Genomic DNA, 224,720 nt, shown 5'->3' on the forward strand with positions numbered 1-224,720 from the left:
CTGATCCCCAAGCCGTTCGATCCGCGCCTCATCGTGCGCATCGCGCCGGCGGTGGCCAAGGCCGCGATGGAAGGCGGCGTGGCCACGCGCCCGCTGGCCGATCTGGAAGCCTACGAGGAACAGCTGCAGCAGTTCGTGTACCACTCGGGCGCGTTCATGAAGCCGTTGTTCTCGGCCGCCAAGCGCATCGTCCGTTCGGGCGGTAAGGCGCGCATCGTCTTCACCGAAGGCGAAGACGAACGCGTGCTGCGCGCGGTGCAGGTCATCGTCGACGAAGGCCTGGCGCGTCCCATCCTGGTGGGCCGTCCCGCCGTGCTGCTCTCGCGCATCGAAAAATTCGGCCTGCGCCTGCGTTTGGGCGAGGACGTCGAAGTCACCAACCCCGAATACGACGAGCGCTTCCATCAGTACTGGACGACGTATTGGGAACTGATGAGCCGCCGCGGCATTACCAAGGAAATGGCACGCGTGGAAATGCGCCGCCGCCTGACGCTGATCGGCGCGATGATGGTGCACCTGGGCGATGCCGACGGCATGGTTTGCGGCACGGTGGGCGCGTACCACGACCACCTGCGTTTCGTGGACGAAGTGATCGGCCGCAGCCCCGGCCACAACGTGTATGCCGCCATGAACATCCTGCTGCTCGACGAGCGCACGGTGGTGCTGGTGGACACGCACGTGAACGACGATCCCACGGCCGAGCAGATCGCCGAATTCACCATCATGGCCGCCCAGGAAATGGCGCGCATGAACCTGGCGCCAAAGGTCGCGCTGCTGTCGCGTTCGAACTTCGGCTCGGGCAGCTCGGCCTCCGGCGAAAAGATGCGCCGCGCGCTGGAACTGGTCCGCGAATCCGCGCCCGAACTGGAAATCGACGGTGAAATGCACGGCGACTGCGCGCTGGACGAGGCGCTGCGCATGCGCATCCTGCCGTCCTCCACGCTGAAGGGCGAAGCCAACCTGCTGGTGTGCCCGAACGTCGACTCGGGCAACATCGCCTACAACCTGCTCAAGACCGCCGCGGGCGGCAATGTGGCGGTGGGTCCGTTCCTGCTGGGCGCCAATGCCCCCGTGCACATCCTGACCAACAGCTCCACCGTGCGCCGCATCATCAACATGACGGCCATGACCGTGCTGGACGCCAACCGCGTCGAAGGCGCCTGATCGGCCTTCACCGGCCCGCGCGTCTTGCGCGGGCATGACAATGCGCGCCACCCCTTACGGGGCTGGCGCGCATTTTTCTTCGGGGGGCGCCGGACGGCCTAGTTGGCGCTGGCCTTCCAGGTGCCGTCGGGCTGTTTGCAGAACCAGAACTGCCACGTTTCCGTGGTGCTGGTCCGCGCAAAGTTGCCCACCAGGAAGCGGCAAACCCGGTCGTTGCCGGCGCGGGTGGTCTGCTTGGGAGTCAGCTGCACCGTGATCGGCGCCGCACGCTTGGGCTGGTGCGCGCTTTTCCATTCAGTGCTCTGGCCGTCGGCCGAGCTGTTCAGCGCTTGCGCCACGGCTTCGTGGAACGAGGCGCGGTCGGCCTTGGATATCTGGGTGATGAGGGCGTCGTTGAGCATGACGGGCGGGGCGGCAACCGCCACCGACGCCATGCCGCCGGACAGCAGCAACGCGGCAAGAACGCGGGGGTATATCAAGATGGGCTCCCTGATGTGAACAGCCGGTTTGGCGGTAAGCGAGTCTGCATCATGAATCTGAGCCGATAGTACGCCAAAAAAAGGCCGCCCAACCGGGCGGCCAACATACAACAAGGGGAGGGTAAATCTGCGCCGCTTCAGTTGCCGCGATACACGCCCGCGAACGGCATGTCATTCGGTTCCACGTTGGACACCTGGCCCGCGGCCTTCGCGGCGGCCAGTTCGGCCTGGACCTCGGCGCGGGTCTTGCCCGTGTACGGCGTGCCGTAGACACCCTGGAAGGGCGTGTTGTTCGGTTCGGCGTTGGTGTTGATCCCGGCGGCCTTGGCGGCGGCCTTCGCGGCGGCCAGTTCGGCCTGCACCTGGGCACGGGTCGGACCTTCGTAGGGGGTGCCATAGACACCCTGGAAGGGCACGTTGTTGGGTTCGATGTTGGGCGAGGCGTAGGCGCCGGCGCTCAGTGCAGCCAGCGAAAACATCACAGCGGTTGCAAGGGTCTTCATGGTAAACCTCCGATTTCTAGAGCCTGGGAGCGAATCCGGCGGCCTTTCCGTCGTGGTTCGTTGCTGTTTCCCGATGGCTGAATCTTGCGCCGATCTAGAATGCGGATAAACCCGGATATCCGTAAAAGATAATTCCATCAATGGAAAATTCTTGCCGTATTTCAGGCTTTGATGCCGCTGATGGAACGTTTGGTCGTGAGATAGTCTTGGGGTCGCCGGCGCGCCCCGGCAGCTTCGACGAGCCGCGGCCACGAACTCGATGGACCCGCGCAGCGGGCACGATATTCGCTGCGGGCGCGGGCGCCCCTATGGCGGATGCGCCAGCCAGGACCCTTGGGTAGGATGACCAGGCTGCAGCGCCTTCAGGCTTCGCAATCAGTAGTGCGGCGGCAGTTCGTCGCGCAGGCTGCGAAAAGGAGCTGCGCCCTCGGGCGCCTGCTGGCGCAGGTCGGCGACCTCGCGCATGAGCCGGTCGATCTGCTGTTGCTGGCGGACGATGATCTGGTTCAACTGCTCCAGAAGATCATCCGAGAAGCTGGCCTTGACCTCCAGGTCCAACAGCCGGCGTTCGATGTCTTGCGTATTTTCCATGGCGGGTATTAGAACCCATTCCCGCCCAGGCACAGGAGAGAAGTTTGGTACAGCGGCAATGGCGGGACAGCGGGACCTGGCGGTGGACGGCGGGCACAATACTGGCGCTTGCGCCGGCTGCCACCGCGCTGGCGCAGGCCGACACGCTGGCCCCCGTGGTGGTGACCGGCACACGGCTGGGCACCGAGGTGCTGGAGACGCCGGCTTCGGTCGACGTCGTCCAAGGCAGCGCCATGCGCTGGCAGCAGCCGGGCATCAACCTGTCTGAAGGGCTGGCAAGCGTGCCGGGCCTGCAGATTCAGAACCGCCAGAACTATGCGCAAGACCTGCAGATATCCAGCCGCGGCTTTGGCGCGCGCTCCACGTTTGGCGTGCGGGGCGTGCGCCTCTACGTGGACGGCATTCCCGCAACGATGCCGGATGGCCAGGGGCAGACCTCCAATATCGACATCGGCTCCATCGACCGCGTCGAGGTGCTGCGCGGCCCGTTCTCGGCGCTGTATGGCAACTCATCCGGCGGTGTCATCCAGGTCTTCACGCAGGACGGCGCCGACCCGCCCGAGATCACCGCCAGCGGATGGGGCGGCAGCTATGGCACATGGCGCTATGGCGCGATGGCAAGCGGGGTGTCGGGCACGGGTGCCGGTCAACTGGACTATGTGCTGGACCTGTCGCGCTTCACCACCGACGGCTATCGCGACCACAGCGCCGCCCGCAAGAATCTGGGCAATGCAAAGCTCGGCCTGCAACTGAATGACGACAGCCGCCTGACGCTGGTCGTCAACAGCGTCGACCTGAAGGCGCAGGATCCGCTGGGCCTGACCTACCAGCAGTTCCAGGACGACCCGCGCAGCGCGCCACTTGCCGAGCAATACAACACGCGCAAAACGGTAAAGCAGACGCAGGGCGGGCTGGTCTTCGACCACCAGGTCGACGGCCGCAACGCGCTGCGCGTGATGGTCTACTACGGCCAGCGCGACACGACGCAGTACCAGTCGATTCCTCCCGCGGTGCAAATCCCACCCACGCAAGCCGGCGGCGTCATCGACCTCAAACGCGAATATGGCGGCGCCGACGTGCGCTGGACGTCCGAGCTTGCCCTGGGCGGCCGGGCGCTGACCCTGATCGGCGGCTTTGCCTACGACGCCATGCAGGAAGACCGCAAGGGCTACCAGAACTTCACTGGCGCGGGCTCCAGCCGGCAACTCGGCGTGCAGGGCGCCCTGCGGCGCGACGAGACCAACCGCGTCTACAACGCCGACCCCTATGTCCAGGCGTCCTGGAACTTCGCGGACCGCTGGACGCTGGACGCCGGCCTGCGATACAGCACGGTCCGCTTCGATTCCGACGACCACTACATCACCCCCGGCAACGCCGACGACAGCGGCAGCGCGCGCTACCGCAAGGCCTTGCCCGTCGCCGCGCTGCGCTACGCCGTCAATGACGACGTCAGCGTCTACACCTCATATGGGCGCGGTTTCGAGACGCCGACGCTGAACGAAATCTCGTACCGGCCCGACGGCGACCCGGGCCTGAACTTCGGCTTGATGCCGTCGGTCAGCACCAACCTTGAAGCCGGCATCAAGGCGCGCATGGCAGGCGGCCTGCTGACGGCTGCAGTCTTTCATACCCGCACCGACGACGAGATCGTCTCCGCCGGCAGTTCAGGCGGCCGCACCAGTTACCAGAACGCCGGCCGCACACGCCGCGATGGGCTGGAAATGAGCTGGTCCGGAGAATTCGCGCAGCACTGGCGCACGCAAGTGGCCTACACGCTGCTCAACGCCCGCTACGCCGACGACGGTTCGGGCAACATCCGCGCCGGCAACAAGATCCCGGGCATCGCACGCCAGGCGGCCTTCGCGTCCCTGGCCTGGGCGCCGCCCGAAGGCTGGCAAGCAGGCGTGGAAGGCCGCTACCTGTCCAAGATCTACGTCAACGACGCCAACAACGCGGACGCACCCGCCTACTTCGTGGCCGCTGCCAGCGTCGGCTACGTGAAGCAGGTGGGCCAATGGAAACTGAACGCCTACGCCCGCGTCGACAACCTGTTCGATCGCGACTACGCGGGATCGGTGATCGTCAACGAAGCGAACGGACGCTACTACGAACCGGCGCCCGGCCGGAATGCGGGAGTTGGGGTGGGGGCGACTTATCGGTTTTGATGCCCCCAGTCCACCAGCCACGCCGATTCTCCCTCGACCAATACATCCCCATGGCTCGTGGTGTCGCCCAGCCGGGCGATGGCCCGTCCCTCCAGCGTGGCAGTGGACGACCCTGTCACGATCACTGCCCCACAGCTGATCTTGTCCCCAACCCGCGCGATGGGCCGGCCGTTGACGTGGGCTTGCTCGGCGCCGGTAATGACGGTGCCGCTGCCATGAGTGGGGCAGGCGTGGCGATGGCCGACTAGGACGATGGGTTGCATGGGAGCTCCTTCCATGGGGTGTTCAATACCAGGCAAAAATCCGTGATGTGGATGCAAGACATTCCGTCCTCAACCGATCACTTCACCTTGCAAATTGACCAAGTCGAAGCCTCGGCCGTTGAATAACCGTTCGTCCGAGATGTCGTCGCAGAAGCTGACCTGCTGCGGCCACATGGCAATCCGTATGTCCGGAAGCGCCTGCCAATCCGGACGCGCCTTCAGGTTGGCCAGCATTTGTTGAAACGTGAGTAGGGGTTTTGGGTGCGGCATCAGTCTTTGCCCTCCAGTACGGCTAGCTTCCTGCGCTCACGCCGCGCTGAGACGCAACTAGTATGGCGCCACACGAAGTGCTGTCACCCTCGCGGGCAGGGGTCTTGCCGTTACTTTGGAAGCCGGCGCAACTAGCAATGATTGAAGTGGCACCGTGGAGGGGGCAATGAACGGCATCTCCATACCCTGCCACGGGTGAGCCTCCTGCGGTAAAGCCGGTCGTCGCTGAGACCACCTTCCCGGCGTGTGTGGTGGAATCGCTCAACACAACAAATGGTTTGTTCATAGACGCCCCGTATGGGCATGAGGAGCGCTCGTCGGTGGGGGAACAGGTGGCCAGTCGGCTGCCACCGACAGGGGGGGGCACGGTTTTCCAGGAAGTCCCGCTTGGCGAATGATCTTGGGCCAGCGCGGCTCCCAACACAGAAGCAGCGAAATCCAATGCCCTGCTGTATGAATCAACATGACGGGAGATAGCAACACCGACAGCCAAACGACTAGCCGCCGCTGGCCAGCTCGCCAGAGCGGCTTAAGGAAGCTCCAGGGGGCCGCGAGCGACAGCCAAGGCCAAGGCAGCTTGGTCAGCAGTCTGCGGGGGCGCGGTACGGAATCGGGGCCTTCTTCCATGTATCGCCGAATGAACTCCCAGAGATTGACCAAGTCACTGGTCCCATCGGCCGTCTTGCCCACAAACATGAGGTGACTGTGAGGCAGTCCCGTCATGTCCTGCGTCCAGGCCAGCAAAAGCTGAGTGCCCGTGCCGGCAACCTCAGGCTTGCCCACCCCAGCTTCCGCCGAGACCTGTTCCCATGCGAGGACCGCAATTCCACCGGCGTATCGAGGGCGGTGCAGATACACCTGGCGAGTAATGCGATTGAAGCGGATCAGCAGACGGCGTTGAACAAAGTTCTCGAGGCGTAGCCAGCGCCATGCAAATCGGCGAAGCACGAGAATCAGCACCAGCGTTATCAGGGGCAACGCAAGAGCGGCAATGTAGTCGCCCGCATCTGCCGGCCTGCTCGACCATGGATAGACGTGAGTCCACCATACTGTGCTGAAAATGCTACTCATCTCCAGCAGCGTCAACACTAGATAGAGCGCCGGCAAAGTGAATAGCGTAAGGAAACCACGCTTATCTTGAAGTGCGCCAGCTCGAAGCTCGATATAGATATCGTTAAACGCGTAGATAGACCCTGCAGCACTGGGATGCTCGCTGACTTTCTCATCAATGCCGATCTCCCGTACAAATTCTTTCCCGATATTGGCCTTAAGCTCCTTTTCATCCGCTGTAGCTACCTTAATGCCATCCTCATACTCCCCGCGTAATGTTGCCGTTGTCTGCATTGCCCAGGCCTGCGCTTCGATAAAATACATTCAGTTCACCGTCCTCAAAGCTTCATACAATTTTCGTAGTTCGGTCGCCTCGTCTACGAATGGCTTGGCAAAACTATCCTGCGAGCGCGAGCCGAAGCAGCAGTGGGCGCACCACGTTGGCGAACGAGAACGGGCAGGGCGGCTCGAAGTAGTTGCCGCTCCGTGTTCAGAAGGATCCAACGGAGCAGCGCGCAGGAGGTCGATAGCGATAGCGATATGGACGCGGAGATTCCGGTGTGATTGCGCGTCAGAGTGCGCAGCCTGAATTCTGGGAGCCCAATTTCGGTATCGGTCCACCAGCCATCCAGACCGATTCCGGGGCGACCGCGAGCATCGGCTACATCAACCGCCGCGGCGCCCGGAAACTGAACGCCTACGCCCCCGTCGACAACCTGGTCGATCGCGACTACGCGGGTACGGTGATCGTCAACGAAGCGAACGGACGCTACTACGAACCGGCGCCCGGCCGGAATGCCGGCGTTGGGGTGGGGGCGACTTATTGGTTTTGATGCCCTCAGTCCACCAGCCACGCCGATTCTCCCTCGACCAATACTCCACCATGGCTCGTGGTGTCGCCCAGCCGGGCGATGGCCCGTCCCTCCAGCGTGGCAGTGGACGACCCGGTCACGATCACTGCCCCACAGCTGATCTTGTCCCCGACCCGCGCGATGGGGCGGCCGTTGACGTGGGCTTGCGCGGCGCCGGTAATGACAGTGCCGCGGCCGTGAGTGGGGCAGGCGTGGCGATGGCCGACTAAGACGATGGGCTGCATGCGAGCTCCTTTCATGGGGTGTTCAATACCAGGCAAAAATCCGTGATGTGGATGCAAGACATTCCGTCTTCAACCGATCACTTCACCTTGCAAATTGACCAAGTCGAATCCTCGGCCGTTGAATCGGTGATACACGTGTTCATGGGCCTGCACGGGAGCCGTGTCGTAGCCGCTCAGATCGGCTTCTGTGGCACACAGGCGTTCAACCTCGGCTGGCCACTGAGCGTCGGCAGCGCGCCGCAGTAGATAACGATCGATCAGCGGGCCGCCCGCCAATAAGTACGCCGGCAGCACTACAAATTTTGCGATGAGGAAGTCGATCAAACCGTCGTCTTTCAGCATGACGGGCGGTGTGAACCCGCTTGGCTGGGCGGAAACGCAATGCGGATCGGGCTGAATGGATGCAAGGCCCCCGGCCATGTAGCGACGAAGAAACTCGAGGCGGGTCAGGTTCGAGACGAGCGCTGACTCATCAGCCACATCGAAAGCGCCGGAGGTCATGGCGAGGCCGGAGGGCTCCGTCTTGAACACGAGTCGAAGGGTGAACTTACCGTCCGCGGACGCGCTGAATTCGGTAAACGCGTGGACATCTCGCCACAAAACCGTAGTTGCCTTGTTCTTTCCGTTGTAGATGTGAACGGCCTGAGCTTGGCGATTGAACCGGACGCAAGCAGGTGTAATTCTGCTTAGCGCATATCCTAAAACGAGGCTGAACAGTCCAAAGGCGCCCATGTCCCAGTGCAGCACCAGCCCCTCTGCCACAGACCCGCCGCCTGATATCCAGTCGAACATGAGCCACACGAACGCGCTCGTCGTGAAGATGAATGCGCCGGATACGAGATAGAGAACAAAAGCCAGCTTTCCGACGAAGATCCGGCTCTCTATGTATCGCTCGTTAAACAGACTCCGATCTGAGAGATCGTCGGAAAAGCTCACCTGGCCAGGCCACATTGCGATACGGATATCAGGTAGCGATTGCCAGTCTGATCGTGCCCGCAGGTTGGACAGCATTTCTTTAAAAGTGAGCAGAGCATTTTGGTTGGACATGAGCTAGTTCGCGTCGAAGTGGCGAATGGGTGCGCGTTCTTGGAACCGGACGCCCGCTGCGCAGACGCGGTGTCTGCGCTGCCGACATGAAGCAGAAAGGAAGAGTTGCATGAGTCCTTCCGGGATAGTTCCGATGCTGTTAGGTAATGCCGGAGACATGGCGGAGGGAATCTCTGTATGTCGTTCAGCCGAGCACGGTTCCATTGATGTCGACCAGGTCGAAGCCTTGACCGTTGAATCGGTGGAATATGCTTTTGTTTGCTTGCACGGGCGTCGTGTCATAACCGCTCAGGTCGGCGCCTTGGGCGCAAAGCTGTTCGACTTCGGCAGGCCACTGCAGATTCGAGGCACGGCGCAAAAGATATCGATCTATGAGCGGGCCGCCGGCCAGGTAGTAGCCGGGAAGGGCCACGAGTTTTGCAAACAGAAACGTGATCAGATGGTCATCTTTAAGCGAGACGGCTTTTGAGAACCCGCTGGGTTTGTACGCGCTGCGCGCCGGATCTGGCTGTATGGAACCTAAGCCCTCGGCCATGTATCGGCGCAGAAATTCCAGGCGAAGGAGGTTGTCTGATAAGGACGAGTCGTCACCAAAATCGAATGCGCCTGGAGCTACCACCCAATTTGCGGTGCCGATGCGAAAGACGAGTTTGAGCGAAAACGAACCTTCGCCGGGTGGCCTGAACTTGGTAAAAGGATGAACCTCGCGCCATGCGGCAGTGATCGCCTTTCCAGGGCTCTGATATATGTGGACCAACTGGGCTTGCCGATTGAACCGAACACAAGCCGGCTCGGATCTGCCGAAAAAGTATGCCAATGCGACCATCAGGACAGCGAAGACAACCATTATCCCGTACTGGAAAGCGATGTCGCCCAAACTTTTTTTCGCAAGGACATCATGCGTAATGGCAATAGCCAGGACCGTTGATGTAGCGACGAACGCGCCGCACGTCCCGTATAGCGCAAATGCCATTTTCCCAACGAAGACGTGACTCTCCATGTAACGCTCGTTAAACATCGTCTTGTCAGACAAATCGTCTACGAACGTGACGTGCTGCGGCGACATTGCAAGGCGGATATCGGGAAGTTTTTGCCAGTCTGGTGCGGCTTTCAAATTGGCCAGCATCTCATCGAAGTTGTGGCTCGGCTGCAATTCGGTCATCAGTGGGTCATCTCCAATACCAGGTCTGGTTGTGTAAAGCCGTTCGGCCAATAGCGCACGACGGTGTTGCCCGCAAGGTTGTGCGCTTTCATCTGCAGGTACCCATTTCCATTCCTTTGCTCCACGTTTGTCGGATCATTGGAAACGGATTCCGTCATGACGCCGAAGAGCACGTGCTGGGTGACGGTGTAGGAGCTGATCTGCGGCTGCCAGCCGGGCAGGAGAATGGCGATATTTCGCTGGGCCCGTGGTAAGCCAAATCGAGGCGTTATGTGCTCAAGCACGATATTTCTGAATTGGTAACTGGAGTCGACCTTCGGCGTCATAAAGAGCTCGTAGTACGCCTTCTGTTCGTTCGGTCCCGTGAACGTAGGGCTGAGTCCAAGGCATCCTTGGCTGATCCAATCAGCCACTTTTGCCTTGTCGAGACGAGTCTGGTTCCAGGCGTAAGACAGTTGCAACGCGGAGATGATCAGGCCCACGGGGGCAGCGGCAAACCATAGGGCTACTCGGCCCATGACGCCAGCAATTGCCCTTCTTCCTGCCAATTGGGCAGCGGCGCTCGCGCCATGAGTTGCCAGCGCCTCCGTCCAAACCTTTGCTAGAAGGTGAGCAAAGCCGATTGCCGCTGAAGCTCCCTGAACTGCAATTCCCGCTACGGTTACCTTTCCTTCGGCCTGACCCTGCCGACCAACTGCAAGTAGGTCCTTCAAGGCAAAGACTGTTGCAGAGGCCGCTGCCAATGCGAGGGCCCATCGATCGGCCCGGTGGGCCAGTCTATTGAATGCTTCTGCGTTCGCTGCATTTCCGCTTAATGCCAAGATGTCCCGTTGTCGAAGTAGTACAGCCGCAGTTAATCCCTTTGTTGCCCAGCCGATGCCGAGCAGGTTTCCCGTGACATTCAAGCTGTTCACCAACGCGGATTGATCGGCTGCCGAGAGTTGATTCAACGCAGTGGCTGTGTTGGTGACCGAGGTAAGAGCGTTTAATCCGCCCAGGCTCACTTTCGTCCCATGCCATAACGACAGCCTGGATGACAGCTTTGGGGCGAGCTCTCGAATCGCGGAGATATCAGCGATCTCAATCGCAGAGGTAAGGCGGACGATAGTTACATAATCCTTGGCTCCCTGAGCGAGCGGGCTGATGCGGAATTTGACCGGGCCCGTTAAATTGGCCTCGCGCCGCAGCAGTTCCGGGATGTCGCGCGTGGCGATTTGTTGGGGGATTGCCAGCCGGCCCTCGGCGACCTCGAAAAGGGCGGCGTATCGACTGCTCCAAATGGCACTTCCCGTCATCGACGATTTTCCGTTCGTCAACGCCAGCATGGCCAGGGCAGTGAGTTGCCTGGATGCTGGGTCGGGCATCACTTCCTTGACGAGGACGCCCAGGTCATTCAGCGCCTGGGTGGCAAGGTGATCCGACGTGGCTTCAAATACCCGACGCGTCGCCGCCCACGCGCTAATTTTTGGATAGCCTGTCAAGGCATACGCCAGCAGCGTGCCTTCTCGCGGTCCGTCGGGTGTCAATTGCTGCGTGAGCGCCTGCGTGCCTGGCGTGCAGCAGATCAGGCCGAATAACGTGCGAACCACGGCTGCGCGGCCCGCTGCGAAGTTGGTGGGATCCGTCCAGTCGTAAAGATTCGCCACCGTCGCCGACAGTGCGCCTGGTCCGTTATACGTTGTTCCCCACGGAACCAGATCCGCCGCCGCGGCATTCAGCCACTCCTGATAACGACCCACCGTGGGCGCATCGTTCTTCAGAAACTCTGCCCTGGCTTTCTCGTCCACGGACTCCATGAACAGCTTGCGCTTGGCGGCGAGGCCCTTTTCGTACGCACGCGCTCGCGCCGCGTTGGCTGCGCCTCCGGTCACGCCTGGCGGTAGCGCGCTGCCGACCGCGTCGTTCGAGAGCGTCTGGAGCTCTGCCTCGCGGGCCACGTTGTTGCCAAGCGCTTCGATCGCGTCACTGACCCAGCGCAGGCGAGCGGCATGCTCGTTGTATGTGCTCCATTGCTGCAGCACGCCGTCGATGCGGTGATTCAGTTCGCTGGCCATGCCGACGGGGTCGTGCAGCACCACTGCCAATCTTGCACTGCCCGGGCCTTGCGCCATGCGCATTGCTGCCACTGAGGGCGCAAGCACGCCGTCGGCATATTCGGACCAGGAGACGGTTGCGCCGTCCAATCCGATGGGCTTTTGATCCGCAATGTCTTCCAGGCGCAGGGTGTGGGGAACCTCAGGCGCTTGCTCCGGATTGAGGTCTTGGGCGAATGCGGTGAGCCAGGGCGTCAAATCGACCGACGATCCGAATGTACCGAGCGCGGCGGTAGAGCCGTCATGGATCGCGGTGAGCTTGCGGGCGCTCAAGAGCGTGTCGGCGAACCAGATCGTGACAATCTTCGGCTCATGGTGATAAGCGGGAATATAGGGAAACGGCAGTAGCTCGCCCACCAGCCCCGTCGCGCGAAACGCCTCGTCGAGCTGAAGCCGCTGAAAGCTGGCGGGTCTGCGCTTGCCGCCATTTGTCTCGCCATCCGGGCTGCGATAGACGAAGCACAGGATCTGCTCGCGATTGTCCGGATCGAGGATGTAGAGAAAGCCGTCGTCGTCGCGCAAGCTGCGCAGCACGTATTGGCTGCTGGCAAGGACAGGAAATCCGCGTTCCAGATTTTTGTGGGTATAGGCGTAACCGGCCTTTTCCGCCGGGGCAAGGGCATATCTGAGCGGGTAGAAGGGAATGACCTTATTGCACTGACGAGACGACTCAGCGGAATCGCTGGCCGTGCAGTTGCTCAGTTCTCTCGCGGTTTTGGAGATGACGATCATCAGCCCGCACCCTTCATGAAGGCATGAGCGTTTCGCACACGGCGCCAGGCGGGCACATCCGGTTGGCTCATGATGCGGGCCAGCGGGCTTTGCTCCGCGAACAGTTGATCGTGATAGCCGAAGTACACATAGAGATAACCGTACAGGTCTTCATCGTTTTCAAATCCGCGCGACGCGGCGACAGCGGTGTGCTGTCGCACATAGGTAAGCATGGTGAGTTCGTCAACGCACTCGAGGGCGGGGATATTGGCTGCCAGCAGGCGGCGCGAAAACTGGGTGTCGCGATATTCGATCTGGTGCGCACGCAATGCGTGAAGTTGGGTGGTCGTCAGCAACAGGGAGGCGTCTGCAGTCTGTCCGTTTCCGGGATTACCGTGTTCGAGTCGATACCACTCGCCCTTTCCCTCGTTCCATTCGCACCAGTGCCAGCTATTCACGGGGCCGAGAAGGCTGTCCGTGGCTTGGTGGTCCATGCCTTGAATCAGTCCGCGCAATGTTCGTGGCTCGTGCAGACGCAGCAATGTCTGTGTGCCATCTGGCAGACTCGCGTGCCGCAAGCAGCGAAGGTGATTCAGGACGACTTCGAAGGGATGGCGTGATAGCAGCAGCCCGCCCAGGTGTCTGGGCGGCCAGTCTGTCGTGAACGACTGCAGCAAGGGCGTATCGGAATGCGCACGCACGAGCAGAGGTCCATCACGACACTGCGCGTCATACTCGGTCTCGCTGTAGACCCACGCATGCCAGATGCGGTGATCGAGCGCGGAGACCTCGGCTTCCAGGCCGGTTGCGAGTCCGCCGTCCAGGAGCAGGTAATAGTGAGGCTCTTGTTCAGCGATCGCGGCGAGCGCGTCGGGTGTCGTGCGAGACAGAGTCATTGGCCCGCCCCTGCCCGGCCGCAGGGGCAGTGTTCGAGCGGGCACGTCCCGTCTGCCCGCATGGCGCACAACGAATTGAGGGCGCGGCCTTGTTCGGCAATGCCTTTGATGCTTAATTGGTTGCCCGAGCCGCCCAATTGGCTGATGGGACCCTTCAGCTTGATGGCAATACCTTGCAGCGTGATGCCGCTGTCGTCGATCGTGATTGCGCCGCCCGGTCCTCGCAGCACGGCCTTTTCGCTGCTTTGCAGCTCATAGAGCACTGTTCTTCTTTCAATGCGCTTCCCGGCATTGAGCTGATGGTGCCCTTGGACGGTGACCTCGGCGTTTCCGCCGATATCAATCGAATGATTGGCCGCGGTCTTGTCGATCCGATGGTTGCCGACATCTTCGATCCGATCCTTGGCTGTCCGGATGATATGGTTGCGTCCGAGATCAAGGAAGTCGTCACGTCCGACGGTGTGACGCCGGTCCTGCCCGATGGTGACGTGTTCATCGTTGCCAACCGTTTCCTTGCGGTCGTGTCCGACAGCAATGGTTTCATCGTGTTGAACCCGTTCGCTGCGGTCATTTCCCACAAACGTCGTCTCGTCGTTATTGACGTGAATGTTCTGGTCCTTCTGCGCATGAACGTAGATCTCTTCTTGATCCAGTTCATCCTCGAAACGCAGCTCGTTGTACCCGTCGCCTTTGTGCGATTTGCTCTTGATCGTCATCCGCGTCTTGTGCTGCGGTAATTCGTAGGGGGGCAGGTGGGTCGCGCGATACGTGCGTCCGATGATGATGGGCTGATCGCAATCTCCATCCAGGAAGTCCACGATCACTTCCTGTCCAATGCGCGGAATCGCCATGTGGCCCCACGCGGCGCCTGCCCAGTTTTGCGAGACGCGGATCCAGCAGGAGCTGTGTTCGTCGTGCCTGCCCAGGCGGTCCCACGGGAACTGGACCTTCACGCGGCCGTAGTCGTCGCAGTAGATTTCTTCGTTGGCGGGACCCACCACCGACGCGATTTGCGGGCCGTCGATGCGCGGTTTGCGAGCGGGTTCCGGCTTCCAGTCCACGCGGTCCGGGATGATGTCGGCGGTGTAGCGGTACTGGGTTCCTTGCAGGGCTTCTGCGGCTTCTTCCTGCTGGCTCGTGTGCTGCACGCCGTGATGGCGCATGCGCACCGGCCGCCAGCCGTGGTTCCAGTCCTCTCGCGGATGGCCGGTCAGGTCGAACGCGACTCCGGGCACGAGCCGCGCGTCGTCGCCCTCGACCGTGGCCATGCGCGCATCGCGGCGCAGGCCCAGCAGGCGGCTTTGGGTGAAGGGCTTGCCGGCTTCGTCGCGCTTGTAGCGGCCGGGATAGTCGTAGCGTTCGTAGCGGGTGGAGTGATGGGGCATGTCGCGCGTGACCGAAGAATGTTCCTGGTCGTACTGCGGATGCGTGTAGGTGTAGTCGCGGTGCGTCTGGCGCGCGGTGCGCACGTGCTCGGCGTAGGTGAAGCGGTGCAGTGCGGGTTCCGGCTGGTCGCCTCCGGGCGTCGGGTTGTAAGCCACGGGACCGCCGTCGATCGTCCCATGCACGTAGATGCGGTCGCCGTGGATCAGGCGGTGGCCGTGGTCCGAATGGACAAACCGGTAGAACAAGCCTTCTTCAGCGGCGAGTCGATCGAGAAACTGCAGGTCGGTGTCGCCCGCCTGCACGCAGTACTCGCGCGCCAGGTGCTCGTTGGTAGCGACCTGTTCGTAGTCGGTGATGCCATGGGATTTGAGGATCTGCTCGAGGATCTCGGGCACGGATTGCTGCTGGAAAATGCGCCAGTCAGAGCAGAGCGCCGTGCGCGCCAAGGCTGGTTCGACGACCGCGCGGTAGCGTGTTCTTCGGAAACCGGTATCGCCTTGCTCGAAACCGGTGACGACGCCGTGCACGTGCCGCACGGGCGTGTCGCCGCGCCAGATCGTGAATAGCGCAGGCTGGTCCAGCAGCGCGCCAAAGTCCACCGCGGGGTCAAAGCTGGACAGCTCCACGCGCAGTTGGTAGGTCGAGGAGAGCGCTTCGTCGAGCGTGAATTCGATCACTTCGAAGTTGGCGCTGGCAGCGATGGGGGCGAACGTGAACCGCATGTCGGATAAACGGGGCATCTCGGTATCCTGTGCGGCCATGACGATTGGGGCAATCGTTATGGCCGCAGATGGTCAAGAAGAGGACTGAGTTACCGGTGTGGGCAACTCCGGCGCCTGTGAGGCGCGATGAGCGCGAAGGCGCCGGGCCGTGCGGCGATTGGCGCGGCCCGGCGCGCCCGGCTTAGCTTTCCAGCGGCTTGCGCCAGTCGTCCGAAGCTTCCGTGCCGGCGATCGCATGCGTCCAGGTGATCTTGCGATACGCCATGGCCACCTTGATGAGCTGGGTGTAGTCCGCCTTGCTGGGGTCCTGCGCATGCGGCAGGACGCTGGTGATGTCCACGATCGTGGCGTCTTCCAGTTCGGTGGTGAAGAAGTGCTCCTGCTTGCCGTCAATGGAAGTGCGGTACCACTTCACTTCAACCTTGGGCAGCATTTCGCCGGCGGCCAGGGCCTGGTACAGCAGCGGCGTCGCCTTGTTCAGCGCGCTGGTGAACGTAAAGGGTTTGTGCACGCGCTGGCCGGAGGGTTGGCCGCTTTGCGGGTCGGTCGGGGTGTTGACGCGGTGCTCGATCTCTTGCACCAGGATCTGGTCTTCGTGGCCTTCCACGTAGACGTTGCCGACCGAGTCGGCGGTGAAGGCGCCCTGGGTGATGTTGCCTTGGGTCTTGCCGGTGATGCTGATATAGGCGGGAGTAGGCATGACGGATTCCTGTGTCGTCGTTGGGCCCGGTGGGGCCAGAAGCATCCCGAAGGTGGGATGCAACGACATATGCGAAATCCGTGCCAGGTTTGGCGAAGCGAAAAATACTGCAGTGAAATCAACGCTCTACGAACAAAAAGCGCCGAATGCGCTGCACGCGGCCGCCGTCTTTGTCCGGCCACGCGCGTGTTTGCGCGATGAGCCGGGCCAGTTTTGACCCGGCTCATCGTAAGCCGTTGATTCATAAGATAAGAGACCGGGCCATATTTGGCCCGGGCGGGTCAAATATGGCCCGCCCCGCTGCTTATGCCGCGGCCCGATAGCAGAACTCGCTGTCCTCGCAGTCGCCGCATCCGGGCGCGGCTGCGCCGGGCAGGCCGGCGTGTTCGCAGGCGGAGTAGGCCAGGAATTTCTTCCAGCGCATGTTGTCGACGTTGCGGCTTACCAGTCCGGGGTAGTGGCGCGCGAGCAGCACGGTGACGTCTTCGCGTCCGGACAGGCCCAGGTCGCGCCACAGGTGATCGGGCCGCAGGCAGGCGTGCGCGAGGATGCTGCTGACCCATTGGGTCGTCTCGGGGCCGGGCGCGCGGTAGGCGTCCAGCAGCACGCGCATCAGTAGCGTGAACCCGGGTTGCGGATCGCTGGCGCCCTTGCCCACATAGGCGGCGAACTGTTCGCGCAGCGCGGACAGGGAGGTGTCGAATCCGGTCAGGGCGCCGGGGAACAGATAGTCCAGAAGGTCCTTCAGTTCGGCGGGCGACAAGCCGCTACGGGCAAGGTCCTCGTGCGCGATGCTGGTACCCAGGACCGCGGCAAAAAAGCCGGCATCGGGATGGACGGGAGGCGCGTGACGCAACAAGGCGTCGGCAAACCGTTGGGCCCGATCGGCGATGCGGGGGTCGGGAGTAAAGGTCGGCACGGGCTCGGCGTCCATGATGATCTGCTGCGGAATCGGTTTGCTAAGGTGTTAACTAAACAATGTAGGGGCGACTATATAACGAATAATCGGCGGGTTTGTGCCATCTACGGGTCAATCCCCGTTGGGACATACCCGAGGGTGTGCAGTGGGGACGGGTATCATCGGCATCCCTTTCATTGCCGACGTCTCCTGTACATGCCGCGCCCGTTCCGCCCCGTTGTCACCCGTCTGTTTGGCGCCGTCGCGCTGACGCTGGCCGGCATGGCGGCAGCGCCGCCACCGGCCCTGGCATCCGACATCGGCGCGGTCATCGAATCGATCCGCCTGTCGCGCTATCCGCTGCGCGAACCCGAGCGCCGGGTTTGGGGTACCGAGAACGTCAAGGACGTGGTGCTGGTCGGGCAGATGGAGAACCGCCTGTACCTGTACCGCTATGTGCGCGAGGGAGGCAAGGACTTCCGGCTGGATTTCCGGTCGCAGCCGCTGGTGATCGACCCCGAAGGCTGGACGGCCTCGCGAGAGGAGAATGTGGCGGTCAGGTCGCCGCGCGCAGGCGAAGCCTTTTATTGGGTCGGCCTGGCCGATCACCGCACCCCGGCCAGCAAGGCCACAGGGTTTCTGGTGGACGGCAAGGGCGAGGCTGCATCCGTGAATGCGGACGTGCAGCTTGCCGTGGTCACGAGCGGCCGGCCGTGGGATGAGGCGCGCCGGGCGCAGGCCATGACGACGCTGCAGGCGGTCCTGCGCGAGTATCCCTCGCGGCTGGACGCGTTTCCCGCGCAGGTGCGCTTCGAGCACCAGACGGCGCCGGATGTGACGGCCACGTTCCGAACCCTGCATCAGGTGGCGCGCGCCATTCCGCGTGCCAAGACGGCCGAGTTCCAGCGGGCGCTGGCCGATCTGCGCCGTTTTGTGATGGCGCAGGATTATCGCGAGATCGATCCGGCTGGCAAGGACGCCGAGATGACGACCGCCTTGAACGACTACGGCTTCTGGCTGGCCGAGTCGGGCGACACGGCGCAGGCGGACCGAATCCTGACCGACGTGCTGCGGCGCGATCCGTCGCGCACCGCCGCCTACCTGAACCGCGCCGACGCCCGCTGGAAGCAGCGCGAGACGTCGCGCGAGGAACGCGCCTACTACGAGGCGCTGGCGCGCGAGGACTACCGGCTGTATTGCACGCGGCGCCTTGCGGCCAAGGAAGCCATTCCCGGCAATGTTGCCGCCCGCATCGGCGCCGCGCTGGAAACCCCGGCGCTTGATGCGTCGGCCTGCCGTCCGCGCCTGGCGATCTTTCAGGCGATCCAGGCCGGTGATGTGAACGCGGTGCGCGCCGAGCTTGCCGGCGGTCAGGATCCGAATGGCGTGAACGAACACGGCAGGTCCGCGCTGGCCGTGGCCGTGTCGCGCAAACAGCTCGAGATGGTGCGCGCGCTGCTGGATGCGGGCGCGAAGGCGGATGGCCCTGACAACGGGTTCTCGCTGGTGGCCAGCGCATTGCCCGACGCCAAGGACACCCGCCCGGCCGCAGAGCGCTACGCGCTGGCCGACATGCTGATTGCCGCGGGCGCGCCGGTGGATGCATTGGACTCCAACGGCACGCCGCTGCTGATGCGCCGCATCTCTTACTACAGCGACAGCAAGGACAACCTGGTCTACCTGCTGGAAAAGGGCGCCAATCCGAACGCGCGCGAAAAGAATGGGCGCTCGCTGCTGCACGCGGCGCTGCAAACCCCGAAGAACTTCTGGTTCGCCGAAAAGCTGCTCGCGCGCGGCGCGGACATCAATGCCGCCTATATCCGCATGTATTACGGAAACAGCCCCATGTGGGAAACGCCGCTGCTTTCGGCGTTGCGCGAATTTCCGGGCGGCGACCTGACGCCGGCCGCGACCTTTCCCGTCCCCGAGCGCGTGACGTTTGCGCTGGCGCACGGGGCCGATCCCGCGGTGGGCGGCTACGGCGCGACGAAAGAGAAGCCGGACCGCAATGGACTGGACGAGGGCCTGTCGCTGGCGGCCCGCTATCTTCAGCCGGGTCTGATCGATCAATTGGTGCAGGCCGCGCGCCCGCCTCAGGCGCCGCTGTCCACGGAGCCGCTGTCCAGCCTGCTGTCGGTGTGGAACCGCGCGGAGCAACGCGCGGCGGCTGACGGCAACAGCGCGGCATGGGACGGTCAGCGCGCGCGGCTGCGCGCCACCGCCGACCGCCTGGTGGCGGCGGGCGTGCCGCTTGCGGCCGCCGCGGACGCGGCGGTGCCGCTGCGCAACCGGATCGCGCCGCTCGGCCTGCCGTGGCTGCCCGACGATCTATATGAGTCCTGGTTGAAGGCGGGGGCGGACCCCACGGACCGGAGCGATCCGGACCTGCGGCTGGAAGGCGTTGCCGCGCCGGACGCGCTGCCGCTCGTGACCATGCTGAGCCTGGGCAAGGACAACAAGGTGCGCTTGTTGCTGGAATACGGCGGCAGGCCCCGGACGCCGGCGCGTTGCGGCATGGCCGTGGCGGATGTGCTGGCCTGGCAGTTGGGCAATAGCGGTCCGGTGAGCCCGATGGGCGGACGCGCGGTCAAGCAGGTGCTCGATGCGGCCGCAGGCCCGGCGGGGTGCGACCTGAACCAGACCGCGCGCGTGCAGCCCTTCGTTGGCGTGACGGCCGCGGAACTGGCGCGTCGCGCCGACGTGACCCTTACGGCTGCCGGCCCGGCGCGCTGACCCACGCGGGCGCGCCGGCAGCGCAGCCCGCTGCCGCCGTGTTGCCCACCACGCGCGGTCGCGGCTTTCATTTGAGCGCAGAAAAAAAAACAGGCGCCCGAGGGCGCCTGTTCCGCTTGCCTGACGGCAGGCCGTCTTACATGGCGTGGCCCATGTTGACGTTCATGTTGTACAGCACCCAGGCCGAACCACCGACGATGATGAAGATGATCATCACGGTGAAGACAAACGTGGCCAGGTTGTCGCGGGACGACTTCGATGCGCCCATGTGCAGGAAGTACACCAGCTGGACCAGCAGCTGGAGTATGCACAGCGCCACCACGCCAATGATGGTGGCGGTGTGGGACAGCGCGCCGTGCATCACCAGGCCGAACGAGCCGAAGGTGAGCAGCAGCGAGAGCACGAAACCGATGATGTAGGACTTCAGGCTGCCGTGATCGGCGGCGTGATCGTCGTGGCCGTGTGCGGCCGCAGCGGAGTGCGACATCAGAGGGCTCCCAGGAGGTAGACAAAGGTGAAGACGCAGATCCAGACGATGTCCAGGAAGTGCCAGAACAGGCTCAGGCACGCCAGACGACGCTTGTTGATCGAGTCCAGGCCATGGCGGCGGATCATGTCGAGCATGACGATGATCCAGATCAGGCCAAAGGTCACGTGCAGGCCGTGCGTACCGATCAGCGTGAAGAACGCGGACAGGTAGGCGCTGCGGCCCGGACCGGCGCCGATGCTGATCAGGTGATGGAATTCATAGATTTCCATCGCGATGAAGCCCGCGCCGAACAGGAACGTGACCATCAACCAGCCCATGGCACGGCTCTTGTTGTTGGCGTGCACGTTCAGGTTGGCCATGCCGAAGGTGAAGCTGGACACCAGCAGCAACAGCGTTTCGACCAGGACGAAGTTCAGGTCGAACAGTTCCTTGCCGGACGGTCCGCCCGCGGTGGCGTTGGACAACACCGCGAACGTGGCGAACAGCACCGAAAAGATCAGCAAGTCGCTCATCAGATAGACCCAGAAACCGAAAACGGTCTTGGATCCATCGTCGTGATGCGCGTGATCGTCGTGACCCGCGTGGGGGTGAGTGGCTACGGCTTGAATCATGGCTCAGGCGGCCTTCTGCATTTTGTCAAAGTGAGCGTTTTCGATGCGTTCGACTTCCGCGGCCGGGACCCAGTAGTCGACGTCGCGGTCATAGGCGCGAACGATGAACGAACCGATCATGCCCACGAGGCCGGCGATCGACAGCCACCAGATGTGCCAGATCAGCGCAAAGCACATGACCAGGCCAAAGGCGCCAATCCAGACACCAGCGGCGGTGTTCTTCGGCATGTGGATGTCTTCGTACTTGGCCGGGCGCTTGTAGGCCTTGCCGCTTTGCTTGTCTTCCCAGAACTGGTCCAGTTCATCGACGTGAGGAACGTGGGCGAAGTTGTAGAAAGGCGCGGGCGACGAGATCGACCATTCCAGGGTGCGGCCATCCCAGGGATCGCCGGTGACGTCCTGGTTCTGCTTGCGCTGACGCACGGAGACGAACACTTGCTGCAGCAGGAAGAAGATGCCCAGCATGATCAGCGCGGCGCCAGCCAGCGCGACCAGCAGGTACGGCTGCCATTCGGGGTTGTCGTAGTGGTTCAGGCGGCGCGTCATGCCCTTGAAGCCCAGGATGTACAGGGGCATGAAGGCCAGGAAGAAACCGACGAACCAGCAGTAGAACGAGTAGCGGCCCAGACGTTCGTTCAGCGTGAAGCCGAACGCCTTCGGGAACCAGTAGATCATGCCGGCGATGCAGCCGAACACCACGCCACCGATGATGGTGTTGTGGAAGTGCGCGATCAGGAACAGGCTGTTGTGCAGCACGAACGACACGCCGGGGATGGCCAGCATCACGCCGGTCATGCCGCCGATGACGAAGACGATCATGAAGCCCAGCGTCCACAGCACCGGCGTCGTGATGCGCAGGCGGCCGCGGTAGATGGTGAACAGCCAGTTGAAGATCTTCGCCCCGGTCGGGATCGAGATGATCATTGTCGCTATGCCGAAGAAGGCATTGACGTTGGCGCCCGCACCCATGGTGAAGAAGTGGTGCAGCCAGACCAGGAACGACAGCACGCCGATGGCGGCCGTGGCGTAGACCATGGACTTGTAGCCGAACAGCGTCTTGCGGGCGAACGTGGCAACGATTTCCGAATACACGCCGAAAGCCGGGAGCACCAGGATGTAGACCTCGGGGTGGCCCCAGATCCAGATCAGGTTCACGTACATCATGACGTTGCCGCCACCGTCGTTCGTGAAGAAGTGCGTGCCCAGGTAGCGGTCCATCGTCAGCAGCGCCAGGGTCGCGGCCAGCACGGGGAAGGCGGCGACGATCAGGACGTTGGTGACCAGCGAGGTCCACGTGAAGATCGGCATCTTCATCAGGGTCATGCCAGGCGCGCGCATGCGCAGGATGGTGACGATGAAGTTGATGCCGCTAAGCGTTGTTCCCAGACCGGAGATCTGCAGCGCCCAGAGGTAGTAATCCACCCCCACGCTTGGACTGTAGTCCAGCCCGGACAGCGGCGGATACGCGAGCCAGCCGGTCGCGGCGAATTCGCCCACGAACAGCGAGATCATCATCAGCGCGACGCCGGCGCCGAACAGCCAGAAGCTCAGCGAGTTCAGGAACGGGTACGCCACGTCGCGGGCGCCGATCTGCAGCGGCACGACGATGTTCATCAGCCCGGTGATGAAGGGCATCGCCATGAAGAAAATCATGATGACGCCGTGGGCGGTGAAGATCTGGTCGTAGTGGTGCGGGGGCAGGAAGCCGGCCGAGTCTGCTGACGCGACGGCAAGCTGCGTGCGCATCATGATGGCGTCGGCAAAGCCGCGCAGCAGCATGATGAGCGCAACGATGATGTACATCACACCGATGCGCTTGTGGTCGACGGTGGTGAGCCACTCCGTCCAGAGATACTTCCACTTCTTGAAGTAGGTGATGGCGCCGAAGACCGCTAGGCCTCCCAGGCACACGGCGGCCAGCGTAACCATGACGATAGGTTCATGGTACGGAATGGCCTCGAGGGTGAGTTTCCCGAGCATTGTTAGTTGATTCCTGCGATCAGATTATTCGACGTGGAGGTGCACGTGGCGGAGTCCACGCCGGCCATCTTGCTCATCGTGCTGCCCAGAATGAAATCAAACATGGCGGGCGGCGCCGACGAGTACTTCACGACCGGATTGCGCTCGCTGCGCTTGGTCAGTTCCGCGTAGACCTCGGGGGTCAGGGCGGTGGGAGAAGCCTTGGCTTCCTTGATCCAGTTGTCGAATCCTTCCTGCGACATGGCGTGGGCCTTGAAGCGCATGCCCGAGAAACCGCCGCCGCTGTAGTTGGCCGAAATGCCGGCGTAGGTGCCGATTTCGCGCGCATTCAGGTGCAACTTGGTTTCCATGCCGGCCATCGAATAGATCTGGCTGCCGAGCTGGGGGATGAAGAAGGAATTCATCACCGATGCCGACGTGATCCGGAAGTTGACCGGAACGTCCACGGGGAACGCGATCTCGTTGACCGTGGCGATGTCGTACTCGGGGTAGATGAAGAGCCACTTCCAATCCAGGGAGACCACCTCAATGGTCACCGGCTTGTGTTCGGACACGAGCGGCTTGTAGGGATCCAGCGCGTGCGTGGAGCGCCAGGTGATCACGGCCAGGATCGCCACGATGATGCAAGGGACGGTCCAGACGACGGCTTCGATTGCCGTGGAGTGAGCCCACTTGGGCTGGTAGTCGGCTTTGGTGTTGGAAGCGCGGTACTTCCACGCAAAAGCCACGATCATGATGAGGACGGGAATGACAACGATGAGCATGAGCCCGGTCGCCGTCAGCAGCAACGTCTTTTCCTGGATGCCGATATCTCCCTTGGGGGAGAGGATTTCCATGTTGCAGCCGCCAAGCAGCATGACCGCGCCGACGCCAAATATGCGCGTAAGGGTCGCAAGGAGGGGGTGTTTCACGTACAGCCTTGGATGGAAAGGTGGGAAATGCTGCAAAGCAGCAGACTGGAATGCTGCTAGGCAGCAACCTCCATCCTATCGGTTTGATTTTGGTCAAGCGTGCGACGAATGGTCGCATTGCCTGGGAGGAATCCGGCCCAAGGGCGTCGGATTCAGGGTTTTCCTAGGGGAGCAGACGCCCCGAGGGGAGGGGGTGGGGTGCGACGATATGTCGCACCTGCACACGGGGGTGTTGTAAAGATGTGTCGCCCCGCAGCATTCAATCCGCGACGACCTCCCGTTCCGGCCCCGGTTTTTTTGCCAGCTTGCGCTGGAGCGAGCGCCGGTGCATGCCCAGGAGGCGCGCCGCGGCGGAAACGTTGCCGCCGGTCTCGTGCAGGGCCTGATGAATGTGCTCCCATTCTAGGCGGTGCAATGGGGTCATGGTCGTTTCGATCGTAACTGTTTCTGGCTTCACCAGACCCAGCGTGCGCAGGATCATGGGCGCCGTGGCCGGCTTGGGCAGGTAGTCGTCGGCGCCGCGCTTGATGGCTTCCACGGCGGTGGCCACGCTGGCGTAGCCCGTGACCAGCAGGATGCGCATGTCCTCGCGCAGTGCGCGAAGCGGCCGGATGAGGGTCAGGCCGGAGTCTTCGCCCAGGCGCAGGTCGACCAGGGCAAAGGCCGGACGGATTTCTTCGGCCACGCGCAGCGCCTCGGCGATGCCGGTGGCGGTGCGGGTTTCCAGACCGCGGCGCGACAGGCTGCGTTGCAGGGTGCGCACGTAGAGTTCGTCGTCGTCGATCAGCAGGCCAAGATCGTTTGCATTCATCACATTCAGGTCCCGGGGTTGCCGAGAGGTAAATAAAAGCGGATGCGGGTGCCGCCGCCTTCGGCCGCGGTCATGGTCATTTCGCCGCCCAACTGCTCCACCGTGGCATGCGAGAGGGCCAGACCCACGCCCAGTCCTCCCGGCTTGCCGCTGTTGAACAGGCTGGTCGCCGGCAGCATGGCATGGTCGGGGTCGAAACCCCGTCCGTAATCGCGGACTTCGCCTCGCAGGGCGCCGTAGCCGTATTCCAGGTGCAGGTCCACGCGGGGCGCGTCGGCGGCCTCGCCCGCGTCGGCGGCGTTGTTCAGCAGCGCCTGCAAGAGGTGGGCGATGGCCGGATCGACGCGCAGGCTGGTGGGCAACGTGCCCGAGCGCTGCAGGTCGATGGTCGGGCGGATCAGGCGCCATTGCCCCACCACACGAACCAGATCCACGGCGGTTGGGACCGCCAGATTGCGGATCCGTTCCCGGCACAGGGCCAGAAGCTGGCTCAGGGTGGTGACATCGGCCCGCAGGTCTTCGTCGTCCTGGACTTCGGCGGCAATCTCGTCGGTCAGCAGCGTCATGGTGGCGAGCGGCGTGTTCAGCTCGTGCGCCATGGCGGCCGCGTGCGTGGCCAGGGCGACGATGCCCTCGTTGCGGGTGAAGCGTTCGCGCAGGCGGGCAAGCTCGCGCTCACGGGCGCGCATGTCGGCGGCCAGCCGGGTCGAAAACACCAGCACCACCACCACGGAAATCAGGAAATTGGCGCCCAGGCCCCACAGCAGCAGGCTATGGGGATCGACGTCGCCGCGCAGGGGCTGCCCGAAGATCGCGGCGGCGCCATAGCCCAGCACGCCGGCCAGCGCGGCCGCAAGCGCCCAGTTGCGCGGCAGCGCCAGCGCCGCCAGGGCGGTCAGGATCAGGAACATCGTTCCGAACGGGTTGCTGATGCCGCCGCTCCAGCCCACCATCCAGGCGAGCACCGCCATGTCGACGAACAGATGGCCGAAGGCGGTGGCGTGGGAGAGGTCGCGCGGGTGGCGCAGGCGCAGGCTGGCGTAGACGTTGAAACCGATCAACAGGCCCACGCCCAGCCACAATGGTTCGAGCGGCAGATCCAGGCGCAGCAGGCTGCTGGCCAGCAGGATGGTGGCGGCCTGGCCCGCGATGGCGAGCCAGCGCAGGCTGCAGAGGGTACGCAGGAATGAAAAGGCGGAACTACCGGGCATATCCAGATACAGAGGCGCCGGCCAGCCTGCCGACAGTTACGGGCGCCCGGCTGCGCGGAACGCTGGCATCCTGAGCGCGGCGGCGGTGGCCGGCTGCCGCCTGGCCGGGTGGGCGCGGGCGGCGGATGTGCAGGCATTGTATGGCGAATCGGAGCCAGCCGCCGGGCCATGTCCGGCGTTATGCGTCCCTGATATCACCGGTCTGACTGAATGGCGCAGGTGCCGCGATGCGGTACGGGCCACTATATAGAGTTCAGTGGCCGTGGCCGGCCGCCGGCGCGGCGGTGGCGTTCAGCGGCCGCGCCACGGCGTCCACGGGGATGCGCCGCTGCTGCCTGGCGGCGTCTTCAACGATCAGCGTCAGCGCGACGTGGTCGCCGGCCGCGATGGGCTTGGCCAGGTCGATCAGCATCACGTGGTAGCCGCCTGGTTTCAGTTCCACCGCCTTGCCGGCCGGCAGGTCGATGCCCGCCACCTGGCGCATCTTCATGACGTTGTCCTGCATGGCCATTTCGTGCACTTCGACGTGCTTGGCGGCCTGGGACTCCACGCCGACCAGCCGGCCGGATTCGGCGGCGGTCAGGCGCATGAACGCGCCGGTCGCGTGCTGGTTGGGCACCGTGGCGCGCACCCATGCGTCCTCCACGGTCAGTCCGGCGTTCTGGGCCAGCGCCATCGGGCCAAAGCCGGCCAGCGCCAATGCGAGCGCGGCGGCCACGGGTTTGATCGAAATCTTCTTCATGAGCGTTTCCTTGGGTATCGGGTCAGAGGACGGTGCGCAGATCCTGCGCGCTGTCCTGGGCACTTTGTTCGTGGCGCAGCGCGATGCGCGGCTTGCCCTGGGCATCGATGACGTAAGTCAGCGCGGTGTGGTCCATGGTGTAGGAGGAACCGGTGGGCACCTTCTGGAAGAACACCTTGAACGACTGGGCGGCGGCGCGGGTCTGTTCGGCCGTGCCGCGCAGGCCGATGAAGCCGGGATCGAAGGCCTGGGTGTACGCGCGCAGGATCTCGGGCGTGTCGCGCTCGGGGTCCACGGTGATGAACAGCACGCGCAGCTTGTCCGCGTCCGCGCCCAGCAGGGACTTGATCTCGACGGCGCGGGTCAGCGCGGTCGGGCAGACGTCCGGGCATTGCGTGAAGCCGAAGAACAGCATGATGGGGTGGCCCTGGTAATCGGCCAGCCGCCGCGTCTGGCCGTCGGTGTCCTGTAGCTGGAAGTCGCCGGTGGGCATGCCGGACAGATCCATGCCGTGCAGGGGCGGGGTGTCCTTGCCGCAGCCGGCCAGGGGCAGCAGGGCCAGGGTGGAAAGCAGCAGACGGCGCCGCGGATCGGGCGCGACGCCGCGCGGCGCGCCAGCGGACGCGCGGGTAAACAGCGAATTCATGGGTACCTCTGGATTGACGAGTCGGCCGCGCAGCCGGGGCGCGCGGCGGGGCAGTCCGTGCCCGTTGCGGATGCGCAAGGGGCACGGAAGATCCGGGACGGGGTCAGGCCAGCGGGGGTGGGGCGCGCGATCCGAGGGGTGGACCGTGGGCGGGCTGCGCGGGCAGCGCGCGAAGGGCGGAGAAGGGCGGGGCGTGCCCGGCTGCCGTCAGCAGCAGCGGCACCATGGGCGGCGCGGTGGCGGGCGTGACGTGGGCGAGCAGTCCGAAGGGACATTGGGCGCCGGTATTGGCGGTGTCGTGCCCGGCCTTGCCGCCGTCGGCGGGGAGCGCCAGGCTGATCGCCGACAGGTTGCCCGCCGCCGAACAGAAGGTGACTTCCAGGCGGCCGTCATGCAGGGCGCGGGTGTCCGGCATATAACCGGCCGGCACCAGCGCGCGTAGCGCCAGGGCCAGCAGCGCCAGCCACAGCACGCCGTCGGCGCGCAGAGCGCGCAGCGTGCAAAGGAGGCGGGTCGGGTAAGACCGGGTCGCGTAAGACATGAGAGGCATTCTATGCCAAGCGGTCCCGATTTCTTGGTACCCTTGAACGCACTTCTTTCCGACACGCGACCCCGTGCCCCAGGTTTCAGAGCTTTCCTTGTCCGTTTCGAGCGTGTCCGTTCCGACCTTGTCCGTTTCGACCGTGTCCGCTTCGACCTTGCCCATTTCCAATTTGTCCAGCAGCGCACCGCCCGCCGGACGGGGCCGTGCCGGGCCCTATACGCGCTTATGGTTGGGCGCGTTGATGGCGGCATTACTTGTGCTGCTGACCGCGTGCGGCACGACCAAGGTCCAGCCTGGGTATTACCGGGTCCAGTCGGGCGACACCCTCTATCAGATTGCGCGCAAGGAAGGCACCACGGTCAGTAATCTGGTCCGGTGGAACAATCTGTCGAACTCCAATACGATCGAAGTCGGCCAGCTGCTGCGGGTCGAGCCGCCCGCCGGGCAGGCGCGCTCCTCGCCGCCCAGCAAGGCCAGCACCAAACCCAAACCCGCGCCGCGCGCCACCACCTCGTCCGGCAAGCGGCGCACGGCGCCGCCCGGCGCGATTTCGCTGGTCTGGCCCGCACAGGGCAAGGTCACGCGCGGCTACGACGGTTCCGGCTCGAACGGCATCGTCATCAGCAACGCCGCCGGCACGCCGGTTGTCTCGGCGGCCCCGGGCACCGTGGCTTATTCGGGCAGCGGCCTGCGCGGTTACGGGCATCTGGTGATCGTCAAGCACAACGCCAACTTCCTCAGCATCTACGCGCACAACAGCAAGCTGCTGGTCAAGGAAGGCCAGCGCGTGACGCAAGGACAGAAGATCGCCGAGATGGGCAACAGCGACAGCAAGCAGGTCGGGCTGTACTTCGAACTGCGTTACGACGGCCAGGCGGTCGACCCGGCGGGCTCGCTGCCGCCGAAGTAGCCGGCCATCTTCGCGTTGCGGCAGGTGTCTGACACCCGGGAGCTCGCGGTGGCGTGTCGGCTTGCGGCAGGTGTCTGACACCCTGGGGGAGTTGACCGTCGACTCGCGGCAGCCTCGCAGAGGGTGTCAGACACCGAGATAGGGAGACACCGGGATCTACGCGACCCACATACCTACGGCGCTTCCTGCGTCAGCGTCGAGATGAACGTGGCCGTGCGCGGATCCTGCGGTCGCGAGAACACCGTGCGGGAATCGCCGGCTTCGACCACCACGCCATCCAGCAGAAACACCACTTCCCGCGACACGCTGGCCGCCAGCCGCAAATCATGCGTGGCCATCAGCATCGTCATGCCTTCCGCGGCCAGCTGGCGCAGGACGTCCACGACTTCCGCCGCCAAACCCGGGTCCAGCGCCGACGTCGGCTCGTCGCACAGCAGAACACGCGGCGCGGGCGCAAGCGCGCGGGCGATCGCCACGCGTTGTTGCTGGCCGCCGGACAGGTTTGCGGGCCACGCATCGGCCTTTTCCAGCATTCCCACCTTGCGCAGCAATTCCTCCGCCCGCGCGCGCGCACGATCGGCAGGCCATTTCTGCACCGTCACCAACCCTTCCATCACATTGCCGATCACGGTCTGATGCGGAAAGAGCTGGAAGTTCTGGAACACCATGCCGGTTTGCATGCGCACGGCCTGGACCTGTTCGCGCGTCAGCTTGCGGCCGGGTTCAAAGTCGACCGTTTCGGGTCCGATCTCCAGCCGCCCGCGATCCGGCACTTCCAGCAGGTTCACGCAGCGCAGCAGGGTGCTCTTGCCGCTGCCGGAAGGGCCGATCAGGGCGGTGACGCTGCCTTCGTCGATCTGCACATCCACCTGCTTGAGCACGGGATTACCGCCGAAGGACTTTTCGATTTTTTCAAGCCGGATCATCGGGTCTTCTCGCTAAACATCGCGTGCTGGCCGAAGCGCCGCTCCAGCCGCACCTGCGCCGCCGACAGGACGGAACTGAAGGCCAGATAGATCAGCGCGGCCTCGGTGTACAGGATCAGCGGCTCGTACGTGACCGCGGCGATGCGCTGGGCGGCCTGGAAAATCTCGGGCACCGTCAGCACGGCGGCGAGCGAGGTGTCCTTGACGAGCGCAATGAAGGAATTGGACAGCGGCGGCACGGCCACGCGGGCCGCCTGCGGCAGGATCGTGCGGCGCAGGGCCTGGCCGCGCGTCATGCTGAGCGAATAGGCCGCTTCCCATTGGCCCTTGGTGATCGATTCGATCGCGCCGCGGATCACCTCGGAGTTGTAGGCGCCGACGTTCAGCGTGAAGCCGATGAGCGCGGCGGGCAGCGGGTCCAGCACGATGCCCACGCTGGGCAGGCCATAGAAGATCACGAACAGCTGCACCAGCAGCGGCGTGCCGCGGATCAGCCAGACGTAAAAGCGCACCACGGCCACCAGCGGCGCGGGGCCGAACAGGCGGATGAGCGCCACCACGAACGCCAGCGCCAGGCCCAGCGCAAAGGACATCAGCGTGAGCGGCACCGTGAACACCAGCCCCGCGTGCAGCAGCGGCCAGAACGAATCCGCCATCAGCTGCACCCAGGCCGGCACCGACCATTCGCCTATTTTTGCCAGCAGCCAGTCCGGCAGGAAGGCGTGAAGCCAAGGGGGCAGCGTCATGGGCGCTCCAGAGGTTTACTGCGCGGACAGATCCGTGCCGAAGTATTTGACCGAGATGGTCTTGTACGTGCCGTCCGCCTTGATGTCGGCCAGCGCCTTGTTGATGGCGGCCTGCAGTTCAGGATTGTTCTTGCGGATCAGGACGCCCGAATTGCTGAACTCCGCCGTCTTGTCCGTGGCTGCGATCTTCACGCGGGCATTGGGCTTTTGCTTCTTGAAGTCCAGGAACGACAGGTTGTCGTTGACGGTGGCCTCGACGCGGCCGGAGGTCAGGAGATCGATGGCTTCGTTAAAGCCCTGCACGGCGACCACCTCCGCGCCGTGGCTCTGCGCCAGCTTGCCGAAATTGCTGGTCAGCGTGTTGGCGGACTTCTTGCCCTTCAGGTCCGCGAAGGACTTGATGCTGGTGTTGTCGTCGCGCACGATCAGCACGGCGGCCGACGAGATGTACGGATCGGAGAAGTCGTACTTCGCGCGGCGCGCATCGGTGATGCCCACCTGGTTGATGACGGCGTCATAGCGCTTGGCATCCAGGCCGGCGATCAGGCCGTCCCACTTGCCTTCGATGAATTGCGCCTTCACGCCCAGGCGCTCGGCGATGGCACGGCCGATGTCCACGTCAAAGCCGGTAAGCTTGCCGGATGCATCGTGGAAGGTGAACGGCGCGTAGGTGCCTTCGGTGCCAATCTTGAAGACGCCCGCGGATTTGATCTGGTCCAGTTCCGACTGGGCATGGGCGGCGGACAGGGCGGCGGCCTGGACGAGGCCGGCGATGAAAAGCGTACGAAAGAGTTTCATGGCAATGCTCCACGGATGATCACTGTGGAGAGCATGTGGGCCTGCAATGCCCTCCGGCGTAGCGGCACTCTAACAACCGGCCTATTTTTCCACAAAGCATAAGGAATAGTAAAAATATAGCCACAGGTCATATAGCGTTACCAGACGCCCGGCGCAGTCGGCCCGGGATCCTTCAGGCATTACCTTGATGGAGACGGATGTGCAACAGCAATGGAACAGGCGCGCGTTCATGATGGCGGCCGCGGGCGCGGCGGCGGCGGGATCGATGCCCGCGCAAGGCGCCGGCGGCGCGGCGGCGCTGCCAGGCGGCGGCAGCCTCACCGACGTGGCGGGGTTGCGGGTCGGGCATTACACGGAAACGCGTCGCCCTACCGGGTGCACGGTCATCATTGCCGACGCGGGCGCGACGGGCGGCGTGGACGTGCGCGGCGCGGCGCCGGGCACGCGCGAGACCGACCTGCTCAATCCGATCAACATGGTCGACAAGGTGCACGCGATCGTGCTGACGGGCGGCAGCGCGTTCGGGCTGGACGCGGCCTCGGGCGTGATGCGGTATCTGGAAGAAAAGAAGATCGGCTTTGATGTGGGCGTGGCCTTCGTGCCCATCGTGCCGAGCGCGGTGCTGTTCGACCTGGGCGTGGGCAATGCGTCGGTGCGGCCCGATGCCGCCGCGGGTTATCAGGCCTGCCGGGCCGCCACCGCCGACGCGCCACAGGAAGGCAACGTGGGCGCGGGGGCGGGGGCGACCGTAGGCAAGCTATATGGTCCCCAGCGCGCCATGAAGGGCGGCATCGGCAGCGCGTCGCTGACCGTGGCGGGCGTGACGGTGGGGGCGATTGTCGCGGTCAACGCGGTGGGCGACGTGCTGGACCCGGCCACCGGGCGCATCCTGGCCGGCGCGCGCACGGCGGACGGCAGGACGCTGCACGACACCCGCGCGGCCATCCTGGCGGGCGATCTGCCCAAGTCCATGCGCGCGGGCGCGGCCACCACCATCGGCGCGGTGGCCACCGACGCGCGGCTCACCAAGGCCGAAGCCCAGAAGATCGCCGGCATGGCGCATGACGGCCTGGCTCGCACGATCAACCCCATCCACACCATGCTCGACGGCGACACGATCTTTGCGCTGGGCACGGGCGCGTCGGGCAAGACGGCCAACGTGATGCTGCTGGGCGTCATGGCGGCCGAAGCGATGGCGATCGCGGTGCAGCGCGCAGTCCTGGCCGCGCGCGCCATCGAAGGCTATCCGGCCGCGGTGGATTTCGTGGGGTGATGCCGCTGTCCCGCCGCTGTCATATAAGCGCGCCATGATGACAGGCGCCGGCATGCCGCCGGCGCGGGGGCGCACATGCAGGAAGGCGAACGACTCAATGGCGTGACGCATCTGGCCGGGCTGGCGCTGGCGGTGCTGGCATCCGGCGCACTGATCACGCGCGCGGCCGAGCTGCGGGTGGACACGCGCCAGATCATCAGCTGCGCGGTGTTCGCGGCGTCGATGATCGCGGTGTATGCGTCGTCTTCGCTGTTTCATTGCTCGCGAGGGCGCCGCAAGGAAATGTGGGCAAAGGCGGACCACTGCGCCATCTACCTGCTGATCGCGGGCACGTACACGCCGCTGGCGTTTGGCCCCGTGGACCATCGTTGGGGCGCCGCGATGGGCGTGGCGATCTGGCTGCTGGCCTTCGTGGGCATCAGCCGCGAACTCTGGTGGGCGCGCAACGCGCCGCCCGCCTTGCCGCTGTACCTGGCGATGGGCTGGCTGGGCGTGGCCTTCGCCGCGCCAATCGCGGGGGCGCTGTCGACGGCGGGGCTGACGTGGCTGCTGGCGGGCGCCGCCATCTATACCTGCGGCACGCTGTTCTACGCCAACGACCAGCGCTGGCGGCATGCGCACGGCATCTGGCACCTCTTCGTCATGGCTGGCACGGCCTGCCACTTCGTGACGGTGTTCGGGTTTCTGGAGCACGCGCCGGTATAGCGCGTTCCGGTTGCGGACGCCGGAAGGAAACCGCTATCGCCAAGCCGCCAGCGGCAGCATGCCTTCGCGGTTCTTCACCTTGCGCATGACGATGTGCGAGCACAGATCGCGCATGCCCGGGATCTTGCTGAGCTTGTCTTCGACAAAATTCGAAAACGCAGCCAGGTTGCGCGTGCGCACGGTCAGGATGTAGTTGGACGCGCCCGTGACGATGCAGGCTTCGGTGATCTCGTCGTGCAGCGCGATGCCCGCCATGAATTCCTCGTGCCAGCCGGCGCGCGACTGGTCCAGCGACACATGGACGATGGCCTCCAGCTCGAAGCCCAGTTTTTCGGCGTCCAGCACCGCGCGGTAGCAGCGGATGAGGCCGGCTTCTTCAAGCGCGCGCACGCGCCGCAGACAGGCGGACGGCGACAGCGCCACCTGTTCGGCCAGGTCCTGATTGCTGAGGTGTCCGTCCTCCTGCAGGCGGGCAAGTATGCGCTGGTCTATGGCGTCGATCTGCATGGCGCAATCCAGTTCGAAAAAATGATGGTGAATGCAATTTAATGCGGAAAACTCGGGTAAGTCACGACCGATTTTGCAATTTTTCGGACCGAGTGCGCTGATAGCATGTATCCCGAATCCAGTTGGAAGGAACGGAACATGAACACTCGTGAAGCCTGCGTCAACGCCGATCGCCAGGACCCCCTGGCTGGCGTGAAAGAACAATTCGATCTGCCGCCCGGCGTGCTCTACATGGACGGCAATTCCCTGGGCGTCCTGCCCAAGACCGCCGCCGCCCGCGCCGCGCAGGTCATCGCGGACGAATGGGGCAACGGCCTCATCCGCAGCTGGAACACGGCGGGGTGGTTCGACCTGCCGGCGCGCCTGGGCGACAAGCTGGGCCGCCTGCTGGGCGCGCGCGAGGGCGAACTGGTCGTCACCGACACCACGTCGCTCAACATCTTCAAGGCGCTGGCCGCCGCGCTGCGCATCCAGCAGCACAAACAACCCGCGCGCCGCGTCATCCTGTCCGAGCGCGACAACTTCCCCACCGACCTCTACATGATCCAGGGCATGATCGACCTGCTGCAGCAGGGCTACGAAATGCGCCTGATCGACGACGACCTGCCGCTGGACAAGGCGCTGGACGATTCCGTCGCCGTCATGCTGCTGTCCCACGTCAATTACCGCAGCGGCCAGATGCACGACATGGCCGCCGTGACGGCGAAGGCGCACGAGCGTGGCGCGCTGGCCATCTGGGACCTGGCGCATGCGGCCGGCGCGGTGCCCGTCGACCTGAATGGCGCCAACGCCGACTTCGCCGTGGGCTGCACGTACAAGTACCTGAACGGCGGCCCGGGTTCACCGGCCTTCATCTGGGTCGCGCCGCGCCATACCAAGGATTTCTGGCAGCCGCTGTCCGGCTGGTGGGGACACAGCCGCCCCTTCGACATGGCCGTGGCCTATGAGCCCGCGGGCGGCATCCGCCGCTACCTGTGCGGCACGCAGCCGATCGTGTCGCTGTCGCTGGTCGAGTGCGGCCTGGACGTGGCGCACGCCGCCGGCATGGACGAAGTCCGCAAGAAGTCGCTGGCGCTGGGCGACCTTTTCATCGACCTCGTTGAATCGCGTTGCGCCGGCCACCCGCTGACGCTGGTGACGCCGCGCACGCATGCCGATCGCGGCAGCCACGTGAGCTTTCGCCATCCCAACGGCTTTGAAGTCATGCAGGCATTGATCGCGCGCGGCGTGATCGGCGATTACCGCGAGCCCGAGGTCCTGCGTTTTGGCCTGACGCCGCTGTATTTCGGCTATGCCGATGTGTGGGACGCGGTCGACATCCTGAAGGACGTGCTGGACAACCGGGAATGGGACAAGCCCGAGTTCAAACAGCGGTCCGCCGTGACCTGATCGCCGGAAATCAGGCCTCATCGCGCCGGCCCCGGAGGCCGTACATCCAACAAGAATGCGCAGTACAGGAGGAGACAATGCAACAACAGAAGGGGTTCGGCCAGATCGCCGAACGCGAACAGGGACTCAAGCGCCGGCTGACGTCCGGCCAGATGAGCATGATCGCCATCGGCGGGGCCATCGGAACAGGGCTATTCCTGGGCAGCAAATTCGCCATCGGCTTTGCCGGTCCTAGCGTGCTCATCAGCTATGCCATCGGCGGCGTCATCACGCTGCTGCTCATGGCCTGCCTGGCGGAAATGACGGTCGCGCATTCCACGTCCGGCTCGTTCGGCGCCTACGCCGAGCACTACATCGGCCCGCTTGCGGGCTTTTTGGTGCGTTATGCGTACTGGTCATGTGTGGTGCTGGCGGTGGGCACCGAGGTCACGGCGGTGGCCAAGTACATGGCCTTCTGGTTTCCCAGTGTGCCGGGATGGCAGTGGGTCTGCGTGTTTTCGGCGGCGCTCATCCTCATCAATGCCCTGAGCGTCAAGGCATTCGGCACGATCGAATACTGGTTCTCGACCATCAAGATCAGCGCCATCGTCGGCTTCATCATCCTGGGCGCCTATGTGGTCTGGGGCGATCCGCAGTACGGCACTGCGAACTACACCGCGCATGGCGGGTTTTTTCCGAACGGCGTGTGGGGCATGTGGATCGCGGTCGTGATCTCGATCTTCAGCTATCTGAGCGTCGAGATGATCGCCGTGGCGGCCGGCGAAGCCGAAGACCCGGAACGTGCGGTCAAGCAGGCGTTTCGCGCCACCATCGTCCGGCTGGTCGTGTTCTATCTGCTGACGCTGGCGCTGATTCTGGCCATCGTGCCCTGGAATGAAGCCGGCAAGGACGGCAGCCCCTTCGTGAAGGTGATGCAGGTGCTGGATATTCCGGGGGCGGCGGGCGTCATCAATTTCATCGTGCTGGTGGCTGCGCTGTCGGCCATGAACAGCCAGCTCTACATCACCACGCGCATGATGTTCAGCCTGTCGCGGGCGGGTCACGCGCCATCGGCGATGGGCCGGCTGTCCCGCAACGGCACGCCGCTGAACGCGCTGCTGCTGTCCACCAGCGGCATCGCCATCGCCACGGTGCTGAACGTGCTGTATCCGGAAACGGCCTTCACGCTGATGATGGCGATCTCGATGTTCGGTGCGCTCTTTACCTGGATGATGATCTTCGTGACGCATTACTTCTTTCGCCGCCGCTGGGTGCGTGAGGGCGGCGCGAAGCTGTCATTCCGCATGCCGGGATTTCCGGTGCTGACGCTGCTGGGCGCGGGGGCGATGCTGGCGATTCTGGTGACCACGTACTTCACCAGTGTCTTCAAGCTGACGCTGGTGTTTGGCGTGCCGTTCCTTGTGCTGCTGGCCGCGGCGTATTACCTGCTGTTCAAGAAGCGCGGCGAAGCGGTGGCCATAAGCGCGCGCCGGCAGCGTGCGTGATGCATTATCGGCGGCCGCGCTCAAAGGCGCGGCCGTTTGCCGTCAAGCGGCCGTTTGCGGCCAATACGGCCGCCGAAATGCCTTCAAACGGCGGCGACCGCGCGCTCTGTCCGGACGGCAGCCGGTTCCGGCGCGGGGGCGAATACCCGCAGGCGGTGGCCGTCGGGATCCAGCGCCACAAAGGTGCGGCCAAAGTCCATGTCGGTAGGCGCCTGCAGGATGGGCAGGCCGCGCAGGCTCCAGTCCACATGACGCTGGTTGACCGCGTCGGCATCCGCCACGGTGAATGCCAGTTCGGACGCGCCGCCGCGTCCGGCCGCGGGGGGCGCCACGGTGTAGCGCGACCACAATCCCAGCATTAGTCCGGAGTCGAGCGCAAACAGCGCGAACGTGGGCGAGGACTCGACGGGCGGGCGCTGCAGCAGCGCGCTGTAGAAGGCGGCGCTGGCCTGCGGTTTTTCCACATACAGAATGACGAAATTGGTGTCTGACATGATGCGCTCCAGGGGGGTGATGCGCTCATGATAGGCAGGCGTACTGTCAGATTTTGGCAGTAGTCGATATCAATTCTTGCGGGCCTCGTGATCGAGCGCGCGCCACTCCTTGAGCAGGATGTGGCGGCGCCTGGGATATCGGCCCGCAACCGTCAGCGTCGCGATGCGGTCGGTGCGGAAATGCCGGAAGTCGCCGCGCAATTCGCACCAGGCCATCACCAGCCGCACGCTGTCGAAAAAGCCCAGGGCGAACGGCCAGATGATGCGGTTGGAATCCGCTCCCTTGTCATCGCGGTACGTGATTTCCAGCTTCTGTTCGCCGCGGATCGCCTGGCGGATCAGCGATACGTCCACGCGATCCGTGACGGCCACGGCGCTGGGCGCGACCAGCAGCGGGATGGCGTCGAGCTCGTCGCGCAATTCCTGCGGCAGCACCGCGCCGATCTTGGCCAGCGCATTGCTGGCGGCCAGCCCCAGGCGTTCGTCCGAGCGGCGCGCCACCCAGCGCGTGCCCAGCACCAGCGCCTCGATCTCTTCGGTGCTGAACATCAACGGCGGCAGCATGAAGCCGGGCCGCAGCACGTAGCCCACGCCGGGTTCTCCCTCGATCTCGGCGCCCTGGCATTGCAGGGTGGCGATGTCGCGATACAGCGTGCGCAGGCTGACGCCCATTTCGGCCGCAAGCCGATGGCCGCTGACGGGCAGGCGGTGGCGGCGCAGGGTCTGGAGCAGGTCCAGGAGGCGTTCAGTGCGGGACATGGGGCGGGCGCGGGGCGGACGGCGCAATACTGCCACGAAATGGCAGCAGGCGGGAACAGTTTGCCGCGGATCGTCCCCGACCTTCAACGCCGTTTTCCAGCCCTACCTGCCCGGCCTTAGTTGCGGACCGGCTTGCCCGACGCGACGTCCAGCACCGACCCGTCCTCCAGGCTGATGCGGTAGATCTCGCGCACGACGTTGCCGGCAAAGCCGATCTCCACGATCGAGACGTCCTTGAACGTGGTCTGGATGCCGTCGGGCAGCACGGCGTTGAACTTGTCCGATTCAGCCTTCATGGCTTCCTGCATGCGCGCGTCGTAGGGCGTCATGCTGTAGACCAGCGTGGTGTGCGGGTTGTGCGCGCGCACTTCCTTGCCGTCCTGCACGGTGTTCACGCCGCTTACGCCCAGCGTCTTGACCAGCTCCTTGCCGGCGTCGCTCATCTTGGCGTAGACCGGGCCCGTCACGCGCGGCAGCGGGCCGTCGCGCAGCGGGGCAAGGGCGGCGGTGGCCACGGTGTTGTAGCGCATCATGTCCTCGAAGCCCTGGCCGCTCTTGACCACGCCCAGGTCGAGCCACCACGGATGGCCCGCGCCCTTGGCGGCCTCGGTGGGATAGAAGGTCTTCAGGGTCACGGGCAGCGGTCCGGGCGGCTTGGGCAGCGCCTTGAGCATGCGCGCGGGCGTCTGCGGATCGGCGTTATGGATGTGGACCACGGTCACGTGCGGCAGGTTGGGCGTGTCGGCCTCGGTTTTCAGGCCGAGCGCGATGAGGTCCTGCTTGAGGGTGCCGTTGACCTTGGCGTCCAGGATGGCGTTGACCTCGGCCGGCAGGCGGTAAACCACGCCGTAGGTGGCCTGGTGCGCGCGGAACCCGGGTTGGGCGAGGGCGCTGTTGTCGATGGGCTCGGCGTGGACGGCGCCGGTGGTGGCGAGAAGGCCGATGGCGGCCAGATGCAATGCACGTTTGATCATGGGTGTTCCCTGTTTTTGTGGACGTGACCCGCGAGAGTCATCCGCAGTGTGGCCAACGGGGATGTACGGCGTATTGCACCAAGGCCAAGATTTCCGATGGCAACCGGCAATTGTCCGATCGGTCCGGGGGGCGGCACGCCCCTTCGCTAGCCCAGGAACATGACGCCCACGATGGCGATGCCCAGCAGCAGGTTCACGCCGACCCAGCGCCGGATGCCGGCCATCGCGCGGCCGCCCGCCGGCCAGTCGGACGCCGCCACGGCTGCGGCCAGCCGCTTGTACAGCGCGAAGCGGATGTGGCCGAAGATCGCGATCATCACGATGCCGCCGCTGGCCATCAGCGTCCAGTTCCGGGGCATGAAGAACGCGCCGCCGGTCTGGGCGGCCTGGCTGGCCGACGCGCCGATCATCCAGGCGCCCGTCACCAGAATCAGGACGATGGCCCCCAGCACGGCGTTCAGAAACGGCCCCAGCACCGACGCCATGAGCGGCAACCGCACGGGAGGCTCCAGCTTGGCGGCCGCCGGCCGCAGAAAACAGTGGGCAAAGAGCATGCCGCCCACCCAAAGGATCACGGCCATGACGTGGACGAATTGCAGGACGGCGTAGAGCATGGGGATCAGCCTGTAGAAAGCGGCGCCACGGAAGGCGGCGCGTGTGGTTGGGATGATATATGGCGCGAAGCCGGCGCGCGGACTTGACCTGGATCATGGTTTTGCATTTAGAATGAGATTGATTTCTATTTGTAGTTGTGATTTTTGCAGTTGTGAGTCAGGGAGCCATCCGTGCCGAATTCCGTGCTCGCCTCGGGCGACGCCGTCAACCTGCTGTACCGCGCCCATCACGGATGGCTGCATGGCTGGCTGCGCGCCAAACTGGGCAACAGCTTCGATGCCGCCGATCTTGCGCAGGACACGTTCGTGCGTGTGTTGCGCCACCGGCACGAACTGAATGCGCTGCGTGAACCCCGCGCCTACCTGACCACCATTGCCAAGCGCCTGCTGCTGAACCACCATCGCCGCCGCTCGGTCGAGCAGGCGTACATGGAGGCGCTGGCGCTGATGCCCGAGGCGCTGGCGCCGTCCGCGGAGCAGCGTCTCATCATCCTGGAAACGCTGCAGGAGATCGAAGAAATGCTGGCCGGCCTGTCGCTGCCCGCCCGCCAGGCGTTCCTGATGGCGCAGCTGGAGGGGCTGAGCCACGCCGAGATCGCCAGCCGGCTCGATGTGTCGCTGCGCACGGTGCACCGCTACATCACCAAGGGACTCGAGCAATGCATCATGGCGGTGATGTGAGCGCGCAGGCCGATCCGGCGGGCGAGCTGCCTGCCGTCGAACGCAATGTCGCGCGCGAGGCCGCGCGCTGGCTGCTGCGCCTGAGCTCGGAACGCGCCACCGACGCCGACGTCCATGCCTGCGCCCAATGGCGCGCCAGCAAGGCCGAGCACGAACATGCCTGGCAGCGGGCGCAACGCGTGAATGCGCGCTTCGGGCTGATTCCGTCGGCGCTGGGCATGGCGGCGCTGAATCGCCCGGATCTGAAGTCCCGCCGCGCCGCCGTCAAGACGCTGATCGCCCTGATCGTGGCGGGGCCGGCAGGCTGGGCCGCATGGCGGGCCGATCCCCTGGACTGGCGCGCGGACTACCGCAGCGCCGCGGGCGAGCGGCGGGACGTGGTGCTGGCCGACGGGTCGACGCTGCATCTGAACACCTCCAGCGCCGTCGACGTGCTGTTTGACGACGCGACGCGGCTGTTGCGCTTGCGCGGCGGCGAGATCGCCGTGCACGCGGTGGCCGATCCCGCCAGCCATCCGCGCCCGTTCATCGTGCGCACGCGGCTGGGCGATATCGAAGCCCAGGCCTCGCGCTTCTGCGTGCGCCAGGAGGGTGGACGCTGCCGGCTCAGCGTGCAGGAAGGGCGCGTGCGCGTCGCCAGCAGCGGGCAGCCAGGGCATTACGTCGACGTGTCTGCCGGCGAGCAGAGCCAGCTGTCGCCCGGGTCCGTGGCCGTGGCCACGCCCGCGGACCCGCACGCCAGCGACTGGCTGCGCGGCGTGCTGTACGCCAACGCGTTGCGGCTGGATGCCTTCGCGGCCGAACTGGGCCGCTACCGCCAGGGCATCGTGCGCTGCGATCCCGACATCGCGCACCTGCGCATTTCTGGCGCCTTCCAGTTGCACGACACCGATGCGGTGCTCGCCGCGCTGCCCGCGACCTTGCCCGTGCAGGTGCGTTACCGCACGCCGTATTGGGTGACGATCCTGCCGCGCGACGCCGCGGCATGAGGCCGGGCGAAGACATGACAGGCCGCTCGCGGGTCGTGTTGGCGGGCGCGATTTTCCGCGCACCGAAATTTTTTCGCACATTGTTGTCCGGTTTTGAATTCACGAGGGTCATGGTCTGTATGGGCACACAGATGCCGATACCTGTTGGATCGAAAGGACGACCATGGCTTACTACCCCGCCGGCCGCGCAAGCGGCTCCCGATCAGCCCGAGGCGCGCAATGCCGGCTGACCCGTCTGACCGCCGCCGTGCACGCGGCGCTGGCCTTGTGCGCGGCATCCGCCGCGATGCTGCCGATGTCCGCCGCGCAGGCGCAGGGCGCCGCGGCGGCGCAGGCCGGCATGCGCGGCTACAGCATCCCGGCCGGGGCGCTGGCGGATGCGTTGCCGCGCTTTGCGGACAGCGCCGGCGTGACCGTGCTGTTCGATGCGGCGCTGGTGGGTCAGCGGCGCACTGCGGGATTGCAGGGGGCCTATTCCGTGCATGAGGGGTTCTCGCGTCTGCTGGCCGGCAGCGGACTGGGCGTGCAGGAACGCAGCGCGGGCGTCTTCGTGTTGCAAGCGCTGCCGCAGGGCGGCGTGACGCAGCTTGCGCCGGTGCGGATCGACGGCGAAGCCGCCGTCGTCACGCCGGCCTGGGACACCAGCACCGACCGTCGTCGCCTGGACGATCTGCAGATCCGGAACTGGACCGACCTGGGCCGGCGCGCCGAACCGGGCGTGAACTTCAATCGCACGACCAACAGCATCAACATCCGCGGCCTGGACCAGGACCGCGTGCTGACCCGCGTGGACGGCATCCGCCTGCCGTGGCTGGACGACGGCGCGCGCGGCGTGAAGGGCGGCCTGGAGGCCGTGGACTTCAACAGCCTGTCGCGCCTGGATATCGTGCGCGGCGCGGACGCGACCGGCGGCGGCTCCGGCGCCATCTCGGGCATCGCTGACCTGCACACGCTGAACCCCGCGGACTTGCTGAGCGGCGGCAAGACCTTCGGCGCGCTGGCCAAGACCGACTTCGACTCCGCGGACAACAGCTGGGGCGCCAACGCCGCGCTGGCCCGGCAGATCCACAGCAACACGTTCTGGCTGGTGCAGGCGGGTGTGCGCAACGGTCACGAGCTGGACAACCGGGGCGACGTCGGCGGCTACGGCGCCAAGCGCAGCGAGCCCAGCCCCGAAGATTACGACCAGCGCAGCTTCCTGATGAAGCTGCAGCAACGGGTGGACGGCGCGCATCTGTTCGGCCTGACGGGCGAATACTTCAAGCGCAATGCCGACATCGACAACATGTGGGAGCAAGGCCCCGGCACCAGCTACCTCATCGGCGAAAACAGCACGCGCAAGGAAACCGAGCGCGAGCGGGTGTCGTTCGACTACACGTACACGGCGCCGGACTCGGGCGGCCTCATCGACACGGCCCACGCCGTCGTGTACTGGCAGCGCGTGCGCCTGGACAACTCGCTCACCGGCATCCGCGGCGTCGACGCGCGTGCTCGCATTATTCCGGGCGATCCGTTCCGCTACGGCTTTCCCAACGGGCCGTATGGCCGCAGCAACTCGATCCAGCAGACGCTCTTTGGCGCCAGCACGGAATTGACCAAGCGCATCGCGGGCGCGTCGGTGTCGCAACTGTGGTCTTTCGGCGGCGAGTGGTACGGCAACAAGACCGAGCAGAACTCCAGCGGCTATGACAATTGCCCGGTGATCCGTCCGGGCACACCCGCGCCGTTCGGTCCGCGTGCGTGCGACATGCTGCACACCAACCAGGCCGACGTGCCGCAGTCCAAGGGCGACCAGTGGGCGCTGTGGGTGCAGGACGAGATCAGCTTTGCCGACGGGCGCTACACGCTGGCCCCCGCCTTGCGCTACGACCACTACGAGCAACGGCCGCAATCCACGGCCGGCTACGAAAGCAATCCCAACGCGGGCGCGCTGCCGCCCAGCAACAGCGGCAGCCGCTTCTCGCCCAAGCTGCTGGCCACATGGCGGGCGGCCGAGCAGCTCAGCCTCTATGCGCAGTACGCCTACGGCTTCAAGGCGCCCAGCGCCACGCAGCTCTACACCAACTATGGCGGCCCGGGCACGTATCTGCGCGTGGGCAATCCGTACCTGAAACCGGAGACCAGCAAGGGCTGGGAGTTGGGCGCCAAGATGGGGTCCGACGACCTGGGCGGTGCAGTATCGTTCTTTGATAATCGCTATCAGAACTTCATCGATGGCGATGTGCCGCTCAACGCCAGTTCGCCGCAGTGGCAGGCGGGCTGGGCAGGGCAGTATCCGTTGGGGGTGACGGGCAACGTCAACCGCGCCAAGGTCCGCATCTACGGCGCAGAGGCAAGCGCGCACTGGAAGTTCGCGCCGGGCTGGCGCACGTGGGGTTCGCTGGCGTGGGCAGTGGGCAAGGACGAGGGCACGGGGCAGTACCTGAATTCCGTGGCGCCGCTGAAGGCGGTGCTGGGTTTGGGGTATGGCCGCGACGTGTGGGGCGTGGACGCCATGCTGACCACGGCGATGCAGCGCAACAAGGTCGAGTACCCCGAGGCGTCGGCCGACGCGCCCAACCCCGACTTCAAGGCGCCGGGCTACGGCGTGGTCGATCTGATGGGCTACTGGCGTCCGGCCGCGGTGAAGGGCTTGCAGGTGCAGGCGGGCGTTTTCAACCTGTTCGACAAGAAGTACTGGGAGGCCATCAACGTGCCGACCGCTGGCGCCACCGCGATTCCGCGCCCGGTGGACTGGTACACGGAACCGGGACGCAGCGTGCGCGTCTCGCTGACGTATCAATATTGAGTTCGGTCCGCCGCCATTCGGCGCTGACCGGACCCGGCGGCGGTTTTCAGCAATGTGTTTTGCACTGGCCGGAGGGCCTACGATGACGACTACCGATTTCACCACCCGCGCGCAAGCACTGCGCGCTCGCAACGAGGCGCTGGCCGCCTCGCAACCCGGGCTGCGCGCCCGCAATCTGGCGCAAGCCCTTGGCGTGTCCGAGGCCGAATGGGTGGCCGCGGGCTGTGGCGGCGTGCAGGCGACGGCGCTCATTGGCACGCCGCAGGAGATCTTCCGCGAGCTGGGCACGCTGGGCGAAGTCATGGCGCTGACGCGCAACGACTGGTGTGTGCACGAGCGCCACGGCCGGTATGAGGACATCCAGGCCGACGGTCCGGTAGGCCTGGTGCTGGGGCTGGACATCGACCTGCGCGTTTTCTTTACCGCCTGGAAGTCGGCCTGGTCGGTCGAGCAGGACGGCCGCCGCAGCCTGCAATTCTTCGACGGCGCGGGCGTGGCGGTGCACAAGGTCTACCGCACCGACGGCACGGATGCCGCCGCATGGGACGCGCTGGTTGCGCGATTTGCGGGCCAGGCGCAGTGGCCCGTCACGCAAGCCTACGCGCCGCCGTCGGACGCCGCGCAGGTCGAGGACGCGCAAGCGTGGCGCGAGGCCTGGCTGGCCATGAAGGACACGCACGAGTTCTTCCCGCTCCTGCGCAAGTTCAAGGTGTCGCGCCTGGCGGCGCTGTCGGCTGCGGGCGAAGACCTGGCGCAGCCGGTGCCGGCCGACGCCGTCGAGCGCATGCTGCAGGCCGCCTCGGAATCGGGCCTGCGCATCATGTGCTTCGTGGGCAACCGAGGCATGATCCAGATCCATTCTGGACCGGTGCAGTCGCTGCGCCGCACTGGGCCGTGGTTCAACGTGCTGGATCCCAAGTTCAACCTGCACCTGGACACCACCGCGATCGCCTCGGCGTGGGTGGTCAACAAGCCCACGACGGACGGTTGGGTCACCTCGCTGGAGGTGTATGCCAGCACGGGCGACCTGATCGTGCAGTTCTTTGGCGAACGCAAGCCCGGCCAGCCGGAAATCCCGCAATGGCGCGAACTGATGGTCGGCCTGTGCAGCGCGCCGCTGGCCGCTTGAGCCCCGAGCGCATAAGGAAACGAAAGCGATGAAGAAATGGTTGGCAGTGGCGGCCTGGTTACTGGCGGCGGGCGCGCACGCGGCGCCGCCCGAACGGGTGGCGACGCGGGTGGTGACGCTGGGCGGCAGCGTGACCGAGATCGTGTATCAGCTCGGGCAGGGCGGCAAGCTGGTGGGGGACGATCTGTCCAGCCTGTACCCCGAGGCTGCGACCAAGCTGCCGCGCGTCGGCTATTACCGCGCGGTGCCGGTGGAAGGCGTGCTGGCGCTCAAGCCGGATCTGGTCCTGGCGTCCGAGCAGGCCGGCCCGCCCGATGCGCTCAAGCGTCTGGGCGACGTCGGCGTGCGCATCGTCACGGTGCCGGACGCGCCGTCTGTGGACTCGCTGAAGGCCCGCATCCGCAACATCGCGGAGGCGCTGGACGTGGCCCCGGCCGGCGACGCGCTGGTGACCGAGATCACGCGCGACCTGAAGGCGGTTGAGGCGATTCCGGCCACCGGCGCCCGCGCGATCCTGGTCATCAACCGCACGGGCACGCTGCAAGGCGCCGGGGGCGGCACGGCGGCCAACGAGGTCATGACGATGGCGGGCCTGGCCAATGTGCTCAAGGACCAGCACGGCTACAAGCCGCTCTCGGCCGAGGCCGTCAGCGCGCTGGCGCCGGAGATCATCGTGGTGACGCGGACGTCGCTGGAAGCGTCCGGCGGTGTGGATAAGCTGCTGGCGCTGCCCGGCCTGGCCTCCACGCCCGCCGCGGCGCGCAAGCGCGTCATTGTCATGGACGACCTGCTCCTCTTGGGCATGGGCCCGCGCCTGCCGCTGGCGCTGACCGAACTCAAGCGGGAGGCGGCCAGTGTCATGGGGCGCTAGCGCAAGGCGCGTCTCGGCACTGATGGCGCTGGCTGTGCTGGGCGCCGTGCTGGTGGGGGTGGCACTGGCCGCCAGCGCAAGCGGCGCAGTGCAGATTCCGCTGCGCGACATGCCGGCGCTGCTGTTTGGCAATCCCGCGCCGGACGATGCGCTATGGCGCAATGTCCTGATCGACATCCGGCTGCCGCGGGTGCTGTTTGCCATGGTGGCGGGCGCGGCGCTGGCCATATCGGGCGCGGCGATGCAGGCGCTTTTTCGCAATCCGCTGGCCGAGCCCGGCCTCATCGGCATTTCGGCGGGCGGATCGCTGGGCGCGGTGGCCGCCATCGTGCTGACCGCGGGCGGCTTCTGGGTGTTGGCGCCGGCGGCCTTTGCGGGCAGTCTGCTCGCCACCTTCTGCGCGTACACGCTGGGCCGGCGCGTGCCCGGCATGGCGGGACTGCTGCTGGCGGGCATCGCCATCAACGCGGTGGCGGGCGCGATGATTGGCCTGTTCACGTTCGTGGCCAACGATGCGCAACTGCGCGACCTCACGTTCTGGACCATGGGCAGCCTGGCCGGCGCCAACTGGACGCTGCTGGCTTTTCTTGGGCCGTGGGTGCTGGCGATGTCCTGGTGGCTGATGCGCCAGTGGCGGGTGATGAACGCGTTGCTGCTGGGCGAGCGTGAAGCGCAGCATCTGGGTTATGCGCTCAAGCGGGTCAGGGCACAACTGGTGCTGGCCTGCGCGCTGATCGTGGGCCCGCTGGTCGCCGCCACCGGCGGCATCGGCTTCGTGGGCCTGGTCGTGCCGCATCTGGTGCGCATGACCTTGGGCGCCAACCACCGCTGGCTGCTGCCCGCGTGCGTGCTGGGCGGCGCGCTGGCGCTGACGCTGGCTGATTGGCTGGCGCGCGTGGCCGTCGTGCCGGCCGAACTGCCGATCGGGCTGGTGACTAGCCTGGTGGGCGGCCCCTTTTTCTTGTGGCTGCTGGCGCGCGGCCGGAGGCATGGATGATGCTCGCGGCCGATGAGTTGGTGTTGACGCGCGGGGGCAGCCGCATCCTGGACAAGGTGTCGCTGGCGGTGCGGCCGGGCGAAGTGGTGGGCCTGCTGGGCGCCAACGGCGCGGGCAAGTCGACGCTGCTGGGGGCAATGTCGTCCGAACTGGCGCCCGATTCGGGCAGGGTCCGGCTGGGCGATGCCGACGTGCGGCGGCTGGCGCACCGCCAGCAGGCCCGCTTGCGCGCGGTGCTGCCGCAAAAACCAGGGCTCAGTTTCGATCTGGCCGTGCGCGAGGTGGTGGGGATGGGCGCCTATCCGTTTCCGGAGCTATCGCCCGCCCAGGTGGACGCGCTGGTGGAGCAGGCGCTGGGCTGGGCCGACGTGGCGCATCTGCGCGCGCGCCGTTACCCCGAGCTGTCTGGCGGCGAGCAGCAGCGCGTGCAATTCGCCCGGGTGCTGGTGCAGTGCAAGGCGGCGCGCGGGCAGGGCGAACCGCGCTATCTGCTGCTGGACGAACCCACCGCCAGCCTGGACCCCAAGCACCAGGGGGATCTCCTGCGCGTGGCGGCAGGCCTGGCCCACGCCGGCGATACAGGGGTACTGGTGATCCTGCACGACATGAATCTGGCGGCGCGCTGGTGCGACCGCCTGTTGCTGCTGTGCGGCGGCCGCGCCATTGCGGCGGGCACGCCGGCGCAGGTGCTGACCCCGCGGAACCTGTTCCTGGCCTACGGCATCGACGCCCACGTCATGCCGCATCCCTTGCAACCCGAGCGCCTGCTGGTGGTGATGGCATGACGGCGTGACGCCGCGCGCGAGGCCGGTAAAATGGCGGGCATTGCATTTTTCCGCCAATTTTCACAGGATCCCGTGTCATGCCTACTTTTGACGTCGTCTCCGAAGTCGACAAACACGAACTGGCCAACGCCGTCGACCAGGCCAACCGCGAACTGGCCACGCGCTTCGATTTCAAGGGCACGGACGCCAAGTTCGAACTCGAAGGCTTCGTCGTGACCCAGGTCGCGTCCAGCGCGTTCCAGCTCAAGCAGATGCTGGACATCCTGCGCGGCCGCCTGTCTGCCCGCGGCATCGACGTGCGCTGCCTGGATGTGGCCGACCCGCTCGAAAACCTGGGCGGCGCCCGCCAGAAGGTCACGATCAAGCAGGGCATCGAGCAGCCCGTGGCCAAGAAGCTCATCGCTGCCATCAAGAACGCCAAGCTCAAGGTCGAATCGCAGATCAACGGCGACAAGCTGCGCATCTCCGGCAAGAAGCGCGATGACCTGCAGACCGCCATCGCGCTGCTGAAAAAGACCGACGTCGACCTGCCGCTGCAGTTCGAGAACTTCCGCGACTGAGCGGCCGGTCCACGCCGATGGGCCATTCCGGCGAGCTGCTTCTTGTCGTGGAACTTGCGCGCGCGGGCGGCATGTCGGCCGCGGCGCGCGAGCTTGACGTCACGCCCGCCGCGGTCAGCAAGCGCCTCGCGCAGATCGAGGCGCGGCTGGGCGTGCGGCTGTTCAACCGCAGCACGCGGCGCCTGAGCCTTACCGCCGAGGGCGAGGTTTACCTGGAAAATGCCCGCCGCATCCTGGGTGAAATCGACGATCTGGATGCGCTCATCGCCAGCCGGCAGGCCGCGCCGCGCGGGCTGCTCAAGGTCAATGCGCCGCTCGGTTTCGGGCGCAGTTACATCGCGCCCGCCATCGCGGAATTCGCGCAGAAATACCCCGAGGTCTCGCTGCAATTGCAGCTGACCGACCGGCCCGCCGACTTCGTGCGCGAGGCCTTCGACGTCGCCGTGCGCTTCGGCGATCTACCCGACACCAGCCTGATCGCGCGCAAGATAGCGCCCAATCGGCGCCTGGTCTGCGCGTCGCCCGGCTATCTGAAAAAACACGGCACGCCGGCCACGCCGCACGACCTGGCGCGGCATCAATGCATCGTGCTGCGCCAGAACGAGGCGGCCTATGGCCTGTGGCGGTTCACCCGCGGCCGGCGCAGCGAAACCGTGAAGGTGCGCGGCAATCTCAGCAGCAACGACGGCGAGGTCACGCTGACCTGGGGGCTGGCGGGCCTGGGTATCCTGCAACGCGCCGAATGGGATCTGGCCCGCTACCTGCGCAGCGGCCGGCTGGTGCAGGTGCTGGAAGACTATGCGCTGCCGCAGGCGGACATCTACGCGGTGTTCCCCGAACGGCATCACCTGTCCGCCAAGGTGCGCGTGTTTGTGGACTTTCTGGTGGCGTATTTTGGCGAAGGCTCGGAGGGGCGTTGGTGAAGACCGGCCGCCCGTGCCGGGGTCAGGCCGTCCAAAGGTGCTGCGCCGCATAGGCGCGCCACGGCCGCCAGGCCTCGGACCGCGCCAGCAGCTGTGCGGGGGTGTAGGGCCGGGATTCCAGCTTTTCCAGTGCGCGGATCAGGCCGATGTCCGCATGCGGAAACGCATCCGGTTCGCGCAGTTGCCGGAGCGCGATGTACTGCGCCGTCCATTCCCCCACGCCGCGTATCGTGCGCAGCCGCCGCACCGCGTCTTCCAGATCGACGGCGGCGTCAAAGAGATGCGGATCCGCGACGGCGGCTGCGGCCACCGCCGACAACGTCGCCGCGCGGCTGCGCGGCATGCCCAGCGATGCCAGCTCGGCAGCGGCCACTGTTGCGGGCTCGGGGAACACATGGGTCAGCGCACCGTCCGGTTGCGTCAGCGGCGCGCCGTGCGCCGCCACCAGCTTGCCGGCCAGCCGGATGGCCGCGGCCACCGTGATCTGTTGGCCCAGCACCGCTCGCATGGCGAGTTCAAACCCGTCCCACGCGCCCGGCACGCGCAAACCCGGCCGCGCCTGCATCAGCCCCGTCATGACCGGATCGGCGGCAAACTGCGCGGCAATGGCCGTGGGGTCGCTGGCCAGATCAAAGACGCGGCGCAGGCGCGCAATGATCGCGGGCAGCGATTGCAGGCGGGGAAAGCGCACCGTCACGTGCAGCGCGTCGCCGGCGCCCGGCCGGACCGTGACCGTGCCCTGCGCGCCGTCCAGATTAATGGTGCGCGCATAGGTGTCGCCGGTCACGGATTCCACCCCCGGGATGGCGCGCAGCCGCAGGAAGGCCAGCATGGCTTCCCAGTCGTAGGGCGGGCGATAACGCAGCAACAGCTTGATTTCTCCGTCCCGTCCCGCGGGCACTTCCGGCTTGCCTGAACGCCGCAATTCGCCGGGCGCGCGGCCGAACAGGTCCAGGAACACCTCGTTGAAGCGGCGGATGCTGCCGAAGCCGGCGGCGAACGCGATCTCAGCCATGGGAAGCTGCGTTTCGTGGATGAGCTGCTTGGCCAGCAGCACGCGGCGCGTCTGTGCGAACGCGACGGGCGAGGCCCCCAGATGCTGGCGGAATTGGCGGCGCAACTGCCGTTCGCCGATGCCCAGGCGCTGCGCCAGCACATCGACGCCGGCCTCGTCCAGCGCGCCCAGTTCGATGCGCTGCAGCGCGCGCGTCACGCTGGCCGGCAGTTCGTGGCCAGGGCCCAGTTCGGGCGCCGTTTCGGGACGGCAGCGCAGGCACGGGTGGAAACCCGCCTCTTGCGCGGCCGCGGCGGTCGAGAAGAACGTGACGTTCTTGGACAGGGGCGTGCGCGCCGGACAGACCGGCCGGCAGTAGATGCGCGTGGTTTTCACGGCCGTGAAGAAGCGGCCGTCGTAGCGGGCGTCGCGCACCTGGATGGCGCTGTAGCAGGCATCGTGGTTCAGGTTCATGAGGCGATGCTAACGCCGCCGGGCGGACAAGATCTAGCGGATTTCGGACGGGGATGTGAATGTCACACAGCTGTCCGAAAATCGCCAGCGCAGGGTTTGGCGGCAGGTCTATATTGGCGGCTTGCACACCTTTGCGGAGCGGCATCATGCCGGTACACACCTTTCTGCTCGAACGCGTGTCCACGCCCATCGGCCGGATGCTCGTGCTGACGGATGCGCAGGACCACCTGCGCGCCGTGGACTGGGAGGACTACGAATCCCGCATGCATCTGCTGTTGCAGCGCCAGTATGGCCGGGACGCGGTGCAACTGCAGAGCGCCGCGCAGCCCTCGCAGGCTAGCCGCGCGCTGCAAGCGTATTTCGACGGCGATGTGGACGCCATCTCGGATCTTCCGGTCGCCTTTGGCGGCACGCCGTTTCAGCAGCAGGTCTGGCGCGCGCTGCGCGGCATCGACGGCGGCTGCACCATCAGCTACGGCACGCTTGCGGCGCGGATCGCGCGGCCCACGGCGGTGCGCGCGGTCGGGCTGGCCAATGGCGCCAATCCGGTGGGCATCGTGATTCCATGCCACCGCGTGATCGGCGCCAACGCCGCGCTGACCGGGTACGGCGGCGGCCTGGCCCGCAAGCGCTGGCTGCTGGCGCACGAGGCGGGCTGGCGCAGCGCGCAGCCGTCGGCCGCGGCCGTGCGGGCACTTTCAACTTCAGGTTGAAAATGTTGTGAATCTGGGCGCGTGCGCCACGCGCCGCGCTCGGTAAAGTGCCAGCAGCATTCACCCCGCACGGAGCGCTGGCACCATGAAGACCTATCGCATTGCAACCATCCCCGGCGACGGCATCGGCAAGGAAGTGATTCCCGCCGGGCAGCGCGTCATGCAGGAACTGGCGGCCCAGGGCGGGCTGCGTTTCGAGTTCCAGGATTTCGACTGGGGCGGGGACTATTACCGCAAGCATGGCGTCATGATGCCGGCCGACGGGCTGGACGCGCTGCGCGACAAGGACGCGATCCTGTTCGGTTCGGCGGGCGACCCCGACATCGCCGATCACATCACGCTGTGGGGCCTGCGCCTGAAGATCTGCCAGGGCTTTGATCAGTACGCGAACGTGCGTCCCACGCGCATCCTGCCGGGCATCGACGCGCCGCTCAAGCGCTGCACGCCTGAACAGCTGAACTGGGTGATCGTGCGCGAGAACTCTGAAGGCGAATACTCCGGCGTGGGCGGCCGCGTGCATCAGGGCCATCCCATCGAGGCCGCGACCGACGTATCGATCATGACGCGCGCTGGCGTCGAGCGCATCCTGCGCTTTGCGTTCAAGCTGGCGCAGTCGCGGCCGCGCAAGCTGTTGACCGTCGTCACCAAGTCCAACGCGCAGCGCCATGCCATGGTGATGTGGGACGAGATCGCCGTGCAGGTCAGCCGCGAGTTTCCGGACGTGACATGGGACAAGGAACTGGTCGATGCCGCCACCGCGCGCATGGTCAACCGCCCCGCGTCGCTGGACACCATCGTTGCCACCAACCTGCACGCCGACATCCTGAGCGACCTGGCGGCGGCGCTGGCCGGCAGCCTGGGCATCGCGCCCACCGGCAACATCGATCCCGAACGCCGCTATCCGTCGATGTTCGAACCCATCCACGGCTCGGCCTTCGACATCATGGGCAAGGGCCTGGCCAATCCGGTCGGAACATTCTGGTCGGTGGTGATGCTGCTGGAGCACCTGGGCGAAACCGAAGCGGCTGCACGGCTGATGCAGGCCATTGAAAGCGTCACCGCCGATCCCGCGCTGCACACCGGCGACCTGGGCGGCCGCGCGACGACCGAGCAGGTGACCAACGCAGTATGCAAAAAGCTGTCCGAATCGGCGCAGGCCAAGGCGGCGTAGCGGGATTCCGGGTGCAGGTACGAGGACATCAGATCCGACGCCTGCGGCGGCCAACACAACAACAAGCGAAGCTCATTCGTAGTCAGGAGACAAATCATGCAAAAGAAAGCGATGACGGCGCGCGCCTTGGCGTTCGCCTGCCTGATCGGCGTTTCATTCGCGGGCGGCGCGCAGGCGCAGTCCTATCCGACGCGCCCGGTGAACCTCGTCGTGCCGTTTCCGGCCGGCGGCACGACGGATGTGCTGGCGCGCGCGCTGGGGCAGGAGCTGGCCAAAAGCCTGGGTCAGCCGGTGGTGGTGGAGAACAAGCCGGGGGCGGGGTCGACGCTGGGCGCCGACTACGTGGCCAAGGCCGCGCCGGACGGCTACACGCTGCTGATGGGCGCGGTGCATCACACCATCGCCACCAGCGTGTACAAGAACCTGAACTACGACTTCCAGAAGGACTTCGCGCCGGTCACCACCGTGGCGCTCGTGCCGAATGTGCTGGTCGTCAATCCCAAACTGCCGGCCAAGGACGTGGCTTCGTTGCTGAAGCTGGCGCAGGCCTCGCCCGGCAAGCTGACCTACGGGTCCAACGGCATGGGCACGGGCCAGCACCTGATCGGCGCGCAATTCGAGCGCGCGGGCAACGTGCAGCTGTTGCATGTGCCATACAAGGGCAGCGGGCCGCTGACGACCGACCTGCTGGGCGGCCAGATCGACATGTCGTTCGACACCATCACCCCGGTGCTTGCGCACATCCAGAGCGGCAAGCTGCGCGCGCTGGCCGTGACCACCAACCAGCGTTCGGCCGCGCTGCCGGACGTGCCGACAATGGAAGAGGCGGGCCTGAAGCCGTTCAACATGGGCACGTGGTTCGGCGTGCTGGCGCCCGCGGCGGCGCCCAAGGACGTGGTGGACCGGCTCAATGCCGAGATGGTGAAGATCATCCATTCGCCGGACTTCACGCGGCGCATGGCCGAGATCGGCGCGGTGCCGATCGGCGACACGCCCGCCGAGATGAAGGCGCGCATCGGCGCCGACACCACCAATTACGCGAAGCTGGTCAAGGAAGCCAAGGTCGCGATCAATTGAGCGGCAGGGTGGCCGCGACGGCTGTCGCGGCCCCCGTTACGCCCGGATCCATCCGCGCGCAATCGGCAGGGCCAGCACCTTGCGGTACACCGCCTGCGCCACGCCCGTCAGCGGTTCGCCCGCGCGTTGCCACACCGGCACCGTGATGGCCGCCGCCAAGGGCGCCAGCAGCAATCCGCCCACGATATCCAGCGGGAAATGCACGCCCAGATACACGCGCGACGTCCCCACCAGCAAGGCGCCCGCCAACGCCAGCCAGCCCCATCCCGCCCAGCGCCTGTCCAGGATCAGCGCGAAGGCAAAGGCGGCGATGATGATCGTGTGATTGCTGGGGAACGACGAGGTGGGCTTGTGCGCGAAAAAGACGTGGCCCAGGCCGATCACGAAGGGACGCGGGTGCGGCCATAGCGCGCCGCACAGGTAGCTGAGTCCCAGGGCTACGGCGACGCTGGCCAGCGCCTTGAGCATCAGGCTGCGCTGGGCTTGTCTGCCCCACAGCCACACGGCGGCCATGACGCCCGGCACCAGCAGAATGAGCTGGTTTGCCACCAGCATGGCGGCGTGGATCCGCCACGCGGGCGTGGCGGGATCGGCATTGATCAAAAGAAAAAGGGACTGGTTGAAGCTTTCCAGGAAATCCATGACACGTCATCGCGGCGTAATAATTCGGTTGCCGCGATGGTAATGACCGTACCCGTCAGTTCCCTTGCAAAGCGCTTCGATGCGGCCGTTTTTACTTCTGGATGCGATTGCCTTGCGCGTCGATGACGGGCTCGCCGCTTTCCTTGGCAAACGCGCCTTGCTGCGGGGACGGAAGAATGTCCAGCACCCCTTCGCAAGGCCGGCAGAGCTTCGCGCCCAGCGGCGTCGACACAAACGGACGGTTCAAAAGAATGGGATGCTGTTCGATCGCATCGAGCAGCGCGTCATCCGACAGCGACGTGTCGTCCAGACCCAGTTCCGCATACGGCGTGCCCTTTTCGCGCAGGGCATCGCGCACGCCGATGCCAGCCTGCTTGAACAGCGCCTTGAGCGTGTCGCGGGAAGGCGGCGTTTCCAGGTACAGCACGACCTGCGGCTCGATGCCTGCGTTGCGGATCAGGCCCAGCGTGTTGCGCGAGGTGCCGCACTTGGGGTTGTGGTAGATGGTGACGTCGGACATGAGAGCTCCTGTTCGGGTGTTGCGTAATGCCAATGCGCGATGCCAATGCGTGATGCCAATGCGCGCCAGCAGACCCGGAGCATAGTCCATCCGCGGCGCCCAACGATTAGCGCCGCGGCGCCCCTCAAACCGACAGATGCCGCCGCACGTCCTCGCCGTCGATCGCATCGCGCCCGCCGCGGGCCACCACCTCGCCGCGCGACAGCACCACGAACTGATCGGCCAATTCGCGCGCGAAGTCGAAATACTGCTCGCACAGCAGGATCGCGATGTCGCCGCGCTGGCGCAGCATGTGGATAACGCGCGCGATGTCCTTGATGATGGATGGCTGGATGCCTTCCGTGGGCTCGTCCAGGATGATGAGCTTGGGCTCGGCCACCAGCGCCCGCGCGATGGCCAGCTGCTGCTGTTGTCCGCCCGACAGGTCGCCGCCGCGCCGCGACAGCATGCTTTTCAAGACGGGAAACAGCTCGAAGACTTCTTCCTTGATGCGGCGGGCCCGGGCCGCGGGCTTGGTCGCCATGCCCATCAGGATGTTCTCTTCCACCGTCAGCCGCGCAAAGATGTCGCGGCCCTGCGGCACATACGCCATGCCGCGCGCGGCGCGCTGGTGCGGCGCCAGGCGGGTGATGTCGGCGCCGTCGAACGCGATGCCGCCGCGCGCCACGGGCAGCACGCCCATCACGCACTTGAGCAGTGTCGTCTTGCCCACGCCATTGCGGCCCAGCAGTGCCAGGCATTCGCCTTGGCGCACCGACAGCGACACGCCGCGCAGGGTGTGGCTGCCGCCGTAGTATTGGTCGATCGTGCTTACGTCCAGCATGTTCAGCGCCCCAGATAGACTTCGATCACGCGCGGGTCAGCCTGCACGCGGCTCATCGGCCCCTCTGCCAGCACGGACCCTTCGTGCAGCACGGTGACCTTGCCGTCGCCGGCGATCTGGTTGACGAAGTCCATGTCGTGTTCCACCACCATCAGGGAATGGCGGCCCCGCAGTTCGTTCAAGAGTTCGCCGGTGCGTTCGGTTTCGGCGTCGGTCATGCCCGCCACGGGCTCGTCCAGCAGCAACAGCTGCGGTTCCTGCATCAGCAGCATGCCGATCTCCAGCCACTGTTTCTGCCCGTGCGACAGCAGGCCCGCGGGGCGCCAGACCTCCGGCCGCAGCCGGATCAGGTCCAGTGTCTCGCCGATCCGGTCGGCTTGTTCGCTGGTCAGCCGCGAGAACAGGGTGGGGCGCACGCGCTTGTCCGTCTTCATGGCCAGCTCCAGGTTCTCGAAGACGGTGTGCTGCTCGAACACCGTGGGGCGCTGGAACTTGCGGCCGATGCCGGCGTGCGCGATCTGCGCCTCGCTCAGCGTCGTCAGGTCGATGCTCTGGCCAAAGTAGGCCGTGCCCGCCGTCGGCCGCGTCTTGCCGGTGATCACGTCCATCATCGTGGTCTTGCCCGCGCCGTTGGGGCCGATGATGCAGCGCAGTTCGCCCACGCCGATATCCAGCGTCAGGTCGTTCAGCGCCTTGAAGCCATCGAAGCTGACGGTGATGCCTTCCAGGTACAGGATCGCGCCGTGGCTGGTGTCCAGGCCCTTGGGGCTGACGCGGCCGTAGCCGGCGTCACCGCTGGGGCCGCCGTCCAGCATGGCCGATTCGGTGTGCGTGGTGGTCATGCCTTCTTCTCCTGGATGCGGGCCGCGATGCGGCGGGCAAGACCGACGATGCCGGTGGGCAGGAACAGGGTCACCATCACGAAGATGAGGCCCAGCGCGTACAGCCAGTATTCCGGCAGCACGCTGGTGAACCAGGTCTTCAGTCCGTTGACGGCGCCCGCGCCGATGATGGGACCGATCAGCGTGCCGCGCCCGCCCGTGGCCACCCAGATCACCATTTCAATGGAGTTCTCGGTGGACATTTCGCCCGGGTTGATGATGCCCACCTGCGGCACGTACAGCGCGCCCGCGATGCCGCACAGCACGGCCGACAGCGTCCACACGAACAGCTTGAAGCCCAGCGGGTCGTAGCCGATGAACCGCACGCGGCTCTCGGCGTCGCGCACGGCGGTCAGCACACGCCCCAGCTTGCTTTGCGTGACTGCGCGCGCCAGGATCAGCGCGCCGGCCAGCGCGGCAAGCGTCACCCAGTAAAGCGTGGCGCGCGTGCCCGGTGCGGTGATGTCAAAGCCCAGGATGCGCTTGAAGTCGGTAAAGCCGTTGTTGCCGCCAAAGCCCGTGTCGTTGCGGAAGAACAGCAGCATCGCGGCAAAGGTCAGCGCCTGCGTGATGATCGAGAAGTACACGCCCTTGATGCGCGAACGGAACGCAAAGTAGCCGAACACGAACGCCAGCACGCCGGGCACCAGCACCACCAGCAGCATCGCGTACCAGAAGTGCTCGGTGAAGGACCAATACCAGGGGTAGGTCTTCCAGTCCAGGAACACCATGAAGTCGGGCAGGTCGCTCTGGTAGACGCCGTCGCGGCCGATGGCGCGCATCAGGTACATGCCGTGCGCATAGCCGCCCAGCGCAAAGAAGAGACCATGGCCCAGCGACAGGATGCCCGCATAGCCCCACACCAGGTCCAGCGCCAGCGCCGCCATGGCGTAGCACATGAACTTGCCGAGCAAAGCCACGGCATAGGCGGACACGTGCAGCGTATGGCCCGGCGGAAACCACAGATTCATCAGCGGAAGGAGGGCCAGCAGGACAACACCCGCAGCCAGCGCGGCCCACACCCGGCCCGAGAAGAGCGGGCGGCGCGCAAGCAGGTTCAGGTCGGTCAGCGCGGTCTGTTTCATTCGACGCTCCGGCCCTTGGGGGCGAACAGGCCTTGCGGCCGCTTTTGGACGAACAGCACGATGAGCACCAGGATGGTGATCTTGGCCATGACAGCTCCCGCGTAAGGCTCCAGGAATTTATTCACGCCGCCCAGGCCCAGCGCGGCGATGACCGTGCCGGCCAGCTGGCCCACGCCGCCCAGCACCACCACCATGAACGAGTCCACGATGTAGCCGCGGCCCAGGTCGGGCCCGACGTTGCCAAGCTGCGAGAGCGCCACGCCCGCCAGCCCGGCGATGCCCGAGCCCAGGCCGAAGGCCAGCATGTCGATGCGGCCGGTCGGCACGCCCACGCAGTCGGCCATCCGCCGGTTCTGCGTGATGGCGCGCACAAAGAGGCCCAGCCGCGTGTGGTTCAAGAGCGCCCACACCAGAAAGACCACAAAGAATGCGAAGCCGATGATGACGATCCGGTTGTACGTCAGCACCAGCCCGCCCAGCACGGTCACGCCGCCCGACATCCAGCTGGGATTGCCGACCTCGACGTTCTGCGCGCCGAAGAGCGACCGCACGCCCTGCATCAGCATCAGACTGATGCCCCAGGTGGCCAGCAGCGTCTCCAGCGGGCGGCCATACAGCCAGCGGATCACGGTGCGCTCCAGCGCCATGCCGACCAGCGCCGTCACGACGAACGCGAGCGGCAGGGCGGCCACCACATACCAGTCCAGCCAGCCCGGCAGCCATGCGCGAAACAGCGTCTGCACTACATACGTCACGTAGGCGCCGATCATCAGCAGCTCGCCGTGCGCCATGTTGATGACGCCCATCAGGCCGAAGGTGATGGCAAGACCCAGCGCCGCCAGCAGCAGCACGCTGCCCAGGCTGACGCCGTAAAACAGATTGCCCGCCCATTCGATCGTGGCCAGGTGCCGGTCGATCTGCTTGACCGCGTTGGCCGCCGCCTCGCGCACGCCGGCGTCGGGTTCCGCGTACGTGCCGTCGCGCTCCTGCGTCAGGGCGGCCAGCGTGGGCCGGAACGCGGCGTTCTGGGTGTCGCCCAGCACTTGCACGGCGTGGCGGCGCTTTGCGGGGTCTTCGCTTTTCAATTCCAGATTGGCCTGCGCGATCAGCAGCGCATCGCGCACGGCCTCGTTCTTTTCCGCCGCCAGCGCCTTTTCCAGCATGGGCAGGCGCGCGGGGTCGCCCGTCTGCTGCAGCCGCCGGGCCGCGGCGAGCCGTTCGTTGGCGTCGTCGGAGAACAGACGCGATCCCGCCAGCGCGGCCTCGATGGCGCGGCGCAGACGGTTGTTGATGGAAATCGTGCCCGCATCCGCAGGCAGGTCCACGGCCGCGCCCGTGGACGGGTCGGTGGCGCGCGTGCCGCTCGTGCCGATCAGCACGCGGCCGTCGGCGGTGGCGTAGAGCTGGTCGCTACCCAGCGCCTGCAGCACCGCCGCGGCGCCCGGATCGGGCAGTTGGCCCAGCGCGGCAATCGCTTGCAGCCTGGCGTCGGTGTCGTCGCCGGCCAGCGGCGCAAGCAGGGTCTGGTCCACGCCGGCGGCGGCCGCGGGTGCGGCCAGCGCCGGCACGGCGATCAGCCATGCCAGGAGGAAACGACGCAAGAAGTGTGCGATTGCCGCGATGCGCATGGCTGCCTTTTCCTTGATGTTGAGACTACAGGCCTTGCTTGCCTTCGTTGCCCGGGATGTACGGGCTCCACGGCTGGGCACGGATCGGGCCCTTGCTCTTCCAGACCACGCTGAACTGGCCGTCCGCCTTGATCTCACCGATGTAGACGGGCTTGTGCAGGTGGTGGTTGGTCTTGTCCATCTCGATGGTGTAGCCGTCGGGCGCGTTGAACTTCTGGCCGCCCATCGCCGCGATCACCTTGTCGACGTCGGTCGTCCTGGCCTGTTCGACGGCCTGCTTCCACATGTGGATGCCGATGTACGTGGCTTCCATCGGATCGTTCGTCACGACCGTGTTGGCGTTGGGCAGGTTCTTGGCCTTGGCGTACGCCTTCCACTTGGCAATGAACGCGTCGTTGACGGGGTTCTTGACGGACTGGAAGTAGTTCCAGGCGGCCAGGTGGCCGACCAGCGGCTTGGTGTCCACGCCGCGCAGTTCCTCTTCGCCCACCGAGAACGCGACGACCGGCACGTCGGTGGCCTTCAATCCCGCATTGCCCAGTTCCTTGTAGAAGGGCACGTTCGAGTCGCCGTTGATCGTGGAAATGACCGCGGTCTTGCCGCCCGTGGCGAACTTCTTGATGTTGGCGACGATGGTCTGGTAGTCGGAATGGCCGAACGGGGTGTAGACCTCGTCGATGTCGCTGTCCTTCACACCCTTGGAATGCAGGAAGGCGCGCAGGATCTTGTTGGTGGTGCGGGGGTAGACGTAGTCGGTGCCCAGCAGCACGAAGCGCTTGGCGCCGCCGCCGTCTTCGCTCATCAGGTATTCGACGGCGGGAATCGCTTGCTGGTTGGGCGCGGCGCCCGTGTAGAACACGTTCTTTTCCAGCTCTTCGCCTTCGTATTGCACGGGGTAGAACAGCAGGCCGTTCAGTTCCTTGAACACCGGCAGCACCGACTTGCGCGATACCGAGGTCCAGCAGCCGAAGACCACGGCCACCTTGTCCTGCGATAGGAGCTGGCGCGACTTCTCGGCGAACAGCGGCCAGTTCGACGCGGGGTCGACGACCACGGCTTCGAGCTTCTTGCCCATCACGCCGCCGTTGGCGTTGATCTCGTCGATGGTCATCAGGGCCACGTCCTTGAGCGACGTTTCCGAGATGGCCATGGTGCCCGAGAGCGAATGCAGGATGCCGACCTTGATGGTGTCCTCGGCGGCGTGAACCTGCGGCATCCATCCGGTCATGGCCAACAGGCTCACGGCGGTCAGTTGCTTAAGGGCTAGTCTGCGTTTCATGGTGACTCCTGGATGGAATAGGCCGGCCGGGCCGGCGAGAACGTTCGGAAAAAGCAGTCGCACAGGAGTCAAAAGCAAAACGTGTGCCAAGTGCTGGCAACGCTGCACGCTGCTGTATGAAGGGGGTGGGTTTACGCGAAGACGCGTGGCGGCCGGGGCGTGGCGCGCGTGCGATCAGAACGGTGCCGTCCGCACAACATCGGTGCGCGTTGCGCCCGATTCCGGTGCGGCGCACGGGCCGATGCGGGGACCGGCGCCGGCGGCTTGCGTGCGGTCCGGCCGCGCGTCAGAGGGAAAGCGCCGCGCGCCGCCAACATGGCACGCAGATTGCTTGGGAATCCGTACTTGTATACAAGAAAGGATTCCAGCATGAATGCCGCAGCAACGCAGAAGCAACCCGCAGGTTGGACCATCGCGCAATGGCAGGCCGCCTATCGCGGCGGGGCGCAGCCCGAGGCGCTGTTGGCCAGCTACGCCGCCGAGCCCGGCGATAACGCAGACAAGGACAACGCCTGGATCCGGCGCGTGGACCGCGTCCAGCTCGATGAACAGCTCGACGGCCTGCGTCTCTTGCTGGCCGCGGCGGGCGGCGACATCTCGCGCCTGCCGCTGTATGGCGTGCCCTTTGCCATCAAGGACAACATCGATGCGGCGGGCTGGCCCACCACCGCGGCGTGTCCCGCGTTCGCTTACACGCCGCAGGAAGACGCGACCGTCGTGCGCCGTCTGCGCGCAGCCGGCGCCATCCTTATCGGCAAGACCAATCTGGACCAGTTTGCGACCGGCCTGGTGGGCACGCGCTCGCCGCACGGCGCCGTGGCCAACACGTTCAATCCCGATTACGTAAGCGGCGGCTCCAGTTCGGGCTCAGCGTCAGTGGTTGCGCGCGGCATCGCGGCGTTCTCGCTGGGCACCGATACCGCGGGCTCCGGTCGCGTGCCGGCGGGCTTCAACAATATCGTCGGGCTCAAGCCCACCAAGGGCTGGCTCAGCACCGCGGGCGTGGTGCCGGCATGCCGCACGCTGGACTGCGTGTCGATCTTCGCACTGACCGTGGACGACGCCGACAAGGTCGCGCAGGTGGCGGGCGGGTATGACGACGCCGATCCTTATTCGCGCAGCGTGCCGGCGGGCGCGGCGCGCCCGTGGCCCAAGGCGCCGCGGCTGGCCGTGCCGGCGTCGCTGGAATTCTTTGGCGACACCGAAGCCGCCGCCGTGTTCGACGACGCCGTGCGCGCGCTGCGCGCCGATGGCGCCCAGGTCGAAGCCATCGACTTCGCGCCGTTCAGCGAACTGGCGGCATTGCTGTACCAGGGACCGTGGGTGGCCGAGCGCTTTGCCGCGGTCCAGGCGTTGTGGAACGAGAACCCCGACGCCATCAATCCGGTCGTGCGCGGCATCGTCGAGCAGGCCGCGAACTACAGCGCGCTGGACGCGTTCAAGGCCGAGTACCGCCGCGCCGAGCTGACCCGCCAGATTCACCGCGCGCTCGAAGGCTTTGACGCGCTGGTCGTACCGACCTCGCCGTCCATCTACACGATCGCCCAGCTGGAAGCGGACCCCGTCACGCTCAATTCCCGCCTGGGCGTTTACACCAACTTCGCCAACCTGGCCGACCTGTCCGCGCTGGCCGTGCCCGCCGGCATGCGCGCCGATGGCCTGCCCTCGGGCATCACGCTGATCGGCCTGGCGTGGCAGGACCGCGCGCTGGCGCAGTTCGGCAGGCAATGGCAGGCGCGCCGCGGATTGCCGCTGGGCGCGACGGGCGCACCGCTGCCCGCGCTGGCGGCCGATGGCGCGCCGTCCGCGGACACCGTGCGCGTCGCGGTGGTGGGCGCCCACCTGACCGGCATGCCGCTGAATCATCAGCTCACCTCGCGCCACGCGGTGTTCGTGGAGAAGACCGCGACAGCCGGCGACTACCGGCTCTTCGCGCTGGCCAACACCACGCCGCCCAAGCCGGGCCTGGTGAAGATGGACAGCGGCGCCGCCATCGAAGTCGAGCTGTGGGACGTGCCCGTGACGGCCTTTGGCGCGTTCGTGGCCGAGATTCCCGCGCCGCTGGGCATCGGCACGCTTGAGCTGGCCGACGGACGCCTGGTCAAGGGCTTCATCTGCGAACCGCGCGGCCTGGACGGCGCGCGGGACATCACCGAATTCGGCGGCTGGCGCGCTTACCTGGCCAGCCTGAACGCCGCCACCCGATAACCCCGCCTCACCCCAGGGAGTCGCATCGTGTTCGATACCGTTCTGATTGCAAACCGCGGCGAGATCGCCGTCCGCGCCATCCGCACCCTCAAGCGGCTGGGCATCCGCAGCGTGGCCGTCTATTCCGATCCGGACCGCAATGCCGCGCATGTGCGCGAGGCCGACGTGGCCGTGGCGCTCGGCGGCGAGAAGGCCGCCGACAGCTACCTGCGCATGGACCTGTTGCTGGACGCGGCGCGCGCACACGGCGCGCAGGCGATCTATCCCGGCTACGGCTTTCTATCCGAGAGCGCCGACTTCGCCGAAGCCTGCGAGGCTGCCGGCATTGCCTTTGTCGGCCCCACGCCGCTGCAGATTCGCGAGTTCGGCCTGAAGCACCGATCGCGCGAACTGGCGGCTGACGCGGGCGTGCCGATGACGCCGGGCACCGGCCTCTTGTCCAGCCTGGGCGAGGCGCTGTCGCAGGCCGAACGCATCGGCTATCCGGTCATGCTGAAAAGCACGGCGGGCGGCGGCGGCATCGGCCTGTCGCGCTGCGAGAACGAGGCGGAACTGACCGTCGCGTTCGACAGCGTGCAGCGCATGGGCGAACACTTCTTTCGCGACGGCGGCGCGTTCATCGAACGCTATGTGGACAACGCGCGGCATGTGGAGGTGCAGATCTTTGGCGACGGCGCGGGCCGCGTGCTGGCGCTGGGCGAGCGCGACTGCTCGGTGCAGCGCCGCAACCAGAAGGTCATCGAGGAAACCCCGGCGCCGTTGCTGCCTGCCGCCACGCGCGCCGCGCTGCTGGATGCCGCCGTCAAGCTGGGTGAATCCGTGAACTACCGCTCCGCCGGCACGGTGGAGTTCATCTACGATCCGGCGCGCGACAGCTTCTACTTCCTGGAGGTCAACACGCGGCTGCAGGTCGAGCACCCGGTGACCGAGGCCGTGACCGGCCTGGACCTGGTGGAGTGCATGCTGCGCGTTGCCGCGGGCGAGCCGCTGGATTACGCCGCCATGTCGCGCGCTCCGCAAGGCGCGTCGATCGAAGTGCGCCTGTACGCCGAGGATCCGCTGCGCCAGTTCCAGCCATCGCCCGGCGTGCTGACGGAAGTGTCGTTCCCGGACGGCGTGCGCGTCGATGGCTGGGTCGAGACCGGCACCGACGTGCCCGCGTTCTACGACCCGATGCTGGCCAAGCTGATCGTGCATGCGGACACGCGCGAGGCCGCGCTGGACAAGCTGGCCGACGCGCTGGCGCGCACGCGCCTGCACGGCATTGCGACCAACCTGGATTACCTGCGCCAGATCGTGGCCGATGCACGCTTTCGCGCTGGCCAGCTGTCCACGCGGTTTCTGGAAGGCTTTGCATACCGCCCCGCGGCCATCGAGGTCCTGGAAGCGGGCACCTACACCAGCGTGCAGGACTATCCCGGCCGCGCGGGCTACTGGGACATCGGCGTGCCGCCCTCCGGTCCCATGGACGATTACGCATTTCGCGTGGCCAACCGCATCGTCGGCAATGCGCCGGACGCGGCCGGCATCGAGACCACGCTGATCGGCCCGACGCTGCGCTTTCACGGCGATGCCGTCGTGGCGCTGACGGGCGCGTCGTGCGCGGCCACGCTGGATGGCGAGCCGGTGCCGATGTGGCAGCCCATCTTTGTCACTTCCGGACAGGTGCTGGCCACCGGCCGCGCGCTGTCCGGCTGCCGCAGCTACCTGGCGGTGCGCAACGGGCTGGACGTGCCGGTGTACCTGGGCAGCCGGTCCACCTTTGCGCTGGGCCAGTTTGGCGGCCATGCCGGCCGCACGCTGCGCGTGGGCGACATGCTGCCCGTCGTGCGTCCCGAACTGGCGGGCGCCACGGCCGCGCCGCCCGAGACGCTGCCGCAGGCCGCACCCGCCGCGCTGATCCCCGAATACGGCAACACCTGGGAGATCGGTGTGCTGTACGGCCCGCATGGCGCGCCCGACTTTTTTCAGCCCGACGCCATCGACGCCTTCTTTGCGGCCGACTGGGAGGTGCACTACAACTCCAATCGCCTGGGCGTGCGGCTGATCGGTCCCAAGCCGACGTGGGCGCGAGAGAACGGCGGCGAGGCCGGCCTGCATCCGTCCAACATCCATGATTGCGAGTACGCAATCGGCAGCATCAATTTCACCGGCGACAGTCCCGTGATCCTGACGCGCGACGGCCCCAGCCTGGGCGGCTTCGTGTGTCCCGTCACCATCGCGCGTGCCGAGCTATGGAAGGTGGGGCAGGTCAAGCCTGGCGACCGCATCCGCTTCGTGCGCATCGATTACCCGCAGGCCGTGGCGCTGGAAGCCGCGCAGGACCGTCGCATCGCCGAACTGGCGCCCGCGGCGGCCGCCGCGACCGAGCCCGCGCCCGTGCCGGCGACGGTCTCGGAGACCATCATCGCCGCGCTGCCCGCCGATGGGGCGCGCCCGTCGGTGTCGTACCGGCAAGCCGGCGACGGCTATCTGCTGCTGGAATACGGCGACAACGTGCTGGACCTGGCGCTGCGCATGCGCATCCACCTGCTGATGGAGGCGCTCAATGCGGATCCGGTTGACGGCGTGCTGGAGCTGTCGCCCGGCGTGCGCTCGCTGCAGATCCGCTACGACAGCCGCGTCATCCTGCAGGGCGCGCTGATTGCGAAGCTGCTGGAGATCGAACAAGGGCTGGCCGACGTGGCGACCCTGAAGGTGCCCACGCGCGTCGTGTACCTGCCGATGGCCTTCGAGGATTCCGCCACGCTGGGCGCGGTGCAGCGCTATCAGGAAACGGTGCGCGCCAGCGCGCCCTGGCTGCCGAACAACGTCGACTTCATCCAGCGCATCAACGGGCTGGACGCGCGCGACGAGGTGCGCCGCATCGTCTTTGACGCCAGCTATCTCATCATGGGCCTGGGCGACGTGTATCTGGGCGCGCCGTGCGCGGTGCCCATCGACCCGCGTCACCGCCTGCTGACGTCCAAATACAACCCCGCGCGCACCTTCACCGCCGAAGGCACGGTGGGCATCGGCGGGGTGTACATGTGCATCTACGGCATGGACTCGCCCGGGGGCTATCAGCTCGTGGGCCGCACGCTGCCCATCTGGAACAAGTTCCTGAAGAACCCGGTATTCCAGGACGGCAAGCCGTGGCTGCTGCGGTTCTTCGACCAGGTGCGCTTCTATCCCGTCACCGAGGCGGAACTGGATGTCCTGCGCGAGGACTTCCGCGAAGGCCGTGCCACCGTCCGCATCGAGGAAGAAGTGTTCGACTTCGCCGCGCATCGCCGTTTCCTGGCCGAGCAGGCGGACAGCATCGCCGCCTTCCAGGCCCGCCAGAAGACGGCGTTCGATGCCGAAGTGGCGCTCTGGAAGACCGAGGACGTGGCGGCCGAACCGCCTGCCGCCGAACCCGAGGCCGAGACCGTGCTGCGCGAAGGCGAGCGGCTGGTCAGCGCCGACATGTGCGGCAACATCTGGAAGATTCCGGTCCAGGTGGGGCAGAGCGTGTCGGCCGGCGACACGCTGGTGGTGGTCGAGGCCATGAAGATGGAGCTGTCCGTCATCGCGCCGGCGTCGGGCACGGTTTCCGCCATCCGCTGCGTGCCCGGCAAGCCCGTCAACGCGGGCGATCCGCTGGTCGTGATCACCGAAGACGCCACGTGCGTCGTGACCGGATGATGCGGCTGGAAGCCGTCCAGGCCGGCCCGGCCATCCGCCCCGCGCCGGCGCTTGCCGGCTCGCTGGCCGATCAGGTCTACCAGCGCATCAAGGACGACCTGTTCGGCTTTCGGATGCTGCCCGGCGAACGCTTCACCGAGGCCGACCTGGTGGCGCGCCTGGGCGTCAGCCGCACGCCCGTGCGGCTGGGCCTGGCGCGGCTGGAACGCGAAGGCTTCGTGCTGGCCCGGCCGCGCAGCGGCTGGCAGGTGCGGCCGTTCGACTTCGAGCGCTTCGAAGCGTTGTACGACGTGCGCGTGGTGCTGGAGCAGGCGGCGGTGGAAAAGCTGTGCGCCCGCGAACACATGGATCCGGCCGGCATTCTGGGCGCGCTGACGGACGTCTGGCTGGTGCCGCCGCCGCAGCGCATCCTGGACGGCCGGCTGGTGGCGCAGCTGGATGAAGCTTTCCATTGCTCGCTGGTGGCCGCGGCAGGCAATCCGGAGATGGCGCAGATCCACCGCGACGTCACGGAGAAGATCCGCATCGTCAGGCGGCTGGACTTCACCAAGGACTTCCGCGTGGACGCCACCTACGACGAACACGCGGCCATCCTGCGGGCGATCCTGGCGCGCCGGGCAGAGGAGGCCGCGCGCATGCTGCGGTCCCACATCGAGATGAGCAAGGCCGAGGTGCGCAAGATCACGCTGCACATGCTGCACGAGGCGCGCGCGAGCGCGGGCTGAGCGGCAGCCGGCAGCCCGCTTGCTCGCACGTCGCCGTCCCGCAGCTGACCGCGCGTAGCCCGCAGCGGGTGCGTCTAGCCCTGCAGCTGGCGGTAGACCTCTTGCGACACGCGCTGCAGCTCGTCGCGGCTGACGGCGCCAGAGAGCGCGTAGCCGAACTCGCCTTCGACCCAATAGAACACCCGCACGGGGCCTTCCTGCGTGAACTGGAAGGCAGTCTGTCCGCCGGCGGCTTCGCGGGTGACGTACAGCGTCAGGCGCTGGCCATCGGCCGCGCCATACATGAACTGCGCCACCGGACCGGCGCCGCCCGGCAGCAGCCGCCCGCCGATGAGTTCATAACCCGTTTTCGACAGCGACGGCGCACGCATCGGCGCGCCCATTCGCTTGGTCAGCCACGTCACCAGCGCCTTCTCGTTTTCGCCGCTGACCTCGACGGGCCGGCCCATGTCGGGCGCATACACCGCGTGGGCGATGGCGGCGCGCTGGGCATAGCCGCCAGCCGCCCGCTCCGGGCTGGCGGTGGCCAGCACCGTCTGCAGATGGCGCGCATCCACGGCGCCGCGCAGCATCCAGGCGGCGCTGGCGCTGACCACGGCGACGGCCACGCTGGCCGCCAACGCGCGCCAGGGCCAGGTCCGAGCCGGCGCGCGCAGCGGCAAGCGCAAGGGAAGGGGTTCGTCCAGCACGGGATCCAGCAGGGCGTGCAGCGCGCGCCGCTGCGCCTGCCACTCGTCCACCCGGGTCTGGTCCTGCGGGTGCGCGGCCAGGAATGCGGCTACCTCCGCATGGCGCGTGGCGGACAACTGGCCGTCGGCATAGCTATGCAGGTCGGCTTCCGTGATGGGCGTGCCCGCGGCGGGAACCGGATGGAGGCGTTTGTCGGTCATGGCATTTCACGCGGGGAGGGAACGGGCCGCAGCCGTCTGGCGGGTTCGCGGCCCTGCATCAGCGCGCCGAGCTTTTCGCGGGCGCGCGAGAGCCGCGACATGACGGTGCCGATCGGCACCGACAGGATGCGTGCGGTCTCCTGGTAGGACAGGTCTTCGACGGCGATCAGCAAGAGAACCTCGCGCTGCTCTGCCGGCAGAGCCAGCAGGCAGCGGTCCAGGTCCCGCACTTCAAGCTGGTCGGTCTGGGTGGCGCGCACCGGCGCATCGGGCAGGTCGCCCGGCGCCGTCTGGTCGCTGCGCCGGCCCGCGGCGCGCACGCCGTCGATGAAATGGTTGTGCATGATGCCGAACATCCAGGCACGCAGCTCGCCGCGCCGCTGCCAGCGGGAATAGCGGCTCCATGCGCGCTCCAGCGTGTCCTGCACCAGATCGTCGGCGCGATCCGGGTCGCCCGTCAGCCCGCGCGCATAGCGGCGCAGGCTGGGGATGCAGGCCAGGATCTGGGCTTCGTCTTCGGCGCGCATGGGCAGATCAGGCAGGTGTCCGGATCAGGGTTTGACGACGTGCCAGATTTCCTTGAAGTTGTCGCCAGTCTTGTCGCCCGGCTTGGTGTCCTTGGCGAACAGATACAGCGGCTTGCCCTTGAAGGCCCATTGCTTGCTGCCGTCGTCGCGGGTGATGACGGTCAGGTCGCCCATCGGCTTGGCGTCGGCGGCGGCCATGGCGGGCGGCCAGGCCTTCGCGCATGCGTCGACGCAGACGCTCTTGCCCGCGGAGTCCTTGTCGAAGGTGTACAGCGTCATGCCGGCGCTATTGACCAGGATGCCGTCCTGGGTCTTGACGGCCTGGGCGTGGGCGCCGGCCGAGAACAGGGCGGCGCAGGCGAGAGCCAGGGCCGCGGCGGTGTGTTTGCGCATGGTGTGCCTCGTAGGTGGGGAGGATTTGGGGGGACTGCCCTTTACGGACGCCGGCCGGCGCCGCTTTATTCCGCGGTCCGGAAAAAAATGTGCCGCAAAGGGCTCAACCACCCGGCCGGACGGCGCCGGGGTCATACCGCATTTCGTGCTCCAGCTCGGTCTCCATGACAGGGGTAAAGCCCAACGCCTCGTACAGCCGCCGGGCGGGATTGCCTTTCAGGACGCTCAACGTGACGGGCGCCCCTTCCTGGTCCGCGCGGTCCAGCACGTCGGCCACCAGCCGGCGGCCCAGCCCCTGGCCCTGAAAATCCGGATCGATCTGGATCTGCACGATGCGCCAGCCGGCGGCATCGCGGTAGTGCTTGAACAGTCCCGCGGGCCGCCCGCCCAACCAGACGATCTGGGCGTCATCGAAGTGGTACTGGATGCGCGCCAGGTGTCCGGCATCGTCCAGCGACACGCCTGCACGCTCCAGATGCGCCGTCATCGTGCGCTTGCGCAGGGCCAGCAGGAACGGCACGTCTTCTTCGGTGGCGGGCTGGAGCGCCAGATCGGGAGGCAGGTTCATGTTGCGATGCGCAAGGACCGTGGAAACGCGCGCGCCGCCGAATGGCGGAGCGGGGTGTCTGAGGTTATAGATCGGAAGTGGGGGGGACGCTAGCCGTTGCGCAGCGGCGCGCCAGGCGCCGGGGTTATTTGGTCCTGGAATGTTCCGATGCGAGGGAAGAGGTATGAAATGAGTAGTACGCTTCACAAACGTGCCCATTAGCGATAAATTGATACCTATACTTCACATTTCCGGTGACCTATGACTGCTGACATGAAGGACCCGCTGATTGGCGCGCTGGTCAAGGCCCGGCGTGACCGCAAGTACACCCAGGCGCGTCTCGCCGAGCTTGCAGGCATCAGCCGACGGGCACTGGTGGCCATCGAAGGCGGTGGCGATTGCAATGTCTCGACGTTGCGCCGCCTTATGCGCGTCCTGGACCTGGAGTTGAAGGTCGTCCCGACAGAATACGCGCCGCCCACGCTGGAAGATGTGTTCGCCGAAAATGAAATGGCGTATCGCCGCTCGCGCGAAGGGCGTGAATCATGACGTTGGATATCTACGTACAGGAGACGAAGGTGGGGGTGCTGGACCAAACCGGCATCACTTCGTTCGTGTTTACCTATTTGCCCGATACGCCCAGAGAGTTGGCCGTCTCGTTACTGATGCCCCCACGCACGGAAAGCTGGACAAGCCCATTTCTGTTTCCTGTGTTTCAGGTCTCGTTGCCCGAAGGGGCATTGCGGCAAACGCTCGAACGGTTCTTCGCCAAGAACTTTTCAAGTTTTGGCGACATGGAGTTGTTGTCGATTGTTGGCGAGAACCTGATAGGTCAGGTCAAAGCCTTGCCTGCAGGCGCCAAGCCTTCGCGAAGAAGCGTCCACGAGTCGCTTCAAAATCTGTTGTCGTCGGATTTGAAAGGCATCGTGCGCCATTACTTGGGCGAGGATAGTCACGGCCCGGGTGTGTCCGGAGGATTCCTGAAGTTCCTCGCCCGCAGTCCCGTCGGCGGGGATGGCGTCAAGCGCACCATCGCCGTCGACCAGTGGATCGTCAAATTGAATGATCCCGATCGCCCAGATATCGTTTTGATGGAACATTTTGGGATGATGGCGGCGCGAGAGATGGGACTTAACGTGCCCGAAACGCATCTTGCGTCGGACTTCAGCCGCCTCTTGGTTAGACGTTTTGATGTTGATGCCGCGGGAAAAGCCCTTGGCTTTGAGGATATGTGCGCACTGACCGCCCAGCCGGCCCGGGATAAGTTCAGTGGCTCTGCAGAGCGTATCGTGCGGACCATCCGCGCGTTTTGTCCCGGACTTGCGGGACAACTTGCTTGCGATCAGTTCTATGCGCAGTACCTGCTGGCCGCGTCCATCAGAAATGGCGATGCGCACCTGAAGAATTTTGGACTGTTGTACGAGCCCGGCGCGATACCCACGTTGGCCCCCGTTTATGACATGTTGACGATGTCGGTGTACGCGCCTCGCGATAACCACGGCGACGCCAACGACGGCATGGCGCTTACGCTGGGAGGAACGAAGCGCTGGCCGACCGCCGACGCCTTGAAGCGGTTAGGCTTGGTCTGCGACGTTTCGTCCGCAAGACAGAATCACTGGCGAAAGCATCTTGGCGCGGCGCTGCTTAAGACCGCTGATTGCGCGGAGGCGTTCGTGTCCGTCAATCAAGATCAGGAGGCGGTGCGCAATATTGGCCGGATGCTCGAGCTCTGGTCGTATGGCATGAAACCGGTGGATGAGGCGGTTGCGAAGAAGCTGATGCAATGCGCTCACTCTCTTGCTCCTAAGCTTCAGACTTGACCGGCGCAGACGACAACATCCCCAACGGCTCCGGCCCGAAGTGCCGCAGGTTCGGAAACACTGTCCGCAGATCGTCCCGGCTGGCGCCGAACCAGGCGCCCAAATCCGCGCCCAGCTGATCTACCGCTGTCGTAGGCAGCAGGCGGCCGTTGTCGACGAATCCTGGGCCGTTCAGTGCGATTTCCGGGTGGGCGCCGTAGCAGCGCCCGCCGTTGACCGCGCCGCCCAGCACGAAGTGGTGCCCGCCCCAGCCGTGGTCCGAGCCGTTGCCGTTGGATCCCAGCGTGCGGCCGAATTCGGAGGCCGTGAAGGTGGTGACCTGATCGGCCACGCCCATGTCCGACAGGGCGTTCTGGAATGCCGCCAGCGCCTGGCCCAGTTCCTTCAACAACGCCGGGTGCGTATCGGACAGGCCCGTGTGGTTGTCATAGCCATTCTGCGAGACGAAGAACACCTGCCGCCGCGCGCCCAGCGTGTCGCGGGCCGCGATGATGCGCGCCACGATACGCAACTGCTGCGCGAGCGGCGACGAAAAATCGCCGGGCACGGCGACGTCGGCCAAGGCGGCGCGCAGGCGCGTGTCCGCCGAGATGGACTGGGCGGCGATGCGCGACATCTCGCGTTCCATCAGGTGTTCGCGCGGCTCGGTGATCAGTTCGCGCAGCAGGGCGGTGCAGGCGCTGGAGCCATACATGTCGCGATGCAGCAGGTCGATCTGCGTGGATCCGTTGATGCCCACGCGATAACCCGCCACCTTGCGGCCGGCCAGCAGCACCGTGCTGCCGCCCGCCGTGATGCCGGTGAAGGTGCGGTGCGCGTTCGCGCCCGCGAAAAGATCGGTCAGCCGGCCCGCCCAGCCCGAGGACGCGCCCTCGGGCGCCAGCGCCTGCCAGACCGACTGCTGGTCGTTGTGCGAGAACAGCTTGGGCGGCAGCGGCACGCGCGCGCCGATGTATTCGGCCTTGGTGGTGGGCACGATCAGCGGGCCGACGTTCAACAGCGCGGCCATCTCGCCGCGTTCGTACAGCGGGGCCAGCGGCGCCAGCGCGGGGGCCAGGGCGAACTGCATGCCGCCCTGGGTGTCCGCCTTGCCGCGCAACACGGTAGCGCGCAGCGCGTCGCGCGGCAGCGCGATGTCGCCGCGCGCGGCGGCGTAGGCGCGATACGACGACGGATCGTAGGGGACCAGCGTGTTGTACGGATCGTTGCCGCCGTACAGGAAGACGCAGACCAGCGCCTTGTATGCGGGCGGGGCGGATTGCGCCGCGGCGGCGCCGATCGCGGCCAGGTTCAGCGCCAGCGGAGCGGCGCCGCGGGTTGCGCCCAGCGCCATGGCGCGCAGGAGAAAGTTGCGGCGGTCGAGGCCTTGGCGGTCTGTCATTTCTGCACCAGGTATTCCGGGGTGGCGGCCACCAGCATGATGGCGGCGCGGACCCGGTCGCGCGGGCGGTCCGGCGGCAGCGTGGCCACGGCCTTGGCGATGGCGGCCGCGGTGCGTGCGCTGAAGGCGTCGCCCGCCAGCAGCAGCACCACGCGCGCCACCAGCGCCTCGGGGTCCTTGGCCAGCGCGATCTCGGGTGTGTAGGCGGTTTGCAGGTCCTCCCAACCGCGGTCCACGTAGATGGCCAGGAAATTCAGATAGCCCGCGATGCTGGTCTCGTCGGTGATCTGCAGCTCCGGCGCAACCAGGTGGCGCCGCGCAAGCTCGGTGACGGGCGGCACGTAGCGGGGCCGGAAGAAGTTGAACACCGACGGCGACCGCATCGGGCTCTGCGCCAGCCGGATCGTGTTGTCGGTCGTGTCGGGCATGGCCCATTCGCCGTTGGTCGAATCCGCGCCGAACGCGCGGGCCCATCCCGAAAAGCGCAGGATCGGTTCGCGCACCTTGCCCCAATAGGGCGAGCTCAGGTCCGGCTGGCGCGCCTCCGGGTCCAGTAGGATCGCGCGCACCACGGCCTTCAGGTTGCCGCGCTGGCCCTTCCCGTCGTCATTGAACACGGCCGACACGCGGCCCACGTACGCCGGACTGGGATTGCTGGTCACCATGCGCTGGATGAGCTGCATGCCGATGAAGGGTCCCACGTTGGGATGGGCGCTGATGACCTCCATGGCGCGCTTGAGCGACAGGTGGCCATCCGTGCCGGGCGGGATGACCGCGCCCAGGAAGCGCTTCTCCGACATCGAGTGCAGCGCGTTGTTCAGCGCCATGGGACGGCGATGAAACTCCACGTCCGTTTCCGGGCCGTTGATGTCCCAGCCGGTAAAGACCTTGGCCAGCCCCTGCACGTCGGCATTGGTGTAGGTTTCCACGGGCGCGCCGTTGACGAGCTTGACCGTGCCGTCCTGCTCCAGCGCCAGCAGGCCGATGCTGAACAGCTGCATCACCTCGCGCGCGTAGTTTTCGTCGGGATGGCGGCCCGTCCTGGGGTCTTCCTTGCGGTTGCCGCGATAGGTCAGCATGCAGCCCATCGACAGGTTCTGCGTCACCGCGGTCAGCAGGTCCTGGTAATTGCCCAGGGCGTGCCTGGCCAGCAGATCCATGAAACCGGCCGCGCCGAAGAGCGGCCACGACGCCGTGATGGCGGACACGCCGACGACGAAGATCTCCGACAGCGAAAACGCGACCCGCGTGCGCACCTGGTCGGGCGCGCTGATGAACTTGCGCCACAGCGTGGATTCCAGCGGCGCATTGATGCCGTTGCCCTTGAAGGCCTCGGTGTTGCGGTTTTTCTGGAGCAGCCAGTCGAAATGCGTCTGCGATGGCGGCATGTCGAGCTGGGCGTCCAGCCAGGCGGCATAGCCGACCCGCACGACGGCGTCGATGTCGGCCGGCGTGGGGCCGAAGGTGGCCTGCGCCAGAAAGCGCGAGGCCTGGCCGGGAGTCGGGGGGGCGGACTGCGGCGCAGCCGCTGACGATGTAGCGGACATGCGCCAAACACCTCGTCGAATGTGAAAACCTACGGTACTAAAAGCCCGCCGGGGCCTTCAATACCGTCATTCGGACGAGGGACTACGCCAAATGCATGAGGCCGGCGATCCCGCGCGCGTCACACGGAGCGCGTGATGCCGCCGTCGATGCGGATGTTCTGGCCGGTGATGTAGGACGACGCGCTCGACGCCAGGAACGCGATCAGGTCCGCCACTTCCTGCGCCGTGCCGTAGCGGCCCATCGGGATGCGCACGCGGCGGTCTTCCTTTTCGGGCAGGCTGTCGATGAAGCCCGGGAGCACGTTGTTCATGCGCACGTTGTACTGCGCGTACTCGTCCGTGAACACCTTGGTGAAGGCGGCCAGCCCGGCGCGGAACACGCCCGACGTCGGAAACAGCGCTTCCGGCTCGAACGTGGCATAGGTGGAGATATTGACGATGGCGCCGGATTGCTGCTGCTTCATCACCGGCGCCACCAAGCGGGTGATGCGCACCACGTTCAGCAGGTAGAACTCCATGCCCAGGTGCCAGTCGTCGTCGCTCAGTTCCAGCAGCGGACCCTTGGGGCCGTGGCCGGCGCTATTGACCACCGCGTCGACGCGGCCCCACTTCTGCAGGGTGGCGTCCACCAGGCGCGACAGGTCTTCGGGCAAGCGGTTCGACCCGGTGACGCCCAGGCCGCCCAGTTCCTGCGCCAGCGCCGCGCCCTTGCCGGACGACGACAGGATGGCCACGCGGTATCCGTCCGCCGCCAGCTTGCGCGCCGCCGCCGCACCCATGCCGCTGCCGGCCGCCGTGAGGATCGCCACTTTTTCCGTGCTCATGCTCGCTCCAGTCTGGAATTCGGGAGCAGCCATTGTAGGGGCGGGCATGCGCTGCGCACAGCACCTGCGCGGGGGCGCGTCTACGGTTTGGCGGCCACGCGCCAGACCACATTGCCAACGTCGTCCGCCACCAGCAGGCCGCCCTGCTTGTCGATCGCCACGCCCACCGGCCGGCCCTGCGCCTGGCCGGACTCGTCCAGAAAGCCGGTGAGCACGTCCTTGGCCGGCCCGCCGGGCTGGTTCTGGTCGAAGGGCACGAAGATCACCTTGTAGCCGCTGCGCGGATCGCGGTTCCACGAACCGTGCTGGCCCACGAACATGCCGTGGGCATAGGGCTCGGGCAACGTGGTCCCGCCCGACCACGCCAGGCCGAGCGATGCGGTGTGCGGGCCCAGCGCGTAATCGGGCACGATTGTCTGCGCGACGAGATCGGGCCGCGGCGGCTGCACGCGCGTATCGACGTGCTGCCCGAAGTAGCTATACGGCCAGCCATAGAAGCCGCCGTCGCGCACCGAGGTCATGTAGTCCGGCACGAGGTCGCTGCCCAGCTCGTCGCGCTCGTTGACGGCCGTCCACAGCGTCTTGCCGTCCGGGGCCCAGGCCATGCCGACCGGATTGCGCAGCCCCGTGGCGTACAGCCGCTTTTGCCCGCTGGCCACGTCCAGCTCCCAGATGGCGGCGCGGCCTTCCTCGATGTCCATGCCGTTCTCGCCCGCGTTGCTGTTGGACCCCACAGACACATACAGCCGGGATCCGTCCGGGCTGGCGATGAGGTTTTTGGTCCAGTGGTGGTTCAGGCCGGCGGGCAGGTCGGTGACCTTGACGCCCGGCGCCGTGATGCGCGTCTGGCCCGGTTCGAAGGGAAAGCGCACGACGGCGTCGGCATTCGCCACGTACAGCTGGTTGCCGACGAGCGCCATGCCGAACGGCGAATTCAATCCTTCCAGCAGCGTCGTGCGCGTTTCCGCCACGCCGTCGTGATCGGCGTCGCGCAGCAGCGTGATGCGGTTGGCGCTGTCGGTCTTGGCGCCCGCGCGTTTCATCACCAGGCCGGCGGCCCATTGCTTGATGCCGCCCGGCGCGTCTTCGGGCTTGGGCGGCGCGTTGGTCTCGGCGACCAGCACGTCGCCATTGGGCAGCACGTACAGCCAGCGCGGATGATCCAGCCCGGTGGCGAACGCCGTCACGGTTAGGCCGTCCGCGGGCTGCGGCTGCGCGCCCGGCTTCCAGCCCACGGCCTTGGCCGTGTTCACCGTGGGGATGAGTGTGGTGTTGGGGGGCGGCAGCTGAGGCGTGGGCCCCATGCCGGCTTCGACGGGCAGCTTGGCGACCTCGCCGCAGGCGCTGAGCAACGTCAGCGCCAGGGCGGCCGCCAGCGCGAAACGCAGGTGGACCATGATGGGGATTCCAGGGCTTGCAATTCGCCCCATCATACCCAGGCGGGCTTACTTCACCAGTGTGACCGGCACCTGCGCCAGCTGCACCACCTGATTGGCCACCGAGCCGATCAGGATGTTGGTCAGCTTGCCGTTGCCGCGCGTGCCCATGACGATGCGGGCGCAGCGGTGGTCCTGCGCATAGCCGGCGATTTCGGCGGGCGCGTTGCCAAAGATCACATGGCTGACGTAGTCCACGCCGGCCGTGTCCAGCAGCTTGCGCGCGGCTTCGGTGGCTTCGCGGCCTTCGCGGGCGTAGAAATCGTCGATCATGTCCTGCGTGATCAGGCGCGACAACCCGGCGCGCCCGCGCGGCGGTGTCTGGATGTTGATGAGGTGGATGCGCGCGGATGTTGCGCCCTGCGCCAGGCGGCGGGCATAGTCGATGGCGCGGTCCGCGTTGTCGGAGCCGTCGACGGGAACGAGAATGTTCAGCATGGCGGCTCCTTACTTGACCAGCGTGACAGGCAGTTCGGTCAGGGACAGCACGCCCGTGGCGACCGACCCCATGAAAAGCGCCGACACCGAACCCAGGCCGCGTGTCCCCATGAAGATCTCGTGGGCGCCGGTTTCATCGGCCACGCGCGTAATGGTCTCGGCAGCCGCGCCGGCCTCGATGTGTATGTCGAACGGGACGCCGGCCTGCGTCAGCAGCGCGCTGGCGGCCTGCACCGCGGCCTCGCCTTCCTCGTGGTGATAGGCATCGATCTCTTCCTGCGACAGGCCGCTGCCGAACGCGCCGGCCTTCAAGGGCATCTGGACCGTCAGCAGGTCCACGCGTTCGACCGGGTCGTAGCGGCGCGCATCGAGCAGCGCCTTGACCGCGTTCAGGGAAGTTTCCGAACCATCGACGGGAATCAGGATGCGTTTCATGGCGTCTCCTTGCGGGCCGTGGGGGCGTGCGTTCCACTGTATCTCACATTCGCCCCGCCGGCGCCTCCGGGCGCTGCGGCAGATCAAGCGGGGCGCAGTCCCCGCCACGCGTCGGGCACCGTGCCGGCCGGCATGGGCGTACCCAGCAGGCGGCTTGCCAGCTGCGCCAGCGCGTCGGCGTCGCCCGTGGTCTGCAATTGCAGGGCGCCCGGGCCTTGGATCGCCAGCAGGCCGCGTTCATGCAGCTGGTGGCGCAGCCAGCGGGCCACCGGGGCGCCCGTCTCCAAGAGCGGCACGCCGGGCCCGGCGGCGTCCTGGATCACGTCGCGCAGGAAAGGAAAGTGCGTGCAGCCCAACACCAGCACGTCCGCCCCGGCCTCGCGCAGTTCGGCGACCGGCCCGCGCACGGCCTCGGCGGCTTCGGGGCCCGAGAGCAAGCCTTGCTCGACCAGCCGCACCCATTGCGGGCAGGGCCGCAGCACGATGCGAACCTCGGGTGCCTCGCGTTGCACCAGCGCGGCGAACTTGGGGCTGGCCAGCGTCCCGGTCGTGGCGAAGACGCCCACCACGCCCGTGTGCGTCAGGTGCGCGGCGGGCTTGATGGCCGGTTCGACGCCGATGATGATGAGCGCCGGATGGCGCTTGCGCAGCAGCGCGATCGCCGCGGCCGTGGCGGTGTTGCAGGCCACCACCATGGCGCGGGCGCGCTGCGACACGAAGTAGTCCGCGATGGCGCAGGCGCGTTGCTCGACGAAGGCCTGGGTCTTTTCCCCGTAGGGCACATGGGCGGAGTCCGCCACGTAGAGTAGCGGCTCGTGGGGCAGCAGGTCGCGGATCGCCCGGACGACGCTCAGCCCGCCGACGCCTGAGTCGTATACGCCGATGGGGGATTCGGAATGCATGGAAAGTCGGGGGTCATTGCAGGATGCGGTGGCGGCAAGTGTAGCGCCGGGGCAGGGCGGACCGAAGGCGGCCCCGCGTCAGGGGCTTTCGCCCGGCCGGGGTTCGTCGCGCTGGCGCCGCGCTTCGTCGATCAGCTTGCGGGCGGCGCCGGACAGGGGCGCGTCGCGCCAGATCAGGTTCAGCGGCGCGCGCAACGCCGCCGGATGGGTGACGCTGACGTACACCACGCCCTCGATGTTCACGCGGCGCAGCGACGCGGGCACCAGCGACACGCCCAGTCCCGCGGCGACAAAACTCAGGGTGGAAAGCATTCGCGGCGCTTCCTGCGTGACGCGGGGGCTGAATCCCTCGGCGCGGCATGCGCTGATGATGGCGTCGTACAGCCCCGGGCCGCTGTGACGCCGGTACAGGATCAGCGATTCGTCCGCCAGCTCCGACAGCGAGATGCGCTTGCGCGCGCGGCCCCTGACGGCCGGGTGGTCGGCCGGAAAGGCCGCCAGCATGGCTTCCTCGAGCACGGTTTCCATCTGCACGCCCGGGTCCGCGCCATGCGCGCCGCGGATGAACGCGACATCGATGCGCCCCTCGGCGACCGCCTCGCGCAGCTCGCCCGTGCTGCTTTCTTCAAGCACCAGATGCACGTGCGGCGCGCTTTCGCGGAAGCGCCGGATGACCGACGGCACGAACGGATGAAACGCCGCCGAGCCCGTGAACCCCACCGTCAAGCGGCCCGCCTCGCCCTGCGACACGCGCCGCACGCCATCCACGGCCTGGTCCACCAGCGCGATGATGTTGCGCGCGTCTTCCAGCAGCGCGCGCCCGCTTTCGGTGAGCTCCATGCCGCGCGGCAGCCGGTGAAAGAGCGTCACGCCCAGCTCCGCCTCCAGCACGCGGATCTGCTGGCTGAGGGGCGGCTGGCGGATGCCCAGCCGGGCCGCGGCCTTGGTCAGATGGGATTCCTCGGCGACGGCCAGGAAGTACCGCAACAGCCGCAAATCAACGCTTGCCATATTCTGTGGATATGAGTTTTTGACGAGTCATATATTAGACATTATCTGACGCGAGGAGTAGCCTGCAATCTCGTGATCCATCCCTGGCGCGTTTCCCGCGCCAGCTCCCTTAGCCGGTTCCGCGCCGGCCACAATAATGACGAACGCAGCACTCTCCACCGACGAGGCCGGCTTACGGCCTCCCCCCACTTGCGGCCAGCTGTTCCACGGTTTTCTGATGCTGGGCCTGACCGCCTTCGGCGGCGCCTTGCCCCTGGCGCGGCGCATGGTCGTCGAAAAGCACCGCTGGCTGACCGGCGCCGAATTCACCGAACTGCTGGGCCTGTGCCAATTCCTGCCGGGCGGCAACATCATCAACCTGTCCGTCGCCCTGGGCATGAAATTCCGCGGCCCGCGCGGCGCGTTCGCCGCGCTGATGGGCCTGATCCTCGCGCCGTCCATCATCGTCGTCATGCTGGGCATGGTCTATGACCGTTTCCAGAACGATCCCGACATCCAGCATCTGTTTGCCGGCCTGGCGGCGGCCGCGGCCGGGCTGCTGATCTCCATGGCGGTCAAGATCGGCATGCCGGTCGTCAAGCGCCGCGACTGGCTTGCGGGTGTGGTCGCCACCGCCTGTTTCATCGCCATCGCCGTCCTGCGCATCCCGCTTCTGCCCACGATGCTGGTGCTGACGCCGCTCAGCATCCTGATGGTCTGGAGGCAACGCCGATGATCCATACGCTGGTCGCCCTCGTCCTCATTTTTTCCGAACTGTCCGTGCTGGCCTTCGGCGGAGGCAACACCATCCTGCCCGAGATGCAGCGCCAGGTCGTCGAGGTCCACGGCTGGATGACGGCCGCCGACTTCTCCGCGCTCTTTGCGCTGGGCCAGGCCGCGCCGGGGCCCAACCTGATGGTCGTCACGCTGGTCGGCTGGCACGTCGCCGGCCTGCCGGGCCTGCTGGCCACGACCATCGCCAAGTTCGGCCCGTCGTCGCTCATCACCGTCTTCGCGCTGGGCCTCTGGGAAAAATTCAAGGACCGCCCGTGGCGCGGCGTCATCCAGGCGGGCATCTTCCCCATGACCGTGGGGCTGGTCGCCGCCAGCGCCTCGCTCATCACCGAGGCGTCCGTGCACACCTGGCTGCTGGGCGCGATCACCGCCGTCGTCGCCATCCTGGGCAGCGGCACGCGCATACATCCGCTGTGGCTGCTGTTCGGCGGCGCGCTGGCCGGTTTGCTGGGTATCGGTTAGCGTAGGGACCTATCGCGGGGCCGCCACGGGCAACACGCCCCGGCCCCGCGGCGCAGACAGGAGCCCGCCATGCAGCCGCTCAAAGATGACAGCGCCGGAAACGCCTCGAATGCCGACCGGCTGCCGTTCTTCCATGCCCATCGCCGGCTGATGCTGTGCGCCGGCCTGCTGCTCGCGGTCGCGGGCGGGCTGTACGCAGCCGGCCTGCCGCCCAGCCTGGCCATCCTGCTGGGCTTTGACGCCGGGGCGCTGATCTTCCTGATCCTGACCGTCCGGGTGTTCGGACGCACCAGCGCCGCCGCCATGCGCCGGCACGCCCGCCAGCACGACGTTGGCCGCGGCGGCGTCCTCTGGAGCAGCGTCGCGCTGTCCTGCATGGTGCTGGTCTCGTTGTGGGTGGAAATGCGCGCGCAGAACAATGTGGGCGCGGTTGTCGACATGCTGGCCGCGGCCGTGACCATCGTGCTGTCGTGGCTCTACATGAACATGATCTTCGCGCTGCACTATGCGCACGGGTACTACGGCCATGAGAACGCCATGCACAAGGGCCTGGATTTTCCGGGCACGGAAGAGCCCGACTACTGGGACTTCGCGTATTTCTCGCTGGTGCTGGGCATGACCTTCCAGGTGTCGGACGTGCAGATCGTCAACCGCCGGTGCCGCCGCATGGCGATGACGCACGGCGTCATCGCGTTCTTCTTCAACGTGTTCATCATCGCGATCAGCGTGAACGTGGCGGCGGGGCGGGCGTAGGATCGAGGGGTGCTGCGTCCTGCCCCGGAGTCTGGCGGCGCTTATCCCACACAAACGCCGCGGCCTGCGCCATCGCGGCCACCAGTCCAATTGCCCAAATTGCACCGGCGCCAAGGATGGCGGCGCCCAGCGCGCTGCCCACCGAAAAGCCGAAATACATCGTCGACGTATTCAACGCCAGTGCAACCGGCGCGTGTCCCGGGGCCCCCGCGCCGATAAGGCGTGCCATCTGCGCGGGAAAGAATGACCAGACTGTGAAGCCCCACAGGAACACGGCGATCAACACGGGGGCTCGCGCGGCGGACGCAGGCAGCGCCGTTGCCAGCGACAATCCCAGGAACGCCAGTCCCAGCATGGTCAGCGACACCTGTACCACGCGATTTGCGCCCAGCCTGTCGGTCAGCGCACCGCCCGTTGTCACGCCGAGCGCGGCCGCCACGCCCCAGAGCGATATCGTCGCGCTGATGGCGGCGTCTCGAAATCCCAGCACGCTTGCCAAGTACGGTGCGAGGAACGGGTATGCCGTGAACGCGCCAATCGCCCAGAAAAGGCTGACCGACAGCAATCGCAGTATCGACGGTTGGCGCACGACTGCAAGACGCTGCCGAAACGTTGCGACCGCAATACCTGTTCCTGCATCGGCGGCGATGCCCACCCCGATGCCGGCGATGGCCACCAGGCTCATCACCGCGACGATGGAGAATGTGGCGCGCCAGCCCAGAAAGTGACCGGCCACCGCGCCCAGCGGCAGGCCTAGCGCAATGGCCAACGTCATGCCGGCGCTGACGATGGCCAGCGCCTTGCCCCGCCTTTCAGGCGCTACGATTACGCCGGCCAGCGCATTTGCGCCGGGCACGTACAAGCCAGCTGCCACCGCCATGACGACCCGCGCCGTCATCAGCGTCCAGAAGGTGGGCGACCAGGCAGCAAGCACGTTGCCCAAAGCGAACAATCCCATGGCGAGCTGCAGGGCCGCGCGGCGATTCCAACGTGCGGTCAGGACGGTCATGATGGGCGAGCTGACCGCCAGCGTCAGCGTGAACACCACGATGAGCGACGCCATCTGCGGGACCGTCATACGGAAATCCGCCGCCATCGTCGGCAAAAGCGGTGCAATCATGAAACCTTCCGTGCCGATGGCGAAGGTGCCGAGCGCCAGAAAGCCGGCCGGCAGCAGTTCTGCGCTGCGGCTCGCTGCCGCGGCTGTGCCCGCCGGCCCGGAGCTTGCGATATCCAATTTTGTTGTCATGGGATCTTTCCAGAGGGGGCGGCGCCCACGGGGGCGCCGCGTGCCGGCCGCGTCAGACCGGAATCGGTTCGTCCACCAGGCTTTGGTTGAACGCATGCACGAAGGCGTGCTCATTCGACCCAGGGTTGTCGCGCAGCGGGCGAATGGCCTGGACCAGCACCTCGGGCGCGTCGGACCCCAGCCCTTGCATCGTCTCGGCGATGAACGCATCCAGCGGCATGGCGCGCGGATCGCCGCTTTTCTTGATGAGGTCCGTATCGACCCACGGCGGGGCAATTTCCTGCACCGTGATGTTGGTGTCGCGCAGCATGAACCGTTGCGACAGCGCGTACGAATGCAGCGCGGCCTTGGAGGCGGAATACACCGCGTTCGAGGCGATCGGCACGTAGGCGAGGATCGACGTGTTGTGAATGATCGTCGCGCGCGCCTGGCCCTTCAGATGCTCGATGAGCGCGGACGTGAGGCGGATCGGACCCAGCAGATTCGTTTCCAGGATCCGCTGCGACACGGCGTCGTCGATCGTGGACGAGGGGTCGTCGAACGGCATGATGCCGGCGTTATTGATCAGCACGTTCAGCGACGGATATGTTGCGATCAGCGTCTTGGCGACGCGCTCGATGTCCTGGGCGTCGGAGATATCCAGCGCGATACCGTCAATGCCCGGATGCGCTGCGGCGATGTCGTCCAGCAGCGCCTCCCGGCGGCCGGCGACAATGACCTTGTTGCCCAGGTCGTGAAGGGCGACGGCCAGCGCGCGGCCGATGCCGGAGGTGCCGCCGGTGATGAAGATGGTGTTCTGGGTCAGTTGCATGCGGGTGCCTCGGTGGGGGGAGCGTCTGCATTGGAATCAGATCGCGGTGCAGCCACTATGCGGCAGATCGGTTTTGTCTCAAATGTCAATAAAGCGTCGATTTAAGACATAAGGTTCTGCAAGGCTTGGTCCAGGCTGGCGGCCGGACTGAAAAGCTTCCCGTGGAATGGGGAGGTTGTCGCCTTAGAAACGATTCGCTCATTGACGTCTGCCGATGGCTTTAATAGCCTATATCCGTCAATTACTGTCACGGATACGCGCATGCGCCAGATCGGCCTCATTCTCGAAGACGGTTTCCAGGTGATGGGCCTGGCCGCGCTGGCGGCCTTCGAGTTCGCCAACATCGCGCTGGAGCGCGACGGATACCGCGTGACCATCCTGTCGGAAGGAGGCGGCATCATCCGCTCGACCATGAACGCGGGCATCGAGACGGTGGCCCTGGGCGTCATGCCCGACACCCTGATCGTGGCGGGCGAGTTGATGCCCCGGCCAATCACGCCCGGCCTGGCGCGCTACATGGCGCGCGCCGCCACCGAAGCGCGGCGGGTCGCGGGCGTGTGCACGGGCGCCTTTGTCTTGGCCGAGTCGGGTCTCTTGAATGGCCGCACGGCCACCACCCATTGGGCGCATGCACGCACTCTTCAGGACCGTTTTCCCGAGGTGCGCGTCGACCCCGACCGCATTTTCGTGCGTGACGGCAACATCTGGACGTCCGCCGGCATGTCGGCCGCCATCGATCTCGCCCTGGCGCTGATCGAAGACGACCACGGCGCGGCGCTAGCCCGCGATGTGGCACGGCGGCTGGTCGTCTATCACCGGCGCCCGGGCGGCCAATCCCAGTTTTCCGCCTTGCTGGAACTGGAACCGCGCTCCGACCGGGTGCAACGGGCGCTGGTCTATGCCAAGGAACACCTGCGTAATCCCTTGACGGTGGACGAGTTGGCCGAGGCGGCGCGCCTGTCGCCGCGGCAGTTCAGCCGTGTGTTCCGCGAGGAGACGGGGCATTCCCCCGCCAAGGTGGTGGAGCTGCTGCGGCTGGAGGCGGCTCGCGCCATGCTTGAAGCCGGACGGCATTCGCTGGACATCGTGGCGCGGGACACCGGCTTTGCCGACCGCAACCGCATGCGGCGGGCGTTCCTGCGCGCCTATGGCCAGCCGCCCAGCGGGGTGCGGCGCGCGGGGCGAATGACCGCGCCGGATGACCCGCCGCCGCCGTGAAACTGTCATTGAGTTGAACGCGCGGGCGCCGTAGCGCAATGTCGCTGACTCCCGGATCGTTGTGATCTAACATGCGCCATTCCCGCTAGCCGCGCATGCGGTATCCACGTTCACACGGTTGCCTTGCACTCTCCATCACCCGCGACGCGTCCTCTCGATTGGCTGAATTTTTTCGTGGCCGATGTGCGGGATGGACTTGGGCCTTACCTGGCAATCTACCTGCTCGCCGTCCACCATTGGCGGCCCGACAGCATCGGGCTTGTCATGACGATCTCCGGGCTGGCCGCGCTGGCGGCGCAGACCCCGGCGGGCGCGCTGGTGGACCGCGCGTCGAACAAGCGCGCGCTGCTGATCGCCGCCGCCGTGGTGGTGACGGTGGCGTGCATGGCCGTCCTGGCCAGCCCGAACTTCGCCTGGGTCACGCTGACTCAAGCCGTCGCCGGCGTCGCGTCGTCGGTGTTCGCGCCCGCCATTGCCGGCATCACGCTCGGGCTGACCACGGCCCGCGCCTTCACGGCGCGCATCGCGCGCAATGAATCGTTCAATCACGCCGGCAACGGCTTTGCGGCGCTGCTGGCGGGCGGGCTGGCGTACGTGTGGGGACCGGTCGCGGTGTTCTACCTGATGGCGGCGATGGCGCTGGCCAGCCTGGCGGCCACCCTGCGCATCCCCGCGCATATCGATCCGGACAAGGCGCGCGGGCTGGAAGCGAGCCCCAATGCGACGGCGCATGCGCACCCCGTGCCGCTGCGCCAGTTGCTCTCGAACCGGCCGCTCTTGCTGCTGGCCTTGAGCTGCGCGCTGTTTCACCTGGCCAACGCCGCCATGCTGCCGCTGGTCGGGCAAAAGCTCGCCCTGGCAAATCCGGCGCTCGCCACGCCGCTGACCGCCGTCTGCATCGTCGCGGCGCAGTTCGTGATGATTCCCGCCGCGATGGCCGTGGGGCGGTACGCAGACCAATGGGGGCGCAAGCCGTTGCTGCTGATCGGGTTTCTCATCCTGCCGCTGCGAGGCGTGCTGTACACGTTTTCCGACGACACCGCGTGGCTGGTGGGCGTGCAGTTGCTCGACGGCATTGGCGCGGGCATCTTCGGCGCCGTCCTGCCCTTGATGGTGCTGGACCTCACCCAGGGCACGGGCCGCTTCAACGCCAGCCTGGGCGCCGTCACCACGGTATTCGGCATCGGCGCCGCGCTGAGCAACGGGCTCGCCGGCGTGATCGTTCAGCACGCGGGTTACAGTGCAGCGTTTCTTGCGCTGGCCGGCATTGCCGCGCTGGCCTGCGTGACCCTGCTGGTCTTGCCGGAGACGCGCGGGTCCGCCGCATCGGCCCCCGCGCCGGCTTCCTCTTCCCTTCCTTGATGCGTTCCTGAAAGCATGTCGCTATCCAATGCCGTGATCTGGTTGATTGCCGCCGCGACCACCATGGCCATTCTCTTTCGTCCCTGGCGGCTGCCCGAGTACGTGTGGGCAACGGCCGGCGCGGTCGCCCTGGTGGTGCTGGGCTTGCTGCCTGCGCGGCAGGCCGGCGGCGCCATTCTGGAAGGCACCGACGTCTATCTGTTCCTGATCGGCATGATGCTGGTGGCGGAGGTCGCCCGGCAGGCCGGCCTGTTCGACTGGGTGGCCGTGCTGGCGGCCGATCACGCCGCCGGGTCAGCGCGGCGGCTGTTCGACCTGGTGTTCCTGGTGGGCACCGGGGTTACCGTGCTGCTGTCCAACGACGCCACGGCCGTCGTGCTGACGCCTGCCGTCTATGCGGTGACGCGTGTCGTCGGCGCGCCGCCGTTGCCGTATCTGTATGTCTGCGCCTTTATCGCCAATGCAGCCAGCTTCGTGCTGCCGATCTCGAATCCGGCCAACCTGGTCGTGTTCGGCGACCGCATGCCTGCGTTGGGGCCGTGGCTGGCGCACTTTGCCCTGCCGTCCGCCCTGGCCATCGGCGCCACCTACGTGACGTTGCGGCTGGTGTTTCGCCATGACCTGCGCCAGCCCTTGAAGCCGTCGCCGCCGCTGCCGCCCATGACCTTGCCGCTGCGCATGGCTGCGCTGGGCGTGGCCATCACCGCGGGCACGCTGCTCATCACCTCGGCGCTTGGCCAGCGGCTGGGCTTGCCCACGCTGATCGCCGGCTGCGTGTCGGCCGCGCTGGTGCTGGCGGTCACGCGATCCAGCCCGATTCGCCTCATCAAAGGCGTGGCGTGGGGCGTGCTGCCGTTGGTCGCGGGGCTTTTCGTGCTGGTCGAGGGCATGGCCGCGAGCGGCGTGCTGCAAGACCTGGCGAACCTGATGCGCAGCCTGTCCGCCGACGCGGCGCTATGGGCCGGCGGCGTGGGCGCCGCGCTATCGGGCAACGTCATCAACAATCTGCCGGCCGGGCTGATGGCGGGCACGCTGGCGCGCATGGCCGACCTGCCCAGCGCCACCACTGCAGCGCTGCTGATCGGGATCGACCTGGGCCCCAACCTGTCCGTCAGCGGATCGCTTGCGACCCTGCTGTGGCTGCTGGCGGTGCGCCGCGAGGGCATGCACATCAGCGCGCTCAGTTTCCTGCGGCTGGGCATCGTGGTCATGCCGCCGGCGCTGATCCTGGCGCTGGGCGCGCTGCACGTGTTCAGCTGACATCGCGCAGGCGCGCGCCCATTTCAGAATGTGCCGCGCACCGTCAGGGTGGCGTTGCGCGGATCGCCGTAGAAGCTGCCCCAGCCCGGCGCGCCGATGGTCTGGTAGTAGGTCTTGTCGAAGATGTTGTTCACGTTCAATGCGGCCGACCAGTTCTTGTTGATCTGATACCCGACGCGCGCATTCCACACCGCGTAAGCCCCTTGCGAGACGCGCACCGACCGCGTTTCCGTGTAGCTGCCCGTCTGGTAGTTCACGCCCGCGCCCAGCGACCACGCCGACAGTTCGCCCGGCAGGCGGTAGTCGGACCACAGGCGCAGGATGTGCTTGGGCGTGACCGTGCGGGCGAAGTTGGTGTTGGTGACCTGCGTGTCGTCCAGGAACTTCAGCGTATTGAAGGTGTAGCCCGCGAACAGCTGCCAGCCCGGCGCCACTTCGCCGCTGATCTCGGCGTCCAGGCCCTGGCTGCGCACCTTGCCGCTCGACAGGTAGCAGATGTCGCCCGTCGCGCACACGCTGGTCAGATCCTCTTGCGCGCGGTTCTTCTGATCGACGCGAAAGAGCGCGATGGACGTGTTCACGCGGCCGTCCATCAGCTCGCCCTTAAGGCCGATCTCGTAGTTCTTGCCCACGATGGGATCGAGCACCTTGCCGGATGCGTCCACCGCATTCTGAGGCTCGAAGATCTGCGCGTAGCTGACGTAGCCGGACCATTGGGGATTGAACGCGTAGATCAGGCCGCCGTAGGGGGTGACGACGCCGTTGTCCTTGTACGGATCGACGTATTGCTCGCCGCTGTCGCGATAGCGGCTGGTGTTTTCGTACCAGCTAACCCGCGCGCCCGCCACCAGCGTCAGCGGGTCGGCCAGGCTGAAGCGGCCGACGCCGTAGACGCCCGTCTGCTTCATCTTCACGATCGTGGCCGCGCTGCGGTAGGCGTTTTCGCGCATCCAGTCATCGGTGGGCTCCGGCACATGATGATCCGGGTTCCACACGTTCACGGCGCGATTCAGGCGATTCAACGCAAAATCGTTCTTGCTGGTGAGCTCGTTGATGCTGGCGCCGAAGCTCACCGAATGCTTGCGGCCCAGCGCTTCGAAGGAGCCGTCCACGTCCAGATTCAGCGCCTTGTTGCGCGTGGACATGTCGAACAGGCCCGCGTACAGCATGGGACCCAGGCCCGTCTCCGGGTTCACGGCGCCTTCCGTGAACGCGTACTTCGAATCGTTGGATTCCTGCGAGGACGTGCCCGTCAGTTTGAACGACCAGTCCTTGTTGAAGCGGTGCGCCAGTTCGGCAAAGACGGTGGTCTGCTTGCCGTTCCAGCGGTTCCAGTCCTGGCCCAGCGAGGTCGACCGCTTCAGGCCGATGTCGTCGCCATTGCTGTAGTGGGGCAGGCCGTGGAAGAAGGGGGTGGAACGCAGTTCCTCGTAGCTGACGCCGCCGGTCAGGGTGGTGTCCGGGCTGAAGTCATAGCTGAGCACGCCGTACAGCACGCCGGTGCGGCTTTGCGCTTCGTCGTAGAAGTAGTCGCGGTCGTTGTAGCTGGCCACGCCGCGGGCGCGCAGGGTGCCGGCTTCGTTCAGCGGCGCGCTGGCGTCGATGTCGGCGCGGTAGTTGTTCCACGAGCCGCCGCTGGCCAGCATCTGCACCTGGGGCTCGGCGAGCGGGCGCTTGCGCACCAGGTTGACGGCCGCGCTGGGCGAGCCGGCGCCTTGCAACAGGCCCGTGGCGCCGCGGATGATTTCCACGCGGTCCAGCGTCACGGTCTCGGTGGTGAAGCTGTTGGCCTGTGGGTAGTAAAAGTCGCGGTTCACGCCGTCGAACTGAAAGCTGTCCACGCGAAAACCGCGCGAATACACGTAGCTGCCGCCCATCGGGCTCTTGTAGAGCGTCATGCCGGTGCTGTTGGCCAGCACGTCGTCCAGCGTGTTGGCGTTCTGGTCGTCCATGCGCTGGCGCGTGACCACGCTGACCGACTGTGGAATTTCCTTGAGCGTCTGGCGGCCCTTGCCGATGGTCACCACGCGGCTTGTGTAGCTGCCCGTGCCCTCGGTGACCGGATCGTCGGTCATGCCGGTCACGGTCACCGGCGCCAGCGTGGACACCCCCGGCGCGTCCTGCGGCATGCGCCGCAATTGATAGCCTTCGCCGTTGGCGTTGGCCACTGCCTGCAGGCCCGTGCCCGCAAGCAGCCGGGCAAGTCCCTGCTCGGGCGTGTACCGGCCCGTCAATCCCTGCGTCCGCACGCCGCGCGTCAGCGCTGGCGAGGCCGCCACCGTGACCTTGGCAGCGACGCCAAACTGACCCAGCGCCACGTCCAGCGTGGCGGGTGCGATGGCGAAGGCAATCTCGCCGGCGGGCGCGGCCTGCGCCCACGACGCGGCCGGGGCGGCCAGCGAGGCGGCTGCCGTCAGGGCAAGGTGGACGGCAAGGCGCAAACGCATGCGCGGTGACGATGACAAGGCAAGGGGAGAGCGGGACTGGCGTCGTGCCATGACTGGAGTTTCCTGATTCGTCGATTGAAAAGCGCGGCCCTCGGGCGCCTCGGGGCCTTCTCTTCGTCTAACGAACCAGAAATGAAAATCTGCGGCGCGGTTACAAAATAGTCGGAATGGGCGGGGTGGGGGCCTGCGGTGACGGGTGGCTCACGCCCGGCCCACGGTGACCCAGTAGCGCGTGCGATAGCGCAGCCTCAGGTCCAGCACGCTGGCCAGCACCTCCAGCGCCTTGTCCGTGTCGTCGATACGGAATGCGCCCGTGACCTCCCGGTGCGCCACGTCGGCGTCGCAGCGCACGATGCCCGGGCGGTAGCGGCCCAGCTCTTGCACGAACCGGTCCAGCCGCATGCGGTTCGCCACCAGCATGCCTTCGGTCCAGGCCGGCGCCGCGCCGTCCACCGCGGTCACTGGCGACAGGGCGTTGCGGTCGAATTCGGCTTGCTCGCCCGCATGCACCACCCGGGGCGGCTGCACGCGCGAGTCCGGCTCCACGCGCACCGCGCCTTCAAAGACCGCGACGTGCGTGGCCCCTTGGCCGTCATCCTTTTGCAGCACCGAAAAGCGGGTGCCCAGCGGCGTCAGCAAGCCATTGGGTGTGCTGACGGCAAACGGCCGGCCCGCGTCGTCTTGGCCCGTGGCGATCAGGATTTCGCCGCTGCGCAGTGTGATCCGGCGTTGCCGCGCGTCGTAGCGCATCGCCACGGCGGAATCGGTGTTCAGCGTCAGCACGGTGCCGTCGGGCAAGCGCACGACGCGCTGCTCGCCCGTGGCGGTCCGGTACACGGTGCTGCCGTCCCACACGCCTTCGCGCGCGCCCAACCAGCCCATGGCGCCCAGGCCGACGACGGCCGCCATCCACTTCAGGGCGCCGCGGCGCGAACGCTGGTCGCAATAGCGCAAGATCGTCTGGCCCGCGGCGGCGCCGGCCAGGTTGGCGGAGGTGGCGGATTTCAGGTCCTGGCTGATGCCCTGCAGGCGCTGCCAGGCGAGTTCGTGGCGCGCGTCGGCCTCGCGCCATTGCGTACAGGCGGCTTGCGTGGCGGCGTCGGGCGCATCTCCGGTGCGCATCATCCACTGCGCCGCCTGCCGGATGATGTCCGGGTGCACCCGTTCGGCGTGGGCGGCGCTCATGCGTACAGCACCGCGTAGCAGTGTTCCCACGCCTTGATCATGTCGCGCTGCACGGCCGCCACCGAAATGCTCAGCTCGCGGGCGACGTCCAGATAGGGCAGGCCTTCCACCTGCGCCAGCACGAAAACCCGGCGCACGCGCGCCGGCAACTGCTCCATCATGCGGCACACGGCATCCAGCGCCTCGACCACCAGCGCATGCGTCTCGGGGCTGGGCTCGACCGCTTCGCTGCGCGCGGCAAGCGTCTCAAGATAAGCCTGCTCGATCGCCCGCCGACGCGACTGGTCGATCAACAGGCGCTTGGCCACCGTGGTCAAAAAACCGCGCGGCTCGGCAAACGCGGCGCGCGATTCGCTGCGCATGACGCGTTCGAACGTGTCGTGGGCCAGATCGGCGGCGTTGTCGGCATTGCCGGCAAGACGTCGGCGCAGCATCTGCACCAGCCAGCCGTGGTGCTCGCGGTACAGGCTGACGAATTCGGCGGAGGACGCAAAGTGGGCGGGCGGCACGGGTCGGCTTGGCAGATGCTAATGGGAATGATTGCTAATTGTAGCCAATCAGCGGCGCGTGGCGAATACTTTTCACGCGCCGTTGCGGTCCCACCCGCCGGGGGCCGCAAACCTTTCATCGGAATCCGTATGCCTTCAAACCGCACCCAATCGCCACAGCGACGTCATCTCCCGGGACCGCGCCGCATGCAGCGGATCGTTCGCGTCGCGGGCCTTGCCGTGGATCGGCCGCGTGTCCAGTTTTTCGATCACGCGCAGGCCGGCGGCCTCGATCATCGCAAGCAGTTGCTCGCGCGTGCGCAGCCCCAGATGTTCGGCCAGATCCGACAGGATCAGCCATCCTTCGCCGTTCGGCGTCAGATGGTCCTTCAATCCATTCAGGAAGCCACGCAGCATGCGGCTGTCCGGGTCGTACACGGCATGTTCCAGCGGCGAGCTGGGCCGCGCGGGCAGCCACGGCGGGTTGCAGACGATGAGCGACACGCGGCCTTCGGGGAAGAGGTCGGCCTGTTCGACCTCGACCTGCCCGGACAACCCCAGGCGTTCCAGGTTCTCGCGCACGCAGGCAATCGCGCGGGGATCCATGTCGGTGGCGATGACGCGCTTGCCGCCGCGGCGGGCGATGACGGCGGCAAGCACGCCCGTGCCCGTGCCGATATCGAAGGCCACGCTGCCGCGCGGCATCGGCGTGTTGGCGACCAGATCCACGTATTCGCCGCGCACCGGCGAGAACACGCCGTAGTGCGGGTGGATGCGGTTGTTCAGGGCCGGAATCTCCACGCCCTTCCTGCGCCATTCGTAGGCGCCGATCAGGCCCAGCAGTTCGCGCAGCGACGCGACGTAGGGCGTATCGCCCGGCACGTTCGCGGCTTCGCAGGCCAGATGCGCGTCGGGCGCGCGGCGCAGGGGGATGGTATGACCGGCGTCGAAGGGAATCAGCAGCATGCCCAGGATGCGGGCGCGCTGCGATTGGACCTGACGATGCTGGTTGAAGGCCTCAAGTTGGGTTTCTACCGGTTTGCGCGGACGCTTGTCGACGCGGCGGGTGATGGCCTGCAACAGCTGGCGCGCGTTCTGGAAGTCGCCGCGCCACAGCAGGCCCACGCCCTCGCACGCGTGGCGGTAGGCCATGTCCGCGGTCAGGGTGTCGTCGGCGACGATGACGCGTTTGGGCGGCGTGGCGCCCGTTTCCGAGTGCCAGCGCGCCGAGCGGGCGACGCCGTTTTCTTCCCAGTGCAGTTCGGGCGCGTTCAAGAGGTCGCTCCGGCGGGGAATGGGGGGAAGGGCAGGATCATGGGGAAAGGCACATAAAAGAGAAGGGCGCGGGCTGCCAATGTAGCAGCTTCGCGCCCTGGAGCCGTCGCGCGGCGCACCGGGCGCCGCGGCATGGCGGGGTCAGTGGAACAGCACGACGGCCTTTTGCAGCGTGATCCAGATGCCCCAGGCCAGGGGAATGCCGACGCAGGCCCACGCAAAGGCGATCAGCGCGGGCGGGGTGCGGAAGTTCGACCTGCCCACGCCGTGGGTTTCGGCGGCCACGGCGCGCTCGTGCGCCAGCGCCTTTTCCTTGGCCAGTTCCTCGTCGGTCATGAAGTACTTGGCGTTGACCGGGCGGATGGCAAGGTTGCACAGGAAGCCCACGACCAGCATGCCGGCCAGGATGTACATCGTGATGTCATACACCTGGGCGCGCGGCACGCCGATGGACAGCTGGTATTCGCGGATGTAGTTGACGAGAACCGGCCCGAAGATGCCCGCCGCGGACCACGCGGTCAGCAACCGGCCGTGGATGGCGCCGACCATCTGGGTGCCGAAGAGGTCGGCCAGGTAGGCGGGCACCGTGGCAAAGCCGCCGCCGTACATCGACAGGATCACGCAGAACGCGGCCACAAAGAGCGCCAGCGCGCCCATGTGCGCGGTCCACGGAATGGCGGCGTACAGGACGAAGCCCAGGACAAAGAAAACGAAGTACGTCATCTTGCGGCCCAGCTTGTCGGACAGGCTGGCCCAGAAGAAGCGGCCGCCGATGTTGAACAGGCTGAGCAGGCCGGTAAAGCCGGCGGCAATCGCGGCGATGGCCGCGAGCTGGTCCTTGTCGAGTTGCCCGAAGCCCAGTTCGGGTTTGTCGATCAGGCCGCCGCCAAACACTTCCTGCAGCAGCGGCGAAGCCATCCCCAGGATGCCGATGCCCGCCGTGACGTTCAGGCACAGCGCCCACCACACCAGCCAGAACTGCGGCACGCCCCAGACGCGCTTCACGTGAACGTGGCGCTGCGTGATCATGACGTTGTTGACCTGCTTGGCGGGCGGCGTCCAGCCGGCGGGCTTCCAGCCGGTGGGCGGCACGCGGTAGCCCAGCGCGCCGGACATCATGAAGATGAAGTACACCAGCGCCATGGTCAGGAAGGTCTGCCAGACGCCCGGCGAGGTCGGCGTGGCAAAGTGGCGCATCAGCATGTCGGCCAGCGGCGCGCCGATCATGGCGCCGCCGCCAAAGCCCATGATGGCCATGCCCGTTGCCATGCCGCGGCGGTCCGGAAACCACTTGATCAGCGTGCTCACCGGCGAGATATACCCCAGTCCCAGCCCGATCCCGCCGATGACGCCAGAGCCCAGCCACAGCATCCACATCTGGTGCAGGTAGATGCCGATGGCCGAGATGACCAGGCCGCCGCACCAGCACAGCGCCGACACCACGCCGGCCTTGCGCGGGCCGGCCCGTTCCAGCCAGCCGCCCCACAAGGCGGCCGAACACCCCAGCAGCACGAAGAACAGGGTGTACATCCACCCCATGGTCGAGATCTTCCAGTCGCAGCTCGTGGTGAACAGTTCGGCCACGAGGCTCATGTCGGGCGGGCAGGCCAGCGGCTTGGCCCCGCCCACCACCTTGGACAGCGGCAGCCAGAATACCGAAAAGCCGTAGGCCATGCCGATGCAGAGGTGAATGGCCAGCGCGGCGGGGGGCACCAGCCAGCGCGAGAAGCCCGGTCCCGCGATGGTGCGTTCTTTGTCGAAAAATCCCGGCCGGGAACCCGGCAGGTCCAGGGTGGCGCTACTTTCCATGATGTCTCCTCAGGGGTGCGGCTTTATAGCGTGCGTGGGCCGGAAGTGCCCGGTCCCGCCGCCTCTTTTATGGATCTGTTGCTGTCCTGCCACTGCGGGTGGTCCGCCGCGCGGGCGGTCCGGGTGCGCTATGCGACGCGCGCGCGCGGCGTCAGGCGCTCGCGATGCTGGGTGACGGCCTGCAGCACCAGCGGATGCAGCTGTTCCTCGCCGGCGTCGCCGTCCGGGCTGCGCGCCAGGAAATCCAGCAGTTCGGTGCGCATGCGCGGTTCCCAGAATTTCTGGATGTGGTTGGTGACGCCTTCCAGCGCCTCGGGCCGGTCCGGCATGGCGTCGAAGAACTGGCCGATGCGGTTGGCCATGCGGATCAGGTTGACGATTTCCATTGCTGTCTTGCGTCCGGTTCAGGTAAGGATGCGTTCGGGGTGGGTGTAGATGGCGGCGTCGCCATCGCGCGTGAAGCCCAGCAGGGTGACGTTGGCGTCGGTGGCCAGACGGATTGCCAGCGCGGTGGGCGCGGATACCGAAGCCAACACCGCAACGCCGGCCGCGGCCGTCTTCTGCACCATCTCGAAGCTGGCGCGGCTGGACACCACGACGATGCCGTCGGCGCCGTTGACCGCCTGGCGCGCCAGCGCGCCGGCCAGCTTGTCCAGCGCGTTGTGGCGGCCCACGTCTTCGCGGACCAGCGCCACGGCGCCGTCGGCGCCGGCCCAGCCCGCGGCGTGCGTGGCGCCCGTGATGTCGTGCAGCGTCTGGCGCGCGCGCATGTCGCGCATGGCGGCCAGCACCGACTTGATGCGCACCGGCGCCCCATTGGCGACCGGCGCCACGGGCCGCAGCACCTCGGGCAGGGTTTCCACGCCGCACAGGCCGCAACCCGTGCGCCCGGCCATGGCGCGGCGCCGCGTCTTCAGGCGCATTTCACAGGCGGACGAGATCTCCAGCTGCACGACGATGCCGCCGCACTGCGGCAGCAGATCGATGCCGCGCACGTCGCTCACGCTGCCGATGATGCCTTCGGACAGCGAGAACCCGACGGCAAAGTCCTCCAGGTCCGCGGGCGTGGCCAGCATGGTGGCGTGACTGATGCCGTTGAATTCCAGCGCCACCGGCGTTTCCTCGGCCACGTAATCGGTCTCGGCGTCTGGGGCGATGACCCCCGAGCGCACGCGGATGACCTGGGTCGGCGTGCAGTCGGGGCGGGCGGTGGTCGGCGTAGGCATGGGATCCCTGGCTGGCTGTCGGTTACTTCCCGGTCAGCGCCGCCTCGCTCTCGCGCGAGCGTTCGCGCAGGAGCTTTTGCTGGATGTCCGCAAATCGCGACCATTGCCGCTGCCATTCCGACGGTTGCGACACGCGCGTCACCTGCACGGCCGTGACCTTGTATTCGGGGCAGTTGGTCGCCCAGTCGGAGCTGTCGGTGGTGACGACGTTGGCGCCGGACTCGGGAAAGTGGAACGTGGTGTATACCACGCCCGGCTGCACGCGGTCGGTCAGCGTGGCGCGCAGCACGGTCTCCCCGGCGCGGCTCTGGATGCCCACCCAGTCGCCTTCGGCCACGCCGCGGTCCTCGGCGTCCTGCGGATGGATTTCCAGCACGTCCTCGCCATGCCACATCACGTTGGGCGTGCGGCGGGTCTGCGCGCCCACGTTGTATTGCGACAGGATGCGGCCCGTGGTCAAGAGCAGCGGGAAGCGGCGCGTGCTGCGCTCGTCGGTGGGCACGTACTTGGTGATCATGAAGCGGCCCTTGCCGCGCACGAACTGGTCGATGTGCATGATCGGCGTGCCTTCCGGCGCGTCGTCGTTGCACGGCCATTGCAGGCTGCCCAGCTTGTCCAGCTTGTCGTACGTGACGCCGGCAAACGTGGGCGTCAGCCGCGCGATCTCTTCCATGATTTCGCGCGGGTGCTTGTAGTTCATCGGGTAGCCCAGCGCGTTGGAGAGCGCCACCGTCACTTCCCAATCGGACTTGCCGTTCTTGGGTTCCATCACCTTGCGCACGCGCGAGATGCGGCGCTCGGCGTTGGTGAAGGTGCCGTCCTTTTCCAGGAACGAGGAACCCGGCAGGAACACGTGCGCATACTTGGCGGTCTCGTTCAGGAACAGGTCCTGCACGACGATGCACTCCATGGCCGCCAGCGATGCCGCCACGTGCTGCGTGTTGGGATCGGACTGCACGATGTCTTCGCCCTGGCAGTACAGACCCTTGAAGGAGCCGCCCAGTGCGGCTTCGAACATGTTGGGGATGCGCAGGCCCGGTTCGGGCTGCAGCGTGACGCCCCAGTCCTTTTCAAACTGCGCGCGCACGGCGTTGTCCGAGATGTGGCGGTAGCCGGGCAGTTCGTGCGGGAACGAGCCCATGTCGCACGATCCCTGCACGTTGTTCTGGCCGCGCAGCGGATTCACGCCCACGCCTTCGCGGCCGATATTGCCGGTGGCCATCGCCAGGTTGGCAATGGCCATGACGGTGGTCGAGCCCTGGCTGTGCTCGGTGACGCCCAGGCCGTAGTAGATGGAGCCGTTGCCGCCGGTGGCAAACAGACGCGCCGCGCCGCGCACCGCTTGCGCGGGCACGCCGGTGATTTCTTCCATGGCTTCCGGCGAGTTCTCGGGCAGCGAGACGAAGTCGCGCCATTCCTTGAAGGCCTTTTCTTCGCAGCGCTCGGCCACGAAGTCCTCGGCGATCAGGCCCTCGGTGGCGATGACATGCGCCAGCGAGGACAGCAGCGCCGTGTTGGTTCCCGGCCGCACCTGAAGGTGAAAGTCGGCCTTGATGTGCGGCGAGCTGACCAGTTCGATGCGGCGCGGATCGATGACGATGAGCCGTGCGCCTTCGCGCAGCCGGCGCTTCAAGCGCGAAGCGAAGACGGGATGGCCGCTGCTGGGGTTGGCCCCCATCACGATGACCACGTCGGTGTGCATGACGGAGTCAAACGTCTGCGTGCCGGCCGATTCGCCCAGTGTCTGCTTCAGTCCGTAGCCGGTGGGCGAATGGCACACGCGCGCGCAGGTGTCGACGTTGTTGGTGCCGAAGGCGGCGCGCACCAATTTCTGCACCAGCCAGGTTTCCTCGTTGGTGCAGCGCGAGGACGTGATGCCGCCGACCGCATCGCGTCCGTACTGGCCCTGGATGCGGCGGAATTCGGAGGCCGCATAGTTGATCGCCTCGTCCCAGGACACTTCCTTCCAGGAATCGGTGATGTGCTTGCGGATCATGGGCTTGAGCACGCGTTCCTTGTGCGTGGCGTAGCCCCAGGCAAAACGGCCCTTCACGCAGGAATGGCCGCGATTGGCCTGGCCGTCCTTCCACGGCACCATGCGCACCACTTCCTGGCCCTTCATTTCGGCCTTGAAGCCGCAACCCACGCCGCAGTAGGCGCAGGTCGTCACGACCGAGTGTTCGGCCTGGCCCATCATGATGACGGTCTTTTCCTGCAGGGTGGAGGTGGGGCAGGCCTGCACGCAGGCGCCGCAGGATACGCATTCGCTATCCAGGAACGGCTGGTCCTGGCCGGCCGATACGTGCGAGTCGAAACCCTTGCCCGAGATCGTCAGCGCGAACGTGCCCTGGGTTTCCTCGCAGGCGCGCACGCAGCGGTTGCAGACGATGCACTTGGATGCGTCGAACGTGAAGTAGGGGTTGGACTCGTCCTTTTCGGCCTTGAGATGGTTGGCGCCGTCCTGGCCATAGCGCACGTTGCGCAGGCCCACGACGCCGGCCATGTCCTGCAGCTCGCAATCGCCATTGGCCGGGCAGGTCAGGCAATCGAGCGGATGGTCCGAGATGTATAGCTCCATCACGCCGCGGCGCAGGTCGTGCAGCTTTGGCGTTTCGGTAAAGACGACCATGCCGTTCTCGGCGGGCGTCGTACAGGACGCGGGATAGCCGCGGCGGCCTTCGATCTGCACGAGGCACAGGCGGCACGATCCGAACGGTTCGAGGCTGTCGGTGGCGCAGAGCTTGGGGATGTTGATGCCGGCGTCCGCGGCCGCGCGCATCAGGGACGTGCCTTCGGGAACGGTGACTTCCTGGCCGTCGATGGTCAGGGTGACGGTCTTTTCGGACACGCGCGCCGGCGTGCCCATGTCGCGATCGCGCTTGATGACGGTTTCTAGCATGGCGGTCTCGGGTTCAGGCCGCGTGGGCGGCAGACTGGGAGGACTCGATGCCGAAGTCCTGCGGAAAATGGTTCAGCGCGGACAGCACCGGGTAGGGCGCCATGCCCCCCAGCGCGCACAGCGAACCGCCAAGCATCGTGTCGCACAGGTCGCGCAGCAGATGCACCTGCTGTTCGCGCTGTTCGCGGCTCTGGCTGCCGGCCGCGATCTTGTCGATGGTTTCCATGCCGCGCGTGGAGCCGATACGGCATGGCGTGCACTTGCCACAGGACTCGATGGCGCAGAACTCCATCGCGTAACGCGCCATGCGCGCCATGTCCACGGTGTCGTCGAAGGCGACGAGGCCGCCGTGGCCGATCATGGCCGAGATCTGGATGTAGGCTTCGTAGTCCAGCGGCACGTCCCATTGCGACTCGGGCAGGTAGGCGCCCAGCGGACCGCCCACCTGCACCGCGCGCAGCGGCCGGCCGGACGCGCTGCCGCCGCCGAATTCGTAGAGCAGGTCGCGCAGGCTGAGCCCAAAGGCCTTTTCCACCAGCCCGCCTTGCTTGAGGTTACCGGCCAGCTGGAAGGGCAGCGTGCCGTGCGAACGGCCCACGCCGTAGTCGCGGTAATACGCCGCGCCCTTGGCCAGGATGATCGGCACGGTGGCCAGCGAGATGACGTTGTTGATGACGGTCGGTTTGCCGAACAGGCCCGAGATGGCCGGCAGGGGCGGCTTGGCGCGCACCACGCCGCGCTTGCCCTCCAGGCTTTCCAGCAGCGAGGTTTCTTCGCCGCAGATGTAGGCGCCCGCGCCCTTGCGCACTTCCAGGTCGAAGCGGCGGCCGCTGCCGTGCACGTCGTCGCCCAGCCAGCCGACGCTGCGGGCGCGCGCGATGGCGGCTTCAAGCGTGGCGATTGCGTGGGGGTATTCGGAGCGGACGTAGATGTAGCCGTAGGTCGCGCCGACCGCCAGGCCTGCAATCGTCATGCCTTCGATCAGGACGTACGGGTCGCCTTCCATCAGCAGGCGGTCGGCAAAGGTGCCGGAGTCGCCTTCGTCGGCGTTGCAGACGATGTATTTGGTGTCGCCGGGCGTGCCCGCCACGGTCTTCCATTTGATGCCGGTGGGAAACGCCGCGCCGCCGCGGCCGCGCAGGCCGGATTGCACCATTTCGTCGACGATCTGCGCCGGCGCCATGGCCAGCGCGCGCTTCAAGCCTTGCAACCCGCCATGCGCGGCGTAGTCCTGCAGGGACAGCGGATCGATCACGCCAACGCGGGCGAAGGTCAGGCGCTCCTGGTGCTTGAGGTAGGGTATTTCCTCGGTCAGGCCCAGGCGCAACGCGTGTTCGCCGCCCGTCAGCCAGCCGGCGTCGAACAGCGAGGCCACGTCTTCCGGCTGCACGGGCCCATAGGCGATGCGGCCTTGCGGCGTGGCGATTTCAACCAGGGGTTCCAGCCACAGCAGGCCGCGCGAACCATTGCGTACCACTTGCACGGACAGGCCGCGCTGATCGGCCATGCGCTCGATGTCGCGGGCAACGGTATCGGCGTCCATGGCCAGCGCCGCAGCGTCGCGCGGCACGTAGATGACGACGGGGGCGCTCATGGCGTGTCCTCCAGCGTGCGGGCCAGCAGGCGGTCCAGCTTGGCTTCGGTAACGCGGGCGTGGGGCTGGCCGTCGATCATGACGGCGGGCGACTGCGCGCACAGGCCCAGGCAATACACGGGTTCCAGCGTGAAGTTGCCGTCCGGGGTGCTGGCGTGGAAATCACAGCCCAGCGCGGCGCGCGCATGGGCGGCCAGGCGTTCGCCGCCCATGGATTGGCAGGCTTCCGCCCGGCAGACCTCCAGCGTGTGGCGCGCGGCCGGCTCGGTGCGAAAGTGGGGGTAGAACGTGATGACGCCGTGGACTTCGGCGCGCGAGAGGTTCAGGGCCTCGGCGATGGTCTGCACCGCCTCGGCCGGAATACAGCCCAGTTCGTGCTGCACCGCATGCAGCACCGGCAGCAGCGGGCCAGGCTGGTCTTTCAGCCGGGCAAGGATGCGGGCCGTGGCCGCGATGGCCGGGGTGGTGGATGCCTGGGCGGCGTCCAGGGCCAGCTTGCCGCCCCGGGCGCCACCGCTGGATGCCAGATCGGATTTTGCGTCGCGCAGGTGCACGTCGGTCTCCTCCTGTGTTGCGTGACCCCATCAAGGGGGCTTGTGCCGGTCTGGACCTGTCAGCAGATAATATGTTTAAAAAAACATATTAATTGCCCGTCCGCCGCGTTATTTGTGTACTCTAACGAGGTACTTGAACGCCTTCAATAAGAAATAAATGACATATAAGTTCCGAATCGGCCTGCGGCCGCAATGGACATTGGGCGGAGACGACGAGGCGACGCCCGTGCCGTTGCAGGACATGCTTGCGCTCCTGGCGGCCATCGACGCCACCGGCAACATCGCGGGCGCCTGCCGCGCCTGCGGCCTGTCCTACCGGCACGCTTGGGGCGTGTTGCGGCGCTTCGAGTCCAACTTCGGCACGCAACTGCTCATCACCAACCGCCGCCAGGGCACGCAGTTGTCGCCCTTTGCGCAGCGGCTCTTATGGGCCAACCGCCGCATCGAGGCGCGGCTGATGCCCACGCTGGACAGCATGGCCTCCGAATTGCAGGAAGAGCTTGAACGCTTGCTGCCCGAAAGCGGCCCGCACCTGCGCCTGCACGCCAGCCACGGTTTTGCCGTGGAATCCCTGATGCAGCACATGGGCAACCGCACCCCCGGCCTGGAACTGCGCTATCGCACCGCAATCGAGGCCCTGGCGTCGCTGGAGCGGCACGAATGCGACCTCGCGGGCTTTCAGGTGCCGCTGGGCGATTTCGAATCCCCCATCATGGAACGCTATGCGCAGTGGCTCAACGCCGACGAATACATGCTCATCCATCTGGCCGTGCGCAATACGGGGTTGTTCGTCACGGCCGGCAACCCCAAGCAGATCCGCGGCATGGCGGACCTGGCGCGCAGCGACGTGCGCTTCGTGAACCGGCAGATCGGCTCCAGCACGCGTTATCTGGTCGGCCTGATGTTGCAGCGCGCCGGCGTGTCCATCGGCGAAGTGCAGGGCTACGAAACCAACGAATTCACCCACATGGCGATCGCGGCGCACATTGCCAGCGGCATGGCGGACACAGGGGTCGGCGTGGAGACGGCGGCCTGCCGTTTCGGCCTGGACTTCATTCCGCTGGTGCGCGAGCGCTACTTCTTTGCCATCCGCAAGGCGTCGCTGGACACGCCGGCCATGCAGGACCTGCTGTCCATCATGCGCGGCCCGGACTATGTCGGTTACGTGGGCCAGCTTGTCGGCTACGACGCCCGCGACACCGGCCGGCTGCAGACCCTGGAAGAGGCCTTTCCGCGAGAACGCGCACCGCGATCCGCCGGGATATGATGTGCCAATGAGCAAAGTGATAATCCTTGCCGATCACCGGAGTTCGCCACGGGCTTCCCTCGCGTCCGGCGAACTTCCGCCGCACGGGCAGCCCGCGCTGGACCAGCGCGCGCGTCCGCTGCGCGACCTGCGCATTTCCGTCACTGACCGCTGCAACTTCCGCTGCACCTATTGCATGCCGCGCGAGGTCTTTGACAGCAGCTACAGCTTCATGCCGCATTCGGCGCTGCTGTCCTTCGAAGAAATCAGCCGGCTGGCCGGCATCTTCACGCAGTTGGGCGTCGAAAAGATCCGCCTGACCGGCGGCGAGCCGCTGCTGCGCAAGCACATCGAAAACCTGGTCGGCATGCTGGCCGAACTGCGCACGCCGCAGGGCCGTCCGCTGGACCTCACCCTCACCACCAACGGCAGCGTCCTCGCGCGCAAGGCCGCCGCGCTGAAAAGCGCCGGGCTCACGCGCGTGACGGTCAGCCTGGACGCGCTGGACGCCGCCATGTTCCAGGGCATGAGCGACAGCGGCTTCACGCCGGACGACGTGCTGCGCGGCATTGACGCCGCGGCGGACGCGGGCCTGGCGCCCGTCAAGGTCAACATGGTGGTGCGCAAGGGACTGAACGACGGGCAGATCCTGCCCATGGCCGAACGCTTCCGCCACAGCGGCCACGTCCTGCGCTTCATCGAATACATGGACGTGGGCAACAGCAACGGCTGGAATCTCGCCGAAGTGGTGCCATCGTGCGAAGTGCTGGATCGCATCGGCGCCGTGTATCCGCTGGAACCCGTGGAATCGGTCGAAATGGGGCGCGTCGCCGAACGCTGGCGCTACGTGGACGGCGGCGGCGAGATCGGCGTCATCTCCAGCGTCACGCACGCCTTCTGCGGCGGCTGTACGCGGGCGCGCCTGTCGCCCGAAGGCAAGCTCTACCTGTGCCTCTTCGCCCACGAAGGCCACGACCTGCGCGCGCCGCTACGCGATGGCGCGACGGACGAGGAACTGGCGCGCATCCTGGCCGGCATCTGGTCTGCGCGCGGCGACAACTATTCCGAACTGCGCGGCCAGAACATGGCGGACCCATCGCGCAAGATCGAGATGAGCTACATCGGTGGCTGAATTTCAACGCGACGGGCTGGCCGGCCTGATCCTTGCCGGCGGGCAGGGTTCCCGCCTGAATCATCAGGACAAGGGACTGGTCGCGCTGCACGGCGAACCCATGGTCGCGCACATCGCGCGCCGGCTTGCGCCGCAGGTCGGCCGCCTTATCATCAGCGCCAACCGGCACCCGGAACGTTACGCGCAGTATGGCGACGTCGTTGCCGATGGCGAACGCGAACTGGGCGCCTGGCAGGGTCCGCTGGTGGGTATCGCGACGGCGTTGCAGGCGCTGCAGGCGTCGGCTGCTGCGCCGCCCGAACCCGCCGCGCAGTGGTTGGTGGTGGTGCCCTGCGATACGCCCTTCCTGCCGGAAGATCTGGCCGCGCGCCTGATCGGCGCGGCTGCCGCGGCCGATGCGCCGCTGGCCTATGCCGCGGCCCACGGCCAGCGCCATTCGGCCTGCATGGCGCTGCGCACGTCGTTGCTGCCGAACCTGCGGGAATATCTGCGGTCGGGCGACCGCAAGGTGGGTCTCTGGCAGGCGAGGGCGGGCGCGGTCGAAGCGGTGTTCGACGATTGCCCGCCGCATGCCTTCATGAACGTCAACACGCCAGAAGACCTGGCGCTGGCCGAGCGCTACGCCAGCCAGTGACGCAGGTCGTAATACGCGACCGTGTCCCTGTCCTGCACCAGCACGTCGGCCGGCAGGCGCGCCAAGCCGGTGGACCACGGCAATGAACTGATCACGCCCGATCCCTGATGGCCGTACGGCACGAGTTCGCTGCCGCCTTCGTCGGCCACGCGGCATTGCACCCGCAGGAATTCCTCGCGGCTGTCCTGGCGCGGCTGCGCGGTGCGCAGCGGCAACTGGCTGACCGGCGGGAAGATCTCTTCGCGGCCCTGCATGCGGCGCATCAGCGGCGTCACCAGCGTGGCGAACACGGCATAGGCCGACACCGGATTGCCAGGCAGGCTGACCACCGGCTTGCCGCCGATCTGCGCCAGGGCCACCGGCTTGCCGGGTTTCATGCGCACCTTCCACAACGACAGTTCGCCGCCCAGCGCGGCCAGCGCCGGTTTGACGAGGTCACGCTCGCCCACCGACACACCGCCCACGCTCAGCACGAGATCGCAATCGGCCAGCAGGGTCTTGAAGGCGTCCAGCAGATCGGCTTCGGTATCGCGGGCGTGCAGCACGTGAACGGGCAGGGCGCCCATGCCGCGCACCATCGCGGCCAGCATCGGCCCGTTGGAGTTGTAGATCTGTTCCGTGGCGCGCGGCTGGCCCGGCAGGACGAGCTCGTCGCCCGTGGTCAGGATGCCGACGCGAAGCTGGCCGTAGACGGGAATCGTCGCCATGCCTTGCGAGGCCAGGAGCGCGACGTGCGCGGCCTGCAGCAGCGTGCCCGCCGGCAGCAGCGCGGCGCCCGCCATCGTGTCTTCGCCGCGGCGGCGAATGTGCTGGCCCAGCCGGGGTTCGCGCGAAATCTGGACGTGGTTGTCGGTTTCGGTGGTGTCTTCCTGCATGACGACCACATCGGCGCCCGCCGGGATCACGCTGCCCGTGAAGAGGCGAATGGCGTGGCCGGGTTTTAAGGGTTCGGGCACGTCGCCCGCGTAGCAGCGCTGCTGGATCGGCAGGCGCGCTTGCGGGTTCCAGTCGGCCAGGCGCAGGGCATAGCCGTCCATGGCGCTGTTGTCGGCCGGTGGAATGTCCACGGTGGCGTCAAGGTGCGTGGCCAGAACGCGGCCGCTGGCCTGCGTCAGGTCGACGTGTTCGGTGCGTTGAAGGGGGGCGGCGGCGTTGGCCAGCAGGGTCTGGGCTTGATCGAAATCCAGCATGGGTCAGGCTTCTTGTTCGCGTTTCGATAACTGCGAGGCGAAATTGCAGGGGCCGTGGCCGCTGTCGAGCTGCTCTCGCAGAATCTTGGTCCAGGCGGTCTCGCACGCGTTGTTCGAGCCCGGCAGGCAGAAGATCAGGGTCTGGTTGGCCGACCCCGCGAACGCGCGCGACTGGATCGTGGAGCTGCCGATCTCGGTGTAGGAAATCTGGCGGAAGAGTTCGCCGAAGCCCGGAATCTCGCGATCCAGCAGCGGCAGGATGGCCTGCGGCGTGTGGTCGCGATGCGAGAAGCCCGTGCCGCCGGTGGTCAGGATGACCTGCACCTCGGGGTCGGCGATCCAGTCGCTGATGACGCGGCGGATCTGGTAGATGTCGTCGCGCACGATGTCGCGGCGCACGCACTGATGGCCGGCATGCGCCAGGCTGTGCGCCAGCAGATTGCCGGACGTGTCGTCACCTGCGCTGCGGGTGTCGCTGATGGTCAGTACGCCGCAGCCCAGCGGGACCGGGGTGGCTTCGCTCATGGATTCTCCTTGTTGTCGGCAGTGTCTTCATCCCAGGCGTCCGTGCGGTCCTGGTCGGATTGGCGCTGTTCCACCCAGAAGCTGTCGCCGCCGGCGAGGGTCTCGCGCTTCCAGAAGGGCGCGCGCGTCTTGAGCGCGTCGATGATGTATTCGCAGCCGCGGAAGGCGTCGCCGCGATGGGCGCTGGCCGCCGCCACGAAGACGATCTGCGCGTTGCGGTGCAGCGCGCCCACGCGGTGCACAATGACCGTGCCTGCCAGATTCCAGCGCGCGCGGGCCGTGGCGGCGATTTCTTCGAGCTCGCGCTCGCACATGCCCGGATAGTGTTCGAGAAAAAGCGTGTCGGTGGGGGTATCGGGCGCGTAGTCGCGCACGTAGCCCACGAACGTCACGATGCCGCCCACGCCGGGGCCGGCGGATTCCCGCAGCGCGGCGGTCAGCGCCGCGCCGTCGAAGTCGGCTTCCTGGACGCGGATCATGGCGTCAGCCTCCGGTGACCGGTTCGAACACCGCGACCTCGTCGCCCGCGCGGATCGGGGCGGTGGGCTTGGCGTGCGTCTGGTTGATGGCCAGCTTCAGGCGCGTGGCCGGTTCCAGTTGGGGATAGCGTTCGCCCAGTGCGGCCAGCAATTGCGCGCCCGTGGATTCGCCCGCGAGGGGCCAGGTTTCGGTGCGCTTGCCGACCAGTTCGGCAACGCGCGCGAAGTACAGCAGATTAATCGTTGCGCCATTCACCGCTTTTACCTCCCGCCTTGTACTTGAGGCGAACTTGTTCGATCACGATGCCTTTGTCGGCAGCCTTGCACATGTCGTAGATGGTCAGCGCGGCCACGCTGCACGCCATCATGGCTTCCATTTCGACGCCCGTCTTGTAGCTGGTGCGGCAGGTGGCCAGGATGTCGATGCGATGCTCGGCGTCGTTCAAGGCGAATTCCACGCCGACGAACGCGAGCGGCAGGCTGTGGCACAGGGGAATCATGTCGGCGCAGCGCTTGGCGGCCAGGATCGCGGCCACGCGCGCCGTGTTGAGCACCTCTCCCTTGCCCTGGCCGGGTTGGGTCAAGAGGCCATAGGCGACGGCGTTCATGCGGATGCTGCCGGCGGCAACCGCCACGCGCTCGGTGTCCGTCTTGGCGATGACGTCGACCATGCGGACCTGGCCGGCTTCGTCCAGGTGACTCAAGGTGGGGGTGGTCTCGGACATGGAAATCGGGATCAAGAATTGTTAATGAATGAAAAGAGCGGGGCCGGGCTGGCCGGCGGGGTCCGCTGTTCCGCCTATGATAGACGAGCAGTTAAGGGGGCGCGATAATCGCGCCAGCAGTCAGAGGAAGGTTGGATCGCCTTCAATGTGTATCAGGAGACTTTCAATGCCCGTGCGGATGCCCAAGCTACGGTTCACCCGACGCGCCGGCAAGATTCTCCTGGGTATTGTGGCGTTCGTGCTGATTCTGTTTGGCGTGGCCACGTGGCAGGTGCCGAAAGTGCTGCACGGCGTGCTGACCGATGACGTCGCGAAGATGATCGGGCGCGACGTTTCCGTGGGCAAGATCACCTTCAATCCGTTCACGCTGACCGTCCGCGCGCAAGACCTGACCGTGGCGCAGCCTGGCTCGCAGACGCCGCTGTTGACCTTGGCGGAACTGGATGCCAGCGCGTCGTGGACATCGCTGTTCTGGTTCGCGCCGGTGGTCGACCGTCTGACGCTTCGGCAGCCTAACATCGCCATCGTCCGCGAAGACGTCCTGCGCTTCAATTTCTCTGACATAGAACAACGCGTGGCCGAATTGGCCGCCGCCAAGCCCCAAGAGCCGCCCAAGCCGGACGAAGGGTTGCCGCGCTTTTCGCTCAACAACATGGTGATCGAGGACGGCGCCATCACGCTGGACGACAAGGTCACCGGCCGCAAGCAGGTCGTGGACGAGTTCACCATCGGGGTGCCGTTCATCTCGACCTTCGGCTACGCCACCGACATCGACGTGCAGCCGCGCCTGCACCTGCGCATCAACGGCAGTCCCTTCGACCTGACCGGCGTGGCGCGGCCGTTCGACGTGGTCCCCTCGTCCACGCTGCGCGTGGCCTTCGACGGCCTGCAGCTCGAGAAGTGGGCCGACGTCTGGCCCATGCCGCTTCCCTTCAAGGTCGAGCGCGCGCTGCTCGACTCGAATCTGCAGGTCGTCTTCGAACAGCCCAAGGACGCGCCGCCCAAGATCCGCATCGTCGGCGACCTGGGGTTGCGCCGCCTGGACGTGCGCGACCCGTCCGGCGGCAATCTGGCCGCCTGGAGCGCATTGACCGTCAGCCGGCTGGAACTGGAGCCGATTGCGCGGCAGGTGTATATCGGCGAGATCGGCCTCTGGGCGCCGCAAATCCATGTGCGTCGTCACGCCAACGAACACCTGAACTGGCAGGACGTCGTCGCGGGTTTGAAGGCGCTGGGCGGCGTGGAGCCGACGGCCACGCCGGTGCGGGACGAGATGCGCAAGGCCAGCGGCCTGAAGCCGCTCTCCCCAAGCGGAGCGCAGGTTGCGCCGGGCGCGGCCGGCGCGCCTGCGCCGGTTCCTGCGCCGGTTCCTGCGCCGGCCGGTCAAGCGCCCGCCGCGCCGGCCGCTCAAGCGCCCACAACGCCCGCCGCGCCGGCCGCTCCAGCGCCCACAACGCCCGCCGCGCCGATCGCTCAAGCCCCGGCGCCGCGTTCAGACCAAGCAGCCACGGCGCCCGCCGGTCAAGCGTCCGCCACGCCGGCCCCCGGGCAACCCCCCGCGCCCGCCGAATGGAAGGTCGTGCTCGACGCCTTCAACCTGCATGAAGGCGAGGTCTACGTCACCGATGCGGTCAGCAAGCTGGACTATGTGATGACCGGCCTGGCCGCCACCGTCGAAGGCGTGGCGCTGCCGCAGCCGCCGGACCAGCCCATCAACCTGTGGCTGACCATGGACAACAGCACCGACGGCGGCTGGCTGCGCGCCAAGGGGCCGCTGGTCATCAAGCCGCTGTCGCTCGACATGAACGTGCGTCTGGGCAACATCGCGCTGGCGCCCTTGGCGCCGGCCGTGCGCAGCGCGGCGCCCATCACCCTGCTCGACGGCCGGCTGGGCGCCACCGCGCAACTGCACGTGCGCGAGAAGGGCGGCGCGATCGATGCGTCCGCCACCGCGGTGCAGGCCGACCTGACGCAGTTCAAGGCCCGCGACGAATCGCTCAAGCCGGTGCTGGACATCGCCATGCAGTCCCTTCGCATCACGGCCGACCGTCTAGCCCTGGGACCGGGCCCCAGCAACTTCACGGTGGCCGCAGCCGGCGTCCAGGGCGACGGCAAGCTGGACCTCAAAGGGGTCTTCACGCCGCAGCCGCTCACGCTCAAGACCGCGGTCGACCTGTCCAACCTGAACGTCGCCAGCTTCGCGCCGTACTTCGCCTCCAGCCTGAACGCCACCGTCCGCGCCGTCACGCTAAGCGCCAAGGGCAACGCCGAATTCACCGCCGCCGCCGGCAATGCGCCAATGAAGGCCGGCTGGAAGGGCGGCGTCGACATCACCGACCTGGACCTGCAGGACCGCGTCAACAAGGACGACTTTCTGAACTGGAAGCGCCTTGGCTTTACCGGCATGGACATCTCCGTGGCGGGCGACAAGATCGGCGCGCGGTTGGGCGATATCGCCCTGGAAGATTTCTACGGCCGCATCCTGCTCAACGCGCAGGGCCGGCTCAACGTCATGGATCTGGTGGCCGCGCCCGGGCAGGCCGGCGGCTCGATCACGCAAGACACCCAGACACCCGGCCGCAGCGCCGAGCCCTCGGCCGCGCCGCCCGCGGCCGCCGCGCCGGCCAAGGGCAGCGGCGCGGCCGCCATGCCGGACATTTCGGTCAACAGCGTCACGCTGACCCGCGGCCGCATGACCTTCACCGACCGTTTCGTCAAGCCGAACTACGTCGCTGAACTGTCCAGCATCGAGGGCGACATCACCGCCGTTTCGTCCACCAATCCCCAGCCCGCCAAGGTCAAGGTCACGGGCCGTGTCTACACGACCGCGCCGCTCTCGATCAGCGGCATCGTGCAACCTTTCGCCAAGTACCTGACGCTGGACCTGAAGGCCTCGGCCAAGGGCGTCGACCTGCCGCGCTTCAACACCTATTCGGCCAAGTACGTGGGCTATCCGATCAAGCGCGGCAAGCTGTCGGTCGACCTGGAATACAAGATCAAGAACCGGGCCTTGCAGGCGACCAATCACGTCGTGCTCAATCAGCTCACCTTCGGCGACAAGACCAACAGCCCGGACGCGACCAAACTGCCCGTGCTGCTGGCCGTTGCGCTGCTGAAGGACTCGCGCGGCAACATCGACATCAATCTGCCGATCTCCGGCTCGCTGGACGACCCCGAGTTCTCGGTCGGCGGCATCGTCGTGCGCGTGCTGATGAACCTGGTGGTCAAGGCGGTGACCTCGCCCTTCAGCCTGCTCGCGTCCGCGTTCGGCGGCGGCGAAGAGCTGTCCTATGTCGAATTTGCGCCGGGCAGCGCCGTGCTGACCGAAGATTCGCTCCAGCGCATCGAGACCCTTACCAAGGCGCTTGCCGACCGTCCGGCCCTGAAGATGGACATCAGCGGCCGCGCCGATCCCAAGACCGACACGGAAGGCCTGCGCCAGGCCTGGGTCGACGCCAAGATCCGCGCCGCCAAGGCCGCGGACGTCGCGCCGCGCGGCAAGAAGCCCGACCCCAAGGGCGTCGAGGTCTCCGGCGCGGAACGTGCCAAATACCTCGAAGCCGTCTACGATGACACCGACCTCAAGGACAAGCCGCGCAATTTCATCGGCATGGCCAAATCCATTCCGGCCGCGCAGATGGAAGCGATGCTGCGCGCGGCGGCCCCCGTCGGCGAGGATCAGCTGCGCCAATTGGCCGATGCCCGCGCGCAGGCGGTTTATGAGAAGTTGCAAGCCCAGGAAGGACTCGCGGATCGCGTGTTCATCGTCGCGCCGCAACTGGACGCCGATGGCATCAAGGACGAGGGGCAACCCTCGCGCGTGGACTTCTCCCTGAAGTGAACTCGGCAGGCCCCGGCAGGGACGCGAGGCGCGTCCCGCCGTGCCCGTCTTTTACCCGGAGATTGTTCGATGAAAGACCAGGACGCGCACTTCGACAGCCTGCTCCCGCCCTTGCGGCTGGACCGCCGAGGCTTTCTCGCCACCACCGCGGCGGCGGGATTCTCGCTGGCGGCAGGTCCGGTGGCGGCACAGACTGCAATCGCCACGGACGCCAAGGGCCTCGTGGCCGGCAAGGTCGAGATCCCCACTTCGGATGGCAAGATCCCCGCTTACCGCGCCGCGCCGGAAGGCAAGAAGAACCTGCCCACGATCCTGGTCGTCCAGGAAATCTTCGGCGTGCACGAATACATCCAGGACGTCTGCCGGCGCCTGGCGCACCTGGGCTACCTCGCCATCGCGCCGGAACTCTACGTGCGCCAGGGCGACCCGTCCAAGTACACCGAAATCCCCAAACTGCAGGCCGAAGTCGTCAGCAAGGTCCCGGATAAACAGGTCACCGCCGACCTGGACGCCACCGCCGCCTGGGCGGCGGCGCATGGCGGCAACCCGGACCGCCTGGGCATCGTCGGCTTTTGCTGGGGCGGCCGCCAGGTCTGGCTCTACGCCGCCCACAACGCCAAACTCAAGGCCGGCGCCGCCTGGTACGGCCAACTGGCGGGCGACCCCTCCGAACTCAAGCCCAAGTCTGCCCTGGCCATCGTCAACGACCTGAAGGCCCCCGTCCTGGGCGCCTACGGCGGCAAAGACGCCGGCATCTCGCAAACCGACGTCGACCGCATGCGCGTCGAACTGGCCAAGGGCTCCGCCGCCGCCAAGGCCTCGCGCATCGACATCTACCCCGAAGCCGGCCACGCCTTCCACGCCGACTACCGCCCGTCGTACCGCAAGGCAGAAGCGGAGCAGGCGTGGACGCGGATGCTGGATTGGTTCAAGCAGAACGGGTTGTAAGGGAAGGGCGGCGCGGGCTGAGCCCACGGGCTACCGCGCCTTCTCCCCGGGTAGCCCGTCGCTGACCTCTGCCAGCGCGCGCTTCATATCCTCGTACTTCATCACCCGTTCGCTCTGAAACCCGCCCAGCACGCCCCGGCAGCCATCGACGCCGGACCGCTTCATGTCTTCCATCATTGTCTTGCCCTCGGCCTGCCCCTTGGCAAACTCGGCGTCATACGCGCTGGCGGCAAATCCATACTCTTCGGCATAGCGCGTGAGATTCTTGCGCGCCGTGTCCTGGTGCTGCGCCAGGTCGGGTTCGGACGCGCCGCACGCGCGCGCGGCGCCGTTTGATGCGCCGGCGGCCACGACAAACGAATCGTATTGGGCCTGCTCGGCGGCGTCGGGGGCCGCCATCACGGGGGCGGCTGCCGCCAGGGTCAAGGTCAGGGCGGTCAGGAATCTGCGCATCGAAATCTCCCTGTAAGGCCCGATTCGCGGCGCAGTGCCTCTCATGGCCGCGGCGGGCGATGTCTTTACCACGGCATTATGGCAAGCGCGCGTTTCCTCTCCGTGAGGCTGCCGTGTGGAGTCGTTTCGAACTGTTCATCTTCTTTTCGTGCTTACGCCAAAGGCAGCAAGCCGGCCGCGCACGAACTATGATGGGGGCTGTGAGGCGATCCTGCCTCAATGCATTGCCCCCTTTCCTCCTGGAGATCTACATGACGATCAAAGTCGGCGACCGCGTGCCCGATGGCACGTTGACCGAATTCATCGAAACCGAAACCGCCGGCTGCTCGCTCGGCCCCAACGCGTTCCAGGTCGCCGACCTGACCCGCGGCAAGACCATCGCGCTGTTTGCCGTGCCGGGCGCCTTCACGCCCACCTGCTCGGCCAAGCACCTGCCGGGCTACGTCGAACAGGCCGCTGCCCTCAAGGCCAAGGGCATCGATGAGATCTGGTGCGTGTCCGTCAACGACGCCTTCGTCATGGGCGCCTGGGGCCGCGAACAGAAGACCGACGGCAAGGTCCGCATGCTGGCCGACGGCTCCGCGCTGTGGACCAAGGAACTCGGCCTCGAACTGGACCTGGTCCAGCGCGGCATGGGCGTGCGCTCGCAGCGCTACTCCGCCCTGATCGTCGACGGCGTCGTGAAGCAACTGAACGTGGAAGCGCCTGGCAAGTTCGAAGTCAGCGACGCGGCCACCATGCTCTCGCAAGCCTGATCCCCGCAGGTTCCTGTTTTACCGCCAGTGTTGCGGGCCGCCCCGGCGGCCCGCGGCGCTGAAAGCCAGCAGCGGTTGTCCACGCCATGCTCTCCACGATCTCATCGTTCTCGTCGCTTTATTTTGCGACCTTGCTGATGCTCATCGGCACGGGTCTGTTCAATACCTACATGGGTCTGCGCCTGACTGCGCAGTCCGTCAGCGAGGTGTGGATCGGCACCTTGATCGCCGGCTACTACCTGGGTCTTGTCTGCGGCGCGCGGCTGGGACACAAGCTCATCATCCGCGTCGGTCACATCCGCGCCTTCGTTGCCTGTGCGGCCATCGCCACCAGCATGATCCTGGCCCAGACGCTGGTCGATTCCATGCCGCTGTGGCTGGTGTTCCGCGTCATCTCCGGCATCGTGATGGTGACCGAGTTCATGGTGATCGAGAGCTGGCTCAATGAGCAGACCGAAAACCACCAGCGCGGCCGCGTGTTCTCCGTGTATATGGTCGTTTCCGGCCTGGGCACCGTGCTCGGCCAATTGGCGCTCACCGCCTACGCCACGCTCGACCTGCGTCCGCTCACCCTGGTTGCGATGTGCCTGGTGCTGTGCCTGGTGCCGCTCGCGGTCACGGCGCGCTCGCACCCGCCCACGCCGCTGCCTGCGCCGCTAGACGTGCGGTTCTTCATGCGGCGCGTGCCGCTGTCCATGACTGTCCTTTTCGTGGCGGGCAACCTGTCCGGCGCGTTCTATGGCCTGGCGGCGGTCTACGGAGCCAAGAACGGCCTGTCCACCTCGCAGGCTGCCGTCTTCGTTGCCGCCGCCGTCACGGCGGGCCTCTTGTCGCAATGGCCGATGGGCTGGCTGTCCGACCGCATCAATCGCGCCGGTCTCATCCGGTTCAACGCCTTGCTGCTGGTCCTGCTGCCCGCCGTCATGTGGGGCTGGATTGCGTTGCCGTTCTGGGCGCTGGTCGCCATGTCCTGCATCTTCGGCATACTGCAGTTCACGCTGTATCCACTGGGCGCGGCGTTTGCCAACGACCACGTGGAGTCCGAGCGCCGCGTCAGCCTGTCGGCGGTGCTGCTCATGACGTACGGCCTGGGCGCCTGCGTCGGGCCCATGATCGCCGGCTGGATGATGTCGCTGGGCGGCCCCGCCATGTATTACGTGTTCATCTCGGCTTGCGCCGTGATTCTGGTCTGGCAGGTGCGGCCAACGCGCGTCACGGGCGCGCACCAGGTCGACGAGGCGCCGACGCATTTCGTGCCGATGCCCGACACCCTGCAAAGCTCGCCGGCGGCGGCGGTGCTGGATCCGCGGGTGGATCCCGAGAACGACATCGCCATGGAAATGGTGCAGCCCGATCCGTCCGCGGCGCCGGCGCCGCCCGAGGCCGCAGCAGAATCCGCGCCGGCGGATCCGCCCGCTGCCGATACGCCGATGGGCGCCTTTGCAGACCCCGTCGCGGGGCCGGCCGCCGGGGAGAATGCCACGCAAGGTGCGGCAGGCGATTCAACCCCGGATGTCACCCCGGAGGCCGAGCCCGAACGCCAGCGGCGCACGGGCACCTGAATCCCGCCTACCAGGGTGTCATCAGCACGATGGCGGACAACGCCAGCGCGATGCCCAGCAGGTTCAGACGCGTGAGCGGTTCACGAAACGCCAGGGCGCCCACCAGGGTGCCCAGCGTGATCACCCCCATGTTCATGGACGCGAACACCAGCGCGGGATGCTCGGGCAGCGACTGGTGTGCGCGCACATAGGTGAGGATGTTGCCGAAGTTGGCCATCCCCAATGCCACGCCCGCGGCCAGATGCCGTGCCTGCCAGCGCACGCGGCGCCACAACAGATACGCCAGCATCAGCGCGCCCGCCATCAGGAAGGCGAGCAGCAGGCCACCCGCAAACGCGGTGCCGGTGCGCGCGACCTGCTTGAACAGGATGTCGATCACGCCATAGCCCGCCCACACCACCAGCGGCCAAAGCCACATGGCGCGGCTGTCGCCCGCAGCCGTGTCCTCGGACAGGCGGATGCGCGGCGGCTGGCGCAACAGGCAGAAGAGGGCGGTGAACGCCAGCAGGATCGCGGCCAGCTTGCGGCCCGTGACCGGCTCGCCAAACAGCACGAACGCGGCCAGCAGCGGAATGAAGAGCGACAGGCGCTGCGCGGCATCGCTGCGCACGATGCCCGCATGCCGCAACGCCGCGGCCATCGCCAGAAAGACACTGGGCAACAGCACGCCCAGCGCCGCCAGCACCAGCCAGGGCGTTTGCGGCGCCAGCAGGCGCGCCGGGTCGGGGCGCAGCACCAGCCAGCAGAGCAGGGCGGCCACGGCGTAGTTCATGGCGATCGCCTGGCGCACGTCCACCTGCCAACCGCGTGCAAGTTTCAGCATGACGGCCACGGTGACACTGCAGGCGACGCTGGCCGCGAGATAGAGAAGGCCAGGGGTCAGGGGCATGCCGGCCCCTCGTGGTAGGAGTGGGCGGCCGCGTCGACCCGCATGCCCAGGCGATCGAGCAGGCGCTGATCGGCGGCCATCTGCGGGTTGGCGGTGGTCAGCAGCGCGTCGCCGTAGAACATGGAATTGGCGCCTGCCAGAAAACACAGCGCCTGCAGCGCGTCGTCCATGGCCTCGCGTCCGGCCGACAGGCGGACCGCGGCGCGCGGCATTGCAATGCGCGCCACCGCGATGGTGCGGACAAACTCGAACGGATCCAGCGCCTCCACGGCGGACAGCGGCGTGCCTTCGACCTGAACCAGGTTATTGATCGGCACCGACTCGGGGTAGGGCTCCATGCTGGCGAGCTGGGCGATCAGGCCGGCGCGCTCGCGGCGCGATTCGCCCATGCCGACGATGCCGCCGCAGCATACGCTGATGCCGGCGTCGCGAACGCGGTCCAGCGTGTCCAGGCGGTCCTGGTAGGTGCGCGTGGAGATGATCTTGCCGTAGAACTCCGGCGAGGTATCCAGGTTGTGGTTGTAGTAATCCAGGCCGGCGTCCTTCAATTGCTCGGCCTGGCCGTCTTTCAGCATGCCCAGCGTCACGCAGGTCTCCAGGCCCAGCGCCTTGACGGCGCTGACCATCTCGGCCACGGCATCCAGGTGATGCGGCTTGGGACTGCGCCACGCTGCGCCCATGCAGAATCGTTGGGCGCCGCCCGCCTGCGCCGCGCGCGCCGCGGCGACCACGTCCTCAAGGGGCATCAGCTTGTCGGCGTCCACGCCGGTGTCGTAGTGCGAGGACTGCGGGCAGTACGCGCAATCCTCGGGACAGCCGCCAGTCTTGATCGACAGCAGGCTGGACAGCTGGATGACGTTCGGAACGAAATGGGCGCGGTGCGTCTGCTGCGCCCGGTGCATCAAATCCATGAACGGCAGCTCGTAGAGCGCCATGATGGCGTCGGTGCTCCATGCCGAGGCGGGCGGGCGCTTGGGCACCGTTGGAACGGGAATGGTCGCAGTCTGCATGATCGGGGGCTCCTTCGTTCGTGGCCGGATCTCGCCCCTGTGGCCAGTGGGCCAGGGGCTGGATCGGCGGATCGTAAGAAGGGGCGGCCGATTTGCGCAATGCAGGTGATAAGCGCGGATTTAAGGGTGGGTTGCCGGGGTGATCAAAGAAAATGGCCGCTTTTGGGCGGCCGCGAGTTCTAAAGCGATGGCATCTTCGGGGACGCCGAGGGGGTGAATATTTTGATTCAAATTGTAAATCGCCCTCCGCCGGTCTCAGGACTTCGTCTGCTTATCGCGGTTGCGAGCGCTTTCGTGTCCGGTGATGCCGCGGTCGCGTGCCCAGACAATGGCGGCGCTGCGCCGATGCACTCCGATCTTGCTGTAGATCGTGGCGACGTGATTACGCACGGTGTTGCGCGACAGCTTGAGCGCCTTGGCGATGCCGTCGTCGTCGTGCCCCTGGCATAACAGCCCAAGGACTTCGCGCTCGCGCGAGGTGAGTTGCGCCAGTTCGGCCACGTCGCGCGTGGCGGGGGCGGGCTGGCGCAGTTGCGCCAGTTTCTCGATGATGCCGCGGCTGAACCAGGAAGTGTCCTGCATCACTGCCTCGATCGCGGTCAGCAGTTCGGTCTCGGATCGCTTGCGCTCGGTGATGTCCTGCATGACGATCAGCACGCGGCGCAGCCCGCCGATCATGACCGGTTCGGCCGACACCAGGCAGTCCAGCTCGCCGCCGTCGCGCGCAATCATCACGGCTTCGCGGTTGCGGACGCTTTCCCCGCGCTTCAGGCCGGCCAGCATGCCTTCGTACGGACGAAGTCCCAGTTCGACGAGGTCCTGCTCCGCCTTGTCGTCCAGCGACAGGCCGGTGGCCGCCGCGAAGGCGTCATTCAGGTTCAGCACGTTCAGGGTGTCGCCGTCACAGACCGCCATCGGCACGGGCGCCAGCTGGAACGCCTTGGAAAAGCGCTCTTCGCTTTCCCGCAAGGCTTCTTCGGTACGCTTGCGGCCTTCCAGGTCGATGAAGGTGAACAGCATGCACGGTTCGTCGTGCATGTCGATGGGCTGGCCCGCCACCATGACGAACTTGCTGGTGCCATCCGGCAGTTTCAGCACGCCTTCGCGCTGCGGAATGGTCTGTCCTTCGTTGAGCCGCGCCACGGCGGTTTCCTTGTCGTCGCTGCCGTCCAGCACGTCCAGTTCGTAGGCCGATTTGCCCAGCACCGTGTCGCGCGAATACCCCGTCATCTCCAGAAACCCCTGGTTCACCTTGACGTAGCGCAGGTCGGAAAGCCGGCAGATCAGCGCTGGCGCCGGATTGGCGGAGAAGGTGCGCTCGAAGCGTTCCTCGGCATTGACCTGGGCCGTCTGGTCGTGAAGGATAAGCACGCGGTACGGAATGGGGCCGCCGTCATCCAGGTCCAGCCCGCGCGCCATCAGGTTGCGCGTGAATTCGTCGTCGTCCTTGCGGCCCAGATCCAGCAGCAGGTCTTCGAACTCTTCGCCCGCCGCAAGGCGGTCCATTGGATACTGGCGGGCCGGCACGCGGTGATGATTGCGGTAGGTAAGCGTATACCGCTTGCGGTAGCCGGCGGGCGTGCCGCCCAGCTCTTCGATGGCGTTGGCGCCGTGCAGCGCGAGTGCGCTGGCGTTGGCCCAGGCGATCGAGCCGTCGGCCTCAAGCAGGATGATGCCCTCGTTCAGGCCCGCGATGATGCTTTGCAGGTGTTGGCGATGTGCTTGGGGTGCGGCGTCGTTGGGGGTCACGTAGGCCTCTTTTTTCTTCGCATGGCGTGTACGCGCAAGCATGAAGCCGCGCGCCGGTACTGTCCAGAGGTCAAAACGGACGAGTCTCGCGGAAGGGGTACAGCGGGAGGGGATTGCACCGCGAACGCATCGCTTTGCAGCAGATCCGCAAAAGCAAAAAGCTCCGGAATCCGGAGCTTTCGATGCGTGCTGCGAGCAGCGTTCGGTAAGCGCAATGTGCTTGGCGGAGCGGACGGGGCTCGAACCCGCGACCCCCGGCGTGACAGGCCGGTATTCTAACCAACTGAACTACCGCTCCGCAGCGGCTTACTGATGTCTTCAAACTTCTTTACTGCGGCTGTGGTGTCAAGACAGCTTGTACTGCTTGCCAGCGGAAGCTGGCGTCCCCTAGGGGATTCGAACCCCTGTACTCACCGTGAAAGGGTGATGTCCTAGGCCTCTAGACGAAGGGGACCCGGAACTAACAACTTTACTACTGTACTGCGCTACTACTGTACTGCGACTGGTGGAGGTAAGCGGGATCGAACCGCTGACCTCTTGCATGCCATGCAAGCGCTCTCCCAGCTGAGCTATACCCCCAGGGCGTCCTGCTGTCCCAAACTTCAAACAACAAGGTCTCACACTTATAAAACAAAAAAGCCCCGAAAACGGAGCTCTTGAAAGACTCTGAGCGAGAGAGCTTTTGGCGGAGCGGACGGGGCTCGAACCCGCGACCCCCGGCGTGACAGGCCGGTATTCTAACCAACTGAACTACCGCTCCGCAGCGGCTTAACTCAACTACATTGTCACTTCAACTGCATCACTTCTACTGCATGCCAGAAGACTGGCGTCCCCTAGGGGATTCGAACCCCTGTACTCACCGTGAAAGGGTGATGTCCTAGGCCTCTAGACGAAGGGGACTTGGACTTGCTGTACTACTCTTCGCTTTGGACTGGTGGAGGTAAGCGGGATCGAACCGCTGACCTCTTGCATGCCATGCAAGCGCTCTCCCAGCTGAGCTATACCCCCGTTTCGCTAATCAATCCGTTCAACGTTTTTGCTAGAAACTTGCTGTTTAAAGCGCGTTTTTTGCTGTTTCGTTGCCGGTTTTGTTTAGTGCCGTTGGCGAAGAAACGAGATTATGCACGAACTAAATTTGGTGTGCAAGTCGCTTCATGGCAAAAAACAAAAAAGTTGCGAAAAAAGAGGGATGGATAGCCGTTGGAAGGGCATTGTTTGGCGCGAAAACCACGCTGCAGGCCGTGGTCGATTGATGCAGAAATCAATAAAATCAACGGCTTGTGCAGGTGCTATCGTAAACGGCTGATTTTTTTTTGCGAGGCTCGCCTTTTTTTACACGTGCTCGCCCTGTGGCGAGCCGCACGTAAAGCTGCCGCAGACCGGCAAGGACATCGACACATGAGCACTTCTCCATGAGCAGCACCGCCTTTCCCACCGTCGCGCTGGGCCGCACGGACATGGAGATCACGCGCATCGGCCTGGGCGCCTGGGCGATGGGCGGCAATGGATGGGCGGTGGGCTGGGGGCCGCAGGAAGACACCGAATCCATCAAGGCGATCCGGCATGCGGTCGACCGCGGCATCAATTGGATCGATACCGCCGCGGTGTACGGGCTGGGCCATTCCGAGGAGATCGTGCGCCAGGCGCTGGCGCAGATGCCGGCCAGCGAGCGCCCTTATGTCTTCACGAAATGCGGCCTGACGTGGTCGGCGGCGCAGCCGCAGGCCATGCCGCGGCGCACGGGCGCCCCGTCCAGTATCCGGCGCGAGCTGGAGGGGTCGCTGCGCCGGCTGGGCGTCGAGCGCATCGACCTCTACCAGATGCACTGGCCTGCGGGCGACGGCACACCGCTGGAGGCGTACTGGCAGGAGTTGCTGGACCTCAAGCAGGCAGGCAAGGTCCGGGCTGTCGGTCTGTCGAATCACAATCTGGCGCAGTTGCGCGCCGCCGAATACCTGGGACACGTGGACACGCTGCAACCCCCGTTTTCGGCGATCCAGCGTACTGCGGCGAGCGACCTGATTCCCTGGTGCGCGTCACACGGCACGGGTGTGATCGTGTACAGCCCCATGCATTCGGGCCTGCTGACCGGCAAGTTCAGCGCCGAGCGTGCACGGGCCTTGCCGCCGGACGATTGGCGGTCGCGGCACGCGGATTTCCGCTCACCGGACCTGGAACGCAATCTGGCGCTGGCCGATGCCTTCAAGCCGATCGCGGAACGGCATGGCGCCACCGTCGCTGCCGCGGCGGCGGCCTGGACGTTGGCGTGGCCGGGTGTGACGGGCGCCATTGTGGGGGCGCGCAGCGCGTCGCAGGTGGATGGCGTGATCGGCGCGGCCGAGCTGGAATTGGACGCCGAGGACATGCAAGCCATTGCCGATGCGATCGAAACCACGGGAGCGGGAAGCGGACCGTTGGCGCCGCCCGACGAAACAGGCTCGCTGCCCGCGAACCTGTTTGCGTGAGCCGGGATCAGCCGCGGCGCGGGCGGCGGGCGCTGCCCACCGCGGCAATGAGGGCCAGGCCGATCAGAGCGAGCGCGGTCTTGTCCCCAAAACGCGCGTAGGGCGTCAGCCCCGTCATGCCTTGGACGGAGACGGGCAGCACGCCCGCCTGCAGCGGCGCGAGCTGAGCGGCAACGTGGCCCTTCGCACCGATGGCAGCGGTGATGCCCGTGTTGGTGGCGGTCAGCATCGGACGCGCGGTTTCAATGGTGCGCAGCCGGCCGATCTGCAAGTGCTGGCGCAGCGCCCAGCTGTCGCCGAACCAGCCCAGGTTGCTGACGTTGACCAGGATGGTCGCACCCGGCTCGCCGTTGGGGCCGGGCTGCAAGGCGGGCAGCAGGTCGGGGCCGAAGAGGTCTTCGTAGCAGATGTTGAAGGCGATGTGCTGGCCGCCGACGGCAAAGGGCGTCTGGCGTTCGCCGCCCCGGTCGAAGTCGCCCAGCGGAATGTTGAGCATTTCGACGAACCAGTGAAAGCCGGGCGGCACGTACTCGCCCCACGGCACGAGATGACGTTTGTCGTAGCGCATGGCGGTATTGCCGCCCAGCAGCTGTTCGACCGACGTGGCGCCGTCAAAGCCGATGACGCTGTTGGTGTAGCGTTCGCGGCCGTCCACGCGATCGTGCAGCGGCACGCCCATCGCGATGACGGTGTTGCGCTGGCGGGCCAGGTCGCGCCAGACCTCCCAGACCCGCGGATCGAGCTGATCCTGGAAGATGGGCAGCACGGTTTCGGGCAGGATGATCAGTTGCGGCGCGGGCACGCCGGGCGCGGGCGGCATGGCCGTCAGATCAAGGTGGCGCCGCACGCTCTGCTCGAGAAGCGCCGGATCGAATTTCTGGGATTGTCCGATGTTGCCCTGCACGAGGCGTACGTTCAGCGGGTCGCCTACGGGCGCCGACCAGTCGATGCGCGACAGCGGCCAGCCCGCCCCGGCCAGGGCCAGTGCGATGCCGGCGGCCAGCGCGTGGCGCGGGGCCACGCCGGCCTTGCGGGAGGGCTGCCATAGGCTCGCGGCGGCGGCCGCGACAAACGCGGCCAGGAACGCCATGCCGTGCACGCCCACGAGCGGCGCCCAGCCCGCGATGGGGCTGTCGACCTGCGCGTAGCCGATATTCAGCCACGGAAAGCCGGTCAGGAGCACCGCGCGTAGCCATTCGAACGCGGCCCACATCGCGGCCCAGGCCAGTGTGGCGGTCAGGATGCGGGACGGCGTGGCGTCCGGGGCAAGCGGCGCGTAACGGCGCGCCAGCGCATTGGCGGTGGCGGGAAACAGGGCCAGGAAGGCCGACAGCGCCAGCACCGCGGCAACGGCCAGCGGCGCGGCCAGATCGCCGTAGCGGTGCAGGCTGATGAAGATCCAGTACAGCCCCAGCGCGTAGCTGGCGAAGCTGAATAGCCAGCCGCGCAGCCAAGCCTGACGGGCAGACGGGGCGTACAGCGTGACGCGAGCCAGCACCGCCAGCGCGGCGATCTGGGTGAACGCCAGCGCCCATCCGGGCAGCGGGCCGGGGGCAAAGGTCAGGGCGTGGACGGCGCCCGCCAGCACGAGGCCGGCGGCGCCGCGCAGGAGTCGGCTGCGCGCAGTGCTGGTCATGCGTCGTTGGCGGGTGCTGCGGACTGCGGAGCGGCAAGGCGCTTGACGCGCAGCCAGATGGCCCGGCGGGCATCGCCGCGCGCCACTTCCAGGCGCAGGCCTTCGATGTCGGCGTGGTCGCCGCGGCGCGGAATGCGGCCGAGCTGACCGCCCATCCAGCCGCCGACGCTGTCGTACTCGTCGTCGGGCAACTGGCAGCCGAAGACTTCATTGAAGTGCGAGATGTCGGTGGCCGCGAGCACGCGCCACTGGTTTTCGCCTTCAGGGAAGATGGAGTCTTCCTCGGTTTCGTCGAACTCGTCTTCGATGTCGCCGACGATCTGTTCCAGCACGTCTTCCATCGTGACCAGCCCGGAAATGCCGCCGTGCTCGTCGATGACGATGGCCTGGTGGTTGCGGCTGGCGCGGAACTCATGCAGCAGCACGTTCAGGCGCTTGGATTCCGGAATGAACACGGCCGGGCGGACCAGCGAGCGCACGTCGATGTTGGGTTCCAGCATGCAGCGCAGCAGATCCTTGGCGAGCAGGATGCCGATGATGTTGTCGCGATCGCCCTCGTAGACGGGGAACCGCGAATGCGCGGTTTCGATCACCGAGGCCACCAGGTAGGGAATGGGCTGCGTGACATCGAGCAGATCCATGCGCGAGCGCGGGACCATGATGTCGCCGACAGTGCCCTCGGACACGGCTAGCGCGCCCTTGATCATCTTGTACGACTCCGCGTCGAGCAGATCGCGCTCGTGCGCGGCTTCGAGGACGGCCTTGATGCCTTCGCGGTCCTCGGGCTCTCGGCGCACAAGGGAAAGCAGGCGGTCTAGGAGGGATTTGGTGGCGGGTTTGGCAGAGCGAGCGGAAGTCGCTTCGGGAGCAGGGTAAGGGTCAGACATCGTCCGGGAGGACAAGTTATGGAGGAGCCAGCATAACCGATACTGGCCCATCGTTTGTAACGCCAACCGGGAAAATGGGTGCATTGGACGCGATCTGCGCCTTGCTGCACGCCATTTTCCGGCAATTTCTCAGGGTTGACCCGGAGCCGCTGCGCTCAGGCGGCGACGTAGGGGTCGGCAATGCCCATTTGCGCGAGGGTGGCGGTTTCCAGGGCTTCCATGCGCTTGGCCTCGCGCGCCTTGATGTGGTCGTAGCCCAGCGAATGCAGCACGCCGTGGATGGTGAGGTGGGCGGCGTGGTCCAGCAAGGGCTTGCGCTGCTCGCGGGCCTCGCGAACCAGCACGGGCACGCACATGACGATGTCGCCGCGGGCCACGCCCAGCGGGTCGACGCCGTATTCGAAGGTCAGCACGTTGGTGGCGTAGTCGCGGCCGCGGAAGTCGCGGTTCAGGCGGCGGCCCTCGGCCGCGCCGACCAGCCGCAGGCTGAGTTCGGCGGCCGAGAACGCGACCAGGCCGTCTTCATGGGCGGCGCCGAGCGCCCGTTCGGCCCAGCGGCGCAGGCGCCAGCGGGGCAGGCGGGCTTCCTCGACCCCGTACTGCACGGACAGGGACAGCTCAGGCTTCATCTTCGGCGGAGCGGTCGTAGGCGTCGACGATGCGGGCGACCAGGGGGTGGCGCACGACATCGCGGCTGGTGAACTTGGTGGTGGCGATGCCCTGGACGTCATGCAGCACTTTCACCGCATGCGCCAGCCCGCTGACCTGACCGCGCGGCAGGTCGACCTGCGAGGGGTCGCCGGTGATGACCGCCTTGCTGCCAAAGCCGATGCGCGTAAGGAACATCTTCATCTGCTCGGGCGTCGTGTTCTGCGCCTCGTCCAGGATGACGAAGGCGTGGTTCAGCGTGCGCCCGCGCATGTAGGCCAGCGGTGCGATCTCGATGGTCTGCTTCTCGAACAGGCGCTGCACCTTTTCGAAGCCCATCAGGTCGTACAGCGCGTCATACAGCGGGCGCAGGTACGGGTCGACCTTCTGCGCCAGGTCGCCGGGCAGAAAGCCCAGGCGTTCGCCAGCTTCGACGGCGGGGCGGGTCAGCACCAGGCGCTGCACCGTGTCGCGCTCCATGGCGTCGATGGCGCAGGCCACGGCCAGCCAGGTCTTGCCCGTGCCGGCAGGGCCGACGCCGAACGTGATGTCGTGCTTGAGGATGTTGTTCAGGTAGTCGCGCTGGCGCGGCGTGCGCGGACGCAGGTCGCTGCGCTTGGTGCGCAGCGCGATGCCATCGCTTTCGTCGTCCAGGGCGGGCAGGGCGTCGAGTTCCTGGGCCTGCTCTTCCTTGAGCTTGTCTTCCTGGCGGCCCACGCCGATCTCGACCAATCCCAGCTGGATGTCATCGATGGACAGGGCGCGGTGCACGGCCTGTTCGTGGAAGCGGCGCAGGATGCGGCCGGCCAGTTCGGCCCGCTCGCCTTCGATGGTGACGCGGCTGCCGCGGCGCGACAGCTTGACCGTCATGCCGTCGGCAAGCTGCCGCAGGTTTTCGTCCAGAGGGCCGCAGAGGTTGGCCAGGTGGGTGTTGTCGCCGTCCAGGGTGACGATGACGGGCATGCTGCGACGCGCGCGGGAGCGGGGAGTGGTCATTCAGCCTCTTGCGATGTGCGGTCCACGTCGGCAACCCGGGCGCGCAGGGAGTTCGTGTGCGCCTCGGTGATGATGACGTCGACCATTTGTCCGATGAGCCGCGCGGGCGCGGGGAAATTGACGATGCGGTTGTTTTCGGTGCGGCCCATGAGTTCGTTCGGGTCGCGGCGCGAGGGACCTTCCACCAGCAGGCGCTGGCGCGTGCCCACCATGTTGCGGGCAATCGTTGCCGCCTGTTCGTTGATGAGCGCCTGCAGGCGCTGCAGGCGGCGCAGCTTCACGTCCTGGGGCGTGTCGTCCGTCAGGTCGGCGGCGGGGGTGCCCGGGCGGCGCGAATACACGAACGAGAACGACGTATCGAAGCCGACGTCCTCGATCAGCTTGAGCGTCTTTTCGAAGTCTTCCTCGGTCTCGCCGGGAAAGCCCACGATGAAGTCGGAGGACAGCGTGAGATTCGGGCGGGCGGCGCGCAGGCGGCGCACGACCGACTTGAATTCCAGCGTGGTGTAGCCGCGCTTCATGCTCGCCAGCACGCGGTCGCTGCCGGCTTGCACAGGCAGATGCAGGAACGAGACCAGCTTGGGCAGGCGGGCGTAGGCGTCCACCATGCGCTGGGTCATTTCCTTGGGGTGAGAGGTCGTGTAGCGGATGCGCTCGATGCCGGGGATCTCGTGCACGTATTCCAGCAGCATCGCAAAGTCCGCGATCTCGTCGGAATCGGTCATGCGGCCGCGGTAGGCGTTCACGTTCTGGCCCAGCAACGTCACTTCCTTGACGCCCTGGTCGGCCAGGTCGGCCACTTCGATCAGCACGTCGTCGAACGGACGCGAGACCTCTTCGCCGCGCGTGTAAGGCACGACGCAGAAGCTGCAGTACTTGCTACAGCCTTCCATGATGGACACGAACGCCGTGGCGCCGTCGACGCGCGGCGGCGGCATGTTGTCGAATTTCTCGATCTCGGGAAAGCTGATGTCGACCTGCGAGCGGCCTTCGTCGCGGCGGCGCTTGATCAGGTCGGGCAGGCGGTGCAGCGTCTGCGGGCCGAACACCACGTCGACGTACGGCGCGCGCTTGACGATGGCTTCGCCTTCCTGGCTGGCCACGCAGCCGCCCACGCCGATGACCAGGTTCGGATTGGTCTTCTTCAGGTGCTGCACGCGGCCCAGGTCCGAAAACACCTTTTCCTGCGCCTTTTCGCGCACCGAACAGGTGTTGAACAGGATGACGTCGGCCTCTTCGGGGTTGTCGGTCAGTTCGAGCCCGCCCTGGTCCTCGCGCAGCACGTCTGCCATCTTGTCCGAGTCGTACTCGTTCATCTGGCAGCCGAAGGTGCGGATGTACAGCTTGCGGGAGGAGCCGGCGCCGGGAACGGCCGAAGGCAGGACGGGGGAGCCGGCGTCGCGGGTTTCGCCAGGGACATTGCCCGCGCGCTTGAGAGAAGTTTCTTGCATGATGGTCGCCGTGACGGGTGTAGATCCCGGGGGCTGGAAAGAGGGGAAAGGCGGAATTTTAACCCTTGCCCAAAAATTGTTTCTTGGTCGGGCGCGCGTTGGCCGTTACGATAGCGGACCGAGCGCCGGGTGGCGCCGGCAAGATCTCCTTTTTATGCTCGTGCGGAACCGATGAATTCCAATCGCCTCACGCCTGCGGCAGCCACTCCGTCCCTCGATGGCGGCGCCGGTTCCGCCGTCCAGGACGAATACCGAAATCCCTATCCCACGTCGGTGTGGGCGCTGCTGGCAGGCGCGCTGGCGCTGGCCGCGGCGGCCTGCGCGCTGTGGGTCGACCTGCCGCTTGCAATCTGGATCCAGCAATCGGTGTCGGCTGGCGTGGACCAGTCGTTTGAATGGGTGGGCGAGCTGGGCGAGAGCGGCCATTACATCGTCATGGCGCTGGCGTTCTACGTGATCGGCCTGGTGGGCCTGGCGCGCGGATGGCGAAATCCGCTGCGCGTCAGCTATGCCGCCATGGCGCGCGGCAGCCTGCTGATGCTGTCGACGATGGCGGTGGGCGGGCTGGTGGTGCTGGTGCTCAAGCGCACCGTGGCCCGCGCGCGCCCCGAGCTGTATTTCGAACAGGGCATCTACGGCCTGGGCGAATCGTTTTCCCGCGCCCAGCAGTTCAATTCCTTTCCTTCCAGCCACACCTACGCCGCCTTTGCCGTGGCGGTGGTGCTGGGCATCCTGGCGCCCCGCTGGCGCTGGATTTTTCTGCTGCTGGCGGCGCTGGTGGCGATCAGCCGGCTGGTGAACCTGGATCACTATCTGTCGGATGTGATGACGGCCGCCGGCATCCCCGTGCTGGTCGGCCACTATCTGGCCCCCCGCGTGCTCGGCAGCAAATACCAATGGCCGCTGCGCGCCCCTTGGCGCTGGTGGAAGAAGGCCTGAGGCAGGGCTCGGGAAGCAGACAAGGCCGCGGAATCCGCGGCCTTTTTTTCGTCCGGTGACGGCGTCCGGGGACGGAATGCCGGCTTAAAACGGGGCCGGCGCGTGCGTGTCAGGCCAGCACTTTGACCCCGGACGGCGTTTCGATCTGCGCACGCAGGCGGGGCGGGCCGTCGGCCTGCTCGACGTCGATCAGGCTATCCGCGCCCATCCAGGCCAACCCCTGGCGCAGCAGCGAGGCGCGGGGATGGCAGCCGGTCAGGCGGAGCAAGCGCAGCGGCTGGCGCGGCAGGGTCGCGCCGGGCGGATTCTCGACGTCCCATTGGATCAGCGTGGGCAGCAGGCCTTCGCCAGCTTCGTAGCCGGCCTCGCGCCACGCCGGCAGGCTGCCGTCTTCCGGCACGGTCAGGCGCCAGCGCAGGTCGCCGCGCGTCATGGCGATGGCGGGCGGCAGCCGGTCGGGGTGCTCGGCCTGCATGCGCGTCAGGTCCAGCGGCGCCTCGACACGCGCGGCCCAGTGCGCCAGGAACGGTCCCTGTTCGAGACGCGCGCGCACGTCGCCCTGGTCCAGCCCGAACCAGCGGGGGCGCTCGGGCGCCGGCGCGTCGGGATCGATCGCGATGACTTCCAGATACAGGCCGTCCGCCATGCCCAGCACCCGGTTATGAGTGCCCATGCGCGGATGCGCGCCGCCGCCCTGAGGCGCGATGCCCAGCAGTCCGGCGACATATTCGGTACCGCTGGCGAGGTCCGCGGCGGCGATGACGAGGTGGTCGATGGTGAGTTTCATGAGGGGCATGGTAACGAATGGGCGCTCGTTCGTCCGGTTCGGTGTTGGTGTCAAGCCGCGACGGAGATGCCGGCCGCGTCAGACCGGCGGGCTTTGCGCACACGAATTTCAACATGCTGATCCAGCGATACCAGCGCCTGCATCACCCGTTCCAAGGAAATGTTCTGGAGCTTGTACCGCCGCATTTGAGAGATTTTGGGTTGCGTCATTCCGGTCAGCGCAGCGACCTCCCGCTGGCTCAGGGCACGCTGATCGATCAAATCGTTGAACCTGATGGCCAGCTGGACCTTTGCGGTCAACTCGGCCGCGTCGTCAAAGCCAAGGTCATAGAGCACATTTTGTGTGCCGGGATGGGGCGTGCGGGTCATGGAGCGCTCCGGTGGGGATGTTGCCGAACCATTGCACGCTTCAGCCGGCGTGATATGAGATCAAGGTCGGTCTGGGGCGTGCTGATGCCCGACTTGGATTTTTTCTGAAATGCATGCAGTACATGGATGGCGGTGTCGATCTTCATTGCGTAGGCAGTCCGATACGCATTGCCTCGCTCGGTTTCGGCAAGCTGATAAACGCCCGGCCCCAGCCCTTTCATGGCTTTTGCAGCATCGGGCCAACGGCCGCATTGCAGGGTGTACAGCGACATTCCCATTCGCTTTTGCACGGGAAGCGGGAACGCCTTGAAGTCCTTTCTGGAAGATCCTTCCCAGTAGAGAAGCTTGGGTTTTTCTGTCCACACGATATACCTGTTCGGATATATAAATCAACCGCCGTGGCGGGGGATCGGACAAACTAACCAAAAACGGTGGGGTGGACTATTCGTGCTCGCCGCACCTGCCCGTGCCCCAAAAGAAAAACCCGTCGCAAGCGACGGGTTCTTGGTGTCAGGGCCGTGGCAGTCAGGCGACTTCGCCTTCCTCGCCTTCCTTCTTGACCGGCTTGATCAGGTCTTCGCGCTTGACGCCCATCCACATGGCCAGCGCGGCGGCGACGAATACCGACGAGTAGATGCCGAACCAGATGCCGATGGTCAGGGCCATGGCGAAGTAGTGCAGGGTGGGGCCGCCGAAGAACAGCATGGCCAGCACCATCATCTGGGTCGAACCGTGGGTGATGATGGTCCGCGAGATGGTCTGGGTGATCGCGCTGTTGATGACTTCGTGCACGTCCGCCTTGCGGTACTTGCGGAAGTTTTCGCGGATCCGGTCCATGATGACCACGGATTCGTTCACGGAGTAGCCCAGCACGGCCAGCACGCCGGCCAGCACCGCCAGCGAGAACTCCCACTGGAAGAACGCGAAGAAGCCCAGGATGATGACCACGTCGTGCAGGTTGGCGATCACGCCGGCCACCGCGAACTTCCATTCGAAGCGGAAGCCCAGGTAGACCATGATGCCGATCACCACGACCAGCAGCGCCATGAGGCCGTTGTGCAGCAGTTCCTGGCCGACCTGCGGGCCCACGAATTCGACGCGGCGCAATTCCACGCCCGAATCGGCGGCCTTCAGTGCGGCCATGACGGTTTCGCTTTGCGTGGCGGACGTCTGGCCTTCCTGCAGGGGCAGGCGGATCATGACGTCGTGCGACGTGCCGAAGTTCTGGACCTGGAAGTCGGTGTAGCCCAGCTTGGACACCACGCCGCGCACGTTTTCAAGCTGCGCCGTCTGGGCGTAGTTGACTTCCATGACCGTGCCGCCGGTGAACTCGATCGACAGGTGAAAGCCGCGGGTGACGATGAAAAAGACCGCCAGCAGGAAGGTGACGAGACTGATGATGTTCAGCACCAGCGCATGGCGCATGAACGGGATGGTGCGGTGAATCCGGAAAAATTCCATTTTTCGCCTTCGGTTCTTTTCTGTGGCGGACGGCCGGGGCCGTCCGCCTTATTTTCAGTTTGCCTTCGGCTTCCAGACTTCGCCGATGGAGATCGAGGTGAGCTTCTTCTTGCGGCCGTAGTACAGATTGGCCAGCGCGCGCACGCCCACGACCGACGAGAACATCGAGGTCAGGATGCCCAGGCAGTGAACCACCGCGAAGCCCCGGATCGGGCCCGAACCGAACGCCAGCAGCGCCAGGCCCACGATCAGCGTGGTGAGGTTCGAGTCAAGAATGGTGCCCCACGCGCGTTCGAAACCGTGATGGATGGCCTGCTGGGGTGTGGCCCCCGCACGCAGTTCTTCGCGTATGCGCTCGTTGATCAGCACGTTCGAGTCAATGGCCATGCCCAGTGTCAGCGCAATGGCCGCGATGCCGGGCAGCGTCAGCGTGGCCTGCAGCATGGACAGGAGCGCCAGCAGCAGCAGCACGTTGAGCGTCAGGCCGATCGTGGAGAACACGCCGAACAGGTGGTAGTAGATGATGATGAACGCGGCGATCGCCAGGAAGCCGTACAGCGTCGAGTAAAAGCCCTTGGAAATGTTGTCGGCGCCAAGGCTCGGGCCGATGGTGCGTTCCTCGATGATGGACATCGGCGCGGCCAGCGCGCCGGCGCGCAGCAGCAGGGCGGTGTCGGCGGCTTCCTCGGAGGTCATGCTGCCCGAGATCTGCACCTGGCCGCCCGCGATTTCACCGCGGATGACGGGCGCGGTGACCACTTCGCCCTTGCCATTTTCGAACAGCAGGATGGCCATGCGCTTGTTGATGTTGTCGCGGGTGACGTCGCGGAAGATGCGGGCGCCCTTGGAGTCCAGCGTCAGGTGGACGGCGGCCTGCTGGGTCTGCGAATCGCGGCCGGGCTGGGCGTCCTGCAGGTTTTCACCGGTCAGGATGACCTGGCGGCGGACCAGGATCGGACGGCCGTCACGGTCGTTGTAGCGCTCAAGACCAAACGGGACGCTGCCTCCCAGCAACGCGGCCTGCGCGGCGGGGGAGTCGTCGACCATGCGGATTTCCAGCGTGGCGGTGCGGCCCAGCAGTTCCTTGGCCTTGGCCACGTCCTGCACGCCGGGCAACTGCACCACGATGCGGTCCGAACCCTGCTGCTGGATGACCGGTTCGGCCACGCCCAGCTCGTTGATGCGGTTGTGCAGCGTGTTGATGTTCTGCTTGAGCGCGGAATCCTGCACGCGGGTGACGGCGGCCGGGTTCAGGGCGGCCATCAGCAGCTGCTTGCCGTTTTCTTCGCGTTCGGTGAATTCCAGGTCGGGCAGGCGCGAGCGCAGCGTCGAGATGGCGCGGTCGCGGTCGTCGGAATTGGCGAAGGTGGCGGCAATGCCCATGCCGGAGCGTTCGACGCCGGCCACGGGGATCTTCTGGTCGCGCAGCACCGAGCGCACGTCGGCGGCCAGGGAATCATAGCGGGCGGTCAGGGCGCCTTGCATGTCGACCTGCAGCAGGAAGTGCACGCCGCCGCGAAGGTCCAGGCCCAGGTACATGGGCTTGGGAGCGAACCAGCCCAGGGCGCGCATCCAGGGCGGCGAGGCGGGCAAGAGGTTCAGCGCCACGGTGTATTGCGGGTCGCCGGGAACGGTGTTGAGCGATTTTTCGATCAGGTCGCGGGCCTGCAGCTGCACGTCGGTCGACGGGAAGCGGGCGCGAACCGTGCCGAGCGTGCCGTTCAGTTCGAAATAGGCGCCGTCGTTGGGAATCTTGGCATCGGCCAGGATCTGTTCCACGCGCGCCAACACGGTCGTGTCGACCTTGACCGTGGCCTTGGCGCTGGACACCTGAACGGCGGGGGACTCGCCGTAGAAATTGGGCAGCGTGTACAGCAGGCCAATGAGGACCGCGACCAGGACCGTAATGTACTTCCAGAGGGGATAGCGGTTCATTGCCGGCTACTTCATTGAAAGAGATGAAAGGGCCGCCCGGGCGAAACGCGGCGGGCGGCGGTAGGCGCCTTCTAGGACAAGAGCCCCGATGGGGCTCTTTTGGGACGCTTACAGGGCCTTGATGGTTCCCTTGGGCAGGACGGTCGACACCGACGACTTCTGCATGATGACTTCGACGGGCTTGTCGGCCAGTTCGGAGACTTCGACGGTGACGTAGCTGTCGTTGACCTTGGTGACCTTGCCGAGCATGCCGCCGGCGGTGACGACTTCGTCGCCCTTGGCCAGGGCCGCGATCAGGTTGCGGTGTTCCTTCTGGCGCTTCATCTGCGGACGGATCATCAGGAAGTAGAGGATCACGAACATCAGGATGATGGGCAGCATGCCCATCAGCGCATTGCCTTCGGGAGCGGCGGCCTGGGCCACGACGAGGCTGGCGGTATCGATAACGGACATTGAATTCTCCTGCGTTTGAGTCTGTTTGGGTTTGTCGCTATGTTTTTGATGCGCCCATCCCCGCGCGAGCCATGGATAGGGCAAGCCGACTATTGTATATAGGTTATCGCCAGCCTTTAACTAGGGCGTCATCCCAAGCGCCAGGCGGCGGTCGCCTGCAATGGCGGCGTGCCTGGTCAAATGGGGGCGAAACCCGCCGGAAAAAGCCCCCGGCGGCGGCTTTTTTACCGGACTACTCCACGCCGCGGGCACGGTCCGCGGCGAACTGGGCGCGCCAGGCGTCAAAACGGCCTTCGGCAATGGCCTCGCGCATTTCCTTCATGATAGTCAGATAGAAGTGCAGGTTGTGCAGCGTGTTCAGGCGCGCGCCGGTGATTTCGTTGGCGCGCTGCAGATGGTGCAGGTACGCGCGCGAGAAATTGCCGCAGGTGTGGCAACTGCAGCTCGGGTCCAGCGGACGGGTATCGTCGCGGTACTTGGCGTTGCGGATCTTGACGTCGCCAAAGCGCGTGAACAGCCAGCCGTTGCGCGCATTGCGGGTCGGCATCACGCAGTCGAACATGTCGACGCCGCGGCTCACGCCCTCGACGAGGTCTTCGGGGGTGCCGACGCCCATCAGGTAACGCGGCGCCTGCGCGGGCAGCTTGGGCGTGACATGCGCCAGGATGCGCATCATGTCTTCCTTGGGCTCGCCTACCGACAGCCCGCCGATCGCGTAGCCGTGAAAGCCGATTTCCTGCAAGCCAGCCAGCGATTCGTCGCGCAGCGACTCGTACATGCCGCCCTGCACGATGCCAAAGAGCGCGTTCGGGTTGCCCAGGCGGTCGAATTCATCGCGCGAGCGGCGCGCCCAGCGCAGCGACATGCGCATCGAGCGGGCGGCTTCTTCGACGGTGGCGGGGCGGCCGTCGATTTCATAGGGCGTGCACTCGTCGAACACCATGACGATGTCGGAGTTGAGCGAGCGCTGGATGCGCATCGATTCTTCGGGCGTGAGGAACAGGCGCGCGCCGTCGATGGGAGAGGCGAACTTGACGCCTTCCTCGGTGATCTTGCGCATGCCCTGCAGGCTGAACACCTGGAAGCCGCCCGAGTCGGTCAGGATGGGCTTGTCCCACTGCATGAAGCCATGCAGGCCGCCATGCTTTTCCATGATTTCGGTGCCCGGGCGCAGCCACAGGTGGAAAGTGTTGCCCAGCACGATCTGCGAGCCGATTTCCTTGAGCTCGTGCGGCATCATCGCCTTGACGCTGCCGTAGGTGCCCACCGGCATGAAGATGGGGGTCTCGACCACGCCGTGGTTCAGCGTGATGCGGCCGCGGCGGGCGCCGCCGTCGGTGGCGAGCAGTTCGAAGTTGAGTCCGGTCATTGGGCAGGGGTTTCGATGAACATGGCGTCGCCATAGCTGAAAAAGCGGTAGCGCGCGGCGACGGCGTGGGCGTAGGCGCGGCGGATGGGCTCGACGCCGGCCAGCGCCGACACCAGCATCAGCAGGGTCGACTGGGGAAGATGGAAGTTGGTGACCAGCGCGTCCACCACACGGTACGCGTAGCCCGGGGTGATGAACAGGCGCGTGTCGCCCTGGGCGGTGGCCAGCGGGACGCCGGGGGCGGTGTGGCCCTCGGTCTGCGCGGCGGCCGATTCCAGGGCGCGCACGCTGGTGGTGCCAACGGCGATCACGCGTCCGCCCTTGGCGCGGGCCGCGGCAATGGCGTCCACGGTGGCTTGGGGCACCGTGAACCATTCCGCGTGCATGACGTGGTCGGCCAGGTTGTCCACGCGCACTGGCTGGAAGGTGCCGGCGCCCACGTGCAACGTGACGAAGGCGCGGGCCACGCCCAGCCCGGCCAGGCGATCCAGCGTCGGCTGGTCAAAGTGCAGGCCGGCCGTGGGCGCGGCGACCGCGCCAGGTTCGCGCGCGTAGACCGTCTGGTAGCGGTCGTCGTCGCCCGCGTCCGCCGCATGCGTGATGTAGGGCGGCAGCGGCGTGGCGCCGTGCGCGTCCAGCAGGTCGAGCACGGGGCCCGGAAAGCGGATGTCGAAGAGTTCGCCCTCGCGGCCCAGCACGGTGGCCTCGAAGGCGTCGGCCAGGCGCAGCACCATGCCGGGGCCCGGCGACTTGCTGGCGCGCACGTGCGCCAGGACGCGGTCGGGCTCGGTGATGCGTTCGACCAGCACCTCGATCTTGCCGCCGGTGATCTTGTGGCCGGGCAGGCGCGCCTTGATGACGCGGGTGTCGTTGAACACGAGCAGGTCGTTCGGACGCAGCAGGGAGGTCAGGTCGGCGAACTGGCGGTCATGGAGCTGGCTGGCGGCATCCAGGTGCAGCAGGCGGCTGCCCGTGCGCTGGGCGGCGGGCGTCTGCGCAATGAGCTCGGGCGGCAGTTCGTAGTCGAAATCGGAAACGGTGAAGGACTGGGTCACGCGGATATCGGGATGAGTGGGGCCCGTCTGGCGGGCTTGGGGCAACCCGCTATTGTAAAGGGGACGGTTAATAGGGGCGGAACAGCGGCTTGCGCAGTTAAATGCGTCTGCGCCGGCGTTCGGGGTGGCCTCGCGCCGCCCGCAATCCGTCCAGGTTTTGTATGCTCTCGGTTTTGCTGGACGAGCAACCGGGTGGGCGTGCAATGACGGGACAAGTGATCAGGCGGGTGGGCGGACTGAAGCAATGGCTGGCCGGCGGTGTCCTGGCCCTGGCCGCGCATGCCGCCTTTGCGCAGGTTCCGGGACTGCCCCCCGACGTGGTCAAGGCCTGGAAGGCGAGCAAGCTGCCGGAAAGTTCGCTGTCGCTGGTGGTCCAGGAGGTCGGCGGCCCGCGGCTCGTGGCGCTCAACGCGAAGGAAGCCCGCAATCCCGCATCGGTGATGAAACTGGTCACGACCTGGGCGGCGCTGTCCGAGCTGGGCCCCAATTACGTCTGGCGCACCGAATTCATGACGGCGCCCGGCGCGCGTCCCGACGCCAAGGGCGTGCTGGCCGGGCCGCTGTACCTGCGGGCCGGCGGCGATCCCCAATTCCTGATGCAGGACCTGTGGACGCTGCTGCGCGAACTGCGGCTGCGCGGGGTCAAGCAGATCAACGATCTCGTGATCGACCGCAGCATCTTCGGCCAGGTCACGACCGACCCGGGCGCGTTCGATGGCGCGCCCGACCGGGCTTACAACGCCAGCCCGGACGCGCTGATGGTGGGCTTTGGCGCGCTGCGGCTGCTGTTCACGCCGGACCCGGTCGCCAACAAATGGGTGCCGCTGATCGATCCGCCGCTGCCCGGCCTGAAGATCGAAGGCCAGGTCGAATGGAGCGACGTGCGCTGTCCCGGCCCCCCGGTGGTCACGACGGACCCCCTCATTACCCAGCAGGGCGTCACCATCCGCGTCAACGGCAAGGTGGCCGGTTCCTGCGGCGAGTTCAGCCTGTATCGCCTGGCGCTGTCCCAGCCCGAATACGCCACCGAAGTCTTCCGCATGCTCTGGAAGGAGCTGGGCGGCACGTTCAAGGGACAGGTCCGGTCCGGCATGGTGCCGGCCGACGCCGTGGTGCTGGCCTCGCACGACTCGCCCACGCTGGCCGAGGCGATCCGCCAGATCAACAAGCGCAGCAACAACGTCATGGCGCGCACCCTGCTGCTGACGCTGGGCGCCGAGCGGGGCCGCCGTCCGGCCACCGTCGGCAGCAGCGAGGAAGTGGCCAAGCAGCTCCTGGCCAAGCAGGGGCTGGACATGCCGGAACTGGTCATCGACAACGGCGCCGGCCTGTCGCGCGACGCCCGCGTGTCGGCGGACAGCCTGGCGTCGATGCTGACCGTGGCCTGGAATTCGCCGGTGATGCCGGAATACATTTCGTCCTTCGCCATCGCCGGCGTGGACGGCACCGTGCGCCGCCGCCTGAAGGGCAACGGCACGCTGGGCATGGCCCACCTGAAGACCGGCTCGCTGCGCGACGTGCGCTCGATCGCCGGCTACGTGCTGGGCGCCAGCGGCAAGCGCTACGTGGTCGTCAGCATCGTGAACCACGAGCAGGCAGGCGCCGTCCGGGCATTCGACGACGCCCTCATTTCCTGGCTCGCCGAACAATGAAAATGAGCCCCCACGCCGCGCGCATTTCATGCGCTAGCTGCCCCCCAAGGGGGCTGCCCCGCCTTGGGGCGGCCCTGCGGCGGGGCGGGCTTAAAACGATTACGATCCTCTCGTGTGGCTCGCGAGCGGGCGGCGCAGGTGCGCTGCGCCGCGCCGGGTCCGCCTGAGGCCGAAAGCATTCTGACCAACAAATACTCTGGAGAGTTACGCACATGCCCGTGCACGAAATCCGCCATCCGCTGATCCGCCACAAGCTCGGGATCATGCGGCGCGCCGACCTCAGTACCAAGAGCTTCCGTGAACTGTCGCAGGAAGTGGGCGCGCTGCTGACGTACGAAGCGTCCAAGGACCTGCCGCTGGCGCCCGCCACGGTCGAGGGCTGGTGCGGGCAGGTCGAAGTCGAGAAGATCGCCGGCAAGAAAGTCACCGTGGTGCCCATCCTGCGCGCCGGCATCGGCATGCTGGACGGCGTGCTGAGCCTGATCCCGGGCGCAAAGGTCAGCGTCGTGGGCGTGGCCCGCAATGAAGAGACGCTGGAAGCGCACACCTATCTGGAACGCCTGGTGGGCGAACTCGACCAGCGCCTGGCGCTGATCGTCGATCCCATGCTGGCCACGGGCGGTTCGATGGTTGCCGCCATCGATCTGCTCAAGCGCGCCGGCTGCAAGGAGATCCGCGCGCTGGTGCTGGTGGCGGCGCCCGTGGGCATCGACGCGGTGCTCAACAAGCACCCGGACGTGCATATCTACACGGCGTCCATCGACGAGGGTCTGAATGAGCACGGCTACATCATGCCGGGCCTGGGCGACGCCGGCGACCGCATCTTCGGCACGCAGCAAAAGGGCTGAAGCCCCATCCGGCCGTGCCCGGCAGGGATATCGGCTGTGAAGAACCGGCGCGGCGCCGATGCCGCGCCGGACAGCGGTTCTAGGCCGTCAGCGTCGGCTGCCCCAGATGCTGGCCGAACCAGTGCAATTGGGGCGCCAAGCCGGCGACCTCGCCCACGATCAGCAGGGCGGGAGAGCGGACGGCATGGTCGCGGGCCAGTTCCGGCAGTTGCGCGAGCCGCCCGGTCACCACGCGCTGTTCGGGCCGGCTGCCGTTCTCGATCAGTGCGAACGGCGTGTCTGGCGAGCGGCCGTGGCGCAGCAGGCGCTGCGTCAGCAGATCAAGCTGGCCCACCCCCATGTAGAACGCCAAGGTCTGCTTTTCGCGCGCCAGCGCGGGCCAATCCAGGTTGTCTTCGTCTTCGCGGCAATGCGCGGTGATGAGGCGCACCGATTGGGCGTGTTCGCGGTGCGTCAGCGGAATGCCGGCATAGGCCGCACAGGCCAGCGCCGCGGTGATGCCGGGCACCACCTCATAGCGCACGCCATGCGCGCGCAAAAACTCCAGTTCCTCGCCGCCGCGGCCAAAAATGAAGGCGTCGCCGCCCTTGAGCCGTACCACGCGGCGGCCCGCCTGCGCGTATTCCACCAGCAGACCATGGATGCGCGCCTGCGTGGCGTGGTGGTTTTCGCCGGGCAGCTTGCCCACCGGCACGCGTTCGGCGTCGCGCCGGGCCAGCGACATGACCTCGTCGCTGACCAGACGGTCGTAAAGAATGACATCGGCTTCGTTCAGCGCGCGCAAGGCCTTGAGCGTCAAGAGGCCCGGATCGCCCGGCCCCGCGCCCACCAGCACGACGCTGCCCTCGGCGGGCGCAATCGGCGCGGCTAACGCGTCGGCCAGCGCGGCCTCGGCCTGCGCCGGCTGCTGCTGGCGCAGAAAACCCGCCACCGGGCCGTCCAGCAGCCAGTCGTAGAAGCGCCGGCGCGCGCCCAGGTCGGGGTGGCTGGCGCGAATGCGCTTGCGGTAGACGGCGGCCAGGCCGGCCAGCTGGCCCAGCGTGTGGTCGAACAGCGACTCGATGCGTTCGCGGATGCGGCGCGCCAGCACGGGCGCCACGCCCGACGACGAAATGGCGACGATGACGGGGGAGCGGTCTACGATGGACGGCACCTGGAAGGACGACAGTTCGGGGTCGTCCACCACGTTGCTGAAAATACGGCGCGCCTCGGCGGCCTGGGACACCGCGGCATTGACCGTCCGATCGTCGGTGGCGGCCACCACCAGCCAGACGTCTTGCAGCCAATCGGGGTTGAACGTCCCGGGCAGGTGGCGCACGCGGCCCTCGGACACAAGCGCCGCCAGCGCGGGCGTCAGTGCCGGCGCGCCCACGACCACGTTTGCGCTGGCTTCCAGCAGGGCCAGGGTCTTGCGCTCGGCGACCGCGCCGCCGCCAACAACGAGTACCAGCCGGTCTGTCAGATCGGCAAAAATCGGGAAAAGCTTCATGTATGCCAGCCTCGGGCGCACCCGGCTCAATGTGGGTCGATGATAGGGACGGGCTCTCATCCCCACAACTTTTGATTTCTTTATTTCATATAGCCATAACTTATTTGGCTGCCCGTCAGGCGCTGCCCAGCCATTGGCTCATCTCGACGACCTCGCGGGCGACCTCGCCCAGCCGCTTCTGGCTCTGCATGGCGCGCTCGCGCAGCAGCCGGTGGGCCTCGTCCTCGGTCACGGCGCGCGTCTTCATCAGGATACCCTTGGCTTTTTCCACCCACTGCCGGTCCGCCAGCCGCAGTTGCGCCTCGCGCAATTCCTCGCGCCGGGTTTTCTCCATGGCGAAGCGCTCGATCGCCACGGTCAGCAGGGGTTCGATGCGGGCGGCCGGCACGTCCCCGACCACGTAGGCGGCAACGCCTGCGCGCAAGGCCGTGCGGATGGTCTCGCGATTGCCGTCGTCGGTGAACATCACGACCGGGCGGTCGCTGTGCGAACTGGCCACACAGATGTTCTCCAGCGTGTCGCGGCCGGGGGCGTCGCTGTCGATCAGCACCACGTCGGCGGCGGACTGCGCGATGCTGGCGGCCAGGTCCGTGCCCGGCGCGACCTCGGCCACAACGTGCACGCCCGCCGCGGCAAGCGTTTGCCGCAGCGACGCCGCGCGTCCCTCGCCATCGTTGAGCAGCATGACCTTCAACATGAAACACCCCCTGTGCGATGACTGATGCAAGTTCCATGCCATCGTTGCCGCGCGCGGCGCGGGGCGCGCGCGCACGATGGCGGGGCGTGCGCCGCACAGCGATGGTGCGGTGCGGCATCAGACTGCGCACCAACTTGGCTCCGCCCCTGATTCAGCCCGGCGAGGCCAGACCGGCGCGGGTTGGGCGCATCGCCAGCGCTGGCGCGGGTTGCGGCGCGGTTTGCGCAGACCGCCAGAAATCTGGCACGGCGATTGCTTGAGTGAAGTCGGGGCGGCCAACGGCGGTCGCCCGACGCAACGCGCCGCATCACGCGGCCAGGGACAACGACGTTCCGCTGCGCCACTGGATAGAAATCCGTGGCGCGCGGAACGTTTTTTTTTGCCGCCACCCGCAAGGAGCCTCGCATGACGCCTATGACCCGCAGTCCCTCGACCGACGCCGCCCGCGCCGACATGACCGCCAATGCCGGCCGCCGCAAATGGCTCAGCGGCACGGCGCGCGCGGTGGCTGGCGCCGGTCTGCTTTCATTGGTCGACCCGCTGGTGCGCGCCGGCGCGTGGGCGGCGGGCACCGACGCGCCGGAAAAGACCGAGGTGAAGATCGGGTTCATCCCGCTGACCGACTGCGCATCGGTGGTGATGGCGTCGGTGCTGGGCATCGACAAGAAATACGGCGTCAAGATCACGCCATCCAAGGAAGCCTCGTGGGCCGCCGTGCGCGACAAGCTCATGAACGGCGAGCTGGACATGGCGCACGTGCTGTACGGCCTGGTCTACGGCGTGCACCTGGGCATTGGCGGACCGAAGAAGGACATGGCCGTGCTGATGAGCCTGAACCAGAACGGCCAGGCCATCACCCTATCGAACAAACTGCTTGAAGCCGGGGCGCGCGACGGCGAATCGCTCGCCAAGCTGATGGCCGCGGACAAGCGCGAGTACACGTTCGCGCAGACCTTTCCGACCGGCACGCACGCGATGTGGCTGTATTACTGGCTGGCGGCGCATGGCATCAATCCCATGAAGGACGCCAAGGTGATCACCGTGCCGCCGCCGCAGATGGTGGCCAACATGCGGGTGGGCAACATGGATGGCTACTGCGTGGGCGAGCCCTGGGGCGCGCGCGCCATCATGGACAAGATCGGCTTCACCACGGTGACGTCGCAGGGCATCTGGACGGACCATCCCGAGAAGGTCCTGGGCGCCAGCGCCGATTTCGTAAACCGCAACCCGAACACCGCGCGCGCCGTCACGGCCGCGATCCTGGAAGCCGGCAAGTGGATCGACGCGTCGCCCGAAAACCGCCGCAAGACGGCCGAGACCATCGCCGCCAAGTCCTACGTCAACACGGACGCCAGCGGCATCGTGGACCGCATGCTGGGGCACTACGACGACGGCTTGGGCAAGAAATGGTCGGACGCGCACGCCATGCGCTTTTACGCCGACGGCGCCGCCAACTTTCCGTACCTGAGCGACGGCATGTGGTTCCTGACGCAGCACAAGCGCTGGGGCTTGCTCAAGGAACACCCGGACTACCAGGCGATTGCCACGCAGATCAACCGCATCGACCTCTACAAGCAGGCGGCGCAGGCCGCGGGCGTTGCGCTGCCTGCCAGTGAAACGCGCACGTCCACGCTGATCGACGGCGTGGTCTGGGACGGCAGCAATCCCGCGGCCTATGCCGACGGTTTCAAGGTCAAGGCCTGACGGCCGCTACGAGAAGGGGACTGGCGATGTCTACCGTAACGATGACAAGCCGCGGCAGCGAATTTGCCGCGCTGTGGCGGGAACGCCTGGAATCGGCGTTGAAGGCCGTGGTGGGGCCGGTTGCCGGCTTTGCGCTCTTTGTGCTGGTCTGGCAGGTGGTGGCGATGCGCATCCCGGAGATTCCGACGCCCGGGGTCACGTGGCATGCGGCCGTGGAACTGTTCGCCGATCCGTTCTATGACAACGGTCCGAACGACAAGGGCATCGGCTGGAACCTGCTGGCCTCGCTGGAACGCGTGGCGGCGGGATTCGGGCTGGCGGCGCTGGTCGGCATCCCCGTGGGCTTTGCGATCGGCCGCTACGCCGCGGTGCGCGCGATGTTCTCGCCCATCGTCAGCCTTTTGCGGCCGGTGTCGCCGCTGGCGTGGCTGCCGCTCGGGCTGCTGCTGTTCAAGGCGGCCAATCCGGCCGCGATCTGGGCCATCTTCATCTGTTCGATCTGGCCGATGATCATCAACACCGCGGTGGGCGTGTCGCGCGTGCCGCAGGATTACCTGAACGTGGCGCGCGTGCTGAACCTGTCCGAATGGAAGGTTACGACCAAGGTGCTTTTGCCCGCGGTGCTGCCCTACATGCTGACCGGCGTGAGGCTGTCCATCGGCACCGCATGGCTGGTGATCGTGGCCGCCGAAATGCTGACGGGCGGCACGGGCATCGGCTTCTGGTTGTGGGACGAGTGGAACAACCTGAAGGTCGAGCACATCGTCATCGCCATTTTCGTGATCGGCATCGTGGGGCTGCTGCTGGAGACCCTGCTGGTCGCGCTGGCCCGCCGTTTCACCTACACCGAGGAATAGCGCCATGAAGAAATTCGTACGCATCGAGCGCGTGGGACAGACCTTTGATACCCGCAAGGGCGCCTTCGTGGCGCTGCGCGACATCGACCTGACGGTCGAGCAGGGCGAGTTCATCACGCTGATCGGCCACTCCGGCTGCGGCAAGTCCACCTTGCTGAACCTGATCGCCGGCCTGACCCGGCCCACGAGCGGCGTGCTGCTGTGCGCCGAGCGCGAGATCACCGGCCCCGGTCCGGACCGCGCGGTCGTGTTCCAGAACCATTCGCTGCTGCCGTGGCTGACATGTTTCCAGAACGTGCACCTGGCGGTCGAGCGGGTGTTCGGCGCCACGGAAAAGCGCGCCCAGCTGGCCGAGCGCACGCGCGCCGCCCTGGACCTGGTGGGCCTGCTGCCGGCGCAGAACAAGCTGCCGCGCGAGATCTCGGGCGGCATGAAGCAGCGCGTGGGCATCGCGCGCGCGCTGGCGATCGAGCCCGGCGTGCTGCTGATGGACGAGCCGTTCGGCGCGCTGGATGCGCTGACGCGCGCGCATCTGCAGGACGAGCTGCTCAAGATCGTGGCCAAGACCCGCACGACCACCATCATGGTCACGCACGATGTGGACGAGGCCGTGCTGCTGTCGGACCGCATCGTCATGCTGACCAATGGACCGGCCGCGACCATCGGCGAGATCCTGCCGGTGCCGCTGCCCCGGCCGCGCGACCGCGTGCGGCTGGCCAACGATCCGACGTACCTGGCGTGCCGCGCGGGCGTGGTGGACTTCCTGCATCGCCGGCACGGCAATCCCGAGCGTTCCCAGGCCGCGGTCCAGGCCAACGCCGCGCTTGCCGTCGTGCCCGCGCCGTTGCAGGAAGCCGGCGCAGCAGCGGCGCGCGCCGCCGCGTAAGGGAGGGCGGTCATGCAAGCCAGGCAGAAGCTGGTCGTGGTCGGCAACGGCATGGCCGGCATCCGGACCGTGGAGGAGCTGCTCAAGCTCGCGCCCGATCTATACGACATCACGGTGTTCGGCGCCGAGCCCCACACCAACTACAACCGCATCCTGCTGTCGCCGGTGCTGACCGGCGAGCGCACGCTGCAGGACATCGTGCTGAACGACGAGGCTTGGTACGCCAGCCACGGCATCCGCCTGCGGCGCCAGTGCACGGTGACCGGCATCGACCGCGCGCGGCGGATGGTCGTGGCCGACGACGGCACGCGCACGCCTTACGACCGGCTGTTGCTGGCGACCGGATCCAAGCCCTTCATCCTGCCGGTGCCGGGTCACGACCTGGCGGGCGTGGTGGCGTTTCGCGACATTGGCGACGTCAACCTGATGATCGACGCCGCCTCGCGATACCGCCACGCCGTGGTGATCGGGGGCGGATTGCTGGGGCTTGAGGCTGCAAACGGCCTGGCGGCGCGTGGCATGGCCGTGTCGGTGGTGCATCTGGGCGCGGCGTTGCTGGACCGGCAACTGGACGGCGAGGCCGCCGCGCTGCTGCGCGAAAGCCTGGAGGCCCGCGGCCTGACGTTCCTGCTTCAGCACCAGACCGAGGCGATCCTCGGCGGGCCGGACGGGCGCGTGCGCGCGGTGCGCTTCGCGGACGGCTCCGAAGTCCCCGCCGACCTGGTGGTGATGGCGGCGGGCGTGCGGCCCAACACCGAGCTGGCTCAACGCTGCGGCCTGCATGTGGATCGCGGCGTTGTGGTCAGCGACACCTTGCAGACCTTCGACCCCCGCATCTACGCGGTGGGCGAATGCGTCAGCCATCGCGGCACGGCATACGGCCTGGTGGCGCCGCTTTTCGAGCAGGCCAAGGTCGCGGCCAATCACCTTGCGCAGCATGGCATCGGCCGATACGAAGGCAGTGTCACGTCGACCAAGCTCAAGGTCACCGGCATCGACCTGTTTTCCGCAGGCGACTTTGCGGGCGGCGCGCAGACCGAGACCATCACGCTGGCCGACATGCCGGGCGGCGTCTACAAGAAGCTGGTGATCCAGAACGACCGGCTGGTGGGCGCCTGCCTGTACGGCGATACGGCGGACAGCGCGTGGTACATGCGGCTCATTCGTGAAGGAACCGGCATCGGCGTGCTGCGCGAGCAGCTCATGCTTGGCGAAGGCGCGGCAAGGGAGTAGGACATGGACATGCCGATGGCGCGACGGATTGAAATCGTCAGTGAGGCGGCGCATGAGGTCGCGTCCATCTGCTGCTATTGCGGCACGGGCTGCGGGGTGCGCGTGCAGGTGCGCGGCGGCGCGGTGGCGGGCGTGCGCGGCGACGACTCGCATCCGGCGAATCGCGGGCGCCTCTGCAGCAAGGGCCTGGCGCTTGGCGACACCGTGCGGCGCGATGACGCGCGCGTGCTGTCGGCGCAATGGCGCGAGGCCCGTGGCGAGCCGCTGCGGGATATCGGGCTGACGCCCGCGCTGGACATGGCCGCGGACCGGCTGGCCGAGGCGATCGCCAAGCATGGGCCCGATTCGGTGGGCTTTTATCTGTCGGGCCAGTTGCTGACGGAAGACTACGCGGTCTTCAACAAGCTGGCGCGGGCGCTGGCGGGCACCAACAACATCGACACCAATTCCCGGCTCTGCATGTCGAGCGCGGTGTCGGGCTACAAGCGCACGCTGGGCGCGGACGCGCCGCCCGCCTGCTATGAAGACCTGGAGCTGGCCGACACGGTGCTGATCGCCGGGTCCAACATGGCCTACGCGCATCCGGTGCTGTTCCGGCGGCTGGAAGCCGCACGCGCGCAGCGTCCGGACATGAAGGTGATCGTGGCCGATCCGCGCCGCACGGACACGGCCGCGTTTGCCGACCTGCATCTGCCGATTGCGCCGGGGTCGGACGTGGCGCTCTTCAATGCCATGCTGCACGTGATGCTGCGCGAAGGCTTGGCCGACGAGGACTACATCGCGCGCCATACCGAGGGCTTCGAGGCGCTGCGGGCGCGCGTGCAGACGGTCACGCCCGAGGCGGCGCAGCGCCTCTGCGGCGTGCCGGCAGACGACATCGTCCAGGCTGCGCGCTGGTTCGGCAAGGCGGGCGCGGCGTTGTCGCTGTACACGATGGGCTTGAACCAGTCGGTCGCGGGCACCGACAAGAACGCGGCGCTGATTCACCTGCATCTGGCCACGGGTCAGATCGGGCGTCCCGGCGCGGGGCCGTTTTCGCTGACCGGACAGCCCAATGCCATGGGCGGCCGAGAGGCCGGCGGCATGGCGACGCTGCTGCCGGGCCACCGTGATCCGGCGTCCGCTGCGCACCGCGCCGAGGTCGCGTGGCTGTGGGGCGTGGACAGTCTGCCCGACGCGCCGGGCGCCACGGCGCTCGATATGTTCGACGCCGTGGCGGACGGGCGCATCAAGGTCCTGTGGATTGCCGCGACCAACCCGGCGCAGTCGCTGCCCGATCAGGCGCGCGTGCGGGCCGCATTGGCGCGCGCCGAGTTCGTTATCGTGCAGGAGGCGTATGCCGGCACCGAGACGCTGGCCCATGCCGACCTGGTGTTGCCGGCGGCGACCTGGCCCGAGAAGTCCGGCACCGTGACCAATTCAGAGCGGCGCATCAGCCGGGTCCGCGCGGCGATCGCGCCGCCCGGCGACGCGCAGCCGGACTGGCGGCTGGCGCAGGCGGTCGCCCTACGGCTGGCCGCGCGCATTGCGCCGCACAAGGCGGGTCTTTTCGCCTATCGCGATGAAAGCGAGGTCTTCGCCGAACACGCGCGCATGACGGCCGGCCGGGACCTGGACTACAGCGCGCTGGACTACGCCGCGCTGGAAGCGGGCGGACCGCAGCAGTGGCCGTATCGCGCCGGACAGGGCACGCCGCGCCTCTATGCCGACGGCGTCTTTCCCACGGCGAGCGGCCGGGCCCGATTCTGCGACGTGTCCTGGCGGCCGACGGCCGAAGCGGTCTCGGAAGACTATCCGCTGCAGCTCACCACCGGCCGCTTGCGCGATCACTGGCACACCATGGCGCGCACCTCGCTTGCCCGGGCGCTGATCCAGCACGTCGAGGAGCCGTGGGTGTCGCTGCATCCGGACGACATGCGCCGCCTTGGCCTTGCGGCCGGCGACCTGGCCCGGCTGGACTCGCGGCGCGGCGGTCTGGTGCTGCCGGTGCAGGCGGACGACACGCTGCGGCCGGGACACGCTTTTGTGCCGATGCACTGGGGCGGCGCCTTCATGGCCGGGTTGGGCGTGAACGCCCTGACCAATCCGGCGTCCGATCCCGTCTCGCGCCAGCCGGAGCTCAAGTTCACCGCATTGCGCGCGGAACCGGCCGGGCTTGCGTGGCAGGCCGCGGCCTGGCGGCAGGGCGACGCCGTGGCGTTGCGGGCCCGGCTTGCGCCGTGGCTGCGCCGTTTCGACTACGCCGTCGTGCTGCCGGCGGTCGCCGGGGGCGTGCGGCTGCGGCTGGCGAGCCGCGTCGCGCCGGATGCCGCCGTGCTGCATGAACTGGCCGACGCGCTGGACCTGCGGCGCCCGGAGGTCGCATACGACGATCCCGCGCGCGGCTGCCTGCGCCGGGTCGCGGCCGGGCAGGGCGTGTTGCGCGCCTTTTTGCTGACGGGCGACCTGCGCGCGCAAGAAGCGTTGCTGGCCTGGGCGGCAGGCGGTGAGGCGCCCGCAAGCACCGCGGCGCTGCTGATGGGACGCGTCGCGGGCGCGGCGCGCTCCCGGACGGTTTGCGTCTGCAACTGCGTAAGCGAAGCGGCCATCCTGAAGGGCATCGAGCAGGGTTGCGACCTGGCGGCGCTGAAGGACACGCTGGGCTGCGGCACCGGTTGCGGCTCGTGTGTGCCGGAGATCAGGTCGCTGATGACGCGCGCCCCGGCGGCGGCGCTTGCGTGACGACACGTTCGGACATACGCCGCGCGCGGCAACCGGTGTAGTATCAAGCCAGCCGTCCCTCAAGGCGGGGACGGCATTTTCCGTTTTCTGGAGTGGCTTGTGACGACGATGCGAAAACTGGCATCCCTGGTTCTAGCGGCCGGCGCGTTGGGCGCGGCCGCCTCGGTGCAGGCCGGCGTGTGCGACGCGCAATTCATGCACGACGGCGGCTCGGTCCAACTGACCGGCACGGGCAATCTGGCGCTGGGCGCCGACCTGACTTTTGCCGAGGTTACAAAAAGCAATGGCGACAACTGCCGCGCGCGCGTGCAGGGCCTGGCCACGTTCAGCTACGCAGGCCTGCCGCCCGGCAAATCCAAGCTCGATTACCTGATGACGGTCAAGGGCGGCCAGGCCACCTTCCTGCGCTACGCCACCGCCGGCGAAGCGCCCAAACCCTCCGAAGGCCAGTTCGACCTGCGCATGCTGGGCCTCTTTGCCTACGACGGCAAACTGGCTTCGGGCCAGAAGCTGCCCGGCTCGTCGTTTCGCCTGAAGATCGGCAAGGAAGCGCCCGTTGGCGGCCAGCCCAGCACCACGGTGCGCATCGGCGAAAAAACCGTCGGCCAGAAGACTGCGCTGACCACGGCGCTGGGCAAGCAGTCTTGCCACCCGATCACCTATACCCGCAATTCGGATCCCACGATGGCCACGTTCCAGGGCCTGACCATTCCCATTCCCGGCATGAACACGACGGTCACGGATTGGTATTGCCCGGCCGTGAATCTGGTGATGAAGCAGGACATCGATCAGGGCGGCGTGAAGTCCGCCGTTGAGATTACGCAGATCAAGTAGCACCCGGTAGCAAGCGGGCGTTTGCGCCCGCTTGGCCGCTGGTATCATCGTCTCGTCATGGACACACAACAGGAGCTCAGAAAATGGCAACGAGAAAATCCGAAGACGTCGCAAAAGAAAAACTGATCGACAGTGTCAAGACCAGCCTGAACGACGCCGAAAGCCTGCTGCGCGAAGCCGCCAGCAGCACCGGCGACAAGGCCAACGAACTGCGCGACCGCGCCCTGACGTCGCTGCGGCGCACGCGTGAGGCGCTGTACGAAGCGCAGGACGCCGTTCTCGAACGCGGCCGCAAGGCTGCCCGCGCGACGGACGACTACGTGCACGACAATCCCTGGCAAGCCATCGGGGTGGCAGGCGTGACCGGCCTGCTGCTCGGCTTGCTGATCAGCCGCCGCTGACAGGGCAGGATGTCCGGGCGGCAGGCACGGCGATACGCCGCTGCCTGCCGCCCGGCGTTCTTTCAGCCATGGGTCTAAGAAAAACTGTATTCGGTGTTGCCTCCAGCCTGGTCGGGCTGATGCGCACGCGGTTGGAGCTGCTGGCTCTTGAAGCCGCGGACGAAAAGGCGCGCCTGCTCAAGCTGCTGGGTCTGGCGTTTGCGGCCCTGCTATTTCTGACGCTGGCGGTGCTGGTGGCTACCATCACCATCGCCGTGGCGTTCTGGCCCACGGAAGACCGCTATCTGGCCCTTGGCCTGCTGGCGGGGTTCTATGGTGTTGCTGGCGTGGTGCTGCTGCTGGTGGTGCGCCACGGACTCGTCTACGGACCGGCGCCGTTTTCGGCCACGCTCGAAGAGCTGGGCCGCGATGCGGAGCTGCTGGACAGGGTGCGCGAAGCCCAAGCCGACGACGAGACGGCGGTGCGCCGGCGCGAGGGGTTCTGAGTCATGCACAAACGATCTCCCACCGTCGACCGCGCCGTGCGCATCGAACTGCTGCGCGCCCGTGCGGCAATCGAGCGCGAGTCGCTGGCGCAGAACATCGTGTCGGCCGGGCGCAGGCTGGAACCCAGCGCGCTCATCCGCGGCATGCTGCCGGGGCTGGCATCGGGGGGCGCGTCCCGCTGGGCCTTGCAGGCCATCACGCTGGCGCGGCGCTATCCCATCATCAGTTCGTCGCTGTCCGCCATGTTCATGCGTGGCGGCAAGCGGGGCAAACTGCTCAAACTTGCCGGCGGCGCGTTCGTGGGCTGGCAGATCCTGAAGGCCGTGCGCGGCATGCGCCAGGACGATGATCCGGAACGCGATTGAACTGACGCCAGCTGAAAAGACAAAGCCCCGTTGACGGGGCTTTGTTATTTGCGCGCGGAGCAGCCGGCTACAGCCCCAACTGCCCCCACATGTCGTCCACGCGTTTCTTGACGTCGGCGTCCATGGTGATGGGCGTGCCCCATTCCCGGTTGGTTTCGCCCGGCCACTTGTTGGTGGCGTCCAGACCCATCTTGCCGCCCAGGCCGGACACCGGCGAGGCGAAATCCAGGTAGTCGATCGGCGTGTTCTCCACCAGCAGCGTGTCGCGCACCGGGTCCATGCGGGTGGTCATCGCCCAGACCACTTCCTTCCAGTCGCGCGGGTTGATGTCTTCGTCCACGACCACGATGAACTTGGTGTACATGAACTGGCGCAGGATGCTCCACAGGCCGAACATGACGCGCTTGGCGTGGCCCGCGTACTGTTTGCGGATCGACACCACGGCCAGGCGATAGCTGCAGCCTTCGGGCGGCAGGTAGAAGTCCACGATTTCCGGCAGCTGGCGGCGCAGCAGCGGCACAAAGACCTCGTTCAACGCCACGCCCAGCACGGCGGGCTCGTCGGGCGGCTTGCCGGTGTAGGTGGAGTGATAGATCGGATTGCGGCGCATCGTGATGCGCTCGACCGTGAAGACCGGGAACCAATCCTGCTCGTTGTAGTAACCGGTGTGGTCGCCGTACGGGCCTTCCAGCGCCATTTCGTAGCCGGTGTCGGGCGGCGGATTGACGCCTTCGGGGACGACGGGCTTGTTGGCGCGCGGGTCCGAGGAGGGCAGCAAATGGCCTTCCAGCACGATCTCGGCCCAGGCCGGCACGGACAGGTTGCTGCCCAGCGCCTGCGCGACTTCGGTGCGCGAGCCGCGCAGCAGGCCCGCGAACTGGTATTCGGACAGGCTGTCCGGCACCGGCGTGACGGCGCCCAGCGTGGTGGCCGGATCGGCGCCCAACGCCACGGCGATGGGAAAGGGCGTGCCGGGGTTGGCGATCGCGTGGTCGCGGAAATCCAGCGCGCCGCCGCGATGCGACAGCCAGCGCATGATGAGCTTGTTCGGCCCCAGCAACTGCTGGCGGTAGATGCCCAGGTTCTGGCGCTTGGCGTTGGGGCCGCGCGTGATCACCAGGCCCCAGGTCAAGAGCGGCGCCACGTCGCCCGGCCAGCAGGTCTGGATGGGCAGGCGCGTCAGGTCCACGTCCTTGCCTTCCCAGACGATTTCCTGGCAGGCGGGGCTCTTGACGTTCTTGGGGCTCATGTCCCACAGCGCGGACTTCAGCATCGACACCTTGGCCAGCGCATCGCGCAGGCCCTTGGGCGCCTCGGGCTCGCGCAGCGAGGCCAGCAGCTCTCCGATGTCGCGCAGCGCGCTGACGTCGTCGGCACCCATGCCGCGCGCCACGCGCGCGGGGGTGCCGAACAGATTGGCCAGCACCGGCATCTGCGCGGGCTGGCCGTTGTGGCGGGCGTTTTCGAACAGCAGGGCGGGGCCTTCGGCCCGCAGCACGCGGTCGGAAATCTCCGTCATTTCAAGCTGCGTCGACACCGGCGCGGCAATGCGTTTGAGCTCGCCCATGCGTTCAAGTTGGGCGATGAAGTCTCTAAGGTCGCGGTATTTCACTACAGATCCCAGCGATTTGGTTACATTTCAGGTTCAAAGAGAGGTTAACATTGACTCCCTCTTTTTTACGCAGGAGGTTTTATGCCCGATGCGTCAGTGGCCAGCCTGTTCAGGAATATGGCCCAAGGAGTGCACCAATATCTTGCCGAATCCCTGCGCATTTGCTCTGTCTATCTGGGCATTGCGGTCATTGTGACGGTAAGCATGGGATTCGCCCTGCCTGGTTTGCGCGACCAGGCATTGCAAGTGCACAAAGCCTTGTTGACCGCCCTCGCGCCTTCATCCATGCAGGCCAGCTCCGAATCCGAAGCCGGCTCCGAACTGGGTGCCGACACGTCGTCGGCAATTGCCATGGCCGTACCCGCCGCCCCTATCAGCAACGCCACCGGCATGCTGGGGCCGGCCCGACTCGCGCCGCCCGCGCCCAAGAAGACCGCTTCGGCGGCCACGGGGCCACAGGCGGAAGCACTGCGCAACTATATCTCGCGCAAATACAAGGTCGCGTATGACGCGACCGGCCCGCTGTTGAACACCGTGTACAAGGTCAGCCGCGAAAAGCAGCTTGACCCCTTGCTGGTCCTGGCCGTGATCGCCATCGAATCGCGCTACAACCCCCTGGCCGAAAGCCACGTGGGCGCGCAGGGCCTGATGCAGGTCATGACCAGCGTGCACCAGGACAAGTTTGACGCGGTCGGCAAGAACCCGCTGGACCCGGCCGCCAACATCGGCGTGGGCGCCACGATCCTGCGCGACTGCATCAACCGCCGCGGTTCCGTGGACGGCGGCCTGGCGTGTTACGTGGGGTCCACCGGTCCGGACGACAACGGCTATGGGGCGAAGGTGCAGGCGGAACGCCGCCGCCTGGCGCTCGCCTCGGGCATCGCGCTGGCACGCGACTGATCCTGCGTCCTGCTCCGGCACCAGGCGCGCCCCATTGGGGCGCGCTTTTTTTCGTCCGGTCAGCGTTGCAGCAGCACGCCCATCCGGGCCACCGCCTCTTCCAGGCGATCCAGGCCGGTGGCGTAGGAAAAACGCATGGTGTGGGCGGCGTGCGCCGGTCCGAAGTCCAGGCCCGGCACCGCGGCCACGCCGGCTTCCAGCAGCAGGCGCTGCGAGAACGCGGCGCTGTCCATGCCCAGGCTGCTGATATCCGCATAGATATAGAAGGCGCCGTCCGGCTTGACCGGCACGTCGATGCCCAGGCGTTCGAATTGCGGCAGCAGGTAGTCGCGGCGCTGCTTGAAGGCCTCGCGCCGGTGCTCGAAGATCTTCAGCGCGGCGGGGGTAAAGCAGGCGAGCGCGGCGTGCTGGGCCAACGTGGGCGCGCAGATCGCCAGGCTGGAGGCAATCTTTTCCACCGGCGCGACCATGTCGTCCGGCACGACCATCCAGCCCAGGCGCCAGCCCGTCATGTGGAAGTACTTGGAAAAGCTGTTGATGACGATGACGTCGTCGTCCAGCGTCAAGGCCGAGCGCGGCTGGCCGTCGTACGACAGACCCAGATAGATTTCGTCGACGATGGCAAAGCCGTCGCGGGCGCGCACCTGCGCCAGTAGCTCGGCCAGTTCGCCGTGGGCGATCGAGGTGCCGGTGGGATTGCTGGGCGAGGCCACCATCACGCCTTGCGTGGCCGGCGTCCAGTGGCGCGCCACATCGTCGGCGGACAACTGGAAGCGCTTGTCGGCCGTGCTGGGAATCAGGCGGGGCACGCCGCCCGCAGCCAGCACGAAATTGCTGTTGGCGGGATACGACGGATCGGGCATCAGCACCTCGCCGCCCGTGTTGACCAGCGCCGCGCAAGCCAGCGTCAGGGCGCCCGAGGCACCCGCGGTGACGATGACGCGGCGCGGATCGATGGCGGCGCCGAACTGGTCGCGGTAGAACTGCGCAATGGCTTCGCGCAGCGGGGCGATCCCCGCGCCCGGGCTGTAGCCGCTCAGGCCCGCGCGCGCGGCGCGGTCCAGCGCTTCCACGACCTGAGGGGGCGCGGTAAAGTCCGGTTCGCCGATGCCCAGGCTGATAATGTCTCTTCCGGCCGCCTGCAGCGCCTGCGCCTGCTTGAACAGTTCCATCACCTGGAACGTCAGGAAATCGTGAGTGCGGGTGGCAAGGCGGGGCATCGGAATCTCGAAAGCGTCATCTAGCAAAAAAGGAATTGTAGTCATGCAGCCATCCCGGCGCGCCTTCCTCCTGGGACGTCGGCCCGTCCAGACGCCGTGGGCGGCCTTCGTGCAACGCCTGGCGCTGGTGTGCCAGGGCAAGGTCCGCGACCTGGGCGAGGGCGGCGCAGACGGCACGTGCGCCGTCTTGACGCCCGTCCGCGGCGCCGACGTCGTGCAGGCCCGCAAATTGTGCGCCGAATACCGGGTAGTCCTGGAACTGGAGGGCGCGGCGGGACCGTTCGCGCCCTCCGCCCGGCCTCGCCTGCGGGTCGATCCCGTGCTGCTGACCGGGTTGACGCGGCTGGCGGGCGGCACGCCCCGCTGGCACGCGCAGCCGGGCGTGACCTTGGCCGAGCTGGCCAGCGCCGGCCTGCGGCAATTTGCCGGGTTGCCGGGCGACATGACGCTGGCTCAATGGGTGGCGGCGCCGGCTGCCTGGCCGGCGGGCCATTGCGCGGCCTCGGGCCTTGCGGCGGCGGACGTGCTGCTGGCCGATGGCGTCGAGGAAACGCTGGGGGCGTTTGGCGAGGCCGATGTCCAGCCCCTGCGCTCGGCCACCGTCCAGCGCCTGGTGCCCGCGCTGTTCCAGCTGGCCTCCGGCGGCGACGCGTTCGCCACCCACGACGGCTGTCACTGGCTGGGCCGCTACCGGCTGGATGCGCTCAAGCCCGAGGCGCCGGCCACCGTCAATCTGGCGCAATTGCTGTTGGGCCACGGCGGCACGCTCGTCTGGTTGCAAGGTGCGGTGTTGACCGACGTGCCGCCTGGCAACGACGCTCAGGCCGTGGACGAGCCCGCTTCCCGCCCCGGGCCGGCGGCCCCCGGGCTGGCCACCGTCCGGCTGGACGGACGGGTCAAGACGTTGTTCGACCCGGACGGCTGCTTCCCGGAATTCCTGTGGCCGGAAGTCTGACAAACGTTCAGCTTACTGTAAGATTTCGGCGCTCGACCTCAAGAAAGCGCGAGGCCCGCGTATCGCGCCGCCCGGCATGGGAATAGAATTTCTCCCTCTTTCGTGTCACACACTCTAGCCAGTAGCCGCCCTATGGATGCCAACCTTCGCAAAGCCGCCCTTGAATATCACGAGCACGGGCGCCCCGGCAAAATCTCGGTCACGCCGACCAAGCAACTGACGAACCAGCGCGATCTGGCGCTGGCGTATTCGCCCGGCGTGGCGGCGGCCTGTGAGGAAATCGTGGCCGACCCGGCCAACGTGTACCGCTACACCGCCCGCGGCAATCTGGTGGGCGTCATCACCAACGGCACCGCGGTGCTGGGCCTGGGCAACATCGGCGCGCTGGCCTCCAAGCCCGTCATGGAAGGCAAGGCCGTGCTGTTCAAGAAGTTCGCCGGCCTGGATGTCTTTGACATCGAAATCAACGANCAACATCGGCGCGCTGGCCTCCAAGCCCGTCATGGAAGGCAAGGCCGTGCTGTTCAAGAAGTTCGCCGGCCTGGATGTCTTTGACATCGAAATCAACGAAACCGACCCGGACAAGCTGGTCGAGATCATCGCCGGCCTGGAAGCCACCTTCGGCGGCATCAACCTCGAAGACATCAAGGCGCCGGAATGCTTCACCGTCGAGCGCAAGCTGCGCGAGCGCATGAAGATTCCGGTCTTTCACGACGACCAGCACGGCACGGCGATCTGCGTGTCGGCAGCCTTCATCAACGGCCTGAAGGTCGTGGGCAAGGACATCAAGAAGGTGAAGGTCGTCACGTCCGGCGCGGGCGCCGCGGCGCTGGCGTGCCTGGACCTGATGGTGGACCTGGGCCTGCCGCTGGAAAACATCTGGGTCACCGATATCGAAGGCGTGGTCTATGAAGGCCGCACCACGCTGATGGACCCGGACAAGGCGCGCTTTGCGCAAAAGACCGACGCCCGCAAGCTGGCCGACGTGATCCAGGACGCCGACGTGTTCCTGGGCCTGTCGGCCGGCGGCGTACTCAAGCCGGAAATGGTGGCCGCCATGGGCCCGCGCCCGCTGATCCTGGCGCTGGCCAACCCCACGCCGGAAATCCTGCCGGAAGTGGCGCACGGCGTGCGCGACGACGTGGTGATGGCCACGGGCCGGTCGGACTACCCGAACCAGGTCAACAACGTGCTGTGCTTTCCGTACATCTTCCGCGGCGCGCTGGACGTGGGCGCCACGACCATCACGCGCGAGATGGAAATGGCGGCGGTGCATGCCATYGCCGACCTGGCCGAAGAAGAGCAGAACGAAGTCGTCGCTGCGGCCTACGGCACGTATGACATCTCGTTCGGCCCTGAATACCTGATCCCCAAGCCGTTCNCCGCTGATCCTGGCGCTGGCCAACCCCACGCCGGAAATCCTGCCGGAAGTGGCGCACGGCGTGCGCGACGACGTGGTGATGGCCACGGGCCGGTCGGACTAYCCGAACCAGGTCAACAACGTGCTGTGCTTTCCGTACATCTTCCGCGGCGCGCTGGACGTGGGCGCCACGACCATCACGCGCGAGATGGAAATGGCGGCGGTGCATGCCATCGCCGACCTGGCCGAAGAAGAGCAGAACGAAGTCGTCGCTGCGGCCTACGGCACGTATGACATCTCGTTCGGCCCTGAATACCTGATCCCCAAGCCGTTCGATCCGCGCCTCATCGTGCGCATCGCGCCGGCGGTGGCCAAGGCCGCGATGGAAGGCGGCGTGGCCACGCGCCCGCTGGCCGANGCGCTGGACGTGGGCGCCACGACCATCACGCGCGAGATGGAAATGGCGGCGGTGCATGCCATTGCCGACCTGGCCGAAGAAGAGCAGAACGAAGTCGTCGCTGCGGCCTACGGCACGTATGACATCTCGTTCGGCCCTGAATACCTGATCCCCAAGCCGTTCGATCCGCGCCTCATCGTGCGCATCGCGCCGGCGGTGGCCAAGGCCGCGATGGAAGGCGGCGTGGCCACGCGCCCGCTGGCCGACCTGGAAGCCTACGAGGAACAGCTGCAGCAGTTCGTGTACCACTCCGGCGCGTTCATGAAGCCGCTGTTCTCGGCGGCCAAGCGCATCGTGCGCGAAGGCGGCCCCGCCCGCATCGTGTTCGCCGAAGGCGAGGACGAACGCGTGCTGCGCGCCGTGCAGGTGGTGGTGGATGAAGGCCTGGCCCGTCCGATCCTGGTGGGCCGGCCGTCGGTGCTCTTGACCCGCATCGAAAAGCTGGGCCTGCGCCTGCGTCTGGGCGAGGACGTCGAAGTCACCAACCCCGAATACGACGAGCGCTTCCACCAGTACTGGACGACGTATTGGGAACGCATGTGCCGCCGCGGCATCACCAAGGAAATGGCGCGTGTGGAAATGCGCCGCCGCATGACGCTGATCGGCGCAATGATGGTGCACCTGGGCGATGCCGACGGCATGGTCTGCGGGTCCGTCGGCGCGTATCACGACCACCTGCGTTTCGTGGACGAAGTGATCGGCCGCCGTCCCGGCCACAACGTGTACGCCGCCATGAACATCCTGCTGCTCAACGAGCGCACGGTGGTGCTGGTGGATACGCACGTGAACGACGAACCGACGGCCGAGCAAATCGCCGAATTCACCGTGGCCGCCGCGCGCGAGATGCGCCGCATGTACCTGGCGCCCAAGGCCGCGCTGCTGTCGCGCAGCAATTTCGGATCGGGCAGTTCGGCATCGGGCGCCAAGATGCGCCGCGCGCTGGAGCTGGTGCGCCAGATGGATCCCGACCTGGAAATCGACGGTGAGATGCACGGCGACTGCGCGCTGGACGAGGCGCTGCGCATGCGCATCCTGCCGTCCTCCACGCTCAAGGGCGAAGCTAACCTGCTGGTGTGTCCGAACGTGGACTCGGGCAACATCGCGTACAACCTGCTCAAGACGGCCGCGGGCGGCAACGTGGCGGTGGGGCCCTTCCTGCTGGGCGCCAACGCGCCCGTGCACATTCTGACCTCCAGCTCCACCGTGCGCCGCATCGTCAACATGACCGCGATGACGGTGGTCGATGTCAATACACCGCGTTGAAGTCAAGCCGGCCGGCGGGTCGTGCCCGCGCACGCCCACCGGCCTGGTCCTGACGGGCGGCGGCGCACGCGCCGCGTACCAGGTGGGGGTGCTCAGCGCCATCATGGAGCTGCTGGACCCCGACTGGCACTCCCGTTTTCAGAACCCCTTCGACATCATTTGCGGCACCTCGGCCGGCGCGATCAACGCCGCGGCGCTGGCGTGCCGCGCCGACCGGCCGCATCTGGGCGTGCGGCGCATCCGCCGCCTGTGGTCGTCGCTGAACACCGACATGATCTACCGGGCCGACGCGCCGGGCCTCATCCGCACCGGCGTGCGATGGCTGGGCCTCTTGTCGCTGGGCTGGATGTATTCGGGCCTGACGCGCAAGCGCCCGCACTCGCTGCTGGACAATGCCCCCATGCAAGGGCTGCTGGAGCGGGTGCTCGACTTTCACAACCTGCGCGCCAACCTGGAAGGCGGGTCGCTGTCCGCGCTGGCCATCACCGCGTCGGGCTACACCAGCGGCGAGCATCTGACGTTCTATCAGGCGCACACTCCCATTGAACCCTGGCACCGCTACCTGCGGCTGGCGATCCCCACGCCCATCGGTATCGAGCACCTGATGGCGTCGTCGGCCATTCCCTTCGTCTTTCCGGCGCGTCAGGTGCAGGTTCACGGCAAGGGCGAATGGTGCGGCGACGGTTCGATGCGCCAGCTGGCGCCGATCAGTCCGGCGATCCACCTGGGCGCGCACCGCGTGCTGGTGATCGGCACCGGCTACCGCGACGACACCCATCCGGAAAATCGCGAGGATTCGCCCCCGTATCCGTCGCTGGCGCAGGTGGGCGGACATGCGTTGTCCAGCATCTTCCTGGACGGCCTGTCCGCGGATGTCGAGCGCCTGGAACGCATCAACTACCTGATGGACCACGCCGACCCGAAGGGCGTGCCGCCCGCCGTGCGCCGCATCGAGGTGCTGACCATCACCCCCAGCCAGTCGCTGGATCTGATGGCGCTTGAGCATTTGCACGACATGCCGGCACAGGCGCGTGCGCTTTTCCGCGTACTCGGTGTATCGTCCGATCCACACCGTCCGGGGGGAGGGGCGCTGATGTCCTACCTGCTGTTCGAAGCCGGCTACACCAAGCGATTGATCGAACTGGGTTATGCCGATACGATGCGACGTAACGACGAAGTGATCGCCTTTTTCAGGGAGGCTCAGGCATGACGCGCAATGGCCAATCGAGTTTGCAGCGGCAGCTGATGCGCGGCGGAGCGCTGGCTCACGACGGGCTGGACAAGAAGGCCGTGGTGGACGCCGCGCATGAGCTTGGCCTGTCCTTGTTTGTTGCCAATTGCGACCCCTGCCGCAGCCGCTCAGCGGTCTTGCGCGCCATCGTCAAGGCGGTGGATTTCCCCGAATACTTCGGCGGCAACCTGGACGCCCTCTACGATTGCCTGTGCGACACGGTGCTGGACCACAAATCCGGCGTGGTGCTGTGGCTGTATCGCCTGCATTCCGGCGACCCGGCGTTGGCAGAAGACGCCGGCCGCATCGAAACCGTCTGCTCCGACGCGGCGGATTTCGCGCACGAAAACGGCCGCGTGTTTGCGTATGTGATCGAGCACGCCGGCAAGCATCCCGATCCCGAGCCCGGCGTGGCCGCGGCGCCCTACGGCGAAAACGACTGACCTACCAGCCGCGCAGGGCGCTGACCGCCGACAGCAGCGCCAGGCCGGCCGTCTCGGTGCGCAGCACCCGGGGGCCAAAGCGCACGGCGCGCACGCCGGCCTTGCGGGCCGCGTCCAGTTCCTTGTCCGACCAGCCGCCTTCCGGGCCGACCAGCAGGGTGATGGACGTCTGATCCGATGCGCCTTGCAGCGCGGTGGCCAGGTCGTCGGTGGCTTCCGGGTGGCACAGCACGCGTAATCCGTCGGCGGGCTGGGCCAGCCAGTCTTCCAGCGACTGCGGCGCATCAACGGCCATCAGACGGTTGCGGCCGCATTGTTCTGCGGCCGATTGCGCGATGCGCTGCCAGTGCCCGACACGCTTTTCCAGCCTCGCGCCCGACAACTGCAGCACGCTGCGCTGCGCCGCGATCGGGCTGACCCGGGCCGCGCCCAGTTCCACGGCCTTTTCCACCACCCAATCCATCTTGTCGCCCGAGGGCAGGCCCTGGGCCAGCGTGATGCGTCCGCCCAGTTCGGCTTCACGAGGGTTGAAGTCGCCCAGCTGGGCAAAGCCGGCCTTGCCCTCGACTTCCAGCACCGCGGGGTATTCGCCGCCCTGGCCATTGAACAGCGTGACGGTTTCGCCGGCGCGCAGGCGCAGCACGCGCAGCGCGTGATGGGCAAGCGCTTCCGGCAGGGCGATGCGGGCGCCGGCGGCCAGCGGGGCGTCGCAGTAGAAACGGGGGGCGGGCATGGGGAAGGGGACTCGAAATGATAGGGGACTGACGGAGTACGCGTAGCCTACCATCGCTTGCCGATCACCCTGAAACCCGCGATTACATAGGGCATCCGGCCGATGGCCTCCGGGAAATCCCCTGATGCTAAAATCACCTGCTTCGCAACCTACTCAACTGGCCCTATTTCTTGTCGTAGACGCGCCAGTTTCAAAGAGCCTTCCGAATGAGCAATCCGACCGCCCCTAAACTTGCCTTGGCGGATGCCATCCGCGCCCTCGCGATGGATGCCGTGCAACAAGCGAACTCCGGGCATCCGGGTGCTCCCATGGGCATGGCGGAAATCGCCCAAGCCTTGTGGGCCGGCAACCTGCGCCACAATCCCAAGGATCCCGCCTGGGCCAACCGCGACCGCTTCGTGCTGTCCAACGGCCACGGTTCGATGCTGATCTACGCCCTGCTGCACCTGACGGGCTACGACCTGCCGATCGAAGAACTCAAGAATTTCCGCCAGTTGCATTCCAAGACGCCGGGTCACCCCGAAGTGGGCATCACCCCGGGCGTGGAAACGACCACCGGTCCGCTGGGCCAGGGTCTGGGCAACGCCGTGGGCATGGCGCTCGCCGAAGCGCTGCTCGCCGCCGAATTCAACAAGCCGGGCCACACGCTCGTCGATCACCACACCTACGCGTTCACCGGCGACGGCTGCCTGATGGAAGGCATCTCGCATGAAGTGTGCTCGCTGGCCGGCACCCTCAAGCTGGGCAAGCTGGTCGTGCTGTACGACGACAACGGCATCTCCATCGACGGCCACGTCGAACACTGGTTCGCCGACGACACCGCCAAGCGTTTCGAAGGCTACGGCTGGAACGTCATCCGCGGCGTGGACGGCCATGACGTGGCTGCCGTGGACGCCGCCATCAAGGCCGCGCGTGCGCAGTCGGACAAGCCCACGCTGATCGTCTGCCGTACCGTGATCGGCAAGGGTTCGCCCAACATGGCCGGCACGCACAACGTGCACGGCGCGCCGCTCGGCAAGGACGAAATCGCCGCCACGCGCGCCGCGCTGGGCTGGTCGTCCGAACCCTTCCAGATTCCGCAAGACATCTACGACGGCTGGGACGGCCGCAAGCAGGGCGCCGAAGCCCAGGGCGAATGGCAGAAGCGCTTTGACGCCTACGCCGCCGAATTCCCCGCCGAAGCCGCCGAATTCACGCGCCGCATGAAGGGCGAGATGCCCGAGGGCTACGCGGACCAGTTCAAGGCCTTCCTGTCGGCCACGCTGGAAAAGGGCGAGACCGTCGCCACCCGCAAGGCCTCGCAATTCGCCATCGCCGCGCTGGCGCCGATGCTGCCGGAAATGCTGGGCGGCTCGGCCGACCTGACCGGCTCGAACTTCACCGACTGGAAGGGCGTTGGCGCCGTTCGCGCCGGCGACAAGGGCATCCAGTTCGGCCGCCACATCAACTACGGCGTGCGCGAATTCGGCATGGCCGCCATCATGAACGGCATCGCGCTGCACGGCGGCTACCTGCCGTTCGGCGGCACGTTCCTCACGTTCTCGGACTACTCGCGCAACGCCATCCGCATGGCCGCGCTGATGAAGCAGCGCGTCGTCCACGTGTTCACGCACGACTCCATCGGCCTGGGCGAAGACGGCCCGACCCACCAGTCGATCGAGCACGCGGCCAGCCTGCGCCTCATCCCCAACCTGTCGCTGTGGCGTCCTTGCGATACGGCCGAGACCGCCGTGGCCTGGAACGCCGCCGTGACGCGTCCGGCCAGCATCGGCATGGACGTGCATGACGGCGGCCCGACGGCCCTCTTGCTGTCGCGCCAGAACCTGCCCTTCGTGCAGCGCGACGCGGCCACCGTGGACGCCATTGCCCGCGGCGGCTACGTGCTGCGCGACGCCGAAGGCGCCCGCGCCGTCATCATCGCCACCGGCTCTGAAGTCGCCATCGCGCTGGACGCGCAGGCGCAGCTGGCCAAGGAAGGCATTGCCGTGCGCGTGGTCTCCATGCCCAGCACCGACGTCTTCGACAAGCAGGACGCCGCCTGGAAGCAATCCGTGCTGCCCAAGGGCCTGCCGCGCGTGGCCGTCGAGGCCGGCGTCACCGCCTTCTGGCACAAGTACGTGGGCCTGGAAGGCGCCGTGGTCGGCATCGACCGCTACGGCGAGTCCGCGCCGGCCGGCGCCCTGTTCAAGTTCTTCGGGCTGACCGCCGACAAGGTGGCCGAGACCGTCAAGCAAGTTTTGTAAAAAAGGAGCTTAGTCATGACCATTCGCGTCGCCATCAACGGTTACGGTCGCATCGGCCGCAACATCCTGCGTGCCCACTACGAAGGTGGCAAGAAGCACGATATCGAAATCGTCGCCATCAACGACCTGGGCGATCCCAAGACGAACGCGCACCTGACGCGCTACGACACCGCCCACGGCAAGTTCCCGGGCACCGTCGAAGTCGACGGCGAGTTCATGGTCGTCAACGGCGACAAGATCCGCGTGCTGGCCAACCGCAACCCGGCCGAACTGCCGTGGGGCGACCTGAAGGTCGACGTCGTGCTGGAATGCACGGGCTTTTTCACCACCAAGGAAAAGGCCGGCGCGCACATCAAGGGCGGCGCCAAGAAAGTCATCATCTCGGCCCCCGGCGGCAAGGATGTCGACGCCACCATCGTCTACGGCGTCAACCACGGCGTGCTGAAGTCGACCGACACCGTCATCTCCAACGCGTCGTGCACCACCAACTGCCTGGCCCCCCTGGTCAAGCCGCTGAACGACAAGCTGGGTCTGGAAAACGGCCTGATGACCACCGTTCACGCCTACACGAACGACCAGGTCCTGACCGACGTCTATCACGAAGACCTGCGCCGCGCCCGTTCGGCCACGATGAGCATGATCCCCACCAAGACCGGCGCCGCCGCCGCCGTGGGCCTGGTCCTGCCGGAACTGAACGGCAAGCTGGACGGCTACGCCATCCGCGTCCCGACCATCAACGTGTCGCTGGTCGACCTGTCGTTCGTGGCCAGCCGCGACACGACCGCCGAAGAAGTGAACGGCATCCTGAAGGCCGCCTCGGAAGGCGAGCTCAAGGGCATCCTGGACTACAACACCGAACCCCTGGTCTCGGTCGACTACAACCACAACCCGGCCTCCAGCACCGTTGACGCGTCGCTGACCAAGGTCTCGGGGCGTCTGGTCAAGGTCTCGTCCTGGTACGACAACGAGTGGGGCTTCTCGAACCGCATGCTCGACACCACCGTCGCGCTGATGTCGGCCAAGTAAGCACGCCGCCAGTCCATAAGGGGACGGATTTGTTTTCCGCCATTGCGGAAAATGGGTTCGTCCCCTTTGTTCGCCTACCGAAGGAATCCAACTATGTCCAAGGTCCAAACCCTGTCCGCGCTGGCCAAGGCCGGCGCCCTGTCCGGCAAGCGTGTGTTCATCCGCGCCGACCTGAACGTCCCGTTCGATGACGCCGGCCGCATCAGCGAAGACACCCGCATCCGCGCCTCGGTGCCCGGCATCCGCCTGGCGCTGGACGCCGGCGCCGCCGTGATGGTCACGTCCCACCTCGGCCGCCCCAAAGAAGGCGTCTTGACTGACGCCGATTCGCTTGCCAAGGTCGGCCAGCGCCTGTCCGAACTGCTGGGCATGCCCGTGCCGCTGGTGCGCGACTGGGTCGATGGCGTGAAGGTCGATCACGGCCAGGTCGTGCTGCTGGAAAACTGCCGCGTGAACGTCGGCGAAAAGAAGGACGACGAGGCGCTTGCCAAGAAGATGGCCGCGCTGTGCGACGTGTACGTCAACGACGCCTTCGGCACGGCGCATCGCGCCGAAGCCACCACGCACGGCATCGCGCGCTTTGCCCCCGTGGCCTGCGCCGGCCCGCTGCTGGAAGCCGAACTTGACGCCCTGGGCCGCGCGCTGCACGAACCGAAGCGTCCGCTGGTCGCGATCGTGGGCGGCTCCAAGGTGTCGACCAAGCTGTCGATCCTGCAATCGCTGGCCGACAAGGTCGACCAACTGGTCGTGGGCGGCGGCATCGCCAACACGTTCATGCTGGCCGCCGGCCTGTCCATCGGCAAGTCGCTGGCCGAGCCCGATCAGGTCGAGCAGGCCCGCGCCGTCATCGACATCATGAAAAAGCGCGGCGCGGCCGTGCCGATTCCCGTTGACGTGGTGTGCGCCAAGTCGTTCGGCGCAGACGCCGAGGCCACCGTGAAGGCGGCCACCGACGTGGCCGACGACGACATGATCCTGGACATCGGCCCGCAGACCGCGGCGCAACTGGCCGAGATCCTCAAGAAGGCCGGCACCATCGTCTGGAACGGCCCGGTGGGCGTGTTCGAATTCGACCAGTTCGCCAATGGCACGGAAGTGGTCGCCCGCGCCATCGCCGACTCCGAAGGCTTCTCGATCGCCGGCGGCGGCGACACCCTGGCCGCCATCGCCAAGTACAAGATCGGCGAGCAGGTCGGCTACATCTCCACCGGCGGCGGCGCCTTCCTGGAATTCCTGGAAGGCAAGACCCTGCCGGCCGTGGCAGTGCTGCAAGACCGCGCCGCGGGCTGATCCCGCGGTGTGACGGGTGTCTGACGGCCGGCAGGTGTCAGACACCCGGATTGATTTACCTTGCACCGCCCTTGAGCGAGTTGGTTTAGGCTTGGTGGTCGTCCCGCGTCGTGTGGGAGTCCTTTTTTTCAGGTCGTCCTGCTGCACCATGAACCTTCGCGTCATTCCTGGCCTGGCCAACTTCCAGGGCATCACCCGCGACTCGGCCCGGCGCGACATCACGGCGGGCATTAGCGTGGCCGCGGTGGCGCTGCCGGTGGGGCTGGCCTATTCCGCCATGATGGGGGTGCCGCCCGTTGCCGGGCTGTGGGCCGCCATTGCGGGCATGCTTGCCTACGCGTTCTTCGGCTCGTCGCGCACGCTCATCGTCGGTCCCGACACCGCCACCTGCACCCTCATTGCCGCCACCTTGACCGGCATGGCGCTGACCACACCCGAGGCGCGGCTGCAGGCCGCCACCAGCATCGCGCTCACCGTTGGCGTGGGTTGCCTCATCGCCCGGGTTCTTCGGCTGGGCGTGCTTGCGAATCTGCTGTCGCGGCCGGTGCTGATCGGGTACATGGCCGGCGTGGCGGTCACGCTGGCGACGTCGCAACTGAGCGGCCTGACGGGCGTGGGCCTGCGCAACAGCGGCCTGATCCACCCGTTCATGGAACTGTCCCACCGGCTGTCCGAAATCCGGTTGCCGACGCTGTTCCTGGGGCTGGCCTCGTGCATCTTCCTGGTGGCGATCAAACACTGGCGGCCTTCGTGGCCCGGCCCCATTTTGCTGGTGGTCGCGACCTGCCTGCTTTCCTGGCTGTTTAATTTCCCGGCGATGGGCATCGCGGTGGTGGGCGACGTGCCGGCCGGGCTGCCGGCCTTCCATCTGCCCGTCAGTCTGGAAGGCGTGGACGGCATCCTGCTGGGCGCGGCGGGGGTCCTGGTCGTCAGTTTTTCCAGTGGCATCGTGACAGCGCGCAGCTTTGCGGCGCGCACGGGCGACCACGTGGACCCGAACCGCGAACTGGTGGGGTTTGGCGCGGCCAATGTGGCCGCGGGCTTGTTCCAGGGCTACGTCGTGACGGGCGCCGATTCGCGCACGGCGGTCGGGCTGGTGGCCGGCGGGTCGTCGCCGCTCGTCAGCATCAGCGCAGCGGCCGCGCTGGCCGTCGTGGTGGGCTTGTTGAGCGAGCCGCTGTTTTGGCTGCCGCAGTTTGCGCTGTCGGCCATCTTGCTGCTCGCCGCGGCCAGCCTGTTCGACTGGCAGGCCTTCAAGCGGTTGGCGCGGATCTCCCGGATCGAACTCGCGTTCGGCATCCTGGCGGCCGTGGGCGTGGTGGGATTCGGCGTGCTGCAGGGCGTGGCGGTTTCCGTGGGCGCGACGCTGCTCTATGCCATGTACGTGTCCGGCAATCCCCGCGATGCGCTGCTGGGCCGCTTGCCGGGCGAAACGGTGCTGGGCAAGATGCACCTGAATCCGCAGGCCCAGCCCGTGCCGGGCGCCGTGATCTGGCTGTTCGAGTCCTCGGTCTGGTTCTTCAATGCGGACGCGTTCCGGCGCCGCGCGCGCGAAATCATCGAACAGGCGGGCGACGTGCGCTGGTTCGTGCTGGACGCCGAAGCCATGACCCAGGCCGATGCCGACGCCGTCGAGGCGCTGTATGAACTCAAACGCATCCTGGACGAACGCGGCATCTCATTGCTGGTCGCGGGCGGCCACGGCAAGTTCCGCGAGGCGCTGCAGCGCTCGGGGCTGGTCAAGAAGATCGGGCCGGACAGGATCTTCGTCAGTCCTGAGCAGGCGGTGGAAGCCATCGAGCGCTGGCGCCAGGGCGGGCCGGCGACGCTGGGCTGACCTGCGAATTGCCAGGTGTAATGCCTCGGTGTCTGACACCCTCGAATGACCAGGTGTCTGACACCTTGCAAGCCAGCGACCCGCCTCAATCGATGATGTGATACCCGCCGTCGATGTACAGCGTCTGCCCCGTCATCAGCCGCGCCGCATCGGTGGCCAGCCAGGCGGTCGCTTCGCCAACGTCGTCAATCGACACCAAGCTGCGCGCGGGCGCCTTGGCCTGGGCGCGGTCCAGCATGGTGTCGAATTCCGCAATGCCGGACGCGGCGCGCGTTTTCAAGGGTCCCGGCGAAATCGCGTGCACGCGGATGCCTTGCGGGCCCAGTTCGGCGGCCAGGTAGCGCGTGGCCGATTCCAGCGCGGCCTTGACCGGTCCCATCATGTTGTAGTGCTCGACCACCATCTGCGAGCCGTAATAGCTCATGCAGAAGAGGGCGCCGCCATTGCGCATCAGCGGCTCGGCCAGCTTGGCCATGCGGATGAAGGACCAGCATGACACGTCCATCGCCTGCAGAAAGCCCGCCCGCGAGCAGTCCGTGACACGCCCGTGCAGGTCCTCGCGCGGCGCGTAGGCCACCGAGTGCAGCACGAAATCCAGCGCGCCCCATTCGTCCGTGATGCGGGCAAAGACGGCTTCCAGCTCGCCGTCGTTCAAGAGGTTCAGCGGCATCAGCAAGGGCGCGTCCACCTGTTGCGCTAGCGGCGCCACGTGCGGCAGGGCCTTGTCGTTCAGGTAGGTCACCGCCAGTTCGGCGCCCATCGCGCGAAACGCCTTGGCGCAGCCCCACGCGATGGAGTCGGCATTCGCGATGCCGGTCACCAGCCCGCGCTTGCCGGCCAGCGGCAGGTGCGCGCTCATTGCTGCCTCACGAGGGCAAGCGTGTGTTGGGCAATGATGAGCTCTTCGTTCGTGCGCACCACGTAGACGCCGATGCGGCTGTCGTCGGTGGAGATGCGCGGCCCGTGGCGGGCGTTGCGTTCGGGATCCAGCTTGATGCCCAGCCAGCCCCAGTGCTCGCTGATGGCCTGGCGGATCTCGGCGGAGTTTTCGCCGACGCCGGCAGTGAAGACGATGCCATCGATGCCGTTCATCGCGCAGCCCAGGCCGATCATGCCTTCGGCCACGCGCCAGGCGAAGTACTTCAACGCCAGCTTGGCCGACGGCGCATTGCTGGCCAGGAGTTCGCGCATGTCGTTGCTGATGCCCGACAGGCCCTTCATGCCGCAGTCGTGATACAGCATGTGCTCGATCTCGTCGTGGCTCATGCCCTGTTCCATCATCCACAGCACCACGCCGGGGTCCAGGCGGCCCGGGCGCGTGCCCATCGGCAGGCCTTCCAGCGCCGTGAAACCCATGGTGCTGTCCACGCTCTTGCCCTGGTGAATCGCGCAGGCCGACACGCCGGACCCCAAGTGGGCGGTGACGATCTTGCCCATGGCAATGTCCGGCAGCGCCTGCTTCAGGCGCTGCGCGATGTACTCGTAGGACAGACCATGAAAACCGTAGCGGCGCACGCCTTCCAGGTACAGGCGCTCGGGCAGCGCATAGCGGTCGGCCACGTCGCTATGGCTGCGGTGAAATGCCGTATCGAAGCACGCTACCTGCGGAATCCAGGGCCGGCGTTCGCGGATGACGCGGATCGGCGCCAGGTTGTTGGGCTGATGCAGCGGCGCCAGCGGCGTGAACGTGTCCAGCTTGGCCAGGATGTCGTCATCGATCAGCACCGGCTCGGACAGGTCGGGCCCGCCGTGCACCACGCGGTGGCCCACGGCCAGCGGCGCGCCGCCCAGGTGGCCGCTCAACCACGTGCCCACGACCTCCTGCGCGTTGGGCACGTCGGGCGCGTGGCTGGGCGCAATGTCGCGCTCGACCAGCGTCTCGCCCGCCGCGTCGCGCACCCGCAGGCGCGGGTGCGTGGTGCCGATGCCTTCGAGCTGGCCGCCCAGCCGGGGCGCGAGCTGGTGGTTGGCATCGATGTCATACAGATAAAACTTGATGCTGGAACTGCCGGCGTTGATGACGAGGATGGTGTCGCTCATGGCGGTGTGCTTCCATGTTGGGACAAATCGCGCGAAAGCCCGCGGTGGCGGGCCGGGGGCAGGGAGCTGGCGTCAGGCCAGCGGTTTGGCCTGCTGCTGGGCAAGATGGTGGGCGTATATTGCCGCCACCGCGCACGAGGCAAGACGCGAGCGCGGGCTGTCGGCGCGGCTGGTCAGGATGATCGGCACGCGCGCCCCGAGCACGATGCCGGCGGCTTCGGCATTGGCGAGAAACGTCAGGTTCTTGGCCAGCATGTTGCCGGCTTCCAGGTCGGGCACCATCAGCACCTGCGCCACGCCCGCCACGGGCGAACGGATGCCCTTGATGCGTGCGGCTTCCGGGCTGATGGCGTTGTCCAGCGCCAGCGGGCCGTCCAGCACGCCGCCCGTGATCTGCCCGCGGTCGGCCATCTTGCACAGCGCGGCCGCCTCGATCGTGCTGGGGATGCTGGGCGTGACCTGTTCCACCGCCGACAGGATCGCCACGCGCGGTTCGCCCAGCCCCAGTCCCAGATGCAGGTCGATCACGTTGCGGATGATGTCGGCCTTGGTTTCCAGGTCCGGAAAGATGTTGATGGCCGCGTCCGTGATGAAGAGCGGCTCGGGATAGGTCGGCACCTCCATGATGAACACATGGCTGATGCGCCGGCCGCTGCGCAGGCCCGTCGTGCGCGCCACGACCTCATGCATCAGTTCGTCGGTGTGCAGGCTGCCCTTCATGAGCAGCGACGCCTCGCCGCTGCGCACCAGCGCGACAGCCTTTTCCGCGGCGGCATGGCTATGCGGCGCGTCCACGATGCGGGCATCGCCCAGGTTCAGGTTGAACTGTGCGGCCGTGTCGCGGATCTTGCCTTCCGGCCCGACCAGGATGGGCCGCAAGAGGCCCAGGTCGCGCGCTTCCAGCGCCGCGGACAACGAGGGCTCGTCGCACGGGTGGGCGATGGCGCACGCGGCCGGTTCAAGCGTCTGCGCGCGTGCGATGAGTTTGTCGTAGTGCGTGGACGTCGGGAGGCTCATGGTTGTCAGGCCTTGGCGGGTTGACGGGCGGCAGCCGCGCGCTTGGCGGGCGACTTGGCGGCGTTGGACGCGGTTTTATTGGCGGCTTTGGGAGCGGTTTTGGGGGCGGCTTTATTGGCGGCTTTTGCGGCACTCTTTGCGGCGGTCTTGCCCGCAGCCTTGGGCGCGGACGCCGCATTCACGGCCTTGCGCGCGGCGTCGGGATGCGGGCGGGCGGTCTTGCCGGGCACCTGCGCGGCCTTGTCGACCAGGTCGGTGACCGGATCATCCAGCTTCGCGTCTTCGGCGCCGCGCGAGGGCTCGGCCTTCTGGCCCTGTTCGCGGCGCTGTGCGCGGCGCTCGGCCGCTTCGAAGATGCGCTCCATTTCGTTCAGGCTTTCGCGCGCCGCGTCGCTCAGCGGTTCGGCCGCTTCCAGCACGCCCTTCATGGCGTCCAGACCGGCGCGGATTTCGGCAGCCGACGAGCCGTCAAGCAAGTGCGGCATGGCCTGGATGGCAGCGGTCGAATCCAGCGTCATCATCAGCGCCTGCTCGCGGATGACGTCCTTGAATTCCTCCAGCGACAGGGCGTTGTCGGCTTCGGCGCGCATCTTGCGGATCAGCGCGAAGCTGCGCTCGTCCAGGCCGCCCTCGGCGCCCGACACGTACAGCAGCATCCGGATCGCCGCCACGCGCAGTCCGCCTTCCTGCAGCATCGAGCGCAGTTCCGCGGCGCGTTCTTCCATGAAGCGGCGATGCTCCGGCGAGACGCCCGGATGCCTGCGCGGCGGGCCGGACTTGGCGCCCAGGCCGGCCAGATCCTGCACAACGGGCGAACCGTAGACGCTCATGAAGGTGCGTTCGTCGGCCGAATCGCGCAGTTCCTGCCAGATGTTCAGGCTGGTCTCGATCATGTTCGAGAACATCTCCTGCGCGACCAGGAACGGATTCGTGGGCGAGGCCTGCTTGCGGTTCTCGCGCACCTGTTCGGCTACCTTGGCGATGGGCGCGATGACCGGGTTGCGGTCGGAGATCAGTTCGTAGGGCAGGCGCAGCGGGTGCATGCGCTGCATCCATTCGGCAGACTGCGGCGTGACCAGGGCGCGCAGCCAGGGCTGCACGAAGCTGCGGTACATGCCCAGATTGATGTCGGAGATGCGGGCCACCGCGGCAAAACGCTGGTCGTCCTCTTCCTTGCGGTCGACGATGGCGCGCACGTCGTCCAGCTTGCGCTGTTCGAATGACAGCACGTAGTTGCCGTAAGCCAGGTCGGCGTTGGGCGTGTCCGGCGTCTTGTCGGCGATTTCGGCCTGGTAGATGCCGGGCGGCAGCACATCGATCATGTCGATGTTGGAGGTGAACTCCTGGTGCTCCTTGCGGGCCACGCTGCCGGACACGAAGATGCCCAGGTGGCCGATGCTTTCGTGGATGGCGTAGACGATGGTCTGGCCGTGGGCCAGGACTTCGGCCTCGTTCTGGTACAGGTCGGGAATCCAGCCCAGCGCCTGCGGAGGCGGGGTGATGTTGTCGCCCTTGGAGCAGAACACCACGATGGGCGAGCGGATGTTGCGCAGGTCGATGCGGATGCCGTCGGAGGTCACCAGACCCGCGGTCGCCAGGCGGTTGCCCACGAAGAGGTTGTCGACGATGTACTGGATCTCGGGGCCATTCAGGAACACGTGGCCGCCCCACCATTTCTCGAAGCTCAGGTAGCGGCTGGCCTCGGTGTCGACATTGGCGTACAGGTTGTACTGCTTGGACCACAGCGTGTTGGCCGGATTCAGGTTCTCGAAGTTCTGCACCAGCCAGGCGCCGTCGAACTTGCCGTTGCCCAGATCGCTGGTCATGGCCGTGAGCCAACTGCCGCCCAACAGGCCGCCGGCATAACGCATGGGGTTCATGCCGCGCCAGCCCGCCCAGTACGACAAGGGCGCGCCCGCGACGATGATGGGGCCGAAGAGTTCAGGGCGCACCGCGGCGGTCATCATGATCTGCCAGCCCGCCTGGCAATTGGCCACGACGACGGGCTTGCCTTCGGCATCCGGGTGCAGCGCGATGATCTCTTCCAGGAAGCGGGCCTCGGCCATCATCACGTCTTCGACGGTCTGCGTGGGCATGGGTTGCGGCAGGAAGGTCGCGAAGTAGCAGGGGTGCCCGGCACGCACGGCCACGCCGATCTCGCTTTCCGGCTTGAAACCGCCAATGCCCGGTCCGTGGCCGGCGCGCGGATCCACCACCAGGAAGGGGCGTTTGATCGGGTCCGTTTCGACGCCGGCGGGCGGCTTGATCCGCAAGAGGCCGTAATTGACCGGCCGGGGCAGCTCGCGGCCATCGAGCACCAGTTCGAATTCCATGCTGAGCACGTTGGGCGCGCGCTTGGCCATGTGATCGTGGTACTGGTTGCCGCGCTGGCGCATCACATCGGCGTAAAGCACGCCGCGCTGCCAGGCATCGACGGCGTATTCATAGGCGGCCGTCCAGGGGTTCAAGGACGGGGCAAGCGTGTGATCGGTGCCGGATCCGGCCATGGCGATCTCCTGTAAATAGCTGCTGGCGGCAAATGGCCGCCAAGCCGGTCCCCAGTGGAACCGGCGGCGTTGACCTCCCCATTACACCGCAATGGATGGTGCGGTGCAACATCGGAGCGTTTGCGGCAGGTCAACCGGGGCAGCAGGACGAAGCGCCGCCCTGGGGCAGGGATCAGCTCAACGCGCGGCGGCGTTGTGTTCCAGCCATTTCTGGACGGCGGGCCGCTGCCACTGCGCATCGGCGTAGGCGCGCAGCGTGTCGGGCAGATCGTCGTGCGCAAGGCGCTTGAGCATGACCGCCAGATCGGTATCGGCGATGCACCACGCATCGAACAGCGTCGTCTGGTCAACGCCGATCAGGTAGTTGGCCACCTGGATCAGCTTGGCGGCGGCGGCATGGGCGGCGTCTGAAAGCGGCTGGCCCGTTTCGCCGTAGAACACGGTTTCGGTGGGGCGTTCCTGGCGCAGGGCGGCCAGGTCGCTGCGCAGCCAGGCCTGCAATTGGCGGGCGCGCGCGCGTTCGTGGATGCCGGACGGAAACAGGGCTGCGTGGCCGGGCGCGGGAAAGGCTTCGTCCAGGTATTCGGCGATGACGCTGGATTCGGTCAGGTTGAAGTCCGCATGCGTCAAGGCCGGCACCCGGGCCGTGAGCGCGCGGCACTGGAAGGGCTGCATGCGCTGTTCGCCGGCGCTCAGGTCGATGGGGCGCACTTCGAAAGGCAACTGCTTTTCGGTCAGCGCCACGTAGACCGACATGGCGTACGGGCTGAGAAACAGGGAATCGACGTATAGCGTAATCGGGGCGCCCAAAGCTTGTCTCCGGTCAGGCGGGGTAACGAATGGTCAGGCTGCGCGCGGCGTCTGGTTTGCAAAGCGTAACGCAAGTGCAATACAGGCGTGTCGCGCGGGCGCGTCAGTCGACGATGAAGAGCTTGGCGCCGGTTGCGGTGGACGAGCGGTGCGGTTCGGCCTGATCGGCCACCTGATAGCTCATGCCGGGCGTCAGGACGAACTGGCGGCCGTCTTCCAGTTCGGTGTGCAGTTCGCCTTCCAGGCAGAACAGAATGTGGCCCTTGGTGCACCAGTGGTCGGCCAGGTAACCGGGGGTGTATTCCACCATGCGCACGCGCAGGTCGCCGAAATGGCGGGTCCGCCAGTAAGCCATGCCGGTGTCGCCGGCATGTTCGGTGCGTTCCACTTCGGACCAGTCGGTGGTGCCGAAGGGGATGTTGCTCATCTTCATCGTGATTCCTGCAGGGTCGGTCCGCCCCCGCATCCGGGGCGAAAAACACATACTACGCCATTCAGGCGGCCAGCTTTTTCTGCCAGAACATGGCGCGGCCGGTCGCATCGTCCAGCGCGTAGCCCTCGAAGCCCAGCTTGCGGTAAAGGCCCTGGGCGACGGTGTTGCCCTCCAGCACTTCCAGCGTGATCTTGCAGCAATCCATCTGGCGGGCGCGGTCCTCAAGCGCCGCAAGCAGCGCCTTGCCCACGCCCTGGCCCTGAAACCGGGGCGACACCGCCAGATCGTGCAGGTTCAGCAGCGGGCGGCAGGCAAAGGTGGAGAAGCCTTCCACGTAGATTGCGACGCCGGCGGCCTGGCCGTCGACGCGCGCCAGCAACGCGCGCACGGTCGGGCGGCGGGCGAGCTCGGGAATCAGGTTGGCCTGCGCATGGGCCGGCAAGGGCGTATTGCCGCCCATGGGACCGCTCGCGTATTCGTTCAGCATGGCCAGCACCTGGCGGCCGTGGTCAGGGTCGTTGAAGTCGGCGTCGATGATTTCCAGCACGATCGGTCCTTTGGGGTAAGCCGCGCAAACCGACCATTATGCGCCTGGCCGCCAACTGCGCAATCGCATTGAAAAATCGGTCCATAACCCCTATCTTCTGGCTATTCAAGGCCGGATCCGGCTGTGCCGGACGCGGCCTCAACCCTCTACGTGAGCTGGAATATGGAGTTCAAGGACTACTACAGCATTCTCGGGGTGGAACAGGGCGCGTCCGACGACGACATTCGCAAGGCGTACCGCAAGCTCGCCCGCAAATATCACCCCGACGTCAGCAAGGAAAGCGACGCCGAAACCCGCATGCGCGACGTAAACGAAGCGTACGACGTGCTGCGCGACGCCGAAAAGCGCCAGGCCTATGACAATCTCGCGGCAGGCGTGTCGCCCGGCGGCGGCTTCCAGCCTCCGCCCGGCTGGGACGAAGGCTTCGAGTTCCACCGCGGCGCGGCGCCCGGCGACGAGGCGCAATTCAGCGAGTTCTTTTCGTCGCTGTTTGGCGGGCGGGGCGGCCGGCATGGCGCGCGGCAACAGGAATTCCGCGCGCGCGGCGAGGACCACCACGCCGCGATCGAGGTCGACCTGGAAGACGCGATCAAGGGCGCCACGCGCGACATCAGCCTGCGTTCCATGCAGATGGACGACCAGGGCCGCCCGCACATGCAAAGCCGCACGCTCAGCGTCAAGATTCCGGCAGGCGTGCGCGAAGGCCAGTACATCCGGCTGGCGGGGCAGGGCATGCCGGGCTACGGCGGCGGCGACAACGGCGACCTGTATCTGGAGGTGCGCTTCAAGCCGCATCCGCGCTACCGCGCCGAAGGGCGCGATCTCTACATGACGCTGCCGGTCGCGCCCTGGGAAGCTGCCCTGGGCGCCAGCGTCAAGGCGCCCACGCCGGGCGGCACGGTCGAAGTGTCGGTGCCGCCCGGTTCCGGCAACGGCCGCAAGCTGCGGCTGCGCGGACGCGGCATTCCGGGCGATCCGCCGGGCGACCTGTACCTGGTCCTTGACCTGGTGCTGCCGCCCGCCGACAGCGACGCCGCCAAGGCCGCCTACCGCAAGCTGCAGCAGGATCTGCCCTTCAACCCGCGCCGCAACCTGGGGGTCTGAGCATGAAAAAGATAGTGATCACCAGCGCCACCGTCGTGGGCAAGTCGCAGCCGCTCAGCGCCGACGACCTGGCCCGCGCGTGCGGCGCGGAAGTGGAATGGGTGGCACAACTGGTCGAGGTCGGCATCGTCAACGCCAGCGGCAGCGGCCCCTCGGAATGGCGCTTCTACAGCGTGGACCTGCAGCGTGCCCTGCACGCGCGCCGGCTGGAGCACGACTTTGGCGCGGGCCTGGACGCCGTGGCCCTCATTCTGGACCTGAGCCAGGAGGTGCGCCGGCTGAAGTCGCAACTGCGGGCATTGGGGGCGATGCCCTGAGCGCGCGGGCCACGCGGGCCACGCGATAGCGCGCGTGCGGCGCTAGGTAAAATGGGCGCCCGCCGCACTACGTAGAAGCAATGAGCGCCTTGGAGACTCCCCCCGACGCCGCGCGCGCCCCGTCCGGCAGCGCGCGCATCGATGGACTGAAATCGTGTCTGCCGGTCATGATCGGCTACTTTCCGGTGGCCGTGACCTTCGGCATCGCCGGCGTCGCGGCCGGCCTGACGCCGCTGCAGGTCGTCCTGATTTCCGTGCTGGTCTACGCCGGCGCCAGCCAGTTCCTGTTGCTGGCCTCCATCAAGGCGGGAACGCCCTGGCTCTGGGTGGTGGCGCTGTGCTCGCTGCTGAACGCGCGGCACCTGCTCTACGGCCCGCTGCTGTCGCGCTTCCTGCCCGCTGCGCTGCGCGATCGCCTGAAGGTCGCCTTCCTGCTGACCGACGAAGTCTTTGCCACCGCCTTCAACCGCCTGCAGGCCGTCGAGCCCGGCCGCCGCCAGGGGTGGATGATTGCGCTGGGCCTGGGCGCATGGCTGACCTGGATCGCCGGCACGGCCGTGGGCGTGTACGCCGGCGATGGCCTGGAGAAACACTATCCGATGCTGTCGCAGGTCATGCGTTTTGCGCTGCCGGCGCTGTTCATGGCGCTGGTGTGCCAGAGCGCGCGGCGCGGCATGGGATGGCCCATCCTGGCCGCCGTGGGCGGGGCCGGGCTGATTGCCGCGCTGGGATACACCAGCCTTGCCATCCTGGCCGGCGCGGTCATCGGCTGCGCAGCCTATCGCATGAAGAGGGCCGCATGAACACCCATGGCTTGGAATTCTGGGGCGCCGTCATCGCGATGGCGGTCATCACGTACCTGACGCGCGCGCTGCCCTTCATGCTGTCCGAGCGCAGCCGGCTGCTGCGGCGGCTGTCCCGCGAGGGCTCGGCGCTGTCCGCGCTGGGGCCGTCGCTGCTCGCGGGCATCGCGGCCGCCGTCATCGTGCCCGATCTGCTGGGCGCGGCAAACGAGGCGGCCCGCATGGCGCCGTACGTGGGCGGGCTGGTCGTCACCGGCGTTGCCGCGCGCCTGGTCAGCAATACGGGCGTCGCGGTGCTGCTTGGCATGGGCGGGTACGGGGTATTGCTGGCCTTGGCGGCCTAGCAAGCGCGCGAGGCGTCAGGCGCCGCCCTGGATGCGCGTTTGCAGATGATCGCGCCATGCGTCGGGGCGGCCCAGATAGCGGCTTGGTTCGAGCAGCGTGAAAACGCCATCGCGCTCCAGCGCCAGCGTCGGAAAACCCGTGCCGCCCACCTGCGCCAGCAATCGGCGGCTGGCGGCAATATGCGCGGCCGTCTCGTCGCCCTCGGCCTTGCCGTAGGCGGCGTCGAAGGCGCCGGCGTCCAGGCCGATATCGGCAGCCAACTCGCGCAGCACGGCGGGGTCGGCGATGCGCAGGCCTTGAACGTAATGCGCGCGTTGGATGCGGCGCAGCAGGTCCAGGCCGCAGCCCGCCAACGTCTGCGCGGCCAGGATGGCGGTGGTGGGCGGTTCCGAATCGAATACGGCGCCGGTGTCGCGTAGCAGACCGTCGAAGTAGTCCTTGCCGAACGGCTGGCCCGTCAGGCCGGCGATGCGTTCGTCGTGCGGCATGACATAACGGCGCAGGGCGTCGGTGACCGGCTGGCGGTTGCTGCCCGTCATCATGCCGCCGCCATGGGGCTCGATGTGAAGGCCCGCAATGCCGCGGGCGGCCTCCACCAGCGGCGCGGCGCCATAGCACCAGCCGCAAAGCGGATCGAAGATGTAATGCAGGGTGGGGGAGGCGGTAGTCATGGCGCCATCGTAGACGGCGCGGGGCGCGGGCGCATAGGCCTGCGCAGTACCCAGAGTGTTGCAGCGGCCGTGCAGATTGCCTGCACGGCCGGATTTCATCAGCCGGTGAACTGCACGCCGATCCAGAAAAGGCCGGCGGCCAGCAGCATCGAGGCGGGCAGGGTCAGCACCCACGCCAGCAGAATGTTGCGCACGGTGTTGCCCTGCAGTCCGGACTTGTTGGCGATCATGGTGCCCGCCACGCCGGAGGACAGCACGTGGGTCGTCGACACCGGCAGGCTGAAGACGTTGGCCAGCCCGATGGCGCCCACGGCGGTCAGCTGCGCCGACATGCCTTGCGCGTACGTCATGCCCTGCTTGCCGATCTTTTCTCCCACGGTCAGCACGACGCGGCGCCAGCCGACCATGGTGCCCGCGCCGAGCGCCAGCGCCACGGCCACGATTACCCACAAGGGCGCGTATTCGGTGGTGGCGGTCAGGTCCGCGCGCAGCCGTTGCAGGTCGGCCGCCTCGCGGGCGGGCAGCCCTTCCAGGCGGGCCACCTTCTTGGCGGTGTCGTCCAGGCACAGCAGGTAACGGCGCACGTCGATGCGCTTCTGCGCGGACAGGTCGGCGTAGTTGGACACGCCGTGCAGGTCTTTTTGCAGCGCCATGATGGTCGGCACCGTCAGCGTGGGATCGCAGCGGAAATTGGCCGGCAGTTGTTCCTGCATGTCGACGCGGCGCAGCGACAGGTAGTCGCCCAGCAGGGCCTCGTTGCGCTGGTAGAACACCAGCAGGTGATTGGCCGCGTCGCGCGTGCGTTCGATCTGGTAGGTGGTGCTGTGGGTGTCCAGCACGAAATTGGCGGGCACGATGCCGATCAGCACCAGCATGATGAGGCCGATGCCCTTCTGCCCGTCGTTCGAGCCGTGCACGAAGCTCACACCCATCGCCGACAGGACCAGCACCAGGCGGTTCCAGAATGGCGGGTGCTTCTTGTTGTCGATGGCGCGGCGCTGTTCGGGCGTCTTGTGCATCTTGGACAGCGGCAGCCAGCGCTTGAGCGCCAGCAGCAGCAAGCCGGCCACGGCAAAGCCGGCGATGGGCGAGGCCACCAGCGACATGCCGATGTCGATGGCTTTGCCCCAGTTCACCCCTTCGCCCAGCGGCAGGTCGGTGATGAGCGCATTGGCCAGGCCCACGCCCAGGATCGAGCCGATCAGCGTGTGCGAACTGGAGGCGGGAATGCCGAAGTACCAGGTGCCCAGGTTCCAGGCGATGGCCGCCGCCAGCATGGCGAACACCATCGCAAGTCCGCGGCCGGTATCGACATTGATCAGCAGCTCGACGGGCAGCAGATGGACGATGGCGTAGGCGACGCCCACGCCGCCCAGCAACACGCCCAGAAAGTTGAAGATGCCGGACAGGACCACCGCCAGGTGGGGCGGCATGGCCTTGGTGTAGATGACGGTTGCCACGGCGTTCGCCGTGTCATGAAAGCCGTTGATGAATTCGAAGGCCAGGACGAATGTCAGGGCCAGCACAAGACTGAGGCCAACCCAAAGGTCTAGGCCGTGGAAGAGGTCGAACATGGGGGAGGGGGCGAGGTTCCGGCGAGAATGCCCCGATTATTGCAGATTTATGACCTGTCCCTGAATGAAGCGGCCCCCAAATCTTAGAACTTCGAATATTGGAATTCGATCTCCATGGGTTTGCCCAGATTGGCGGAGGTATCCGCCTGGATGACCATCACGGCCAGGATGCCGAGATACAGCAGGCAGAGCCACAGTGTTCGTTTCATGGGCGGAATACCTCGGCGATCTTCTGATTGACGCGCAGCCAGCCCAGCTCGCCCAGATGCTGCACGTCGCGCAGCGTGCCCACCTCGAAGGGCGCGTCATACATATCCATGCAGGTCATCGCGTAAGTCTGGCACAGGCCCGCGACCTGACGCTGGATCGGGTCGAACCGGTCCAGGTCCTTGAAGACCATGGGGTGCAGGGGCTGCATGACGAACAGCGCATTGACCTCGTGCTGGCGCAGCAGCGCCATCAGGGCGGCCAGTTCGCGCAGTTCGTCGCGCCCGGTCAGGGGTTGCGGCTGGTAGGCGGTCTTGCCGCCGGCGGGGATGGTGCGCAAATACTTGTTGAAAAATTCGTCGCGCACGGCATAGCGGTTGTCCGTCATCAGCGCCTGTTCGGCGGCCTGGGCTTCAGCGGCCAGCGCGTCCCAATCCACGACGCGAGCCGCCATCGCCGGGCCCTCGCGCTCCGGTTCGGGGGCGGGCGCGGCATACGCCGGCGCCCACAGGCCCGCCAGGCGTTGGCGGAACACGTACGCCTGTTCGGCCGCCATCGACCAGTACACGCCCGCGTCCGCCTTGGCGTCCAGCCAGCGCATGACCTCGGTCCGGCCATCTGGCTGGCGCAGCAGGCGCGGCAACAGCGGGTTGGCGTGCTCCTTGAATTCGTCCGGTCCCAGTCCGCCGTCGCCATCAAACCAGCCGGGCGACAACATAACCACCACGCGCGAGGCCGGCGACAGGTCGTCGGCCAGCGCCGCCAGCACGAACTGCATGCCCAGCGACTGAAAGCCCGAATGGCCGTACGCCAGGACGGGCATCTGCAGTTCATCGGCCAGGAAGCGGTAGGGCACGAAGCGCAGGTCGTTGCTGGTGAGCTCCGACGAGCCCAGGATCACCAGCCGGTCGCCCGTGCGCAGCGCCTGGCTGAGCCGCGACAGGTTGCGCGTCTGCTCGTCCAGCGTATTGCCCAGGTTGGGAATATAGAGGCCCGGCGCGGCGGCGGGCACCGGTTCGGTCTTCAAGGCCAGCGTGTGCAGGGCCGCCCAGCCGGCCACGGCCGCGGCGGACAGGGCCAGCGCCGCGGCAAGCGCGTGCTGCCGGAGAGTGCGTGTGAACATGGAAAACCTGAAAATGCGCCGCGCCGCGATATTGGGCCGGGATTGTTAGCGGATGTTATCCAGCGCCCATGACGCGAACAAGCGCGGGAAACCCTGGGCGGCGGGCGGTTTCCCCTTTTTGCGACACTTGGCGCCGCCGACCCCGCCGCATGCCGCCTTACAGAATGCGATAGCATCGATGTCGCGCGGCCGTCCGGCAAGCCACGGCGGCCGCGCTGCCTGCCGCCGCCGCGGCGCTTCATTGCCGGATTCCCCGCTACGCCATGACCCACATTGCCCGCATCGCCCGCAGCCACCCCGACGAACTCATCGTGGGCCTGGTGTCCGTTTCCGACCGCGCCTCCACCGGCGCCTATCAGGACCAAGGACTGCCCGCGCTGCGCGAGTGGCTGGGCGGGGCGCTGGCCTCGCCGTGGCAGGCGGTCGACCGGCTGATTCCCGACGAGCCGGCCCGCATCTCCGAGACCCTGATCGAGCTGGTCGACGGCTGCGGCTGCGATCTCGTCCTGACGACCGGCGGCACCGGCCCGGCGCGGCGCGACGTCACGCCCGAGGCCACGCTGGCCGTCGGCACCAAGGAAATGCCCGGTTTTGGCGAACAGATGCGCCAGATCAGCCTGCGCTTCGTGCCCACGGCCATCCTGTCACGTCAGGTGGCCGTCATCCGCGAAACGGACGGCCATGCCGCCCTGATCGTGAACCTTCCCGGCCAGCCCAAGTCCATCCGCGAGACGCTGGAAGGCTTGAAGGGCGAGGACGGCGCCGTGCTGGTGCCCGGCATCTTCGCCGCCATCCCGTACTGCATCGACCTCATCGGCGGTCCCTACGCCGAGACGCGTCCTGAGGTCATCGCGGCCTTCCGCCCCAAGTCCGCCCGCCGCCCGCCGCAGGCGTGAAGCCTTGGCCGGGCGTTGCCGGGCCAAGGCGCCAAAAGACCGTGCGGTATAGTTGGCCGCCCCGATCAATCCCTACCGACCGAGAGTTTCCATCGTCATGAAGGCTCGTATCATCCTGTCCCTTACCGTCCTGGCTGCCCTGACCGCCTGCGCCAACGTCAAAGACGTCCGCGACCGCGAGCCCGTCTTTTACGGCTCGACCGCGCGCACCGCCCAGGACTACACGCAATGCGTGGCGGACGCCTGGAAGGGGCTGGGCGTCAATTTCGAACAGAAGCCGGTGCGCAATGGTTACGAGCTCATCCTGCACGGCAGCCTGGGCGTCGAGGCCGTCATGACGACGACCCACTGGCAGGGCAAGACCGAGACCCGCCTGTCCACGCGCATCGCCCGCCGCGACCAGACCATCATCGAACCGGCCAACCTGTGCCTGTAAGCCCCATGTTCGAACGCCGCGACGTCCTGCGCGCCGGGCTGGCCGCGGCCAGCCTGTGCCTGGCCTGGCCCGCGCGGGCGCAGCAGGGCAGCTACATCGGCCGCAAGCTCGACGCCCGCGTGCCGGGCGGGGTGGCCGTCCTGACGCTGGGCGACGCGGCCAGCGCGCCCGAGGTCACATACCAGGACCGGCGCGTGCTGGTGGTGCGGGAACAGGGCAAGCAGTGGATCGCCGTGGTCGGCATCCCGCTCAGCGTGAAGCCGGGCCAGGAGCACGTCCAGGTCAAGGACGCCGCCGGCACGCGCCAGGTGGCCTTCTCGGTGGGCGCCAAGGATTACGTCGCCCAGCACATCACGCTCAAGAACCGGCGCCAGGTGGATCCGAACCCGGACGATCTCAAGCGCATCGAACGCGAGCTGGCCGAGCAGATCGAGGCTTACCGCGGCTTTCGTGCCGGCGTCACGCCCAGCAACCTGATCCTGGACCGGCCCGTCAACGGCGGACGCCTGTCCAGCCCGTTCGGCCTGCGCCGCTTCTTCAACGGCCAGGAACGCAATCCCCATTCAGGCCTGGACTTCGCCGTGCCGGCCGGGACGCCCATCAAGGCGCCGGCTGCCGGGGTGGTGGTGCTGGTGGGAGATTACTTCTTCAATGGCAAGACGGTGTTCCTGGACCATGGCCAGGGATTGATCAGCATGTTCTGCCACATGTCGGCCGTCGACGTGAAAGTCGGCGACGAGGTGCCGCGCGGCGGCGTGGTGGGCAAGGTGGGTGCGACCGGGCGGGCGACGGGCCCGCACCTGCACTGGAACGTCAGCCTGAACGATGCGCGCATCGATCCGGCGATCTTCATTGGGGCGTTCAAGCCCTGACGAACGGCGGGGATCGGGGGCGGGCCGGGTTCAGGCCTGCTCTGCCGCCAGCGCGATGCGCTTGAGCACGTATTGGTGCATGCGCTCGGCGTATTCCATCTGCTGCTGCACGCTGCGTTGGCCGGCTTCCTGGTCGTCCAGGCAGTTGTCGTATTTGGTCTTGGCTTCGGCGTAGGTCAGGCCAGTGTTGCGCAGGCTGTTGATGAAGGCCTCGCGCGACTGGCGCAGCAGGCGCAGGCCTTCCTCGCCCTTCGCGAATCTTCTTCGCGCCAGGGCAAGCTGGTCTGCGGCGGCTTGCAATTCTTCTTTCAGGTCCATCGTGCTTCGTGCGTATCCGGCCTGGCGTTGCGCCAGGCGAGGGAGCGCCATTCTTTCATGAACAGGCGTTCCACGCATTACGGCAGAACGCGAATCGGGCTTTAGGATTCGCGAAAAGTAGGTGCCGGGCGCCGGCATGAAGCCGGCCCGGGCGGCCGGCTTAGCGGCGGTACTGCTGAGGACGATGCGGGGCGGGAGCGCGTTCGTCCTTGTGGCGGAAGTTGATCCGGCCCTTGGTCAGGTCGTACGGGGACATTTCGAGGGTGACGCGATCGCCCGCGAGGATGCGGATGCGGTGCTTGCGGATACGGCCGGATGCGTAGGCGCCGACTTCGATGCCGTTGTCCAGTTTGACGCGGTAGCGGCTATCGGGCAGCACTTCGTCAACGATGCCATCCAATTCGATGAGTTCTTCTTTAGCCATGCTCTACTCCTTGATCAAAACGCGCAGCCATGCCGGCGGCATGAGGCGCCGCGCAAGGCGGCAAGCGCGTCGGACTCGGATAAACCGGTCCAGCGGTTTGAACGCAAAAAAACGTTCGGGCAAGCGTGGGTATGGGCCACGGCATCCGAAGGGATGTCTGAAATGGCGGATACTCGCGCCCTGAGGTAAGTGCGCGCGGTGCGCGCCGGGGTCGCGGCGTGGGTGCTGCGGGCACCTGGCCGGAAGAAGCGGGGTTGCAGCGGTTGCGGCAACGCCTGGCGCCACGAGGACTGCAGCGGCGTGCTGGGCAGTGACGGGGGGCGCCCAATAAAAAACCGGATCTCGTTCGCGTCGCTGACGTTCATTCAGTAGCGCCCTTTGGTGGGCGCTACAGGTTGGCACGCAGGATGACCGAAGTCCGGTTTTTGCGGAAAAATCACGGTCTTATGTTACTGCAAAGCGGGCGGTTTAGCCAGCTTTTATGCCAGATCGGCCCGTGATAGTTGCGCTTGAACGACTCTAGCGCCGGGGGATGCGGCGCTGGTACTCGGCCTCCCAGGCGGCATTGGCCGACCAGAACGGGCCCGGATCGCGCCCGGCCAGCCGGGCGGCGAGCACGTTCAGATGCGTGTGCCAGCCGCCCGCCACGTCGACCATGTCGTCCCGGGTGGCAAGCTTGCGGTGGGTGAGGACCAGCAGGGCGGAATCTGCTTTGGGGGACAGTTCGAACATCACCTCGGATGGCGCGCCCGCCGATCCGCCCCAGGTGTAACTCAGGAGGTGCGGCGGTTCGCACCGGGTGATGAGGCCTTGCGTGGTGAGGCCTTCTTCGTAGGGCTTGTAGGCCTCGGGCGTCGGTTCGCGCACGGAGGACAGGTCGGCATGCAGGAACCGCAGCGTGACGCCGCCCCCTTCCATCAGGTCCATGTCGCCTGAAGCCAGCCACTGGCCGCGCTTGTCGGATTCGGTCAGCCAGGCCCACACCTCGTCCACGCTGGCCGGCAGCGTGCGCGTGAAACGCAGGGTGGTGGGGTCCAGTACGACGCCAAAGTCGCTCATATCAGTCTCCTGTGAAGTCCGGAGCCGGACGTGGGTTCATCTTCCGTGTGAAAAGGTCAGTGGCGGCACCTGCGGATCGTGCTCGGGCGCTTCGTCCATGGCACCGGGATGCTGGGGCAGCGCATCCGTGATGTCGTACCACGGCGCCTTGCTCGCGACATGGTAATGCGCCTCGGGCTTGACGCCCGGATCGTCGTCCAGCGGGCCCAGCGGCAGGCCGTAGACGTCGGGCGTCTGGTCAAAGCGGCTGAGCAGGGGCGTGCCGCAGGCCTCGCAGAAGCCCCGGTAGTTGCCGGGCGACGAGGCGTACCAGGTCACGTGGTCTTCCCCCTGGGTCCAGGCAAAATCCTTGGACTGGACCGTTGCGCGGCTGCGGAAGGCCGCGCCATGCGTCTTGCGGCACATCACGCAATGGCAGTTCAGGGCGTCGGTGAGCGGACCGTTGATCTCGTAGGCGACACGGCCGCAGAGGCAGGAACCTTTGATCATGATGAGCGCCAGGCAGGTTGGGGAATAACCCCAATATACCCGCGGCGCCGGGCGTCGGCTCCCGCTTTTGAGCCGGATGTCTTTCAGATCGTTGCTGCGTCGGGGTTTCCGCCGGATGCCGGGCAACGCGCGGCATCCGGGCCGGGCAGCGGTCAGGCGGCGGGCTGTGCCGCCTGCAGCGCATGGAACGCGGGCAGGGCCAAGAGGGCCGCCAGCCGTGCCGCGTCAATGTCCGCCTGCGTCACCGCGGCGCGCGGCATCAGGAAGTTCACGGTGCCCAGGCACGCGCCGCCATAGACGACCGGCACGTTGATGACGGATTTCAAGCCCAGTTCGCGGATGGCGTCGTGGTCGTTGAAGAACTCGCGGATGGCGTCCTCTCCCTGGCCGACGAACACCTGCTGCTCGAGCAGGACGTGCCGGCCCCAGGCCGTGCCGGTCTTGTCCTTGCTCCCGCCCGGCGGGTAGGCCTGCGGGTTCGAGCTATACAGCCGCACCACGCGCATGGCGCTGGCGTCGTAACGATTCACGGTGCACAGCGTGTGCGCGAGGGCGAGCCCGGCGTAGGCATCGATGGCCTGAAAGGCCGCCTGCGCACTGCCCTGCGCGTACGCCTGGCCGATGGCTTGCACGCCCGTGGCGGCCGGGCTGAGGGCGTGGTCCGTCATTCCGCGGTGATGCCCAGTTCTTTGATCAACTTGCCGTACTTGTCGGCATCGCGCGCCAGGATCTGGCCGAACTGCTCGGGCGTGGTGTCGGTCAGCAGCACGCCCATGTCGCCCATCTTCTTGATGACATCGGGCCGCTTCAGAATCACGTTGATCTCGCGGTTCAGCCGGGCCGTCAGTTCGGGCGGCATGCCGGCCGGGCCAAACGCGCCGTACCAGACCGCCAATTCATAGCCGGGCAGCGTTTCGGCTACGGTGGGCACATCGGGCAGCAGCGGCGAGCGCTGTTCTTCCGTGACGGCCAGCAGCTTGAGCTTGCCCGACTGCACGTGCGGCAGCGTCTGCGTGCCAGCGCTGAACAGCACCTGCGTGCGCCCGGCCACGGTGTCCAGCACCGCAGGCGCGCCGCCGCGGTAGGGGATGTGCATCATCTTCACGCCGGCGGCCTTCTCGAACAGGACGGCGCTCAGGTGGTTGGTCGAGCCCTGTCCCGCCGAGGCATAGGCCACGTTGTCGGGATTGGCCTTCGCGTAGGCGATGAATTCCTTCAGGTTCGAGGCCGGCACCGACGGATGCACCACCATCGTGTTGGTCACGAGGGCTAACTCGGCGATCGGCGTGAAATCCTTCACGCCGTCGAACGGCATGTTGGAATAGAGCGCTTGGTTCATCGTGTGGGTGCTCATCGAGCCCACCAGCAGCGTGTAGCCGTCCGGCTTGGCGCGCGCCACGAACGCCGTGCCGATGTTGCCGGACGCGCCCGAACGGTTTTCCACGATCACGGGCTGGCCCAGCGATTGCGTCAGGCCTTCGGACAACACGCGCGCCAGGATATCCGTGGAGCCGCCGGCCGCCCACGGCACGACCAGCGTGATGGGCTTTTCGGGCCACGCGGCCTGCGAAAGCGCGGGCGCGGCCATCGCCAGTCCCAGCGCGAACGTGCGCAGCAGTCGTTTGAGTTGCAGTGTCATGGTGTTTACCCCTTGCGTAGTGTCCGGCTTCTGAGAGCCGGTCGAAAGAAAAAGTGATTTAGCGGCCGACGGCGTATCCCTGCATGCCACGGGGATTGGCGGCGGCGCGCAGCAGCAGGCGTCCGCCCGCAGCGGGTTCGCGCGTGCATGCGCTGATGCGGCCTTCGGACCAGTCCGGCCCTACCTTGACGTCGTGACCGGCCGCGCGCAGCGCATCCAGCGTGGCCGCGGGCATGCGCGACTCCACCGTCAACCGGTTCAGCGTCAGCGCGCGCGGCCAGAACGAACCTGGAAAGTGATCGATATGCCAGGACGGCGCCTCGATCGCCGCCTGCAGGTTCATGCCCATGGCGTGCCGCAGGAAGAACGCGACGGTCCATTGGTCCTGCTGGTCGCCGCCCGGCGTGCCGAACGCCATGTAAGGCTGGCCGTCGCGCAGCGCAAGGCCGGGCGACAGCGTGGTGCAGGGGCGCTTGCCCGGCTGCAACTGGCCCGGCACGCCATCGTCCAGCCAGGTCATCTGCAGGCGCGTCGTGAGCGAAAAGCCCAGCGCGGGCACCACGGGACTTGACGACAGCCAGCCGCCCGACGGCGTGGCGGCCACCATGTTGCCGTCGCGGTCGATGACGTCGATCTGGCAGGTGTCGCCCACGAACAGTTCGCGCGAGGCCCATTCGTCGACGGGCGGCAACGCCGCGAAGGTCGGTTCGCCCACGCCGTAGCGCGTGTCGGAGGCGGCCAGCGTGCGGATGGCGGCGTCCAGGTCGGGCAGGCGCGGCGGCAGGCCCCCCGGACTGCCGGGTTGCAGGGTGGGGCAGGCGCGGTCGCCGATGGTGGCGGCGCGCGCCCGCGCGTAGTCGTCGCTCAGCAGCGCCGCCAGCGGCACCTGCGCGTGATCGGGATCGCCATACCAGGCGGTGCGGTCGGCAAACGCCAGCTTGGCGGCTTCAGCCACGCGGTGCACGAACTGCGGGGACAGCGGGTCCAGCTTGTCCACGTCAAGGTGGCGCAGCAGCGCCAGCTGTTGCAGATGCACCGGGCCTTGCGACCAGACGCCGCATTTGGCGACCGTGTAGCGGCCATATTGCGTGGTCAGCGGTTCGTCGTAGGTTGCGCGCCAATCGGCCAGGTCGGCCTTGCGCAGCAGCCCGGGGTTGCGCTGGCCGGTGGTATCCAGCGCGGCCTCGTTGGTGTAGAAGCTGTCAATCGCATCGGCGACGAATCCCCGGTACCACACGTCCAGCGCCGCATCGATGCGGCCGCGCCGGTCGGTGCTGGCGGCATGGGCTTCGTCCAGGATGCGGGTGTAGGTGGCCGCGATGGCCGGCGTGCGGAACAGCGCGTCGGGGGAGGGCACGCGGCCGCCGGGCAGCCAGACCTCGCCCGAGCTTTTCCATTCGTCGCGAAACAGCGCCTGCACGGCCAGGATCGCCTGCGAGATCCGCGGGACGAGCGGAAAGCCGTCGCGCGCATAGTCGATGGCTGGCCGCAGCACGTCCGCCAGCTCCCACGTGCCGTAATCGCGCAGCAGCGTCAGCCAGGCGCCGAACGCGCCCGGCACCGTGGCGGGCAGCAGGCCGATTCCGGGCACGAGGTCCACGCCCAGCTCGCGGAAATAGGCGGGAGTCGCCAGAGCGGGCGCCGGGCCTTGGCCGCACAGCGCGCGCATGCGCTTTTCGCGTTCGCTCCAGATCAGGATGGGGACTTCACCGCCCGGTCCGTTCAGGTGCGGCTCGACGATCTGCAGCACGAATCCGCCGGCCACGGCCGCGTCGTACGCGTTGCCCCCGCGCTCCATCACGCTCATGGCCACCTGCGAGGCCAGCCAGTGCGTGGACGAGACCACGCCGTACGTGCCGCGTATTTCAGGTCGGGTGGTGAAGGACGGATTCATCGCGGGATACCGGGAGGGCAGGAAATGATGCGTGCAGTATAGGACCCAGAAATAACTGGTTTTATCTTTATGGGCATAATTGCATAACCAAATGGTTATCTGGAAAACGCCATGAGCCGCGATGCCGTCCGACTTGCCAACCGCCTGAAGCACCGGCACCTGATGCTGCTGGTCAATATCGACCGCCATAAATCGCTGACGCGGGTCGCCGCGCAGACGGGCATCAGCCAGCCCGCGGTCACCAAGTCCCTGGCCGAGCTGGAGGACATCTTCGGCGCGCCCCTGTTCCTGCGCACGGGCAGCGGTCTGCAGCCCACCCAGCTAGGCAATCTGGCGCTGGTGCGGGCGCGTCACATGCTCAGCGATCTGGACCTGTGGGAGCGCGAAGTCGAGGCCTTGCAGGCCGGGCGCTCCGCGCACCTGCACGTGGGCGTGGTCCCGTACGTGTCCAGCGCCTTGCTTACCGCCGCCATCAGCCAATTGCACCAGCGCCACGGCGTGACGCTGAGCCTGCACCGCGCCACGACCGATCATCTGGTGCCGATGCTGCGCCAGCACGAGCTGGACTGCATCATCAGCCGCGCCACGTCCACGGTGATGCACGAAGACCTGATTCATCGCGTGCTGTACCGCCAACGGCCCCGCCTGGTCGCGCACGGGCGGCTGGCCCAGCGGCTGGCCCGGCGCAAGCCCGACTGGGCCGCGGTGGCGGCGCTGGACTGGGTGCTGCCGGCGGCCAATACGCCCACGCGGCAACTGATCGTCGAACACTTCATCCGTGCCGGACTGCAGCCGCCGTCGCCCGTGCTGGAGGCCTATTCGACGGATGTGATCGAGGGCATCCTGTCGCAGAACGAATCGTCGATTTCGGTGGTGCCCGAAGACATCGCGCGCGAACTTTGCCAGCGGGGCAGGCTGGGCATGGTGCCGTGGGACTTTGGCTGGGAGCTGCCGCCGATCAACCTGATCCGGAGGAAGCGCGAACAGGCGTTGACGGCCGAGTCGCAGTTTTCCGACATCCTGCTGGACCTCTGCGCAAACGCGGCAGCACCCGTGCCTGCGCAGGCCTGACCTGCACGGGCGGCGCAAGCCTGTCTGGCAAGACATGCACATGTCCTAGGCGCAAAAACGTCGCTTCCCGCCACAGACGAAGTAGCCGGCATCTGGTTAAATGGCTGAAAGGCCACACGGCCCCGGGCAAGCCGCTGCCTTTTCCGGCTTGCCCTTCCAATTCACGGAGCCCCAGATGGCACGATTCAATTTCACCCAGGACCTCGAAGAACCCGATCTGTGGGCGGCGGAAAACGTCCCCGCCGGCGAGGGCCGGCCCCCCATCCACGTCATGATCCAGACCGACGGTGAAGAGCCCGATGCGGGCGCATCCAAGGTGGTCAAGGGCATCCTGGACAACCTGGACGACCAGATTCTGGCCGCGGCCGACTTCCTGCTCGATAACTATTCGTACGAGCACTGCAAAAAGCTGGGCATCGAAGACGACCAGCTCCTGGCCGAAGAAACGGCCGAAGCCATGGCGGAAAAAGCCGTGCTGCGCGCGCTGTGGCTGTTCGACGAAGACGGCGACGGCTACGAGCTCTGGTTCACGCTGCCCTGGGACCCGGTGCACACCTACGACGTCGAGTTCGAGGACGGCGCGCCCGTGTCCTGCTCGGTAAACGACTGACGCCACCCGGCCAGCCGGGGCAAGGTCAGCGCGGCAGTTCGTACCGCGTCGCCAGGCTTTGCCCCAGCGACTCGTCGTACTTGTAGCGCACCTTCAACGGCTTGCCCCGCAAGATGGTGCGCGCTGGCACGTTCTCCAGCGCCACCTCCACCTCCTTGTCCACGAACTCGCCGCAGTCCGTGTCGGCCCTTTCGCCGTCGGGAATGTCGGCGGCTTTGACTTTCAGTTTGAACAGCACCTGCGTCAGCGCCGTGCCGTCGGTCCGGAACTGCCGGTAGGTGGTGGGAAAGGTGGAGACCGTGCCCGTCAGGTCGCAGGAAATGCGGGTCCAGGCATGCGCAGGGGGAATGCAGGCGAACAGGCCGGCGGCAAGCGCCGCCGCCGCGCGGGGCGAAAACAGAAGATTCATGGTGTGCAGGGCCGGGCGCGGCGCCCATGCGCGCCTCGCCGGTGCGTGACGAAAAGGGCTTTTATGTTGCGCCCGGCACTCGCGCCGGTCAAGCGGGCGCGCACCATTGAAAACGGGCCGTTATGGCCCGCATTTTCATGCGTTCTGGCTGGCGGTCCGCGCCGGTTGCGGGGTCGCGTCCACGGTTCCGGAAACCGTCTCGCCGGCAATCTCGGCGTCCGTATCCGCGGGCAGATCCTCTTCATTGCCTTCGAGCTTGGCGATCACGGCCGTGGCCAGGCTGTTGCCGACCACGTTCGTGGCGGTGCGGCCCATGTCGAAGAACTGGTCGATGCCCATGATGAGCAGCAGGCCGGCTTCGGGCAGGTGGAACATCGGCAGCGTCGCGGCCACCACCACCAGCGAGGCGCGCGCCACGCCGGCCATGCCCTTGCTCGTCACCATCAGCACCAGCAGCAGGGTGAGCTGCTGCGTGAAACTCATCTCGATGTTGTAGGCCTGGGCGATGAACAGCACCGCGAACGACTGGTACATCATCGAGCCGTCAAGGTTGAACGAGTAACCCAGCGGCAGCACGAATCCGGAAATGCGCTTGGACACGCCGAACCGCGCCAGCGCCTCGATCGTCTTGGGGTAGGCCGATTCGCTGCTCGCGGTCGAGAACGCCAGCAGGGTCGGTTCCTTGATGAGGCCGCCCAGACGGCGCGTGGACTTGCCCAGGAACAGGTAACCGACGCCGAACAGAATCGCCCACAAAAGGGCCAGGCCCAGATAGAACTCACCGATCAGCTTGCCGTAGCTGATCAGCACGCCCAGGCCCTCTGTCGTGATGGCGGCCGCCATCGCGGCGAACACGCCCAGCGGCGCAAAACGCATCACGTAGTCTGTGACGCGGAACATGATCTTGGCCAGCTCGTCGATCATGTTGTAGATCGTGTTGTGGCCCTTGCCGCGGATGAACGACAGCGCGGCGCCGAAGAACAGCGAGAACACCAGGATCTGCAGGATCTCGTTGTTGGCCATCGCTTCGGCGATGCTCTTGGGAAAGACGTGCGCAATGAACGCCTTGAGCGTGAAGTCGCCCGTCTTCAGGCCCGATGTCAGCCCCGCGTCGGGAATCGCCAGGTTCATGTGCGCGCCGGGCTGGAAGATGTTGACCAGCGCCAGGCCCAGCAGCAGCGAGATCGCCGAGGCGGCGATGAACCAGATCATGGCGCGCATGCCGATGCGGCCCACCGCGCTGGCGTCGCTCATGCTGGCCAGGCCGGTTACCAGGGTGGCGAACACGAGCGGCGCGATGATCATCTTGATCATGCGCAGGAAGATGTCGGTGACAAGGCTGAAATACGAGGCGATGTGCGCCGCCTCCTGCTGGTTCTGCGCGAACTTGTTGCAGAAGTAGCCCACCACGATGCCCAGCACCATGGCGATGCCGATATAACGCGTCAGCTTCTTAGTGTTCATGTTGAATACGGGAAAACGGGAGCCGCCGCTTGGCCCGAGGGGCCAGGTCCGCCGGCATGAAGGCGGGGGCGGGCGGTCCAGTGACGGACATGCCAGGGGTCCAGGTACTGCTCGGGTTAACCCTTGGGGCGCGATGTTAACGCCGCAAACCTGACAGCCAGTTGTCAGTTTAGGGACGGATCAGCCATGCCAGAATGCCCCTTCCGGTCTTATCAAGTCAGGCCGGGCGCCACCTGGGAACCGGCCCCGAGCGGGGCGACATGGGAGACAAAGCAATGCCGAATCGCGAATTGTCCGTACTGGCTTCCGGCTACACCTATCTGGAGGGGCTGCGCTGGCACGAAAACCGCCTGTGGGCCTCGGACTTCTATACCGGGCAGGTCATCACGGTGACGCTGCAGGGCGCAGTGGATCGTGTCTGCCTGGTGCCCCAGCAGCCCTCCGGCCTGGGCTGGCTGCCCGACGGCCGCCTGCTGATCGCCTCCATGAAAGACCGCAAGCTGCTGCGCCGCGAGGCGGACGGCACGCTATCGGTTCACGCTGACCTCTCCGCGTTGACCGGCGGCCCCATCAACGACATGGTGGTGGACGCGCAGGGCAGGGCGTATGTGGGCAACTTCGGGTTCGACATCATGGCGGGCGAACCGGTCCGCACGACCACGCTGGTGCGCGTGGACCCGGACGGCGTGGCGCAGGTGGTGGCGGACGGGCTGTGCTTTCCCAACGGGTCGTTCATTACGCCCGACGGCAAGACGCTGATCGTCAACGAGACCTTCGCGAACCGCATTTCTGAATTCGACATCGAGCCCAATGGCGTGCTGGGCCCGCGCCGCGACTGGGCCAACTTCGGCGAGCTGCCGGCGAGCGACGACCTGACCACGCTGATCGCCGCGTCAAAGATCGCTCCGGACGGCGGCGCACTGGATGAAGAAGGCGCGCTGTGGGTGGGCGATGCCATCGGCAAGCGCATCGTGCGGGTCGAACGGGGCGGCAGGATCCTGGAACAGATCGACACGGGCGAGTTCGGCATCTTCGCGGCCGCGCTGGGCGGCGCCGACGGCAGGACGCTCTTCATGGCGGCGGCGCCGGATTTCGTCGAAGCCAATCGCCGGGCCAAACCCCAGGCCCGCATCCTGATGACCCAGGTGGACGTGCCGCACGCGGGCAGGCCGTAGGCCACAGCCCTAGGTCACAAGCGGGGCGGCAAAGGCCTGGCGTGCCGGACTTCTGGTCCGCATGGACGAGATCGCAAGGCGGGATATCAGCCGTCCCGCCCCTTGCGGTATCACCTGAATGGATAGGATACCGGCCGTTGCAAGACCTTTCTTCGATTCCCCCGTAAAATCACGCCATTCAGCAAGGCTTCAACCATCTCTCAATAGACAGTACCTAAGGAGGACCACTCATGGCCCTAGTCTCCATGCGCCAGTTGCTCGACCACGCCGCCGAGCACGGCTACGGCATTCCGGCTTTCAACGTCAACAACCTGGAACAGGTCCAGGCCATCATGGAAGCCGCGGCGGAGACCGACAGCCCGGTGATCATGCAGGCCTCGGCCGGCGCGCGCAAATATGCGGGCGAAGGCTTCCTCAAGTACCTGATCCAGGCCGCCGTTGAGTCCTACCCGCACATTCCCGTGGTCATGCACCAGGATCACGGCCAGTCGCCCAAGATCTGCCAGGGCGCGATCGACCTGGGCTTCTCCAGCGTCATGATGGACGGCTCGCTGAAGGAAGACGGCAAGACCATCGCCGACTACGACTACAACGTCGAAGTCACCAAGAAGGTTGTCGACATCGCGCATAAGCTGGGCGTGACCGTCGAAGGCGAACTGGGCTGCCTGGGCTCGCTCGAAACCATGGAAGGCGACAAGGAAGACGGCCACGGCGCCGACGGCAAGCTGACCATGGATCAGCTGCTGACCGACCCCGAACAAGCCGCCGACTTCGTGCGCCGCACGCAACTGGACGCCCTGGCGATTGCCATCGGCACCAGCCACGGCGCCTACAAGTTCACGCGCAAGCCCACCGGCGACATCCTGTCGATCTCCCGCATCAAGGAAATCCACGCCCGCCTGCCCAATACCCACCTGGTGATGCACGGCAGCTCCAGCGTGCCTCAGGAACTGCTGGCCGAGATCCGTGAATTCGGCGGCAACATGAAGGAAACCTACGGCGTGCCCGTCGAGGAAATCCAGGAAGCCATCAAGTACGGCGTGCGCAAGATCAATATCGACACCGATATCCGTCTGGCCATGACCGGCGCGATCCGCCGCTTCTTCGCCGAGAACCCCGAAAAGTTCGACCCGCGCGAATACCTCAAGCCCGCGCGCGCCGCCGCCAAGGCAATCTGTGTCGCTCGCTACACGGAATTCGGCACCGCCGGCAACGCCAGCAAGATCAAGCCGCTGCCGCTGACCGAGATCGCCGCGCAATACGCGTCGGGCAAGCTGTCGCAAGTGGTGCAGTAAGGTCCCCGCCGGCGCCGCCTTCCCTGTGAAGGCGGCTCAGGCAAAAAAGGGCTGGTCCGCGAGGGCCAGCCCTTTTGTTTTGTGGACGTGATGCGCGCTGCCTACGCCGGCGAATTGCGCCCAAAGCTCGGCACCGTCCGGTCCACGTGGTGCCACGAGGGCGCCGAGTCCGTCCACAGGCTCACCTTGGAATGAAACGCCTCGGGATCGTCCAGCGACCCCGCGCGCACCACCTCATAGCCCATGCCTTCCGAGCTGCCGAACAGCGGCGTCCCACAGGACGGGCAGAAGCTGCGCATGACGGTGTGGCCGGAGTCGCCCTGGTAGCGGTGTTCCTTGGGCTGGCCGCGCAGCAGCGTGACGGCGCCGGCGGGAAAGATCAGGGCGTGGGCTGGGGCGCCGCCGCTGGAGTACTGGCAGTCCCGGCAATGGCAGGTCGCCGCGGTGATGGGCTCGTCCGTGAGGGCGTAGCGGATGGCGCCGCACTGGCAGCCGCCTGTCATGTGCACCTGCGCGTCGGCGTGGGGCATGCGCTTGGGGGAAGCATCCTGCATACGACTCTGTCTCCGGACGGGTTGCGCCGTGACGCCCGGGGGCGGCCGGCGCGAATTATGGATGGGGATCAAAGCCTAACCCGGGGTCTGGCCTGCGGCAAGGTGAACTTATTTGCAGTAATCTATGCGCTTTGCAGGAGCCGCCGCGCGGCGCCGCCCCTGCCTGGTATCCGATTTCGTTCCACTTCCCGCCCTGGCGCCCGCCCGTGGCGGGAATGTTCATTTTTGCCATAGGCCATTCCCGTGACTTCTGCTTTGCATGAATCCAGCATCAAGTCCCTGCCGCTGCTGGGACGCGGCAAGGTGCGCGATATGTACGCCGTCGGCGACGACAAGTTGCTGATCGTCGCGTCGGATCGCATTTCCGCCTTCGATGTGATCCTTGACGACCCCATTCCCGGCAAGGGACAGGTGCTGACCGAACTGACCGAATTCTGGTTGCAGAAGCTGGCGCACATCCTGCCCAACCACTCCACCGGCGTGAAGCCCGAGGACGTGGTGGCGCCCGATGAGGTCGACCAGGTGCGTGGCCGGGCCGTGGTGGTCAAGCGTCTGAAGCCGATCCTGGTCGAAGCGGTGGCCCGTGGTTACCTGATCGGTTCCGGCTGGAAGGACTACCAGGCGACCGGCGCCGTGTGCGGCATCAAGCTGCCGGCGGGCTTGCAACAAGCGAGCAAGCTGCCCGAGCCCATCTTCACGCCCGCAGCCAAGGCCGAATTCGGCATGCACGACGAGAACGTGGACTTCGCGCACGTGGTCAAGGAAGTCGGCCAGGAAATGGCCGAGCGCATCCGCGACGTCACGCTCAAGCTGTACGCCGAGGCCGCCGCCTTTGCCGCGACCAAGGGCATCATCATCGCCGACACCAAGTTCGAATTCGGCCTGGACGACGATGGCACGCTGCACTTGATGGACGAAGTGCTGACGCCCGATTCGTCGCGCTTCTGGCCCGCCGACGGCTACCGCGTGGGCATCAGCCCGCCGTCCTTCGACAAGCAGTTCGTGCGCGACTGGCTTGAAACGCAAACGTGGGACAAGACCCCGCCCGCGCCGCGCCTGCCGCAGGACGTGCTGGAAAAGACCGCCGCGAAGTACCGCGAAGCGCTTGACCGCCTGATCGCCTGATCGGCCTGCTTTCCAAAAAACCGCTCCTTGCCGAGCGGTTTTTTTTTGCCCGCAGCGGTGCAACCGGCGCCTTGATACCCATGCCCGGCACCCGGGCAAACCCGCAGCCTTCGCATGAAATTATTTCGGATTGTTACGCTATACTCGTGCGCTGCTTGGTTCGGGAATTCCGATAAAAGGAGCGCCGCATGGTGATGATGCTGCCCTTTGTGACGGGGACGCTGGCAGTATGGTTTGGTCTCGTGGGCCGGCGCCGCCCCTGCGTGACGTTCTGGCTGCTGACCCTGGTCATCTTTGCTGCCTGGTGCAATTACCACATGACCAGTCCGCTGGCGTTGTCCCTGTGAAGCGCCGGCAATGATCTTTTCACGCAACCCGGCGCGCGGTTCACGCATCCTCAACGGTCTGGCCCTGCTCGGGGTCACCGTCATCCTCTGCATGGCCTTCGTCTGGCAATTCGCCTACGACGAATTGCCGTGTCCGCTATGCCTGCTGCAGCGTGTTGCGCTGATGCTTGCCGGCGTGGGATTCCTCTTGAACTTGCGGCTCGGTCCGTCGCCAATGCACTACGCCATGAGCATCGCGGGCGCGCTGGCCGGGATGCTTGCGTCGGGGCGTCAGGTGCTGCTGCATATTGCGCCGGGCGATGCGGGCTACGGCACGCCCTTTCTTGGCCTGCATTTCTATACGTGGGCCTTCGTCGCCTTCACGGCGATCATCGTGTTCTGCGTCGTGATGCTGTGCGTGGACCGCAAATGGGGCGACAGCATGCTCAAGAAGCCCGTGTCGGCGCTGGGCATGGTGGTCATGGCCCTGTTTTTCATTGTCGCGCTGGCTAACGCCGGCAGCACCACGCTGCAGTGCGGCTTTGGGCCGTGCCCCGACGATCCGGTCAGCTACCTTTGGCTGCAAACTGCGGCCACGCCGTAGGGTCCGCCGCGCCGGGTAAAATAGCGGGTTTTCGCGGGCCGGTCCCGCGGTTTCCTGACATTTCGCGGCGCGTGCGCCGTGGTCTCAACTACTAGACACCGGTTATGACAGACCAGACTTCCGCAGCGGCGCAAGCCTCCCCCGTGGTGGGCGTGATTATGGGATCTTCCAGCGATTGGGAGGTCATGAAGCACGCGGTGACGATGCTGGAGGATTTTGGCGTCGCCTATGAAGCGCGCGTGATCTCCGCGCACCGCATGCCGCAGGACATGGCCGAATACGGCGCCGCCGCGCACCAGCGCGGTCTGCGCGGCATCATCGCCGGCGCTGGCGGCGCGGCGCACCTGCCGGGCATGATGGCCGCCCTGACCGAGGTGCCGGTGTTCGGCGTGCCGGTCCCGTCCAAGTACCTGCGCGGCGAAGACTCGCTGCTGTCCATCGTGCAGATGCCCAAGGGCGTGCCGGTCGCCACCTTCGCCATCGGCGAAGCCGGCGCCGCCAACGCCGCGTTGCACGTGATCGCCACGCTGTCGGGCACCGACGCCGGCCTGCACGCAAAGCTGCTGGCGTTCCGCGCCCGGCAGACGCAGGCCGCGCGCGACATGAAAGTTCCGCCCGAGGCCTGACGCGTATGACTCAATCGACTTCTTTCATGATTGCGCCTGGCGGTTGGCTGGGCATGCTGGGCGGCGGGCAGTTGGGCCGCATGTTCTGTCACGCCGCGCAAAGCCTCGGCTACAAGGTGGCGGTGCTGGATCCGGCCGCCGAGTGCCCGGCCGGCATGGTCGCCGACCTGCACATCCAGGCCGCCTATGACGACGAGGCCGGCCTGGCCCGCCTGGCGCAGACCTGCCAGGCCGTCACCACCGAATTCGAGAACGTGCCCGCCGACAGCCTGCGCGCGCTGGCGACCCGTTGCCGCGTCAGCCCGGCGGGCGACGCCGTGGCGATCGTGCAGGACCGCATCGCGGAAAAGACCTTCATCGCCGCGCAAGGCATCCCGGTTGCGCCGCACGCCGCCATCCGCAGCGAGGCGGACCTGCACGCCGCGTCCGAAGCCCTGTTCCCCGGCATTCTCAAGGTTGCCCGCCTGGGTTACGACGGCAAGGGCCAGGCCCGCATCGACACCCGCGAAGAAGCCATCGCGGCCTTCGCCGAGTTCGGGGGCGTGGCCTGCGTGCTGGAAGCGCTGATGCCGCTGGATTACGAAATCTCGGTGGTGCTGGCGCGCGGCTTTGACGGCGCCAGCGTGGTGTTTCCCGTGGCGCGCAACGTGCACCGCGACGGCATCCTGGCGGTGTCCACCGCCGCGCCCGTGCTGCAGGACGCCGCCCACGCCGAACGCCAGGCGCGCGCCACCGAGGCCGCGCAGGCCATCGCGCAGGGCCTGGGCTACCACGGCGTGCTGTGCGTGGAATTCTTCGTCCTCAAGGACGGCAGCCTCATCGTCAACGAGATCGCGCCGCGCCCGCACAATAGCGGTCACTACACGATCGACGCCTGCGTCACCAGCCAGTTCGAGCAGCAGGCGCGCGCCATGGCCGGCCTGCCGCTGGGCGGCACCGACCTTCTGGCGCCGGCCGTCATGCTGAACATCCTGGGCGACATCTGGTACGCCAACGACACCGACACCGCGCAACGCGAGCCCGACTGGGCGGCTGCGCTGGCGGTGCCGTCCGCCAAGCTGCATCTTTACGGCAAGCACGAGGCGCGGCGCGGCCGCAAGATGGGGCACGTCACCATCGTGGCGGCCACGCTGCAGCAGGCCCGTGACGATGCCGCCCGCGTGGCGTCCGCGCTGGGCATGCAGGCGCCCGAATAAAGCGGCGAACCGATGTCCTCCTCCACGCCCGCCACCGCCAGCGCCGAGCAAATCGCCCACGCCGCCCAGCGCATGCTGGACGGCGAACTGGCCGCCTTTCCCACCGAGACCGTCTACGGGCTGGGCGCGGATGCCGAAAACCCGCAGGCGGTTGCCAAGATCTATGCGGCCAAGGGCCGGCCGTCGAACCATCCCGTCATCGTTCACATCGCGCCCGACGGCGATGTGTCGTATTGGGCGGCGCACGTGCCGCCCGAGGCGCGTCTGCTGATCAACGCGTTCTGGCCGGGTCCGCTGACCCTGATCCTCAAGCGCGCGCCGCATATCGTGGACACGGTGAGCGGCGGCCAGGACAGCATCGGCATTCGCTGTCCCTCGCATCCGGTGGCGCAGGCGCTGCTGACGGCTTTTGCCGCCGGCAAGCCGAACGGGCAGGGCGGCGTGGCTGCCCCGTCCGCGAACAAGTTCGGGCAAGTGTCGCCCACCCGCGCCGAGCATGTGCGCAGCGAGTTCCCGGACGAAGTCGCGGCCGGCATGCCCGTGCTGGAAGGCGGCGCGTCCGAGGTGGGCATCGAGTCCACGATCCTGGATCTGTCGCGCCTGGACACGGGCGCGGGGCCCGTGCTGCTGCGGCCCGGCCATATCAGCGCCGCGCAGCTCGAAGCCGTGCTGGGCGTGCAGGTCTTTGCGCCCGATGCGGCGGCGCCGCGCGCCTCGGGCACGCTGAAGGCGCATTACGCGCCGCGCACGCCGCTGGAACTGGCAAGCGACGCACGCATGCAGGAAGTGCTGCTGGGACGCAACCTGCCAGAAGGGCGCGTCGTGCTGGTGGCCTACGGTCCGCAGCCTGCCGCCGTCGATGCGCGCGTGCAGTGGCAAGCGGTGCCGGCGGACCCGGCCCGTTACGCGCAGGCGCTGTATGGCCTGCTGCGCGATCTGGACGGGCAGGGCTATGCGCGCATCATCGTGCAGGCGCCGCCCGCCACCGACGACTGGCACGCGGTCAATGACCGCATCGGCCGTGCCGCCGCCGCCTTCACGCTGGACACCACCGGCCTGTAGCCTGGCCGCTCAGGCGGCCAGGAATTCCCCGATCCGTTCAACGGCCTGCCGCAAGGGCGGCAGGAATTCTTCCTGCAAGCGCTCGAGCGGCACGCGCGCGGCCTTCACGCTGACGTTCACGGCGCCGCACGCCTTGCCGCTGGCCGAGCGCACGACCACCGAGATCGCGCGCACATTCAATTCCAGTTCCTGGTCGACCACCGCATATCCCTGCTCGCGGATGCGCGCCAGTTCCGCGCGCAGTTTTGCCTCGGTGGTCAACGTGAATTCGGTGTAGGGCTGCAAGTCGGTTGCCGCGAAATACCTTGCCAGCGCGGGCTCGGGCAACTCTGCCAGCAGCACGCGTCCGATGGACGTGCAGTACGCCGGCAAGCGGCTTCCCAGGCCCATCGACGTGGCCAGCAGGCGGTTCACCTCCGAACGCGCCAGGTACAGCATCTCGTGGCCTTCCATGATGGCGAGCGCGCAGGTCTCGTTCACGGTGGCGCTCAGTTCCTCCAGCACGGGCTGCGCCAGCGAGACGAACGGCGTGGACGAAAAATACGCGTAGCCCAGCCCCAGGATGCGCGGCGTCAGCACGTACAGCCGGCCATGCTGTTCGGCCATGCCCAGCAGGATCAGCGTGTGCAGACAGCGCTGCACCACCGCGCGCGGCAAGTTGGCGCGCCGGCTCAGTTCGGCGGCGGTCTGGGGATGGCGGCGGGTGCCGAACGCGCGTATGACGTGCAGGCCGCGCGCCAGCGTCAGCATGTAGTCCGGATCGCCGCGCAGCTGGTCGGGATGGTCTTCGGCCGCGGGCGGCGCGGCGTAGCCCGGAGGAGGCAGGTTCGGCAGCATCAGCCGGCACGCAGCGGCGCGCCGGTGCGCGCCTGCAATTCGGTCAGGGTCATGCCGTCGATCATATCCCGGACGACAAGCCCGTCCGGCGTGACGTCGATGACCGCGAGGTCGGTGTAGATGCGGTCCACCACGCCGGCGCCGGTAAGCGGATAGGTGCAGCGCTCGACGATCTTGGGATCGCCGTTCTTGCTGTTGTGCTCCATCATGATGAACACGCTGCGCGCGCCGACGGCCAGGTCCATCGCGCCGCCCACGGCCGGCGCCTCGCCCGGCTTGTTGAGCGACCAGTTGGCCAGGTCGCCGTTGGCCGCGACCTGCATGCCGCCCATGACGCAGATGTCCAGGTGGCCGCCGCGCATCATCGCGAACGAGTCCGCGTGATGGAAATACGACCCGCCCGTCAACAGCGTCACGGGCTGCTTGCCCGCGTTGATGAGGTCCAGGTTGATGTCAGCCTCGGCCGGGGGCGGGCCCATGCCAAGAATGCCGTTCTCGCTGTGCAGCACGATCTCGCGGCCTTCGGGCAGATGGGCGGCCACCAGAACGGGCATGCCGATGCCCAGGTTCACGTAGCTGCCGTCGGGGATGTCCAGGGCCAGGCGGCGCGCCATGGCTTCGCGGGTCAGGGGACGAAACATGCGGACTCCTGATTGAAGGATTGCGTCAGCTGGAAAAGGCGGCGTTGGGCACTTCGGTGACGCGCTTGACGAAGATGCCCGGCGTCACCACCGCCTCGGGCGACAGTTCGCCCAGTTCGGCCTTGGCGCGCACCTGCACGATGGTCGTCCGGGCGGCCATGCACATGATGGGACCGAAGTTGCGCGCGCTCATGTTGTAGGTGAGGTTGCCCCAGCGGTCGCCGCGGTCGGCCTTGACCAGTGCGAAGTCGCCGTGCAAGGGTTCTTCGAACACATGGCCGCGGCCGTTGATGATGCGGGTCTCCTTGCCGCGCGCAAGCTCGGTGCCGTACGCGGTGGGCGTGAAAAAGCCGCCCAGCCCGGCGCCGGCCGCGCGCAGGCGTTCGGCGATGGTGCCTTGCGGCACGCATTCCAGTTCGATGCGGCCTTCGCGGTAGAGCGCGTCGAAGACCCAGGAGTGAGACGCCTTCGGAAACGAGCAGATGACCTTGCGCACGCGCCCGGCCTTGACCAGCGCGGCCAGGCCCGTTTCGTGGTTGCCCGCATTGTTGCTGACCACGGTCAGGTCGCGCGCGCCCTGGTCGATGAGCGCATGGATCAGTTCGGTGGGCATGCCGGCGCCGCCGAACCCGCTGATCAGCACGGTGGCGCCATCGTGGATGTCCGCCACGGCGGCCGCGGGGGTGTCGATGAACTTGTCGATCATGGAGGGCTCCGATGGGGCGGGCGCGGCGGCGCCCGGCCCGCTCAGTTCACGGTGATGTTGGCCTGCTTGATGATCTCGGCGTAGCGGGCCGAGTCCTTCTTCATCAATTCGGCAAACTGCGCCGGCGTGCCGCCCACCGGCAAGAAGCCCGCATCCACGAACTTCTGCCGCACGTCGGGTTCCTTGACGATTTCGCTGATCTCACGCGCCATGCGTTCGATGATCGGCTTGGGCGTGTTGGCGGGCGCCATCAGCCCGGCCCACGAGCCGGTGACAAAGCCCGGCATGCCGGCTTCTTCCATCGTGGGAATGTCAGGTTCCGTGGGCCAGCGTTCCTTGCCCGTGAACGCCAGCGCCTTCAGGCGGTTCTGCTTGACGTACTGCATCGGCACCAGCACGGGATCGAACACCATGGACACGCGGTTGCCCAGCAGGTCCGTGAGGATCGGCGCGCTGCCCTTGTAGGCCACGTGGGTCATCGTGATCTTGTTCTGCAGCGCGAAGTCGGCGCCGGTCAGATGCGCGCTGGAGCCATTGCCGCTGGACGCGTAGGTGAGCTTGTCGGGATTCTTGCGGGCATAGGCGACCAGTTCGGCCACGTTCTTGACCGGCAGCTCGTTCGCCACGAACAGAAACAGCGGCAGGTCCGCCATCTGCACGACCGGCGTCAGGTCAGCGGGCGTGTAGCCCAGCTTGTATAGATGAAAGTTGATGATGTAGGCCGGCAGCATCGACAGGAACGTGTAGCCGTCGGGCTCGGCCTTGGCGGCAATCGCCGATCCCAGGCTGCTGTTGGCGCCGGGGCGGTTCTCGACGACGATGGTCTGGTTCAGCCTGGGTCCCAGCTTTTCCATCACGATGCGCGTCACGATGTCGGTCGATCCGCCCGGCGTGTACGGCACGATGATCTTGATGGGCTTGCTGGGCCAGTTGTCGGCCGCGTGGGCAGGGCCGGCGGCCACACCGGTTGCCGCCAGCGCGGCGAACAGCAGGTTCCTGAGGGCCTGGCGGCGGTCAGTGGCCGCCGGGCGAGGGGGCTGCGACTTGCATGCTTGTGCCATGGACTTGTCTCCTCCATGAATTGGCCGATCAGCGGTGCGCGTCCGGGTTCTTGTGTGACGCGACCGGCTTTTTTAAAGGGCTGCGGCTTTGCTGACTATCGGACAAAGACGCAAAAAAAGTATGGCACGCGGGGATGCGCGGGGCGGCGGGGCGCCGCGGCAATAAAGTTCGATCACCGGACACGGCGGCGACGTTCGAGGACGACGCGTCTTACGGGTTTTCACTAGGGATTCGTGCGTTGTTCACGCTGTGGACATGCCTTAATCTGGCGGCCGGTCCAGTAAGGCGGGACCTGGTTTCAGCCGCTCCCGGTTACGAGCCCAGAGCGGCCATCTATCTCAGGAGAAGCAGAACATGAAGCGGAAATTGATGGTTGCGGCCGGCGCGATTGCCCTGGCCTGCGCGTCCCAGGCGGCGATGGCCGGTCCCACGCTGGACGCGGTGAAAAAGAAGGGATTCGTGCAGTGCGGCCTGACGGACGGCGTCTCCGGATTCTCCGCGACGAACAGCAAGGGCGAATGGGAAGGCATGGATGTGGACATCTGCCGTGCCGTGGCGGCGGCGGTGTTTGGCGATGCCTCCAAGTTCAAGGGCACCGCGCTGTCCACCCAGCAGCGCTTCACGGCGCTGCAGTCGGGCGAAGTCGACGTGCTGCTGCGCACCGTGACGCTGACGCAGACGCGCGACACGTCGCTCGGCCTGTCCGCCGTGGCCGCCAGCTTCTATGACGGCCAGGGCATCCTGGTCAGCAAGAAATTGGGCGTCAAGAGCGCCAAGGAACTGAACGGCGCCACCGTCTGCGTGCAGCCGGGCACCACCACCGAACTGAACCTGGCCGACTGGTTCCGCGCCAACAACATCGAGTTCAAGCCGGTCGTGATCGACAAGGTGACCGAAGTCGTGCGCGCCTTTGAATCCGGCCGCTGCGATGCCTTCACGGACGACGCCTCGCAACTGGCCGCCGTGCGCGCCACGCAGGTCGCCAACCCCAACGACTACGAAATCCTGCCCGAGCGCTTCTCCAAGGAGCCGCTGGGTCCCATGGTCCGCCAGGGCGACGAGAACTGGCTGGGCATCGTGCGCTGGACGCTGTTCGCGCTGCTGGAAGCCGAGGAATACGGCATCACGCAAAAGAACGTGGATGAAATGCTCAAGAGCAAGAATCCCAACGTCCTGCGCATCCTGGGCGTGACGCCGGGCGCCGGCAAGAACATGGGCCTGGATGAAAAGTGGGCCTACAACGCCATCAAGGCGGTCGGCAACTACAGCGAAATCTTCGAGCGCAACGTGGGCAAGGACAGCAAGCTGGGCCTGCAGCGCGGCACGAACGCGCTGTGGAACCAGGGCGGCGCGATGTATCCGTGGCCGATCCGTTGAAGCGTGAACACGCATAGCGGACGGATTTACCGGTCCATTTGATCCGCGCAAGGCCTCCCTCGGGAGGCCTTGCCGTTTTTGCAGACGCCTTGAGCTGGCCCCACGATCCGCCCGGGAGCACGCCGCCGCCTTGTTTCGGCTGACGGAACCTTGCAGGAATGGTTCCATGCGCCCGATCGTAAATGGCTCTATCGCGAATCCGCCAGGCTCCCTATGATGTCCGTTGCGCGGGTGGCCATGCCACCCGCACTGCCATTGATAACTACCAGGGAAACAACGATGAACGGCGCCGACAGCCTCTGCGACACCTTGCTTGCCAATGATGTGGACGTTTGCTTTGCAAATCCGGGCACATCCGAGATGCACTTTGTGGCGGCCCTGGATCGCAAGCCCAAGATGCGCTGCGTGCTGGGCCTGTTCGAAGGCGTGGTGACCGGCGCCGCCGACGGCTACGCCCGCATGGCCGACAAGCCGGCGGCGACGCTGCTGCACCTGGGCCCGGGCCTGGGCAATGGCCTTGCCAACCTGCACAACGCCAAGCGCGCGCGCACGCCCATGGTCAACATCGTGGGCGACCACGCCACGTATCACGTGCAGTACGACGCGCCGCTGACCAGCGACGTGGAAGGCGTGGCGCGGCCGATGTCGCACTGGGTCAAGCGCACGATGACGGCGTCGGCCCTGTCCGCGGACGCCGCCGAGGCCGTCGCCGTGGCGCGCCGTTCGCCCGGCAACATCGCCACCTTGATCCTGCCGGCCGACACGGCCTGGACCGAATTGCCGGACAACGCGCCCGCGCCCATCGTGGCCAAGGACGACGCGCTGGCGCAGACCTCCGCCGATGCCGTGCGCGCCGCCGCTGCGGCCATCCGCTCGGGCGAAGTCACCGTGCTGATGCTGGGCGGCGCCGCGCTGCGCGAGCGCGCATTGAACGCGGCGGGGCGCATTGCGCGCGCGACCGGCGTGCGCCTGGTATCGGAAACGTCGAACCGCCGCATCGAGCGCGGCGGCTCACGCACCCCGGTGGACCGTCTGCCGTATCCGATCGATCTGGCCGTCGCCAAGCTCAAGGACGTCAAGCACCTGGTGCTCGCGGGCGCCAAGTCGCCAGTCGGTTTCTTTGCCTATCCCGGCAAGCCCAGCCTGCTGGCGCCGCAGGACAGCAACCAGGTGGTGCTGGCCACGGCCGACCAGGACCTGCCGCACGCGCTGGAGTGGTTGGCCGATGAACTGGGCATCGCCGCCGATGCGCCGCGCCTGACGGCGCCCGCCGCCAGTTATGAAGTGCCCGCGTCCGGCAAGCTGACCGGCGCCGCCGTCAATATCCTGGTCGCGCATCATCTGCCCGAACAGGCCATCGTCTGCGACGAGTCCATCACGCAGGGCCGCGAGTTTCCGCTGTACAGCGTCAGCAGCGCGCCGCACGACTGGCTGATGCTGACGGGCGGCGCGATCGGCATCGGCCTGCCGTTGGCGACGGGCGCGGCAGTGGCGTGCCCCGACCGCAAGGTGGTGACCTTGCAGGCGGACGGCAGCGGCATGTACACGTTGCAGGCCTTGTGGACGCAGGCGCGCGAAAACCTGGATTGCCTCACCATCATCCTGGCCAACCGTTCCTACGCCACGCTGCATGGCGAGATGAAGAACGTGGGTGTGCAGGAACCGGGCCGCAATGCGCGCCGCATGCTGGACCTGCAGGACCCGCATCTTGAATGGACCCATCTTGCGCGCGGCATGGGCGTGGAAGCAGTCAGCGTGGATACGGTCGAAGGCTTTGCGCGCGCGCTGGCCGAAGGCCTGAAGCGGCGCGGCCCCTTCCTGATCGAAGCCGTGATCTGACGGTTGCCCCGGCGGCGCGGGCGCTTCGCGGGCGTTCTACCCACGCGCCGTGCCGCTACACCCCCAGATAGCGCGTCAACTGCTCGGGCTGCCGGGCCAGCGACGCGCTGTCGCCATCCTGCACGATCAATCCCTTTTCCATCACCAGGCACCGGTCGGTGTGTTCCAGCACCGCGCGGTAGTTGCGGTCCACGATCAGCGTGGACATGCCGGTGGCGCGGATCTCGCGGATGATGCGCCAAATCTCCGCCACGATCAGCGGCGCCAGGCCCTCGGTGGCCTCGTCCAGGATCAGGAGGTCGGGGTTGGTCATCAGCGCGCGGCCGATGGCCAGCATCTGCTGCTCGCCGCCCGACAACTGCTGGCCGCCGTGGCCCAGACGTTCGCGCAGGCGGGGAAACGTATCCAGTACCCGCGCATAGGTCCAGTCCTGGCCCGCGCGCTTGCCCGGGCGTGCCGCCACCTGCAGGTTCTCTCGCACGTTCAGGTTGGGAAAGATGCCGCGGCCCTCGGGCACATAGGCCACTCCCATCCGCGCGATCGCATGCGGCTGCGCGTGGGTGCAGTCGCTGCCGCGCACGCGCACGTTGCCCTGCGCGCTTTTCACGTGGCCCATCAGGCTGCGGATGAGCGTGGTCTTGCCCATGCCATTGCGGCCCACCAGTCCCACCGATTCGCCCGGCGCGATGTGCATGTCCACGCCCCGCAGGACATGGCTGGCGCCGTAGTACACATGCAGGCCGCCTGCTTCGATCAGCGCGTGCATCAATGCGCTCCTTGTCCGTCTTCGCCCAGGTAGGCGGTGCGCACTTCCGGATTGGCGCGGATCTGTGCGGGGGCGCCGCTGGCGATGGCGCTGCCGTTGACCATGACGGTGATGGTTTCGGCAATGCGGAACACGGCGTCCATGTCGTGCTCGACCAGCAGGATCGCGTGGCCCGCCTTCAGGGTCTGTAGCAGATCCAGGATGCGGTCGGTTTCCTCGGGGCCCATGCCCGCCAGCGGTTCGTCCAGCAGCAGCACCTGCGGTTCGCCCGCCAGGCACATCGCAATTTCGAGCTGGCGCTTGCGGCCGTGCGGCAGCAGGCCGGCCGGTTGCCGCGCGTCGCCGGCCAGGCCCGTGCGGTCCAGCGCCGCTCCCGCCAGCTCGGCGCTGCGCCGGCAGCTGGCGGCATCGCGCCACCAGTGCCAGAAGCGCTGCCGGCTGGCCTGCGCGGCCAGCCGGCAGTTTTCAAACACAGTCAGTTCCGGAAAGATCGTGGATCGCTGGTAGCTGCGGCCGAGCCCGGCGCGCGCCCGTTCGGGCTGAGGCCAGGCGGTGATGTCGCGGCTGCCCAGCGTGACCTGGCCGCTGCTGGCCGCCAGTTCGCCCGAAAGGATGTTGATGAGCGTGGACTTGCCCGCGCCGTTGGTGCCGATCACGGCATGCACCTGGCCGCGCAGCAGATCGAGCGATACACCGTTGACCGCGGTAAGACCGCCGAAGCGGCGCGTGACCGCGGCGGCCGAGAGCAGGACATCAGACATGGCGTTCTCCCTGGAGGGGCAGGCGCGCGGCCGCCGGTTTGCTTTCCGCGCGGGCCGGGGGCGCCGCGTCTTTGCGAACGTCCGCGGCGCGCGCGTGGCGGCGTTCGCGCCATTGGGCCGGCAGACCTGCCAGCCCGTTCGGCAACAGCGCCACCAGCGCGATGATCGCCAGGCCCAGCGGCAGGTGCCAATGGCGCGCGTAATCGCCAAACAGGTCCTGCGACTGGAACAGCTCTTGCAGCAGCACCATCGTCACCGTGCCCAGCACCGCGCCGCCCAGGCTGCCCATGCCGCCCAGGATGACCATCAGCAGCACCAGCCCGGACTGTTCCCAGGCCAACAGCTCCGGTGTGACGAAGCCATCTTTCAGCGCGAACAGAAAGCCCGCCAGGCCGGCCAGCGTGGCGCCGACGACATAGGCGGCGAGCTTGTAGGGATAAGTCGAATAGCCTGCCGCGCGCATGCGCTGTTCGTTGATGCGGATGCCGGCAAGCGCCGCGCCGAATGGCGAGCGGCGCAGCAACGCCAGAAAGCCCCACGTCAGCGCCAGGCAGGCCAGGACAAAGAAATAGAACGTGCCGGCGTTGCCCAGATCGAACGGCGTCCAGCCGCTCAGCGAGAGTTCCGGCCGGAAATACAGATAGATGCCGTCGCTGCCGCCGCCGATCTTGGTGTCGTGGAACACGTAGTACGCCATCTGCGAAAACGCCAGCGTGACCATGATGAAGTACACGCCGCGCGTGCGCAGGGCCAGTGCCCCGGTCACCAGGGCATACGCGGCGGCTGCCAGAAGGGCGGCCGGCAGCAGCCACCACAGGCTGGCCGCTTCCGACTCGGGCGACAACAGCGCCGCCACGTAGGCGCCGATGCCGAAGAACGCCGCGTGTCCCAGGCTCACCAACCCCGCGCCGCCCACCAGCAGTTGCAGGCTGAGCGCGAAGATCGCGTAGATCATGATCTTCACCGCCAGGCCGGTGTAGTAATCGCTGCCGCTGAAGGAAAAGGCCGCCAGCGCCAGCAGCGTGGCGATGGGCAGAAGTCGGTTGAGCAGAGGCGCGCGCATGCGTGGGTCCTTTTGAGGTCGACAGGACCTAGCCCTGTTTGAACAGCCCTTCGGGCTTGCAGAGAAGAATGAGGGCCATCAGCAGATAGACCAGCACGCCCGCCGCGGAAGGGAACAGCACCTGGCCGAAGGTCTCGGCAAAGCCCACCAGCATCGCGGCCAGGAAGGCGCCGCGAATCGACCCGATGCCGCCGATCACCACCACCACGAAACAGATGATGAGCACGCCGTTGCCCATGCCGGGATACACGGACGACACGGGCGCGGCGATGCTGCCGGCCAGCGCCGCCAGCGCCACGCCCGCGGCGAACACGACGCGGTAGAGCTTGTTGATGTCGATGCCCAGCGAGCTGATCATCTCGCGGTTGCTGGCGCCGGCGCGCAGCATCATGCCCAGCCGCGTGCGCGAGATCATCCAGTACAGCAGCAGCGCGACGACGATGCCCACGGCGGAAATGAAAAGGCGGTAGACGGGATAGGTCATCACGTCGCCCAGCGCAATGCTGCCGCGCAGCCATTCGGGCAGAGGCACGCCATGCACGTCGTTGCCCACCAAGATGCTACGCAGTTCCTCGAACACCAGGATCAGGCCGTACGTCATCAGCACCTGCTGCAGGTGATTGCGCTTGTATAGGTAGCTGAAGAACGCGGCTTCCAGCAGGTATCCCATCACGCCGGCCGCCAGCACGCAGACGGCCAGCGTGGTGAGAAACCCGCCGCCCAGCCAGCGGTCGACCAGCGGGCCCAGCGCGAACGCCATGTACGCGCCGATCATGTAGAAGCTGCCGTGCGCCAGGTTGATGATGCCCATGATCCCGAAGATCAGCGTCAGGCCGCTGGCCACCAGGAACAGCAGCAAGCCGTACTGGAATGCGTTCAGGCTCTGGATGAGCAGGATGCTGATGTCCATGGGGCCTCCCGTGGCGGACGCGTTCGGCGGGCTACAGCTTGCAGCCGCGGGCGGGGTCGGCCAGCTTCTGCACCGCGACCTCGACGACCTTGTTTTCCAGGCCGTCGACGCGGCGCAGGTAGATGTCCTGCACCGGATTGCCAGCCTTGGACAGCGTGAACGAGCCGCGCGGGCTGTCCACGGTGGCCGTGCGCATGGCGCTGCGGAAGGCGTCCTTCTTCGTGAAGTCGCCCTTCACGGCGGCCAGCCCCGACTGCATGAGCTGCGCGGCGTCGTAGCCTTGCACCGCGTAGACGTCCGGCTGCATCTTGTACGCCTTGGAGTAATCGGCGCGGAAGGCGTTGTCGCGCGGCGTGTTCAGGCCGTCGGCGTAATGCAGCGTGGTCAGCAGCCCCTGCGCCGATGCGCCTTGCGCCTGCAGCGTGCCGTCCGTCAAAAAGCCCGAGCCGTACAGCGGAATCGTCTTGTCCAGGCCTGCCGCGTGGTAGTCCTGCACGAACTTCACGGCGCCGCCACCGGCAAAGAAGGTGAACACCATGTCGGGCTTGAGCGCGGCAATCTCTGTCAGGAGCGACTGGAATTCCACGTTGGGAAACGGCAGGCTCAGTTCGCGCACGACCTTGCCGCCGGCCTTCTCGAAACCTTCCTTGAAGCCGCCGATGGCCTCGTCGCCCGCCGCGTACTTCCAGGTGATGGTCACTGCGGTCTTGTGGCCCTTGGCGTACGCCACCGGGCCCATGGCATAGGCCGGCTGCCAGTTGGTGAACGAGGTGCGGAAGATGCCTGGGCCGCACAGCGGACCGGTGATCGCGTTGGCGCCCGCGTTGGTGACGATCAGCGTGGTGTCGGCGTCCTTGGCCGCCTTGGCCAGCGCCATCGCCACGCCCGAATGCACGGTGCCGATCAGCACATCGACCTGATCGCGCTTGATGAGGCGGTTGGCGTTTTCGGCGGCCTTGGCCGGATTGGATTCGTCATCCACCTTGAAGTATTCGATCTCGCGTCCGCCGAGCTTGCCGCCTTGCTCGGCAACGTAAAGTTTGAAGCCGTTCTCGATGGCGTTGCCCAGCGCGGCAAAGGTGCCGCTGTAGGGCAGCATGAAGCCGACCTTGAGCTTGTCGTCGGCATGCGCGCCGCTTGCGGCGATCGTCAGGGCGGCGGCCAGCGCGGCCCGGGTCAGGACGTGGTTCATGGTTTGTCTCCGTGCTTGTTATGGGCGGACGCGGGGCCTTGATGCGCGGCCTGTGTCAACCGGGTTTTTCCAGCGCGCCGACAAAGCGTGCGACGGCCTGGATAACGGTGGCGGGCTGATCCCGGTGCGGCGAATGGCCGCAATCCGGAATCTCCAGCAGTTCGGTTTGCGGCGCGCGCCGGCGGATGCCGTGCACCTGCGCCAGCGTGCCGTATTCGTCGCCGGTGCCCTGAATGGCCAGCACGGCACAGGTGATGCGGCTCAGATCGTCCTCGATGTTCCAGGCGCGAAATTCCGGGTTCAGCCAGATGTCGTTCCAGCCCCAGAACGCGGAGTCGACATCCTGGTGATGGCGGCCCAGCCGCGCGCGCAGATCCGATTCCAGATAAGCGCGGCGCGCGGCCGCGATGCTGGTGACGGACACCTCTTCGACAAGGATGTGCGGGGCTGCCGCGATCACACCGGCGACCGCGTCCGGATACCGGGCGGCGTAAAGCAAGGCGATCGAGCCGCCGTCGCTGTGGCCGAACAGCACCGGCTTGTCGCGGCGCGCATTCACCCCCAGGACCTCCAGCAAGGCCGGCAGGACGTCGTGCGCTTCGCGGTGCATGAAGTCCACGGGCCACGCATCGTCCCGCGGTCGCGCGGTGGACCGGCCGTATCCGTAGCGCGAATACACCAGCCCGCGGCAGCCGGCGGCCTCGCACACCTGCACGGGCCAGTCCTTCCACATCGACACCGACCCCAACCCTTCATGCAGAAAGACGATGAGCGGGGCGTCCGTGCGCTGCGGCGCGATCCAGCGGCATTCCAGCCGCAGATCGCGTCCGCGCGCGTGGACGCCGGCAAAGACCGTATCCGAGTCGGCGGCCGCCGTCATAGCGACGCCTCTTCCAGCGCGCGCAGGCGAAAACGCTGGATCTTGCCGGTGGCGGTCTTGGGCAGTTCCTCCAGGAAATCGATCTGGCGCGGATACTTGAAGGGCGCCAGGTGTTGCTTGACGTAATGCTGCAAGGCGGCGCCCGTCTGCGCGTCCGGTTCGAAGCCGTCGCGCAGCACCACATAGGCCTTGGTCTTGACCAGCCCGTCGTGGTCCGGCACCCCGATCACGGCCGCTTCCAGCACCGCCTCGTGCTGGATCAGGATGTTCTCGACCTCGACTGGCGACACATACTGGCCGCTGACCTTGATCATGTCGTCGCTGCGTCCGGCGTAGGTGTAATAGCCATCCGGATCGCAAACGTATTTGTCGCCGCTCTTTAACCAGTCGCCCAGAAAGCACTGGCGCGTCTTGTCGCGGTTGTTCCAGTACATCAGCGCGGCGCTGGGACCCTTGATGTACAGGTCGCCGATGGCGCCGGGCGCGACGGGCGCGCCGTTGTCGTCGCGCAGCTGCACCTCATAGCCCGGCACGGGCTTGCCCGTGGTGCCGTAGCGCAATTGCCCCGAGCGGTTGGAAATGAAGATGTGCAGCATCTCGGTCGAGCCGATGCCGTCCAGGATTTCACAGCCGAAATGCCGCGTGAAACGCTCGCCGATATCACGCGGCAAGGCTTCGCCGGCAGATGTGCAGACGCGCATCGCCACCTGCTCGCGGGGCGGCAGGTCGGGCGAGGCCAGCATGCTGGCATACAGCGTCGGCACGCCGTAGAACACGGTGGGGCGATGCCGCACCAGGCGCTGGAACACGGCTTGCGGCGTGGGGCGCTCGGCCATCAGCACGACCGTGGCGCCCACCGACAGCGGAAAGGTCAGGCCGTTGCCCAGGCCGTACGCGAAGAACAGCTTCGCGGCCGAGAACACCACGTCGCTTTCGCGGATGCCGAGTACGGGCTTGGCGTACAGTTCCGCCGTGTGCCAGAGGTTGCCGTGGGTGTGCACCACGCCCTTGGGCTTGCCGGTCGAACCGGACGAATACAGCCAGAATGCGATTTCGTCGGATAGCGTGCGGGCCGCGGGCGCCAGCGGGGCGGCGGCCAGCAGCGTGTCGAACGCGTGGGCGCCATCGGGCAAGGCCGCGCCGGGCTGCGACACCACCAGATGTTCGACATCCGCCGGCGCCTGAGCCAGCGCCGCCTGCAGCACCGGCAGCAGGGCGCCGGACACGAACACGGCGCGCACGCGGCTGTGCGCAATGATGTAGGCGTAATCGTCCGCGGTGAGCAGGGTATTGACGGCAACCGGCACCACGCCGGCGTGCAGGGCGCCCAAAAACGCCACCGGCCAGTCGGCCGTGTCCTGCATCAGCACCAGGATGCGTTCCTCGCGGCGCAGGCCCAGGTTGCGCAGCGCGCCCGCCATGCGGGCCACCCGCTCGGCCAGCTCGCCATACGTGAGCTGGCGCGTGTCGTCGATGTAGGCCGGCTTGGCGGCGCGCGGCGCGTTCAGCGCGGCAAGATGGCTGGCGAAATTCAGTTCGGCGGGGCAGGTGTTCACGGTTGTCTCCTGGTGTCCTGGTGGGTGGACGCCGTGCCTGTGGTTGTTGTTGGCGGCACGGTTGCTGCGTCCGGGCCGGTTTTCAGCCGGGGCGCGTGAATTCGATGGCCCCGCCGGGCAGCAGATACAGCACGAGGGCCCGGCCGCGCGTGACCGTGGGGCTATGGGCCGAGCCCGGTCCGTAGACGAGCCAGCCCGCGCCGTGGCCGTCAAAGCGCGCGTCGCCGGTAAGCGGCATGATCATGTCGATCTCGCCGTTGGGATGGGCGTGGTGCGGGCCGGCCAGGTCATTCATGTCGACGACGTCCACCGAGCAGCCGCCCAGGTCGTCGGCGGGCTTGATGACCCGGCCGTACTTGATGCCGCCGCCTTCGCGGTTGCACATCCAGCCGTCGGCCACGCCCTGCCTACAGGTGGCAAAGATGTCCTGGAACAGGGCGCTGTCCGGGCCGGCCGCCTGGTTGAGCCGGACCTGCAGCGCCGCGTCCAGCGGCTGGCCGGCCGTCAGGCGCGTCACATCGCGCATCAGGGCGTGGAATTGGTCGGGCGTACTCACCAGGCGGCTCCTTTACACTGTCGGCGCTCAGGCAGTCCGCATTTGGACTGCTGTTTTTTTGCACCGGATCGGCTGTGGACTCGTTGGATGGAAAAATAGTGCTTCCGTTGGCGTGGGTCAAGCACTATAGTGCATAAAAGAGCGGTAATCAGGGTTTTTGCGGAGTCAGTCGAACCATGAATCAAGCGCTAGACACGGCGCCCATCGAACCCCGGCGCGAGCCCTTCCTGATCGCCTTGGGCGAGCGCGTGCGCCGCCTGCGCGCCATCCGCGGCATGACGCGCAAGGGCTTGTCGCAGGCGACCGGCGTATCCGAACGGCACCTCGCCAACCTGGAGCACGGCGTCGGCAATGCGTCGATCCTGGTGCTGCTGCAGATTGCCCGGGCGTTCAACTGCGCGCTGGCCGAACTGGTCGGCGACGTCACCACGGAATCGCCAGACTGGCTGCTGATCCGGGAGTTGCTGAGCGGACGCACCGAATCCGATCTGCAGCGCGCGCGCGAGGCGCTGACGCAGCTGTTCGGCGTGGGTGCCGGCGCGCAGCGGCCCAACCGCACCCAGCGCGTGGCGCTCATCGGCCTGCGCGGCGCGGGCAAGTCGACGCTGGGCCAGATGCTGGCCGACGACTTGGGTTATCCGTTCGTGGAACTGAACCGCGAGATCGAGCGGGTGGCCGGCTGCGGCATCCTGGAAATCCATAACCTGTATGGTCCAAACGCCTATCGCCGCTACGAACGGCGCGCGCTCGAAGAGGCGGTGCAGATCTACCCGGAAATGGTGCTGGCCACGCCGGGCGGGCTGGTGTCCGAACCCGCCACGCTCAACCTTCTGCTGACCCATTGCTATACGGTCTGGCTGCGCGCCACGCCCGAAGAGCACATGGAACGCGTCATGGCGCAGGGTGACTTCCGCCCCATGTCGGGCAACAACGAAGCCATGGCCGACTTGAAGCGCATCCTGGCCGGGCGCGAAGCGTTCTACGCCAAAGCCGACCTGACCTGGGTGACCAGCAACCTGGAAGTGGCCGAAAGCTTCGCTGGCCTGCGCACACAGGTCCGCAAGGCCTGCGGGTTGCCGCTGTAGCGCCGCCGGCCTGCCGCCTTCGTTTCCGAGGCCGCCCCATTCGGGGCGGCCTTTTTGCTGCGCGCCTGATACGCATGGCGACATGCACTTTCCTGCATATTCCGCTTGACGCTCCAAAACGCCTGCACTAATCTGCATAATAATTCATGTAGTGCAGTATTTTTCCTGTCAGTGAACAGGGCGTACGAGGAGACACACGATGAGCAGTCCCATCAACCGGGTCGATTTCCGGACCGATCCCGCTCAGTACCGGCACTGGCGCCTGACGTTCGACGGTGCGGTCGCCACCCTGGCCATGGACGTGGCCGAAGACGGCGGCTTGCGCCCCGGCTACAAGCTCAAGCTCAATTCGTACGACCTGGGCGTCGACATCGAACTGCACGACGCCCTGCAACGCATCCGCTTCGAACACCCCGAAGTGCGCAGCGTGGTCGTCACCAGCATGAAAGACCGCATCTTCTGTTCCGGCGCCAACATTTTCATGCTGGGGTTGTCCACCCACGCCTGGAAGGTCAACTTCTGCAAGTTCACCAATGAAACCCGTAACGGCATCGAAGACTCCAGCCGTCATGGCGGCCTGAAGTTCATTGCGGCGCTGAACGGCGCGTGTGCGGGCGGCGGCTATGAATTGGCCCTGGCCTGCGATGAGATCCTCTTGATCGACGACCGCTCGTCTTCCGTTGCGCTGCCCGAGGTGCCCTTGCTGGGCGTGCTGCCGGGCACAGGCGGGCTGACCCGCGTGACCGACAAGCGCCGCGTGCGCCATGACCACGCGGACATCTTCTGCACGCTGGTCGAGGGAGTGCGGGGGCAGCGCGCCAAGGATTGGCGGCTGGTGGACGACGTGGTCAAGCCCGCCCGCTTCGAGGAGGAAGTCCGGGCCCGCGCGCTTGCCTTGGCGCAGGACAGCGACCGTCCGGCAGGCGAGCAGGGCGTGGCGCTGACGCCGCTGCAACGCACCGAGACGGAGAGCAGTCTTTCCTATCGCTATGTCGACGTGCAGCTCGACCGCGAAAAGCGCCAGGCCACCTGGACCGTGCGCGCGCCGCAAGGGGAAGTGGAAACCGATCTTGCGGACATCGTTGCCGCGGGGGCGGCCTGGTGGCCGCTGCAGATGGCGCGTGAGCTGGACGACGCCATCCTGACGATGCGCACCAATGAACTGGATATCGGCACCTGGATCCTCAAGACCGAGGGCGACGCGCAGCAAGTGCTGGCGGCGGACGCCGCGTTGGAACAGCACGCGGGCCACTGGTTCGTGCGCGAGACCGCAGGCATGCTGCGCCGCACGCTTGCGCGGCTGGATGTCACGTCCCGCAGCCTGTTCGCGCTGATCGAGCCGGGCTCCTGCTTTGCCGGCACGCTGCTGGAACTGGCGCTGGCGGCCGACCGCAGCTACATGCTGGACGTCGAGGACGAGGAAGACATCGACGCTGCGCCGCCGCGCCTTGTGGTGGGCGAGCGCAACTTCGGCGCGTACCCGATGGTGAATGGACAAAGCCGACTGCAGCGCCGTTTCTACGGCGAAACCGGGTCGCTGGAAGCGGTGCGAGCCCAGGCCGGACGCAGCCTGCCGGCCGCCGACGCGCTGGCGCTGGGCCTCATCACCTATGCGCCCGACAGCATCGACTGGGACGACGAGGTGCGGCTGGCGCTGGAAGAGCGCCGCGCGCTGTCGCCCGATGCGCTGACGGGCCTGGAGGCAAACCTGCGCTTTGGCGGGCAGGAAACCATGGAAACCCGCATCTTCGGTCGGCTGACTGCCTGGCAGAACTGGATCTTCAACCGCCCCAATGCGGCGGGCGACAAGGGCGCGCTCAAGCTGTACGGCAAGGGCGAGCAGGCGGCATTCGACTGGAACCGCGTCTGAGCGCCGCGCGGCTGGCGGCCCATCTTAAAAAAATCAGGAGAGAGACATGTCCGGCATCAACTACAGCGACAAGATTCCCAATAACGTCAACCTGTCCGGCGACCGCGCGTTGCAGCGCGCGCTGGAACACTGGCAGCCCAACTACCTGCAATGGTGGCAGGACATGGGCCCCGACGGTTCGCACGGCTTTGACGTTTACCTGCGCACGGCGGTCAGCGTCGAGCCCGACGGGTGGGCCCATTTCAATCACGTGCGCATGCCCGACTACCGCTGGGGCATCTTCCTGGCGCCGCAGGACGGCCAGCGCAAGATCCATTTTGGCGAGAACATCGGCCGCGACGTGTGGCAGGACGTGCCGGGCGAGCACCGCGCCAACCTGCGCCGCATCATCGTCACGCAGGGCGACACGGAACCTGCGTCGATCGAGCAGCAGCGGCACCTGGGCCTGACGGCGCCATCGCAGTACGACTTGCGCAACCTGTTCCAGATCAACGTCGAAGAAGGGCGGCACCTGTGGGCAATGGTGTACCTGCTGCACCGCTATTTCGGCCGTGACGGGCGCGAGGAAGCCGATGCGCTGCTGCAACGCAGCTCGGGCGATTCGGACAATCCGCGCATCCTGGGCGCCTTCAACGAAAAGACGCCGGACTGGCTGGCGTTCTACATGTTCACCTACTTCACCGATCGCGACGGCAAGTTCCAGCTGTGCGCGCTGGCCGAATCCAGCTTCGACCCGCTGGCACGCACCACCAAGTTCATGCTGACCGAGGAAGCGCACCACATGTTCGTGGGCGAGTCCGGCATTTCGCGCGTCATCCAGCGCACCTGCGAAGTGATGAAGGAACTGAAAACCGACGACCCGCAAGCCGTGCGCGCGGCGGGCGTGATCGACCTGCCCACCATTCAGCGCTACCTGAACTTCCACTACAGCGTGACCATTGATCTGTTCGGCGCGGACCAGTCGTCCAACGCCGCCATCTTCTATGGATCGGGCTTGAAGGGCCGGTACGAAGAGAGCAAGCGCACCGACGACCATCAACTGAAGAACGACACCTACCGGGTGCTCAACGTCAGCAACGGCAAGCTGTCCGAGACCGAAGTGCCGATGCTCAATGCGCTAAACGAAGTGCTGCGCGACGACTTCATCCGCGATTCGGTGGCCGGCATCGGCCGCTGGAACAAGGTGATCGAAAAGAGCGGCCTGGCGTTCCGCCTGCAGGTGCCGCACAAGGCGTTCAACCGCCAGATCGGCACCCTGGCCGGCATCCGCATGTCGCCGGAAGGCGAGATCCTGTCCGAGTCGCAGTGGCAGGCCAACCAGCACAAGTGGCTGCCCACGCCGGAAGATCGGGCGTTCGTCGCGTCGCTGATGGGCCGCGTCACCGAGCCGGGCAAGTTCGCCAACTGGATCGCGCCGCCCGTCATGGGCATCAACCGCCAGCCGGTGAACTTCGAGTACGTGCGTTTCAACTAAAGGCCGCGCGGGCCGCGTGCCCGCGCGTAGGGAGGACGGCGATGAACGCCCCATTACCGGTGGAAGTCCTGAAGCAGCATCTGATCGATCCCGAGATCTGCATCCGCTGCAACACCTGCGAAGAGACCTGTCCGGTCGATGCGATCACCCACGATGCGAACAACTACGTGGTGGATCCCGAAATCTGCAATGGCTGCATGGCCTGCGTGCCGCCGTGCCCGACGGGCTCGATCGACAACTGGCGGCTGGTCGTGCGGGCCGAGGCCTATTCGGTGCAGGACCAGTTAGGCTGGGAAGAGCTGCCGCAGGAAAAGCCGCTGCCGGTAGATGCGGCGGCGGAAGGCGAGGGCGGTCAGCCCATGCCGGCGCCGCAGGCCGAAGCGGGCCTCGCGCAGACGGCGGCGGCCGTGACGGCCGCCACGCCCGGCGCCGCGGTGCCGCCGTGGTCGGCCGCGCACCCTTACGTGAATCTCTACACGCACAAGACGCCGATCACCGCGACCGTGGTGGGCAACTATCGCGTCACCGGCGCCGACACGGAAAGCGACATTCACCACATCGTGCTGGACTTCGGCGAGCAGCCGTTCCCGGTGCTGGAGGGCCAGTCCATCGGCATCCTGCCGCCGGGCGTGGATGCGCAGGGCCGGCCGCATCACGCGCGCCAGTATTCGCTGGCCAGTCCGCGCGACGGTGAACGGGCGGGATACAACAACCTGTCGCTGACGGTCAAACGCGTCACCCAGGACCACGGCGGCGCGGCCGCGCATGGCGTGTGTTCCAACTATCTGTGTGACCTGGCCAAGAACGACACCGTGCAGGTGATCGGCCCCTTCGGCCACACCTTCCTGATGCCGAACCACCCGCAGGCCAATCTCATCATGATCTGCACGGGCACGGGTTCTGCCCCGATGCGCGCGATGACCGAACGCAGCCGCCGCCTGATCGGCACGGCGGACATCGGCAAGCTCATGCTTTTCTTCGGCGCGCGCACCGAACGCGAGCTGCCGTACTTTGGCCCGTTGATGAAGCTGCCGCGGGATTTCATCGACATCAACCTGGCGCTGTCGCGCGAACCCGGCCAGCCCAAGCGCTACGTGCAGGACCTGATCCGCGAACGGGCCGCGCTCGTGCGCGGGCTGCTGGCCGACCGCAATACCTGCATCTATGTCTGCGGGCTGAAGGGCATGGAAGTCGGCGTGCTGGACGCCCTGCGCGACGTGGTGGTGCAGTCGGGCGAGGATTGGTCTATCCTGCATGATGCGCTGCGCCGTGAAGGCCGGCTGCACTTCGAGACGTACTGATTCCAACAACAGTTGCGTGACGAACGGCGCGCCTGGGCGCGCCGTTTTCGTTGGCAGGGGAAAAACAACATGAAGTTCGCCGAATTCAAGGACGGCATGGTGATCAAGGCGGGGCCGGTCACCGTGACGGAAGCGGAGATCCTGGAGTTCGCCCGCAAGTACGATCCCCAGTGGTTCCATACCGATCCGCAGCGCGCCGCGGAAGGCCGCTGGGGCGGGCTGATCGCCAGCGGCTGGCACACCTGCGCGATGGCCATGCGCATGGCGGTCGACGCCGCCCTGCATGATTCCGAATCCTTCGGTTCGCCCGGCCTGGGCGAAGTCCGCTGGCGCACGCCGGTACGCCCCGGCGACACCCTGCGCCTGCACGCGCGCGTGCAGGGCGCGCGGCACTCGTCCTCGCGCCCCGATTTGGGCATCATCAACTGGGCATGGACGGTCGTGAACCAGCACGACGAAAGCGTGCTGGAAATGGACGCGACCAGCCTGTTCGACCTGTCCGGCAACAACTAGGCGCAGCGGCTACCGCTTGCTCGCCTGCTTGAGAATGGCGGCCGCCTCCGGGCCGGCCGCCGCCTTCCACGCATTGATCGATTCGGCGGAAGCGTCCTTCAACGCCTTCTTCACCGCCGGGGGCACGGCGGTGTTGATCGCGACGCCGTTCTTGCGCATGTTCGCGTAGTTCTGCTGCAGGCGGCCCTCGATGCGTTTCCACTGCTCGGCCTCGGTCTGCGCGGCTGCCTGGTCGATGGCCTTGCGCGAGCGCGCATCCAGCGCCTCGTAGGCCTTCAGGTTCATCGTCGCCACCGAGACCGGCATGGCGTAGTTGATCTCGGCAAAATTCGGCAGGTATTCCCACAGCTTGCGGCCCGCGCCGCCATCGCCGGAAGACAGCACCGCGTTCACCTCGCCGGATGCGATGCGCGGCATGGCGTCCGCGAACGAAATGTTCTGCGCCTTTGCGCCGGCCCGCTGCATGACGTCCTGCGAGGTCGCATCGTAGGTGCGGATGGAGAGGCGCTTGAGCGCCGCCACGCTGTCCAGCTTTTGCTTGGACCAGATGCCCGACGCGGGCCACGGCGTGGTGTAGAGCAGCTTCTGGCCATGCGCGGCCAGCAGCTTCTCGTACGCCGGGCGCGCCGCCTTGTTCAGATTGCGCGCCTTGGACAACGAGTCGGCCAGGAAGGGCAAGGACGAGACGCCAAAGATCGGATACTTCGTGGCCAGCGCGCCGGCAAAGGCGTCGCCCGCATCCACCTTGCGCGTCTGCACGGCCTCGATCATGTCGCCCGACTTGATGCCCTTGGCGGCGTCGAAGCTCGCGTCGATGACGACATTGCCGGCCGACTTGGCCCGAACCAGTTCGGCGAACGTGGACACGCCTTGACCCGGCATGGAGGTGGCCGGGTACTCGGTGGTCATGGTGAGCGTCGTGGCGGCCTGAGCGCCTTGGGCGATGAACGCCATGGCGACGACTGCCGCCAGGCGCAGGGGGGTGATGCCGTGCATGCGCGACTCCTCGTGAAGGGACCCGTGAAGCGTAAGAGGTATACAGGCGTACGCCTAGTCGGGCTTTCGGCAATGCGCAGGCGGGGAGGGATCGGACGTATGGCGTAGTCCCATTCGGTCGGTGTCTGACACCCTGGGGAGGTGGCCGTCAGCTTGTTGCGGCGGCGCAGAGGGTGTCAGTCACCTGGCGCTGCCGCAACGCGCCAAAAAAAAGGCCGCCCCATGGGCGGCCTCCTTCGCTACACCAGGCAGGCGATCAATAGAACGCCTGGATGCCGGTCTGGGCGCGGCCCAGGATCAGGGCGTGCACGTCGTGGGTGCCTTCGTAGGTGTTGACCACTTCCAGGTTCACCAGGTGACGGGCCACGCCGAATTCGTCGGAGATGCCGTTGCCGCCCAGCATGTCGCGGGCCAGGCGGGCGATGTCCAGCGCCTTGCCGCACGAGTTGCGCTTCATGATCGAGGTGATTTCCACGGCGGCGGTGCCTTCGTCCTTCATGCGGCCCAGGCGCAGGCAGCCTTGCAGCGCCAGCGTGATTTCGGTCTGCATGTCGGCCAGCTTCTTCTGGATCAGCTGGTTGGCGGCGAGCGGGCGGCCGAACTGCTTGCGGTCCAGGGTGTATTGGCGGGCGGTGTGCCAGCAGGCTTCGGCGGCGCCGACAGCGCCCCAGGCGATGCCGTAACGGGCGGAGTTCAGGCAGGTGAACGGACCCTTCAGGCCGGACACGCCGGGCATCATCTGGTCGGCGGACACTTCCACCTCGTCCATGACGATTTCACCGGTGATCGACGCGCGCAGGCCGACCTTGCCGTGGATGGCGGGGGCGGACAGGCCCTTCATGCCCTTTTCCAGGATGAAGCCGCGGATCTTGCCGTCGAAGTCGCCGCCGACGCACTTGGCCCACACCACGAACACGTCCGCGATCGGCGAGTTGGTGATCCACATCTTGTTGCCGCTCAGCTTGTAGCCGTCGGCGGTCTTGACCGCGCGGGTTTCCATGCCGTTGGGGTCGGAGCCGTGATTGGGTTCGGTCAGGCCGAAGCAGCCGATCCATTCGCCGCGCGCCAGCTTGGGCAGGTACTTCTTCTTTTGTTCTTCGCTGCCGAATTCGTTGATCGGCACCATGACCAGCGAGGACTGCACGCTCATCATCGAGCGGTAGCCGGAGTCGACGCGTTCGACTTCACGGGCGATCAGGCCGTAGCTGACGTAGTTCAGGCCAGCGCCGCCGTATTCGACGGGGATGGTGGCGCCCAGCAGGCCGAGCTCGCCCATTTCGGAGAAGATCTCGGGATCGGTCTTTTCGTTGCGGAAAGCGTTGAGCACGCGCGGCGCCAGCTTGTCCTGCGAGTAGGCGTAGGCGGCGTCGCGCACCATACGCTCTTCTTCGGTCAGCTGCTGATCCAGCAACAGGGGGTCTTGCCAGTGGAAGGAGGGATTCGAGGACATGCTGGGTCTCCGCTATGGATTTCCGTGATCGGAATCTAGAAAGTTTAAACTTAAAATAATTCGGGCGGCAAGTTGGGGTTTGCACGGCGGTGCGCCTGAGCGCGCCGCCGGTCCTGACGCCCGTGCAGGGTTCAGTGCTGAGCCTTCAGCGCCGCCTCGCGGATCTTTTCGAGGGTCGTGGACGGGCTGATGGTTTCCGGATCGATGAAGCAGTGCAGGATCGCCGGCTTGCCGCTGGCCAATGCACGTTCAAATGCCGGACCGAACTGTTCGGTGGTCTCCACGCGTTCGCCGTGGCCGCCAAAGGCGCGCGCGTAGTCGGCGAAATCGGGGTTCTTCAACTGGGTCGCGGAAATGCGGCCCGGATAGTGCTTTTCCTGGTGCATGCGGATCGTGCCGTACATGCCGTTGTCCACCAGCACCACGATGATGGGCAGGTCGTATTGCACGGCCGTCGCAAATTCCTGGCCGTGCATCAGGAAGCAGCCGTCGCCCGCGAAGCACACGACGGTCTTGTCCGGCCACACGCGCTTGGCGCCCACCGCTGCCGGCAGGCCGTAGCCCATGGACCCGGAAGTCGGCGCAAGCTGCGTGCCGAAGCGGGTGAAGCGGTGAAAGCGGTGCAGCCAGGTGGCGTAGTTGCCCGCGCCGTTGGTCATGATCGCGTCGGCGGGCAGGGTCTTTTCCAGATACGCCATGACCTGGCCCAGCTGCAGCGCGCCCGGTGTGGTGATGGCGTCGGGATCGCTCCATTTCAGGTACGACTCGCGCATCGCCTTCGTGCCGTCGGCCCAAGCGGGGGCGGCAGGCGCCTTCAGGCCGGCCAGCGTCGCGGCGAAGGCGGACGGCGAGGTGTTGATGGCGAGGGTGGGGCGGTACACCCGGCCCAGTTCCGCGGCGTCGGGATGCACGTGCACCAGCTTTTGCTTGGGCACGGGAATGTCCAGCAGCGTGTAGGCCTGGCTGGGGTTTTCCGACATGCGTCCGCCCACCAGCAGGATCAGGTCGGCATCGGCCACGCGCTTGAGCAGCGCCGGGTTGATGCCCAGGCCCACGTCGCCGATGAAGCAAGGATGGTCCGCGGGAAACAGCATCTGGCGGCGGAACGACACGGCGGTCGGCAGCGAATGCAACTGCGCGAAATCGGCGAACTGCTGCACGGCGCGGGCGTCCCAACGCGTGCCGCCCAGAATGGCGACGGGGTTCTTCGCGCCGGCCAGCAGCTTTTCCAGATCGGCCAGCTGGCCAGCCGTGGGGGCCGCATCGATGACTTCGTAACGCGGGGCGTCGGCCACTTTGGCTGCCTCGACCAGCATGTCTTCCGGCAGCGCGATCACCACCGGACCGGGGCGGCCCGAGGTCGCGATGTGAAACGCGCGCGAGATCAGTTCGGGAATGCGTTCGACCTGATCGATCTCGGTCACCCACTTGGCCTGCGTGCCGAACACGGCGCGGTAGTCCATTTCCTGGAAGGCCTCGCGCTCGCGCATGCCGCGCTCGATCTGGCCGACAAACAGGATCATCGGCGTGGAGTCCTGTTTGGAGATGTGCACGCCGGCCAGCGCGTTGGCGGCGCCGGGGCCGCGCGTCACCATGCAGACGCCGGGTTCGCCCGTCAGCTTGCCGTGCGCGTCGGCCATCATGGCCGCGCCACCTTCCTGGCGGCACACCGTGACCTTGATGTCGGCATCGTGCAGGCCGTCCAGCACCGCCAGATAGCTTTCGCCGGGGACACAAAATACATGTTTGACGCCCTGGGCGACCAATTGGTCGACCAGAATGTGACCGCCAAGGCGGGAATCTTGCTGAGGCATGGTGGTGTCGTGGTTAGCCTAGGGTAGAACTGCCGAGCATATGTTCCCTGAGCGCACAACGCAATTGATAAAATTGCACATTCTGTTGATCCCCCGGCACGTCCCGCCTGGTGCGCTGCAACATGCGCGCGCGCCGCGACGGGCCGCATTTCAGGCGGCATTCCCTCCATGAGAAACGGCATTCCCAATCTGAGCGCCCTGCAGGCATTCGAGGCCTCGGCCCGGCTGGGCAGTTTTTCGCGCGCCGCCGAGGAGCTGTCGCTGACCCACAGCGCGGTCTACCGGCAGGTGGCCAGCCTGGAGGCGCGGCTGGGCGTGCAGCTTTTCACCCGGGTGCGCCGCCGCATCGTGCTGACCGACCACGGCGCCGAATACGCCGGCCGCATCCGTCACCATCTGGACCAGATCGAAAAAGACACCTTCGGGCTTGTCAGCCGGACCGGCATGGGGCGCAGCATCCACATTGCCGTCGTGCCCACCCTGGCCACCACCTGGCTGATCCCGCGCCTCGCGGATTTCCAGCGCGAGCACGGCGACATCACCGTCAGCCTCTCCGTGCGCACGCTGCCGTTCCAGTTCAAGGACCAGCCGTTCGACGGCGCGCTGTATCACGGGGACGGGCTTTGGCCCGGCACGCAGGGCGGGCTGCTGTTCCCCGAGCGCGAGCTGGTGCCGGTCTGCGCGCCCGAATTGGCCGAACGCGTGGCGCAAGCGGGGGGCGCCGCGCTGACCGGCATGACGCACCTGCATCTGGCCTCGCGGCCGGACGCCTGGCGCCAGTGGTACGCAGCCAATGGCCATCTGTACGGGCCGCAGGCGGCCGGCGGCCCCCGATATGAGCTTTTCACCATGGTGATGGCGGCGGTGCAGGCTGGGCTGGGCGTCGGGCTGATGCCGCGCTTTCTGGCGCAACCGGCGTTGGACCAGGGCGCCCTCGTCATGCCCGTGCCGCAGTCGCTGGCGGTCAGCCAGGGGTATTACTTCGGCTATCCGCAGCGCAGCGAGCGCTCCGAGGCGCTGAAGGTGTTCGAGTCCTGGCTCAAGTCCGCCGCCGCCGGTGTGGGCGAGCGCCTGCCCAACCGCGCCGCGCCGTAGAATCCCGCCATGTCCACCGCCCGCCAGCCGCTGGCCTCCCAGGCCGATATCGACGCCTTCATCGACGCCGTCTGGCTCGAGGACGGTCTTTCCGCCAATACCCTGGCCGCCTACCGCCGCGACCTGACCGGTTTTGCCCGCTGGCTCGAAGACCCCGAGGCCTACGCCCGGGAGCTGGCCGACCGGCACGGCGAACCCGAGCGTGCGCAGACCATGCCCGTCGGGCCGGCCAAGCCGATCCGCGATGCGCAGAAGGCGGATATCGAGGCCTGGTTCGCGTTCCGCCACGAAGAAACCCGCGCCACCACCGCCAACCGCCGGCTGGCGGCGCTGCGCCGCTTCTACGCCTGGGCGCTACGTGAACACCGCGCCGAACGCGATCCGTGCCTGACGCTGGTCGCCGCCAAGCAACCGCCGCGCATGCCCAAGACGCTGTCCGAGCAGCAGGTGGACGCCCTGCTGCGGGCGCCTGACCTCGGCCAGCCGCGCGGCCTGCGCGACCGCGCCATGCTCGAGACCTTGTATGCCACCGGGCTGCGCGTGTCCGAGCTGGTGGGCGTGCGCTCGCTGGACGTTAGCCTGAACGAAGGCGTGGTGCGGGTGGTGCTGGGCAAGGGCGGCAAGGATCGTCTGGTGCCGCTGGGCGCCGAAGCCGCGCACTGGATTGCGCAGTATCTGAATACCGCCCGCCCGGAACTGGCGGCGGGCCGCGTCAGCGATGCGCTTTTCATCACCAGCCGCGCCGAGGCGATGTCGCGGCAGGCGTTCTGGCAACTGGTCAAGAAATACGCCGTGATCGCGGGCGTGCATGCGCCCCTGTCGCCACACGTGCTGCGCCACGCCTTTGCCACGCACCTTCTGAATCACGGCGCGGACCTGCGCGTGGTGCAGATGCTGCTGGGCCACGCAGACATCTCCACCACGCAGATCTACACCCACGTGGCGCGCGAACGCCTGAAGGCATTGCACGCGGCCCATCACCCGCGCGGCTAGCCGCCGCCCACCATTCCCTTTTCAACCGGC

210 protein-coding genes, 6 tRNA genes and 7 pseudogenes are annotated in these 224,720 nt (G+C 66.7%); 90 read left to right on the forward strand and 133 right to left on the reverse strand.

All coding sequences use genetic code 11. The annotated features are described in order from the left end of the window. On the forward strand, positions 1-1,164 hold a 1,164-nt coding region (locus tag ASD87_RS27400; protein ID WP_255357280.1), incomplete at its 5' end, for a phosphate acyltransferase. A 98-nt stretch (positions 1,165-1,262) separates the two neighbouring features. Here ASD87_RS27400 and ASD87_RS21430 read toward each other — a convergent pair. The 3 genes from ASD87_RS21430 to ASD87_RS21440 form a co-directional block, all read right to left on the reverse strand. Then, positions 1,263-1,643, reverse strand: coding sequence for a hypothetical protein (locus ASD87_RS21430; protein ID WP_142053645.1), 381 nt, complete (start codon positions 1,641-1,643; stop codon positions 1,263-1,265). Between the two features lie 137 nt (positions 1,644-1,780). Then, complete coding sequence (locus ASD87_RS21435; protein ID WP_056326321.1) at positions 1,781-2,146, reverse strand: DUF4148 domain-containing protein; 366 nt, start codon at positions 2,144-2,146, stop codon at positions 1,781-1,783. 375 nt (positions 2,147-2,521) lie between these two features. Beyond that, positions 2,522-2,737, reverse strand: coding sequence for a SlyX family protein (locus ASD87_RS21440; protein WP_056326323.1), 216 nt, complete (start codon positions 2,735-2,737; stop codon positions 2,522-2,524). 98 nt (positions 2,738-2,835) lie between these two features. Here ASD87_RS21440 and ASD87_RS21445 point away from each other — a divergent pair, with 98 nt between their 5' ends. Then, entirely contained in the window at positions 2,836-4,902 is a 2,067-nt protein-coding gene (locus ASD87_RS21445; RefSeq protein WP_056326996.1) for a TonB-dependent receptor, read from the forward strand. Here the strand turns inward: ASD87_RS21445 and ASD87_RS21450 are convergent. From ASD87_RS21450 to ASD87_RS21455, 4 genes are read right to left on the reverse strand one after another with little or no spacing between them, the layout of a single operon-like run. Further along, a complete protein-coding gene (locus ASD87_RS21450; RefSeq protein WP_235512785.1) occupies positions 4,890-5,180 on the reverse strand; it encodes a PAAR domain-containing protein in 291 nt (96 codons plus the stop codon). The genes ASD87_RS21445 and ASD87_RS21450 overlap by 13 nt on opposite strands. A gap of 54 nt (positions 5,181-5,234) precedes the next feature. Beyond that, positions 5,235-5,399: a hypothetical protein gene (locus tag ASD87_RS27020; protein WP_156403488.1), complete on the reverse strand. Its 165-nt coding sequence runs from the start codon at positions 5,397-5,399 to the stop codon at positions 5,235-5,237. A 58-nt stretch (positions 5,400-5,457) separates the two neighbouring features. Continuing rightward, entirely contained in the window at positions 5,458-5,721 is a 264-nt protein-coding gene (locus ASD87_RS27670; protein ID WP_082586391.1) for a PAAR domain-containing protein, read from the reverse strand. Beyond that, a complete protein-coding gene (locus ASD87_RS21455) occupies positions 5,718-6,809 on the reverse strand; it encodes a DUF6708 domain-containing protein (RefSeq protein WP_056326328.1) in 1,092 nt (363 codons plus the stop codon). The genes ASD87_RS27670 and ASD87_RS21455 overlap by 4 nt, the downstream gene beginning before the upstream one ends. 320 nt (positions 6,810-7,129) lie before the next feature. On the opposite strand from ASD87_RS21455, the pseudogene ASD87_RS21460 reads away from it, so the two are divergent. Further along, positions 7,130-7,318, forward strand: a pseudogene (locus ASD87_RS21460) (hypothetical protein); the annotation flags it as partial. Positions 7,319-7,323: 5 nt separating this feature from the next. On the opposite strand, the gene ASD87_RS21465 reads toward ASD87_RS21460, so the two are convergent. The 8 genes from ASD87_RS21465 to ASD87_RS21500 all read right to left on the reverse strand — a co-directional run bounded on the left by ASD87_RS21465 (position 7,324) and on the right by ASD87_RS21500 (position 17,232). Further along, on the reverse strand, positions 7,324-7,581 hold the full coding sequence (locus tag ASD87_RS21465) for a PAAR domain-containing protein (RefSeq protein WP_056326333.1): 258 nt from the start codon (positions 7,579-7,581) through the stop codon (positions 7,324-7,326). Between the two features lie 69 nt (positions 7,582-7,650). Further along, positions 7,651-8,628, reverse strand: coding sequence for a hypothetical protein (locus ASD87_RS21470; protein WP_156403489.1), 978 nt, complete (start codon positions 8,626-8,628; stop codon positions 7,651-7,653). 184 nt (positions 8,629-8,812) lie between these two features. Next, positions 8,813-9,790: a hypothetical protein gene (locus tag ASD87_RS21475; protein ID WP_056326339.1), complete on the reverse strand. Its 978-nt coding sequence runs from the start codon at positions 9,788-9,790 to the stop codon at positions 8,813-8,815. Then, a complete protein-coding gene (locus tag ASD87_RS21480) occupies positions 9,790-12,615 on the reverse strand; it encodes a toxin VasX (RefSeq protein WP_056326341.1) in 2,826 nt (941 codons plus the stop codon). The genes ASD87_RS21475 and ASD87_RS21480 overlap by 1 nt, the downstream gene beginning before the upstream one ends. After that, positions 12,615-13,490 carry a DUF4123 domain-containing protein gene (locus tag ASD87_RS26735; protein WP_082586392.1) on the reverse strand — a complete coding sequence of 292 codons (876 nt, stop codon included), beginning with the start codon at positions 13,488-13,490 and terminating at the stop codon, positions 12,615-12,617. Before ASD87_RS26735 ends, ASD87_RS21480 begins: the two co-directional genes overlap by 1 nt. Beyond that, positions 13,487-15,616 carry a type VI secretion system Vgr family protein gene (locus tag ASD87_RS21490; protein ID WP_056326346.1) on the reverse strand — a complete coding sequence of 710 codons (2,130 nt, stop codon included), beginning with the start codon at positions 15,614-15,616 and terminating at the stop codon, positions 13,487-13,489. The genes ASD87_RS26735 and ASD87_RS21490 overlap by 4 nt, the downstream gene beginning before the upstream one ends. 163 nt (positions 15,617-15,779) lie before the next feature. Next, entirely contained in the window at positions 15,780-16,298 is a 519-nt protein-coding gene (locus tag ASD87_RS21495) for an Hcp family type VI secretion system effector (protein WP_056326349.1), read from the reverse strand. A gap of 304 nt (positions 16,299-16,602) precedes the next feature. Next, a complete protein-coding gene (locus tag ASD87_RS21500) occupies positions 16,603-17,232 on the reverse strand; it encodes a nitrogen fixation protein NifQ (RefSeq protein WP_056326351.1) in 630 nt (209 codons plus the stop codon). Between the two features lie 180 nt (positions 17,233-17,412). Between ASD87_RS21500 and ASD87_RS21505 the strand changes: the two genes are divergently transcribed. After that, positions 17,413-19,929 carry an ankyrin repeat domain-containing protein gene (locus ASD87_RS21505; RefSeq protein WP_056326355.1) on the forward strand — a complete coding sequence of 839 codons (2,517 nt, stop codon included), beginning with the start codon at positions 17,413-17,415 and terminating at the stop codon, positions 19,927-19,929. A 136-nt stretch (positions 19,930-20,065) separates the two neighbouring features. Here the strand turns inward: ASD87_RS21505 and cyoD are convergent, their stop codons facing one another. From cyoD to ASD87_RS21550, 9 genes are all read right to left on the reverse strand, one after another. Further along, positions 20,066-20,416 (reverse strand): cytochrome o ubiquinol oxidase subunit IV, encoded by a 351-nt coding sequence (gene cyoD, locus ASD87_RS21510; RefSeq protein ID WP_056326358.1) that lies wholly within the window; start codon positions 20,414-20,416, stop codon positions 20,066-20,068. After that, entirely contained in the window at positions 20,416-21,030 is a 615-nt protein-coding gene (gene cyoC, locus ASD87_RS21515) for a cytochrome o ubiquinol oxidase subunit III (protein ID WP_056326361.1), read from the reverse strand. Before cyoC ends, cyoD begins: the two co-directional genes overlap by 1 nt. A gap of 3 nt (positions 21,031-21,033) precedes the next feature. Next, positions 21,034-23,010, reverse strand: coding sequence for a cytochrome o ubiquinol oxidase subunit I (gene cyoB / locus ASD87_RS21520; protein ID WP_056326363.1), 1,977 nt, complete (start codon positions 23,008-23,010; stop codon positions 21,034-21,036). 2 nt (positions 23,011-23,012) lie between these two features. Next, positions 23,013-23,921 carry a ubiquinol oxidase subunit II gene (gene cyoA / locus ASD87_RS21525; RefSeq protein ID WP_056326366.1) on the reverse strand — a complete coding sequence of 303 codons (909 nt, stop codon included), beginning with the start codon at positions 23,919-23,921 and terminating at the stop codon, positions 23,013-23,015. Between the two features lie 259 nt (positions 23,922-24,180). Further along, positions 24,181-24,732, reverse strand: a complete 552-nt coding sequence (locus tag ASD87_RS21530; RefSeq protein ID WP_056326369.1) for a response regulator transcription factor — start codon at positions 24,730-24,732, stop codon at positions 24,181-24,183. A gap of 5 nt (positions 24,733-24,737) precedes the next feature. Continuing rightward, entirely contained in the window at positions 24,738-25,943 is a 1,206-nt protein-coding gene (locus tag ASD87_RS21535; RefSeq protein WP_056326371.1) for a HAMP domain-containing histidine kinase, read from the reverse strand. 253 nt (positions 25,944-26,196) lie between these two features. Beyond that, positions 26,197-26,685 (reverse strand): copper chaperone PCu(A)C, encoded by a 489-nt coding sequence (locus ASD87_RS21540; RefSeq protein ID WP_056326374.1) that lies wholly within the window; start codon positions 26,683-26,685, stop codon positions 26,197-26,199. Positions 26,686-26,707: 22 nt separating this feature from the next. Beyond that, positions 26,708-27,331: an SCO family protein gene (locus tag ASD87_RS21545; protein WP_056326377.1), complete on the reverse strand. Its 624-nt coding sequence runs from the start codon at positions 27,329-27,331 to the stop codon at positions 26,708-26,710. 103 nt (positions 27,332-27,434) lie between these two features. Beyond that, on the reverse strand, positions 27,435-27,872 hold the full coding sequence (locus ASD87_RS21550) for a DUF2946 family protein (protein WP_056326998.1): 438 nt from the start codon (positions 27,870-27,872) through the stop codon (positions 27,435-27,437). A gap of 244 nt (positions 27,873-28,116) precedes the next feature. Here ASD87_RS21550 and ASD87_RS21555 point away from each other — a divergent pair, with 244 nt between their 5' ends. Next, entirely contained in the window at positions 28,117-28,785 is a 669-nt protein-coding gene (locus tag ASD87_RS21555; protein ID WP_056326379.1) for a peptidoglycan DD-metalloendopeptidase family protein, read from the forward strand. A gap of 173 nt (positions 28,786-28,958) precedes the next feature. On the opposite strand, the gene ASD87_RS21560 is transcribed toward ASD87_RS21555, so the two are convergent. From ASD87_RS21560 to ASD87_RS21570, 3 genes are all read right to left on the reverse strand, one after another. Then, positions 28,959-29,711, reverse strand: a complete 753-nt coding sequence (locus ASD87_RS21560; protein ID WP_056326382.1) for an amino acid ABC transporter ATP-binding protein — start codon at positions 29,709-29,711, stop codon at positions 28,959-28,961. Continuing rightward, positions 29,708-30,388, reverse strand: coding sequence for an ABC transporter permease subunit (locus tag ASD87_RS21565; RefSeq protein ID WP_056327000.1), 681 nt, complete (start codon positions 30,386-30,388; stop codon positions 29,708-29,710). Before ASD87_RS21565 ends, ASD87_RS21560 begins: the two co-directional genes overlap by 4 nt. 84 nt (positions 30,389-30,472) lie before the next feature. Further along, on the reverse strand, positions 30,473-31,255 hold the full coding sequence (locus ASD87_RS21570) for an amino acid ABC transporter substrate-binding protein (RefSeq protein WP_056326385.1): 783 nt from the start codon (positions 31,253-31,255) through the stop codon (positions 30,473-30,475). Positions 31,256-31,442: 187 nt separating this feature from the next. Here ASD87_RS21570 and ASD87_RS21575 point away from each other — a divergent pair, with 187 nt between their 5' ends. Both ASD87_RS21575 and ASD87_RS21580 read left to right on the forward strand, forming a co-directional pair. Further along, complete coding sequence (locus ASD87_RS21575) at positions 31,443-32,528, forward strand: P1 family peptidase (RefSeq protein ID WP_175235095.1); 1,086 nt, start codon at positions 31,443-31,445, stop codon at positions 32,526-32,528. Between the two features lie 75 nt (positions 32,529-32,603). After that, positions 32,604-33,233 (forward strand): hemolysin III family protein, encoded by a 630-nt coding sequence (locus ASD87_RS21580; RefSeq protein ID WP_056326386.1) that lies wholly within the window; start codon positions 32,604-32,606, stop codon positions 33,231-33,233. A 33-nt stretch (positions 33,234-33,266) separates the two neighbouring features. Here ASD87_RS21580 and ASD87_RS21585 read toward each other — a convergent pair whose 3' ends face one another. Next, complete coding sequence (locus tag ASD87_RS21585; protein WP_056326389.1) at positions 33,267-33,740, reverse strand: Lrp/AsnC family transcriptional regulator; 474 nt, start codon at positions 33,738-33,740, stop codon at positions 33,267-33,269. 138 nt (positions 33,741-33,878) lie between these two features. Here ASD87_RS21585 and kynU point away from each other — a divergent pair, with 138 nt between their 5' ends. Together kynU and ASD87_RS21595 are read left to right on the forward strand one after the other, a co-directional pair. Further along, positions 33,879-35,129: a kynureninase gene (kynU, locus tag ASD87_RS21590; RefSeq protein ID WP_056326391.1), complete on the forward strand. Its 1,251-nt coding sequence runs from the start codon at positions 33,879-33,881 to the stop codon at positions 35,127-35,129. Between the two features lie 77 nt (positions 35,130-35,206). Beyond that, positions 35,207-36,613, forward strand: coding sequence for an amino acid permease (locus tag ASD87_RS21595; RefSeq protein ID WP_056326392.1), 1,407 nt, complete (start codon positions 35,207-35,209; stop codon positions 36,611-36,613). Positions 36,614-36,696: 83 nt separating this feature from the next. Here the strand turns inward: ASD87_RS21595 and ASD87_RS21600 are convergent, their stop codons facing one another. The 4 genes from ASD87_RS21600 to ASD87_RS21615 all read right to left on the reverse strand — a co-directional run bounded on the left by ASD87_RS21600 (position 36,697) and on the right by ASD87_RS21615 (position 39,454). Further along, positions 36,697-37,107, reverse strand: a complete 411-nt coding sequence (locus tag ASD87_RS21600; RefSeq protein ID WP_056326395.1) for a VOC family protein — start codon at positions 37,105-37,107, stop codon at positions 36,697-36,699. A gap of 69 nt (positions 37,108-37,176) precedes the next feature. Then, positions 37,177-37,866: a YafY family protein gene (locus ASD87_RS21605; RefSeq protein ID WP_056326398.1), complete on the reverse strand. Its 690-nt coding sequence runs from the start codon at positions 37,864-37,866 to the stop codon at positions 37,177-37,179. Between the two features lie 116 nt (positions 37,867-37,982). Further along, a complete protein-coding gene (locus tag ASD87_RS21610; protein ID WP_056326400.1) occupies positions 37,983-38,840 on the reverse strand; it encodes a hypothetical protein in 858 nt (285 codons plus the stop codon). Between the two features lie 146 nt (positions 38,841-38,986). Beyond that, positions 38,987-39,454 (reverse strand): CopD family protein, encoded by a 468-nt coding sequence (locus ASD87_RS21615; RefSeq protein ID WP_056326403.1) that lies wholly within the window; start codon positions 39,452-39,454, stop codon positions 38,987-38,989. Between the two features lie 171 nt (positions 39,455-39,625). Between ASD87_RS21615 and ASD87_RS21620 the strand changes: the two genes are divergently transcribed. From ASD87_RS21620 to ASD87_RS21660, 9 genes are all read left to right on the forward strand, one after another. Further along, the gene (locus tag ASD87_RS21620) at positions 39,626-40,135 is read left to right on the forward strand and encodes a sigma-70 family RNA polymerase sigma factor (protein WP_056326405.1); all 510 of its coding nucleotides are present in this window, start codon (positions 39,626-39,628) and stop codon (positions 40,133-40,135) included. Continuing rightward, complete coding sequence (locus ASD87_RS21625) at positions 40,114-41,124, forward strand: FecR domain-containing protein (protein ID WP_056326409.1); 1,011 nt, start codon at positions 40,114-40,116, stop codon at positions 41,122-41,124. Before ASD87_RS21620 ends, ASD87_RS21625 begins: the two co-directional genes overlap by 22 nt. Positions 41,125-41,287: 163 nt before the next feature. After that, positions 41,288-43,912: a TonB-dependent receptor gene (locus tag ASD87_RS21630; protein ID WP_056326412.1), complete on the forward strand. Its 2,625-nt coding sequence runs from the start codon at positions 41,288-41,290 to the stop codon at positions 43,910-43,912. 82 nt (positions 43,913-43,994) lie between these two features. After that, positions 43,995-45,041, forward strand: a complete 1,047-nt coding sequence (locus tag ASD87_RS21635; protein WP_056326415.1) for a hemin-degrading factor — start codon at positions 43,995-43,997, stop codon at positions 45,039-45,041. Positions 45,042-45,069: 28 nt separating this feature from the next. After that, on the forward strand, positions 45,070-45,912 hold the full coding sequence (locus tag ASD87_RS21640; protein WP_056326418.1) for a hemin ABC transporter substrate-binding protein: 843 nt from the start codon (positions 45,070-45,072) through the stop codon (positions 45,910-45,912). 22 nt (positions 45,913-45,934) lie between these two features. After that, complete coding sequence (locus tag ASD87_RS21645) at positions 45,935-46,909, forward strand: iron ABC transporter permease (RefSeq protein WP_056326421.1); 975 nt, start codon at positions 45,935-45,937, stop codon at positions 46,907-46,909. Next, positions 46,906-47,694: a heme ABC transporter ATP-binding protein gene (locus ASD87_RS21650; RefSeq protein ID WP_056326423.1), complete on the forward strand. Its 789-nt coding sequence runs from the start codon at positions 46,906-46,908 to the stop codon at positions 47,692-47,694. The genes ASD87_RS21645 and ASD87_RS21650 overlap by 4 nt, the downstream gene beginning before the upstream one ends. Before the next feature lie 77 nt (positions 47,695-47,771). Next, positions 47,772-48,254: a YajQ family cyclic di-GMP-binding protein gene (locus ASD87_RS21655; RefSeq protein ID WP_056326426.1), complete on the forward strand. Its 483-nt coding sequence runs from the start codon at positions 47,772-47,774 to the stop codon at positions 48,252-48,254. A 17-nt stretch (positions 48,255-48,271) separates the two neighbouring features. After that, a complete protein-coding gene (locus tag ASD87_RS21660) occupies positions 48,272-49,177 on the forward strand; it encodes a LysR family transcriptional regulator (RefSeq protein ID WP_056326428.1) in 906 nt (301 codons plus the stop codon). Positions 49,178-49,199: 22 nt separating this feature from the next. On the opposite strand, the gene ASD87_RS21665 is transcribed toward ASD87_RS21660, so the two are convergent. Continuing rightward, positions 49,200-50,645: an AlkA N-terminal domain-containing protein gene (locus ASD87_RS21665; protein WP_056326431.1), complete on the reverse strand. Its 1,446-nt coding sequence runs from the start codon at positions 50,643-50,645 to the stop codon at positions 49,200-49,202. Between the two features lie 146 nt (positions 50,646-50,791). On the opposite strand from ASD87_RS21665, the gene ogt reads away from it, so the two are divergent. From ogt to ASD87_RS21680, 3 genes are all read left to right on the forward strand, one after another. Continuing rightward, entirely contained in the window at positions 50,792-51,358 is a 567-nt protein-coding gene (gene ogt / locus ASD87_RS21670) for a methylated-DNA--[protein]-cysteine S-methyltransferase (RefSeq protein ID WP_056326434.1), read from the forward strand. Positions 51,359-51,443: 85 nt separating this feature from the next. Then, the gene (locus ASD87_RS21675) at positions 51,444-52,529 is read left to right on the forward strand and encodes a tartrate dehydrogenase (RefSeq protein WP_056326436.1); all 1,086 of its coding nucleotides are present in this window, start codon (positions 51,444-51,446) and stop codon (positions 52,527-52,529) included. 96 nt (positions 52,530-52,625) lie between these two features. Further along, complete coding sequence (locus ASD87_RS21680; RefSeq protein ID WP_056326439.1) at positions 52,626-53,606, forward strand: tripartite tricarboxylate transporter substrate binding protein; 981 nt, start codon at positions 52,626-52,628, stop codon at positions 53,604-53,606. 36 nt (positions 53,607-53,642) lie between these two features. Here ASD87_RS21680 and ASD87_RS21685 read toward each other — a convergent pair whose 3' ends face one another. From ASD87_RS21685 to urtA, 7 genes are all read right to left on the reverse strand, one after another. After that, positions 53,643-54,248 (reverse strand): phosphatase PAP2 family protein, encoded by a 606-nt coding sequence (locus ASD87_RS21685; RefSeq protein WP_056326442.1) that lies wholly within the window; start codon positions 54,246-54,248, stop codon positions 53,643-53,645. Positions 54,249-54,339: 91 nt separating this feature from the next. Beyond that, positions 54,340-54,768, reverse strand: a complete 429-nt coding sequence (gene arsC, locus ASD87_RS21690) for an arsenate reductase (glutaredoxin) (protein ID WP_056326445.1) — start codon at positions 54,766-54,768, stop codon at positions 54,340-54,342. A 124-nt stretch (positions 54,769-54,892) separates the two neighbouring features. Next, entirely contained in the window at positions 54,893-55,591 is a 699-nt protein-coding gene (gene urtE, locus ASD87_RS21695) for an urea ABC transporter ATP-binding subunit UrtE (RefSeq protein WP_056326447.1), read from the reverse strand. A 2-nt stretch (positions 55,592-55,593) separates the two neighbouring features. Then, positions 55,594-56,433 (reverse strand): urea ABC transporter ATP-binding protein UrtD, encoded by an 840-nt coding sequence (urtD, locus tag ASD87_RS21700; RefSeq protein ID WP_056326450.1) that lies wholly within the window; start codon positions 56,431-56,433, stop codon positions 55,594-55,596. Continuing rightward, complete coding sequence (gene urtC, locus ASD87_RS21705) at positions 56,430-57,557, reverse strand: urea ABC transporter permease subunit UrtC (RefSeq protein WP_056326453.1); 1,128 nt, start codon at positions 57,555-57,557, stop codon at positions 56,430-56,432. Before urtC ends, urtD begins: the two co-directional genes overlap by 4 nt. Beyond that, the gene (gene urtB / locus ASD87_RS21710; protein WP_056326456.1) at positions 57,554-59,185 is read right to left on the reverse strand and encodes an urea ABC transporter permease subunit UrtB; all 1,632 of its coding nucleotides are present in this window, start codon (positions 59,183-59,185) and stop codon (positions 57,554-57,556) included. The genes urtC and urtB overlap by 4 nt, the downstream gene beginning before the upstream one ends. A gap of 25 nt (positions 59,186-59,210) precedes the next feature. Then, entirely contained in the window at positions 59,211-60,464 is a 1,254-nt protein-coding gene (urtA, locus tag ASD87_RS21715; protein WP_056326460.1) for an urea ABC transporter substrate-binding protein, read from the reverse strand. A 369-nt stretch (positions 60,465-60,833) separates the two neighbouring features. Between urtA and atzF the strand changes: the two genes are divergently transcribed. The 3 genes from atzF to ASD87_RS21730 are packed head-to-tail and all read left to right on the forward strand — an operon-like array spanning position 60,834 to position 67,063. Then, positions 60,834-62,672 carry an allophanate hydrolase gene (gene atzF / locus ASD87_RS21720; protein ID WP_056326463.1) on the forward strand — a complete coding sequence of 613 codons (1,839 nt, stop codon included), beginning with the start codon at positions 60,834-60,836 and terminating at the stop codon, positions 62,670-62,672. Between the two features lie 27 nt (positions 62,673-62,699). Beyond that, positions 62,700-66,338 (forward strand): urea carboxylase, encoded by a 3,639-nt coding sequence (uca, locus tag ASD87_RS21725; protein ID WP_056326465.1) that lies wholly within the window; start codon positions 62,700-62,702, stop codon positions 66,336-66,338. After that, positions 66,335-67,063, forward strand: coding sequence for a GntR family transcriptional regulator (locus ASD87_RS21730; RefSeq protein WP_056326468.1), 729 nt, complete (start codon positions 66,335-66,337; stop codon positions 67,061-67,063). Before uca ends, ASD87_RS21730 begins: the two co-directional genes overlap by 4 nt. Before the next feature lie 74 nt (positions 67,064-67,137). Here ASD87_RS21730 and ASD87_RS21735 read toward each other — a convergent pair whose 3' ends face one another. The 4 genes from ASD87_RS21735 to ASD87_RS21750 form a co-directional block, all read right to left on the reverse strand. Continuing rightward, a complete protein-coding gene (locus ASD87_RS21735) occupies positions 67,138-67,953 on the reverse strand; it encodes an anti-sigma factor (protein ID WP_056326470.1) in 816 nt (271 codons plus the stop codon). Then, on the reverse strand, positions 67,950-68,480 hold the full coding sequence (locus tag ASD87_RS21740; RefSeq protein WP_056326473.1) for an RNA polymerase sigma factor: 531 nt from the start codon (positions 68,478-68,480) through the stop codon (positions 67,950-67,952). Before ASD87_RS21740 ends, ASD87_RS21735 begins: the two co-directional genes overlap by 4 nt. 24 nt (positions 68,481-68,504) lie before the next feature. Next, entirely contained in the window at positions 68,505-68,873 is a 369-nt protein-coding gene (locus tag ASD87_RS21745) for a hypothetical protein (RefSeq protein WP_056326478.1), read from the reverse strand. A 103-nt stretch (positions 68,874-68,976) separates the two neighbouring features. Continuing rightward, a complete protein-coding gene (locus tag ASD87_RS21750; RefSeq protein WP_056326479.1) occupies positions 68,977-69,441 on the reverse strand; it encodes a GNAT family N-acetyltransferase in 465 nt (154 codons plus the stop codon). Positions 69,442-69,693: 252 nt separating this feature from the next. Between ASD87_RS21750 and ASD87_RS21755 the strand changes: the two genes are divergently transcribed. Together ASD87_RS21755 and ASD87_RS21760 are read left to right on the forward strand one after the other, a co-directional pair. Beyond that, a complete protein-coding gene (locus ASD87_RS21755) occupies positions 69,694-69,969 on the forward strand; it encodes a helix-turn-helix domain-containing protein (protein ID WP_162256804.1) in 276 nt (91 codons plus the stop codon). Beyond that, on the forward strand, positions 69,966-71,240 hold the full coding sequence (locus ASD87_RS21760; protein ID WP_056326486.1) for a type II toxin-antitoxin system HipA family toxin: 1,275 nt from the start codon (positions 69,966-69,968) through the stop codon (positions 71,238-71,240). The genes ASD87_RS21755 and ASD87_RS21760 overlap by 4 nt, the downstream gene beginning before the upstream one ends. On the opposite strand, the gene ASD87_RS21765 is transcribed toward ASD87_RS21760, so the two are convergent. The 8 genes from ASD87_RS21765 to ASD87_RS21800 all read right to left on the reverse strand — a co-directional run bounded on the left by ASD87_RS21765 (position 71,224) and on the right by ASD87_RS21800 (position 79,214). Next, entirely contained in the window at positions 71,224-72,621 is a 1,398-nt protein-coding gene (locus ASD87_RS21765; protein ID WP_056326489.1) for a DUF1501 domain-containing protein, read from the reverse strand. The two genes, ASD87_RS21760 and ASD87_RS21765, sit on opposite strands and share 17 nt — an antisense overlap. Then, positions 72,618-74,168, reverse strand: coding sequence for a DUF1800 family protein (locus ASD87_RS21770; RefSeq protein WP_056326492.1), 1,551 nt, complete (start codon positions 74,166-74,168; stop codon positions 72,618-72,620). The genes ASD87_RS21765 and ASD87_RS21770 overlap by 4 nt, the downstream gene beginning before the upstream one ends. A 119-nt stretch (positions 74,169-74,287) precedes the next feature. Then, positions 74,288-74,992: an SDR family oxidoreductase gene (locus ASD87_RS21775; RefSeq protein ID WP_056326495.1), complete on the reverse strand. Its 705-nt coding sequence runs from the start codon at positions 74,990-74,992 to the stop codon at positions 74,288-74,290. Positions 74,993-75,072: 80 nt separating this feature from the next. Beyond that, positions 75,073-76,389, reverse strand: coding sequence for a sorbosone dehydrogenase family protein (locus ASD87_RS21780; protein ID WP_056326498.1), 1,317 nt, complete (start codon positions 76,387-76,389; stop codon positions 75,073-75,075). A gap of 48 nt (positions 76,390-76,437) precedes the next feature. Further along, positions 76,438-76,866, reverse strand: a complete 429-nt coding sequence (locus ASD87_RS21785) for a universal stress protein (RefSeq protein ID WP_056326501.1) — start codon at positions 76,864-76,866, stop codon at positions 76,438-76,440. A 9-nt stretch (positions 76,867-76,875) separates the two neighbouring features. Next, positions 76,876-77,301: a universal stress protein gene (locus ASD87_RS21790; protein WP_056326504.1), complete on the reverse strand. Its 426-nt coding sequence runs from the start codon at positions 77,299-77,301 to the stop codon at positions 76,876-76,878. 83 nt (positions 77,302-77,384) lie between these two features. Next, complete coding sequence (gene murI, locus ASD87_RS21795; RefSeq protein ID WP_056326506.1) at positions 77,385-78,203, reverse strand: glutamate racemase; 819 nt, start codon at positions 78,201-78,203, stop codon at positions 77,385-77,387. A 78-nt stretch (positions 78,204-78,281) separates the two neighbouring features. Continuing rightward, a complete protein-coding gene (locus tag ASD87_RS21800; RefSeq protein WP_056326509.1) occupies positions 78,282-79,214 on the reverse strand; it encodes a LysR family transcriptional regulator in 933 nt (310 codons plus the stop codon). 136 nt (positions 79,215-79,350) lie between these two features. Between ASD87_RS21800 and ASD87_RS21805 the strand changes: the two genes are divergently transcribed. The 3 genes from ASD87_RS21805 (at position 79,351) to ASD87_RS21815 (ending at position 81,203) form a co-directional block, all read left to right on the forward strand. Next, positions 79,351-79,929 carry a chromate transporter gene (locus ASD87_RS21805; RefSeq protein WP_056326511.1) on the forward strand — a complete coding sequence of 193 codons (579 nt, stop codon included), beginning with the start codon at positions 79,351-79,353 and terminating at the stop codon, positions 79,927-79,929. After that, positions 79,926-80,450 carry a chromate transporter gene (locus tag ASD87_RS21810; RefSeq protein WP_056326514.1) on the forward strand — a complete coding sequence of 175 codons (525 nt, stop codon included), beginning with the start codon at positions 79,926-79,928 and terminating at the stop codon, positions 80,448-80,450. Before ASD87_RS21805 ends, ASD87_RS21810 begins: the two co-directional genes overlap by 4 nt. A 69-nt stretch (positions 80,451-80,519) precedes the next feature. After that, positions 80,520-81,203, forward strand: a complete 684-nt coding sequence (locus ASD87_RS21815; RefSeq protein WP_056326517.1) for a DUF1345 domain-containing protein — start codon at positions 80,520-80,522, stop codon at positions 81,201-81,203. Here the strand turns inward: ASD87_RS21815 and ASD87_RS21820 are convergent. Continuing rightward, on the reverse strand, positions 81,172-82,452 hold the full coding sequence (locus tag ASD87_RS21820) for an MFS transporter (RefSeq protein WP_082586394.1): 1,281 nt from the start codon (positions 82,450-82,452) through the stop codon (positions 81,172-81,174). The genes ASD87_RS21815 and ASD87_RS21820 overlap by 32 nt on opposite strands. Positions 82,453-82,504: 52 nt before the next feature. Next, positions 82,505-83,263 (reverse strand): SDR family oxidoreductase, encoded by a 759-nt coding sequence (locus ASD87_RS21825; RefSeq protein ID WP_056326519.1) that lies wholly within the window; start codon positions 83,261-83,263, stop codon positions 82,505-82,507. A gap of 261 nt (positions 83,264-83,524) precedes the next feature. On the opposite strand from ASD87_RS21825, the gene ASD87_RS21830 reads away from it, so the two are divergent. From ASD87_RS21830 to ASD87_RS21840, 3 genes are all read left to right on the forward strand, one after another. Beyond that, positions 83,525-84,481: a GlxA family transcriptional regulator gene (locus tag ASD87_RS21830; RefSeq protein WP_056326522.1), complete on the forward strand. Its 957-nt coding sequence runs from the start codon at positions 83,525-83,527 to the stop codon at positions 84,479-84,481. A gap of 174 nt (positions 84,482-84,655) precedes the next feature. After that, on the forward strand, positions 84,656-85,843 hold the full coding sequence (locus ASD87_RS21835) for an MFS transporter (protein WP_235512786.1): 1,188 nt from the start codon (positions 84,656-84,658) through the stop codon (positions 85,841-85,843). 15 nt (positions 85,844-85,858) lie between these two features. Beyond that, the gene (locus ASD87_RS21840) at positions 85,859-87,103 is read left to right on the forward strand and encodes an arsenic transporter (RefSeq protein WP_056326527.1); all 1,245 of its coding nucleotides are present in this window, start codon (positions 85,859-85,861) and stop codon (positions 87,101-87,103) included. 23 nt (positions 87,104-87,126) lie between these two features. Here the strand turns inward: ASD87_RS21840 and ASD87_RS21845 are convergent, their stop codons facing one another. The 10 genes from ASD87_RS21845 to ASD87_RS21890 form a co-directional block, all read right to left on the reverse strand. After that, entirely contained in the window at positions 87,127-89,601 is a 2,475-nt protein-coding gene (locus tag ASD87_RS21845) for a TonB-dependent siderophore receptor (protein WP_056326530.1), read from the reverse strand. Positions 89,602-89,751: 150 nt separating this feature from the next. After that, a complete protein-coding gene (locus tag ASD87_RS21850) occupies positions 89,752-90,735 on the reverse strand; it encodes a FecR domain-containing protein (protein WP_056326533.1) in 984 nt (327 codons plus the stop codon). Beyond that, positions 90,732-91,244 (reverse strand): sigma-70 family RNA polymerase sigma factor, encoded by a 513-nt coding sequence (locus tag ASD87_RS21855; protein WP_056326536.1) that lies wholly within the window; start codon positions 91,242-91,244, stop codon positions 90,732-90,734. The genes ASD87_RS21850 and ASD87_RS21855 overlap by 4 nt, the downstream gene beginning before the upstream one ends. 135 nt (positions 91,245-91,379) lie before the next feature. Beyond that, positions 91,380-92,498, reverse strand: a complete 1,119-nt coding sequence (locus tag ASD87_RS21860; protein WP_056326538.1) for a class I SAM-dependent methyltransferase — start codon at positions 92,496-92,498, stop codon at positions 91,380-91,382. A gap of 141 nt (positions 92,499-92,639) precedes the next feature. After that, a complete protein-coding gene (locus ASD87_RS21865; RefSeq protein WP_056326541.1) occupies positions 92,640-94,307 on the reverse strand; it encodes an OFA family MFS transporter in 1,668 nt (555 codons plus the stop codon). Between the two features lie 128 nt (positions 94,308-94,435). Next, positions 94,436-94,693: a formate dehydrogenase subunit delta gene (locus tag ASD87_RS21870; protein WP_056326544.1), complete on the reverse strand. Its 258-nt coding sequence runs from the start codon at positions 94,691-94,693 to the stop codon at positions 94,436-94,438. 18 nt (positions 94,694-94,711) lie between these two features. Further along, the gene (fdhD, locus tag ASD87_RS21875) at positions 94,712-95,533 is read right to left on the reverse strand and encodes a formate dehydrogenase accessory sulfurtransferase FdhD (RefSeq protein WP_056326549.1); all 822 of its coding nucleotides are present in this window, start codon (positions 95,531-95,533) and stop codon (positions 94,712-94,714) included. A gap of 22 nt (positions 95,534-95,555) precedes the next feature. After that, positions 95,556-98,432, reverse strand: a complete 2,877-nt coding sequence (fdhF, locus tag ASD87_RS21880) for a formate dehydrogenase subunit alpha (RefSeq protein ID WP_056326553.1) — start codon at positions 98,430-98,432, stop codon at positions 95,556-95,558. Between the two features lie 13 nt (positions 98,433-98,445). Beyond that, entirely contained in the window at positions 98,446-100,026 is a 1,581-nt protein-coding gene (locus tag ASD87_RS21885; RefSeq protein WP_056326556.1) for an NADH-quinone oxidoreductase subunit NuoF, read from the reverse strand. After that, on the reverse strand, positions 100,023-100,580 hold the full coding sequence (locus ASD87_RS21890) for a formate dehydrogenase subunit gamma (protein ID WP_056326560.1): 558 nt from the start codon (positions 100,578-100,580) through the stop codon (positions 100,023-100,025). Before ASD87_RS21890 ends, ASD87_RS21885 begins: the two co-directional genes overlap by 4 nt. A 157-nt stretch (positions 100,581-100,737) precedes the next feature. Between ASD87_RS21890 and ASD87_RS21895 the strand changes: the two genes are divergently transcribed. The 3 genes from ASD87_RS21895 to mobA are packed head-to-tail and all read left to right on the forward strand — an operon-like array spanning position 100,738 to position 103,592. Beyond that, positions 100,738-101,847, forward strand: a complete 1,110-nt coding sequence (locus ASD87_RS21895; protein WP_056326563.1) for a substrate-binding domain-containing protein — start codon at positions 100,738-100,740, stop codon at positions 101,845-101,847. A 7-nt stretch (positions 101,848-101,854) separates the two neighbouring features. After that, a complete protein-coding gene (gene moaA / locus ASD87_RS21900) occupies positions 101,855-102,958 on the forward strand; it encodes a GTP 3',8-cyclase MoaA (protein ID WP_056326567.1) in 1,104 nt (367 codons plus the stop codon). Continuing rightward, positions 102,951-103,592 (forward strand): molybdenum cofactor guanylyltransferase MobA, encoded by a 642-nt coding sequence (mobA, locus tag ASD87_RS21905; protein WP_056326569.1) that lies wholly within the window; start codon positions 102,951-102,953, stop codon positions 103,590-103,592. Before moaA ends, mobA begins: the two co-directional genes overlap by 8 nt. Here the strand turns inward: mobA and glp are convergent. From glp to moaC, 5 genes are read right to left on the reverse strand one after another with little or no spacing between them, the layout of a single operon-like run. After that, positions 103,577-104,782: a gephyrin-like molybdotransferase Glp gene (glp, locus tag ASD87_RS21910; protein ID WP_056326572.1), complete on the reverse strand. Its 1,206-nt coding sequence runs from the start codon at positions 104,780-104,782 to the stop codon at positions 103,577-103,579. The genes mobA and glp overlap by 16 nt on opposite strands. Positions 104,783-104,785: 3 nt before the next feature. After that, positions 104,786-105,307, reverse strand: coding sequence for a molybdenum cofactor biosynthesis protein B (gene moaB / locus ASD87_RS21915; protein ID WP_056326575.1), 522 nt, complete (start codon positions 105,305-105,307; stop codon positions 104,786-104,788). Then, positions 105,304-105,786: a molybdenum cofactor biosynthesis protein MoaE gene (locus ASD87_RS21920; protein WP_056326577.1), complete on the reverse strand. Its 483-nt coding sequence runs from the start codon at positions 105,784-105,786 to the stop codon at positions 105,304-105,306. The genes moaB and ASD87_RS21920 overlap by 4 nt, the downstream gene beginning before the upstream one ends. Positions 105,787-105,790: 4 nt before the next feature. After that, positions 105,791-106,042: a MoaD/ThiS family protein gene (locus ASD87_RS21925; RefSeq protein WP_056326580.1), complete on the reverse strand. Its 252-nt coding sequence runs from the start codon at positions 106,040-106,042 to the stop codon at positions 105,791-105,793. After that, a complete protein-coding gene (gene moaC / locus ASD87_RS21930) occupies positions 106,023-106,511 on the reverse strand; it encodes a cyclic pyranopterin monophosphate synthase MoaC (RefSeq protein ID WP_056326583.1) in 489 nt (162 codons plus the stop codon). Before moaC ends, ASD87_RS21925 begins: the two co-directional genes overlap by 20 nt. A gap of 166 nt (positions 106,512-106,677) precedes the next feature. On the opposite strand from moaC, the gene ASD87_RS21935 reads away from it, so the two are divergent. Continuing rightward, a complete protein-coding gene (locus ASD87_RS21935; RefSeq protein WP_056326586.1) occupies positions 106,678-110,352 on the forward strand; it encodes a DUF748 domain-containing protein in 3,675 nt (1,224 codons plus the stop codon). A 69-nt stretch (positions 110,353-110,421) separates the two neighbouring features. Next, a complete protein-coding gene (locus ASD87_RS21940) occupies positions 110,422-111,300 on the forward strand; it encodes a dienelactone hydrolase family protein (RefSeq protein ID WP_056326589.1) in 879 nt (292 codons plus the stop codon). A 30-nt stretch (positions 111,301-111,330) separates the two neighbouring features. On the opposite strand, the gene ASD87_RS21945 is transcribed toward ASD87_RS21940, so the two are convergent. After that, positions 111,331-111,753, reverse strand: a complete 423-nt coding sequence (locus ASD87_RS21945) for a hypothetical protein (RefSeq protein ID WP_056326592.1) — start codon at positions 111,751-111,753, stop codon at positions 111,331-111,333. Between the two features lie 251 nt (positions 111,754-112,004). On the opposite strand from ASD87_RS21945, the gene ASD87_RS21950 reads away from it, so the two are divergent. Together ASD87_RS21950 and ASD87_RS21955 are read left to right on the forward strand one after the other, a co-directional pair. Further along, positions 112,005-112,508, forward strand: coding sequence for a peroxiredoxin (locus tag ASD87_RS21950; protein ID WP_056326595.1), 504 nt, complete (start codon positions 112,005-112,007; stop codon positions 112,506-112,508). A gap of 65 nt (positions 112,509-112,573) precedes the next feature. Next, a pseudogene (locus ASD87_RS21955) lies at positions 112,574-114,070 on the forward strand (MFS transporter); the annotation flags it as partial. A gap of 7 nt (positions 114,071-114,077) precedes the next feature. On the opposite strand, the gene ASD87_RS21960 reads toward ASD87_RS21955, so the two are convergent. The 9 genes from ASD87_RS21960 to ASD87_RS22000 all read right to left on the reverse strand — a co-directional run bounded on the left by ASD87_RS21960 (position 114,078) and on the right by ASD87_RS22000 (position 118,726). Further along, on the reverse strand, positions 114,078-114,953 hold the full coding sequence (locus ASD87_RS21960) for a DMT family transporter (RefSeq protein ID WP_056327004.1): 876 nt from the start codon (positions 114,951-114,953) through the stop codon (positions 114,078-114,080). Then, a complete protein-coding gene (bioB, locus tag ASD87_RS21965; RefSeq protein WP_056326597.1) occupies positions 114,950-115,969 on the reverse strand; it encodes a biotin synthase BioB in 1,020 nt (339 codons plus the stop codon). The genes ASD87_RS21960 and bioB overlap by 4 nt, the downstream gene beginning before the upstream one ends. 255 nt (positions 115,970-116,224) lie before the next feature. Beyond that, positions 116,225-117,760 (reverse strand): helix-turn-helix transcriptional regulator, encoded by a 1,536-nt coding sequence (locus ASD87_RS21970; RefSeq protein ID WP_200952224.1) that lies wholly within the window; start codon positions 117,758-117,760, stop codon positions 116,225-116,227. Between the two features lie 179 nt (positions 117,761-117,939). Continuing rightward, positions 117,940-118,016, reverse strand: a tRNA-Asp gene (locus tag ASD87_RS21975). Between the two features lie 80 nt (positions 118,017-118,096). Continuing rightward, a tRNA-Glu gene (locus ASD87_RS21980) sits at positions 118,097-118,172 on the reverse strand. A gap of 49 nt (positions 118,173-118,221) precedes the next feature. Then, positions 118,222-118,297, reverse strand: a tRNA-Ala gene (locus ASD87_RS21985). 104 nt (positions 118,298-118,401) lie between these two features. Next, positions 118,402-118,478: transfer RNA gene (locus ASD87_RS21990), tRNA-Asp, on the reverse strand. 64 nt (positions 118,479-118,542) lie between these two features. Next, a tRNA-Glu gene (locus tag ASD87_RS21995) sits at positions 118,543-118,618 on the reverse strand. A 32-nt stretch (positions 118,619-118,650) separates the two neighbouring features. Continuing rightward, positions 118,651-118,726, reverse strand: a tRNA-Ala gene (locus ASD87_RS22000). 449 nt (positions 118,727-119,175) lie between these two features. On the opposite strand from ASD87_RS22000, the gene ASD87_RS22005 reads away from it, so the two are divergent. Then, positions 119,176-120,183, forward strand: coding sequence for an aldo/keto reductase (locus ASD87_RS22005; protein WP_082586409.1), 1,008 nt, complete (start codon positions 119,176-119,178; stop codon positions 120,181-120,183). Between the two features lie 7 nt (positions 120,184-120,190). On the opposite strand, the gene lnt is transcribed toward ASD87_RS22005, so the two are convergent. The 5 genes from lnt to miaB all read right to left on the reverse strand — a co-directional run bounded on the left by lnt (position 120,191) and on the right by miaB (position 125,801). Further along, positions 120,191-121,819 (reverse strand): apolipoprotein N-acyltransferase, encoded by a 1,629-nt coding sequence (gene lnt / locus ASD87_RS22010; protein ID WP_056326601.1) that lies wholly within the window; start codon positions 121,817-121,819, stop codon positions 120,191-120,193. Beyond that, positions 121,816-122,706, reverse strand: a complete 891-nt coding sequence (locus ASD87_RS22015) for an HlyC/CorC family transporter (RefSeq protein WP_056326602.1) — start codon at positions 122,704-122,706, stop codon at positions 121,816-121,818. Before ASD87_RS22015 ends, lnt begins: the two co-directional genes overlap by 4 nt. A gap of 155 nt (positions 122,707-122,861) precedes the next feature. Next, on the reverse strand, positions 122,862-123,335 hold the full coding sequence (ybeY, locus tag ASD87_RS22020; RefSeq protein ID WP_056326604.1) for an rRNA maturation RNase YbeY: 474 nt from the start codon (positions 123,333-123,335) through the stop codon (positions 122,862-122,864). Beyond that, on the reverse strand, positions 123,325-124,350 hold the full coding sequence (locus ASD87_RS22025) for a PhoH family protein (protein ID WP_056326606.1): 1,026 nt from the start codon (positions 124,348-124,350) through the stop codon (positions 123,325-123,327). The genes ybeY and ASD87_RS22025 overlap by 11 nt, the downstream gene beginning before the upstream one ends. Then, positions 124,347-125,801 carry a tRNA (N6-isopentenyl adenosine(37)-C2)-methylthiotransferase MiaB gene (miaB, locus tag ASD87_RS22030; protein ID WP_056326609.1) on the reverse strand — a complete coding sequence of 485 codons (1,455 nt, stop codon included), beginning with the start codon at positions 125,799-125,801 and terminating at the stop codon, positions 124,347-124,349. Before miaB ends, ASD87_RS22025 begins: the two co-directional genes overlap by 4 nt. Before the next feature lie 171 nt (positions 125,802-125,972). Between miaB and ASD87_RS22035 the strand changes: the two genes are divergently transcribed. Further along, the gene (locus ASD87_RS22035; protein WP_082586396.1) at positions 125,973-126,740 is read left to right on the forward strand and encodes a phosphatase PAP2 family protein; all 768 of its coding nucleotides are present in this window, start codon (positions 125,973-125,975) and stop codon (positions 126,738-126,740) included. Between the two features lie 109 nt (positions 126,741-126,849). Here the strand turns inward: ASD87_RS22035 and ASD87_RS22040 are convergent, their stop codons facing one another. The 8 genes from ASD87_RS22040 to queA all read right to left on the reverse strand — a co-directional run bounded on the left by ASD87_RS22040 (position 126,850) and on the right by queA (position 134,168). Then, complete coding sequence (locus tag ASD87_RS22040) at positions 126,850-127,527, reverse strand: VOC family protein (protein ID WP_056326610.1); 678 nt, start codon at positions 127,525-127,527, stop codon at positions 126,850-126,852. 50 nt (positions 127,528-127,577) lie between these two features. After that, a complete protein-coding gene (locus ASD87_RS22045; protein ID WP_056326611.1) occupies positions 127,578-127,895 on the reverse strand; it encodes a helix-turn-helix domain-containing protein in 318 nt (105 codons plus the stop codon). Beyond that, positions 127,892-128,260, reverse strand: coding sequence for a type II toxin-antitoxin system RelE/ParE family toxin (locus ASD87_RS26740; protein ID WP_082586397.1), 369 nt, complete (start codon positions 128,258-128,260; stop codon positions 127,892-127,894). Before ASD87_RS26740 ends, ASD87_RS22045 begins: the two co-directional genes overlap by 4 nt. Before the next feature lie 160 nt (positions 128,261-128,420). Beyond that, a complete protein-coding gene (gene secF / locus ASD87_RS22050) occupies positions 128,421-129,356 on the reverse strand; it encodes a protein translocase subunit SecF (RefSeq protein WP_056326612.1) in 936 nt (311 codons plus the stop codon). A gap of 54 nt (positions 129,357-129,410) precedes the next feature. Then, positions 129,411-131,291, reverse strand: coding sequence for a protein translocase subunit SecD (gene secD, locus ASD87_RS22055; protein WP_056326613.1), 1,881 nt, complete (start codon positions 131,289-131,291; stop codon positions 129,411-129,413). A gap of 108 nt (positions 131,292-131,399) precedes the next feature. Continuing rightward, the gene (gene yajC / locus ASD87_RS22060) at positions 131,400-131,744 is read right to left on the reverse strand and encodes a preprotein translocase subunit YajC (protein WP_054451553.1); all 345 of its coding nucleotides are present in this window, start codon (positions 131,742-131,744) and stop codon (positions 131,400-131,402) included. A 232-nt stretch (positions 131,745-131,976) separates the two neighbouring features. Continuing rightward, entirely contained in the window at positions 131,977-133,113 is a 1,137-nt protein-coding gene (tgt, locus tag ASD87_RS22065) for a tRNA guanosine(34) transglycosylase Tgt (protein WP_056326615.1), read from the reverse strand. After that, a complete protein-coding gene (gene queA, locus ASD87_RS22070; protein WP_056326617.1) occupies positions 133,110-134,168 on the reverse strand; it encodes a tRNA preQ1(34) S-adenosylmethionine ribosyltransferase-isomerase QueA in 1,059 nt (352 codons plus the stop codon). The genes tgt and queA overlap by 4 nt, the downstream gene beginning before the upstream one ends. A gap of 203 nt (positions 134,169-134,371) precedes the next feature. On the opposite strand from queA, the gene dacB reads away from it, so the two are divergent. Then, positions 134,372-135,820 carry a D-alanyl-D-alanine carboxypeptidase/D-alanyl-D-alanine-endopeptidase gene (dacB, locus tag ASD87_RS22075; protein WP_056326619.1) on the forward strand — a complete coding sequence of 483 codons (1,449 nt, stop codon included), beginning with the start codon at positions 134,372-134,374 and terminating at the stop codon, positions 135,818-135,820. 212 nt (positions 135,821-136,032) lie between these two features. Next, complete coding sequence (gene upp / locus ASD87_RS22080) at positions 136,033-136,668, forward strand: uracil phosphoribosyltransferase (RefSeq protein ID WP_056326620.1); 636 nt, start codon at positions 136,033-136,035, stop codon at positions 136,666-136,668. A gap of 79 nt (positions 136,669-136,747) precedes the next feature. On the opposite strand, the gene cysG is transcribed toward upp, so the two are convergent. Further along, positions 136,748-138,157 (reverse strand): siroheme synthase CysG, encoded by a 1,410-nt coding sequence (gene cysG / locus ASD87_RS22085; RefSeq protein WP_056326621.1) that lies wholly within the window; start codon positions 138,155-138,157, stop codon positions 136,748-136,750. A gap of 115 nt (positions 138,158-138,272) precedes the next feature. Then, positions 138,273-138,854: an ANTAR domain-containing response regulator gene (locus tag ASD87_RS22090; RefSeq protein WP_056326624.1), complete on the reverse strand. Its 582-nt coding sequence runs from the start codon at positions 138,852-138,854 to the stop codon at positions 138,273-138,275. Positions 138,855-139,259: 405 nt separating this feature from the next. Between ASD87_RS22090 and ASD87_RS22095 the strand changes: the two genes are divergently transcribed. From ASD87_RS22095 to ASD87_RS22135, 9 genes and pseudogenes are all read left to right on the forward strand, one after another. Continuing rightward, a complete protein-coding gene (locus ASD87_RS22095) occupies positions 139,260-140,558 on the forward strand; it encodes a CmpA/NrtA family ABC transporter substrate-binding protein (protein WP_156403490.1) in 1,299 nt (432 codons plus the stop codon). 26 nt (positions 140,559-140,584) lie between these two features. Then, positions 140,585-141,415: a nitrate ABC transporter permease gene (gene ntrB, locus ASD87_RS22100; protein ID WP_056326628.1), complete on the forward strand. Its 831-nt coding sequence runs from the start codon at positions 140,585-140,587 to the stop codon at positions 141,413-141,415. Between the two features lie 4 nt (positions 141,416-141,419). After that, positions 141,420-142,301, forward strand: coding sequence for an ABC transporter ATP-binding protein (locus ASD87_RS22105; RefSeq protein WP_056326630.1), 882 nt, complete (start codon positions 141,420-141,422; stop codon positions 142,299-142,301). A gap of 12 nt (positions 142,302-142,313) precedes the next feature. Next, a pseudogene (locus ASD87_RS22110) lies at positions 142,314-143,516 on the forward strand (NAD(P)/FAD-dependent oxidoreductase); the annotation flags it as partial. A 21-nt stretch (positions 143,517-143,537) separates the two neighbouring features. Continuing rightward, positions 143,538-146,255, forward strand: coding sequence for a nitrate reductase (locus ASD87_RS22115; protein ID WP_056326635.1), 2,718 nt, complete (start codon positions 143,538-143,540; stop codon positions 146,253-146,255). Between the two features lie 108 nt (positions 146,256-146,363). Beyond that, positions 146,364-147,089, forward strand: coding sequence for a hypothetical protein (locus ASD87_RS22120; RefSeq protein ID WP_056326637.1), 726 nt, complete (start codon positions 146,364-146,366; stop codon positions 147,087-147,089). A gap of 83 nt (positions 147,090-147,172) precedes the next feature. Continuing rightward, complete coding sequence (locus ASD87_RS22125; RefSeq protein WP_056326638.1) at positions 147,173-147,490, forward strand: YqjD family protein; 318 nt, start codon at positions 147,173-147,175, stop codon at positions 147,488-147,490. 68 nt (positions 147,491-147,558) lie between these two features. Next, on the forward strand, positions 147,559-147,975 hold the full coding sequence (locus tag ASD87_RS22130; protein ID WP_056326639.1) for a phage holin family protein: 417 nt from the start codon (positions 147,559-147,561) through the stop codon (positions 147,973-147,975). A 3-nt stretch (positions 147,976-147,978) separates the two neighbouring features. After that, complete coding sequence (locus ASD87_RS22135; RefSeq protein ID WP_056326640.1) at positions 147,979-148,341, forward strand: hypothetical protein; 363 nt, start codon at positions 147,979-147,981, stop codon at positions 148,339-148,341. A 67-nt stretch (positions 148,342-148,408) separates the two neighbouring features. On the opposite strand, the gene ubiD is transcribed toward ASD87_RS22135, so the two are convergent. Continuing rightward, positions 148,409-149,953, reverse strand: a complete 1,545-nt coding sequence (ubiD, locus tag ASD87_RS22140) for a 4-hydroxy-3-polyprenylbenzoate decarboxylase (protein WP_056326642.1) — start codon at positions 149,951-149,953, stop codon at positions 148,409-148,411. An 81-nt stretch (positions 149,954-150,034) separates the two neighbouring features. Between ubiD and ASD87_RS22145 the strand changes: the two genes are divergently transcribed. Next, complete coding sequence (locus ASD87_RS22145; protein ID WP_056326644.1) at positions 150,035-150,853, forward strand: lytic transglycosylase domain-containing protein; 819 nt, start codon at positions 150,035-150,037, stop codon at positions 150,851-150,853. Positions 150,854-150,912: 59 nt separating this feature from the next. On the opposite strand, the gene ASD87_RS22150 is transcribed toward ASD87_RS22145, so the two are convergent. Then, positions 150,913-152,073 carry a pyridoxal phosphate-dependent aminotransferase gene (locus ASD87_RS22150; protein ID WP_056326645.1) on the reverse strand — a complete coding sequence of 387 codons (1,161 nt, stop codon included), beginning with the start codon at positions 152,071-152,073 and terminating at the stop codon, positions 150,913-150,915. 43 nt (positions 152,074-152,116) lie between these two features. Here ASD87_RS22150 and ASD87_RS22155 point away from each other — a divergent pair, with 43 nt between their 5' ends. The 7 genes and pseudogenes from ASD87_RS22155 to ASD87_RS22180 all read left to right on the forward strand — a co-directional run bounded on the left by ASD87_RS22155 (position 152,117) and on the right by ASD87_RS22180 (position 157,782). Then, positions 152,117-153,028, forward strand: coding sequence for a hypothetical protein (locus ASD87_RS22155; RefSeq protein ID WP_056326647.1), 912 nt, complete (start codon positions 152,117-152,119; stop codon positions 153,026-153,028). Positions 153,029-153,160: 132 nt separating this feature from the next. Continuing rightward, positions 153,161-153,400: pseudogene (locus ASD87_RS27675) on the forward strand (NADP-dependent malic enzyme); the annotation flags it as partial. A gap of 99 nt (positions 153,401-153,499) precedes the next feature. After that, positions 153,500-154,409 (forward strand): annotated as a pseudogene (locus ASD87_RS22165) (malic enzyme-like NAD(P)-binding protein); the annotation flags it as partial. Between the two features lies 1 nt (position 154,410). Next, a pseudogene (locus ASD87_RS27025) lies at positions 154,411-154,805 on the forward strand (malic enzyme-like NAD(P)-binding protein); the annotation flags it as partial. A gap of 1 nt (position 154,806) precedes the next feature. Then, a pseudogene (locus ASD87_RS22170) lies at positions 154,807-156,108 on the forward strand (phosphate acyltransferase); the annotation flags it as partial. Further along, on the forward strand, positions 156,089-157,318 hold the full coding sequence (locus ASD87_RS22175; RefSeq protein WP_062838766.1) for a patatin-like phospholipase family protein: 1,230 nt from the start codon (positions 156,089-156,091) through the stop codon (positions 157,316-157,318). The pseudogene ASD87_RS22170 and the gene ASD87_RS22175, both read left to right, overlap by 20 nt. Further along, positions 157,315-157,782 (forward strand): barstar family protein, encoded by a 468-nt coding sequence (locus ASD87_RS22180; protein ID WP_056326651.1) that lies wholly within the window; start codon positions 157,315-157,317, stop codon positions 157,780-157,782. Before ASD87_RS22175 ends, ASD87_RS22180 begins: the two co-directional genes overlap by 4 nt. 1 nt (position 157,783) lies before the next feature. Here ASD87_RS22180 and ASD87_RS22185 read toward each other — a convergent pair whose 3' ends face one another. Further along, positions 157,784-158,515: a 16S rRNA (uracil(1498)-N(3))-methyltransferase gene (locus ASD87_RS22185; protein ID WP_056326652.1), complete on the reverse strand. Its 732-nt coding sequence runs from the start codon at positions 158,513-158,515 to the stop codon at positions 157,784-157,786. 206 nt (positions 158,516-158,721) lie between these two features. On the opposite strand from ASD87_RS22185, the gene tkt reads away from it, so the two are divergent. The 4 genes from tkt (at position 158,722) to ASD87_RS22205 (ending at position 164,911) form a co-directional block, all read left to right on the forward strand. Further along, positions 158,722-160,758 carry a transketolase gene (gene tkt, locus ASD87_RS22190; protein ID WP_056326653.1) on the forward strand — a complete coding sequence of 679 codons (2,037 nt, stop codon included), beginning with the start codon at positions 158,722-158,724 and terminating at the stop codon, positions 160,756-160,758. 15 nt (positions 160,759-160,773) lie between these two features. Beyond that, on the forward strand, positions 160,774-161,784 hold the full coding sequence (gap, locus tag ASD87_RS22195) for a type I glyceraldehyde-3-phosphate dehydrogenase (protein ID WP_056326654.1): 1,011 nt from the start codon (positions 160,774-160,776) through the stop codon (positions 161,782-161,784). Positions 161,785-161,877: 93 nt separating this feature from the next. After that, positions 161,878-163,074, forward strand: coding sequence for a phosphoglycerate kinase (locus ASD87_RS22200; RefSeq protein WP_056326655.1), 1,197 nt, complete (start codon positions 161,878-161,880; stop codon positions 163,072-163,074). 148 nt (positions 163,075-163,222) lie between these two features. Beyond that, positions 163,223-164,911: a SulP family inorganic anion transporter gene (locus ASD87_RS22205; protein WP_082586399.1), complete on the forward strand. Its 1,689-nt coding sequence runs from the start codon at positions 163,223-163,225 to the stop codon at positions 164,909-164,911. Positions 164,912-164,996: 85 nt separating this feature from the next. Here the strand turns inward: ASD87_RS22205 and fabI are convergent, their stop codons facing one another. The 7 genes from fabI to ASD87_RS22240 form a co-directional block, all read right to left on the reverse strand. Then, positions 164,997-165,770, reverse strand: coding sequence for an enoyl-ACP reductase FabI (fabI, locus tag ASD87_RS22210; protein WP_056326656.1), 774 nt, complete (start codon positions 165,768-165,770; stop codon positions 164,997-164,999). Then, positions 165,767-166,951: an acetate/propionate family kinase gene (locus ASD87_RS22215; protein WP_056326660.1), complete on the reverse strand. Its 1,185-nt coding sequence runs from the start codon at positions 166,949-166,951 to the stop codon at positions 165,767-165,769. The genes fabI and ASD87_RS22215 overlap by 4 nt, the downstream gene beginning before the upstream one ends. Before the next feature lie 72 nt (positions 166,952-167,023). Beyond that, positions 167,024-167,968, reverse strand: a complete 945-nt coding sequence (locus ASD87_RS22220) for a phosphate acetyltransferase (protein WP_056326661.1) — start codon at positions 167,966-167,968, stop codon at positions 167,024-167,026. Positions 167,969-167,973: 5 nt separating this feature from the next. After that, a complete protein-coding gene (locus ASD87_RS22225; RefSeq protein WP_056326663.1) occupies positions 167,974-170,475 on the reverse strand; it encodes a DUF3141 domain-containing protein in 2,502 nt (833 codons plus the stop codon). A 177-nt stretch (positions 170,476-170,652) separates the two neighbouring features. Then, positions 170,653-171,285, reverse strand: coding sequence for a glutathione transferase (gene yfcF, locus ASD87_RS22230; protein ID WP_056326665.1), 633 nt, complete (start codon positions 171,283-171,285; stop codon positions 170,653-170,655). A gap of 103 nt (positions 171,286-171,388) precedes the next feature. Continuing rightward, positions 171,389-171,718, reverse strand: a complete 330-nt coding sequence (locus tag ASD87_RS22235) for a DHCW motif cupin fold protein (RefSeq protein ID WP_056326667.1) — start codon at positions 171,716-171,718, stop codon at positions 171,389-171,391. 61 nt (positions 171,719-171,779) lie between these two features. Then, the gene (locus tag ASD87_RS22240; RefSeq protein ID WP_056326671.1) at positions 171,780-172,265 is read right to left on the reverse strand and encodes a GNAT family N-acetyltransferase; all 486 of its coding nucleotides are present in this window, start codon (positions 172,263-172,265) and stop codon (positions 171,780-171,782) included. 162 nt (positions 172,266-172,427) lie between these two features. Here ASD87_RS22240 and ASD87_RS22245 point away from each other — a divergent pair, with 162 nt between their 5' ends. From ASD87_RS22245 to ASD87_RS22260, 4 genes are all read left to right on the forward strand, one after another. Beyond that, complete coding sequence (locus ASD87_RS22245) at positions 172,428-173,369, forward strand: DnaJ C-terminal domain-containing protein (RefSeq protein WP_056326672.1); 942 nt, start codon at positions 172,428-172,430, stop codon at positions 173,367-173,369. Between the two features lie 2 nt (positions 173,370-173,371). Then, positions 173,372-173,686, forward strand: a complete 315-nt coding sequence (locus ASD87_RS22250; RefSeq protein ID WP_056326673.1) for a chaperone modulator CbpM — start codon at positions 173,372-173,374, stop codon at positions 173,684-173,686. An 80-nt stretch (positions 173,687-173,766) separates the two neighbouring features. Then, a complete protein-coding gene (locus ASD87_RS22255; protein ID WP_056326674.1) occupies positions 173,767-174,489 on the forward strand; it encodes an AzlC family ABC transporter permease in 723 nt (240 codons plus the stop codon). Next, positions 174,486-174,833, forward strand: a complete 348-nt coding sequence (locus ASD87_RS22260; protein ID WP_056326675.1) for an AzlD domain-containing protein — start codon at positions 174,486-174,488, stop codon at positions 174,831-174,833. The genes ASD87_RS22255 and ASD87_RS22260 overlap by 4 nt, the downstream gene beginning before the upstream one ends. A gap of 15 nt (positions 174,834-174,848) precedes the next feature. Here ASD87_RS22260 and ASD87_RS22265 read toward each other — a convergent pair whose 3' ends face one another. The 4 genes from ASD87_RS22265 to ASD87_RS22275 all read right to left on the reverse strand — a co-directional run bounded on the left by ASD87_RS22265 (position 174,849) and on the right by ASD87_RS22275 (position 178,409). Beyond that, the gene (locus ASD87_RS22265; protein WP_056327015.1) at positions 174,849-175,505 is read right to left on the reverse strand and encodes a DsbA family protein; all 657 of its coding nucleotides are present in this window, start codon (positions 175,503-175,505) and stop codon (positions 174,849-174,851) included. A gap of 98 nt (positions 175,506-175,603) precedes the next feature. Next, positions 175,604-177,079: an inorganic phosphate transporter gene (locus tag ASD87_RS22270; RefSeq protein WP_056326677.1), complete on the reverse strand. Its 1,476-nt coding sequence runs from the start codon at positions 177,077-177,079 to the stop codon at positions 175,604-175,606. 83 nt (positions 177,080-177,162) lie between these two features. Beyond that, positions 177,163-177,288 (reverse strand): hypothetical protein, encoded by a 126-nt coding sequence (locus ASD87_RS27530; RefSeq protein ID WP_255357224.1) that lies wholly within the window; start codon positions 177,286-177,288, stop codon positions 177,163-177,165. Beyond that, on the reverse strand, positions 177,285-178,409 hold the full coding sequence (locus tag ASD87_RS22275) for a D-alanyl-lipoteichoic acid biosynthesis protein DltD (protein WP_056326679.1): 1,125 nt from the start codon (positions 178,407-178,409) through the stop codon (positions 177,285-177,287). Before ASD87_RS22275 ends, ASD87_RS27530 begins: the two co-directional genes overlap by 4 nt. Before the next feature lie 263 nt (positions 178,410-178,672). On the opposite strand from ASD87_RS22275, the gene mog reads away from it, so the two are divergent. From mog to ASD87_RS22290, 3 genes are all read left to right on the forward strand, one after another. Then, positions 178,673-179,305, forward strand: coding sequence for a molybdopterin adenylyltransferase (gene mog, locus ASD87_RS22280; RefSeq protein ID WP_056326684.1), 633 nt, complete (start codon positions 178,673-178,675; stop codon positions 179,303-179,305). Between the two features lie 97 nt (positions 179,306-179,402). After that, a complete protein-coding gene (locus ASD87_RS22285; RefSeq protein ID WP_056326686.1) occupies positions 179,403-179,741 on the forward strand; it encodes a hypothetical protein in 339 nt (112 codons plus the stop codon). Between the two features lie 5 nt (positions 179,742-179,746). Then, the gene (locus tag ASD87_RS22290; RefSeq protein WP_056326689.1) at positions 179,747-180,613 is read left to right on the forward strand and encodes a peptidoglycan DD-metalloendopeptidase family protein; all 867 of its coding nucleotides are present in this window, start codon (positions 179,747-179,749) and stop codon (positions 180,611-180,613) included. Between the two features lie 30 nt (positions 180,614-180,643). Here the strand turns inward: ASD87_RS22290 and ASD87_RS22295 are convergent, their stop codons facing one another. The 7 genes from ASD87_RS22295 to ASD87_RS22325 all read right to left on the reverse strand — a co-directional run bounded on the left by ASD87_RS22295 (position 180,644) and on the right by ASD87_RS22325 (position 186,436). Beyond that, positions 180,644-180,931 carry a hypothetical protein gene (locus ASD87_RS22295; RefSeq protein WP_056326690.1) on the reverse strand — a complete coding sequence of 96 codons (288 nt, stop codon included), beginning with the start codon at positions 180,929-180,931 and terminating at the stop codon, positions 180,644-180,646. 160 nt (positions 180,932-181,091) lie between these two features. Beyond that, positions 181,092-181,355 (reverse strand): translation initiation factor IF-1, encoded by a 264-nt coding sequence (gene infA / locus ASD87_RS22300; protein ID WP_006221179.1) that lies wholly within the window; start codon positions 181,353-181,355, stop codon positions 181,092-181,094. Positions 181,356-181,874: 519 nt separating this feature from the next. Beyond that, on the reverse strand, positions 181,875-182,414 hold the full coding sequence (locus ASD87_RS22305) for an SRPBCC family protein (protein WP_056326692.1): 540 nt from the start codon (positions 182,412-182,414) through the stop codon (positions 181,875-181,877). Positions 182,415-182,450: 36 nt separating this feature from the next. Continuing rightward, positions 182,451-182,903: a GFA family protein gene (locus tag ASD87_RS22310; RefSeq protein ID WP_056326694.1), complete on the reverse strand. Its 453-nt coding sequence runs from the start codon at positions 182,901-182,903 to the stop codon at positions 182,451-182,453. 152 nt (positions 182,904-183,055) lie between these two features. Then, a complete protein-coding gene (locus tag ASD87_RS22315) occupies positions 183,056-183,571 on the reverse strand; it encodes a GAF domain-containing protein (RefSeq protein ID WP_056326696.1) in 516 nt (171 codons plus the stop codon). Then, positions 183,568-184,542 carry a tripartite tricarboxylate transporter substrate binding protein gene (locus tag ASD87_RS22320; protein WP_056326697.1) on the reverse strand — a complete coding sequence of 325 codons (975 nt, stop codon included), beginning with the start codon at positions 184,540-184,542 and terminating at the stop codon, positions 183,568-183,570. Before ASD87_RS22320 ends, ASD87_RS22315 begins: the two co-directional genes overlap by 4 nt. 58 nt (positions 184,543-184,600) lie before the next feature. Next, entirely contained in the window at positions 184,601-186,436 is a 1,836-nt protein-coding gene (locus ASD87_RS22325) for a gamma-glutamyltransferase family protein (RefSeq protein ID WP_056326699.1), read from the reverse strand. A gap of 111 nt (positions 186,437-186,547) precedes the next feature. Here ASD87_RS22325 and ASD87_RS22330 point away from each other — a divergent pair, with 111 nt between their 5' ends. Continuing rightward, complete coding sequence (locus tag ASD87_RS22330) at positions 186,548-187,507, forward strand: LysR family transcriptional regulator (RefSeq protein WP_056326702.1); 960 nt, start codon at positions 186,548-186,550, stop codon at positions 187,505-187,507. A gap of 175 nt (positions 187,508-187,682) precedes the next feature. Continuing rightward, positions 187,683-188,117, forward strand: a complete 435-nt coding sequence (locus tag ASD87_RS22335) for a hypothetical protein (RefSeq protein ID WP_056326704.1) — start codon at positions 187,683-187,685, stop codon at positions 188,115-188,117. A gap of 25 nt (positions 188,118-188,142) precedes the next feature. Here ASD87_RS22335 and ASD87_RS22340 read toward each other — a convergent pair whose 3' ends face one another. Both ASD87_RS22340 and ASD87_RS22345 read right to left on the reverse strand, forming a co-directional pair. Beyond that, positions 188,143-188,526 (reverse strand): hypothetical protein, encoded by a 384-nt coding sequence (locus tag ASD87_RS22340; RefSeq protein WP_056326706.1) that lies wholly within the window; start codon positions 188,524-188,526, stop codon positions 188,143-188,145. A 135-nt stretch (positions 188,527-188,661) separates the two neighbouring features. After that, positions 188,662-189,990, reverse strand: a complete 1,329-nt coding sequence (locus ASD87_RS22345; RefSeq protein WP_056326709.1) for a dicarboxylate/amino acid:cation symporter — start codon at positions 189,988-189,990, stop codon at positions 188,662-188,664. 275 nt (positions 189,991-190,265) lie between these two features. Between ASD87_RS22345 and ASD87_RS22350 the strand changes: the two genes are divergently transcribed. Next, positions 190,266-191,165, forward strand: a complete 900-nt coding sequence (locus ASD87_RS22350) for an SMP-30/gluconolactonase/LRE family protein (RefSeq protein ID WP_056326711.1) — start codon at positions 190,266-190,268, stop codon at positions 191,163-191,165. Between the two features lie 230 nt (positions 191,166-191,395). Further along, positions 191,396-192,460 (forward strand): class II fructose-bisphosphate aldolase, encoded by a 1,065-nt coding sequence (gene fba, locus ASD87_RS22355; protein ID WP_056326713.1) that lies wholly within the window; start codon positions 191,396-191,398, stop codon positions 192,458-192,460. 101 nt (positions 192,461-192,561) lie between these two features. On the opposite strand, the gene ASD87_RS22360 is transcribed toward fba, so the two are convergent. After that, positions 192,562-193,014, reverse strand: coding sequence for a GFA family protein (locus tag ASD87_RS22360; protein WP_056326715.1), 453 nt, complete (start codon positions 193,012-193,014; stop codon positions 192,562-192,564). Between the two features lie 243 nt (positions 193,015-193,257). On the opposite strand from ASD87_RS22360, the gene ASD87_RS22365 reads away from it, so the two are divergent. From ASD87_RS22365 to ASD87_RS22385, 6 genes are all read left to right on the forward strand, one after another. Continuing rightward, positions 193,258-194,139, forward strand: a complete 882-nt coding sequence (locus ASD87_RS22365; RefSeq protein ID WP_056326717.1) for a phosphoribosylaminoimidazolesuccinocarboxamide synthase — start codon at positions 193,258-193,260, stop codon at positions 194,137-194,139. Positions 194,140-194,327: 188 nt separating this feature from the next. Beyond that, positions 194,328-194,486: a DUF5993 family protein gene (locus ASD87_RS27140; RefSeq protein WP_167427990.1), complete on the forward strand. Its 159-nt coding sequence runs from the start codon at positions 194,328-194,330 to the stop codon at positions 194,484-194,486. Positions 194,487-194,496: 10 nt separating this feature from the next. Then, entirely contained in the window at positions 194,497-195,069 is a 573-nt protein-coding gene (locus ASD87_RS22370) for a disulfide bond formation protein B (RefSeq protein WP_056326719.1), read from the forward strand. Positions 195,070-195,173: 104 nt separating this feature from the next. Beyond that, positions 195,174-195,695 (forward strand): 5-(carboxyamino)imidazole ribonucleotide mutase, encoded by a 522-nt coding sequence (purE, locus tag ASD87_RS22375; protein WP_056326721.1) that lies wholly within the window; start codon positions 195,174-195,176, stop codon positions 195,693-195,695. Between the two features lie 5 nt (positions 195,696-195,700). Continuing rightward, complete coding sequence (locus tag ASD87_RS22380) at positions 195,701-196,891, forward strand: 5-(carboxyamino)imidazole ribonucleotide synthase (RefSeq protein ID WP_056326723.1); 1,191 nt, start codon at positions 195,701-195,703, stop codon at positions 196,889-196,891. A 12-nt stretch (positions 196,892-196,903) separates the two neighbouring features. Continuing rightward, on the forward strand, positions 196,904-197,953 hold the full coding sequence (locus tag ASD87_RS22385; protein ID WP_056326724.1) for an L-threonylcarbamoyladenylate synthase: 1,050 nt from the start codon (positions 196,904-196,906) through the stop codon (positions 197,951-197,953). A gap of 9 nt (positions 197,954-197,962) precedes the next feature. On the opposite strand, the gene ASD87_RS22390 is transcribed toward ASD87_RS22385, so the two are convergent. From ASD87_RS22390 to ASD87_RS22405, 4 genes are read right to left on the reverse strand one after another with little or no spacing between them, the layout of a single operon-like run. Then, positions 197,963-198,790, reverse strand: a complete 828-nt coding sequence (locus ASD87_RS22390; RefSeq protein ID WP_056326726.1) for an IclR family transcriptional regulator C-terminal domain-containing protein — start codon at positions 198,788-198,790, stop codon at positions 197,963-197,965. After that, positions 198,790-199,431, reverse strand: coding sequence for a 3-oxoacid CoA-transferase subunit B (locus tag ASD87_RS22395; protein ID WP_056326728.1), 642 nt, complete (start codon positions 199,429-199,431; stop codon positions 198,790-198,792). Before ASD87_RS22395 ends, ASD87_RS22390 begins: the two co-directional genes overlap by 1 nt. Positions 199,432-199,456: 25 nt before the next feature. After that, positions 199,457-200,137 carry a 3-oxoacid CoA-transferase subunit A gene (locus ASD87_RS22400; protein ID WP_056326730.1) on the reverse strand — a complete coding sequence of 227 codons (681 nt, stop codon included), beginning with the start codon at positions 200,135-200,137 and terminating at the stop codon, positions 199,457-199,459. Positions 200,138-200,178: 41 nt separating this feature from the next. Further along, on the reverse strand, positions 200,179-201,198 hold the full coding sequence (locus ASD87_RS22405; protein WP_056326732.1) for a tripartite tricarboxylate transporter substrate binding protein: 1,020 nt from the start codon (positions 201,196-201,198) through the stop codon (positions 200,179-200,181). Positions 201,199-201,553: 355 nt separating this feature from the next. On the opposite strand from ASD87_RS22405, the gene ASD87_RS22410 reads away from it, so the two are divergent. Together ASD87_RS22410 and ASD87_RS22415 are read left to right on the forward strand one after the other, a co-directional pair. After that, positions 201,554-202,576 carry an amino acid ABC transporter substrate-binding protein gene (locus ASD87_RS22410; protein WP_056326734.1) on the forward strand — a complete coding sequence of 341 codons (1,023 nt, stop codon included), beginning with the start codon at positions 201,554-201,556 and terminating at the stop codon, positions 202,574-202,576. Positions 202,577-202,855: 279 nt separating this feature from the next. Further along, on the forward strand, positions 202,856-204,415 hold the full coding sequence (locus ASD87_RS22415) for an acetolactate synthase large subunit (RefSeq protein ID WP_056326736.1): 1,560 nt from the start codon (positions 202,856-202,858) through the stop codon (positions 204,413-204,415). A gap of 55 nt (positions 204,416-204,470) precedes the next feature. Here ASD87_RS22415 and ASD87_RS22420 read toward each other — a convergent pair whose 3' ends face one another. The 8 genes from ASD87_RS22420 to ASD87_RS22455 form a co-directional block, all read right to left on the reverse strand. After that, positions 204,471-205,181, reverse strand: a complete 711-nt coding sequence (locus ASD87_RS22420) for an ABC transporter ATP-binding protein (RefSeq protein WP_056326739.1) — start codon at positions 205,179-205,181, stop codon at positions 204,471-204,473. Beyond that, positions 205,181-205,942: an ABC transporter ATP-binding protein gene (locus ASD87_RS22425; protein WP_056326741.1), complete on the reverse strand. Its 762-nt coding sequence runs from the start codon at positions 205,940-205,942 to the stop codon at positions 205,181-205,183. Before ASD87_RS22425 ends, ASD87_RS22420 begins: the two co-directional genes overlap by 1 nt. Next, positions 205,935-207,005: a branched-chain amino acid ABC transporter permease gene (locus tag ASD87_RS22430; RefSeq protein WP_056326743.1), complete on the reverse strand. Its 1,071-nt coding sequence runs from the start codon at positions 207,003-207,005 to the stop codon at positions 205,935-205,937. Before ASD87_RS22430 ends, ASD87_RS22425 begins: the two co-directional genes overlap by 8 nt. Before the next feature lie 28 nt (positions 207,006-207,033). Further along, complete coding sequence (locus ASD87_RS22435) at positions 207,034-207,915, reverse strand: branched-chain amino acid ABC transporter permease (RefSeq protein WP_056326745.1); 882 nt, start codon at positions 207,913-207,915, stop codon at positions 207,034-207,036. A gap of 31 nt (positions 207,916-207,946) precedes the next feature. Further along, a complete protein-coding gene (locus ASD87_RS22440) occupies positions 207,947-209,107 on the reverse strand; it encodes an ABC transporter substrate-binding protein (protein ID WP_056326747.1) in 1,161 nt (386 codons plus the stop codon). Between the two features lie 55 nt (positions 209,108-209,162). Beyond that, complete coding sequence (locus ASD87_RS22445) at positions 209,163-209,987, reverse strand: alpha/beta fold hydrolase (RefSeq protein ID WP_056326749.1); 825 nt, start codon at positions 209,985-209,987, stop codon at positions 209,163-209,165. Then, positions 209,984-211,543 carry a benzoate-CoA ligase family protein gene (locus ASD87_RS22450; protein ID WP_056326750.1) on the reverse strand — a complete coding sequence of 520 codons (1,560 nt, stop codon included), beginning with the start codon at positions 211,541-211,543 and terminating at the stop codon, positions 209,984-209,986. Before ASD87_RS22450 ends, ASD87_RS22445 begins: the two co-directional genes overlap by 4 nt. Before the next feature lie 82 nt (positions 211,544-211,625). After that, a complete protein-coding gene (locus ASD87_RS22455; RefSeq protein ID WP_056326752.1) occupies positions 211,626-212,099 on the reverse strand; it encodes a DUF4863 family protein in 474 nt (157 codons plus the stop codon). Positions 212,100-212,275: 176 nt separating this feature from the next. On the opposite strand from ASD87_RS22455, the gene ASD87_RS22460 reads away from it, so the two are divergent. The 5 genes from ASD87_RS22460 (at position 212,276) to ASD87_RS22480 (ending at position 218,342) form a co-directional block, all read left to right on the forward strand. Beyond that, on the forward strand, positions 212,276-213,184 hold the full coding sequence (locus ASD87_RS22460; protein ID WP_056326754.1) for a helix-turn-helix transcriptional regulator: 909 nt from the start codon (positions 212,276-212,278) through the stop codon (positions 213,182-213,184). Between the two features lie 199 nt (positions 213,185-213,383). Beyond that, positions 213,384-215,054 (forward strand): 2,3-epoxybenzoyl-CoA dihydrolase, encoded by a 1,671-nt coding sequence (gene boxC / locus ASD87_RS22465; RefSeq protein WP_056326756.1) that lies wholly within the window; start codon positions 213,384-213,386, stop codon positions 215,052-215,054. 46 nt (positions 215,055-215,100) lie between these two features. Then, complete coding sequence (gene boxB, locus ASD87_RS22470; RefSeq protein WP_056326758.1) at positions 215,101-216,528, forward strand: benzoyl-CoA 2,3-epoxidase subunit BoxB; 1,428 nt, start codon at positions 215,101-215,103, stop codon at positions 216,526-216,528. A 41-nt stretch (positions 216,529-216,569) separates the two neighbouring features. Further along, positions 216,570-217,829 carry a benzoyl-CoA 2,3-epoxidase subunit BoxA gene (gene boxA / locus ASD87_RS22475; protein WP_056326760.1) on the forward strand — a complete coding sequence of 420 codons (1,260 nt, stop codon included), beginning with the start codon at positions 216,570-216,572 and terminating at the stop codon, positions 217,827-217,829. A 69-nt stretch (positions 217,830-217,898) separates the two neighbouring features. Next, positions 217,899-218,342, forward strand: a complete 444-nt coding sequence (locus tag ASD87_RS22480; RefSeq protein WP_056326762.1) for a MaoC family dehydratase — start codon at positions 217,899-217,901, stop codon at positions 218,340-218,342. Positions 218,343-218,351: 9 nt separating this feature from the next. Here the strand turns inward: ASD87_RS22480 and ASD87_RS22485 are convergent, their stop codons facing one another. From ASD87_RS22485 to ASD87_RS22495, 3 genes are all read right to left on the reverse strand, one after another. Further along, entirely contained in the window at positions 218,352-219,338 is a 987-nt protein-coding gene (locus ASD87_RS22485; RefSeq protein ID WP_056326764.1) for a TRAP transporter substrate-binding protein, read from the reverse strand. A 256-nt stretch (positions 219,339-219,594) separates the two neighbouring features. Continuing rightward, positions 219,595-220,788, reverse strand: coding sequence for an acyl-CoA dehydrogenase (locus tag ASD87_RS22490; protein WP_056326766.1), 1,194 nt, complete (start codon positions 220,786-220,788; stop codon positions 219,595-219,597). Positions 220,789-220,919: 131 nt separating this feature from the next. Beyond that, the gene (locus tag ASD87_RS22495) at positions 220,920-222,602 is read right to left on the reverse strand and encodes a thiamine pyrophosphate-binding protein (RefSeq protein ID WP_056326769.1); all 1,683 of its coding nucleotides are present in this window, start codon (positions 222,600-222,602) and stop codon (positions 220,920-220,922) included. A gap of 168 nt (positions 222,603-222,770) precedes the next feature. Here ASD87_RS22495 and ASD87_RS22500 point away from each other — a divergent pair, with 168 nt between their 5' ends. Together ASD87_RS22500 and xerD are read left to right on the forward strand one after the other, a co-directional pair. Further along, positions 222,771-223,697: a LysR substrate-binding domain-containing protein gene (locus ASD87_RS22500; protein ID WP_056326770.1), complete on the forward strand. Its 927-nt coding sequence runs from the start codon at positions 222,771-222,773 to the stop codon at positions 223,695-223,697. 9 nt (positions 223,698-223,706) lie between these two features. Continuing rightward, positions 223,707-224,690, forward strand: a complete 984-nt coding sequence (xerD, locus tag ASD87_RS22505; protein ID WP_056326771.1) for a site-specific tyrosine recombinase XerD — start codon at positions 223,707-223,709, stop codon at positions 224,688-224,690. Positions 224,691-224,720 lie beyond the last annotated feature (30 nt).

Source organism: Achromobacter sp. Root170 (assembly GCF_001428165.1).
In the GTDB taxonomy this organism is placed as follows: Bacteria; Pseudomonadota; Gammaproteobacteria; order Burkholderiales; family Burkholderiaceae_B; genus Achromobacter; species Achromobacter mucicolens.

Excerpts from the sequence above, each read along its gene's own strand:
- cyoC (WP_056326361.1), bottom strand. The coding sequence starts at position 21,030 with ATGATTCAAGCCGTAGCCACTCACCCCCACGCGGGTCACGACGATCAC.
- miaB (WP_056326609.1), bottom strand. The coding sequence starts at position 125,801 with ATGCAAGAAACTTCTCTCAAGCGCGCGGGCAATGTCCCTGGCGAAACC.
- ASD87_RS21870 (WP_056326544.1), bottom strand. The coding sequence starts at position 94,693 with ATGGAAATCGTCAACCTGATCCGCATGGCCAACCGCATCGGCCAGTTC.
- ASD87_RS22015 (WP_056326602.1), bottom strand. The coding sequence starts at position 122,706 with ATGTCTGACCCTTACCCTGCTCCCGAAGCGACTTCCGCTCGCTCTGCC.
- ASD87_RS22040 (WP_056326610.1), bottom strand. The coding sequence starts at position 127,527 with ATGAAACTCACCATCGACCACCTCGTCATCGCCGCCGCGGACCTCGCC.
- ASD87_RS21480 (WP_056326341.1), bottom strand. The coding sequence starts at position 12,615 with ATGATCGTCATCTCCAAAACCGCGAGAGAACTGAGCAACTGCACGGCC.
- ASD87_RS21770 (WP_056326492.1), bottom strand. The coding sequence starts at position 74,168 with ATGTCCGCTACATCGTCAGCGGCTGCGCCGCAGTCCGCCCCCCCGACT.
- ASD87_RS22395 (WP_056326728.1), bottom strand. The coding sequence starts at position 199,431 with ATGTTTCGTCCCCTGACCCGCGAAGCCATGGCGCGCCGCCTGGCCCTG.
- ASD87_RS22425 (WP_056326741.1), bottom strand. The coding sequence starts at position 205,942 with ATGTCTGATGTCCTGCTCTCGGCCGCCGCGGTCACGCGCCGCTTCGGC.
- ASD87_RS22340 (WP_056326706.1), bottom strand. The coding sequence starts at position 188,526 with ATGAATCTTCTGTTTTCGCCCCGCGCGGCGGCGGCGCTTGCCGCCGGC.
- ntrB (WP_056326628.1), top strand. The coding sequence starts at position 140,585 with ATGTCTACCGTAACGATGACAAGCCGCGGCAGCGAATTTGCCGCGCTG.
- murI (WP_056326506.1), bottom strand. The coding sequence starts at position 78,203 with ATGCATTCCGAATCCCCCATCGGCGTATACGACTCAGGCGTCGGCGGG.
- ASD87_RS21465 (WP_056326333.1), bottom strand. The coding sequence starts at position 7,581 with ATGCAGCCCATCGTCTTAGTCGGCCATCGCCACGCCTGCCCCACTCAC.
- ASD87_RS22485 (WP_056326764.1), bottom strand. The coding sequence starts at position 219,338 with ATGCACGGCATCACCCCCCTGCGCCTGGCGGCAGTCGTCGCCATGGCG.
- ASD87_RS22215 (WP_056326660.1), bottom strand. The coding sequence starts at position 166,951 with ATGAGCGACACCATCCTCGTCATCAACGCCGGCAGTTCCAGCATCAAG.
- ASD87_RS22130 (WP_056326639.1), top strand. The coding sequence starts at position 147,559 with ATGGGTCTAAGAAAAACTGTATTCGGTGTTGCCTCCAGCCTGGTCGGG.
- ASD87_RS22090 (WP_056326624.1), bottom strand. The coding sequence starts at position 138,854 with ATGTTGAAGGTCATGCTGCTCAACGATGGCGAGGGACGCGCGGCGTCG.
- fabI (WP_056326656.1), bottom strand. The coding sequence starts at position 165,770 with ATGAGCGCGCACCTGCCGCTGGCCGGCAAGCGCGGGCTGGTGACCGGC.
- kynU (WP_056326391.1), top strand. The coding sequence starts at position 33,879 with ATGAACACTCGTGAAGCCTGCGTCAACGCCGATCGCCAGGACCCCCTG.
- ASD87_RS21805 (WP_056326511.1), top strand. The coding sequence starts at position 79,351 with ATGACGAACGCAGCACTCTCCACCGACGAGGCCGGCTTACGGCCTCCC.
- ASD87_RS21755 (WP_162256804.1), top strand. The coding sequence starts at position 69,694 with ATGAAGGACCCGCTGATTGGCGCGCTGGTCAAGGCCCGGCGTGACCGC.
- ASD87_RS22150 (WP_056326645.1), bottom strand. The coding sequence starts at position 152,073 with ATGCCCCGCCTTGCCACCCGCACTCACGATTTCCTGACGTTCCAGGTG.
- ASD87_RS22145 (WP_056326644.1), top strand. The coding sequence starts at position 150,035 with ATGCCCGATGCGTCAGTGGCCAGCCTGTTCAGGAATATGGCCCAAGGA.
- ASD87_RS22440 (WP_056326747.1), bottom strand. The coding sequence starts at position 209,107 with ATGAACCACGTCCTGACCCGGGCCGCGCTGGCCGCCGCCCTGACGATC.
- ASD87_RS21730 (WP_056326468.1), top strand. The coding sequence starts at position 66,335 with ATGATGCGGCTGGAAGCCGTCCAGGCCGGCCCGGCCATCCGCCCCGCG.
- ASD87_RS21685 (WP_056326442.1), bottom strand. The coding sequence starts at position 54,248 with ATGGATTTCCTGGAAAGCTTCAACCAGTCCCTTTTTCTTTTGATCAAT.
- ASD87_RS22155 (WP_056326647.1), top strand. The coding sequence starts at position 152,117 with ATGCAGCCATCCCGGCGCGCCTTCCTCCTGGGACGTCGGCCCGTCCAG.
- ASD87_RS22270 (WP_056326677.1), bottom strand. The coding sequence starts at position 177,079 with ATGTTCGACCTCTTCCACGGCCTAGACCTTTGGGTTGGCCTCAGTCTT.
- ASD87_RS22335 (WP_056326704.1), top strand. The coding sequence starts at position 187,683 with ATGGCACGATTCAATTTCACCCAGGACCTCGAAGAACCCGATCTGTGG.
- ASD87_RS21435 (WP_056326321.1), bottom strand. The coding sequence starts at position 2,146 with ATGAAGACCCTTGCAACCGCTGTGATGTTTTCGCTGGCTGCACTGAGC.
- ASD87_RS22290 (WP_056326689.1), top strand. The coding sequence starts at position 179,747 with ATGTTCGAACGCCGCGACGTCCTGCGCGCCGGGCTGGCCGCGGCCAGC.
- ASD87_RS22305 (WP_056326692.1), bottom strand. The coding sequence starts at position 182,414 with ATGAGCGACTTTGGCGTCGTACTGGACCCCACCACCCTGCGTTTCACG.
- ASD87_RS22325 (WP_056326699.1), bottom strand. The coding sequence starts at position 186,436 with ATGAATCCGTCCTTCACCACCCGACCTGAAATACGCGGCACGTACGGC.
- ASD87_RS22310 (WP_056326694.1), bottom strand. The coding sequence starts at position 182,903 with ATGATCAAAGGTTCCTGCCTCTGCGGCCGTGTCGCCTACGAGATCAAC.
- ASD87_RS21655 (WP_056326426.1), top strand. The coding sequence starts at position 47,772 with ATGCCTACTTTTGACGTCGTCTCCGAAGTCGACAAACACGAACTGGCC.
- ASD87_RS22315 (WP_056326696.1), bottom strand. The coding sequence starts at position 183,571 with ATGACGGACCACGCCCTCAGCCCGGCCGCCACGGGCGTGCAAGCCATC.
- lnt (WP_056326601.1), bottom strand. The coding sequence starts at position 121,819 with ATGACCAGCACTGCGCGCAGCCGACTCCTGCGCGGCGCCGCCGGCCTC.
- ASD87_RS21615 (WP_056326403.1), bottom strand. The coding sequence starts at position 39,454 with ATGCTCTACGCCGTCCTGCAATTCGTCCACGTCATGGCCGTGATCCTT.
- mog (WP_056326684.1), top strand. The coding sequence starts at position 178,673 with ATGACCCACATTGCCCGCATCGCCCGCAGCCACCCCGACGAACTCATC.
- ASD87_RS21745 (WP_056326478.1), bottom strand. The coding sequence starts at position 68,873 with ATGCGCAAACACACCGCCGCGGCCCTGGCTCTCGCCTGCGCCGCCCTG.
- ASD87_RS22235 (WP_056326667.1), bottom strand. The coding sequence starts at position 171,718 with ATGAAGATGAGCAACATCCCCTTCGGCACCACCGACTGGTCCGAAGTG.
- ASD87_RS27020 (WP_156403488.1), bottom strand. The coding sequence starts at position 5,399 with ATGCTGGCCAACCTGAAGGCGCGTCCGGATTGGCAGGCGCTTCCGGAC.
- ASD87_RS22490 (WP_056326766.1), bottom strand. The coding sequence starts at position 220,788 with ATGTCCTCGAATCCCTCCTTCCACTGGCAAGACCCCCTGTTGCTGGAT.
- ASD87_RS21595 (WP_056326392.1), top strand. The coding sequence starts at position 35,207 with ATGCAACAACAGAAGGGGTTCGGCCAGATCGCCGAACGCGAACAGGGA.
- ASD87_RS22460 (WP_056326754.1), top strand. The coding sequence starts at position 212,276 with ATGAATCAAGCGCTAGACACGGCGCCCATCGAACCCCGGCGCGAGCCC.
- upp (WP_056326620.1), top strand. The coding sequence starts at position 136,033 with ATGCCCGTGCACGAAATCCGCCATCCGCTGATCCGCCACAAGCTCGGG.
- ASD87_RS21735 (WP_056326470.1), bottom strand. The coding sequence starts at position 67,953 with ATGACCGACAAACGCCTCCATCCGGTTCCCGCCGCGGGCACGCCCATC.
- ASD87_RS21740 (WP_056326473.1), bottom strand. The coding sequence starts at position 68,480 with ATGCGCGCCGAAGACGAAGCCCAGATCCTGGCCTGCATCCCCAGCCTG.
- ASD87_RS21765 (WP_056326489.1), bottom strand. The coding sequence starts at position 72,621 with ATGACAGACCGCCAAGGCCTCGACCGCCGCAACTTTCTCCTGCGCGCC.
- urtB (WP_056326456.1), bottom strand. The coding sequence starts at position 59,185 with ATGCGCATCGCGGCAATCGCACACTTCTTGCGTCGTTTCCTCCTGGCA.
- ASD87_RS27670 (WP_082586391.1), bottom strand. The coding sequence starts at position 5,721 with ATGAACAAACCATTTGTTGTGTTGAGCGATTCCACCACACACGCCGGG.
- fba (WP_056326713.1), top strand. The coding sequence starts at position 191,396 with ATGGCCCTAGTCTCCATGCGCCAGTTGCTCGACCACGCCGCCGAGCAC.
- ASD87_RS22390 (WP_056326726.1), bottom strand. The coding sequence starts at position 198,790 with ATGCTGCCGAACCTGCCTCCTCCGGGCTACGCCGCGCCGCCCGCGGCC.
- ASD87_RS22105 (WP_056326630.1), top strand. The coding sequence starts at position 141,420 with ATGAAGAAATTCGTACGCATCGAGCGCGTGGGACAGACCTTTGATACC.
- ASD87_RS21470 (WP_156403489.1), bottom strand. The coding sequence starts at position 8,628 with ATGTCCAACCAAAATGCTCTGCTCACTTTTAAAGAAATGCTGTCCAAC.
- cyoB (WP_056326363.1), bottom strand. The coding sequence starts at position 23,010 with ATGCTCGGGAAACTCACCCTCGAGGCCATTCCGTACCATGAACCTATC.
- ASD87_RS22405 (WP_056326732.1), bottom strand. The coding sequence starts at position 201,198 with ATGGCACAAGCATGCAAGTCGCAGCCCCCTCGCCCGGCGGCCACTGAC.
- ASD87_RS22125 (WP_056326638.1), top strand. The coding sequence starts at position 147,173 with ATGGCAACGAGAAAATCCGAAGACGTCGCAAAAGAAAAACTGATCGAC.
- ASD87_RS22370 (WP_056326719.1), top strand. The coding sequence starts at position 194,497 with ATGATCTTTTCACGCAACCCGGCGCGCGGTTCACGCATCCTCAACGGT.
- ASD87_RS21785 (WP_056326501.1), bottom strand. The coding sequence starts at position 76,866 with ATGCTGAACATTCTCGTTCCCGTCGACGGCTCCGACAACGCGGACCGC.
- ASD87_RS27140 (WP_167427990.1), top strand. The coding sequence starts at position 194,328 with ATGGTGATGATGCTGCCCTTTGTGACGGGGACGCTGGCAGTATGGTTT.
- ASD87_RS21680 (WP_056326439.1), top strand. The coding sequence starts at position 52,626 with ATGCAAAAGAAAGCGATGACGGCGCGCGCCTTGGCGTTCGCCTGCCTG.
- ybeY (WP_056326604.1), bottom strand. The coding sequence starts at position 123,335 with ATGAAGCCTGAGCTGTCCCTGTCCGTGCAGTACGGGGTCGAGGAAGCC.
- ASD87_RS22285 (WP_056326686.1), top strand. The coding sequence starts at position 179,403 with ATGAAGGCTCGTATCATCCTGTCCCTTACCGTCCTGGCTGCCCTGACC.
- ASD87_RS22255 (WP_056326674.1), top strand. The coding sequence starts at position 173,767 with ATGAGCGCCTTGGAGACTCCCCCCGACGCCGCGCGCGCCCCGTCCGGC.
- ASD87_RS21945 (WP_056326592.1), bottom strand. The coding sequence starts at position 111,753 with ATGCGCAGATTCCTGACCGCCCTGACCTTGACCCTGGCGGCAGCCGCC.
- ASD87_RS22005 (WP_082586409.1), top strand. The coding sequence starts at position 119,176 with ATGGAGATCACGCGCATCGGCCTGGGCGCCTGGGCGATGGGCGGCAAT.
- ASD87_RS21815 (WP_056326517.1), top strand. The coding sequence starts at position 80,520 with ATGCAGCCGCTCAAAGATGACAGCGCCGGAAACGCCTCGAATGCCGAC.
- ASD87_RS21575 (WP_175235095.1), top strand. The coding sequence starts at position 31,443 with ATGGAGACGGATGTGCAACAGCAATGGAACAGGCGCGCGTTCATGATG.
- ASD87_RS22120 (WP_056326637.1), top strand. The coding sequence starts at position 146,364 with ATGCGAAAACTGGCATCCCTGGTTCTAGCGGCCGGCGCGTTGGGCGCG.
- ASD87_RS22180 (WP_056326651.1), top strand. The coding sequence starts at position 157,315 with ATGACGCGCAATGGCCAATCGAGTTTGCAGCGGCAGCTGATGCGCGGC.
- secD (WP_056326613.1), bottom strand. The coding sequence starts at position 131,291 with ATGAACCGCTATCCCCTCTGGAAGTACATTACGGTCCTGGTCGCGGTC.
- ASD87_RS22500 (WP_056326770.1), top strand. The coding sequence starts at position 222,771 with ATGAGAAACGGCATTCCCAATCTGAGCGCCCTGCAGGCATTCGAGGCC.
- ASD87_RS22295 (WP_056326690.1), bottom strand. The coding sequence starts at position 180,931 with ATGGACCTGAAAGAAGAATTGCAAGCCGCCGCAGACCAGCTTGCCCTG.
- bioB (WP_056326597.1), bottom strand. The coding sequence starts at position 115,969 with ATGCAGACTGCGACCATTCCCGTTCCAACGGTGCCCAAGCGCCCGCCC.
- ASD87_RS22345 (WP_056326709.1), bottom strand. The coding sequence starts at position 189,990 with ATGAACACTAAGAAGCTGACGCGTTATATCGGCATCGCCATGGTGCTG.
- ASD87_RS21675 (WP_056326436.1), top strand. The coding sequence starts at position 51,444 with ATGAAGACCTATCGCATTGCAACCATCCCCGGCGACGGCATCGGCAAG.
- ASD87_RS21545 (WP_056326377.1), bottom strand. The coding sequence starts at position 27,331 with ATGAATTCGCTGTTTACCCGCGCGTCCGCTGGCGCGCCGCGCGGCGTC.
- boxB (WP_056326758.1), top strand. The coding sequence starts at position 215,101 with ATGTCCGGCATCAACTACAGCGACAAGATTCCCAATAACGTCAACCTG.
- ASD87_RS22430 (WP_056326743.1), bottom strand. The coding sequence starts at position 207,005 with ATGCGCGCGCCTCTGCTCAACCGACTTCTGCCCATCGCCACGCTGCTG.
- ASD87_RS21920 (WP_056326577.1), bottom strand. The coding sequence starts at position 105,786 with ATGATCCGCGTCCAGGAAGCCGACTTCGACGGCGCGGCGCTGACCGCC.
- urtE (WP_056326447.1), bottom strand. The coding sequence starts at position 55,591 with ATGCTGGACGTAAGCACGATCGACCAATACTACGGCGGCAGCCACACC.
- urtC (WP_056326453.1), bottom strand. The coding sequence starts at position 57,557 with ATGAAACAGACCGCGCTGACCGACCTGAACCTGCTTGCGCGCCGCCCG.
- ASD87_RS21825 (WP_056326519.1), bottom strand. The coding sequence starts at position 83,263 with ATGCAACTGACCCAGAACACCATCTTCATCACCGGCGGCACCTCCGGC.
- ASD87_RS22265 (WP_056327015.1), bottom strand. The coding sequence starts at position 175,505 with ATGACTACCGCCTCCCCCACCCTGCATTACATCTTCGATCCGCTTTGC.
- ASD87_RS22115 (WP_056326635.1), top strand. The coding sequence starts at position 143,538 with ATGGACATGCCGATGGCGCGACGGATTGAAATCGTCAGTGAGGCGGCG.
- yajC (WP_054451553.1), bottom strand. The coding sequence starts at position 131,744 with ATGTCCGTTATCGATACCGCCAGCCTCGTCGTGGCCCAGGCCGCCGCT.
- ASD87_RS22275 (WP_056326679.1), bottom strand. The coding sequence starts at position 178,409 with ATGTTCACACGCACTCTCCGGCAGCACGCGCTTGCCGCGGCGCTGGCC.
- ASD87_RS21600 (WP_056326395.1), bottom strand. The coding sequence starts at position 37,107 with ATGTCAGACACCAATTTCGTCATTCTGTATGTGGAAAAACCGCAGGCC.
- ASD87_RS21750 (WP_056326479.1), bottom strand. The coding sequence starts at position 69,441 with ATGAACCTGCCTCCCGATCTGGCGCTCCAGCCCGCCACCGAAGAAGAC.
- ASD87_RS22025 (WP_056326606.1), bottom strand. The coding sequence starts at position 124,350 with ATGACCACTCCCCGCTCCCGCGCGCGTCGCAGCATGCCCGTCATCGTC.
- fdhF (WP_056326553.1), bottom strand. The coding sequence starts at position 98,432 with ATGCTAGAAACCGTCATCAAGCGCGATCGCGACATGGGCACGCCGGCG.
- ASD87_RS22095 (WP_156403490.1), top strand. The coding sequence starts at position 139,260 with ATGACGCCTATGACCCGCAGTCCCTCGACCGACGCCGCCCGCGCCGAC.
- moaC (WP_056326583.1), bottom strand. The coding sequence starts at position 106,511 with ATGTCCGAGACCACCCCCACCTTGAGTCACCTGGACGAAGCCGGCCAG.
- ASD87_RS22320 (WP_056326697.1), bottom strand. The coding sequence starts at position 184,542 with ATGACACTGCAACTCAAACGACTGCTGCGCACGTTCGCGCTGGGACTG.
- ASD87_RS21790 (WP_056326504.1), bottom strand. The coding sequence starts at position 77,301 with ATGAAACGCATCCTGATTCCCGTCGATGGTTCGGAAACTTCCCTGAAC.
- ASD87_RS21865 (WP_056326541.1), bottom strand. The coding sequence starts at position 94,307 with ATGGAAAGTAGCGCCACCCTGGACCTGCCGGGTTCCCGGCCGGGATTT.
- ASD87_RS22415 (WP_056326736.1), top strand. The coding sequence starts at position 202,856 with ATGAACGGCGCCGACAGCCTCTGCGACACCTTGCTTGCCAATGATGTG.
- ASD87_RS21935 (WP_056326586.1), top strand. The coding sequence starts at position 106,678 with ATGCCCGTGCGGATGCCCAAGCTACGGTTCACCCGACGCGCCGGCAAG.
- moaB (WP_056326575.1), bottom strand. The coding sequence starts at position 105,307 with ATGAGCGAAGCCACCCCGGTCCCGCTGGGCTGCGGCGTACTGACCATC.
- ASD87_RS21495 (WP_056326349.1), bottom strand. The coding sequence starts at position 16,298 with ATGCCTACTCCCGCCTATATCAGCATCACCGGCAAGACCCAAGGCAAC.
- ASD87_RS21540 (WP_056326374.1), bottom strand. The coding sequence starts at position 26,685 with ATGAAGAAGATTTCGATCAAACCCGTGGCCGCCGCGCTCGCATTGGCG.
- ASD87_RS21640 (WP_056326418.1), top strand. The coding sequence starts at position 45,070 with ATGAAGAAATGGTTGGCAGTGGCGGCCTGGTTACTGGCGGCGGGCGCG.
- urtA (WP_056326460.1), bottom strand. The coding sequence starts at position 60,464 with ATGAAACGCAGACTAGCCCTTAAGCAACTGACCGCCGTGAGCCTGTTG.
- ASD87_RS22035 (WP_082586396.1), top strand. The coding sequence starts at position 125,973 with ATGAATTCCAATCGCCTCACGCCTGCGGCAGCCACTCCGTCCCTCGAT.
- ASD87_RS21950 (WP_056326595.1), top strand. The coding sequence starts at position 112,005 with ATGACGATCAAAGTCGGCGACCGCGTGCCCGATGGCACGTTGACCGAA.
- ASD87_RS21840 (WP_056326527.1), top strand. The coding sequence starts at position 85,859 with ATGTCGCTATCCAATGCCGTGATCTGGTTGATTGCCGCCGCGACCACC.
- ASD87_RS22205 (WP_082586399.1), top strand. The coding sequence starts at position 163,223 with ATGAACCTTCGCGTCATTCCTGGCCTGGCCAACTTCCAGGGCATCACC.
- secF (WP_056326612.1), bottom strand. The coding sequence starts at position 129,356 with ATGGAATTTTTCCGGATTCACCGCACCATCCCGTTCATGCGCCATGCG.
- ASD87_RS22260 (WP_056326675.1), top strand. The coding sequence starts at position 174,486 with ATGAACACCCATGGCTTGGAATTCTGGGGCGCCGTCATCGCGATGGCG.
- ASD87_RS22480 (WP_056326762.1), top strand. The coding sequence starts at position 217,899 with ATGAAGTTCGCCGAATTCAAGGACGGCATGGTGATCAAGGCGGGGCCG.
- ASD87_RS21800 (WP_056326509.1), bottom strand. The coding sequence starts at position 79,214 with ATGGCAAGCGTTGATTTGCGGCTGTTGCGGTACTTCCTGGCCGTCGCC.
- ASD87_RS22380 (WP_056326723.1), top strand. The coding sequence starts at position 195,701 with ATGACTCAATCGACTTCTTTCATGATTGCGCCTGGCGGTTGGCTGGGC.
- ASD87_RS21630 (WP_056326412.1), top strand. The coding sequence starts at position 41,288 with ATGGCTTACTACCCCGCCGGCCGCGCAAGCGGCTCCCGATCAGCCCGA.
- ASD87_RS21940 (WP_056326589.1), top strand. The coding sequence starts at position 110,422 with ATGAAAGACCAGGACGCGCACTTCGACAGCCTGCTCCCGCCCTTGCGG.
- gap (WP_056326654.1), top strand. The coding sequence starts at position 160,774 with ATGACCATTCGCGTCGCCATCAACGGTTACGGTCGCATCGGCCGCAAC.
- ASD87_RS22330 (WP_056326702.1), top strand. The coding sequence starts at position 186,548 with ATGAGCCGCGATGCCGTCCGACTTGCCAACCGCCTGAAGCACCGGCAC.
- moaA (WP_056326567.1), top strand. The coding sequence starts at position 101,855 with ATGAGCAAAGTGATAATCCTTGCCGATCACCGGAGTTCGCCACGGGCT.
- ASD87_RS21610 (WP_056326400.1), bottom strand. The coding sequence starts at position 38,840 with ATGATCAAACGTGCATTGCATCTGGCCGCCATCGGCCTTCTCGCCACC.
- ASD87_RS21850 (WP_056326533.1), bottom strand. The coding sequence starts at position 90,735 with ATGAGCGCCGCCCACGCCGAACGGGTGCACCCGGACATCATCCGGCAG.
- ogt (WP_056326434.1), top strand. The coding sequence starts at position 50,792 with ATGCCGGTACACACCTTTCTGCTCGAACGCGTGTCCACGCCCATCGGC.
- ASD87_RS22200 (WP_056326655.1), top strand. The coding sequence starts at position 161,878 with ATGTCCAAGGTCCAAACCCTGTCCGCGCTGGCCAAGGCCGGCGCCCTG.
- ASD87_RS21475 (WP_056326339.1), bottom strand. The coding sequence starts at position 9,790 with ATGACCGAATTGCAGCCGAGCCACAACTTCGATGAGATGCTGGCCAAT.
- ASD87_RS21775 (WP_056326495.1), bottom strand. The coding sequence starts at position 74,992 with ATGAGCACGGAAAAAGTGGCGATCCTCACGGCGGCCGGCAGCGGCATG.
- ASD87_RS21490 (WP_056326346.1), bottom strand. The coding sequence starts at position 15,616 with ATGCCCCGTTTATCCGACATGCGGTTCACGTTCGCCCCCATCGCTGCC.
- tkt (WP_056326653.1), top strand. The coding sequence starts at position 158,722 with ATGAGCAATCCGACCGCCCCTAAACTTGCCTTGGCGGATGCCATCCGC.
- ASD87_RS21580 (WP_056326386.1), top strand. The coding sequence starts at position 32,604 with ATGCAGGAAGGCGAACGACTCAATGGCGTGACGCATCTGGCCGGGCTG.
- ASD87_RS22350 (WP_056326711.1), top strand. The coding sequence starts at position 190,266 with ATGCCGAATCGCGAATTGTCCGTACTGGCTTCCGGCTACACCTATCTG.
- ASD87_RS21885 (WP_056326556.1), bottom strand. The coding sequence starts at position 100,026 with ATGAGCGCCCCCGTCGTCATCTACGTGCCGCGCGACGCTGCGGCGCTG.
- tgt (WP_056326615.1), bottom strand. The coding sequence starts at position 133,113 with ATGACCGGACTCAACTTCGAACTGCTCGCCACCGACGGCGGCGCCCGC.
- ASD87_RS21830 (WP_056326522.1), top strand. The coding sequence starts at position 83,525 with ATGCGCCAGATCGGCCTCATTCTCGAAGACGGTTTCCAGGTGATGGGC.
- ASD87_RS22250 (WP_056326673.1), top strand. The coding sequence starts at position 173,372 with ATGAAAAAGATAGTGATCACCAGCGCCACCGTCGTGGGCAAGTCGCAG.
- ASD87_RS21560 (WP_056326382.1), bottom strand. The coding sequence starts at position 29,711 with ATGATCCGGCTTGAAAAAATCGAAAAGTCCTTCGGCGGTAATCCCGTG.
- ASD87_RS21650 (WP_056326423.1), top strand. The coding sequence starts at position 46,906 with ATGATGCTCGCGGCCGATGAGTTGGTGTTGACGCGCGGGGGCAGCCGC.
- ASD87_RS21585 (WP_056326389.1), bottom strand. The coding sequence starts at position 33,740 with ATGCAGATCGACGCCATAGACCAGCGCATACTTGCCCGCCTGCAGGAG.
- ASD87_RS21505 (WP_056326355.1), top strand. The coding sequence starts at position 17,413 with ATGCCGCGCCCGTTCCGCCCCGTTGTCACCCGTCTGTTTGGCGCCGTC.
- ASD87_RS21780 (WP_056326498.1), bottom strand. The coding sequence starts at position 76,389 with ATGGTCCACCTGCGTTTCGCGCTGGCGGCCGCCCTGGCGCTGACGTTG.
- ASD87_RS21845 (WP_056326530.1), bottom strand. The coding sequence starts at position 89,601 with ATGGCACGACGCCAGTCCCGCTCTCCCCTTGCCTTGTCATCGTCACCG.
- ASD87_RS22245 (WP_056326672.1), top strand. The coding sequence starts at position 172,428 with ATGGAGTTCAAGGACTACTACAGCATTCTCGGGGTGGAACAGGGCGCG.
- ASD87_RS22400 (WP_056326730.1), bottom strand. The coding sequence starts at position 200,137 with ATGATCGACAAGTTCATCGACACCCCCGCGGCCGCCGTGGCGGACATC.
- ASD87_RS22360 (WP_056326715.1), bottom strand. The coding sequence starts at position 193,014 with ATGCAGGATGCTTCCCCCAAGCGCATGCCCCACGCCGACGCGCAGGTG.
- glp (WP_056326572.1), bottom strand. The coding sequence starts at position 104,782 with ATGCTGGATTTCGATCAAGCCCAGACCCTGCTGGCCAACGCCGCCGCC.
- ASD87_RS22420 (WP_056326739.1), bottom strand. The coding sequence starts at position 205,181 with ATGCACGCGCTGATCGAAGCAGGCGGCCTGCATGTGTACTACGGCGCC.
- ASD87_RS21810 (WP_056326514.1), top strand. The coding sequence starts at position 79,926 with ATGATCCATACGCTGGTCGCCCTCGTCCTCATTTTTTCCGAACTGTCC.
- ASD87_RS27530 (WP_255357224.1), bottom strand. The coding sequence starts at position 177,288 with ATGAAACGAACACTGTGGCTCTGCCTGCTGTATCTCGGCATCCTGGCC.
- ASD87_RS22445 (WP_056326749.1), bottom strand. The coding sequence starts at position 209,987 with ATGACGGCGGCCGCCGACTCGGATACGGTCTTTGCCGGCGTCCACGCG.
- ASD87_RS21625 (WP_056326409.1), top strand. The coding sequence starts at position 40,114 with ATGCATCATGGCGGTGATGTGAGCGCGCAGGCCGATCCGGCGGGCGAG.
- ASD87_RS22135 (WP_056326640.1), top strand. The coding sequence starts at position 147,979 with ATGCACAAACGATCTCCCACCGTCGACCGCGCCGTGCGCATCGAACTG.
- ASD87_RS21970 (WP_200952224.1), bottom strand. The coding sequence starts at position 117,760 with ATGCTTGCGCGTACACGCCATGCGAAGAAAAAAGAGGCCTACGTGACC.
- arsC (WP_056326445.1), bottom strand. The coding sequence starts at position 54,768 with ATGTCCGACGTCACCATCTACCACAACCCCAAGTGCGGCACCTCGCGC.
- ASD87_RS21555 (WP_056326379.1), top strand. The coding sequence starts at position 28,117 with ATGGCGGCATTACTTGTGCTGCTGACCGCGTGCGGCACGACCAAGGTC.
- urtD (WP_056326450.1), bottom strand. The coding sequence starts at position 56,433 with ATGACCACCACGCACACCGAATCGGCCATGCTGGACGGCGGCCCCAGC.
- atzF (WP_056326463.1), top strand. The coding sequence starts at position 60,834 with ATGAATGCCGCAGCAACGCAGAAGCAACCCGCAGGTTGGACCATCGCG.
- ASD87_RS21820 (WP_082586394.1), bottom strand. The coding sequence starts at position 82,452 with ATGACAACAAAATTGGATATCGCAAGCTCCGGGCCGGCGGGCACAGCC.
- ASD87_RS21570 (WP_056326385.1), bottom strand. The coding sequence starts at position 31,255 with ATGAAACTCTTTCGTACGCTTTTCATCGCCGGCCTCGTCCAGGCCGCC.
- ASD87_RS21760 (WP_056326486.1), top strand. The coding sequence starts at position 69,966 with ATGACGTTGGATATCTACGTACAGGAGACGAAGGTGGGGGTGCTGGAC.
- ASD87_RS21500 (WP_056326351.1), bottom strand. The coding sequence starts at position 17,232 with ATGGACGCCGAGCCCGTGCCGACCTTTACTCCCGACCCCCGCATCGCC.
- cysG (WP_056326621.1), bottom strand. The coding sequence starts at position 138,157 with ATGAAGCTTTTCCCGATTTTTGCCGATCTGACAGACCGGCTGGTACTC.
- fdhD (WP_056326549.1), bottom strand. The coding sequence starts at position 95,533 with ATGCCTACGCCGACCACCGCCCGCCCCGACTGCACGCCGACCCAGGTC.
- ASD87_RS22225 (WP_056326663.1), bottom strand. The coding sequence starts at position 170,475 with ATGGCCGGATCCGGCACCGATCACACGCTTGCCCCGTCCTTGAACCCC.
- ASD87_RS22045 (WP_056326611.1), bottom strand. The coding sequence starts at position 127,895 with ATGACCCGCACGCCCCATCCCGGCACACAAAATGTGCTCTATGACCTT.
- ASD87_RS21535 (WP_056326371.1), bottom strand. The coding sequence starts at position 25,943 with ATGCCCGGTAGTTCCGCCTTTTCATTCCTGCGTACCCTCTGCAGCCTG.
- ASD87_RS22185 (WP_056326652.1), bottom strand. The coding sequence starts at position 158,515 with ATGCCCGCCCCCCGTTTCTACTGCGACGCCCCGCTGGCCGCCGGCGCC.
- ASD87_RS21635 (WP_056326415.1), top strand. The coding sequence starts at position 43,995 with ATGACGACTACCGATTTCACCACCCGCGCGCAAGCACTGCGCGCTCGC.
- ASD87_RS21550 (WP_056326998.1), bottom strand. The coding sequence starts at position 27,872 with ATGTCTTACGCGACCCGGTCTTACCCGACCCGCCTCCTTTGCACGCTG.
- ASD87_RS21645 (WP_056326421.1), top strand. The coding sequence starts at position 45,935 with ATGGCGCTGGCTGTGCTGGGCGCCGTGCTGGTGGGGGTGGCACTGGCC.
- ASD87_RS21450 (WP_235512785.1), bottom strand. The coding sequence starts at position 5,180 with ATGGAAGGAGCTCCCATGCAACCCATCGTCCTAGTCGGCCATCGCCAC.
- ASD87_RS22495 (WP_056326769.1), bottom strand. The coding sequence starts at position 222,602 with ATGCCTCAGCAAGATTCCCGCCTTGGCGGTCACATTCTGGTCGACCAA.
- purE (WP_056326721.1), top strand. The coding sequence starts at position 195,174 with ATGACAGACCAGACTTCCGCAGCGGCGCAAGCCTCCCCCGTGGTGGGC.
- boxC (WP_056326756.1), top strand. The coding sequence starts at position 213,384 with ATGAGCAGTCCCATCAACCGGGTCGATTTCCGGACCGATCCCGCTCAG.
- xerD (WP_056326771.1), top strand. The coding sequence starts at position 223,707 with ATGTCCACCGCCCGCCAGCCGCTGGCCTCCCAGGCCGATATCGACGCC.
- ASD87_RS22410 (WP_056326734.1), top strand. The coding sequence starts at position 201,554 with ATGAAGCGGAAATTGATGGTTGCGGCCGGCGCGATTGCCCTGGCCTGC.
- ASD87_RS22435 (WP_056326745.1), bottom strand. The coding sequence starts at position 207,915 with ATGGACATCAGCATCCTGCTCATCCAGAGCCTGAACGCATTCCAGTAC.
- ASD87_RS22385 (WP_056326724.1), top strand. The coding sequence starts at position 196,904 with ATGTCCTCCTCCACGCCCGCCACCGCCAGCGCCGAGCAAATCGCCCAC.
- ASD87_RS26735 (WP_082586392.1), bottom strand. The coding sequence starts at position 13,490 with ATGACTCTGTCTCGCACGACACCCGACGCGCTCGCCGCGATCGCTGAA.
- ASD87_RS21530 (WP_056326369.1), bottom strand. The coding sequence starts at position 24,732 with ATGAATGCAAACGATCTTGGCCTGCTGATCGACGACGACGAACTCTAC.
- ASD87_RS22220 (WP_056326661.1), bottom strand. The coding sequence starts at position 167,968 with ATGAGCCTCCCGACGTCCACGCACTACGACAAACTCATCGCACGCGCG.
- ASD87_RS21455 (WP_056326328.1), bottom strand. The coding sequence starts at position 6,809 with ATGTATTTTATCGAAGCGCAGGCCTGGGCAATGCAGACAACGGCAACA.
- ASD87_RS21660 (WP_056326428.1), top strand. The coding sequence starts at position 48,272 with ATGGGCCATTCCGGCGAGCTGCTTCTTGTCGTGGAACTTGCGCGCGCG.
- cyoD (WP_056326358.1), bottom strand. The coding sequence starts at position 20,416 with ATGTCGCACTCCGCTGCGGCCGCACACGGCCACGACGATCACGCCGCC.
- ASD87_RS21605 (WP_056326398.1), bottom strand. The coding sequence starts at position 37,866 with ATGTCCCGCACTGAACGCCTCCTGGACCTGCTCCAGACCCTGCGCCGC.
- ASD87_RS21440 (WP_056326323.1), bottom strand. The coding sequence starts at position 2,737 with ATGGAAAATACGCAAGACATCGAACGCCGGCTGTTGGACCTGGAGGTC.
- ASD87_RS22175 (WP_062838766.1), top strand. The coding sequence starts at position 156,089 with ATGTCAATACACCGCGTTGAAGTCAAGCCGGCCGGCGGGTCGTGCCCG.
- ASD87_RS21895 (WP_056326563.1), top strand. The coding sequence starts at position 100,738 with ATGACATATAAGTTCCGAATCGGCCTGCGGCCGCAATGGACATTGGGC.
- infA (WP_006221179.1), bottom strand. The coding sequence starts at position 181,355 with ATGGCTAAAGAAGAACTCATCGAATTGGATGGCATCGTTGACGAAGTG.
- dacB (WP_056326619.1), top strand. The coding sequence starts at position 134,372 with ATGACGGGACAAGTGATCAGGCGGGTGGGCGGACTGAAGCAATGGCTG.
- boxA (WP_056326760.1), top strand. The coding sequence starts at position 216,570 with ATGAACGCCCCATTACCGGTGGAAGTCCTGAAGCAGCATCTGATCGAT.
- ASD87_RS21665 (WP_056326431.1), bottom strand. The coding sequence starts at position 50,645 with ATGAACCTGAACCACGATGCCTGCTACAGCGCCATCCAGGTGCGCGAC.